The 213,764-nt window shown below is 73.7% G+C and carries 182 protein-coding genes, 3 tRNA genes, 2 pseudogenes and 1 riboswitch (1 of these 188 running past the window's edge); of the genes and pseudogenes, 72 read left to right on the top strand and 115 right to left on the bottom strand.

Annotation, left to right across the window (positions count from 1 at the left end; all coding sequences use genetic code 11):
* Positions 1-357: 357 nt before the first annotated feature.
* The 8 genes from ACFYZY_RS13095 to ACFYZY_RS13060 form a co-directional block, all read right to left on the bottom strand.
* Positions 358-972: a hypothetical protein gene (locus ACFYZY_RS13095; protein WP_388692871.1), complete on the bottom strand. Its 615-nt coding sequence runs from the start codon at positions 970-972 to the stop codon at positions 358-360.
* Positions 973-1,172: 200 nt separating this feature from the next.
* Positions 1,173-2,627, bottom strand: coding sequence for an adenosylhomocysteinase (gene ahcY / locus ACFYZY_RS13090; protein WP_388692869.1), 1,455 nt, complete (start codon positions 2,625-2,627; stop codon positions 1,173-1,175).
* A gap of 309 nt (positions 2,628-2,936) precedes the next feature.
* Positions 2,937-3,902, bottom strand: coding sequence for a cation diffusion facilitator family transporter (locus tag ACFYZY_RS13085; RefSeq protein ID WP_388692867.1), 966 nt, complete (start codon positions 3,900-3,902; stop codon positions 2,937-2,939).
* Between the two features lie 66 nt (positions 3,903-3,968).
* Positions 3,969-5,120 (bottom strand): mannose-6-phosphate isomerase, class I, encoded by a 1,152-nt coding sequence (gene manA / locus ACFYZY_RS13080; RefSeq protein ID WP_388692865.1) that lies wholly within the window; start codon positions 5,118-5,120, stop codon positions 3,969-3,971.
* A 302-nt stretch (positions 5,121-5,422) separates the two neighbouring features.
* Complete coding sequence (locus ACFYZY_RS13075) at positions 5,423-6,571, bottom strand: SIS domain-containing protein (RefSeq protein ID WP_388692863.1); 1,149 nt, start codon at positions 6,569-6,571, stop codon at positions 5,423-5,425.
* Between the two features lie 482 nt (positions 6,572-7,053).
* Positions 7,054-7,236 (bottom strand): Trm112 family protein, encoded by a 183-nt coding sequence (locus tag ACFYZY_RS13070; RefSeq protein ID WP_309050867.1) that lies wholly within the window; start codon positions 7,234-7,236, stop codon positions 7,054-7,056.
* A 104-nt stretch (positions 7,237-7,340) separates the two neighbouring features.
* Positions 7,341-8,708: a phosphomannomutase/phosphoglucomutase gene (locus tag ACFYZY_RS13065; protein ID WP_388692861.1), complete on the bottom strand. Its 1,368-nt coding sequence runs from the start codon at positions 8,706-8,708 to the stop codon at positions 7,341-7,343.
* A 116-nt stretch (positions 8,709-8,824) separates the two neighbouring features.
* Entirely contained in the window at positions 8,825-9,208 is a 384-nt protein-coding gene (locus tag ACFYZY_RS13060) for a DUF3499 domain-containing protein (protein WP_388692859.1), read from the bottom strand.
* A 354-nt stretch (positions 9,209-9,562) separates the two neighbouring features.
* Between ACFYZY_RS13060 and ACFYZY_RS13055 the strand changes: the two genes are divergently transcribed.
* A complete protein-coding gene (locus tag ACFYZY_RS13055; protein WP_388692857.1) occupies positions 9,563-10,018 on the top strand; it encodes a metallopeptidase family protein in 456 nt (151 codons plus the stop codon).
* Positions 10,019-10,182: 164 nt separating this feature from the next.
* Here the strand turns inward: ACFYZY_RS13055 and ACFYZY_RS13050 are convergent, their stop codons facing one another.
* The 3 genes from ACFYZY_RS13050 to ACFYZY_RS13040 all read right to left on the bottom strand — a co-directional run bounded on the left by ACFYZY_RS13050 (position 10,183) and on the right by ACFYZY_RS13040 (position 16,125).
* Positions 10,183-11,691: a DUF5719 family protein gene (locus ACFYZY_RS13050; protein WP_388692855.1), complete on the bottom strand. Its 1,509-nt coding sequence runs from the start codon at positions 11,689-11,691 to the stop codon at positions 10,183-10,185.
* On the bottom strand, positions 11,688-15,410 hold the full coding sequence (locus ACFYZY_RS13045) for a glycosyltransferase family 2 protein (RefSeq protein ID WP_388692853.1): 3,723 nt from the start codon (positions 15,408-15,410) through the stop codon (positions 11,688-11,690). The genes ACFYZY_RS13050 and ACFYZY_RS13045 overlap by 4 nt, the downstream gene beginning before the upstream one ends.
* Positions 15,411-15,858: 448 nt before the next feature.
* A complete protein-coding gene (locus ACFYZY_RS13040) occupies positions 15,859-16,125 on the bottom strand; it encodes a WhiB family transcriptional regulator (protein ID WP_030759721.1) in 267 nt (88 codons plus the stop codon).
* A 714-nt stretch (positions 16,126-16,839) separates the two neighbouring features.
* On the opposite strand from ACFYZY_RS13040, the gene ACFYZY_RS13035 reads away from it, so the two are divergent.
* The 3 genes from ACFYZY_RS13035 to ACFYZY_RS13025 are packed head-to-tail and all read left to right on the top strand — an operon-like array spanning position 16,840 to position 19,716.
* A complete protein-coding gene (locus tag ACFYZY_RS13035; protein ID WP_388692851.1) occupies positions 16,840-17,355 on the top strand; it encodes a cysteine dioxygenase in 516 nt (171 codons plus the stop codon).
* Between the two features lie 13 nt (positions 17,356-17,368).
* Entirely contained in the window at positions 17,369-18,325 is a 957-nt protein-coding gene (gene cofD, locus ACFYZY_RS13030; RefSeq protein ID WP_388692849.1) for a 2-phospho-L-lactate transferase, read from the top strand.
* Positions 18,322-19,716: a coenzyme F420-0:L-glutamate ligase gene (locus ACFYZY_RS13025; RefSeq protein ID WP_388692847.1), complete on the top strand. Its 1,395-nt coding sequence runs from the start codon at positions 18,322-18,324 to the stop codon at positions 19,714-19,716. Before cofD ends, ACFYZY_RS13025 begins: the two co-directional genes overlap by 4 nt.
* Positions 19,717-19,763: 47 nt before the next feature.
* Here the strand turns inward: ACFYZY_RS13025 and ACFYZY_RS13020 are convergent, their stop codons facing one another.
* The 4 genes from ACFYZY_RS13020 to ACFYZY_RS13005 all read right to left on the bottom strand — a co-directional run bounded on the left by ACFYZY_RS13020 (position 19,764) and on the right by ACFYZY_RS13005 (position 24,447).
* On the bottom strand, positions 19,764-20,252 hold the full coding sequence (locus ACFYZY_RS13020) for a DUF1877 family protein (RefSeq protein ID WP_388692846.1): 489 nt from the start codon (positions 20,250-20,252) through the stop codon (positions 19,764-19,766).
* Between the two features lie 72 nt (positions 20,253-20,324).
* Positions 20,325-21,296 carry a DNA-3-methyladenine glycosylase family protein gene (locus ACFYZY_RS13015; protein ID WP_388692844.1) on the bottom strand — a complete coding sequence of 324 codons (972 nt, stop codon included), beginning with the start codon at positions 21,294-21,296 and terminating at the stop codon, positions 20,325-20,327.
* A 206-nt stretch (positions 21,297-21,502) separates the two neighbouring features.
* Positions 21,503-22,585, bottom strand: a complete 1,083-nt coding sequence (locus tag ACFYZY_RS13010) for a sugar phosphate nucleotidyltransferase (protein WP_388692842.1) — start codon at positions 22,583-22,585, stop codon at positions 21,503-21,505.
* Between the two features lie 104 nt (positions 22,586-22,689).
* Positions 22,690-24,447, bottom strand: coding sequence for an N-acetylmuramoyl-L-alanine amidase (locus ACFYZY_RS13005; RefSeq protein WP_388692841.1), 1,758 nt, complete (start codon positions 24,445-24,447; stop codon positions 22,690-22,692).
* 137 nt (positions 24,448-24,584) lie between these two features.
* Between ACFYZY_RS13005 and ACFYZY_RS13000 the strand changes: the two genes are divergently transcribed.
* The 4 genes from ACFYZY_RS13000 to ACFYZY_RS12985 all read left to right on the top strand — a co-directional run bounded on the left by ACFYZY_RS13000 (position 24,585) and on the right by ACFYZY_RS12985 (position 30,762).
* Positions 24,585-25,337, top strand: a complete 753-nt coding sequence (locus ACFYZY_RS13000) for a TIGR03089 family protein (RefSeq protein WP_388692839.1) — start codon at positions 24,585-24,587, stop codon at positions 25,335-25,337.
* Positions 25,338-25,656: 319 nt separating this feature from the next.
* Complete coding sequence (locus tag ACFYZY_RS12995; RefSeq protein ID WP_388692838.1) at positions 25,657-26,940, top strand: LCP family protein; 1,284 nt, start codon at positions 25,657-25,659, stop codon at positions 26,938-26,940.
* A gap of 271 nt (positions 26,941-27,211) precedes the next feature.
* Positions 27,212-28,957, top strand: coding sequence for an LCP family protein (locus ACFYZY_RS12990; protein ID WP_388692836.1), 1,746 nt, complete (start codon positions 27,212-27,214; stop codon positions 28,955-28,957).
* A 50-nt stretch (positions 28,958-29,007) separates the two neighbouring features.
* Complete coding sequence (locus ACFYZY_RS12985; protein ID WP_388692834.1) at positions 29,008-30,762, top strand: LCP family protein; 1,755 nt, start codon at positions 29,008-29,010, stop codon at positions 30,760-30,762.
* Positions 30,763-30,838: 76 nt separating this feature from the next.
* Here ACFYZY_RS12985 and ACFYZY_RS12980 read toward each other — a convergent pair whose 3' ends face one another.
* Positions 30,839-31,858, bottom strand: a complete 1,020-nt coding sequence (locus tag ACFYZY_RS12980; RefSeq protein WP_388692833.1) for a glycosyltransferase family 2 protein — start codon at positions 31,856-31,858, stop codon at positions 30,839-30,841.
* A gap of 172 nt (positions 31,859-32,030) precedes the next feature.
* On the opposite strand from ACFYZY_RS12980, the gene ACFYZY_RS12975 reads away from it, so the two are divergent.
* Positions 32,031-33,488 (top strand): LCP family protein, encoded by a 1,458-nt coding sequence (locus tag ACFYZY_RS12975; RefSeq protein WP_388692831.1) that lies wholly within the window; start codon positions 32,031-32,033, stop codon positions 33,486-33,488.
* Between the two features lie 163 nt (positions 33,489-33,651).
* On the opposite strand, the gene ACFYZY_RS12970 is transcribed toward ACFYZY_RS12975, so the two are convergent.
* Positions 33,652-34,482 (bottom strand): DUF2785 domain-containing protein, encoded by an 831-nt coding sequence (locus tag ACFYZY_RS12970; RefSeq protein WP_388692829.1) that lies wholly within the window; start codon positions 34,480-34,482, stop codon positions 33,652-33,654.
* Between the two features lie 537 nt (positions 34,483-35,019).
* A complete protein-coding gene (locus ACFYZY_RS12965) occupies positions 35,020-35,553 on the bottom strand; it encodes an acyl-CoA thioesterase (RefSeq protein WP_388692828.1) in 534 nt (177 codons plus the stop codon).
* 130 nt (positions 35,554-35,683) lie between these two features.
* Between ACFYZY_RS12965 and ACFYZY_RS12960 the strand changes: the two genes are divergently transcribed.
* The gene (locus ACFYZY_RS12960; RefSeq protein WP_388692826.1) at positions 35,684-36,952 is read left to right on the top strand and encodes an LCP family protein; all 1,269 of its coding nucleotides are present in this window, start codon (positions 35,684-35,686) and stop codon (positions 36,950-36,952) included.
* A 58-nt stretch (positions 36,953-37,010) separates the two neighbouring features.
* Here ACFYZY_RS12960 and ACFYZY_RS12955 read toward each other — a convergent pair.
* Positions 37,011-37,211 (bottom strand): annotated as a pseudogene (locus ACFYZY_RS12955) (acyl-CoA dehydrogenase family protein); the annotation flags it as partial.
* Between the two features lie 226 nt (positions 37,212-37,437).
* Here ACFYZY_RS12955 and ACFYZY_RS12950 point away from each other — a divergent pair.
* Both ACFYZY_RS12950 and ACFYZY_RS12945 read left to right on the top strand, forming a co-directional pair.
* Positions 37,438-38,772, top strand: a complete 1,335-nt coding sequence (locus ACFYZY_RS12950) for a UDP-glucose dehydrogenase family protein (RefSeq protein WP_388692825.1) — start codon at positions 37,438-37,440, stop codon at positions 38,770-38,772.
* A 156-nt stretch (positions 38,773-38,928) separates the two neighbouring features.
* Positions 38,929-39,306, top strand: a complete 378-nt coding sequence (locus ACFYZY_RS12945; protein ID WP_388692823.1) for a VOC family protein — start codon at positions 38,929-38,931, stop codon at positions 39,304-39,306.
* 66 nt (positions 39,307-39,372) lie between these two features.
* On the opposite strand, the gene ACFYZY_RS12940 is transcribed toward ACFYZY_RS12945, so the two are convergent.
* The 3 genes from ACFYZY_RS12940 to ACFYZY_RS12930 are packed head-to-tail and all read right to left on the bottom strand — an operon-like array spanning position 39,373 to position 42,214.
* On the bottom strand, positions 39,373-40,575 hold the full coding sequence (locus ACFYZY_RS12940) for a dipeptidase (RefSeq protein WP_388692821.1): 1,203 nt from the start codon (positions 40,573-40,575) through the stop codon (positions 39,373-39,375).
* Positions 40,572-41,099 (bottom strand): 5-(carboxyamino)imidazole ribonucleotide mutase, encoded by a 528-nt coding sequence (gene purE, locus ACFYZY_RS12935; RefSeq protein WP_388692820.1) that lies wholly within the window; start codon positions 41,097-41,099, stop codon positions 40,572-40,574. The genes ACFYZY_RS12940 and purE overlap by 4 nt, the downstream gene beginning before the upstream one ends.
* Positions 41,096-42,214: a 5-(carboxyamino)imidazole ribonucleotide synthase gene (locus ACFYZY_RS12930; RefSeq protein WP_388692892.1), complete on the bottom strand. Its 1,119-nt coding sequence runs from the start codon at positions 42,212-42,214 to the stop codon at positions 41,096-41,098. Before ACFYZY_RS12930 ends, purE begins: the two co-directional genes overlap by 4 nt.
* Before the next feature lie 267 nt (positions 42,215-42,481).
* Here ACFYZY_RS12930 and ACFYZY_RS12925 point away from each other — a divergent pair, with 267 nt between their 5' ends.
* Positions 42,482-42,997, top strand: a complete 516-nt coding sequence (locus tag ACFYZY_RS12925; RefSeq protein ID WP_388692818.1) for a GtrA family protein — start codon at positions 42,482-42,484, stop codon at positions 42,995-42,997.
* A 44-nt stretch (positions 42,998-43,041) separates the two neighbouring features.
* Here the strand turns inward: ACFYZY_RS12925 and ACFYZY_RS12920 are convergent, their stop codons facing one another.
* Together ACFYZY_RS12920 and ACFYZY_RS12915 are read right to left on the bottom strand one after the other, a co-directional pair.
* Positions 43,042-44,319, bottom strand: coding sequence for an ATP-binding protein (locus tag ACFYZY_RS12920; RefSeq protein ID WP_388692817.1), 1,278 nt, complete (start codon positions 44,317-44,319; stop codon positions 43,042-43,044).
* Between the two features lie 23 nt (positions 44,320-44,342).
* On the bottom strand, positions 44,343-45,020 hold the full coding sequence (locus ACFYZY_RS12915; protein WP_388692815.1) for a response regulator transcription factor: 678 nt from the start codon (positions 45,018-45,020) through the stop codon (positions 44,343-44,345).
* Between the two features lie 424 nt (positions 45,021-45,444).
* On the opposite strand from ACFYZY_RS12915, the gene ACFYZY_RS12910 reads away from it, so the two are divergent.
* Positions 45,445-46,965, top strand: a complete 1,521-nt coding sequence (locus ACFYZY_RS12910) for a peptide MFS transporter (RefSeq protein WP_388692813.1) — start codon at positions 45,445-45,447, stop codon at positions 46,963-46,965.
* Between the two features lie 101 nt (positions 46,966-47,066).
* On the opposite strand, the gene ACFYZY_RS12905 is transcribed toward ACFYZY_RS12910, so the two are convergent.
* Together ACFYZY_RS12905 and ACFYZY_RS12900 are read right to left on the bottom strand one after the other, a co-directional pair.
* Positions 47,067-47,495, bottom strand: coding sequence for an ATP-binding protein (locus tag ACFYZY_RS12905; RefSeq protein WP_388692811.1), 429 nt, complete (start codon positions 47,493-47,495; stop codon positions 47,067-47,069).
* 122 nt (positions 47,496-47,617) lie between these two features.
* Positions 47,618-47,986: an STAS domain-containing protein gene (locus ACFYZY_RS12900; RefSeq protein WP_388692810.1), complete on the bottom strand. Its 369-nt coding sequence runs from the start codon at positions 47,984-47,986 to the stop codon at positions 47,618-47,620.
* A gap of 220 nt (positions 47,987-48,206) precedes the next feature.
* Here ACFYZY_RS12900 and ACFYZY_RS12895 point away from each other — a divergent pair, with 220 nt between their 5' ends.
* From ACFYZY_RS12895 to ACFYZY_RS12885, 3 genes are all read left to right on the top strand, one after another.
* Positions 48,207-49,106: an RNA polymerase sigma factor SigF gene (locus ACFYZY_RS12895; protein ID WP_388692808.1), complete on the top strand. Its 900-nt coding sequence runs from the start codon at positions 48,207-48,209 to the stop codon at positions 49,104-49,106.
* Positions 49,107-49,284: 178 nt separating this feature from the next.
* A complete protein-coding gene (locus ACFYZY_RS12890) occupies positions 49,285-50,475 on the top strand; it encodes a DegT/DnrJ/EryC1/StrS family aminotransferase (RefSeq protein ID WP_388692806.1) in 1,191 nt (396 codons plus the stop codon).
* Positions 50,472-52,640 (top strand): lipopolysaccharide biosynthesis protein, encoded by a 2,169-nt coding sequence (locus ACFYZY_RS12885; RefSeq protein WP_388692805.1) that lies wholly within the window; start codon positions 50,472-50,474, stop codon positions 52,638-52,640. Before ACFYZY_RS12890 ends, ACFYZY_RS12885 begins: the two co-directional genes overlap by 4 nt.
* Positions 52,641-52,673: 33 nt before the next feature.
* Here ACFYZY_RS12885 and ACFYZY_RS12880 read toward each other — a convergent pair whose 3' ends face one another.
* From ACFYZY_RS12880 to ACFYZY_RS12860, 5 genes are all read right to left on the bottom strand, one after another.
* A complete protein-coding gene (locus ACFYZY_RS12880) occupies positions 52,674-53,126 on the bottom strand; it encodes a hypothetical protein (protein WP_388692803.1) in 453 nt (150 codons plus the stop codon).
* Positions 53,127-53,181: 55 nt separating this feature from the next.
* Positions 53,182-55,074: a hypothetical protein gene (locus ACFYZY_RS12875; RefSeq protein WP_388692801.1), complete on the bottom strand. Its 1,893-nt coding sequence runs from the start codon at positions 55,072-55,074 to the stop codon at positions 53,182-53,184.
* 161 nt (positions 55,075-55,235) lie between these two features.
* Positions 55,236-55,991 carry a polysaccharide deacetylase family protein gene (locus ACFYZY_RS12870; protein ID WP_388692890.1) on the bottom strand — a complete coding sequence of 252 codons (756 nt, stop codon included), beginning with the start codon at positions 55,989-55,991 and terminating at the stop codon, positions 55,236-55,238.
* 92 nt (positions 55,992-56,083) lie between these two features.
* Entirely contained in the window at positions 56,084-57,418 is a 1,335-nt protein-coding gene (locus tag ACFYZY_RS12865; RefSeq protein ID WP_388692799.1) for a glycosyltransferase, read from the bottom strand.
* A gap of 166 nt (positions 57,419-57,584) precedes the next feature.
* Complete coding sequence (locus ACFYZY_RS12860; RefSeq protein ID WP_388692797.1) at positions 57,585-58,676, bottom strand: GNAT family N-acetyltransferase; 1,092 nt, start codon at positions 58,674-58,676, stop codon at positions 57,585-57,587.
* A 237-nt stretch (positions 58,677-58,913) separates the two neighbouring features.
* Between ACFYZY_RS12860 and ACFYZY_RS12855 the strand changes: the two genes are divergently transcribed.
* Positions 58,914-59,264, top strand: a complete 351-nt coding sequence (locus ACFYZY_RS12855) for a VOC family protein (RefSeq protein ID WP_388692795.1) — start codon at positions 58,914-58,916, stop codon at positions 59,262-59,264.
* A gap of 33 nt (positions 59,265-59,297) precedes the next feature.
* Here ACFYZY_RS12855 and hutI read toward each other — a convergent pair whose 3' ends face one another.
* From hutI to hutU, 4 genes are read right to left on the bottom strand one after another with little or no spacing between them, the layout of a single operon-like run.
* Positions 59,298-60,581 (bottom strand): imidazolonepropionase, encoded by a 1,284-nt coding sequence (gene hutI, locus ACFYZY_RS12850; RefSeq protein WP_388692793.1) that lies wholly within the window; start codon positions 60,579-60,581, stop codon positions 59,298-59,300.
* A gap of 17 nt (positions 60,582-60,598) precedes the next feature.
* On the bottom strand, positions 60,599-61,939 hold the full coding sequence (locus ACFYZY_RS12845) for a formimidoylglutamate deiminase (RefSeq protein ID WP_388692792.1): 1,341 nt from the start codon (positions 61,937-61,939) through the stop codon (positions 60,599-60,601).
* On the bottom strand, positions 61,930-63,150 hold the full coding sequence (locus ACFYZY_RS12840) for an allantoate amidohydrolase (RefSeq protein WP_388692889.1): 1,221 nt from the start codon (positions 63,148-63,150) through the stop codon (positions 61,930-61,932). Before ACFYZY_RS12840 ends, ACFYZY_RS12845 begins: the two co-directional genes overlap by 10 nt.
* A 17-nt stretch (positions 63,151-63,167) precedes the next feature.
* Positions 63,168-64,844, bottom strand: a complete 1,677-nt coding sequence (hutU, locus tag ACFYZY_RS12835) for a urocanate hydratase (RefSeq protein WP_388692790.1) — start codon at positions 64,842-64,844, stop codon at positions 63,168-63,170.
* Positions 64,845-65,033: 189 nt separating this feature from the next.
* Between hutU and ACFYZY_RS12830 the strand changes: the two genes are divergently transcribed.
* From ACFYZY_RS12830 to ACFYZY_RS12810, 5 genes are all read left to right on the top strand, one after another.
* Positions 65,034-66,362 (top strand): diaminopimelate decarboxylase, encoded by a 1,329-nt coding sequence (locus ACFYZY_RS12830; protein ID WP_388692788.1) that lies wholly within the window; start codon positions 65,034-65,036, stop codon positions 66,360-66,362.
* A 266-nt stretch (positions 66,363-66,628) separates the two neighbouring features.
* Entirely contained in the window at positions 66,629-67,024 is a 396-nt protein-coding gene (locus ACFYZY_RS12825; protein WP_388692786.1) for a hypothetical protein, read from the top strand.
* Entirely contained in the window at positions 67,021-67,803 is a 783-nt protein-coding gene (locus tag ACFYZY_RS12820; RefSeq protein WP_388692784.1) for a transcriptional regulator, read from the top strand. Before ACFYZY_RS12825 ends, ACFYZY_RS12820 begins: the two co-directional genes overlap by 4 nt.
* The gene (locus ACFYZY_RS12815; protein WP_388692782.1) at positions 67,803-68,327 is read left to right on the top strand and encodes a roadblock/LC7 domain-containing protein; all 525 of its coding nucleotides are present in this window, start codon (positions 67,803-67,805) and stop codon (positions 68,325-68,327) included. Before ACFYZY_RS12820 ends, ACFYZY_RS12815 begins: the two co-directional genes overlap by 1 nt.
* Before the next feature lie 127 nt (positions 68,328-68,454).
* On the top strand, positions 68,455-68,826 hold the full coding sequence (locus tag ACFYZY_RS12810; protein ID WP_388692781.1) for a hypothetical protein: 372 nt from the start codon (positions 68,455-68,457) through the stop codon (positions 68,824-68,826).
* A 38-nt stretch (positions 68,827-68,864) separates the two neighbouring features.
* Here the strand turns inward: ACFYZY_RS12810 and ACFYZY_RS12805 are convergent, their stop codons facing one another.
* Entirely contained in the window at positions 68,865-69,704 is an 840-nt protein-coding gene (locus tag ACFYZY_RS12805) for a MurR/RpiR family transcriptional regulator (protein WP_388692780.1), read from the bottom strand.
* Positions 69,705-70,154: 450 nt separating this feature from the next.
* A complete protein-coding gene (locus ACFYZY_RS12800; RefSeq protein ID WP_388692778.1) occupies positions 70,155-71,543 on the bottom strand; it encodes a cystathionine beta-synthase in 1,389 nt (462 codons plus the stop codon).
* 135 nt (positions 71,544-71,678) lie between these two features.
* Here ACFYZY_RS12800 and ACFYZY_RS12795 point away from each other — a divergent pair.
* The 3 genes and pseudogenes from ACFYZY_RS12795 to ACFYZY_RS12785 form a co-directional block, all read left to right on the top strand.
* Positions 71,679-72,662, top strand: a pseudogene (locus ACFYZY_RS12795) (SGNH/GDSL hydrolase family protein); the annotation flags it as partial.
* A gap of 333 nt (positions 72,663-72,995) precedes the next feature.
* Positions 72,996-74,216 (top strand): acetyl-CoA C-acetyltransferase, encoded by a 1,221-nt coding sequence (locus ACFYZY_RS12790; RefSeq protein ID WP_388692776.1) that lies wholly within the window; start codon positions 72,996-72,998, stop codon positions 74,214-74,216.
* Positions 74,217-74,549: 333 nt separating this feature from the next.
* Positions 74,550-75,368 (top strand): hypothetical protein, encoded by an 819-nt coding sequence (locus ACFYZY_RS12785; RefSeq protein ID WP_388692774.1) that lies wholly within the window; start codon positions 74,550-74,552, stop codon positions 75,366-75,368.
* Positions 75,369-75,430: 62 nt separating this feature from the next.
* On the opposite strand, the gene ACFYZY_RS12780 is transcribed toward ACFYZY_RS12785, so the two are convergent.
* The 3 genes from ACFYZY_RS12780 to ACFYZY_RS12770 all read right to left on the bottom strand — a co-directional run bounded on the left by ACFYZY_RS12780 (position 75,431) and on the right by ACFYZY_RS12770 (position 77,172).
* On the bottom strand, positions 75,431-75,760 hold the full coding sequence (locus tag ACFYZY_RS12780) for a hypothetical protein (protein ID WP_388692773.1): 330 nt from the start codon (positions 75,758-75,760) through the stop codon (positions 75,431-75,433).
* Positions 75,761-75,887: 127 nt separating this feature from the next.
* A complete protein-coding gene (locus ACFYZY_RS12775; protein ID WP_388692771.1) occupies positions 75,888-76,790 on the bottom strand; it encodes a Bax inhibitor-1/YccA family protein in 903 nt (300 codons plus the stop codon).
* 297 nt (positions 76,791-77,087) lie between these two features.
* Positions 77,088-77,172, bottom strand: a tRNA-Leu gene (locus ACFYZY_RS12770).
* 378 nt (positions 77,173-77,550) lie between these two features.
* Here ACFYZY_RS12770 and ACFYZY_RS12765 point away from each other — a divergent pair.
* Complete coding sequence (locus ACFYZY_RS12765) at positions 77,551-78,321, top strand: ABC transporter ATP-binding protein (RefSeq protein WP_388692769.1); 771 nt, start codon at positions 77,551-77,553, stop codon at positions 78,319-78,321.
* A gap of 96 nt (positions 78,322-78,417) precedes the next feature.
* The gene (locus ACFYZY_RS12760; protein WP_388692768.1) at positions 78,418-80,949 is read left to right on the top strand and encodes an ABC transporter permease; all 2,532 of its coding nucleotides are present in this window, start codon (positions 78,418-78,420) and stop codon (positions 80,947-80,949) included.
* A 63-nt stretch (positions 80,950-81,012) separates the two neighbouring features.
* Here ACFYZY_RS12760 and ACFYZY_RS12755 read toward each other — a convergent pair whose 3' ends face one another.
* The 13 genes from ACFYZY_RS12755 to ACFYZY_RS12695 form a co-directional block, all read right to left on the bottom strand.
* The gene (locus ACFYZY_RS12755) at positions 81,013-82,323 is read right to left on the bottom strand and encodes a class I SAM-dependent methyltransferase (RefSeq protein ID WP_388692766.1); all 1,311 of its coding nucleotides are present in this window, start codon (positions 82,321-82,323) and stop codon (positions 81,013-81,015) included.
* Between the two features lie 255 nt (positions 82,324-82,578).
* Positions 82,579-83,958, bottom strand: a complete 1,380-nt coding sequence (locus tag ACFYZY_RS12750; protein WP_388692764.1) for an NAD(P)/FAD-dependent oxidoreductase — start codon at positions 83,956-83,958, stop codon at positions 82,579-82,581.
* Positions 83,959-84,327: 369 nt separating this feature from the next.
* The gene (locus ACFYZY_RS12745) at positions 84,328-85,242 is read right to left on the bottom strand and encodes an exopolyphosphatase (RefSeq protein ID WP_388692762.1); all 915 of its coding nucleotides are present in this window, start codon (positions 85,240-85,242) and stop codon (positions 84,328-84,330) included.
* The gene (locus ACFYZY_RS12740; protein WP_388692760.1) at positions 85,239-85,841 is read right to left on the bottom strand and encodes a DUF501 domain-containing protein; all 603 of its coding nucleotides are present in this window, start codon (positions 85,839-85,841) and stop codon (positions 85,239-85,241) included. Before ACFYZY_RS12740 ends, ACFYZY_RS12745 begins: the two co-directional genes overlap by 4 nt.
* A 32-nt stretch (positions 85,842-85,873) precedes the next feature.
* A complete protein-coding gene (locus tag ACFYZY_RS12735) occupies positions 85,874-86,344 on the bottom strand; it encodes a septum formation initiator family protein (RefSeq protein WP_388692758.1) in 471 nt (156 codons plus the stop codon).
* A gap of 130 nt (positions 86,345-86,474) precedes the next feature.
* The gene (gene eno / locus ACFYZY_RS12730) at positions 86,475-87,767 is read right to left on the bottom strand and encodes a phosphopyruvate hydratase (protein WP_388692756.1); all 1,293 of its coding nucleotides are present in this window, start codon (positions 87,765-87,767) and stop codon (positions 86,475-86,477) included.
* A gap of 337 nt (positions 87,768-88,104) precedes the next feature.
* The gene (locus tag ACFYZY_RS12725; protein ID WP_388692754.1) at positions 88,105-88,833 is read right to left on the bottom strand and encodes a transglycosylase family protein; all 729 of its coding nucleotides are present in this window, start codon (positions 88,831-88,833) and stop codon (positions 88,105-88,107) included.
* A 3-nt stretch (positions 88,834-88,836) separates the two neighbouring features.
* Positions 88,837-89,010, bottom strand: a riboswitch (cyclic di-AMP (ydaO/yuaA leader).
* Positions 89,011-89,268: 258 nt separating this feature from the next.
* On the bottom strand, positions 89,269-90,357 hold the full coding sequence (locus ACFYZY_RS12720; protein WP_388692752.1) for a transglycosylase family protein: 1,089 nt from the start codon (positions 90,355-90,357) through the stop codon (positions 89,269-89,271).
* 94 nt (positions 90,358-90,451) lie between these two features.
* Positions 90,452-91,765 (bottom strand): cytochrome P450, encoded by a 1,314-nt coding sequence (locus ACFYZY_RS12715; RefSeq protein ID WP_388692750.1) that lies wholly within the window; start codon positions 91,763-91,765, stop codon positions 90,452-90,454.
* A gap of 84 nt (positions 91,766-91,849) precedes the next feature.
* The gene (locus tag ACFYZY_RS12710) at positions 91,850-92,077 is read right to left on the bottom strand and encodes a hypothetical protein (protein WP_388692749.1); all 228 of its coding nucleotides are present in this window, start codon (positions 92,075-92,077) and stop codon (positions 91,850-91,852) included.
* A complete protein-coding gene (locus ACFYZY_RS12705) occupies positions 92,074-93,045 on the bottom strand; it encodes a nucleoside triphosphate pyrophosphohydrolase (RefSeq protein WP_388692748.1) in 972 nt (323 codons plus the stop codon). Before ACFYZY_RS12705 ends, ACFYZY_RS12710 begins: the two co-directional genes overlap by 4 nt.
* Before the next feature lie 19 nt (positions 93,046-93,064).
* Entirely contained in the window at positions 93,065-93,709 is a 645-nt protein-coding gene (locus ACFYZY_RS12700; RefSeq protein ID WP_388692746.1) for a SurA N-terminal domain-containing protein, read from the bottom strand.
* Between the two features lie 79 nt (positions 93,710-93,788).
* On the bottom strand, positions 93,789-94,799 hold the full coding sequence (locus tag ACFYZY_RS12695) for a glycosyltransferase family 2 protein (protein ID WP_388692744.1): 1,011 nt from the start codon (positions 94,797-94,799) through the stop codon (positions 93,789-93,791).
* Positions 94,800-94,923: 124 nt separating this feature from the next.
* Here ACFYZY_RS12695 and ACFYZY_RS12690 point away from each other — a divergent pair, with 124 nt between their 5' ends.
* The 3 genes from ACFYZY_RS12690 to ACFYZY_RS12680 all read left to right on the top strand — a co-directional run bounded on the left by ACFYZY_RS12690 (position 94,924) and on the right by ACFYZY_RS12680 (position 100,191).
* Positions 94,924-97,419 carry a YfhO family protein gene (locus ACFYZY_RS12690; protein ID WP_388692742.1) on the top strand — a complete coding sequence of 832 codons (2,496 nt, stop codon included), beginning with the start codon at positions 94,924-94,926 and terminating at the stop codon, positions 97,417-97,419.
* A 123-nt stretch (positions 97,420-97,542) separates the two neighbouring features.
* Positions 97,543-98,076 (top strand): hypothetical protein, encoded by a 534-nt coding sequence (locus tag ACFYZY_RS12685; RefSeq protein WP_388692741.1) that lies wholly within the window; start codon positions 97,543-97,545, stop codon positions 98,074-98,076.
* Positions 98,077-98,421: 345 nt separating this feature from the next.
* The gene (locus ACFYZY_RS12680) at positions 98,422-100,191 is read left to right on the top strand and encodes an NlpC/P60 family protein (RefSeq protein WP_388692739.1); all 1,770 of its coding nucleotides are present in this window, start codon (positions 98,422-98,424) and stop codon (positions 100,189-100,191) included.
* A 243-nt stretch (positions 100,192-100,434) separates the two neighbouring features.
* On the opposite strand, the gene ACFYZY_RS12675 is transcribed toward ACFYZY_RS12680, so the two are convergent.
* Positions 100,435-101,010 carry a GNAT family N-acetyltransferase gene (locus ACFYZY_RS12675; RefSeq protein ID WP_388692738.1) on the bottom strand — a complete coding sequence of 192 codons (576 nt, stop codon included), beginning with the start codon at positions 101,008-101,010 and terminating at the stop codon, positions 100,435-100,437.
* A gap of 103 nt (positions 101,011-101,113) precedes the next feature.
* Here ACFYZY_RS12675 and ACFYZY_RS12670 point away from each other — a divergent pair, with 103 nt between their 5' ends.
* Positions 101,114-101,722 (top strand): GNAT family N-acetyltransferase, encoded by a 609-nt coding sequence (locus ACFYZY_RS12670; RefSeq protein WP_388692736.1) that lies wholly within the window; start codon positions 101,114-101,116, stop codon positions 101,720-101,722.
* A gap of 1 nt (position 101,723) precedes the next feature.
* On the opposite strand, the gene ACFYZY_RS12665 is transcribed toward ACFYZY_RS12670, so the two are convergent.
* Positions 101,724-102,116, bottom strand: coding sequence for a hypothetical protein (locus ACFYZY_RS12665; protein ID WP_388692735.1), 393 nt, complete (start codon positions 102,114-102,116; stop codon positions 101,724-101,726).
* A 175-nt stretch (positions 102,117-102,291) separates the two neighbouring features.
* Between ACFYZY_RS12665 and ACFYZY_RS12660 the strand changes: the two genes are divergently transcribed.
* The 5 genes from ACFYZY_RS12660 to ACFYZY_RS12640 all read left to right on the top strand — a co-directional run bounded on the left by ACFYZY_RS12660 (position 102,292) and on the right by ACFYZY_RS12640 (position 105,048).
* Positions 102,292-103,134, top strand: a complete 843-nt coding sequence (locus ACFYZY_RS12660) for a helix-turn-helix domain-containing protein (RefSeq protein WP_388692733.1) — start codon at positions 102,292-102,294, stop codon at positions 103,132-103,134.
* Entirely contained in the window at positions 103,116-103,322 is a 207-nt protein-coding gene (locus ACFYZY_RS12655) for a DUF397 domain-containing protein (RefSeq protein WP_388692731.1), read from the top strand. The genes ACFYZY_RS12660 and ACFYZY_RS12655 overlap by 19 nt, the downstream gene beginning before the upstream one ends.
* A 189-nt stretch (positions 103,323-103,511) precedes the next feature.
* Entirely contained in the window at positions 103,512-103,952 is a 441-nt protein-coding gene (locus ACFYZY_RS12650; protein WP_388692730.1) for a hypothetical protein, read from the top strand.
* A 68-nt stretch (positions 103,953-104,020) separates the two neighbouring features.
* On the top strand, positions 104,021-104,653 hold the full coding sequence (locus ACFYZY_RS12645; protein ID WP_388692728.1) for an RNA polymerase sigma factor: 633 nt from the start codon (positions 104,021-104,023) through the stop codon (positions 104,651-104,653).
* A 71-nt stretch (positions 104,654-104,724) separates the two neighbouring features.
* Entirely contained in the window at positions 104,725-105,048 is a 324-nt protein-coding gene (locus ACFYZY_RS12640; protein WP_388692726.1) for a hypothetical protein, read from the top strand.
* A gap of 60 nt (positions 105,049-105,108) precedes the next feature.
* On the opposite strand, the gene ACFYZY_RS12635 is transcribed toward ACFYZY_RS12640, so the two are convergent.
* From ACFYZY_RS12635 to ACFYZY_RS12620, 4 genes are all read right to left on the bottom strand, one after another.
* Positions 105,109-105,510 (bottom strand): hypothetical protein, encoded by a 402-nt coding sequence (locus tag ACFYZY_RS12635; protein WP_388692724.1) that lies wholly within the window; start codon positions 105,508-105,510, stop codon positions 105,109-105,111.
* Between the two features lie 121 nt (positions 105,511-105,631).
* A complete protein-coding gene (locus ACFYZY_RS12630) occupies positions 105,632-107,227 on the bottom strand; it encodes a protein kinase (protein WP_388692722.1) in 1,596 nt (531 codons plus the stop codon).
* Entirely contained in the window at positions 107,224-107,820 is a 597-nt protein-coding gene (locus tag ACFYZY_RS12625; RefSeq protein WP_388692720.1) for a hypothetical protein, read from the bottom strand. The genes ACFYZY_RS12630 and ACFYZY_RS12625 overlap by 4 nt, the downstream gene beginning before the upstream one ends.
* A gap of 129 nt (positions 107,821-107,949) precedes the next feature.
* Positions 107,950-110,001: an N-6 DNA methylase gene (locus tag ACFYZY_RS12620; protein WP_388692888.1), complete on the bottom strand. Its 2,052-nt coding sequence runs from the start codon at positions 109,999-110,001 to the stop codon at positions 107,950-107,952.
* Between the two features lie 309 nt (positions 110,002-110,310).
* Here ACFYZY_RS12620 and ACFYZY_RS12615 point away from each other — a divergent pair, with 309 nt between their 5' ends.
* Entirely contained in the window at positions 110,311-111,090 is a 780-nt protein-coding gene (locus ACFYZY_RS12615; protein ID WP_388692718.1) for a DUF4190 domain-containing protein, read from the top strand.
* 86 nt (positions 111,091-111,176) lie between these two features.
* A complete protein-coding gene (locus tag ACFYZY_RS12610) occupies positions 111,177-111,947 on the top strand; it encodes a hypothetical protein (protein ID WP_388692717.1) in 771 nt (256 codons plus the stop codon).
* Between the two features lie 111 nt (positions 111,948-112,058).
* Here the strand turns inward: ACFYZY_RS12610 and ACFYZY_RS12605 are convergent, their stop codons facing one another.
* Positions 112,059-112,808: an N-acetyltransferase gene (locus ACFYZY_RS12605; RefSeq protein ID WP_388692716.1), complete on the bottom strand. Its 750-nt coding sequence runs from the start codon at positions 112,806-112,808 to the stop codon at positions 112,059-112,061.
* An 82-nt stretch (positions 112,809-112,890) separates the two neighbouring features.
* Positions 112,891-113,565 (bottom strand): HNH endonuclease family protein, encoded by a 675-nt coding sequence (locus ACFYZY_RS12600; protein WP_388692715.1) that lies wholly within the window; start codon positions 113,563-113,565, stop codon positions 112,891-112,893.
* Positions 113,566-113,861: 296 nt separating this feature from the next.
* Between ACFYZY_RS12600 and ACFYZY_RS12595 the strand changes: the two genes are divergently transcribed.
* Positions 113,862-115,094 (top strand): SGNH/GDSL hydrolase family protein, encoded by a 1,233-nt coding sequence (locus tag ACFYZY_RS12595; RefSeq protein ID WP_388692713.1) that lies wholly within the window; start codon positions 113,862-113,864, stop codon positions 115,092-115,094.
* 52 nt (positions 115,095-115,146) lie between these two features.
* On the opposite strand, the gene mfd is transcribed toward ACFYZY_RS12595, so the two are convergent.
* The gene (gene mfd, locus ACFYZY_RS12590; protein ID WP_388692711.1) at positions 115,147-118,677 is read right to left on the bottom strand and encodes a transcription-repair coupling factor; all 3,531 of its coding nucleotides are present in this window, start codon (positions 118,675-118,677) and stop codon (positions 115,147-115,149) included.
* A gap of 243 nt (positions 118,678-118,920) precedes the next feature.
* Here mfd and ACFYZY_RS12585 point away from each other — a divergent pair, with 243 nt between their 5' ends.
* A complete protein-coding gene (locus ACFYZY_RS12585; protein ID WP_388692709.1) occupies positions 118,921-119,187 on the top strand; it encodes a type II toxin-antitoxin system Phd/YefM family antitoxin in 267 nt (88 codons plus the stop codon).
* The gene (locus tag ACFYZY_RS12580) at positions 119,184-119,558 is read left to right on the top strand and encodes a type II toxin-antitoxin system VapC family toxin (protein ID WP_388692707.1); all 375 of its coding nucleotides are present in this window, start codon (positions 119,184-119,186) and stop codon (positions 119,556-119,558) included. The genes ACFYZY_RS12585 and ACFYZY_RS12580 overlap by 4 nt, the downstream gene beginning before the upstream one ends.
* Before the next feature lie 91 nt (positions 119,559-119,649).
* Here ACFYZY_RS12580 and ACFYZY_RS12575 read toward each other — a convergent pair whose 3' ends face one another.
* Positions 119,650-122,223, bottom strand: a complete 2,574-nt coding sequence (locus ACFYZY_RS12575) for an ABC transporter permease (protein ID WP_388692705.1) — start codon at positions 122,221-122,223, stop codon at positions 119,650-119,652.
* Positions 122,220-123,038: an ABC transporter ATP-binding protein gene (locus tag ACFYZY_RS12570; RefSeq protein WP_388692703.1), complete on the bottom strand. Its 819-nt coding sequence runs from the start codon at positions 123,036-123,038 to the stop codon at positions 122,220-122,222. The genes ACFYZY_RS12575 and ACFYZY_RS12570 overlap by 4 nt, the downstream gene beginning before the upstream one ends.
* A 191-nt stretch (positions 123,039-123,229) precedes the next feature.
* Here ACFYZY_RS12570 and ACFYZY_RS12565 point away from each other — a divergent pair, with 191 nt between their 5' ends.
* A complete protein-coding gene (locus ACFYZY_RS12565; RefSeq protein WP_388692701.1) occupies positions 123,230-124,786 on the top strand; it encodes an MFS transporter in 1,557 nt (518 codons plus the stop codon).
* 32 nt (positions 124,787-124,818) lie between these two features.
* Here ACFYZY_RS12565 and ACFYZY_RS12560 read toward each other — a convergent pair whose 3' ends face one another.
* Together ACFYZY_RS12560 and ACFYZY_RS12555 are read right to left on the bottom strand one after the other, a co-directional pair.
* Positions 124,819-125,007 carry a DUF397 domain-containing protein gene (locus ACFYZY_RS12560; RefSeq protein WP_388692700.1) on the bottom strand — a complete coding sequence of 63 codons (189 nt, stop codon included), beginning with the start codon at positions 125,005-125,007 and terminating at the stop codon, positions 124,819-124,821.
* On the bottom strand, positions 125,004-125,852 hold the full coding sequence (locus ACFYZY_RS12555; protein ID WP_388692698.1) for a helix-turn-helix domain-containing protein: 849 nt from the start codon (positions 125,850-125,852) through the stop codon (positions 125,004-125,006). Before ACFYZY_RS12555 ends, ACFYZY_RS12560 begins: the two co-directional genes overlap by 4 nt.
* A 114-nt stretch (positions 125,853-125,966) precedes the next feature.
* On the opposite strand from ACFYZY_RS12555, the gene ACFYZY_RS12550 reads away from it, so the two are divergent.
* Both ACFYZY_RS12550 and ACFYZY_RS12545 read left to right on the top strand, forming a co-directional pair.
* Positions 125,967-126,455, top strand: coding sequence for an ATP-binding protein (locus ACFYZY_RS12550; RefSeq protein WP_388692696.1), 489 nt, complete (start codon positions 125,967-125,969; stop codon positions 126,453-126,455).
* A 295-nt stretch (positions 126,456-126,750) separates the two neighbouring features.
* Entirely contained in the window at positions 126,751-126,930 is a 180-nt protein-coding gene (locus ACFYZY_RS12545) for a hypothetical protein (protein WP_388692694.1), read from the top strand.
* A 67-nt stretch (positions 126,931-126,997) separates the two neighbouring features.
* Here the strand turns inward: ACFYZY_RS12545 and ACFYZY_RS12540 are convergent, their stop codons facing one another.
* The 4 genes from ACFYZY_RS12540 to ACFYZY_RS12525 form a co-directional block, all read right to left on the bottom strand.
* Positions 126,998-129,286 carry an FG-GAP-like repeat-containing protein gene (locus ACFYZY_RS12540; protein ID WP_388692693.1) on the bottom strand — a complete coding sequence of 763 codons (2,289 nt, stop codon included), beginning with the start codon at positions 129,284-129,286 and terminating at the stop codon, positions 126,998-127,000.
* A 130-nt stretch (positions 129,287-129,416) separates the two neighbouring features.
* Positions 129,417-130,364, bottom strand: a complete 948-nt coding sequence (locus ACFYZY_RS12535) for a cellulose-binding protein (protein ID WP_388692691.1) — start codon at positions 130,362-130,364, stop codon at positions 129,417-129,419.
* Between the two features lie 126 nt (positions 130,365-130,490).
* Complete coding sequence (locus ACFYZY_RS12530) at positions 130,491-133,025, bottom strand: SUKH-4 family immunity protein (RefSeq protein WP_388692689.1); 2,535 nt, start codon at positions 133,023-133,025, stop codon at positions 130,491-130,493.
* 7 nt (positions 133,026-133,032) lie between these two features.
* Complete coding sequence (locus ACFYZY_RS12525) at positions 133,033-134,031, bottom strand: SMI1/KNR4 family protein (RefSeq protein WP_388692687.1); 999 nt, start codon at positions 134,029-134,031, stop codon at positions 133,033-133,035.
* Between the two features lie 271 nt (positions 134,032-134,302).
* Here ACFYZY_RS12525 and ACFYZY_RS12520 point away from each other — a divergent pair, with 271 nt between their 5' ends.
* Positions 134,303-134,815 (top strand): YwqJ-related putative deaminase, encoded by a 513-nt coding sequence (locus ACFYZY_RS12520; protein ID WP_388692685.1) that lies wholly within the window; start codon positions 134,303-134,305, stop codon positions 134,813-134,815.
* 10 nt (positions 134,816-134,825) lie between these two features.
* Entirely contained in the window at positions 134,826-135,317 is a 492-nt protein-coding gene (locus ACFYZY_RS12515) for an SUKH-3 domain-containing protein (protein WP_388692683.1), read from the top strand.
* 171 nt (positions 135,318-135,488) lie between these two features.
* Here the strand turns inward: ACFYZY_RS12515 and ACFYZY_RS12510 are convergent, their stop codons facing one another.
* On the bottom strand, positions 135,489-136,823 hold the full coding sequence (locus tag ACFYZY_RS12510; protein WP_388692681.1) for a sensor histidine kinase: 1,335 nt from the start codon (positions 136,821-136,823) through the stop codon (positions 135,489-135,491).
* Between the two features lie 129 nt (positions 136,824-136,952).
* On the opposite strand from ACFYZY_RS12510, the gene ACFYZY_RS12505 reads away from it, so the two are divergent.
* The 8 genes from ACFYZY_RS12505 to ACFYZY_RS12470 all read left to right on the top strand — a co-directional run bounded on the left by ACFYZY_RS12505 (position 136,953) and on the right by ACFYZY_RS12470 (position 143,669).
* Positions 136,953-137,843: a hypothetical protein gene (locus ACFYZY_RS12505; RefSeq protein WP_388692680.1), complete on the top strand. Its 891-nt coding sequence runs from the start codon at positions 136,953-136,955 to the stop codon at positions 137,841-137,843.
* A tRNA-Gln gene (locus ACFYZY_RS12500) sits at positions 137,829-137,902 on the top strand. The genes ACFYZY_RS12505 and ACFYZY_RS12500 overlap by 15 nt, the downstream gene beginning before the upstream one ends.
* A 122-nt stretch (positions 137,903-138,024) precedes the next feature.
* The gene (glmU, locus tag ACFYZY_RS12495) at positions 138,025-139,470 is read left to right on the top strand and encodes a bifunctional UDP-N-acetylglucosamine diphosphorylase/glucosamine-1-phosphate N-acetyltransferase GlmU (RefSeq protein ID WP_388692678.1); all 1,446 of its coding nucleotides are present in this window, start codon (positions 138,025-138,027) and stop codon (positions 139,468-139,470) included.
* A 121-nt stretch (positions 139,471-139,591) separates the two neighbouring features.
* On the top strand, positions 139,592-140,566 hold the full coding sequence (locus tag ACFYZY_RS12490; RefSeq protein ID WP_388692676.1) for a ribose-phosphate diphosphokinase: 975 nt from the start codon (positions 139,592-139,594) through the stop codon (positions 140,564-140,566).
* 238 nt (positions 140,567-140,804) lie between these two features.
* The gene (locus ACFYZY_RS12485) at positions 140,805-141,392 is read left to right on the top strand and encodes a 50S ribosomal protein L25/general stress protein Ctc (RefSeq protein WP_388692674.1); all 588 of its coding nucleotides are present in this window, start codon (positions 140,805-140,807) and stop codon (positions 141,390-141,392) included.
* A 105-nt stretch (positions 141,393-141,497) separates the two neighbouring features.
* Positions 141,498-142,094: an aminoacyl-tRNA hydrolase gene (gene pth, locus ACFYZY_RS12480; RefSeq protein ID WP_388692672.1), complete on the top strand. Its 597-nt coding sequence runs from the start codon at positions 141,498-141,500 to the stop codon at positions 142,092-142,094.
* Positions 142,095-142,133: 39 nt separating this feature from the next.
* A complete protein-coding gene (locus ACFYZY_RS12475; RefSeq protein WP_388692670.1) occupies positions 142,134-142,577 on the top strand; it encodes a hypothetical protein in 444 nt (147 codons plus the stop codon).
* A 252-nt stretch (positions 142,578-142,829) separates the two neighbouring features.
* Positions 142,830-143,669: an LPXTG cell wall anchor domain-containing protein gene (locus ACFYZY_RS12470; RefSeq protein WP_388692668.1), complete on the top strand. Its 840-nt coding sequence runs from the start codon at positions 142,830-142,832 to the stop codon at positions 143,667-143,669.
* A 67-nt stretch (positions 143,670-143,736) separates the two neighbouring features.
* On the opposite strand, the gene ppc is transcribed toward ACFYZY_RS12470, so the two are convergent.
* Positions 143,737-146,478, bottom strand: a complete 2,742-nt coding sequence (gene ppc, locus ACFYZY_RS12465) for a phosphoenolpyruvate carboxylase (RefSeq protein WP_388692666.1) — start codon at positions 146,476-146,478, stop codon at positions 143,737-143,739.
* A 240-nt stretch (positions 146,479-146,718) separates the two neighbouring features.
* Here ppc and ACFYZY_RS12460 point away from each other — a divergent pair, with 240 nt between their 5' ends.
* From ACFYZY_RS12460 to ACFYZY_RS12445, 4 genes are all read left to right on the top strand, one after another.
* Complete coding sequence (locus tag ACFYZY_RS12460; RefSeq protein ID WP_388692664.1) at positions 146,719-147,702, top strand: acyl-CoA desaturase; 984 nt, start codon at positions 146,719-146,721, stop codon at positions 147,700-147,702.
* A complete protein-coding gene (locus tag ACFYZY_RS12455) occupies positions 147,699-148,388 on the top strand; it encodes a TetR/AcrR family transcriptional regulator (RefSeq protein WP_388692662.1) in 690 nt (229 codons plus the stop codon). The genes ACFYZY_RS12460 and ACFYZY_RS12455 overlap by 4 nt, the downstream gene beginning before the upstream one ends.
* 425 nt (positions 148,389-148,813) lie before the next feature.
* On the top strand, positions 148,814-150,550 hold the full coding sequence (locus tag ACFYZY_RS12450) for an FG-GAP repeat domain-containing protein (protein WP_388692660.1): 1,737 nt from the start codon (positions 148,814-148,816) through the stop codon (positions 150,548-150,550).
* Between the two features lie 337 nt (positions 150,551-150,887).
* Entirely contained in the window at positions 150,888-152,522 is a 1,635-nt protein-coding gene (locus ACFYZY_RS12445) for an FG-GAP repeat domain-containing protein (protein ID WP_388692658.1), read from the top strand.
* Between the two features lie 81 nt (positions 152,523-152,603).
* Here ACFYZY_RS12445 and ACFYZY_RS12440 read toward each other — a convergent pair whose 3' ends face one another.
* Positions 152,604-153,437 (bottom strand): trans-aconitate 2-methyltransferase, encoded by an 834-nt coding sequence (locus ACFYZY_RS12440; RefSeq protein ID WP_388692657.1) that lies wholly within the window; start codon positions 153,435-153,437, stop codon positions 152,604-152,606.
* Between the two features lie 164 nt (positions 153,438-153,601).
* On the opposite strand from ACFYZY_RS12440, the gene ACFYZY_RS12435 reads away from it, so the two are divergent.
* Positions 153,602-154,099, top strand: coding sequence for a MarR family winged helix-turn-helix transcriptional regulator (locus tag ACFYZY_RS12435; protein WP_388692656.1), 498 nt, complete (start codon positions 153,602-153,604; stop codon positions 154,097-154,099).
* Here ACFYZY_RS12435 and ACFYZY_RS12430 read toward each other — a convergent pair.
* From ACFYZY_RS12430 to ACFYZY_RS12395, 8 genes are all read right to left on the bottom strand, one after another.
* A complete protein-coding gene (locus ACFYZY_RS12430) occupies positions 154,058-154,888 on the bottom strand; it encodes a LuxR C-terminal-related transcriptional regulator (RefSeq protein ID WP_388692655.1) in 831 nt (276 codons plus the stop codon). The genes ACFYZY_RS12435 and ACFYZY_RS12430 overlap by 42 nt on opposite strands.
* A 245-nt stretch (positions 154,889-155,133) precedes the next feature.
* Positions 155,134-156,270, bottom strand: coding sequence for a galactokinase (gene galK / locus ACFYZY_RS12425; protein ID WP_388692653.1), 1,137 nt, complete (start codon positions 156,268-156,270; stop codon positions 155,134-155,136).
* Complete coding sequence (gene galE / locus ACFYZY_RS12420; protein WP_388692651.1) at positions 156,267-157,238, bottom strand: UDP-glucose 4-epimerase GalE; 972 nt, start codon at positions 157,236-157,238, stop codon at positions 156,267-156,269. The genes galK and galE overlap by 4 nt, the downstream gene beginning before the upstream one ends.
* Complete coding sequence (galT, locus tag ACFYZY_RS12415) at positions 157,235-158,278, bottom strand: galactose-1-phosphate uridylyltransferase (RefSeq protein WP_388692649.1); 1,044 nt, start codon at positions 158,276-158,278, stop codon at positions 157,235-157,237. The genes galE and galT overlap by 4 nt, the downstream gene beginning before the upstream one ends.
* Positions 158,279-158,403: 125 nt before the next feature.
* Positions 158,404-159,120, bottom strand: coding sequence for a LuxR C-terminal-related transcriptional regulator (locus ACFYZY_RS12410; RefSeq protein ID WP_388692887.1), 717 nt, complete (start codon positions 159,118-159,120; stop codon positions 158,404-158,406).
* Between the two features lie 238 nt (positions 159,121-159,358).
* Complete coding sequence (locus ACFYZY_RS12405; RefSeq protein WP_388692647.1) at positions 159,359-161,230, bottom strand: PQQ-binding-like beta-propeller repeat protein; 1,872 nt, start codon at positions 161,228-161,230, stop codon at positions 159,359-159,361.
* A 13-nt stretch (positions 161,231-161,243) separates the two neighbouring features.
* Positions 161,244-163,100, bottom strand: a complete 1,857-nt coding sequence (locus ACFYZY_RS12400) for a PQQ-binding-like beta-propeller repeat protein (protein WP_388692646.1) — start codon at positions 163,098-163,100, stop codon at positions 161,244-161,246.
* 113 nt (positions 163,101-163,213) lie between these two features.
* Positions 163,214-165,019, bottom strand: a complete 1,806-nt coding sequence (locus ACFYZY_RS12395) for an ABC-F family ATP-binding cassette domain-containing protein (protein WP_388692645.1) — start codon at positions 165,017-165,019, stop codon at positions 163,214-163,216.
* Between the two features lie 229 nt (positions 165,020-165,248).
* Between ACFYZY_RS12395 and ACFYZY_RS12390 the strand changes: the two genes are divergently transcribed.
* Positions 165,249-167,624 carry a PQQ-binding-like beta-propeller repeat protein gene (locus ACFYZY_RS12390; protein WP_388692644.1) on the top strand — a complete coding sequence of 792 codons (2,376 nt, stop codon included), beginning with the start codon at positions 165,249-165,251 and terminating at the stop codon, positions 167,622-167,624.
* A 2-nt stretch (positions 167,625-167,626) separates the two neighbouring features.
* Entirely contained in the window at positions 167,627-169,999 is a 2,373-nt protein-coding gene (locus ACFYZY_RS12385) for a PQQ-binding-like beta-propeller repeat protein (protein ID WP_388692642.1), read from the top strand.
* A gap of 18 nt (positions 170,000-170,017) precedes the next feature.
* Here ACFYZY_RS12385 and ACFYZY_RS12380 read toward each other — a convergent pair whose 3' ends face one another.
* From ACFYZY_RS12380 to rsmI, 5 genes are all read right to left on the bottom strand, one after another.
* Entirely contained in the window at positions 170,018-170,920 is a 903-nt protein-coding gene (locus ACFYZY_RS12380) for a 4-(cytidine 5'-diphospho)-2-C-methyl-D-erythritol kinase (RefSeq protein ID WP_388692886.1), read from the bottom strand.
* 89 nt (positions 170,921-171,009) lie between these two features.
* Entirely contained in the window at positions 171,010-171,882 is an 873-nt protein-coding gene (gene rsmA, locus ACFYZY_RS12375; protein ID WP_388692641.1) for a 16S rRNA (adenine(1518)-N(6)/adenine(1519)-N(6))-dimethyltransferase RsmA, read from the bottom strand.
* A gap of 104 nt (positions 171,883-171,986) precedes the next feature.
* Positions 171,987-172,856: a TatD family hydrolase gene (locus ACFYZY_RS12370; RefSeq protein ID WP_388692639.1), complete on the bottom strand. Its 870-nt coding sequence runs from the start codon at positions 172,854-172,856 to the stop codon at positions 171,987-171,989.
* Between the two features lie 62 nt (positions 172,857-172,918).
* The gene (locus ACFYZY_RS12365) at positions 172,919-173,341 is read right to left on the bottom strand and encodes a hypothetical protein (protein WP_388692637.1); all 423 of its coding nucleotides are present in this window, start codon (positions 173,339-173,341) and stop codon (positions 172,919-172,921) included.
* 375 nt (positions 173,342-173,716) lie between these two features.
* The gene (gene rsmI, locus ACFYZY_RS12360) at positions 173,717-174,592 is read right to left on the bottom strand and encodes a 16S rRNA (cytidine(1402)-2'-O)-methyltransferase (RefSeq protein ID WP_388692636.1); all 876 of its coding nucleotides are present in this window, start codon (positions 174,590-174,592) and stop codon (positions 173,717-173,719) included.
* 61 nt (positions 174,593-174,653) lie between these two features.
* On the opposite strand from rsmI, the gene ACFYZY_RS12355 reads away from it, so the two are divergent.
* A complete protein-coding gene (locus ACFYZY_RS12355; protein ID WP_388692634.1) occupies positions 174,654-176,396 on the top strand; it encodes a dolichyl-phosphate-mannose--protein mannosyltransferase in 1,743 nt (580 codons plus the stop codon).
* Positions 176,397-176,514: 118 nt separating this feature from the next.
* Positions 176,515-178,158: a penicillin-binding transpeptidase domain-containing protein gene (locus ACFYZY_RS12350; RefSeq protein ID WP_388692633.1), complete on the top strand. Its 1,644-nt coding sequence runs from the start codon at positions 176,515-176,517 to the stop codon at positions 178,156-178,158.
* Between the two features lie 6 nt (positions 178,159-178,164).
* Here ACFYZY_RS12350 and ACFYZY_RS12345 read toward each other — a convergent pair whose 3' ends face one another.
* From ACFYZY_RS12345 to ACFYZY_RS12295, 11 genes are all read right to left on the bottom strand, one after another.
* Positions 178,165-178,560 carry a hypothetical protein gene (locus ACFYZY_RS12345; RefSeq protein ID WP_388692632.1) on the bottom strand — a complete coding sequence of 132 codons (396 nt, stop codon included), beginning with the start codon at positions 178,558-178,560 and terminating at the stop codon, positions 178,165-178,167.
* 386 nt (positions 178,561-178,946) lie between these two features.
* Positions 178,947-179,510 carry a DUF3618 domain-containing protein gene (locus ACFYZY_RS12340; RefSeq protein WP_388692630.1) on the bottom strand — a complete coding sequence of 188 codons (564 nt, stop codon included), beginning with the start codon at positions 179,508-179,510 and terminating at the stop codon, positions 178,947-178,949.
* Complete coding sequence (locus ACFYZY_RS12335) at positions 179,507-179,926, bottom strand: phage holin family protein (protein WP_388692628.1); 420 nt, start codon at positions 179,924-179,926, stop codon at positions 179,507-179,509. The genes ACFYZY_RS12340 and ACFYZY_RS12335 overlap by 4 nt, the downstream gene beginning before the upstream one ends.
* 198 nt (positions 179,927-180,124) lie before the next feature.
* Entirely contained in the window at positions 180,125-180,727 is a 603-nt protein-coding gene (locus ACFYZY_RS12330; RefSeq protein WP_388692626.1) for a phosphatase PAP2 family protein, read from the bottom strand.
* Positions 180,728-180,818: 91 nt separating this feature from the next.
* Positions 180,819-181,889: a YihY/virulence factor BrkB family protein gene (locus ACFYZY_RS12325; protein WP_388692625.1), complete on the bottom strand. Its 1,071-nt coding sequence runs from the start codon at positions 181,887-181,889 to the stop codon at positions 180,819-180,821.
* An 86-nt stretch (positions 181,890-181,975) separates the two neighbouring features.
* Complete coding sequence (locus tag ACFYZY_RS12320; protein WP_388692623.1) at positions 181,976-182,755, bottom strand: SDR family NAD(P)-dependent oxidoreductase; 780 nt, start codon at positions 182,753-182,755, stop codon at positions 181,976-181,978.
* A 52-nt stretch (positions 182,756-182,807) separates the two neighbouring features.
* Entirely contained in the window at positions 182,808-183,335 is a 528-nt protein-coding gene (locus ACFYZY_RS12315) for a YbaK/EbsC family protein (RefSeq protein WP_388692621.1), read from the bottom strand.
* Positions 183,336-183,414: 79 nt separating this feature from the next.
* The gene (locus ACFYZY_RS12310) at positions 183,415-184,635 is read right to left on the bottom strand and encodes a serine hydrolase domain-containing protein (RefSeq protein WP_388692619.1); all 1,221 of its coding nucleotides are present in this window, start codon (positions 184,633-184,635) and stop codon (positions 183,415-183,417) included.
* A gap of 76 nt (positions 184,636-184,711) precedes the next feature.
* Complete coding sequence (locus tag ACFYZY_RS12305) at positions 184,712-185,521, bottom strand: energy-coupling factor ABC transporter ATP-binding protein (protein WP_388692617.1); 810 nt, start codon at positions 185,519-185,521, stop codon at positions 184,712-184,714.
* Positions 185,455-186,216, bottom strand: coding sequence for a cobalt ECF transporter T component CbiQ (gene cbiQ / locus ACFYZY_RS12300; RefSeq protein ID WP_388692615.1), 762 nt, complete (start codon positions 186,214-186,216; stop codon positions 185,455-185,457). The genes ACFYZY_RS12305 and cbiQ overlap by 67 nt, the downstream gene beginning before the upstream one ends.
* A 1-nt stretch (position 186,217) precedes the next feature.
* Positions 186,218-187,252, bottom strand: coding sequence for an energy-coupling factor ABC transporter permease (locus ACFYZY_RS12295; RefSeq protein ID WP_388692614.1), 1,035 nt, complete (start codon positions 187,250-187,252; stop codon positions 186,218-186,220).
* Between the two features lie 143 nt (positions 187,253-187,395).
* On the opposite strand from ACFYZY_RS12295, the gene ACFYZY_RS12290 reads away from it, so the two are divergent.
* Positions 187,396-187,773 (top strand): SsgA family sporulation/cell division regulator, encoded by a 378-nt coding sequence (locus ACFYZY_RS12290; RefSeq protein WP_388692612.1) that lies wholly within the window; start codon positions 187,396-187,398, stop codon positions 187,771-187,773.
* Positions 187,774-187,857: 84 nt separating this feature from the next.
* Here ACFYZY_RS12290 and ACFYZY_RS12285 read toward each other — a convergent pair whose 3' ends face one another.
* The gene (locus ACFYZY_RS12285) at positions 187,858-190,092 is read right to left on the bottom strand and encodes an MMPL family transporter (protein WP_388692610.1); all 2,235 of its coding nucleotides are present in this window, start codon (positions 190,090-190,092) and stop codon (positions 187,858-187,860) included.
* Positions 190,093-190,185: 93 nt separating this feature from the next.
* Positions 190,186-190,767 (bottom strand): TetR/AcrR family transcriptional regulator, encoded by a 582-nt coding sequence (locus tag ACFYZY_RS12280; protein ID WP_388692608.1) that lies wholly within the window; start codon positions 190,765-190,767, stop codon positions 190,186-190,188.
* Between the two features lie 197 nt (positions 190,768-190,964).
* On the opposite strand from ACFYZY_RS12280, the gene ACFYZY_RS12275 reads away from it, so the two are divergent.
* Entirely contained in the window at positions 190,965-194,378 is a 3,414-nt protein-coding gene (locus tag ACFYZY_RS12275; RefSeq protein ID WP_388692606.1) for a S41 family peptidase, read from the top strand.
* Between the two features lie 69 nt (positions 194,379-194,447).
* Here ACFYZY_RS12275 and ACFYZY_RS12270 read toward each other — a convergent pair whose 3' ends face one another.
* The 5 genes from ACFYZY_RS12270 to ACFYZY_RS12250 form a co-directional block, all read right to left on the bottom strand.
* The gene (locus ACFYZY_RS12270; protein WP_388692605.1) at positions 194,448-194,951 is read right to left on the bottom strand and encodes a GNAT family N-acetyltransferase; all 504 of its coding nucleotides are present in this window, start codon (positions 194,949-194,951) and stop codon (positions 194,448-194,450) included.
* Positions 194,952-195,069: 118 nt separating this feature from the next.
* A complete protein-coding gene (locus tag ACFYZY_RS12265; RefSeq protein ID WP_388692603.1) occupies positions 195,070-195,255 on the bottom strand; it encodes a hypothetical protein in 186 nt (61 codons plus the stop codon).
* Between the two features lie 171 nt (positions 195,256-195,426).
* A complete protein-coding gene (locus ACFYZY_RS12260; protein ID WP_388692601.1) occupies positions 195,427-196,308 on the bottom strand; it encodes an SDR family oxidoreductase in 882 nt (293 codons plus the stop codon).
* The gene (locus ACFYZY_RS12255) at positions 196,305-197,213 is read right to left on the bottom strand and encodes an alpha/beta fold hydrolase (RefSeq protein WP_388692885.1); all 909 of its coding nucleotides are present in this window, start codon (positions 197,211-197,213) and stop codon (positions 196,305-196,307) included. Before ACFYZY_RS12255 ends, ACFYZY_RS12260 begins: the two co-directional genes overlap by 4 nt.
* An 8-nt stretch (positions 197,214-197,221) precedes the next feature.
* Positions 197,222-198,748: a flavin-containing monooxygenase gene (locus ACFYZY_RS12250; protein ID WP_388692599.1), complete on the bottom strand. Its 1,527-nt coding sequence runs from the start codon at positions 198,746-198,748 to the stop codon at positions 197,222-197,224.
* A gap of 414 nt (positions 198,749-199,162) precedes the next feature.
* Between ACFYZY_RS12250 and ACFYZY_RS12245 the strand changes: the two genes are divergently transcribed.
* A complete protein-coding gene (locus tag ACFYZY_RS12245) occupies positions 199,163-199,783 on the top strand; it encodes a MerR family transcriptional regulator (RefSeq protein ID WP_388692883.1) in 621 nt (206 codons plus the stop codon).
* 12 nt (positions 199,784-199,795) lie between these two features.
* Here ACFYZY_RS12245 and ACFYZY_RS12240 read toward each other — a convergent pair whose 3' ends face one another.
* Entirely contained in the window at positions 199,796-200,599 is an 804-nt protein-coding gene (locus ACFYZY_RS12240; RefSeq protein ID WP_388692597.1) for an exodeoxyribonuclease III, read from the bottom strand.
* A 50-nt stretch (positions 200,600-200,649) separates the two neighbouring features.
* Between ACFYZY_RS12240 and ACFYZY_RS12235 the strand changes: the two genes are divergently transcribed.
* Entirely contained in the window at positions 200,650-201,129 is a 480-nt protein-coding gene (locus ACFYZY_RS12235) for a GNAT family N-acetyltransferase (RefSeq protein ID WP_388692596.1), read from the top strand.
* A gap of 504 nt (positions 201,130-201,633) precedes the next feature.
* Here the strand turns inward: ACFYZY_RS12235 and ACFYZY_RS12230 are convergent.
* Together ACFYZY_RS12230 and ACFYZY_RS12225 are read right to left on the bottom strand one after the other, a co-directional pair.
* Positions 201,634-201,822 carry a hypothetical protein gene (locus ACFYZY_RS12230; RefSeq protein WP_388692594.1) on the bottom strand — a complete coding sequence of 63 codons (189 nt, stop codon included), beginning with the start codon at positions 201,820-201,822 and terminating at the stop codon, positions 201,634-201,636.
* Between the two features lie 37 nt (positions 201,823-201,859).
* Entirely contained in the window at positions 201,860-202,210 is a 351-nt protein-coding gene (locus ACFYZY_RS12225) for a hypothetical protein (RefSeq protein WP_388692593.1), read from the bottom strand.
* Positions 202,211-202,477: 267 nt separating this feature from the next.
* On the opposite strand from ACFYZY_RS12225, the gene ACFYZY_RS12220 reads away from it, so the two are divergent.
* A complete protein-coding gene (locus ACFYZY_RS12220) occupies positions 202,478-202,957 on the top strand; it encodes a hypothetical protein (protein WP_388692591.1) in 480 nt (159 codons plus the stop codon).
* 4 nt (positions 202,958-202,961) lie between these two features.
* The gene (locus tag ACFYZY_RS12215; RefSeq protein WP_388692589.1) at positions 202,962-203,099 is read left to right on the top strand and encodes a hypothetical protein; all 138 of its coding nucleotides are present in this window, start codon (positions 202,962-202,964) and stop codon (positions 203,097-203,099) included.
* 181 nt (positions 203,100-203,280) lie between these two features.
* Here the strand turns inward: ACFYZY_RS12215 and ACFYZY_RS12210 are convergent.
* The 7 genes from ACFYZY_RS12210 to galU form a co-directional block, all read right to left on the bottom strand.
* Positions 203,281-203,354 (bottom strand) — tRNA-Ala (locus ACFYZY_RS12210).
* 266 nt (positions 203,355-203,620) lie between these two features.
* Positions 203,621-204,649, bottom strand: coding sequence for a gephyrin-like molybdotransferase receptor GlpR (glpR, locus tag ACFYZY_RS12205; protein WP_388692587.1), 1,029 nt, complete (start codon positions 204,647-204,649; stop codon positions 203,621-203,623).
* 137 nt (positions 204,650-204,786) lie between these two features.
* Positions 204,787-205,398: a GNAT family N-acetyltransferase gene (locus ACFYZY_RS12200; RefSeq protein ID WP_388692585.1), complete on the bottom strand. Its 612-nt coding sequence runs from the start codon at positions 205,396-205,398 to the stop codon at positions 204,787-204,789.
* Positions 205,395-205,883 (bottom strand): molybdenum cofactor biosynthesis protein B, encoded by a 489-nt coding sequence (locus tag ACFYZY_RS12195; protein ID WP_388692881.1) that lies wholly within the window; start codon positions 205,881-205,883, stop codon positions 205,395-205,397. Before ACFYZY_RS12195 ends, ACFYZY_RS12200 begins: the two co-directional genes overlap by 4 nt.
* Before the next feature lie 74 nt (positions 205,884-205,957).
* Positions 205,958-206,443 (bottom strand): cyclic pyranopterin monophosphate synthase MoaC, encoded by a 486-nt coding sequence (gene moaC / locus ACFYZY_RS12190; RefSeq protein ID WP_388692583.1) that lies wholly within the window; start codon positions 206,441-206,443, stop codon positions 205,958-205,960.
* Positions 206,444-206,500: 57 nt separating this feature from the next.
* Positions 206,501-207,769 carry a gephyrin-like molybdotransferase Glp gene (gene glp, locus ACFYZY_RS12185; RefSeq protein ID WP_388692879.1) on the bottom strand — a complete coding sequence of 423 codons (1,269 nt, stop codon included), beginning with the start codon at positions 207,767-207,769 and terminating at the stop codon, positions 206,501-206,503.
* Positions 207,770-207,941: 172 nt separating this feature from the next.
* Complete coding sequence (galU, locus tag ACFYZY_RS12180; protein ID WP_388692581.1) at positions 207,942-208,853, bottom strand: UTP--glucose-1-phosphate uridylyltransferase GalU; 912 nt, start codon at positions 208,851-208,853, stop codon at positions 207,942-207,944.
* A 104-nt stretch (positions 208,854-208,957) separates the two neighbouring features.
* Here galU and ACFYZY_RS12175 point away from each other — a divergent pair, with 104 nt between their 5' ends.
* Positions 208,958-209,566, top strand: coding sequence for a 5-formyltetrahydrofolate cyclo-ligase (locus ACFYZY_RS12175; RefSeq protein WP_388692579.1), 609 nt, complete (start codon positions 208,958-208,960; stop codon positions 209,564-209,566).
* A 27-nt stretch (positions 209,567-209,593) separates the two neighbouring features.
* Here ACFYZY_RS12175 and ACFYZY_RS12170 read toward each other — a convergent pair whose 3' ends face one another.
* Positions 209,594-212,347: a penicillin acylase family protein gene (locus ACFYZY_RS12170; RefSeq protein WP_388692577.1), complete on the bottom strand. Its 2,754-nt coding sequence runs from the start codon at positions 212,345-212,347 to the stop codon at positions 209,594-209,596.
* 175 nt (positions 212,348-212,522) lie between these two features.
* On the opposite strand from ACFYZY_RS12170, the gene ACFYZY_RS12165 reads away from it, so the two are divergent.
* Positions 212,523-213,764, top strand: the 5' portion of a protein-coding gene (locus ACFYZY_RS12165; protein ID WP_388692575.1) for a potassium/proton antiporter. The gene runs 489 nt beyond the window's last position; only the first 1,242 of its 1,731 coding nucleotides appear in the window; the start codon lies at positions 212,523-212,525; its stop codon lies off the right edge, out of view.

Raw genomic sequence — 213,764 nt, 5'->3', positions numbered from 1 at the left:
ACTCTATCAGATCTTTCCGATCCGATTTCCCCGGTGCTTTCCGGTCCCATTCGCTTTCGCTCCGGGCCCTTCCGGCGGTTCCGACTCTATCAGATTCATTTCGGCCGACCCAATCGGTGGCTTTCGTGATTCGGATAGGAATCGAAGTGACTCCGTGGAATTGATTTCCGTTCGGAGCGATTCAGACTTTACTTGATTGCTGCCGAGCTGTCCAGCTCCAGGCAACCGTTCAAATCTACCTCCCCGCGAACGCCGTGTCAACGGCTTTTGCGGGCACCGGAGGAGACTAGCAGCTCGACGGGGCCGTACGCACATCGGCCGCAGGGGAGGCGTGGCGCTGTGCTCGGGCTCTTCCGGTCAGGGAAAGACCGAGGGCGGGGTGTCCAGGTCTTCGAGTTCGATGCCGGGAGCCGCGAGGACCACGTCGCCGGCGATGTGGACGGTGTGCCGTTCACCCGTGTCCAGGGTGCTGACCTGGTACTCGTCCACGGTCAGGGGGCCGTTGTCAGTGGGGTGCGCTTCACTCCTCAACAGCACCCAGGACTGGTCGACCGTGAGGGGGGCGAGCACCGGGGCCGTGAAGGCGACGAGCCTGACGCGGGTCTCGGGGGAATCGGGGGTGAGACGCAGGAGTCGCGTGAGGGCGACGAGGAACGCCGGGGACGTGCCGGTGAAGGCGTGGGCGCGCACGTTGCCTTCGGTGGCGTGGGTTCCGGTGGGGTCCGTGCGGACCCAGCTGACGCCGTCGAGGGCCGCGCCGCGGACCTGCCAGTCGGTGGCGTGCAGTTCGAGTCGGAGGGGGCGGCCGAGCGCGTCGACGGTCAGGTCGACGGAGCCTCCGTGACCGCCGGAGGGGGTGGTGGTCTGCGAGACGTAGCGCCAGCCGGAGGGGCCGGGCGCGCAGTGGAAGTGTTCTTCGCCGAGGGGGGTGTGATCGTGCGGGTCATGGAGCGAATAACGGCCGCGGGGCATGGGTCGGTCCTCGGGAGGGAGCGCTTCCAGGAGCGTTGACGGGGGCTGAACGGGGCAGGCCCCCCGGCACGGGGGTGCGGGGGGCCTGCCCGAGTACTCGTTCCCCGGGGACGTCCTTCGTGGAGGCGTCCCCGGGCGGGGTCCGGTACCGCTGTCCGGGACGGCGTCGCGTCAGCGCGCGGGCGCCGCCGGCCGGGACATCAGTAGCGGTAGTGGTCGGGCTTGTACGGGCCCTCGACCTCGACGCCGATGTAGGCGGCCTGCTCCGGGCGCAGGGTCGTCAGCTTGACGCCCAGCGCGTCCAGGTGGAGACGGGCGACCTTCTCGTCCAGGTGCTTCGGCAGCACGTAGACGTCGGTCGGGTACTCCTCCGGCTTCGTGAAGAGCTCGATCTGGGCCAGGGTCTGGTCCGCGAAGGAGTTCGACATCACGAAGGAGGGGTGGCCGGTGGCGTTGCCCAGGTTCAGCAGACGGCCCTCGGACAGCACGATGAGGACCTTGCCGTCGGGGAAGGTCCAGGTGTGGACCTGCGGCTTGACCTCGTCCTTGACGATGCCCGGGATCTGCGCGAGACCGGCCATGTCGATCTCGTTGTCGAAGTGGCCGATGTTGCCCACGATGGCCTGGTGCTTCATCCGGGCCATGTCACCGGCCATGATGATGTCCTTGTTGCCGGTGGTGGTGATGAAGATGTCGGCCGTCTCCACCACGTCGTCCAGGGTCGTGACCTGGTAGCCGTCCATCGCCGCCTGGAGCGCGCAGATCGGGTCGATCTCGGTGATGATCACGCGGGCGCCCTGGCCGCGCAGGGACTCGGCGCAGCCCTTGCCGACGTCGCCGTAGCCGCAGACGACGGCCGTCTTGCCGCCGATGAGGACGTCGGTGGCGCGGTTGATGCCGTCGATCAGGGAGTGGCGGCAGCCGTATTTGTTGTCGAACTTCGACTTCGTCACGGCGTCGTTCACGTTGATCGCCGGGAACAGCAGCGTTCCGTCGCGGTGCATCTCGTACAGGCGGTGGACGCCCGTCGTGGTCTCCTCGGTCACGCCGCGGATCTCGGACGCCAGCCGGGTCCACTTCTGCGGGTTCTCGGTGAGGGTGCGGTTGAGGAGACGCAGGATGTGGGCGTACTCCTCGCTGTCCGCGGTGGCCGGGTCCGGAGCGGAGCCCGCCTTCTCGAACTCGACGCCCTTGTGGACGAGGAGGGTGGCGTCACCGCCGTCGTCCAGGATCATGTTCGGGCCGCCGGTGGGCGTGTTCGGCCAGGTCAGGGCCTGCTCGGTGCACCACCAGTACTCCTCGAGGGTCTCACCCTTCCAGGCGAAGACCGGAACGCCCTGGGGGTTCTCCGGGGTGCCGTTCGGGCCGACGGCGATGGCCGCGGCGGCGTGGTCCTGGGTGGAGAAGATGTTGCAGGAGGCCCAGCGGACCTCGGCGCCGAGGGCGACGAGGGTCTCGATGAGCACGGCGGTCTGCACGGTCATGTGCAGGGAGCCGGTGATCCGGGCGCCGGCCAGCGGCTGCTGCTCGGCGTACTCGCGGCGGATCGACATCAGGCCGGGCATCTCGTGCTCGGCGAGGGTGATCTCCTTGCGGCCGAAAACGGCCAGGGAGAGGTCGGCGACCTTGAAGTCCTGGTGGGCGACAGTCGTCATGACGGGGCTGCTCCTCGTGGATCGGGTGCGAGGGTCGGTCGGGGCGCCGGGCACCGCGGCGGGCCCCCGGGCATAGGGATGCCCGGGTCCTTCCATGGTGCCGTCGTCGGAGGCCCTCTCTCCCTCGGCCGGTCCCGGGACCGCCCGACCGCCATCAGCAGCGACGTCTGGCTGGTCACGAATCTACACCGACCGGCGCGGCGGGCCACAGTCCGGATCGAGCCGGGGAGGGGGCGCGGGCTGCCCGCGCGGACATGCCGGGGCCCCCGGAGCCGCGGGGTTCCGGGGGCCTCGGTGGAGCGGGCGGGGTCAGTGGCCGGTGCCCCCCGGGGTCGCGGACGGGTCGGCGCCCGCCGCGGCCTCCTTCTCGCTGTAGATGTCCGGCTCCAGGTAGATGACCCGCGCGATGGGGACGGCGGCGCGGATCCGTTCCTCGGCGGCGTCGATGGCGCGCGCCACCTCGGCGGCGGTCTCGTCGTGCCGGACGGCGATCTTGGCGGCGACGAGGAGTTCCTCGGGGCCGAGGTGGAGCGTGCGCATGTGGATGAGGCGGGTGACGGTGTCGCCGTCCACCACGGCCGCCTCGATCTTCCTGACCTCGTCGATGCCGGCGGCCTCGCCGAGGAGCAGCGACTTGGTCTCGGCGGCGAGCACGATCGCGATCAGGATGAGCAGGACGCCGATGCAGAGGGTGCCGATGCCGTCCCAGACGCCGTTGCCGGTGAGGAGGGCCAGGCCGACGCCGCCGAGGGCGAGGACGAGGCCGACGAGGGCGCCGAAGTCCTCCAGGAGGACGACGGGCAGCTCGGGGGCCTTGGCGCGGCGGATGAACTCCTTCCAGGAGAGGTCGCCGCGGAGCGGGTTCGACTCCTTGATGGCGGTGCGGAAGGAGAACGACTCGGCGACGATCGCGAAGACGAGGACGCCGACCGGCCAGTACCACGCCTCGATCTCGTGCGGGTCCTTGATCTTCTCGTAGCCCTCGTAGACGGCGAACATGCCGCCGACGGAGAAGAGCACGATGGAGACGAGGAAGGCGTAGATGTACCGCTCGCGGCCGTAGCCGAAGGGGTGCTGCGGGGTCGCCTCGCGCTGGGCCTTCTTGCCGCCGACGAGCAGCAGGCCCTGGTTGCCGGAGTCCGCGAGCGAGTGGACGCTCTCCGCGAGCATCGAGGACGAACCGCTGAACAGGAACGCCACGAACTTGGCTGCGGCGATCGCGAGGTTGGCGGCGAGCGCCGCCACGATCGCCTTGGTTCCGCCTGACGCGCTCATGGGTGTACGTGGTCCCTTCGTCGGTTCTCCGGCCCGCTGGCCGCCGTTCGGCCGGTCATTGTCGCATCAGGCGACGACGGTGGCGCGGAAGACCGTACCCGCTCCGGACAGGTGGATGCCCTCTCCCGCCGGTACGAAGACCGACTCGCCCGGGGAGAGGGCCGTTCCGCCCACCTGCGGACGGCCCGCGACGGCGAGCAGGACCTGGGGGGTGGGGACGGTGATGTCGGCCGGGGCGGCCCCCTCGGCCCGTACGAAGCGGGAGAGGCGGAACTCGTCGGTCGGGGTCTCGTAGACCTCCTCGCCCTCCGGGGACGCCTCGGGGCGGAGGACGGCCGGGTCGGCCGGCTCGAAGCGGACGACCCTGAGGAGTTCGGGGACGTCCACGTGCTTGGGGGTGAGGCCGCAGCGCAGCACGTTGTCGGAGTTGGCCATGATCTCGACGCCGAGCCCGTCGAGGTAGGCGTGCGGGACGCCCGCGCCGAGGTAGAGGGCCTCGCCGGGCTGGAGCCGTACGTGGTGGAGGAGCATCGCGGCGACGACGCCGGGGTCGCGCGGGTAGTGGTGGGCGAGCGTCGCGTACGGGGCGTGGGCGCCGCCGAGGCGGTCGGCGGCCTCGGCGGCCTCGGTGACGGTGTGCGCCATCTCCTCCGGGTCGGCGGTGAGCAGGGCCGTCAGGACCTCGCGGAGCGCGGCCTCCTCGGGGTGGGCGAGCAGCAGGTCCGCGTACGGCTTGAGGGAGTCGACGCCGAGTCCGGCGATCAGGTCGGCGGCCCGGGCCGGGGCGCGGAAGCCGCAGAACCCTTCGAAGGGGGTGAGGGCGCAGATCAGCTCGGGCTTGTGGTTGGCGTCCTTGTAGGTGCGGTGCGGGGCGTCGACCGGGATGCCGGCGGCCTCCTCCGCGGCGAAGCCCGCGCGGGCCTGTTCGAGGTCGGGGTGGACCTGCAGGGAGAGCGGGGCGCCGGCGGCGAGGACCTTGAACAGGAAGGGGAGGCGCGGGCCGAACTTCTCGACGGTCCGCTCCCCCAGTTCGCGTACGGGGTCGGCGTCGATGAGCAGGTTCAGCGCGCCGCGCCCGGTGCGGGAGGGGGCGCCGGGGTGGGCGCCCATCCACAGCTCGGCCTGGGGCTCGCCGGTGGGGGTGGTGCCGAGCAGTTCCGGGATGGCCGTCGTGGAACCCCAGGCGTAGGGGCGGACGGTGTTGACGAGGCGGTCCATGGTGCCTGCCGGCTCCTCGGGTGGTGGCGGACGTGTGGTGTGTCGGGAGACAGGTGACAGGGGGTGGGTGACGGGCGGGTGTCGGGGCGGTGGACGTGGGCGCCCGTCGCCCGGGAAAACCCGGGAAAAGCGGACGCGGGCCGGGGCGCGGCGCGGGCCGGGCGGGCGGGCGTCCCTGCCGGTACGGCTCCGCGGTCCGGGCGTACGGGCGGGGGCCGGGGTGCGGGGACCGGGACCTACGGGATCGGGGCGGCGGGCCCGAAAAAGTCCACGCCCCGGTCCGGCGGCTCGGGTCCGGGTGTCTACGGGGTCGCGCGGTCCGGGCTGGCCAGGGCCAGGTAGACGGCCGCGAAGTCGGTCACGGCGAGGAGTTCGGCGAGCGTCTCCAGGGCGTCGCCCTCCTCCGGTTCCAGTTCGCTGACGGCCGTGTCGTGGCCGAGGGCCAGTTCCCGGGCGGCGGGGGCGGCGCTGAGGCCGTCGGCCGACCGGTCGCGGAGCAGGACCACCCGGGCGCGCAGGGCCCCCGGCTCCTCGACCCGGTCGCGGAAGAAGTCGTCGGGGTCGGCGCCCGCCGCGTAGCCGCCGGTGAGCAGGACGCCGTGGGCGGGCAGCGCCTCGGGGAGTTCGGCGGCGAGGGCGGGCAGTCCGGCCAGCTCGGCGAGGACGGCGGCGAAGCGCCGGCCGGCCGGGCCCGCCGCGTCGCCCTCGGTCCAGATCAGCGGGAGCGAGTCCGCCAGTTCGGCGGCGAGCGTCTTCGCCGGGTTGCCGTAGGTGGCGACGGCCGGGCCGCAGCGCTCCGCCGTGCGGTCGAGGCGGTCGGCGACCTTCTCCAGGGCCTCCGGCGGCGCCTCCAGGAGGCCCAGGCGGTCGAGGAGGGCGAGCAGCGGGGTGAACAGGGCCCAGAGGGCGCCGGGGCTGGCCGCGATGTTCTCGGCGTACTCGTCGGGGAGTTCGTTGGGGGCGACGGCCATGGGGACGAACAGGCCGTGCGAGCCGCTGACCGCCTCCGCGAGCGGGGAGCCCTGGGGGGCGACGGCGACGACCGTGACGCCCCGGCGGTACGCCTGCTCGGCGAGGAGCGCGAGGCCCGGTTCGGAACCGTCGGTGGTGGGGAGCAGCAGCAGGTCGACCGAGCCGGTCCAGCCGGGCAGCGTCCAGCGCAGGGCGCCGCCGGCGGGGGCGACGCCGGTGGGGCGGAGGCGTACGACGGGGGCGGTGGCTCCGGCGAGGGCGCCGATCAGGTCGGCGACGCCGGTGGCGGCGGTGCCGGGGCCCGCGACGAGGACCGCGCGGGGGCGGCCCTCGGGGCGGAGGTCCGCGATGCCGGCCTCGGCCGCGTGGCGGGCGGCGGTCCGTACCCGTGCGCCGGCCTCGGCGGCGCCGCGGAGGAGACCGCGGCGGTCGGCCAGGGCGAGGTCGTCCGGGGCGTCGAGGAGGTTCTCGTCGAGCATCTGGTGCCTCCCGGGGTGGGTGGGGTTCCCCTGGCGGGCTGCCTCGGGGTGGGGACGGGGCTTCCCCTACGGGGCGCCGCGGCACGTGGTGCCGTGGCCGGGGTGTCCCGGGTGCGGGGCCCGGCGGGGTCGCGGGGCGTGGTGCCGCTCCGGGGCGGACGCGGCGTGTCGTGGTACGGCTCCCGGGACGCGCCCGGCCCGCGTACGGCTCGTTCCGCTCCGGTTCTCCGCCGTACGGGCCGGTGCCGCCCGGCCGTTGTCACCCGGCCGCCGCCGTACGGGCCGCCGGACGCGCCGGTGCGCGGGAGCGTTCCGCGGGCTGCGCCCGGTCGGGCGGGGCCGGTGCCGTGCCCGGCCCCGGCGGGCGTCACCCGGCGGGGGCGGAGGGCCGGTCCGGTCCCCGTGGGGCCGGCGGCCGGCCGCCCCGGGGGCCGCAGGGGCCACGGGGTGACCGGCCCGGCGCCGTCCCCGGGGCGCGGCGGTCACGCCGGGCGGCGGGCCTCGTCGGTGAGGAGGACCGGGATGCCGTCGCGGACCGGGTAGGCGAGGCCGCAGTCGGCCCCCGTGCAGACCAGCTCCGGGTTCTCGTCCGCCGTGCGGTCGTTCAGCGGGGCGTGGCACGCGGGGCAGGCCAGGATCTCCAGGAGGCCGGCTTCGAGCGGCATGGGGTGGTCCCTTCGGACGAACGGTGGTGGTGCTGCCCTTCGGGCCAGGTCAGCCTACCGCCGGGGAACGGGGACGGACCCGTGCCCCGGCGCCCGGCGGGGGGTCAGTCCGCCGCCCGGACCAGGGCGAGGACCTCGTCGCGGACCCGGGCCATGGTGGCCTCGTCGCGGGCCTCGACGTTGAGGCGGAGCAGCGGTTCGGTGTTGGAGGCCCGGAGGTTGAACCACCAGTCCGCGGCGGTCACGGTGAGGCCGTCGAGCTCGTCGAGGGTGATCCCGTCCGCGCCCTCGTACGCCGCCCTGACCCGGGCCGTGCTGGCGGCCTGGTCGGCGACGGTCGAGTTGATCTCGCCGGAGGCGGCGTAGCGGTCGTAGGCGGCGACCAGCTCCGAGAGGGTGCCCTGCTGGCCGCCGAGGGCCGCGAGGACGTGGAGGGCGGCGAGCATGCCCGTGTCGGCGTTCCAGAAGTCCCGGAAGTAGTAGTGCGCGGAGTGCTCGCCGCCGAAGATCGCCCCGGTCTTCGCCATCTCCTCCTTGATGAAGGAGTGGCCGACGCGGGTGCGGACGGCCTCGCCGCCCTGCTCGCGGACGACCTCGGGCACGGACCAGGAGGTGATCAGGTTGTGGATGATCGTTCCGCCGGGGTGCTTGGCGAGTTCGCGGGCGGCGACGAGGGCCGTGATCGCGGACGGGGAGACCGGCTCGCCGCGCTCGTCCACGACGAAGCAGCGGTCGGCGTCGCCGTCGAAGGCGAGGCCGATGTCGGCGCCCTCGGCGCGGACGCGGGCCTGGAGGTCCACGATGTTCTTCGGGTCGAGCGGGTTGGCCTCGTGGTTCGGGAAGGTGCCGTCCAGCTCGAAGTACATCGGGACGGTGTCGAGCGGGAGGCCCGCGAAGACGGTGGGGACGGTGTGGCCGCCCATGCCGTTGCCGGCGTCCACGACGACCTTCAGCGGGCGGATGCCGGTGAGGTCCACGAGCCCCTTGAGGTGGGCGGCGTAGTCGGCGAGGGTGTCCCGCTCGGTGATCGTGCCGGGGGTGGCGGCGGCCTCCGGGGCGCCCTTCTCCGACCACTCCTCGGCGAGGGCGCGGATGTCGGCGAGGCCGCTGTCCTGGCCGACGGGGGCGGCTCCGGCCCGGCACATCTTGATGCCGTTGTACTGGGCGGGGTTGTGGGAGGCGGTGAACATCGCGCCGGGCAGGCCGAGGCTGCCGGAGGCGAAGTACAGCTGGTCGGTGGAGCAGAGCCCGATGAGGGTGACGTCGGCGCCGAGGCTGGCCGCGCCGCGCGCGAAGGCGCCCGCCAGGCCGGGGGACGAGGGGCGCATGTCGTGGCCGACGACGATCGCGTCCGCGTCCGTCACCCGGACGAAGGCGGCGCCGAAGAGTTCGGCGAGCGGCTCGTCCCACTGGTCGGGCACCACCCCGCGGATGTCGTACGCCTTCACGATCTGCGACAGATCGGCAGTCACGGATCCACCCTCCTGAGTCATGGGCACGCGTGTACGGCGCGTGTTGTACGGAACGCCAAAGCTACCCGGAGTGGGGCGGGTGAACCGGGACGGTGGCCGGTTGCGCTCCGTTGTCGTCAGTTGTCGGGAGAACGGAGCACCCTGAGGTGTCCCCGGCGGCCGACCTCCATGGGGTCGCCGCCCCGGCCTCCGCCGCCCTTGCCGCCGGCCTCGGCCGCGCGCTCGTGGGGACGGGCCGCCTCCCGCACCGCGTTGGCGAGGGCCTCGAGGTCGTCGCCGCTGGGGCGGGCCGGGGCGGAGGTGTCGGAGAGCCGCACCACCTCCCAGCCGCGCGGGGCGGTGAGGCGTTCGCCGTGCTCGGCGCACAGGTCGTAGCAGTGGGGCTCGGCGTAGGTGGCGAGCGGGCCGAGGACCGCAGTCGAGTCGGCATAGACGTACGTCAGTGTCGCGACGGCAGGGCGGCCGCACGCGGTGCGCGAACAGCGACGTACAGGGCTCACGGTGTTGGACGGTACCGCACTCTTGAGCGGGCCGCGACGACCCGCCCTCGGGTCACTCCACCGTGTCGCGGTGTGACCTCCGCCATATCGCCGTGGAGACCGGCCGGTCCGACCTGCGGGGAAGGCGGGAAGGGGGTGGGGGGAAAGAGGGCGATCCGGACACTTTGGGATATGAATCCGGTCAATGAGGGCCAGATGGCCGATCGCGATCGGCTGCCGGACCGGGCACGCGGTTGGCCGGAACGCTCAGGTTCCGACAGGCGGTGCGGGAGGCGCTCGGCGGCACGGGAACGCGGGAGGACCGCGCGGACGCGCCCGGCGCCGGAGGGCGAGGAGGGTTACGCTGCGTCAGTGATGGACAGTCCTGTGCCACCGAGCCCTTCGCACCTTCCCGCGGAGCCCCCGGCGGAGCCGCGGGTCCGCCGCCGCGACCGGCACGGCCGCGGGATGCGGGGGCCGGTCGCCCCGCCGCAGGTGCCGCTCTCCACGACCCGTGCCGACACCTTCCGCGACCTGGTGCTGGACTCGGTGGAGCGCCTCGAACGGCGCTGGCCGCAGCTGGCCGACGTCGAGTTCATGGTCCTGGAGGTGCCGCCGCCCGTACCGGGCGACACGGTGCCGCTGGGCGGCTCGGTCCCGGCGGAGAAGAGCGAGCCCGCCCGGGTGGTCGTCTACCGGCGGCCGGTCGAACTCCGCTCCAAGAGCCGGGACGAACGGGCGCTCCTCGTCCACGAGGTGGTCGTGGAGCAGGTCGCGGAACTCCTCGGGCTCTCCCCCGAATCGGTGGACCCCCGGTACGGGCAGGACTGACGCCCGGTACGGGCGGGAGCGGCCTCCGGCCCGTCCGGTCCCGTACGGGGCCTTCCCGGTCCGTACGGGAGCGTCCCCGGTCCGTACGGGAGCGTCCCCGGTCCGTACGGGAGCGTCCCCGCGCCGGGGCCCGGCGCGGTCGCCGGGCTCCGGCGGGCCGTGGCTCAGTCCAGTACGCCCAGGTCCTGGCGGGCCGACGGGACCTCGACCGTGCCCCGGTCGTCGGCGAGGGTCTGGACGGTGAACATCGGGACGCCGTCCCGGGGCACCGCGAGCATCCGGGCCGCGTGCACCGTGCCGCCGGAGACCGGCTCGACGGTCAGCGCGTAGGAGCCCTTGAGCCCCTGGGGGACGAGGTCGGTGAGGGTCGTCGTCGTGCCCGCCTTGACGGTGACCGTCCTCGACACCGGCGTGCCCGCCTCCGAACCGGCCGAGGCCGTGACCTTGACCTGCGCGGCGGCGCCGGGGGCGGTCAGGAAGAGCGTCGACGACCGGGCCCGGTTGTCGGCGGCCGTCGCGCGGGCGGAGATCGCCGCCGCCGCCGGGACGAAGGCCATCTCGGTGTTCGCGCCCTTGCCCCGGACCACCTGGAGGCCCGCCACGACCGGGGTGGCCTTCTTCGGGTCGCTCGGGGTGAGGAGCAGCGAACCCGCCTCGCCCCGGGTGAGGTCCGGCAGGTCGACCGAGGCCGTCATGCCGGACTTCACGTGCAGGGAGCCGGCGCTCGCCGGGACGATCGAGCCGGTCGCGGTGGCGAGCTGGATCTTCAGGTCGGCGTCGTCCTCGCCGGGGGCGAAGGCCACGAGCCGTACGGAGGTGGCGTCGCCCGGGATGCCGGGCAGGACCACGCTGCTCGCCGGGTCGGCCGAGGCGGCGAGCCAGTCGCTGCCGAGCCTGCCGTCGGCGGCGGCGACGGCCGCGGCGACGCGCCCGCTGCGGGTGGTGACGTGGACGGTGACGTCCCGCTGGGCGGTCGCGCCGGTGAGGGTGGGGAGGAGGACCGGGACCGTGGAGCGGGCGGGGACCGGGACGCCCTCGGTGAACTGGGACTTGAGGACGCCCTCGGGGCCGTACAGCTCGATGTCGGCGACGGCCGCCGTGTCGTCCGGGTTGGTGAGGTGGACGTAGTCCTGGCGCTCCTTGGCGGTGGAGGCCGCCGGGAACCAGAAGTCGGTGTCGGGGGCGCCGCAGGCGAGGCCGAGGAGGCCGCGCGCACCGCCCGCCGGGACGGCGGTGGTCTGCTGGACGGTCCAGCCCGGGGCCAGGGCGCCGGTCGCCGAGCCGGTGAGGGCGGGCACGGCCGCGCCGTCGGCCCCGGCGGTGACGGGCTTGCCGGGGGCGGTGACGGTGGCGGGCGCCTGGGGCTTCTTGGCGGCCCCGCCGGCGGCCGACGCGGCGGGCTTCAGGAGGGCCACGGGCCGTCCGGCCCCGCCGGAGCCCGCGTCCTTGCCCGCGTCCGCGCCCGCCGGGGTGTACGAGGTGTAGACGGTCTCGGCCACCTCGGAGCCGCTGGGCACCGGGCAGGCCAGGCTCGCGCGTTCGACCGGCAGCCGGGTGGTGGTCTTCGACGCGGCGGGGGCGGCGGTGCCGCCGGGGGCGGTGAGGGCGGCGAAGCCGGTGACGGCGGCGAGGGCCGTGGCGCCCGCGATCAGGGAGAGGGTCGTGCGCTTCACTGGTTGCTGCTCCCGTCGGGACGCTGCTCGGTCTCGTGGGCCTGCGGGTGCCCGTAGCCGTACCCGTAGGGGTCGTACTGCTGCGGCTGCTCGTACGGCTGCTGCGGGTCGTACCCCTGCCCGCCGTACTGCGGGCCGCCGTACTGCTGCTGGTCGTAACCCTGCTGGTCGTGGCCCTGCCCCTGCGGGGGGTACGCGTACGGCTGCTGCTGCGGGTCGGCCGCGTACTCCTGGTAGTAGCCCTGGTCCGCGTAGGGCTGGGCCTGGGCGTAGGCGGGGTCGTATCCGCCCTGCCACTCCTGGCCCTGCTGCTCCTGGCCCTGTTCCCGGAACCCCTGGTCGTGGGACTGCGGCTCGTGGGACTGCTGGTCGTGGAGCTGCGGCTCGTGGGACTGCTGTTCCGGGATCGGTACCGGGACCGGGACCGGGGACGCTTCGTCCTCCGGTGCCCCGGCCGCCTCCGCCTCGGCGGCGGCGCGCAGACGGCGGGCCCGGCGGCCGTCGCCCTCGGCCGCCTGTGCCGGGATCGCGGGCTCTTCGTCGGGCAGGTCGTCGTCGATCTCACGGCGTCGGCCGGGCAGCGCGAGGACGAGCAGGACGACGGAGAGGGCGACCTGGGTCCAGACCCACGCGGTGTGGGTGAACGGCTCGTCGTACGTGACGTCGAGACGGCCGCCCCCGGTGGGGAGTTCGAAGCCCTGGGCCCAGCCGTCGACGGTGGTCCTCGTCAGCTCCTTGCCGTCGAGGGTGGCGGTCCAGCCCTCGGCGGCGCGGTCGGCGAGGCGCAGGACGCGGCCCGCGGGGCCCGCCGGGATCTCGGTGTGCGCCTCGACGGGTCCGGCGGCGACGGGAACGGCCTTGGCGGTCTCCCCGCCGGCGGCGGCCCCGTCCCCGGCGGCGGGCGGGACGATCATGATCCGGGCGATCTCGCGGTCCACGCGCCACAGGGCGCTGCCGTCGAGCTGGCTGAGGCGGCTGAGGCCGGGGGTGGAGTCCAGGACGCGGCTCACCTGGCGCGGTGCCCCGTCGCGCACGAGGACGTAGCGGACGGCGTAGCCGCTGAGCTCCCGGGTCTGGTCGGCGCCGGACCCGGCGACGAGGCGGGCGACGACCCGGTCGAGGGAGGAGTCGTCCCCCGCGGCGGCGGCGAGTTCGGCGTCGCCGAGGCGGGCGCCGGAGCCGCGGACCAGCGTGTAGGCGACCTCGCCGGGCGTGGAACCGCCGAGGACGAGGGTGCGGGGCTGGTCGCGGGTGCCGCTCTCCTCCGCGACGAAGGCGGGGACCTGGACCGGGTCGCGGCGGGTCAGCGGGCCGTCGGCGCCGCCGATCATCCAGCTCACGGCGGCGACGGCGGGGCCGACGGCGCAGGCGAGGGCGATGAGCGCGGCGACGGGCTGGCGCCAGCCGAAGCCGTGGGCGGCGACGCGGGTGCGGCCCCCCTCGGCGCCGATCATGCCGGCGGCGATGAGGGCGGCTCCGTAGACGAGGGTGGCGGGTCCGGCCCAGCCGGTGCCGCCCGCGCCGTTGGAGAGGGCGGCGAGGAGGAGTCCGGCGAGGGCGGCGGCCCAGGCGGCGTGGACGGCGAGCCGGCGCTCCTCGCGCAGCAGCCCGGCGAGGCCCGCGAGGACGAGGCCGGCCAGGAGCAGGCCACCGGTGGTGCCGGGGCCGCCGGGGCTGGTGCCGAGCAGGTCGAGGGCGGTGGCGGTGCCCGTGCGCAGATCGACGCCCGCCTCGCGCAGGAACGCGGAGGGGCTGGTCAGGAGGGTGAGCGACCAGGGGGCGAGGACGAGCAGCGGGGTGCCGGTGGCGGCGAGGAACCGGAGTCCGTACGCGGTGATGTCGGAGCGGCGCACGGCGAGGACGCCGAGGCCGAGGAGGACGGCGAGCGGCCAGACGACCGGGGTGAAGGCCGTCGTGAGGGTGAGCAGGAAGGCGTAGGCCCAGGTGGCGCGCCAGCTGCCCCGGTCGGGCCGGTTGAAGCCGTGGGCGGCGACGGCGGCGCGGGCGGCCGGCGGGAGCAGGATCGCGAGGACGGCGGTGCCGAGGCGGCCGGTGGCGAGGGCGCCGGTGACGGCGGGCAGGAAGGCGTACGCGACGGAGCCCCAGGCGCGCAGGAGCCGGGACTCGACGATGCCCCGGGAGGCGAAGTACGCGGTGAGGCCGGCGAGCGGGACCGAGCAGACGAGCAGCAGGGTCAGCGCGGTGGAGGTGGAGCCGAGGAACAGCGCGGAGAGCACGGCCAGGACGGCGAGGTACGGCGGGGCGGCCTGGGTGCCGCCGGTGCCGAGGGCGTGCCAGGCGTCGGCGTACCGGGACCAGAGGCCGGAGACGGTGTCGGGGGCGGGCAGCAGGGCGCCGCCGGCCAGCGAGCCGCCGGCGAAGAGGTCGCGGCAGGCGACGAGGGAGACGGCGAGGAGGAGGGCGAAGAGGACGGGCCCGGGTTTGCGGGCGATCTTCTTGAGCCGGGCGAACTGCTCGATCTCCAGGTAGTCGGCGTCGTCGCCGCCGGGGCCCGACTCGACGACGCCGCGCCGGGAGCCGCCGGATTCGGCCTCGCCGCCGCCGACGTTGGCGGTGAGCTGTTCGAGGGCGGCGCGGACGGTGGCGCCGGGCGGCGGGAAGAGCGGGCGGAGTTCGCTCGCGGCGACGGCGGGGTTCTTGCGCCGTCCGCGGGCGGCGAGGATCTTCTCGGGGCGCAGCAGGACGGCGAAGAGGCCCATGACCTCGTCGACGGCCTGGACGGGGACCTTGCCGACGAGGTAGGCGAGGGTGCGGAGCAGGGTGCCGAGGACGAGCCGTACGAAGACGTAGGGGAGGGCGGCGCCGCGGGTGTTGGCGAGGAGCGTGTAGACGGCTCCGGCCTTGTCGACGCGGTGCGGGTTGGCGGCGGTGCGGCCGGCGCAGTCGACGGTGCGGCGCTCGCGGGCGGCGGCCTCGGCGTGGCGCAGGACGGCGTCGGGGGCGACGAGGACGCGGTGGCCGGCGGCGTGGACGCGCCAGCACAGGTCGACGTCGTCGCGCATGAGGGGCAGCCGGCGGTCGAAGCCGCCCAGCTCCTCGAAGACGTCACGGCGGATCAGCATGCCGGCGGTGGAGACGGAGAGGACGGAGCGGACCTGGTCGTGCTGGCCCTGGTCCTGCTCGCGGCGGTCGAGGCCGGTCCAGCGGCGGCCGCTGCGGGCGATGGAGACGCCGGTCTCCAGGAGCTGCTTCCGGTCGTACCAGCCGCGCAGTTTGGGGCCGACGACGGCGGCGTGCGCGTCGGAGTCGGCGACGCGCAGGAGGGCGGCGAGGGCGCCGGGCTCGGGCGCGCAGTCGTCGTGGAGGAGCCAGAGCCACTGGACCGGTTCGCCGTGCGGGAGTTCGGGGAGGTCGTACGCCTCGTCGTTCCAGGTGTGGCTGACGGGGTCCCAGCCGCTGGGGCGCTTCAGGTAGGGCAGGTCCTCGGGTCCGAGCACGGGCGCGGTGCGGGCGGCCTCTTCGACGGCGGCGCCGAAGCCGGTGCGGCGCGCGAGGTGCAGGACGCGGTCGTCGCCGATCGCCTCGGCGACGAGCCGTGCCGAGTCGTCGGCGCTGCCGGTGTCGGCCGCGATCACGTTCTGCGCGGGGCGTTCCTGGGCGAGCAGACCGGCCAGGGCGTCCGGCAGCCAGCGGGCGCCGTCGTGGGTGACGAGCACGGCGGTGACGACGTGTCGCGGAAACTCAGGAGTTGAGGACATCGAGCTACGGGCCCTCCGGCCGGGGTCGCCCGCGGGGGGCGTGGGGAGCGTCTCGGACGGAGGCCCACACTAACGGCTCACGCGGAGCGGCCGACCGCCCTGTGGACGGACGCCTGTGGACAGAGCGGACGGAACGGTCACGGGGAGGAGCGCGGGGAGGAGGCCGGGACGAGCGTCCGGCGGCGGGACTCCGGTCCGCGCGGCCGGAGCGGTTCCGCCGGGGCGGTTCCGGCGGGACGGGTCCGGGCCGGTCGTGCGGAGCGGGGCGGGGCGGGGCGGGGCGATCGTGCGGAGCGGCGCGGGGCGGGACGACGCGAACGGTCCGCCGCCTGTGGGTGGATCACAGGGGGCGGACCGTTCGCACCGTCCTGGTGCGCGTCCTGGCGCGCGGTCCCGGTGGGCGCGTCCCGGCTCGGGGGTCCGGACGCGGTCGGGGGCCGGCGGCGGTTCAGACGGCGGCCTTCTTCAGGCGGCGTCGCTCGCGCTCGGAGAGACCGCCCCAGATGCCGAAGCGTTCGTCGTTCTGCAGCGCGTATTCGAGGCATTCGGAGCGGACCTCGCACGCGAGGCAGACCTTCTTGGCCTCGCGGGTCGAGCCGCCCTTCTCCGGGAAGAAGGACTCGGGGTCGGTCTGGGCGCACAGCGCGCGCTCCTGCCAGCCGAGTTCCTCGTCCGCGTCCTCGACCAGCAGCAGTTCCTGGAACAACTCGGTCATGTGCGCCCCTCGTCTGTTCTGTGCGTCCCCGTGGTGGTGCCGTGCGAGCACGGCCGAACGACACGAGTGAAATTACAAGTTCGTGCTCTGTGCGAGTCAAGCCGAGATCTGCTATTGGGCCCCGTATTCACTCTGCGGAACCAAGCGTATGCGGTAAGTGTTCAAATCACCAAAAACCATGACACATGCCTCTGGCGTGACCGCGCGCGCCTCCTCCCTGGAGGAAGACGCCCGGGGCCCGGATCCTGTTGCGATCCCCTCGGGGAAGCGACCCTGATCACATTCCGGTCACGGAACGCCCTCCGCGCGCGGGAGCGACACGCGGGCGCCGCCGCGTTCGCGGGCACGGTCGAAGCGCCATCTCTCCTGGTCCGGGCATGAGCAAACCTTTCTCCGGAGAGGACGACCGGATGAGGTGAAACATTACCCACAAATCGGGCATTGGGTTGACAGTCGGGTGCCCGTCCGCCCACCTTTGGTGGCATGCCAGCGACCGCAGCGCCCTCCGTGACCCACGCCCGTGGGTTCCGTCGCGCTGTCGGGGTCCGCTGTCGCTGTTGTCGCCCCGGCTGTTGATGCCGCCCGGCCGTCGATGCCCCCGCGCTCCGGCCCCCTCCCCCCTCGCGTCACCCCCGTGTCACCCCCGCGCAGGCCGCGTCACGGCTCCCGCGCGGCCCCCACCGCTCCCGTTTCTGCCGAGGAACCACCGCACCCATGAACATGGACAGCGACCTTCAGATCGCCGGCGACATCCTGGAGGTCCCCCACCTCCTCCAGCCCGAGCGCGCCCACCCCGTCACCGTGGCCGAGTTCGCCGGCCTCGCCCGCTCCCTCGCGGACGACCGCTCCCTCTGGGCCCCGTACGTCGCGTACGACGCCACCGCCCGCTGGTACCACCGGCTGCGCACCGGTCCCGGCTACGAGGTGTGGCTGCTCTCCTGGCTGCCCGGCCAGGGCAGCGGGCTCCACGACCACGGCCTCTCCTCCGGCGTCCTCACCGTCCTGGAGGGCGGGCTGACGGAGCGTACGGAACGCGGCGCGCGGGCCCTCGCCGCCGGCGCGCAGCGCGTGTTCGCGCCGGGGTACGTCCACGAGGTCGTCAACGACTCCCTCGAACCGGCCGTCAGCCTGCACGTCTACTTCCCGGGCCTGACCGAGATGCCCGTCCACGAGTCGTTCCGGGAGCGGTGCGCCCCGGCTCCCGGCGCCACGGAGATGATCGTCGCCTGAGACACTGCTGTGCATGCGCATTGTGGTTCTGGCAGGCGGTATCGGCGGTGCCCGTTTCCTTCGCGGCCTCAGGCGGGCCGAGCCGGACGCGGAGATCACGGTCGTCGGCAACACCGGTGACGACATCCACCTCTTCGGCCTGAAGGTCTGTCCCGACCTGGACACGGTGATGTACACCCTCGGCGGCGGGATCGACGAGGAGCAGGGCTGGGGCCGCGCGGACGAGTCCTTCACCGTCAAGGAGGAACTCGCGGCGTACGGCGTCGGACCCGAGTGGTTCGGCCTCGGCGACCGGGACTTCGCGACCCACATCGTCCGCACCCAGATGCTCGGCGCGGGCTACCCGCTGAGCGCCGTCACCGAGGCGCTGTGCGCCCGCTGGCGGCCCGGGGTGCGCCTGCTCCCCATGTCGGACGACCGCGTGGAGACGCACGTGGCGATCGAGGTGGACGGCGAGCGGCGGGCGGTGCACTTCCAGGAGTACTGGGTGAAGCTGCGCGCCTCCGTGGACGCGAAGGCCGTCGTGCCGGTCGGCGCGGAGACCGCGAAGCCGGCGCCGGGTGTCCTGGAGGCCGTCGGCGAGGCGGACGTGATCCTCTTCCCGCCGTCCAACCCGGTCGTGTCCGTCGGCACGATCCTGGCCGTGCCCGGCATCCGCGAGGCGGTCGTCGCGGCCGGGGCTCCGGTCGTGGGCCTCTCCCCCATCGTCGGCGACGCGCCCGTGCGCGGCATGGCCGACAAGGTCCTCGCGGCGGTGGGCGTGGAGTCCACGGCGGCGGCGGTGGCCCGGCACTACGGCTCCGAACTGCTCGACGGCTGGCTCGTGGACACCGTGGACGCCGACGCGGTCGCGGACGTCAGGGCGGCGGGCATCGCCTGCCGTGCGGTGCCGCTGATGATGACGGACGTGGACGCGACGGCCGCGATGGCGCGCGAGGCGCTGGCGCTGGCCGAGGAGGTGCGGGGGTGACGGGCGCCGTCTTCCCGGTCGGAACCGGGGCCCCTTCCCCGGGCGGGGCCTCCCCGTACGGGACCGCTCCCGTCCCCCCGGACAGGACCGGCTCCGGTCCCTCGTACCGGGTCTGGGCCCTGTCCGGGCTGCCGGAGGTGACGGCCGGGGACGACCTCGCCGGGATGATCGCCGCCGCCGCGCCGGACCTGGCCGACGGGGACGTGCTGCTCGTCACCTCCAAGATCGTGAGCAAGGCGGAGGGCCGGAGGGTCGCCGCCGCCGACCGCGAGGCGGCCATCGACGCCGAGACGGTGCGGGTGGTGGCACGGCGCGGCACGCTGCGGATCGTGGAGAACCGGCAGGGGCTCGTCATGGCCGCCGCCGGGGTGGACGCCTCCAACACCCCTTCCGGCACCGTGCTGTTGCTGCCCGAGGACCCCGACGCCTCGGCCCGGCGCATCCGGGCGGGACTGCGGGACGCCCTCGGGGTGGACGTGGGGGTCGTGGTCACGGACACCTTCGGGCGGCCCTGGCGCGACGGGCTCACGGACGTGGCGATCGGGGCGGCCGGGGTGCGGGTCCTGGACGACCTGCGCGGCGGGACCGACGCGCACGGCAACCCGCTGGGCGCGACCGTGGTCGCCACCGCCGACGAACTCGCCGCCGCCGGAGACCTGGTGAAGGGCAAGGCGGCCGGACTCCCGGTGGCCGTCCTGCGGGGCCTGCCGCACGTGGTGGGCGGGGACGGGGAGCCGGGCGCACGCGCGCTCGTGCGCGGGGCCGCCGACGACATGTTCCGGCTCGGCACCTCCGAGGCCGTGCGCGAGGCGGTGACGCTGCGGCGGACCGTACGGAAGTTCACCGCCGAGCCGGTCGACCCGGGCGCGGTGCGGCGCGCGGTCGCCGCCGCCGTGACCGCCCCCGCCCCGCACCACACGACGCCGTGGCGGTTCGTCCTCCTGGAGTCGGCGGAGTCGCGGACGCGGCTGCTCGACGCGATGCGGGAGGCGTGGATCGCGGATCTGCGCCGGGACGGGAAGTCCGAGGAGTCGATCGCGAAGCGGGTCCGGCGCGGGGACGTCCTGCGCGACGCGCCCCACCTGGCCGTGCCCTGCCTCGTCATGGACGGCTCCCACCACTACGGCGACCCGCGCCGGGACACCGCCGAGCGCGAGATGTTCCTGGTGGCGGCGGGCGCGGGCGTGCAGAACTTCCTGGTGGCGCTCGCGGGCGAACGGCTCGGCTCGGCGTGGGTCTCCTCGACCATGTTCTGCCGGGACGTCGTACGGGAGGTCCTCGGCCTGCCGGACGACTGGGACCCGCTGGGCGCGGTGGCGATCGGCCACCCGGCGGCGCCGCCGGGGGAACGGCCGGCGCGGGACGCCTCGGACTTCGTCGAGGTGCGGTAGCCGGCGGCGCGCTTCCCGGGGTGCCCCGTCCGCGTGCGCGGGGGTTGTCAGCCCTCGCGCTTCTTCACCACGTACTCCCCCTCCTTCGCCGCCAGCGCGAAGAGTTCCGTGAGGGCCTCGGCCCGTTCCCGCAGGTCCTCCAGGTAGCCGTGGGCGAGGCCGTGCCGGAAACCGAGCACCGAGGCGTCGGTGGACGCGAGCAGGGCCCGGAAGTCGACGGCCGCCAGCGCCTCGGCGGTGGCGGCGACGTCGGCGAGGTCGAGGTACCCGTACGTGGTGCCGTGCCCGTCCTCCCCCAGGTACTGGGCGCCGCTGGTGGCGTTCTCCGCGGCCTCGGCCCCCAGGGCCGGGGTCAGCACGGCCCGCAGCGACCGGTCCTCCTCGTCGAGGGCGCAGTAGGTGCCGGCCGGGGAGCCGCCGGCGTCGTCGCCCGCCGCCCTCAGGAGGGCGCTCTCGATGTCCTCGAAGCGGCGCAGGACGGTGTCGGTTCCCTCGCGTACGGCGTCCTCGGACATCCGCGTCAGCGTCAGGCCCATGGCTGTTTCCCCTCTTCCCCTCGTCCCTCTCCCTGATCTTCCCTGGATTTCCGGGTACCCCGGATTCCGGGTTCAGAGCGCCGCGATGTTCCCCGGGGTCATGCGGGGCGCCCGGCGGGGCGGGACGCGGCCGCCGAGGAGGATCAGGCGGGCCGCGCGGTGGCGCTGGCCGGCGTAGGGGGCCAGGAGGCCGAGCATGGCGGTGTCGTCGGCCGTGCGGTCGCCCGCGAGGGCCCAGCCGATGATGCCGGGCAGGTGGCAGTCGCCGGTGGTGACCTCGTCGGGGGCGCCGTGGGTGCGCTGGACCACCTCGGCGCTCGTCCAGGGGCCGACGCCCGGGACCAGCTCCAGGCGTCCGCGGGCCTCGGCCGGGGCCATGTCCGCGGCCTCCTCCATGCGGCGGGCCACCCGGCACACGCGCAGGATCGTCGAGGCCCGTTTGTCGTCCACGCCCGCGCGGTGCCACTCCCAGGACGGGATCAGGCTCCACGCGCGCGCGTCCGGCATGACGCGCATGCCGTCCGGCGCCGGGCCGGGAGCGGGCTCGCCGTACTTCCGTACGAGCAGCCGCCAGGCCCGGAACGCCTCGTCCGTCGTGACCTTCTGCTCCAGGACCGAGGGGATCAGCGACTCCAGGACCAGGCCGGTGCGGACGAGGCGCAGGCCGGGACGGCGACGGTGGACCGCGGCGAGCAGCTTGTGACGGGGGACGAAGGCGGCCGGGTCGTCCTCGGCGCCGAGGAGGGCCGGGAGGCGGTCCAGGAGCCAGGGGGCGCCCGGTCCCCACGCCTCGGCCTCCGCCACGCCGTTCCGTACGGCGACGCGGAGGGTCCCCGGGCCCTCGGGGGTGCGGGTGGCCCGCCAGTACGAGCCGTCCGGGGTCGCCCGGTAGGTGGGGTCGGCGGGTCCCCGGCGGAGGGGGCCGAGGGTGAGGGCCGGGTCGAGCGGCTCCTCAAGGGGGAGGCAGCGGGCGCGGGACGCGGGGACGCGGCCGACCGCCCGTACGGGGGCGGGGGTGGGTCTCTGGGGGAAGCGGCCGGCCATGGGGACGAGGGTAACGGGGGCCGGTCCGGTGCCGTCCCCGTACGGACTCGGCCGCGTACCGGCTCGACGCCCGCACGGGTTCCGCCTCGGCCCGCGGGGGTTCACTCCACCCGTAGGGGTTCGCTGTACCCGTACGGGTTCGCCTCGGCCCGTAGGAGTCCGCCCGGCCCGTACGGGTCCGCCTCGGCCCCTACGGGCCCCGGTCCCTACTGGTCCGACGAGAAGCGGATCGCGCCCGCCGGGAGGGTCGTGTCGCACCAGACGCGGGCGCCGTCGCGGAGTTCGTTGTCGGCGCCGATCCGGGCGCCGTCGCCGATGACCGCGCCGGTGAGGACCGTGCGCGCGCCGATGCGGGCACCCGCGCCGATCAGGGAGTCGGTGATCACCGCGCCCTGTTCGACGACCGCTCCGGCGAGGAGCGTGGAGCCCGTGACGCGGGCGCCCTCGCCGACCACCGCGTCCGCGCCGACGACCGTGCCGCCGGTCAGCTTGGCGTCCGGGGCGACGCGCGCCGACGGCAGCACCAGGCGGTCGCCGCAGCGGCCCGGGACGGCCGGGGAGGGCGCGCGGCCGAGGACCAGGTCGGCGGAGCCGCGCACGAACGCCTGCGGGGTGCCGAGGTCCAGCCAGTACGTGGAGTCGACCATGCCCTGGAGGTGGGCTCCGGAGGCGAGCAGCTCCGGGAAGGTCTCGCGCTCGACCGAGACGGGCCGGCCGGTGGGGATGGTGTCGATGACCGAGCGGCGGAAGACGTACGCGCCCGCGTTGATCTGGTCGGTGACGATCTCCTCGGGCGTCTGCGGCTTCTCCAGGAAGGCCGTGACGCGGCCGGTGCCGTCCGTGGGGACGAGGCCGAAGGCGCGCGGGTCCTCGACCCGGGTGAGGTGCAGGGAGACGTCCGCGCCGGACGCGGCGTGGGTGGCGACCAGGGCGCGGATGTCGAGGCCGGTGAGGATGTCCCCGTTGAAGATGAGGACGGGCTCGTCGGGCCCCGAACGCAGCCGGGAGGCCACGTTGCGTATCGCGCCGCCGGTGCCCAGCGGCTCCTCCTCGGTGACGTACTCCAGGCTCAGGCCGAGCGAGGAGCCGTCGCCGAAGTGCGGCTCGAAGACCTCGGCCAGGTAGGAGGTGGCGAGCACGATGTGCTCGACCCCGGCGGCGCGGGCGCGGGCCAGCTGGTGCGTCAGGAAGGGGACGCCGGCCGCCGGGACCATGGGCTTGGGGGTGTTGACCGTGAGGGGCCGCAGCCGTGTCCCCTTGCCACCGACCAGGAGGATCGCTTCTGTCACCTTGTCGTCTCTGCTTCCTGTTCGGGGCCCGTCGGCACGCCCGTCTCGGTCGTCCCTGCGATATGACCGGTCAGTTTATGCAGATGGTCGCCCCGGGGACCCCATCAGCTCCTTCCCTGGTACGACGCCGAGCTCGTACGGGCCGTGCCGAGCTTGCCGTACAGCTTCGCCCCGGGGCATTCCGTGGCGAACCCGTCGCGGTGTCCGGCGATGGCGTGGAACCGGACGCTCGTGCCCTTCTTGTACAGGTTCCCGCCCCCCGAGACCAGGGTCACCGTCCCCTTGGGGTTGATCCCGTGGAGTCCCAGCTTCCAGGCCGTCAGACGGGCCACGGCGGTCACGGCGGCGGCCGGCGGGGCCGTCGTGCCGTAGCTGCCGAGGACGGCGATGCCCATGGTGTTGGTGTTGAACCCGAGGGTGTGGGCGCCGAGCACCGGCTTCGCCACGCCGCCCGCCCGGCCCTCGTAGATGTTCCCGCACTTGTCGACGGCGAAGTTGTAGCCGAAGTCCCGCCAGCCGCTGCTCTTGACGTGGTAGCGGTAGATGCCGCGCAGGACGGAGGGGGCCTGGGCGCAGGTGTAGTTGTTGCCGGTGGCGCTGTGGTGCACGAAGGCCGCCTTGATCGTCTTCGTGTAGACGAAGCCCTTCTCGCGGATGCTCTCGTCCGCTCCCCATCCCTTACGGGTGATGATCTTGGGCTGGGGGCCGATGTACGGCTTCGCGGCCTGTGTCTGGGCCTGGACCTGTGCCTCCTGCACGCGGGGCGGGAGCGCGGCGGCGGCGGCCTCGGTCGCCTCCTTCGTCAGCGCCGGAATCCAGTTCGCGCCGTACGCGGCGAGCTTGGCGTTGGCCGCCCCGACGGCCGTCTCCGCCGCGCTCAGCCCGGCCAGGAGGCCCGGGAAGGAGGGGAGGGCGGAGGCCCCGGGGAGGGACGGGAGGGCGGGAGCGGGCAGGAGGGACGGGCGTGCGGGAACGGTCCCGACGGCCGGAGCGGACGGGACGGAGACGGGAGGCGGCGGGGCCTCGGGGACCGTGGAGACCCGGGCCGCCACGGGGCTCCCGGGGCCCTCGGGGGCCAGGGGGGCCGTGGCGTTCCCGGGGGTCTTCCGGGCCGTGCCGTCCGCCGGGACCTCGGCGGTGCGGACCCCGGGCCGGACGGCCCCCGGCTCCACGGACGCCCCACCGGGACGGCTCGCCTCCACGCCCGTACCCGTACCCGGCGTCCCCGGCGTCTCTTCCTCCCCCGGGAAGACGACCGGTTCGGTGTCGGCCTCGGTGGCCAGGGCGGACCGCGTCTCCGGCTCCGGGTCCTCGCCCGGGTCCACCAGTTCGAGGCGCAGGCCGTCCGGGAGCGGGGCCGCGCGGCCCGTGCCGTCCGCCTCCGCCCGTACGCGGAGCTCGACGCCGTCCGAGTCGCCCACCCACAGCGGTGCCGTGGAGCCCCGGAGCCCCCGGGCGGCCCCCTCCCGGGTGCCCGGGTCGGCCCCGTGCTCGTCGTTGTGGGTCTCCACGTCCTGCCACTCCGACCAGGCTCCGCCGCCGGTGGCCCGGGTGCGGACCTGCACGGTGCCGCGCAGCGGGACCGACGGGTCGTCCCAAACCACGCCGACGAGCGAGAAGGGCCGGACGTCGCGCCGGACGACCCCCTGCTCGCCGGAGCCGCCGCCGGCCCGGGAGGAGGGGCCCGGCGGGGACAGCGGCAGGGACTGGGTGGAGCCCGGCATGTCGGGCGAGGGCGGCGGTGCGGAGACCGCCGGTGGCTGCCCGGTCACCCCGGCCGCCGCGGGCGCGGCGGAGGAGACCGGCAGGGCGAGGGCCGCCGCACAGGTGACGGCGAGCGAGGAGGTGAGTGAGGCACGCATAGGCCGATCGTGCGTATCGCCGGACCGTTGCGCGCGCCGGGAAACCGCCCGGAAAGCGGCGGCCGGTCGGTCCGACCGGTGGACCGCGTCACCGGTACGGCGGACCCCGGCGGGCCCTCCCGCGTACGCTGTCCGGCGTGAACGCCAGCGACCGCACCCCCGCCGACCTGCTGCGATCCGCGCTCGCCGCGGATCCCGCCCGTCCCTTGGTCACCTTCTACGACGACGCCACCGGTGAGCGCGTGGAATTGTCCGTCGCCACCTTCGCCAATTGGGTGGCCAAGACGGCGAACCTGCTCCAGGGCGAACTGTCCGCCGCACCCGGCGACCGGCTCGCGCTGCTGCTGCCCGCGCACTGGCAGACCGCCGTCTGGCTCCTCGCGTGTTCCTCCGTCGGCGTGACGGCCGAGGTCGGCGGCGACCCGGCCGGGGCGGACGTCGTGGTCGCGGGGCCGGACGCGCTGGAGGCCGGCCTGGCCTGCCCGGGGGAGCGGATCGCGCTCTCCCTGGCGCCGCTGGGCCGCCGGTTCCCCGCCCCGCCCGCCGGTTACGCGGACTACGCGGTCGAGGTGCCGGGCCAGGGCGACCGGTTCGCCCCGTTCGTACCGGTCGATCCGGAAGCTCCCGCCCTCGTCGTCGACGGTACGGAACGCAGTGGCGCCCAGCTCGTCGAGCAGGCCCGCGTGGACGCGGCGGCGCTCGGCCTGGCCCCCGGCTCCCGGGTGCTGTCCGCGCTCGGTTACGAGGACTGGCGAGGTCTCTCGACCGGCTTGTACGCGCCCCTCGCCGCCGGAGGTTCCGCGGTGCTGTGCCGCCGTCCGGACCTGCTCGCGGCCGGGGCGCTCGACCGGCGGATGGAGAGCGAGCGGGTCACGCACTCGGTGCTCTGAACCGCTCGGGGCTTCGAACGGCTCGGCACCCCGAACCACTCGGTACTCCGAACCGCCCGGCGCCCTGAACCACTCGGCGCTCCGAACCGCCCGGCACCCCGAACCACTCGGCGCTCCGAACCGCCCGGTCCGGGCCCCCCTTCACCCCCATTCGGCCCATCGACGCGCCGAGTCCCCGGGTTCACGCGCCCGCTCCGGTGGATGATCGGCCGGGGGGAGTCGGCTCCTTCCGCACAACCAAGCGTCGGATTCGGCCGTCTTCCTCCGCGACCGGTGGCCGCCCGACGTGCCGCCGATGCCACGAAGGACGGACGCAGACGTGACGGACCGCGCGGGCACGCCCGCCGAACCGGATCCACCGGCGCCCGGGGAGAGCGCGACCGGCGCCCCCGAGGGCGGGACCGCCGGTGCCCCGGAGGACACGGCGGCCGGCACCTCCGGGGACGCGGCGGCCGGACCCCCGGAGAAGCCGCGCCGGCACCGCTGGCTGCGCTGGACCGCGCTCGGCGTCTCGGTGGCCGTGCTGGCCGGGGCCGGGGCCGGCTGGTGGTTCTACCGCAAGCTCGACGGCAACATCACCACGGACACCGGCGCCGCCGACGAACTGCGGAAGTACGAGAAGGAGCGCCCCCCTGCGAGCTCCTCGGCCGCGCGGAACATCCTGCTCATCGGCTCGGACAGCCGGTCCGGCGAGGAGAACGGCAAGTACGGCAGGGACAGGGGGACACAGCGCTCCGACACGGTGATCCTGCTGCACCTGGCGGCGGGGAAGGGGAGCGCCACCGCCGTCTCCCTCCCCCGCGACCTGATGGTCACCGTCCCGAGCTGCCGCGAGGCCGACGGGAACCGCACCCGGGAGCGGTTCGCGCAGTTCAACCAGTCCTTCGAGGCCGGCGGGGCGGCGTGCACGATCCGCACCGTCGAGAGGCTGACCGGCGTCCGGATCGACCACCACATGGTGATCGACTTCCAGGGCTTCAAGAAGATGGTGGACGCCGTGGACGGGGTGGAGGTCTGCCTCAAGGAGCCCGTGGACGACGCCGACGCGCACCTGAAGCTGCCCGCGGGGCGCCGGACGCTCCACGGGGAACAGGCCCTCGGTTTCGTACGGGCCCGGAAGTCGATCGGCAACGGCAGCGACACCGACCGCATGGACCGCCAGCAGCAGTTCCTCGGCGCCCTCGTCAACAAGGTGCAGAGCAACGGGGTCCTGCTGAACCCGGCCAAGCTCTACCCGGTCCTGGACGCGGCCACGAAGTCGATCACCACCGACGAGGGGCTCGACTCGATGCGGGACCTGTACGACCTGGCGCGTTCGATGCGGGCCGTCCCGACGGAGCGGGTGCAGTTCCTCACGGTCCCCCGCCGCCCGTACGCGTACAACGCGAACCGGGACGAACTGGTGCAGCCGGCGGCGAGCCGGCTCTTCGAACAGCTGCGGAAGGACGAGCCCGTGGCGGTGGAGCCCGGCGAGAAGGAGAAGGAGGGGACGGGAACGGAGAGCCCGCCGTCCGCCGGCGCGGGCACGCCGTCCCCCTCCACGAGCCCCTCCGCCACTCCGACCTACACCGGGCGGAACGCGGCGGAGGGGATCTGCTCGTGAACGGGGGTCGCGAGAACCTCGTGAGAAGGATGAGTAAAGGGCGAACCAAGGGGAGGGCGGGGCGAGATGACGTTTGAGTCAATTGCCCGGATATAAGGGGCGTGGAATTTGTCACGGTCGTCGCCCCACGCCGAACGGGGCGGATACTGTGACGCGATCCGGTGCACTCCGACCTCGTGGTCGTCGCACTCACCAAGGATCGAACGACCGAGAGAGCGGCGCCCCCTGGGGAAGGCGCCTCGCGTGGCACCGACGGAGGATTCGAGTAACCGTGGACGCGCACAGCCGTGGACGGGCGGACGAGATCGACCCCGCCGACCAGTGGGTACTCAACCCGCAGACGGGCAACTACGAACTGCGACTGGACCACTCCGCTGAGCACCCGGGGCCTTCCTCCCGGGCCCGCGACACCGCCGCCGTCCCGGCCGCCGCCCCCGAGGGCGGCACCGCCACCGCCACCGAGGCGGCCGTCCCCGGCCAGCGCCGGCGCCGGGTCCCCGAGCAGAGCCGCGGGGGCCCGCAGCCGCCCGCGAGCCGCCGCAGGCCCCGGCAGGCCGCCTCCCGCAAGAAGAAGGTCCTGCTGTGGACCGGCGGCACGATGGCCTTCGTCCTGGTGGGCGGGGCGACCGGGGCGTACCTGGTCTACGAGAAGCTCAACGGCAACATCGGCACGGTGGACGTCGGTGACGCGGCGGTCCGGACGCCCACGATGGACGGGCCGCTCAACATCCTGATCATCGGCAACGACGTCCGGACCGGCGCGGGCAACGAGAGCTACGGCAACAAGAGCAACGTGACCGGCCACGCCGACACCACGTTCCTCATCCACCTCTCCGACGACCGGACCAACGCGACGGCGCTGAGCATCCCCCGGGACCTCAAGACCGAGATCCCGGACTGCCCCACGAAGCAGCCCGACGGCTCGACCAAGGTCATCCCCGGTTCGGTCGGGAAGACCAAGTTCAACGAGTCGTTCGGCGTGAACGGCCGCGACCCGGGCTGCACGATGCGCACCGTCACGCAGATGACCGGGGTGGGGATCAACCACTTCATGATGGTCGACTTCAACGCCGTCAAGACGCTCTCGACGGCGGTCGGCGGCGTGAAGGTCTGCCTGACCAAGCCCCTCCGGGACAAGAAGTACTCCAAACTCGACCTGGCGGCGGGCGACCACCGCATCCAGGGCGAGCAGGCCCTCGCGTTCCTGCGCAACCGCCACGGCCTCGGCAACCAGAGCGACCTGGACCGCATCAAGATGCAGCAGCAGTTCCTCGCGTCGATGCTGCGCCAGCTCAAGGAAGACACCCTGGGCAGCCCGACGCGGCTGCTCTCGGTCGCGAACGCGGCGACCGAGGCGCTGACGGTGGACAAGGGGATAGGCAGCGCGCTGAAGCTGACCACCCTGGCCAAGGAGATCGGGAAGGTCGACCTGAAGAACATCAGCTTCATGACCGTCCCCGTCATCGACAACCCGGACGAGCCGCCCAACAGGAGGGCGACGGTCGTCCTCCACCCCACCAAGGCTTCCCCGGTGTTCGAGATGATCAAGAACGACGTCTCCTTCACCGAGGTGAAGAAGAAGGAACAGGACGCCAAGAACGCCCAGGCGCAGGCGCAGGCCGCGCTCCTCAAGGGCGCGCGGTCCACCGCCGCCCAGGTGCGCGTCGACGTCTACAACGGCAGCGGCATCCGGGGCGCGGCGCAGTCGACCATCAACTGGCTGCAGAACGAGCAGGGCGTGACCCGCTCCGCCAACAGGAGCAACGCTCCCGAGAAGGCGGCGCGGACCACGCTCACCTACGCACCGAACCAGGCCGATCAGGCCCGCAAACTCGCGGACATGATGGGCCTGCCCGCCACGGCGCTCAAGCCGGGCACGCAGAACGCCGGGGAGCGCGAGCCCATGACGCTCGTCCTCGGCGCCGACTTCAAGGGCGCGGGGGTGCCCGTCGGCGGACCGGTGAAGGCGCCGGACGTCGAGAAGGTAGAAGCTGACAAGAAGGTGTGCGCCAAGTGACCCGGGAACACCGGGCGCCGGCGTACTCCTGATCCATGAGGGGACCTGGGGTGGGACAGAGCAGCGTGCGCGGGGAGGGAACGCGGAAAAGCGTTCCGCACGCCCGTGAACTGGGCTGGGACGACGATCTGCACGGCGCGGGCGAGGCGACCGGCGCCGACACCGGCGCCCCCGGCGAGGAGGAGTCCTCCGCCGGGGCCCCGGACGCGTCGACCCGCGCGGAGCGGCGGCGCGGCACGGCGGGGGGTGACGCGCGTAGCGGCCACCGCCGCGCCGGCGCGCGACGGCGTTCCAGGAAGGCGGGCAAACGCAAGGCCCTGCGCTGGGTGGCGGTCACCCTGGCGGTGCTGATACTCGGCACGGCCGGCGCCGGATACCTGTACTACGAGCACCTGAACGGCAACATCCGCAGCGACAGCCGCGCGGGCGGCGAGAGCGGCGTGAAGAAGGCCGCGCCGAACGCGCTCGGCGACACCCCGCTGAACATCCTCCTCATCGGCTCGGACAGCCGGGAGGACGAGAAGAACATCGCCCTGGGCGGCGGCCGCGACGACAAGAACCGCGCACCGCTCGCCGACGTGCAGATGCTGCTGCACGTCTCGGCCGACCGGCAGAACGCCTCGATCGTCTCCATACCGCGCGACACGGTCGTCAAGATCCCCGAGTGCAAGGACAAGGCCGGCAAGACCTACCCGGGCACGAGCAACCGGCCGATCAACGAGAGCCTGCAGCGCGGTGGTCCCGGCTGCACCCTCACCACCTGGGAGAACCTCACCGGGGTCTACATCGACCACTGGATCATGGTCGACTTCGCCGGTGTCGTGGCGATGGCCGACGAGGTCGGCGGCGTCCCGGTCTGCGTGAAGACCGGTGTCTACGACAAGCCGACCAGACTGGTGAAGGGCGGCTCCGGCCTGAAGCTGAAGAGGGGCACCACCGAGATCCAGGGCGAGCAGGCCCTCCAGTGGCTGCGCACCCGGCACGCGTTCGGCAGCGACCCGAACCGCGCCAAGGCCCAGCACATGTACATGAGCGGCATGATGAAGAAGCTCCAGGGCCAGAACGCCTGGAACGACACCGGCCGTCTGATGGGGCTGGCGGACACCGCCACGAAGGCCCTCCACGTCTCCGACGAGATCAGCACCGTCAAGGGCCTCTTCGACCTCTCGATGCAGCTGAAGAACGTCAAGATCGACCGCCTCACGACGGCCACGGTCCCCACCAAGCCGTACCCGCCGAAGCCCGACGAGTGGCTGGAGGTGATCCCGTCCGCCGCCGACAAGATGTGGTCGATGCTGCGTGACGACATCGCCTTCGACAAGAACGGGGCCAAGGCCGGCGCCAAGCCGAAGCCGGGGGCCCCCGCGAAGCCGAAGACGCCCGCCGACGCCCCCGGTTCCTTCGCCGTGACGGTCGTCAACGGCACGGCGGGCGACGGTGAACCGCCGGTCGAGGGCAGGGCCGGCAAGGTGAAGGAGACCCTCCGGGGCAAGGGCTTCACCCAGGCCGACTCCTCCAAGGAGGCCCAGCCGCGCAAGGACACGGTCGTCTGGTACCCGACGGCGGACGGCGAGCGGGGCAAGGCGAACGCCCTGTCCGTGGCGAAGGTCCTCGGCCTGCCCGACGCCAAGGTCCGGGCCGACGCCAAGGCCGGGGGCATCACCGTCGTGGTGGGCTCGGACTGGCGGGAGGGCGCCGTCTACAAGACGCCGACGCACGCCGCGGGCGACCTGCCCGCGGGCGCCGACGACAAGGCGGACTGCATGGACATCTACTCCGTCTACAAGTGGGACGGGAAGAGCTGACCGCGCTCCCCCGCCCACGGCGAAGGCCGGGTCCCCCACCGGGACCCGGCCTTCGCCGTGCGTACGGACGCGGTCGTCAGACCGTCTCGTTCTCGCCCGCCCTCACCGCCGGGCGGCGGCTCGCGACGACCTTCTTCGCGAGGGAGCGGGGGCTGGTGAGGAAGCCGTACCCCCACGACATGTGCATCGTGGCGAGGGCGACGGGGATCCGGAGGCGGGCCTTGAGCGGGAGGCCCCTGCCCGCCGGGACCGAACCGGCGGTGACGGCGGCGAGGTAGCCCGCCGGGACCACGAAGCCGAGCGGGGTGAGGGTGGCGCCCACGACCACGCCGGCGGCGATGGCGCAGACGGCGGCCGGCGGGGCCAGGTAGCGGAGGTTGATGGAACCCCGGTGGTAACGGGCCACCACGTGGCGCCAACGCCCGTAGTCCTTGTACTGCTTGGCGAGGGCCCTCACCGTGGGCCGGGGGCGGTACTGGACGCGCAGCTCCGGCGAGAACCAGATCAGGCCGCCCGCCTCGCGGATGCGGAAGTTCAGCTCCCAGTCCTGGGCGCGGATGAACTCCTCGTTGTAGCCGCCCTGTTGCTCCAGGGCCTCGCGCCGGAAGACGCCCAGGTAGACCGTCTCGGCGGGGCCCGCCGCGCCGCCCGTGTGGAAGGCGGCGTTGCCGACGCCGATCTTCGAGGTCATCGCGGCGGCGACCGCGTCCTCCCAGGCGTTCTCGCCCTCGGCGTGCATGATGCCGCCGACGTTCTGCGCGCCGGTCTCCTCCAGGAGCCGTACGGCGGTGGCGATGTAGTCCGGGGAGAGCATGCCGTGGCCGTCGACGCGCACCACGATCGGGTGGCGGGAGGCGTTGATCGCCGCGTTGAGGGCGGCGGGCGTACGGCCCGTGGGGTTCGGCACGGTGTGGACGCGGGGGTCCTCGCGGACGAGTTCGGCGGCGATCTCGTCGGTGCGGTCCGTGGACGGGCCGAGCGCGATCACCACCTCCATCTCGCCGTCGTACTCCTGCTCCAGGATGTGGCGGACGGAATTGCGCAGGTGCCGTTCCTCGTTGAGGACCGGCATGATCACGGAGACGGGGGGCAGCATGGTTCCTCGGCGGTACGGGGATCGTCCCCGGCGAGACGGCGGTATCGCCCGCCACGTTACCGCGAACGGGGGACACCGGTGCGCGCCGGACGGGTGGTGCGCCTTTGCGCTGATCGTATGGGCCTACGGTGCTCATGGTTCCCTCGTCCCGCGCCCGCGGAGGTGTCCGTCCGTGCCCGCACCGTCCCGCACGCCCCGTCCCCGGCCCGCCGCCCGCCGCGTACCGGCGCGCCGCCGGCGGCCCCGGTGGGGGGTGCGGACGGCGACGGCGCTCTCCGTGGCGGTCCTCGCGGCCGGCGGCGTCGGGCACGCCCTGGTGACCGGGCTCGACACCGGGCTCACCCGCGTCGATCCCTTCAAGGACATGAAGAACCGGCCGCAGGCGGGGCACGGGATGAACGTGCTGGTCGTCGGCACGGACGGCCGGGACCGGATCACCCCGGAGGAGAAGGAGCGGTACCGCCTCGGCGGCGAGCCCTGCCACTGCACCGACACCGTGATGCTGGTGCACCTCTCGCAGGACCGGGAGCGGGCGAGCGTGGTGAGCCTGCCGCGCGACTCGTACGCCGAGATGCCCGAGCACACCGACCTCACCACCGGCGAGAAGCACCACGCGCACCCGGTGAAGCTGAACGCGGCCTACGCGGAGGGCGGTCCCGCGCTGACCGTGCGGACCGTCGAGTCGATGACCGGCGTCAAGATCGACCACTACCTGGAGGTCGACTTCACCAGCTTCATGCGGACCGTGGACGCGGTCGGCGGGGTGGAGATCTGCACGACGAAGCCGCTGAAGGACGCGTACACCGGGCTCGACCTGGCCCCCGGCACCCACGAGCTGGACGGCGGCCGGGCCCTCCAGTACGTGCGCTCCCGGCACGTCGACGGAGCCGCCGACATCGGCCGGATGCAGCGGCAGCAGCGGTTCCTCGCGGCCCTCGTCGAGCGGATGACGAGCGGCGGGGTGCTGCTCAACCCGGTGCGGTTCCGCGCGGTGGCCACGAGCATGCTGGACTCCGTACGGGCCGACGAGGGCTTCGGCACGGACCGGTTGCTGTCCCTGGCCAGGGCGATGCGGGGCCTCACCCCGGCGTCGTCGGAGTTCGTGTCCGTGCCGGTCGGGGACATGAGCTTCCCGGTGAAGGGCATCGGCTCGACGGTGAAGTGGGACGCGGCGAAGGCGATGGACCTCTTCCGGGCGCTGCGCGAGGACCGGCCGCTGGCCCCGCGGAGGACGGCGGCCCCGTCGAAGGCCCCGTCCGGTGCCGTGGTGGACGTGCCGCCGTCCGAGGTCCGGGTCCAGGTCCGGAACGGGACCCGGAAGGACGGGCTCGGCCGGAAGGTGGACACCGCGCTGCGCGGGGCCGGTTTCGCCACCACCGGGTCCCCGAGGACGGCGCCCGGAGCGGTCCGGGAGCGCACGGTCGTGGAGTACGACCCGCGCTGGGACCGTTCGGCGAAGACCCTGGGCGCGGCCCTGCCCGGCGCGGAGCTGCGGGCGGTGGAGGGCAGGGGCGCGACGCTGCGGGTGACGGTGGGGACGGACTACCGGGGCGTGCGGGCGGTGCGGGCCGAGGAGGCGGAGACGCCGTTCGAGGCGGTCACCGGGAACGAGGTGACGTGCCCGTCGTAGCCGGGCCCGGCCCGCGCACGTCCCTCCCCCGCGTACGGCCCCCGTACGTCCTGGGCCGCGTGTGAGGAACCATCGGGCCGGCTGGTCCGGTTGGTGTCGGGTGCCCGTCGACCGGAACGCCTCACCTCTCCGGGAGAGGGGCACCCCTCGGCGGCACCCGCGGTCATGCCCCCTGGAAGACCGGGGCCAGTACCTCCGTCAGGCGCCGCTTCAGTCCTTCCGCGTGCGGGGGGTGCACGGGGGCGGGGGCGCCGTCGATCCGGACGCCGGTGTCGGCGAGGAGGTACAGCATCCTGAGCGTGCGCATGGCGTTGGAGGTGTGCGCGGCCACGGTGGGAACGCCGCGCCGGCCGGCGGCGAAGTCCGTCTCGATCGCGTCCAGCCAGCCGGTGGCCTCGGCCTCGGAGAGTTCCGGGCGGGTCAGCGTGCGGGCGATGCCTTGGGCGAGACGGTCGTCTTCCTGCTGGGCGAAGATCTCGTCGGTCGGGGCCACGAGCCGCTCCGCCGCCAGGTCCAGCATCTCCTTCGGGTCGACCTCCGGGTGGAGCCCGAAGGCGCCCAGCAGGTCGGCGCCGTGTGCGACGGCGTGGAGCCAGCCGAGTTCGCGGTCGTACCCGCGCAGGTCCGTCTCGGCGGGGAACCAACGCCGGAAGGCGGCGAGCCACGTCGGGTCGAAGTCGCCGCGACCGACGATCATGTCGAGCACGAGCGGGGCGAAGGTACGTGCCTGGATGTCGGGGTCGTCGAACCGGCCGGCCATCACAGCGCCCAGCCGGGTGCGCATCGGCTTGTCGATGACGTCCCGCCGGATCCAGGTGCGCAACACCACGTAGGGGGCACCGTCGCGGATGTCCGGGTCCGGGTGGCGGAGGGCCTCGGCCAGTTCCGCGACGAGGGCCGGAAGTTCGGCCGCCGCCGGGGCGGGGCAGTCGTTCTCGTAGAGGTACAGCCAGCGGGCCGCGTCGATGGGAGGCATGTCGTCGGTCTTGGTCACTGCCTCACCTTTGGGGAGCGCCTCCGACAAGGCAACCGATTATCGGACGGATGCGGGGAGACAGGCGGTCCTGGCCCGGGGGCCACCCGCCCGTAGCCGGGCCAGTCGGCGACCGCGGGACCTCCCCTTGGGTCTGCTGCTCGTTCCCGGCGGCCGGGGTGGCACGGCCCGGCGGCCGGGGTTCACACCCACCGGCTGATCGCCGCGACGTGAACGGCCGCCTCGAAACGCACGGCGAGCTTGTCGTATCCGGTCGCAACAGCCCGGTGCCGCCCGAGGCGGCCGATCCCTCGCTCCACCGCGTCACGCGCCTTGCAGTCCTGCCGGTCGAAAGCCGGCGGGCGACCACCGGAGGATCTGCGGCGCGTGCGGGTCCGGTCGGCCGGCTCCGGGAGCGTGCACCGGATCCCCCGTCTGCGCAGGCAGGCGCGGTTGGCACGCGAGGAACACACCTTGCCTCCCCGCACCCGCGGCGGTTCGCGTCCGGAGCGCCCACCGCCGGGCCTGGGCACCCGGACGGCTTCGAGGACCGGCTCGCTAGTCCTCGTACCCCTCCGCCGCCCGGCGCTCGCGCAGTTCCTTGATCGCGCGGCGGCGGGCCAGGCGGTGGGTGCGGCGGATCTGGGCCTCCTGGTTGCGGCGCTTGTCCTGTTCGGTCTCCGGGAGGACCTGCGGGACGGGGCGGGGTTTGCCCTCGGCGTCGACGGCGGCGAAGACCAGGTAGGCGGAGCCGACCTGGGTGGCGGGCGTGGACTCGTTCCAGCGCTCGGCCATGACCCGTACGCCGACCTCCATGGAGGACCGGCCGGTCCAGTTGACCTGGGCCTTCACGTGCACCAGGTCGCCGACCCTGACCGGCTCCAGGAAGACCATCTCGTCCATGGAGGCGGTCACGGCCGGGCCGCCCGAGTGGCGGCCCGCGACGGCGCCCGCCGCGTCGTCCACCAGCTTCATGATCACGCCGCCGTGCACCGTACCGAGCAGGTTGGTGTCGTGGCTGGTCATGATGTGGCTGAGGGTGGTGCGGGAGGCCGAGACGGGCTTGCCCGGAATATCGCCCTGATCTGTCATGCCCTCCACCTTATGCCGGGCCCTTCCGCCGTCCCCGTTCGGCCCGCTTTGCATCAGCTTGGCAACAGCCCCGCCCCGATCCTCCACCCGCCCTGTCGTACGCGGAGGCCCGCCCGGCACACTGGTCCGTATGAATGACTGGCCCGATGAGGGCGGATACGGCCGCGGCCCCGCGAACCCCCGGCCCGAGGGTCCCCGCAGGATGAGCCATGTGCGGCGCCCGCAGGTCCCGCAGCAGCCGCCCCGTCGTGACCAGGAGGGGTACGACCAGGGGTACGACCAGGGCTTCACCCAGGCCCGGGGCACGGGGTACGACTCCGGCTACAACACGGGCCAGGTGTACGGCGGCCCCCAGGGCGGCGGACGCGGCACCGTCCCCCCGCAGCACGACCCGCGGGGCCCCGGCGGCCCCGCCCCGGACTGGCGCAAGCGCCTCAAGGTCGGCTCGATCGTCCTGGTCGTCGCCCTCCTCGCCTGGGGCATCGGCACGTACGCCTGGGCGAGCTCGCGGATGCGCAACGAGGTCGACCTCTCCAAGGTCATCGAGCGGCCGTCCGAGGGCGACTGCACCACGTACCTGATCGTCGGCTCCGACAGCCGCGAGGGCATGTCGGCCGAGGAGAAGAAGAAGCTGCACACCGGCTCCGCCGAGGGCAAGCGGACCGACTCGATGATGATCCTCGCGGCCTGCTCCAGCGGGAACACGATGGTCTCCCTGCCGCGCGACTCCTGGGTGACGATCCCGTCGTTCGTCGGCTCGACGTCGGGCAAGAAGTACGAGGCCCGCCGGGGCGGCTCCAAGCTGAACGCGGCCTACGCGATGGACGGACCGGAACTGCTCGTGCGGACCGTGGAGTTCAACACCGGGCTGCGCATCGACCACTACGCGGAGATCGGCTTCGCCGGCTTCGCGAACATCGTGGACGCCCTCGGCGGCGTCGAGCTGACCATCGACAAGGCGTTCAAGGACAAGAAGTCCGGCGCCGACTTCCAGGCCGGGACGCAGACCCTCGACGGCGAGCAGGCCCTCGCCTTCGTCCGGACCCGGTACGCGTTCGCCGAGTCGGACCTGGCGCGGACGAAGAACCAGCAGAAGTTCCTCTCCGCCCTGGCCAACCAGGCGGCCACGCCGGGCACGATCCTCAACCCGTTCGCGCTGTACCCGACGCTGGGCGCCGGTCTGGACACGCTGATCGTGGACAAGGACATGTCGCTGTACGACCTCGGCAAGATGTTCTTCGCGATGAAGGGCATCAGCGGCGGCGACGGCAAGTCCATGAACATGCCGATCGCGGGCTCCGCGCCGCAGAACTCCCTGCGGTGGGACATGCCGAAGGTGAAGCAGCTGGTCGAGCAGATCAGGAACGACGAGAAGGTCACGGTCGAGTCGAACCACTGACCCCGCCGGACGTACGGAAAGGGCGCCCTCTCCTCGCGAGGGGCGCCCTTCCCCGTGCCTACGGGAGGTCGCGGGCCATGACGGTGCGCCGGACCCGGTGGGCGCCTTCGCAGATCCGGGTGATCCCGGCGTCGCGCATCATGCGCTCGACGGGGTGCTCGCGGGTGCGGCCGTGGCCGTCCAGGAGCTGGACGGCGCCGGTGGCGACCTCCATGGCGACGCCGGGGGCGAAGCACTCGGCGGCGGCGCCGGAGGAGGTCGGGGCCTCCTTCTCGCCTCCGCCGGCGCGCGCACCGGCTCCCGGAGCATCTCGTGCTCCTCCGGAGGCCGGTACAGATCGAAATCGCCGGAACCCGCCGCGTCCACTCGCTCCCGGGCTCTCCCACTGCCGTCGGGCAACCCGAAGGGGAGGCCGTGCCGGAGCCTCCGGCCAGGGCGGGACTATGCTCGGGCAGGCATTCCGCCCGACACCACTGGAGTACCGCATGGCCCTCAGGATCACCGTGATCGGCACCGGCTACCTCGGCGCCACCCATGCCGCGGCCATGGCGGAGCTGGGCTTCGAGGTGCTCGGGCTCGACGTCGTGCCCGAGAAGATCGAGATGCTGTCCTCCGGACGGGTCCCGATGTACGAACCGGGGCTCGAGGACCTGCTGGCCAGGCACGTGGCCGGGGTCGAGGGGTCGAGCGGGCGGCTGCGGTTCACCACCTCCTGGGAGGAGGTCGGCGCCTTCGGCGACGTGCACTTCGTCTGCGTGAACACCCCGCAGAAGCACGGCGAGTACGCCTGCGACATGAGCTACGTGGACGCCGCCTTCGCCTCCCTCGCCGGGGTCGTGCGCGAAGGGGCCCTGGTGGTCGGCAAGTCGACCGTGCCGGTGGGTTCGGCCGAGCGGCTCGCGACCCTGCTCCCGGAGGGCGTGGAGCTGGCCTGGAACCCGGAGTTCCTGCGGGAGGGCTTCGCCGTCGACGACACCCTGCACCCGGACCGGATCGTGATCGGCGTGCGCGGCGGGGAGACCGGCCGGGCCGAGAAGCTGCTGCGCGAGGTGTACGCGGTGCCGGTCGGGGAGGGCTCGCCGTTCGTGGTGACCGACTTCCCGACGGCCGAGCTGGTGAAGACGGCCGCGAACTCCTTCCTCGCGACGAAGATCTCCTTCATCAACGCGATGGCGGAGGTCTGCGAGGCGGCGGGCGGCGACGTCGCCAAGCTGGCGGAGGCGCTGGGCCACGACGACCGGATCGGCGCGAAGTTCCTGCGGGCCGGCATCGGCTTCGGCGGCGGCTGCCTGCCGAAGGACATCCGGGCGTTCATGGCGCGCGCGGGCGAGCTGGGCGCCGACCAGGCGCTGACCTTCCTGCGCGAGATCGACTCGATCAACATGCGGCGGCGCGGCCAGATGGTGGAGATGGCCCGCGAGGCCCTGGGCGGGAACTCCTTCCTGGGCCGCCGGGTGGCCGTCCTCGGCGCCACCTTCAAGCCGGACTCGGACGACGTGCGCGACTCCCCCGCCCTCAACGTCGCCGGGCAGATACACCTCCAGGGCGGCCAGGTCACCGTCTACGACCCGAAGGGCATGGAGAACGCCCGCCGCCTCTTCCCGACCCTGGGGTACGCGGACTCGGCCCTGGAGGCCGTGCGCGGCGCCGACGTGGTGCTGCACCTGACGGAGTGGCGCGAGTTCCGCGACCTCGACCCGGCGGAGCTGGCCGCGGCGGTCTCGACCCCGACCGTCCTGGACGGCCGCAACGCGCTGGACGCGGAGCGCTGGCGGGCGGCCGGGTGGACGTACCGGGCGATGGGGCGGCCGCGGGCGTAGGGCCCCGGAGCGGCACCCGGAAGGCCGGGAGGGTCGGACGGGGCCGCGCGGGCGGCGCCCAGGCACGGAACCGCCTTGCCGCGCCGCGTCGCGGGTAGGAGGGGACGGCGGGGGCGTCCCGTCCCCGCGGAGGAGTCCACGCGAAAGAGGAGTGCCATGCCCGTCGCCACCCTGCGGTCCGTCGTCCTGGACTGTCCCGACCCGATGTCCCTCGCGACCTTCTACGCCGGAATCCTGGGCGGCTCCCCGCGCCTCTCCGAGGACTCGGAGGAGGGCGACTCCTGGGTGGTGCTCTCCGGGCACGACGGCACCCGGCTCGCCTTCCAGGAGGTCGCCGGGTACGTCGCGCCCCGCTGGCCCGAGGAGGAGGGCGGGCAGCAGTTCCACCTCGACCTGACCGTGGACGACCTCGACCGGGGCGAGGAGCGGGTGCTCGCGCTCGGCGCCAAGCTCCTGGACGCGGGCGGGCCCGGCCGCGACTTCCGCGTGTACGCCGACCCGGTCGGCCACCCGTTCTGCCTCTGCGTCGACTGAGGACCCCGCGAGGACGCCCGTGGCCCCCCTTCCCGGCCGGGAAGGGGGGCCACGGGCGTCCTCGCGTCAGGCCGCCGTGCCGTCCAGCGACTCGATCGTCGCGTTCGACGGGGCCGTACGGTTCCTCAGGTCGCGGGAGACGTCCTCCGCGTCGCGCAGGACGCGGACCGCGTTGGACCAGGTCAGCTTCGCCAGGTCCCCGTGCGACCAGCCCCGGTGGAGGAGTTCCGCGATCAGGTTCGGGTAGCCGGCGACGTCGTCCAGGCCGGACGGGGTGAAGGCCGTGCCGTCGTAGTCGCCGCCGATGCCGATGTGGTCGATCCCGGCTGCCTCGCGCATGTGGTCGAGGTGGTCGGCGACCGTGGCGGCGGTGGCGACCGGCCGCGGGTTCGCCTCCTCGAAGGCGCGGTGCAGCCTCATCGCCTCCGTCGTGGTGTCGAGGTGGTGGAGGCCGTGCGCCCGCAGGTTCTCGTCCGCCCGCGCCGTCCACTCGACGGCGGCGGGGAGGATGAACTTGGGCACGAAGGTGGCCATCGCGACGCCGCCGTTGGCGGGCAGCCGCTCCAGGACGTCGTCCGGGACGTTGCGCGGGTGGTCGCAGACCGCGCGGGCCGAGGAGTGCGAGAAGATCACCGGCGCGGCCGTGGCGTCGAGGGCGTCCCGCATGGTCGTCGCGGCCACGTGCGAGAGGTCCACCAGCATGCCGGAACGGTTCATCTCGCGGACGACCTGCCGGCCGAAGGCGGAGAGGCCGCCGACGCCCGGCTCGTCGGTCGCCGAGTCCGCCCAGGCGTTGTTGTCGTTGTGCGTGAGCGTCATGTAGCGCACGCCCAGGGCGTACAGCGCGCGCAGGGTGGCGAGGGAGTCGTTGATCGAGTGGCCGCCCTCGGCGCCCTTGAGGGAGGCGATGCGGCCCTGCTTCCGGGCCGCCTCCATGTCGTCGGCGGTCAGGGCGGGCGCGAGGTCCGCCGCGTACCGCTCCAGCAGCTGGTCGACCACGTCGATCTGCTCCAGGGTGGCGCTGACCGCGTCGTCCCCGGCCAGCTCGCAGGGCACGTACACCGACCAGAACTGGGCGCCGACGCCGCCCGCCCGCAGCCGGGCGAGGTCGGTGTGGAGCGAGGCGCTCTGGTCGGCCGCGATGTCCATGCGGTCCAGGTCGTAGCGCACGTGCTTCCGCAGGGCCCACGGCAGGTCGTTGTGGCCGTCCACGACCGGGTGGGCCGCCAGCAGCTCCCGGGCCTCCGCGAGGCGGTCGGCGGCGGTCACCGGGCGAAGCCGAAGGACTCGGCGCCCTCGACCCTGGCGCGCAGCCGCTTGCCCTTCTCGGTGGCCTGGTCGTTCAGCTCCCGCTGGAAGCCGCGCATCCGGTCGAGCAGGGCCGGGTCGTGGGCGGCGAGGATCCGGGCCGCGAGCAGGCCCGCGTTGCGGGCGCCGCCGACGGAGACCGTGGCGACCGGGACGCCGGCCGGCATCTGCACGATGGAGAGGAGCGAGTCCATGCCGTCGAGGTACTTCAGCGGCACCGGCACGCCGATGACGGGCAGCGGGGTGACGGAGGCGAGCATGCCGGGCAGGTGGGCGGCGCCGCCCGCGCCCGCGACGATCGCCTTGAGCCCGCGCCCGGCGGCCTCCTCGCCGTACGCGATCATCTCGCGCGGCATGCGGTGCGCGGAGACGACGTCGACCTCGTAGGGGATCTCGAACTCGTCCAGGGCCTGGGCGGCGGCCTCCATGACGGGCCAGTCGGAGTCCGAGCCCATGACGATGCCGACGACGGGACTGGTGCTCATTCGGTGATCGTTCCTCGCAGGTAGCCGGCGGCGTGGCGGGCGCGCTCCAGCACGTCCTCCAGGTCGTCGCCGTAGGTGTTGACGTGGCCCACCTTGCGGCCGGGCTTCACGTCCTTGCCGTACATGTGGATCTTGAGCTGCGGGTCCCGGGCCATGCAGTGCAGGTACGCGGAGTACATGTCCGGGTAGTCGCCGCCCAACACGTTGCACATCACGGTCCACCGCGCGCGGGGGCGCGGGTCGCCGAGGGGCAGGTCGAGGACCGCCCGGACGTGGTTGGCGAACTGCGAGGTGATCGCGCCGTCCTGGGTCCAGTGGCCGGAGTTGTGCGGGCGCATCGCCAGCTCGTTGACGAGGATCCGGCCGTCCGTGGTCTCGAACAGCTCCACGGCGAGGTGGCCGACGACCCCCAGCTCCCGGGCGATCCGCAGCGCCAGCTCCTGCGCCTGCCCGGACAGCTCCTCGGACAGGCCGGGGGCGGGCGCGATCACGGTGTCGCAGACGCCGTCGACCTGGCGGGACTCGACCACCGGGTAGGCGACGGCCTGGCCGTGCGGGGAGCGGACGATGTTCGCCGCCAGCTCGCGCGCGAAGTCGACCTTCTCCTCCGCGAGGACCGGGACGCCCGCGAGGAACGGGTCGCGGGCGTCCTCGGGCGAACGCACGAACCAGACGCCCTTGCCGTCGTAGCCGCCGCGCACGGTCTTGAGGATGATCGGGAAGCCCCCGACCTCGGCCGCGAACGCCGCCGCGTCCGCCGCGTCCGCGACGATGCGGTGGCGCGGGCTCGGCACGCCGATCGCGTCGAGCCGGGCGCGCATCACCCCCTTGTCCTGGGCGTGCACCAGCGCGTCGGGCCCCGGCCGAACGGGGATGCCGTCCGCCTCCAGGGCCCGCAGGTGTTCGGTGGGGACGTGTTCGTGATCGAAGGTGATCACGTCGCATCCACGCGCGAAGTCACGCAGCGTGTCCAGGTCGCGGTGGTCGCCGACGACGACCTCGCTCACCACCTGGGCCGCCGAGTCCTGCGGGGTGTCGCTGAGGAGCTTGAACCTGATGCCGAGGGGGATGCCCGCCTCGTGGGTCATACGGGCGAGCTGACCGCCACCGACCATGCCGACTACCGGAAACGTCACCCTCTTAGGGTATCCGCACCACCGCGGAGCACGCGTCCGGCTGTGGTTTGGCACAAGAAGGCCCCTTCCGGACCGTACGGGAGCCCGTACGGAGCGGCCGGAGGGGCCCGGGGGCGGGAGGCCCGGCCGGGTCCGGGTCCGGCCGGGGTTCCCGAGGCGCACCGGCATGTGCCGGGGGCCCTGGTTAGCATGGACTGGTTGACGTCACCCGGACGTCATCCGGACGGACGGGACAGAGCCATCACCATGAGTGAACCCGGCGCGCTGCGCACGCGACTCGACCGGCTCTTCCGCGAGGTCGCCAAGTTCGGGGCCGTGGGGGCGATCGGGGTCCTGGTCGACCTCGGGGTGTTCAACCTCGTGCGCCACTTCTCGGACCTGCAGGTCGTACGGGCGAGCGTCGTCGCCACCGTCGTCGCGATCGCGTTCAACTACGTCGGCTTCCGGTACTTCACCTACAAGGACCGGGACAAGAGCCGCCGCACCAAGGAGATGACGCTCTTCCTCGTCTTCAGCCTGGTCGGCCTGGTGATCCAGAACGGCCTGCTGTACACGGCGACGTACGGCTTCGGCTGGGACTCGCCCCTGCAGAGCAACTTCTTCAAGTTCTTCGGGATCGCGGTCGCGACCCTGTTCCGCTTCTGGTCGTACCGCACGTGGGTCTTCCGCGCCCTGCCCGCGAAGGAGGCGGTCCAGACCGCCGAATCGTTCCTGGAGCAGACTCCGCGCCAGGCGACCCGCCGCCAGCCCGACCGCGTCTGAGCGGCCGGGCCGCCCGGCGGCCGGGTGGGGCGCGCCCCGGCCCTTCACCGTACGGGGCGCTCCGGCGGCTCCTGCGGCTCCGAGACGCCCCTGACCTCCCGGCCCAGGAAGAGCGCGAAGACCGGCGGCTGCTGCTGGAGGAGCTCCAGGCGCCCGCCGTCCGCCTCCGCGAGGTCGCGGGCGACCGCCAGGCCGATGCCGGTGGAGCTGCGGCCGCTGACCGCCCGCTCGAAGATCCGCGCGCCGAGGTCGGCCGGGACGCCCGGTCCCTCGTCGGTGACCTCGATCACCGACTGGTTGCCCGTGACCCGGGTCCGCAGGGCGACCGTGCCGCCGCCGTGCATGAGCGAGTTCTCGATCAGGGCCGCGAGGACCTGGGCGACCGCGCCCGGGGTGCCCACGGCCCGCATCCCCTGCTTGCCGGAGCGCACGATGGCCCGTCCGGCGCTGCGGTAGGCCGGCCGCCACTCCTCGATCTGCTGCTTGACGACCTCGTCCAGGTCGAAGGCGACGGCGGAGCCGGTCCGGGGGTCGCGGGAGTTGGTGAGCAGCCGCTCCACGACGTCGGTGAGCCGCTCGACCTGGGTGAGCGCGATCGTCGCCTCCTCCTTGACCGTGTCGAGGTCGTCGGCGAGGGCGACCTCCTCCAGGCGCATGGAGAGCGCGGTGAGGGGCGTGCGGAGCTGGTGGGAGGCGTCGGCGGCGAGCCGGCGCTCGGCGGTGAGCATCCGGGCGATCCGTTCGGCGGAGGCGTCGAGGACGTCCGCGACCCGGTCCAGTTCGGGCACCCCGTACCGCTTGTGCCGGGGGCGCTGGTCGCCGGAGCCCAGGCGTTCGGCGGTCTCCGCGAGGTCGGTGAGCGGCGAGGCCAGCCGGTTCGCCTGCCGCACGGCGAGGAGGACGGCGGCGACGACGGCGAGCAGGGCCACCGCGCCGATGATCAGGAGGGTGCGGCCGACCTCGGCGGTGACGGCCGAGCGGGACTCCTCGACGGTCACGGTCTCGCCGCGCTCGCCCTCGGCCGTGCCCCGGATGACCTCGCCCCCGGGCCGCTCCCCGATCTCGATCGGGGCACGGCCGGGGATGCCGATCCGGGCGTACCGCTTGGCTCCGCTCTGCTCGGCCAGGATGTCCGGGTTGACCGGCTCGCCCTCGATGAGGCGGCTGTCCACGATGGAGACGATCCGCAGCGCCTCCGAGTCCACGCTCTCCTGGGCGCTGCCGGCGATCGTGCGGGTCTCCACGATGACGAGGGAGACGCCGAAGACGGCGATGACGACGAGCACCACGGCGAGCGTGGAGTTGATCAGGCGGCGGCGCACGGCGGCTTCTCCGGTTCTCTCCCTCAGCTCTTCTCGAAGCGGAAGCCGACGCCGCGCACGGTGGCGATGTAGCGCGGGTTCGCCGCGTCGTCGCCGAGCTTCTTGCGCAGCCACGAGATGTGCATGTCGAGGGTCTTGGTGGAGGACCACCAGGTGGTGTCCCAGACCTCGCGCATGAGCTGGTCGCGGGTGACGACCCGGCCGGCGTCCCGGACCAGGACCCGGAGCAGGTCGAACTCCTTGGCGGTGAGCTGGAGCTCCTCCTCGCCCATCCAGGCCCGGTGGGACTCGACGTCGATCCGCACGCCGTGGGTGGAGGGGACGGGGGCCGGCTCGGTGGCGCCGCGCCGCAGCAGGGCCCGGACCCGGGCCAGGAGCTCGGCGAGCCGGAAGGGCTTGGTGACGTAGTCGTCGGCGCCCGCGTCGAGCCCGACGACGGTGTCCACCTCGTCGGCGCGCGCGGTGAGGACCAGGATGGGGACCGTGTGCCCCTCGGCGCGCAGCCGCCGGGCGACCTCCAGGCCGTCCATGCCCGGCAGCCCGAGGTCGAGCACGACCAGGTCCACACCGCCCTGGAGTCCGGCCCCGAGGGCGGCCGGACCGTCCTCGCGGACCTCGACCTCGTACCCCTCTCTCCGCAGGGCGCGGGCCAGCGGCTCCGAGATGGATGCGTCGTCCTCGGCGAGCAGTACACGGGTCATGGGGTGATGGTAGTCCGCGCCGGGGCCGGGCCGGGGGGCGATCCGTACGGCCCGGAGGGGCCCTGGGGATCTTGTGGGCATCTCGCGCGAGACCTTCGAAAGACCACGTACGGTTGCACTTCTGCCTGTGATCCATCTCTCAAGTCCTTCCATATCCGGCACTGTCGTGTCGTATGGTGGCGAGACGTCTGTAGCGGTATACGGGGACCTTTGGCCGGGTTGGCGGGCCGGGTCCTCTTTCTGCGTGAGGCCGGCCCGCCGGTCTCGACGACGGCGAACGACCTGTGGGCCGGGTCCCGGGGCGCGACGACGCGCCCCCCGGGGCGTGGATCCCGGCGGGGTCCCACGACTCCGCCGGTGCCGGCCTCCCCCACCGGGCGCACCCCGCTCACAAGGCGAGCGTCCCGACAGAGCAAGGATCGACATGGCGTCCAGCCTGACGACGTCTTCCACCGGTGCTCCCGGCTACGAGAAGACGTTCCTCGGCCACCCCCGGGGCCTGGCCACCCTCTTCATGACCGAGATGTGGGAGCGCTTCTCCTACTACGGCATGAGGGCCCTCCTGGTCCTGTACCTGGTCTCCGGCGGCGTGGACGCCGCCACGGGCAGCCAGGGCGGCGGCCTCGCGATGACCGCGGCGACGGCGACGGCCATCTACTCCGTCTACGTCTCGATGGTCTACCTCATGGCCATGCCCGGCGGCTGGTTCGGCGACCGCGTCTGGGGCGCCCGGAAGACGGTCACGATCGCGGCCTCCGTGATCATGCTCGGCCACCTCTCGCTGGCCTTGCCCGGCCAGGCGATGTTCTTCGTCGGCCTCGCGCTCGTCGCGGTCGGCTCCGGCCTGCTGAAGGCCAACATCTCGACGATGGTCGGCCACCTCTACAAGGACGCGGACGACCCGCGTCGCGACGGCGGCTTCACGCTCTTCTACGTCGGCATCAACCTGGGCGCCTTCTTCGCCCCGCTGGTCATCGGCACCGTCGGCGAGAAGGTCAACTGGCACCTGGGCTTCGCCCTCGCCGCCGTCGGCATGGGTCTCGGCCTGGCCGTCTTCCTCTCCTTCGGCAGGACGCTGAACCCGAAGAGCAGCGAGGTCCCGAACCCGCTGTCCGCCGAGGAGCGCAAGGCCGTCCTCACCAAGGCCGCCGCCGTCGTCGCCGTGGCCGCCGTGTTCTACGGCGCCGTGGTCGCCCTCGGCATGTACACCCTGAACTGGGCGATGGTCCCGATCACCCTCGCGGGCCTGATCATCCCGGTCGCCGTCCTGGCGCGCATCAAGCGCGACAAGGACCTGAGCGCCGGCGAGCAGTCCCGGGTGACCGGCTACATCTGGTTCTTCGTCGCCGCGGCCATCTTCTGGATGATCTACGACCAGGGCGGCTCGACGCTGTCGCTGTTCGCCGACGACAAGACCGCCGACACCATCTTCGGCCTCGGCTTCCCCGCCACCTGGTACCAGTCGCTGAACCCGCTGTTCGTCATGGCGCTGGCCCCGGTCTTCGCCTGGCTGTGGCTGTGGCTGGCCCGCAAGAACCAGGAGCCGAACACCATCGTGAAGTTCGCGATGGGCCTCGTCCTGGTCGGCGCGTCCTTCTTCGTCTTCATCGTCCCGATGAACATGGCGGGCGACGGCACCAAGGTCTCCCCGATGTGGCTCGTCTCGATCTACATGATCCAGACCATCGGCGAGCTGTGCCTCTCCCCGGTCGGCCTCTCCGTCACCACGAAGATGGCGCCGCAGAAGTACGCCTCCCAGATGATGGGCGTGTGGTTCCTCGCCGTCACCGCCGGCGACTGCACCACCGGACTGCTGTCGATCGCGGGCGCCGACCTCAACGGCACCGGGATCATCGCGATGGAGGCGGCGATGGCCGTCGTCGCCGGATTCGCGATCTGGATGTACCGCAGGAAGGTCCAGACCCTCATGGGCGACGTCCACTGACGTCACCCGCCGCACACGACGGAGGCCGCCGCACCTGATCGGTGCGGCGGCCTCCGTCGTGTGGTCGTGTCCGGCCGACCGGCCGGGGACCCGGGGGTTCCTCAGGCGTCCTGGGCCGGGGCCGTCAGTTCGGCCCAGACCGTCTTGCCGGGGGTGCCCGGCGTGCGGTCGATGCCCCAGTCCCGGCAGAGCCGCTGCACGATGAACATGCCGTGCCCGCCCGGCCGGCCGGCCCGGTGCGGGGTGCGCGGGGCGGGCTGTCCGGCGCCCAGGTCGGTGACTTCGAGGCGGAGCACCTCGGGCAGGCGCAGGACGCGCAGCTGCTCGGGCCCCTCGGCGTGCAGGCAGGCGTTGGTGACGAGCTCCGAGACGACCAGGAGGACGTCCTCGGCGGCGGCCCTCCGGTCCGCGGTGGCGGCGGGCAGCCAGCCCCACTCCTGGAGCGCCGTGCGCGTGAAGTCACGGGCGAGCGGCACCGTTCCGCTGGTCCCGCCGAGGGCGAGCGTACGGACGTCGGAAGCTGGGTCCATCAGCGCTTCACCTCACCGATCGACGGGGCAGGGGCAGGAAGTACGGGGGGCGCGGGCGGAGCCGGGGGTGGAGGGGCGCGCCGGACCGGGCTCCGCGGGGCGGTACGGCGCACGGCCGGACCTCATTCCGGGAGCGCCGTCTCCAGGGTGTCGTGCACCGTGAAGACGGTGTCCGCGCCCGTGATGTGGAACACCCGGGCCACCGCGGGCCGCATCCCCACCAGGTGGACCTCGCCGCCGACGGCGTCCGCCCGCAGCCGGGCGCCGAGCAGCACGTTGAGTCCGGTGGAGTCGCAGAACTCCAGGCCCGAGCAGTCGACGACGAGCCGTGAGCGGCCCGCGTCCAGCGCCCCGTCCAAGGGGGCGCGCAGGAGTTCGGCGGTGTGGTGGTCGAGTTCGCCCACCGGGGTGAGGAGTTCGCTCTCTCCCACGGCCCGCACTTCGACCCGCAACCGCGCGGGCAGTGCGCCGCCGATGTTTTCGCGGTCCATGGCCGTGCCTCTTCTCGCTCTCGCGGATGCCGACTGACGTCCGTCGAACACTACAAGCGGGGTGGCCTCCGATGCACATGCGGCCCATCTCATAGCGGGGCAAACGGGATTATTGACACTTGCAACGTCCCCCGTCGAGCAGGTAGGTGTGGAGAAGACACCCGACACGGCCGGCTTGGAGGCGCCGCAAACCGCTGCGAGAAGTACCCGAAGGAGACCCATGTCACCCCGCCTCGGCGCACTGCGCACCCCCGGCGCGCCGTCGACCGCACTGTCCCCCGACCACACCGCCCTTCTTCCCGACGGCCTCGCCGAGCACCTGCTCGACCGGCCCCTCGACCGCATCGGGGCGGTCGACGCGCGCGCCCTGTCGAAGCAGCTCTTCGCCCGGCTCGCGGAGCTCGAGGAGGGCACCCACGCGCACGCGTACGTCCGCAACACCCTCGTCGAGCTGAACCTCGCCCTGGTCCGCTTCGCCGCCGCCCGGTTCGGCACCCGCAGCGAGCCGATGGAGGACATCGTCCAGGTCGGCACCATCGGGCTCATCAAGGCGATCGACCGCTTCGAGCTCTCCCGGGGCGTCGAGTTCCCCACCTTCGCGATGCCGACGATCATCGGCGAGATCAAGCGCTTCTTCCGGGACACCTCCTGGTCCGTGCACGTCCCGCGCAGGCTCCAGGAGCTCCGCCTCGACCTGGCGCGGGCCACGGACGCGCTGTCCCAGCGCCTCGACCGCTCCCCCACGGTCGCCGAGCTCGCCGAGGAGCTGGGCATCCCGCCGGAGGAGGTCGTCGAGGGCATGACCGCGAGCAACGCGTACACCGCCAGCTCGCTCGACGCCCAGCCGTCCGAGGAGGACGGCGGCGGTGGCGAGGCCGCGCTCGCGGACCGGCTCGGCTACGAGGACAACGGCCTGGCCGGCATCGAGTACATCGCCTCCCTCAAGCCGATGATCGCCTCGCTGCCCGCCCGCGAGCGGCGCATCCTCTCCCTCCGCTTCGTCTCGGGCATGACCCAGTCGGAGATCGGCGAGGAGCTGGGCATCTCGCAGATGCACGTCTCCCGGCTGCTCACCCGCACCCTCGCCCGGCTGCGCCAGGGCCTCACTCTGGAGGAATGAGCCCCACTCCCCCGCCCGGGGCGCCAAAATGGCTTCCGGAAGGGCCCGTTCACGGTCTGACGACCCTGGGCGGGCCCTTCCGCGTGACCGGGGCGCGCGATCCGGCCCGTGACCGGGGCCTTGTTGACGCGCCGTCCGGGCTGGGCCACATTGAGCCGGGGTCTCAGGGGGGAATCACATGGTTTCTGCGTACGCGGACCTGGAAGAACGCATGCGCGGCAGACTCGGCGGCAGGGAGTGCCTCTACGTGCCGTCGTGCCGCTTCGGTCTCTACCTGGCGCTGCGCCACTGGTGCGAGCCCGGCGGACGGGTGCTGATGTCGCCGGTCAACGACGACGTGATCTTCTTCGTCGTCCTCGCCGCCGGCCTCCGCCCGGTCCAGGCCCCGCTCGACCCGGGGAACGGCTCCCTCGACGTCCCGGCCGTGCCCGAGTCCGTCTGGCGCGGCCTGTCCGCCGTCCTCACGACCAACCTGTACGGGAACCCCGACCCGGCGCCGGAGCTGCGCGAGCGGTGCGACCTGCTCGGCGTCCCGCTGATCGAGGACGCGGCCCACGCGATCGGCTCCACCGTCGGCGGGCGCCCGGTCGGCACGTACGGCGAGGCGTCCGTCTTCAGCCTCTCCAAGCACGCCCGCGCCGGGACGGGCGGCTTCCTGACCCTCGCCGACCCGGACCTGCGCGACGAACTGGCCGCCGCCCGCGACGCGTTGCTGCACCCGACCCGCACCACCGCCGAACTCGCCCACCTGGTGCGGCCGTACGCGGAGGCCGCCGTGCGCGGACTGCGCCTGACCGGGGCCGCGCGCGCGACGCTGCGGGCGTGCGGCCTGGAGGAGCGGGAGGAGATCCGGATGCCGCTCCGCGCCGACGCGCTCGCGCGGGCCCTTCCCGCCGCGCCCGCGCTCGATCCCTTCCACTCCTGGGTCCGCGTCGACCTGCACGACTACCGGCTCCGGCCGGGCCCCGGCAGGCTCCGCCGCACCGCCCGCAGGCTCGCCGGGCTCGACGCCGTCCTCGACGCCCACCGGGCGGGCACCGCCCGCCTCCTGGCCAGCGAGTACGGCCGCGCCGCCGACGCGGAGGCCCAGCCCCTCTTCCGGGTGCCCCTGCTCGTCGAGGACCGGGACGCGGCCGCCGCCGCCCTCGCCCGGCGCCGGATCACCACCGGCTACCTCTACGACCCGCCGCTCGACGCCTACGCGGGCGAACCGTTCACCGACCCCTCCCCCGCGCCCGAACGGGCCGCGTGGTTCGCCCGGCACGCCCTGCCGGTGGACCCGCGCCGCGCCGACGACGCCCTCGCCGCCCTGCGGGCCGCCGGCCTGCGGCCCGTCCACCCGTCGGCCGCCCTCGGCGGCGCCCGGTGACCGGGTCCGTACGGCTGCGCGGGGCGGGACGGGACGCGGACGGCGGGGCCCCGGCGGACGCCCGCGCGGCGAAGGACGACGGGGACCCCGGCTCCGGCGAGAGCTCCCTGTTCCGCAACGCGTACGCCCTGATGCTCTCCACCGGCGTCTCCGCCGCCCTCGGCCTCGGCTTCTGGCTGGTCGCGGCCCGCCACTACTCCGAGGAGGCCGTCGGCCAGGGCTCCGCCGCCATCGCCGCGCAGCGGATGCTCGCCTCGATCGCGGCGACCACCCTGGCCGGCGCGGTCGTCCGGTACGTCCCCCGGGCCGGCCGGGCCACCGGGCCGCTGGTGCTGCGCCTCTACCTGACCAGCACCGTCGTCGTCGGCCTCGCCTGCGCGCTCTTCCTGCTCACCCTGGACTGGTGGGGCCCCTCGTACGCCCCGCTCGGCACCGTCTCCGCCGGGGTCTTCTTCACCGCCTCCTCCATCGGCTGGGCGCTGCTCTCCCTCCAGGACGGCGTGCTCACCGGGCTCAGGCGCGCGATCTGGGTGCCCGTCGGCAACGCGGCCTTCTCGCTCGGCAAGCTGGTCCTGCTCGTCCTCCTGGCCTCCGCCGTGCCGGTGCTCGGCGTCTTCGTCTCCTGGGCGGCGGCGATCGCGCTCTCCGTGGTGCCGCTCGGCTGGCTCATCTTCCGCCGGCTCATCCCCCGGCAGGCCCGCGCCGACCGGGACCGCGAACCGCCGAGCCCGCGCGAGATCGGCCGCTTCGTGGCCGGGGACGCCGTGGGGGCGTTCTTCAGCCTCGTCATGATCAGCCTGCTGCCGATGATGGTCGCCGTCCGCTTCGACGCCGCCCACAACGCCTTCTTCTACACGGCCTACACGGTCGGCGGCACGATGGAGTTCATGGCCATCAACATGGCCTCCTCGCTCACCGCGCACGCCTCGCACAGCCCGGACTCCCTCGCCGAAGGGGTCGGGGGCGCCCTGCGCCGCATGACGCTGCTGCTCGTCCCGGTCGTCCTCGTCCTCGTCCTCCTCGCCCCCCTGATCCTCACCCCCTTCGGCCGGGGCTACGCCGACAACGGCTCCACGGTGCTGCGGCTGCTCGCCGCGGGGGCGCTGCCCCGGGTCGCCGTCGAGCTGTACATCGGCGTGCTGCGCGTCCAGGGACGCACGGGCATGCTCGCCGTGATCCAGGGCTCGATGTGCGTCCTGGTCCTCGGCAGCGCGACCCTCCTCCTCGGCCCGTACGGCATCGACGGCGCCGGATACGCCGTGCTCGGCTCGATGACGCTGATGGCGGCGGTGTGCGTGCCGGGGCTGCGGGCCGTCCTGAAGGACCGCGCGCCGGCCCGGCCGCCCCGGACGGCGGCCCGGACGAAGGCCGGGGACGGGTACGGGGGCGGCCACGGAGACGGGTACGGCACGCGCTGGGCGCGCGAGAGCGCCTATCTGCGCGGGGCGCACGACGCGGTGACGCCCGCGTTCGGCATTCCCGTCCTCGACCCCGGTCCCGGCCCCGGCCCCGTCCCCGGGCCCCCGGACCGTGCGGCGGAGACCCGGACGCCACGGACGCCACGGACGGCCCCGGCCACGGGAACGGGGGCGAGGGCGGGGACGGAGGGCCCGGAGTGGTGGACGGCCTGGCCGTGGCCGCTGCTCGGCCTGGCGGCCGGGCTCTTCTGGTACCCGCTCGCCCGCTCCCGCGAGCTGGAGGTCGAGGAACTCTCCGGCACCGGGCTGCTCGCCGCGCTGCCGCCCGTCACGCTCGCCGCCGGGCTGCTGTTCGTCGTCCTCCAGGGCGTCGCCGTGGGCCTGCGCGCCTTCCGGCCGGCCTTCGCCTCGGCGGTCCTGCTCGCCACCTTCCTCGCCCTGCACACCGCCCCGCCCCTGCTCGGCCTGCGTCCGGCCGACGCGCGGGGTCCCGGCGCCGTGCTCCTGGGCGAGGGAACGGCGCGGGCCGTCGCCCCGGTCGCGCTCCAGGCGCTGTGCCTGCTGCTCGCGGCCGTGCTGCTGCGGGTCTCCGGGGCGGGCGCGCGGGTCACGGCCGGAACGGTGTGGGTGCTGGTCTGGGCGGGCTGGGCGGGACAGCACGCCTTCGCCTCCGTCCCGCTCCCGCTCTTCCTCGGCCTGGCCGGGTGCACGATGGCGGCGTGCGCCTTCCGGGGGGCAGCGGGCTGACGGCGGCGCGGGCCGCCCCGGAAGGACGCCCGTTCACCGTCCCCCGCCGGCCCTTCGGCGACGGGGCCGGGGAAACCCCCGCGCGCCGCCGGCCCCGGCCCCGTCCCGTTCGACGGCGCCGCGCGTGGCGGCCGGCAGCGGAACGCCGGGCAGAGCGGCGGTGACGCTCACGAAGAGGGCGAGGACGACGAGGAAGAGCGTCGGGGAGAAGGACTTCGTCAGGAACAGGGTGGTCGCGGTGAGGGTGGCCACGGAGAGGCTGACGGGCGCGGCGAGGGCCAGTGCCTCCAGACGGGCTCCGGGCCGCAGCCCGAGGGGTTGCGGGAGCATCAGCGCGAGGCCCGGCGCGAGGACGACGAAGGCGAGGACGGGTATCCAGCGCAGCGGGGAGCCGCCGGGGAACGCGGTCGCGGCGAGGGCGATCCAGCCGGAAGCCGCGAGGGCGGCTCTGCGCTGGAGGCCCGGGGTCGGACGTGGGTGGCTCATGGCGTATCCGCTCCTCGTGCGTGTGGTCTGCGACGGGTCGTGCCCGGAGGGGTGTTCAGCCGCCGGTCGTGGGGCGGTAGCGGAGGACGAGCCCGTACCGGCTCTCCTCCACGACCCCGAACAGCGGGGAACTCTTGAGCGCCTTCCGGAGGATGTCGTAACCGCCCTCCGGGAGGTAGCCCTCGCCAAGGACGGCCTTCCCCTGGGTGGGGGTGAGGATCACGTAGGCCGGGCGGCCCCCGGGGATGCCGCCGGCGAGGTAGCCGGCCGGGTCCTTCAGCATGCGGAGGTTCTCGTCGACCTCCTGCTCGGTGAAGAACCAGCGTTCGTAGCGGTCGTACCGGTAGTACGAGTCGGTGAAGGCGCCGGTCGCGGCGAGGATCAGCGCTCCCTCGGGCGCCCGGTCGAAGGCACGGCGGGTGAGCGCGACCTCGCCGGGCGGCGCGTAGTGCATGCCTTCCTTGCCGTAGTACGAGGGAAGGAAGCCGGCGAGCATGGCGACGAGGGTGACGGGCAGCGCGACGGCGGCCGTGCGGCGGGCGAGCACGGCGGCGCGGCTCGCGGCACCGGCGGCGGGGACGAGCGCGGCGGCGGCGAAGAAGGCCGCGCCGGGCAGGCCGAAGAGGTAGACGCGGAAGACCATTTCGCCGCCGTAGTCGTTGACGGCGAACATCGGGAGGGGCGCCGCGGTGGCGAGCAGCAGCGGCAGGGCGCTGCGGACCAGTGCGCGGCGGAGCAGTACGGCCGTGCCGGCGAGCCCGGCGAGGACGAGGACCATCAGGACGTTGGCGCTGCCGACCAGCTCCGAGCCGGGGCCCGTGGGGTCGCCGGCGAACCCGGGGCGGGAGTTGCCGAGGAGGTCGCCGGCCTTCTCCCGCAGGGTGCCGAGGGTGTCGAGGAAGAGTTCCCGGCCCATGGTCAGGTCCCAGACCAGCATGATCAGGCCGGTGGTGGCGAGGAGCCCGAGGTTGCGGTAGCGGCGGGTGAGGCAGAGGGCGAAGAGGCTCGCGCACAGCATCACGGGGGTGAGCTGATGCGAGACGTTGATGGCGGCGACGACCGGGACGAGGAAGAGGACGGCGACCGCCCGCTGCCGGGTGGTCGTGGGCGGCGGCACGGACGCGGCGGCCGGGTCCAGGGCGGAGCGGTCGCGGAGCACGCCGGCGGAACCGGGCAGGACGAAGTGCCGGACGACGACGGCGAGGACGGCGAGGTACAGCAGGTAGGAGAAGCCCTGCGGCGAGAGGTAGTCCTGGCCGACCCAGTTCGCCAACTGGAAGATCCACACGCCGGTCCACACGAGCCGCCAGTCGTCGCTGAAGGTGCGGTAGACGAGGACGAGGACGGGCATGGTGAGCAGACCGAGCACGACCGGGGCCCAGTTGATGAACGAGGCGGCGGCATCGACGCCGAAGGCACGGACGAGGGCCGCGTCGAGGGAGAAGAAGCCGGGCCACTGGTCGTAGGCCGCCATGCCGCCGGAGGGCTCACGCCCGGAAGGGACGGTGCCCTCGGCGAGGAGCCTGCTGATGATCGCGTCGTGCTTGGACGCCCAGGCGTAGCGGACGGTGTCGTAGAGGATCGCGGGCGGCGCCTTGAGGGCGACGAGCATCGCCGCGCCGTAGGTGGCGGGCCACAGGGGCGCGGTGCCGGCACGCCGCAGAGTGATGACGAATCCGCAGGTCAGGACGGCGAGGGCGGCGTAGAAGGCGAGAGGGAAGCGGTCGAGGAGGCCGAACTCCTCGATGTTCCGGAAGTCGATGCGGGGCAGCGCCCACCACCAGAGCGCGGCGGCGAGGACGAGGAGCGCCGGGTTGAGGGCGGCGGGGGAACGGAGCGCGGTGAGGGCGCCGGCCCGGCGGCGGTGGTCCGGGGGGGCTCCGCCGCCCTGTTCCCCGGTTCCGCGCTCCGTGGCCTCCCGGCCCCGCGCGGAAGGCCGCGACGGCATACCGTCGCTCCCGGTCACCGGTGTTGATGGCACATGGTGCTGCACGGCGGCTCTCTCCTCACGGTCCCCTCGGTGAAGCAGAGGAACCCACTTCGGTTACGTACACGCATTCGACACCCTTGATCGGCAAGGGAATCGCTGGTCCCCGCCGGCCCCGTGGCTCAGCCGGCGAACTCGGGTCCCTTCACCAGGGCCCGGCCCCGGCGGTACACGCGCCAGCCGATCGTGGCCGGCGAGTCCGGGTACGGAGCGGTCCTCGCGCCCCGCCCCTCCATCCACCGCTCCACGTCGGCGGTGGTGTGGGTGCGGCGCACGATGAGCCGGGCGACGCGGTAGACCTCGTCGCTCCCGGAGCTCAGCGCGTGCCGCACGGCGACCGCCGAGGCGTACCCGGCCGCCGCGGCGGCCCGCCGGACGGCCGGGCTGTTGTAGCCGTGCGGATAGGCGAGGTGCGCCACCTCGTGCCCGAGGACGTCCTCCAGCTCCGCCTTCGAGTCGCGCAGTTCGCGCCGCAGGGCGCCCGGCGCGAGGGTGTCGAGCTGCGGGTGGGTGACGGTGTGGCCGCCGACCTCCATCCCGTACTCCTCCAGGCGCGGCGCCCGGTCGAGGGTCATCATCGGCGCGGGCGGCAGCAGGCAGGGACGGCCCGGGACGAGGGCGCCCGTGGTCAGGTAGGCGGTGGCGGGCAGGCCGCGCGCGGCGAGCGCCTCGGCCGTGGGCCCGGCGAGGTCGGCGAAGCCGTCGTCGAAGGTGAGGACGACGGGCCGGGGCGGCAGCGGGGCGCCGTGGGCGAGGTGGCGGGCGAGGGCGCCGGCGGTGACGGCGGTACGGCCGCAGGCGACGACCGCGTCGAGATGGGAGGCGAACTCCGCCGGGGAGACGGTGAATTCGGCGATCCAGTCCGGCGGGTCCTCCATGACGGCGTGGTAGAGGAGGACGGGTATCCGGGCGTGGACGGGGACGGGGGGACCGCCGGGCAGGAGGGCGCGGAGGCCGCCGGTGGCGCGCGTCATCGCGGTCCCGCCTTCCGCAGCCGGGCCGTGGCGTATCCGATCGGGCCGTAGAGCATGCCGCGTCGCTCCAGTCGGGAGAGGCTTCGGGGCCAGGGGTGGTGGGTGCCGTGCTCGCCGGGGACGCCGCCCCCGGCCTCTCCCCGCCGGGCGGTCACGGCACGGGCGTGCGCGAGGCCGCGCGGGAGGCGGGCGAGGAGCGCGGGCAGCAGGCGGGGCCGGTGGACCAGGGTCGCGGTGAGGTACGCGGTGAGGCCCGCGCCGTAGCCGTACGCCTGGTTCCGCAGGTCCTGCCAGGTGTCGCGGTGGTGGTGCCAGACGAGGGCCTCGGCGGTGTAGCGGAGGCGGAAGCCGGCGGAGAGGACGGCGACAAAGGCGTACAGGTCGTCGCCGCCCCTCGCGGCGGTCCCGGTGCCGGTGGCGGGGTCGAAGCCCCCGGCGCGGCGCAGGGCCTCGGCGCGGAAGGCCATGTTGGCGCCGGAGCCGAAGCCGCCGGCGGCGAACGGGAACAGCGGCTCGTCGGCGGGCGGCCGGGCCGGGTCGTACAGGCGCGGGGCGAAGCCCTTGGCGAACCCGCCGTGCGATTCGAGGAGGACCTGGGCGGGGGTGGCGAGCCGGGCGGGCAGGATCAGGCCGGTGACGCAGCCGAGGCCGGGGTCGGCGGCGAAGGGGCCGGTGAGCGCGGTCAGCCAGCGCGGGTCGGCGATCACGTCGTCGTCGGTGAAGGCGACGATCCCGCTCCGGGAGGCGGCGAGGCCGGTGTTGTGGGCGGCGGCGAGCCCGGGGACGTCCTCGCGGACGTACCGGACGCGGCCGGCGTACTCCCGGGTCACGAGGTCGTACGTGGCCGCGGTCCGGGGCGCGTTGTCGACGACGACCAGTTCGAAGCCGGGGTGGTCCTGGGCGAGGAGCGAGTCGAGGGCGCGGGCGAGCCGCGCGGGGCGCTCGCGGGTGGCGACGACGACGGAGGCGCGGGGCGGGACGGGCCCTTCGCCCGTACCGGCCCCCGGTCCCGCTCCGGCCTCCGGCCCCGCTCCGGCCCCCGGCCCCCTCCTGGCCTCCGTCCCGGCGAGCCGTTCGGCGTCGGAGAGGGGGACCCGCCGGGCGAGCCGTTCGCGGGCGAGGGCGGCCAGCACGCCGGCGGGGTCCTCGCCGTCCGCGACGGTCCCGACGACGGTGGCGGCGGGCCGCCCCCGGAGCCGTACGAGCGCGTAGACGTCCCCGGGCACGACCGGCGGCCCGCCGGGTGCGGGCCGGAACGACAGGACGGGCCCTTCGGGTGCGGCGAGGTCGATCTCGGCGACGGAGAGGGGACGGGGGACGGAACGGTTCAACGGGGAGGCTCCCGGAGGACGCGCGGGCGAGGGCCGGACGGACGGGGGCGGGGCGGGCCGGAGGCGTACGGGCGGGGGCGCGGCGCCCCGGGGACGCGGGAGCGCGCCGGACCGGGGGCGTGCGGAGCGGGGCCGTCCGGCGGGGAGGCGGGTCCTCCGGGCGCGGTCACCGTCCGCCCCGCAGCCGGGCGGCCCCGTTGAGCGCGGCGCGCGCGCGGGCCGCGAGGGCGGGCCGGCCGCGGACGAAGCCGTGGACGCGCCGGGCGGGTTCGCGCCCCAGCCAGTGCAGGGCGGCCCGCGCGCCGGGGACGAAGACGGCCCCCTCGTACACCGTCAGCTCCCCCGTCTTCAGGGCGTCCTTGTACTCGGCGTCGCCGCGCCCCAGGTCGAGCGTCCCGATCCCGGCCTCCGCCGCCGCCTCGGCCATCCGCAGGTGCAGGACGAGGCCGGGCGAGTACTTCGCGAACTCGGGGTCGTACGACGGGAACCAGCAGGACAGCACGGTCGCGGACCGCAGCCCGAAGTGCGCGGCGACCGGCCGTTCCCCCGCGTACAGGACGGAGAGGACGCCGGAGCAGCCGGGCGTGCGCCGCTCGTGGAGGCGGCGGACGAGGGTGGTGATCCACTCCTGGGCGAAGCGGTCGCGGCGGCCGGTCCTGCGGTACTGGGCGGACTTCCACTCCATGAGGGTGCGCAGGGCCGCCGGGTCGCGTTCGTCGAACACGAACCGCGTCCCGCCGTCGGCCCGGCGGGCGAGCCGCCGCTCCTTGGCGAGGGTGGTCCGGAGGAACGTGGGCGACCGGACGCGCAACAGCGCCTCGTAGGCGGCGTACCCCTCGCGGACGTCGATCACGGGGGAGGCGAAGGAGTCGGCGGCGGCGGGCGCGAAGACCGGCTGGCCGGCCTCCAGGTTGTCGAACTCCCAGGAGGCGAGGCCGCAGTGGCGCAGCAGGGCGCGGGCGTCGGGCCGCAGGCCGGGCCGGAGGACGGCCCCCTGGCTGTCGGAGACGCCGTACCCGAGGGCGCGTCCCCGCCCCAACGGGCCCTTCTCGTAGGGGAAGAAGCCGACCGGTTCGTCCCCCTCCCACCAGACGGCGACGCGGGAACGGGGCCGCACCCGGGCGACGGCGAGGGCGAACTCCGGTTCCATGAAGGGGTTCCCGGGCGCGCCGGACCCGGCCCGTAGCGCCCGCCACGCCTCGATCTCGCGCGCGCCCAGCTCCCCCGGCCGCGCGATCCGCACACGAAAGGCACTCACCCTGCCGACCCCCCGGTCCAACCCCCTGAGTACTGCCAGGACAGGACGGTACCGGTCCGCAACGCCCGGAGACAGGGATACCCGGTCTTTCCGTGACCGGCCCCGGGAGGGACGGGCGGACGATCCCCGAACCGTGGGTCCCGGCCGAGGAGCCGGAGGAGTTCCACGCGCATATCGTGGGGGAGGTCCAGGTGGTCCACGAGTTCCGCCGAACGTTCCCGTGCCGAGGAGCCCCCGATGAGCGTGCGTCGCGTCGTCCCCAACCTGCGGACCGGGTCCCCCGGCGAGAACCGGGAGTTCTACGGACTCCTCGGCTTCGAGCAGGTCATGGACCACGGCTGGATCGCGACCCTCGCCTCGCCGGCCGTCCCCGCCGCCCAGGTCAGCCTGATGGGCACGGACCCGACCGCTCCCGTCTCCCCCGATCTGAGCGTGGAGGTGGAGGACGTGGACGCGGTGTACGCGGCGGTGCGGGCGGCGGGCGCGGAGGTCGTGCACCCGCTGACGGACGAGGAGTGGGGCGTCCGGCGCTTCTTCGTGCGGGACCCCGACGGCCGGGTCGTCAACGTGCTCGGCCACCGCGCCTGAGAGGAGCCCCGCCGACCGGCGGGGCTCCTTCCCTCAGACCACCCGCTCGCCCCTCCGCCACACCCCCGCCACCAGCGGCACCCCCGGCCGGTAGGCCAGGTGGACGTGGGAGGGGGCGTCCAGGAGCGTCAGGTCCGCGCGGGCGCCGGGGACCAGGCGCCCGATGTCCGTGCGGCGGAGGGCCGCCGCGCCGCCCGCCGTGGCCGACCACACCGCCTCGTCGGGGGTCATGCCCATGTCCCGGACCGCCAGGGCGACGCAGAAGGGGACGGAGGAGGTGTAGGAGGAGCCCGGGTTGCAGTCCGTGGAGAGGGCCACCGTGACGCCCGCGTCCAGGAGGCGGCGGGCGTCCGGCCACGCGGCGCGGGTGGAGAACTCCGCCCCCGGGAGGAGGGTGGCGACCGTGTTGCCCGAGGCCAGGGCGTCCACGTCCGCGTCCGTCAGGTGGGTGCAGTGGTCCGCGCTCGCCGCGTCCAGCTCCACCGCCAGCCGCACGCCGGGGCCGTACGTGAGCTGGTTGGCGTGGATGCGGGGGTGGAGGCCCTTCGCCCTTCCGGCGGTGAGGATCGCGCGGGCCTGGTCGCCGTCGAAGGCGCCCTCCTCGCAGAAGACGTCCACCCAGCGGGCGTACGGGGCGCAGGCGTCCAGCATCGGGCCGGTGACCAGCTCCACGTACGCCGCCGGGTCGTCGGCGTGCTCCGGGGGGACGACGTGCGCGCCGAGGTAGGTGACCTCGTCGGTGTGCGCGGCGGCGATGCGCAGCGCCCGGACCTCGTCCTCGACCGTCAGACCGTAGCCGGACTTGGTCTCGAAGGTGGTCGTGCCCTGGCGCAGGGCCTCGTGGAGGTGGCGCGTCAGGTTGCGCTCCAGGTCGGCGTCGGACGCCGCGCGCGTCGCCGCGACCGTCGTGCGGATGCCGCCCGCCCCGTACGGCTGCCCCGACATGCGGGCGTTGAACTCGGCCGTGCGGTCGCCCGCGAAGACGAGGTGCGAGTGGGAGTCGACGAAACCGGGGAGCACGGCCCGGCCGCCGGCGTCGACCCGGTTGTCAGTGGCGGGTGCTTTGCTGGTTTCACCGATCCAGACGACCCGGTCGCCCTCGATGACGACGGCCGCGTCCCGGATCAGGCCCAGAGGACCTCCTCCCCCGCTCTCGGACTTGCTCGAGCGGGGGGACCCCCATCCGAGGGAGGGATCGTTCGTGACCAGGCTGGCGATGTTGACGATGGCGGTGGCGGGCGTCGCCACCGCGCTGTTCGCGCTCGTGGGGGCGGAGGTCGCCGCCGCGCTGTTCCTCGTCTCGGGACCGGTGTTCATGGTGGGGGGTGTCTCCTTCAGCCGCGCAGGGCGGCGATCGAGTCGGCGAGGGCCCGCGGCACGTCCGGCACGGACCGGTGGGCCCCGTCCCGTACGACGTGGCGGCCGCCCACGACCGTGTGGCGCACGTCCGCTGCCGACGCTGCGAATACCGCCGTCTCGGCTGCCAGACGCGGCACCGGTCCCGCTGTCCTGACGGAGTCCAGGGCGATCGTCGTGAAGTCGGCGAGGGCGCCCGCCTCCAGGGCGCCCGCCTCGTCCCAGCCCAGGGCCGCGTGACCGCCGGCGGTGGCGGCGCGCAGGAGCGCGGCGGCGGTCCAGTGGCCCCGGACGTGGGTGCGCAGGCGCTCGTTCAGCTCCATGGCCCGTGCCTCTTCGAGGAGGTCGACGACCGCGTGGCTGTCGCTGCCCAGGGAGAGGGGGGAGCCGGCCTTCTGGAGGGCGGTGGCCGGGCCGATGCCGTCCGCGAGGTCGCGTTCGGTCGTCGGGCACATGCAGGTGCCGGTGGACGAGGAGCCGATGAGGCCGATGTCCCCGTCCGTGAGGTGGGTGTTGTGGACGCCGGTGGTCCGGGGCCCCAGCACGCCGTGTTCGGCCAGGAGTCCGGTGGGGGTGAGGCCGTGGGCCGCGAGGCAGGCGTCGTTCTCGGCGGTCTGCTCCGAGAGGTGGACGTGGAGGGGGGCCTCCCGCCGCCGGGCCCAGTCGGCCACCGTGGCGAGCTGGTCCGCCGGGACGGCCCGGACGGAGTGGATCGCCGCCCCGATCCGGACGCCGTCCCGTTCCCGGAGCGCCGACGCCCGTTCGGCCCAGGCGTGCGCCGTGCCGTCGGTGAAGCGGAGCTGGTGGTGCTCCGGGGCGGCGCCGAAGCCGGAGGAGAGGTACGCGGTGTCGAGGAGGGTGATGCGGACGCCCGCCTCCGCGGCGGCGGCGATCAGGGCCTCGCCCATGGCGTTGGGGTCGGCGTACGGGGTGCCGCCGGGGGCGTGGTGGAGGTAGTGGAACTCGCCGACGGAGGTGATGCCGGCGAGCGCCATCTCCGCGTACACCGCGCGGGCGAGCGCGAAGTAGCTGTCGGGGGTGAGGCGCTGGGCGATCTTGTACATGGTCTCGCGCCAGGTCCAGAAGGTCCCGGAGCCGACCTGGACGGTGCCGCGCAGGGCACGGTGGAAGGCGTGCGAGTGGGCGTTGGCCAGGCCCGGGACCGTCAGGCCGCGCAGGACCTCGGCGCCCGGCGGGGGCGTCGCCGCGCCCGTCCGGACCGCCGTGATCCGGCCGTCCGCCACGTCCAGGGCCACGCCCGGCTCGACGTACGGGTCGAGCCAGGCGTGTTCCAGCCAGTACGTCGTCGTCAGCGGCACGCCAGCTCCTCCAGTACGTCGGCGAGTGCGCGGACCCCGGCCAGGCAGTCGTCCTCGGCCGCGAACTCGGCCGGGGAGTGGGAGACGCCGGTGGGGTTCCGTACGAACAGCATGGCGGTCGGGATCGATTCGGACAAAATACCCGCGTCGTGGCCCGCTCCGGTGCCGAGGACCGGCACCTTGCCCGAGGTGCCCGTGGTGCCGGAGGCCGAGTCGCCCAGGATGCGGGACAGTTCGTCGCGCAGGGCGTGCGAGAAGTCCACGACGGGGGTGAAGGACTCGCGGACGACCGTGAGGTCGATGCCGTGCCGGTCGGCGTGGTCGCGGGCCGCCGTCTCGACGCCCCTGACCACCGCGTCCAGGGAGTCCTGGTCGGCGGCGCGCGCGTCGAGCCAGCCCCGGACCAGGGAGGGGATGGCGTTGACGCCGTTCGGCTCGACCGCGACCTTGCCGAAGGTGGCGACGGCGCCCGCGAGTTCGGCCTCGCGGCGGGCGGCGAGGACGGTCTCGGCGTAGGTGAGCATCGGGTCGCGGCGGTCCACGAGCCGGGTGGTGCCGGCGTGGTTGGCCTCGCCGGCGAAGTCGTACCGCCAGCGGCCGTGCGGCCAGATGGCGGAGGCGATGCCGACGGCGTCGCCGGACAGGTCCAGGGCCCGGCCCTGCTCGACGTGCAGTTCCACGAAGGCGCCCACGCGGGCGAGCCGCTCCGGGTCGGGGCCGATGGCGTCGGGGTCGTACCCGGCGGCCTCCATGGCCCGCGGGAGGCTGATCCCGTCGGCGTCGCGCAGTTCGTACGCCTGCTCCTTCGTCAGCCGTCCTGCGGTGAGGCGGGAGCCGACGCAGGCGAGGCCGAAGCGGGCGCCCTCCTCGTCGCCGAAGTTGACGATGGCGAGGGGACGCCTGAACGAGACGCCGCGGGAGCGCAGTTCGTCGAGGGCGGCGAAGGAGGAGACGACGCCGAGGGGGCCGTCGAAGGCACCGCCGTCGGGGACGGAGTCCAGGTGGGAGCCGGTGACGACGGCGTCGCCGGCCGTCGGGTCGCCGAGCCAGGCCCACTGGTTGCCGTTGCGGTCGGTCTCGACGTCCAGGCGGCGGGCCTCGGCCTGCATCCGGAACCAGAGGCGGCAGTCGGCGTCGGCGTCCGTCCAGGCGTAGCGGCGGTAGCCGCCGGAGGCGGCGCTGCGGCCGAGGGGCCGCAGCGACCGCCACATGGCGTGGAAGCTCTCGCTCACGCGGACGCCTCGTTCTCGGCGCCCTCGCGCATCGGGACCCGGACGCCCTTCTCGTCCGCGACCCGCTCCGCGATGTCGTAGCCCGCGTCGACGTGGCGGATGACGCCCATGCCCGGGTCGTTGGTGAGCACGCGGCGGATCTTCTCGCCCGCCAGCGGGGTGCCGTCGGCGACCGTGACCTGGCCCGCGTGGATCGAACGGCCCATGCCGACGCCGCCGCCGTGGTGGAGGGAGACCCAGGAGGCGCCGGAGGCGACGTTGACCATGGCGTTGAGCAGCGGCCAGTCCGCGATGGCGTCGGAGCCGTCGAGCATGGCCTCGGTCTCGCGGTACGGGGAGGCCACCGAGCCGCAGTCCAGGTGGTCGCGGCCGATCGCGAGGGGCGCGGCGAGGGTGCCGTCGGCGACCATGTCGTTGAACATGTCGCCCGCCTTGTCGCGCTCGCCCTGGCCGAGCCAGCAGATGCGGGCGGGCAGGCCCTGGAAGTGGACCCGCTCGCCGGCCATCCTGATCCAGCGGTGCAGGGACTCGTTCTCGGGGAAGAGGTCGAGGATCGCCTTGTCCGTCTTGTGGATGTCCGACGCCTCGCCGGACAGCGCGGCCCAGCGGAACGGGCCCTTGCCCTCGCAGAACAGCGGGCGGATGTACGCCGGGACGAAGCCCGGGAAGGCGAAGGCGCGGTCGTAGCCGGCCAGCCGGGCCTCGCCCCGGATCGAGTTGCCGTAGTCGAAGACCTCGGCGCCCGCGTCCATGAAGCCGACCATGGCCTCGACGTGCCGGGCCATCGACTCGCGGGCGCGGGTGGTGAACCCGGCCGGGTCCTTCGCCGCCGCGTCGGCCATGTCCTCGAAGGCGATGCCCACGGGCAGGTAGGACAGCGGGTCGTGGGCGGAGGTCTGGTCCGTCACGATGTCGATGGGCGCGCCCTCGGCGAGCAGCTGCGGGAGCAGCTCGGCGGCGTTGCCGAGGAGGCCGATGGACAGCGGGCGGCGGGCGTCGCGGGCCTCGGTGGCGAGCTGGAGGGCGTGGGCCGGGCTGTCGGCCTTGACGTCCAGGTAGCGGTGCTCGATGCGGCGCTCGATGGCGCGCGGGTCGACGTCGACGCAGATCGCGACGCCGTCGTTCATCGTCACGGCGAGCGGCTGGGCGCCGCCCATGCCGCCGAGCCCGGCGGTCAGGGTGATGGTCCCGGCGAGGGTGCCGCCGAACTTCTTGGCGGCGACGGCGGCGAAGGTCTCGTACGTGCCCTGGAGGATGCCCTGGGTGCCGATGTAGATCCAGGAACCGGCGGTCATCTGGCCGTACATGGTGAGGCCGAGCTGCTCCAGGCGCCGGAACTCCTCCCAGTTCGCCCAGTCGCCGACCAGGTTGGAGTTGGCGATGAGGACGCGCGGGGCCCACTCGTGGGTCTGCATGACGCCGACCGGGCGGCCGGACTGGACGAGCATCGTCTCGTCCTGCTTGAGGGTGCGCAGGGTGCGGACCATGGCGTCGAAGGAGCGCCAGTCGCGGGCGGCCTTGCCGGTGCCGCCGTAGACGACGAGCTTGTCGGGGTGCTCGGCGACCTCGGGGTCGAGGTTGTTCTGGAGCATCCGGAGGGCGGCCTCCTGCTGCCATCCCAGGGCGCTCAGTTCCGTACCGCGCGGGGCCCGTACGGGGCGGGGTCCTGACATGGCGGTGCCTCCTCGAATGTCGTTCAGATATTCACATCCTGGCGTCATGAATAGTTGTAGTCAACAGGGTGGGGCGGCGGACGGGGCACGCCACCTCTTCCGCCCCACTCCTTCCACCCCTCCGCACCCTCCTGTCCCCGCCCCTTCCCGCTCCCGCCCCCTTCCCGCCCCCGCGCCGGAAGGGCGACGATGGAACGCATGGCCTCCTCCCGTCGCGATCCCGCCGTCCGCGCCGCCGTCGAACAGGGTCTCCTCTCCCCCGCCGAACCGGTCGTCGCCCTCCTCGACACGGCCGGCATCCGCGCCTCCGCCGCCGCCCTGACCAGCGCTTTCGCCGCCGTCACCGACGCCCCCGTGCTGCACGCCTTCGCCGTGAAGGCCGCCCCGCTCGTCCCCGTCCTGCGCCTGCTGCACGCGGCCGGGATCGGCGCCGAGGCGGCGAGCCCCGGCGAGCTGGCCCTCGCCCGCGCCGCCGGGATCCCGCCCGGCAGGACCGTGCTCGACTCCCCCGCCAAGACGCCGGAGGAGCTGCGCGGGGCCCTCGCGCTCGGGATCGCGGTCAACGCCGACAACTTCCAGGAGCTGGCCCGGCTCGACGCGCTCGCCGCCGCCACCACCGCGCCGCTCCCGCCCCTCGGACTCCGGGTGAACCCGCAGGTCGGCGCCGGTTCCATCGACGCGCTCTCCACCGCGACCGCCACCTCCAAGTTCGGCGTGGCGCTCCGTGACGAGGGCGCCCGCGAGGCCGTCGTGCGGGCCTTCCTCGACCGCCCCTGGCTGACCCGCCTGCACGTCCACACCGGCTCCCAGGGCGTCCCGCTCGCCCTGATGGCGCGGGGCGTCGGGGAGGCGTACGCGCTCGCCGAGGAGATCAACCGGGCGGCGGGCGGGCGGCGGATCGACACCCTCGACATCGGCGGCGGGCTGCCGGTGAACTTCGCCTCCGACGAGGAGACGCCGACGTACGCGGAGTACGCCCGGCTGCTCGCCGCCACCGTCCCCGGCCTCTTCGACGGCCGCTACCGCCTGGTCACCGAGTTCGGCCGTTCGCTGCTCGCCAAGCACGGCACGGTCCTGACCCGGGTGGAGTACACCAAGACCTCCGGGGGCCGCCCGATCGCCGTCACCCACGCGGGCGTGCAGCTCGTCACCCGGACGGTCTACGCCCCCGCCTCCTGGCCGCTGCGCGTCCTCGCGTACGACTCCGGGGGCCGGCCGCGCACCGGGGAGACCACCGTCCAGGACGTGGCGGGCCCCGCCTGCTTCGCCGGGGACCTGATCGCCACCGGCCGCGCGCTGCCGCCGCTCCGCCCCGGGGACGTGGTGGCGGTTCCGGACACCGGCGCGTACTGCTTCGCCCACCACTACGCGTACAACAGCCTGCCCCGGCCCGCGGTCCACGGTTTCACGGTGGCCGGTGACGGGACGGTGGCGTTCGCGACCGTACGGAGGGCCCAGACGACGGACGAGATCGTGGCCGAATCGGGCGGGGACCTGGCGGACGCGCTGGTGGGCTGACCGGGCGGGTACGGGCACGGGCACGCCGCCGGCCGGGCGGCGGACGCGGGACCGGCCCGCCGACGGAACGGGACGGACGGCGGGCGGCGGGCGGCGGGCGGCGGGCGGCGGGCGGCGGGCGGCGGGCGGCGGGCGGCAGACGAATTCTCGCCACTCCATGGCATGTTCCGATGGAAAATGCCAGAACTCCCCCTCCGGACGGGAACGTTCAGTAGCGTCGCCGTCACTGCCGCACGTTCGCACACCGCATCGGGAGGGGAATCCGCGTGCCCGGAATCGACGAGTGCCTGACGGAGGCCATGACCCTGCCGGGCGCCCGGGGTGCCTCCCTGGTCGACTGGACCAGCGGGCTCGCTCTGGGGACGGCGGGGGACTCGCCCGTCGGGGACCACGAGACGACGGCCGCCGAGACCGCCGAACTCGCCCGTTCGGCAGCGGAGTTCGACACGTTCACGACGGCGGACGACGGTCCCGGCGCCGGAGGCCCGCCCGTCGAGGACCTGATCGTCACCACCCGGGCCGGCTACCACGTCCTCCGCTTCGTGGAGACCTCCTTCGACAGCAGCGTCTTCCTCCACCTCTGGCTCGACCGCGACACCGGCAACCTCGCCCTCGCCCGCATGCGGCTCCGCGACATCGCCGAGAGGCTGGTCCTCGGATGAGCGCCGTCGCCACCCCCGTCTCCCCGATGCTGGTCCGGCTCGCCGCCGAGAAGGCCACCGGCGCCCTGCTCCGCGACCACGGCACGCTCTACCTGGTCGACGGCCGGGTGGTGCACGCCGAGAGCCCCGCCGCCCCCGGCGTCGACGTCCTCCTCACCACCGGCGGCCGGCTGCCCCGGGAGAACTGGGACGAGGCCGTCGACCGGGCCGGCGCCCACCGCGCGGTGGGCCGCTTCCTCGTGGACAGCGGCCGGCTCCAGGACGGCGAGCTGGAGATATGCCACCTCGGCGCCGTCTTCGACGCGGCCTTCTTCGCCCTCTCCCCCACCGGCGGGCCGACCCGCTTCCGGTACGGGGTGGGCCACTGGTTCGGGACGGTGCGGCCGGTCTCGGCCGAGGCGGTGGAGCGCGAGACGGTACGCCGCCGCGAACTCCTCGACGCCGTCTGGCCGTACGCCGCCGTGGACACCGCCCCGGTCGTCCCCCGCCCCGCCGCCCCGGGCCAGACCGTGGGAGCGCGCCAGCGCGCGCTGCTCGCGCTGGCCGACGGGGAGCGGACCCCGGCGGAGCTGGCCCGGCTGCTCGGCCGCCCCGCCTTCCACACCCTTCTCGACGTGCGGCGGCTCGCCGCCGCCGGGCTGGTCGAGACCCCGCTCGCCCCCGATCCGGAATCCGTCCCCGCACCGCGGTCGCCGTCCTTCCCGCCGGTCCCGCCGGTGTCCCACCCCGACATCGCCCTGCTGCGCCGGCTCCGTGACGCCCTGGAGGCACACCTGTGATGAGGCGTGCCCTGCGCATGCGCGCCGAGAGGAGACAGCTCATGACGGCAGAAGCCGAGGTCCTGGGCGAGCTGAGACGGCTCCGGGCGCGGCTGCCCCAGCTCACCGGAGCCCTGGCGGCCAGCGCCGACGGCCTCGTCCTGGCCCACGACACCGTGGACGGCGAGGCGGGGAGCGTGGCCGCGCTGACGGCGGCGGCGCTCGGCGTCGGCCGGCGGCTGACCGACGCCACGGGACAGGGCCGCTTCCGCGAACTGCTCGTACGCGGCGAGAACGGCTACGTGGCGACGTACGCGGCGGGCGACTCGGTCGTCCTGACGCTGCTCGCGGGGCCCCGGATCAACGTGGGGCGGCTCCACCTGGAGGCCCGCCGCTCCAGCGTCCGGATAGGGGAGCTGGTCGACGGCGCGCTGGAGCGCAGGGAGCCGCCCCGTCTCGGACAGCTCCCGCCCCCGTACCCGGAGGGGCCCCCGTACTCCGGGGGGCTCCCGACCCGGGACGTCCGCGGCCCCGGGAGCCCGTGAACCCGGAAGCCCCCGCTCCACGGCTCCGGAAGCCCGTCCCCCGGAAGCCGGCGACCCAGAAGTCCGTGACCCGAGAAGGCCCTCACCCGAGAAGGCCGCAACCCGAGTAAGAAAGAAGTACGACACCATGGCGAACACCGAGACCTCCCTCAAGGAAGCGGCCTCCATCGACGGCGCGATCGGCGCGGCCCTCGTCGACTACACCAGCGGCATGGCGCTCGGCACGATCGGCGGCGGCAAGGAGCTCGACCTGAACGTGGCCGCGGCCGGCAACACCGACGTCGTCCGCGCCAAGGTCCGGGCGATGGAGATGCTGGGGCTGAACGACGAGATCGAGGACATCCTGATCACGCTCGGCACCCACTACCACCTGATCCGGCTGCTCAAGGGGCGCAACACCAACGGCCTCTTCCTCTACCTGGCCCTGGACAAGAGCCGGGCCAACCTGGCGATGGCCCGCCACCAGCTGAAGAAGATCGAGGCCGAACTGGAGGTCTGACGGAGCCAGGCCGCGCCGCCCGGCACGCCGGCCCCGGCCTACTCGACGAACAGGCCCCGCGCCGCCGCCTTCGCGTCGAACTCCTCCAGGCGCGCCTGCGCGTCGGGGAGTTCGTCGGCCATGGCCTCCAGGAGGACCCGGCCGAGCATCATGGGCGCGCAGGCGGTGTCGAAGGCGAGCCCGGTGCCCACGGCGGCCGGGATCAGCAGGTCGCTGTGGGCGGCGACGGGCGCGAACGCCGAGTCGGCGACGGTCACGACCGTGAGCCCGGCCGTCCGCGCGTACGCCAGGGCCTCGACGGTCTCGCGGGGGTGCCGGGGCAGGGCGAAGCAGAGCAGGGCCGTGGCCCCGGCCCGTACGGCCGCGTCCACGCGGTCCGTGAGCATCGAGCCGCCCTCGTCGAGGAGCCGTACGTCGGGGTGCACCTTGGCGGCGAAGTAGGCGAAGCCCCGCGCCTGCGAGGAGGCGGCCCGCAGCCCGAGCACGGGCAGCGGGCGGGAGCGGGCGAGGAGCCGGCCGGCCCGCTCGGCCGGCCCGGGGTCCGCGAGCAGCCCGGCGAGGTGCCTGAGGTTCTCGATCTCGGCGAGGACGGCCTGCTGGTACTCGTTGAACACCTCGCCCCCGTCCTCGCCGGCACCGGAGGGCGTCACCTCGCGCAGGTGGCGGCGGAGCGCCGGGTACCCGTCGAAGCCGAGGGCGACGGCGAAGCGGGTGACGGAGGGCTGGCTGACCCCGGCGAGTTCGGCCAGCTCCACGCTGGACAGGAACGCCACGTCACCGGCGCGCCGCACCATGCAGTGCGCGATCCGCCGCTGGGTCGGCGTCAGCCGGTGCCCCTCGAAGAGGGCCTGGAGCCGACCGGCCGGGCTGTCGCTCACGCCGCCCTCCCCTTTCACCTATTCACGCGCACATCACTCTGCATAAGGATATGCACGAACCCGGGAGGACGCCCCCGGCGGCCCCGCGGGTCTCCGTACCCGGACCGCGCGCCCGGGACCGGCCGGCGCCCACCGTACGGCCGCGCCGCCGCACGGGAAAGGGCCCCCGCGAGAGCGGGGGCCCTTCCGAGGAGCCTGACGCGGGGACCGCCGCACCCCCGTGACCGGGGGGCGGGACGACGGCGGTCCCCGCGGGGACACGGGCCCGGGTCGGGCCGGTCTCCGCGTCCGGCGGCGTCTTCGGAGGCCCGGGAGCCGCTCCGGAAGTCCGTGACGCCGACAAGGAACAACGTGCCAGAGGCATGTTAAGCGGGTGCTGCGCGCACGTGTCGTGCTCGTACCGATCGCGCGAACGGCGCCACGACCGGTGGGCCGCGCCCCCGCCGCGGGCTACTTCGCGCCGCCGCCCGCCAGGAAGGCCAGCAGGTCCTGGCGGCTGACGACGCCGGTCGGCTTGCCCTCGACCAGGACGATCGCCGCGTCGGCGGACTCGCCCAGGACGGCCATGAGGTCCGCGACGGGCTCGCCGGAGCCGACCTGCGGCAGCGGCGCGCTCATGTGCCGCTCCAGCGGGTCCTCCAGGGAGGCGCGCTGCGTGAAGAGGGCGTCGAGCAGTTCGCGCTCGACGACCGAGCCGACGACCTCGGCGGCCATGACGTCGGGGTGGCCGGCGCCGGGCTTCACGATCGGCATCTGGGAGACGCCGTACTCGCGCAGCACCTCGATGGCCTGTCCGACGGTCTCGTCCGGGTGCATGTGGACGAGGGAGGGCAGGCCGCCCTCCTTGTGGCGCAGGACGTCGGCGACGTTCGCGGAGGAGGTGTCCTCCAGGAAGCCGTAGTCGGCCATCCACTCGTCGCTGAAGATCTTGGACATGTAGCCGCGCCCGGAGTCCGGGAGGAGGACGACCACGACGTCGTCGGGGCCCAGCTCACGGGCGACCTCCAGGGCCGCGACCACGGCCATGCCGCAGGAGCCGCCGACGAGCAGGCCCTCCTCCTTGGCGAGGCGGCGGGTCATCTGGAACGAGTCCTTGTCGGACACGGCCACGATCCGGTCGGTGACCTTCCGGTCGTACGCGGTGGGCCAGAAGTCCTCGCCGACGCCCTCGACCAGGTACGGGCGGCCCGAGCCGCCCGAGTAGACGGAGCCCTCCGGGTCGGCGCCGACGACCTTGACGGAGCCGCCGCTGACCTCCTTGAGGTAGTTGCCGGTGCCGGAGATGGTGCCGCCGGTGCCGACGCCCGCGACGAAGTGGGTGATCTTCCCCTCCGTCTGCTCCCACAGCTCGGGACCGGTGGTCTCGTAGTGCGAGCGCGGGTTGTTCGGGTTGGAGTACTGGTCGGGCTTCCAGGCGCCCGGCGTCTCCCGGACGAGCCGGTCGGAGACGTTGTAGTACGAGTCCGGGTGCTCCGGGTCGACGGCCGTGGGGCAGACCACGACCTCGGCGCCGTACGCCCGCAGCACGTTGATCTTGTCGAGGGACACCTTGTCGGGGCAGACGAAGACGCACTTGTAGCCCTTCTGCTGGGCCACGATCGCCAGGCCGACGCCGGTGTTGCCCGACGTGGGCTCGACGATGGTGCCGCCGGGCTTCAGCTCGCCGCTGCGCTCGGCCGCCTCGATCATCCGCAGGGCGATCCGGTCCTTGACCGATCCTCCGGGGTTGAAGTACTCGACCTTGGCCAGGACGGTCGCCTGGATGCCCGCTGTGACGTTGTTGAGTTTCACCAGCGGCGTGTTGCCGACGAGGCTGATCATCGAGTCGTGGAATTGCACCGTAATCTCCGGGGTCTCCGTAATGGTGTGGCCAGCGTATGCGTAGTCGGAGCGGGTTACGGGGCAGTTAGACCCTGAACGGTCCGAGGCCCGGCGGGCAGGAGGCCCGAACGGCTCGAAGGAGGTGACGGCCCCATGTCGAGGGCGAGGGTGGCGCGGCGGATCGCGACGGGTGCGGCGTACGGCGGCGGGGGCATCGGGCTCCTCGGGGTCGCGGCGGTGGGGCTCCTCCTCGCCGAGGCGCAGCTCGCGAAGCGGACGGTGGGGGGCGGGGCGGCCCCGCTGCCCCCGGCGGCGGACGGCCTGTACGGCCGGGCCTTCGGCGGGGAGGAACCGTTGCGGCTCGCCCTTCTGGGTGATTCCACGGCGGCGGGTCAGGGGGTGCGCCGCACCGGCCAGACGCCGGGCGCGCTGCTCGCCTCGGGGCTCGCGGCGGTGGCGGAGCGGCCGGTGGTGCTGCGGAACGTGGCCCTGCCGGGAGCGCGCTCGGACGACCTGGAGCGGCAGGTGTCGCTGCTGCTCTCGCAGCCCCTGGGGCCGCCGGACGTGTGCGTGATCATGATCGGGGCGAACGACGTGACGCACCGGATGCCGCCGACCGAGTCGGTGCGGTACCTGGCGGAGGCGGTGCGGAGGCTGCGGACGGCGGGCGCGGAGGTGGTCGTCGGGACCTGCCCGGACCTGGGCACGATCGAGCCGGTCTACCAGCCGCTGCGCTGGCTGGCCCGGCGGGCGTCGCGGCAGCTCGCGGCGGCGCAGACGATCGTGGTGGTGGAGCAGGGCGGGCGGACGGTGTCGCTCGGCGACCTCCTGGGGCCGGAGTTCGAGGCGAACCCGCGCGAGATGTTCGCGGTGGACAGCTTCCACCCCTCGGCCGAGGGGTACGCGACGGCTGCGATGGCCGTCCTGCCCACGGTCTGCGCGGTGCTCGGCATGTGGCCGGAGGCCGACCTGCTGGAGCCCGCGCGGCGGGAGAACGTGCTGCCGGTGGCGAAGGCGGCGGCCGAGGCGGCGAAGGAGGCCGGTACCGAGGTCACGGCCGCGCGGGCGCCCTGGGCCCTGCTCAAGCACCGGCGCAGGCGGCGGCTGCCGCTCGCGACGGGAGAGACGGAAGAAGCGGGAGAAGCGGGAGGGGCCGCGGGGGCCACAGAGGCGGCCGAATCCGTGGAGGCCGCGGGGGCCGCGGAGTCCGCGGAGACGGGAGAGAGGAGGGAAGCCGGAAAGCCGGGGGCGGCCGGAAAACCGGGGAAGGCCGGAAGGCCGGGAGGGGCCGGGAAGGCCACGGGGGACGCGCAGACGTCCGTGGACGCCTCCCCCTCGCCCGACACCCCCACCAACTGAGCGGCCGCTTAGAAAAGAGGCCCGCATCACACGCCCGTGCCGGTGACCCCGTGCGGTACGTACGGGTAACTTCCCTTTGAGTCCGCCCACTCCGCACCCCATGGAGCCGTGATGCCCGAAGCCGTGATCGTCTCGACCGCCCGTTCCCCCATCGGCCGGGCCTTCAAGGGCTCCCTGAAGGACCTGCGGCCGGACGACCTCACCGCGACCATCGTCCGGGCGGCCCTGGCGAAGGTGCCCGAGCTGGACCCGCGCGACATCGACGACCTGATGCTGGGCTGCGGTCTGCCCGGCGGCGAGCAGGGCAACAACCTGGGCCGGATCGTGGCCGTGCAGATGGGCATGGACCACCTGCCGGGCTGCACGATCACCCGGTACTGCTCCTCCTCGCTCCAGACCTCCCGGATGGCGCTGCACGCGATCAAGGCGGGCGAGGGCGACGTCTTCGTCTCGGCCGGCGTCGAGATGGTGTCCCGCTTCGTGAAGGGCAACTCGGACTCCCTGCCCGACACGCACAACCCGTTCTTCGCCGAGGCCGAGGCCCGCACCGCCGAGGTCGCCGCCTCCGAGGGCTCGACCTGGCACGACCCGCGCGAGGACGGCCTGGTCCCGGACGCCTACATCGCGATGGGCCAGACCGCCGAGAACCTGGCCCGCCTCAAGGGCATCGGCCGCCGGGAGATGGACGAGTTCGGCGTACGGTCGCAGAACCTCGCCGAGCAGGCCATCAAGAACGGCTTCTGGGAGCGCGAGATCACTCCGGTGACGCTGCCGGACGGCACGGTCGTCTCGGCGGACGACGGCCCGCGCGCGGGCGTCACCCTGGAGGGCGTGCAGGGCCTCAAGCCGGTCTTCCGCCCCGACGGCCTGGTCACGGCCGGCAACTGCTGCCCGCTCAACGACGGCGCCGCCGCCCTGGTGATCATGTCCGACACCAAGGCCCGCGAGCTGGGTCTGACCCCGCTGGCCCGGATCGTCTCCACCGGCGTCTCCGGCCTCTCCCCCGAGATCATGGGCCTCGGCCCGGTCGAGGCGTCGAAGCAGGCCCTGAGGCGCGCCGGTCTCACCATCGGCGACATCGACCTGGCCGAGATCAACGAGGCGTTCGCCGCCCAGGTGATCCCGTCCTACCAGGAGCTGGGCCTGGACCTGGACAAGGTGAACGTCAACGGCGGCGCGATCGCCGTCGGCCACCCCTTCGGCATGACCGGCGCCCGGATCACCGGCACGCTGATCAACAGCCTCCAGTTCCACGACAAGCAGTTCGGCCTGGAGACCATGTGCGTCGGCGGCGGCCAGGGCATGGCGATGGTGATCGAGCGGCTGAGCTGAGCCGGAGCGGAGGGTGGGGGTCGTCCGAGGAACGAGGACGGCACCCGCCCGCAGCGGTGGCGAAGCTCAGCGCGACCACGGGAACGAGCGGCTGAGCCGAGCCGAGTCCTCCCGCCGGGCCCTCCGCCCGCGTCCCGGTCGTGACCGAATCTCCCCCAGGATGTGACCTACATCCCGGGGGAGTTCGTTTTCCCAGGTCAGGGCGGTTTCGGGACCAAAAGCCAGGCAGAAATACCTGTCCAATTCGTGACGTAATGCACTGACAGCGTGTGCCACCCCGCGACAAGCTGAGGTAGGAAGTCGGGGGATCGACTCGGAAACGGGAGTACGTCAGTGAGCGCCATGCCTCTTGCCCTGCTGCTGACCACGGCCGCCGCCACGGCCGTGGGCGCTGCCGCCCTGCACGCCGTCCACGGTCTCCGCAAGCAGATCACCTCCCTGCGGAGCGAGCTGGCGGCCGGGCGCGGCGCCACGGTGCCCGCGGCACGGGCCACGCCCGCCGCCGAGATACGGGCCGCGGTCACCGAGGCCCTGGCCGAGGAGCGCGAGCGCGAGCTGGCCGAGGCGCGGGCCTTCTGGGCCGCGCAGGAGGCCCGGGACGCGGCCGACGCCCCGTCCCTGCTCGGCGGCCCGGTCGAGGACGGCGCCTTCTACGTGCCGCGCCAGACCGACTTCGTGGGCCTGGAGGCGATGGCCCTGGAGGCCATGGAGGCGGAGGCGGAGGCGCTCGACGGCGTGCCGGACCCGCTGGAGGAGTTCCCGGAGGACTCTCCGGAGCTGGCCGCGGCCCGTCGCCGGCACCCCTCGCACCCGGACTTCGTACCGGTGCAGACCCCGGTCGTCACCGATCACGAGCGGACGGTGTCCCGCCTGGAGGAGCTGGCCGACACCCGCACGGCGCTGACCGACGTCCGTCCGGGCCCCCTCGGCACCCTGGACGTGTACGTCTTCGCGGACGGCACCACGCTCTGCATGACCCCGGGGCACCGGGAGACGGCGGAGCGCCTGGCCGAGGCCCTGCGCGCGGGCCGCACCCCCGTCCTGCTGGGCGGTTCGGGCGTGTCCGGCGCCTTCGCCCTGACCTTCTCGTACGGCGACATGGACGAGGAGAACGTCTACATCCTCGCGGACCGCGTGATCGCCTCGCTGTAGCCACCCGGGCCACCGGAACTCCCCGGTACCCGGGGAGCCGCCGGAGCCGCGGAGCGGGCGGCTCAGAGCCCCGAGCGCCCGGCCGCCTCCCGTACGAGCCCCACGGCCTCGTCCAGTTCCCCCTCGCGGGAGCCGGCCGGGGCCGTTCGCAGTGCTTCGGCCAGGTCGTTGCCGGCCACCACCAGTTGGTCGGCCACCGCGAAGACCCCGGCGTCCGGCATGGTCCTCGGCTCCCGGCCCGGGTCCTCGGCGCGCTGCGCGCGCACCGCGAGCTCCCGGGCGAGGGCCAGTCCCTCGGCCGCCGCGCCCCGCTGGAGGCGGCTGTGCGGGGCGGCCCGCAGCCGGTCGGCGAACCGCGCCACGGCGGTGGTCAGATCACTCGTATCACGCACCCCGCGACCCTACGCGCCGCGCCGGGGCCCCCGCCAACGGACGCCGGGAACGCGGAAGGGCCCGCCCGGCACGAAGCCGGACGGGCCCTCGCCCCGAAGACGCCGGGGACGCCGAAGGCGGGGAGCGTCAGTCGTCACCCTGGAGGATCGACAGCAGACGCAGCATCTCCAGGTAGATCCACACCAGCGTCATGGTGAGGCCGAAGGCGGCCAGCCACGCCTCCTCGCGCGGCGCGCCGTAGGTCACGCCGTCCTCGACCTGCTTGAAGTCGAGGGCGAGGAAGCAGGCGCCCAGGATGATGCCGATGACGCCGAAGAGGATGCCGAGGCCGCCGCTGCGGAAGCCGAGGCCGTCGCCGCCGCCGAAGACGGAGAACAGCAGGTTGACGACCATGAGGAGCATGAAGCCCATCGCGGCGGCCATCACGAAGCCGTAGAAGCGCCGGTTGACGCGGATCCAGCCCATCTTGTAGGCCACGAGCACGCCGGCGAAGACCGCCATGGTGCCCAGGACCGCCTGGGTGACGACGCCGTCGGCGATGTACGTCGAGACGGCGGCCGAGATCACGCCGAGGAAGACGCCCTCGAAGGCGGCGTAGCTCAGGATGAGCGCGGGTGACGGCTTGCGCTTGAAGGACTGCACGAGCGACAGCACGAGGGCGACCAGGGCGGCGCCGATGGCGATGCCGTAGGACTTGGTCAGGTTGGCCGGGTCGACCGGAAGCAGCAGCCAGGACAGGACGGCGGTGACCACGACCGTGCCGAGCGTCATGGCCGTGCGGCTCACGACGTCGTCGATCGTCATCACGTTGCCGCGGGCCTGCTGCGGGGCGCCGAGCTGCGTGTCCTGCGGGGCGTACGGGTTGGTCGCGTACGGGTTCGCCGCGCCCCCGGCGTACGGGTTGCCGGTGGCGTACGGGTCGGTTCCGACGGCGGGGCCCCCGGCCTGCGGCTGCTGCGCGTTGAAGCCCGCGTAGCCGTTGTCGCGGCTGAACCCCCGTCGCGAGAAGACCGGGTTGCTGCTCCTCATCTCACTCCTCCATGGCAGACCGCACGGCGCGGCCATGCGTCAAGGGTAATGCGTAGGCAAAAGAAACTCTCTAGTGCTCGGGGAGGATCTTTTTCCCGCGAGACGGGGGTCCCCTACCCCTGGAACGTCTCGTTCCACCCGGAGCTTCCCACTCCGCGCGGAGGAGTCGGCGGGGAGCGCCCGCCGGGACGGCGCGGCCGGGGCCCGCCCCCCGGCCTCCCGGCTCCCGGGCGGGCCGGAGAGGCCCCGCCGGGCCGGAGGAGCCCCGCCGGGCCGCAGGCGTCCGCCTGGACACGGTGGTGCCCGGAACCGGACTCGAACCGGTACGGCCCGAAGGCCAGCGAGGTTTAAGCTCGCCGTGTCTGCGTTCCACCATCCGGGCGTCGCGAAGCTCCGCGTTGGCACAGGAGCCTATCGGGACACTTCCCTCGTTCAGTGGAAGAGTCAGACCGATGTTGTCTTATTTTATTGACGCCTGAGGGTGCGTCAGTGCAGGTGGGGGCGTTCTTCCCGAACCGTGACGAGCGCCGCGGGCGCAAAGCCGCACCTCACGGAATGACGAAAAGTCGTCGCCTTTCTGTCACCTCCGCGCGGAGGCGGGCCTCAGGGACGCCGGTCATACCTCAGGAGGAGGTTCCCGGCCCCCGGTCCGACTCCAGGCTGCCCCGGGAACGGGCACGTGGGCGGACGTACGGAGGCGGAACGCCCGACACGATGAGGGAGTTCCCGCAGCACCCCCGCGACGACAGGAGTCCTCCTCGTGACCACCACCCCCACCGTGCCCCGCGCCACCGCGGTGGCGGCCCGCGCCACGGACCTCTCGAAGGTCTACGGACAGGGCGAGACCCAGGTGGTCGCGCTGGACCACGTCACCGTGGACTTCCGGCAGGGCGAGTTCACCGCGATCATGGGCCCCTCCGGTTCCGGCAAGTCGACGCTCATGCACTGCGTCGCCGGACTCGACTCCTTCTCCTCCGGCTCGGTGCGGATCGGTGACACGGAGCTGTCCGCCCTGAAGGACAAGCACCTCACCCAGCTGCGCCGGGACAAGATCGGCTTCATCTTCCAGGCGTTCAACCTCCTGCCCACCCTGACGGCCATGGAGAACATCACGCTCCCCATGGACATCGCGGGCCGCAAGGCCGACAAGCAGTGGGTCCAGCAGGTCATCGACATGCTCGGCCTCTCCGGCCGCCTCGGCCACCGCCCGACCGAGCTCTCCGGCGGCCAGCAGCAGCGCGTGGCCGTGGCCCGCGCCCTCGCCTCCCGTCCCGAGATCATCTTCGGGGACGAGCCGACCGGAAACCTCGACTCCCGCTCGGGCGCCGAGGTCCTCGGCTTCCTGCGCAACTCGGTGCGGGAGCTGGGACAGACCGTGGTCATGGTCACCCACGACCCGGTGGCCGCCTCCTACGCGGACCGCGTGATCTTCCTCGCGGACGGCCGGATCGTGGACGAGATGCTCAGCCCCACGGCGGACGGCGTGCTCGACCGCATGAAGGCGTTCGACGCCAAGGGCCGCACGAGCTGACGCGGGGGCGCCGGAACCGGACCCGAACCGGTACGGCCCGCCCCGCCCGCTCCGCCCCGACCCCCGTCCGTCCCACCCTTCGTTCAGGACACACCCATGTTCCGTACCGCCCTGCGCAACGTGCTCGCGCACAAGGCGAGACTGCTGATGACCGTGCTCGCCGTGATGCTCGGCGTGGCCTTCGTCTCCGGCACCCTCGTCTTCACCGACACCCTCTCCCAGGCGTTCCGCAACCAGTCGGCCAAGAGCTACGACGACGTCGCCGTGGCCGTCACGATGTACGGGGACCCCGAAGACCCCCGGAAGACCCCCGGCCTCTCCCAGCGCGACGTCGACGCGGTCGCCGGGCTCGGCGGGGTCGTCTCCGTCGCCGCCCGCGTCGACGGCTTCGCCGGCGTGCCCGACAAGGACGGGAAGCTGATCGGCGTCGGCTGGTCCAACAAGGGCACCAACTTCGCCCCCGGCAAGGACGGCAAGGACCGCGCGTACGACTTCACCACGGGCACCGGGCCGGTCGAGGCGGGTCAGGTCGCGCTCGACAGGGACACCGCCGACAAGGGCGGCTACAAGGTCGGCGACACCGTCCGCGTCGCCACCAACGGCCCCGTGAAGGAGTACGTCCTCTCCGGCGTCTTCACCACCGAGGACGGCGCCGTCAACGCGGGCGGCAGCCTGGTCCTGTTCGACACCGCCGTCGCCCAGAAGCTCTACCTGAAGCCCGGCTTCTACCGCGACATGACCGTCACCGCCGCCCCCGGCACCGACGACGGCAAGCTGCTCGCCGAGGTCCGCGAGGTCCTCCCGAAGACGGCCACCACGCAGACCGGCAAGGCGCTCGCCGACAAGCAGGCCAAGGAGATCGAGGACGGTCTCGGCGCGCTCAACCAGGTCCTCCTGGGCTTCGCGGGCATCGCGCTCTTCGTCGGGGTCTTCCTGATCTCCAACACCTTCACCATGCTGGTCGCCCAGCGCACCAGGGAACTGGCCCTGATGCGGGCGATCGGCGCCTCCCGGAAGCAGATCACCCGCTCCGTCCTCGCCGAGGCCGGCCTGGTCGGCCTGGTCGCCTCGGTCGTCGGCTACGTCCTCGGCATCGGTCTCGCCGTCGGGCTCCGCTCGGCCATGGCCTCCTTCGAGATGAAGGTCCCGGACGGCGAACTGGTCCTCACCGCCACCCCGGCCCTCAGCGCCTTCGGCGTCGGCGTCCTCATCACGATGCTCGCCGCCTGGCTGCCCGGCCGCCGCGCCTCGAAGATCCCGCCGGTCGCGGCCATGAGCAGCGTCCACGCCGCCGCCGGCACCAAGTCGCTCGTCGTGCGGAACTCCCTCGGCGCGGCGATCACCGCCCTCGGCGCGACGCTCATCGTGTTCGGCGCGAACCAGGGCGGCGACGACGGCCGCATGCTCATCGCGGGCGGCGCGTTCCTCACCCTCATCGGCGTCATCGTGCTGATCCCGTTCCTGTCCCGGCCGGTGATCGCCGTGATCCGCCCGGTCTTCGTGAAGCTCTTCGCGGTCTCCGGCAAGCTCGCGGGCCTGAACGCGGTCCGCAACCCGCGCCGCACCGGCGCCACCGCCTCCGCGCTCGCCATCGGCCTGACCCTCGTCACCGGCCTCTCCGTGCTCGGCGCCACCGTCGGCGCGGCCCTCGACAAGATGACCACGGACGACCTCAAGGCCGACTACCTGGTCGTCATGGCCGGCGGCGACCCCCTGAGCGAGGAGGCGCTGACCGCCCTGGAGAAGGCTCCCGGCGCCCTCGCGGTCTCCCCGCAGGAGGCGGGCGCCTTCGAGCTGAAGGGCGAGTACGTCCCGGTCTCCGGCGTCACCCCGGACGCGATCGGGAAGGTCCTCAGGCTGGACGTCGTGAAGGGGTCGCTGTCCTCCCTCGGCGGCGACACGATCGCCGTCGAGGAGGAGACCGCCGCGAAGCGGCACCTGAAGGTCGGCGACACCGTTCCGGTCGACTTCCTCGACAAGCGCAAGGGCCGGCTGACCGTCGGCGCGATCTACGAGGAGAACCAGTTCCTCTCGCCGGTCCTGGCCGACCACGCGCTGCTCGCCGCGCACGACGAGGAGGCGCGGATCCGCGAGATCTTCGTCTCCGCCTCCGGCGGCGCGAGCGCCGCCAACGAGCGGGCCCTGGCGAAGGCCATGGGCGACAACCCGGCGATCACGGTGATGGACCACAAGGACGTCCGCGACGCCTTCGGCGGCCCGATCAACATGATGCTGAACATCATGTACGGCCTGCTCGGCATGGCCCTGGTGATCGCCGTCCTCGGCGTCGTCAACACCCTCGCGATGTCCGTCTTCGAGCGCAGGCAGGAGATCGGCATGCTGCGGGCGATCGGTCTCGACCGGCGCCGGGTGAAGCGGATGGTCCGTCTGGAGGCCGTGGTCATCTCGGTCTTCGGCGCGGTCGTCGGCATCGGGCTCGGCTCGTTCCTCGGCTGGGCCATCGGCGAGACGTTCAGGAACAGCCTGCCGGGCTACGCGCTGGTCCTGCCCTGGGACCGGATCGGGATCTTCCTGGCCCTGGCCGCCCTGGTCGGCGTCCTCGCCTCCCTGTGGCCGGCCCGCAGCGCGGCCCGGCTGAACGTGCTCGCCGCCATCAAGGCCGAGTAGCGGCACCCGTACGGAAAGGAGGGCCGTCCCCCGCGCGGGGGGCGGCCCTCCGCCGTACGCGCGTCAGTCCGCGCCCTCGGTCCAGACCCGCGTCCGCAGGCCCAGTCCGCTCGTCCCCGACTCCGGCGTCCTGACGGCGAGTACCTGGTTCACGCCGATCCGGTTGCGTTCGAAGGAGACGGCGGAGGCCGCCATGTAGAGCCGCCAGATCCGGGCCCGGCCCGGTGAGACGAGCCGGACGGCCCGGTCCCACTCCCGTTCCAGGTTGGCCACCCAGTGGCGCAGGGTCAGCACGTAGTGCTCGCGCAGGGCCTCGACGTCCCGGACCTCGAAACCGGCGTCCTCCAGGGTCGTCAGGGTGCGGCCCACGGGGGCGAGTTCGCCGTCGGGGAAGACGTACGCGTCGATGAAGGGATCGATCTCGTAGGCGTCCTCGTCGGGTTCGGGGCGCCGGGAGATCTGGTGGTTGAGGAGCCGTCCGCCGGGCTTGAGGAGCCCGTACAGGACGTCGGCGTACTCCCGGTACTTCACGGCGCCGACGTGCTCGGCCATCCCGATCGAGGAGATCGCGTCGTACGGGCCGTCGGCGACGTCCCGGTAGTCCTGGACGCGGATCTCGATCCGGTCCGTCAGGCCCTCCTCGGCGATCCGCTTGCGGGCGTGGGCGGCCTGTTCGCGGGAGAGGGTGATGCCGACGACCCGGGCGCCGTACGCGCGGGCGGCGTGCAGGGCCATGGAGCCCCAGCCGCAGCCGACGTCGAGGAGCCGGTCGCCCTCCTTCAGGTTCAGCTTGCGGGCGACGAGGTCGAGCTTGTCGCTCTGGGCCTCCTCCAGGGAGCCGGCGGAACCCCCGGCGGGCCAGTAGGCGCACGAGTAGACCATCGAGGGGCCGAGGACCAGCGCGTAGAAGTCGTTGCCCACGTCGTAGTGGTGGCTGATCGCCCGCCGGTCGCGGCGCCTGGTGTGCCGGCCGCCCCGGCGGCGGCGGATCTCCTCGGCCGGCGGCTTCGGCGGCGGCAGGGGTCCGGCGAGCCGCAGCAGCGAGGCGGCGGCGGCCCGCAGCCGGGCGTCGCGGGCGGCGGCGAGCAGGCCCCCGCCCGTGTCCCCGCGCTCCCAGAGCAGACCGGAGAGGCGGTCCAGGGCCTCGTACAGGTCCCCCTCGATGTCGATCTCCCCGGCCACCCAGGCGCGGACCAGGCCCAGTTCGCCGGGCTTCCAGATCATCCTGCGCAGGGCGCGGCGGTCGCGGACGACCAGGACGGGGGCGTCCGGGGGACCGGCCTCGCTGCCGTCCCAGGTCCGCAACCGGACCGGGAGCGGTCCTCCCAGCAGCTCCTCGGCGAGAGCCGTCAGCCTCGGCGCGGCGTCGGCCATGGTGCGCACCTCCGTGATCTCGTGCCCCGGAAACGTTCGTCAGACGTGTTCGTCACCAAGGGAACACCGTCCGTGCGCGTTCTCACTCCCGCCGCAGCGCAACAAGTCGGCAAAACACGCGAAGGGCCGCCCGCACCACGGATGGCGGACGGCCCTTTCGGGTCACTGCGGTACTGCCCGGCGCTGCCGCCGTACCGCTCTGTGCTGCTTTGTACTGCCCTGTACTGCCGTGTACCGCTCAGCCCTGTCGGAGCGTCAGGACGCCTTGGCCTTCTCCTGCACCGGGGCGGCCGGCGCCGGGGCGGGCTTGGCCGCCTCGTAGAACTCCTCGCGCGGCGACTCGATGGCGCCGAGGGAGACGACCTCGCGCTTGAGGAACATCGCGAGGGTCCAGTCGGCGAAGACGCGGATCTTGCGGTTCCAGGTCGGCATCGCCATGCCGTGGTAGCCGCGGTGCATGTACCAGGCGAGGCGACCCTTGAGCTTGATCTTCATCTTGCCCATGACGATCATGGCGACGCCCTTGTGCAGACCGAGTCCGGCCACGGCGCCCTTGTTGGCGTGGCTGTACTCCTTCTGCGGGAAGCCGCGCATGCCGGCCACCACGTTGTCGCCGAGGACCTTGGCCTGGCGCAGCGCGTGCTGGGCGTTCGGCGGGCACCAGGCGTTCGGGTTGCCCGCGCGGCGGCCCACCATGTCGGGGACCTGGGCGTTGTCGCCCGCGGCCCACGCGTAGTCGAGGCCGTTGATCTGGAGCTTCTCGTTGCAGTCCACGTGGCCGCGGGGGCCGAGCGGCAGACCGAAGCGGGAGAGCGCCGGGTTCGGCTTCACGCCGGCGGTCCACACGATGGTGTTGGAGTCGACCTCCAGACCGTTCTTCAGCACCACGTGGCCGTCGACGCAGGAGTCCATGGAGGTCTCCAGGTAGATCTCGACGCCCCGGCCCTCCAGGTGCTCCTTGCCGTACTGGCCGAGCTTGGGGCCCACCTCGGGGAGGATCTTGTCGGCCGCGTCGACCAGGATGAAGCGCATGTCCTCGCGGGACACGTTCTGGTAGTACTTCGCGGCGTCGCGAGCCAGGTCCTCGACCTCGCCGATGGTCTCCGCGCCGGCGAAGCCGCCGCCCACGAAGACGAAGGTCAGCGCCCGGCGGCGGACCTCCTCGTCGGTGGTCGAGTCGGCCTTGTCGAGCTGCTCGAGGACGTGGTTGCGCAGGCCGATGGCCTCCTCGATGCCCTTCATGCCGATGCCCTGCTCGGCGAGGCCGGGGATCGGGAAGGTGCGGGAGACCGCGCCCATCGCGATGACCAGGTAGTCGAACGGCAGGTCGTACGCCTCGCCGACGAGCGGCGCGATCGTGGCGACCTTGCGGTCCTGGTCGATGGTGGTGACCCGACCGGTGAGCACCTCGGCCTTGGGAAGGACGCGTCGCAGCGGGACGACGACGTGCCTCGGCGAGATGCTGCCGGCGGCGGCTTCGGGCAGGAAGGGCTGGTAGGTCATGTACGACCGCGGGTCGACGACCGTGACGGTCGCCTCCGCGTAGCGCATCTTCTTGAGGATGCGCCGAGCTGCGTACAGGCCTACGTACCCGCCGCCTACTACGAGGATCCTGGGACGCTCCGTGGTGCTCATGAGACCGAGTATCCACCCCGTTCGGGGGGTGATCTCGTGCGCCCCTTCACAAGGTCTGCGGGCACCTCTGCTACACTCCGCCGCCCACGTGATCCACGTCATGGTCCCGCAAAGGAACCGAGGTGCGGTGGCGAACGTTGTTCACCCCTCGTGAACTGGACAGGAGAGCCTCCGTCAACGCTGAACCGGAGGCCCGGTTCACGCGATGGAAACATCGGGCCGATCGGCCTCCGCGCCTGCGAAAGGGCCCTGGGGCGCCCCTCGGAGGGCCCGAAGGCCCTCCTCGGGCACCCTCAGGGCCCTTTTCCTTGTGAAGAACTTCACGAACTTTCCCGGCGGAACGCCGTCAGGAGGCTCGATAGCGCCCCTCTATGCCGCGGATAGCGCGATCCCATCGAGGATGTCGTGCTCGCTGACGACCACTTCGGCGGCTCCGACGCGCTCCACGACCTCCCGCAGGACGAGCGCCCCGGCGATGATCACGTCGATCCGCCCGGGGTGGATCACGGGCAGCGCGGCCCGTTCGGCGTGGGTGGAGGCGAGGAGCCGGTCGGCGACCTCGGCGACCTGCGCGGCGGAGATCCGGGAGTGGTGGACCTGCTCGGAGTCGTACTCCGGGAGTCCGAGGGCGAGGGCGGCGACGGTGGTCACCGAGCCCGCGAGCCCGACGAGGGTGCCGGCGGTGCCGATCGGCACGGTCTCGGCGGCCAGGTCGAGCGCGGCCCGCACGTCGGCGCGGATCGCCTCGGCCTCCTCGGCGGTCGGCGGGTCGTGGCGGACGTGCCGCTCGGTGAGCCGAACGCAGCCGATGTCGACCGAGCGGGCGGCCTCGACCCGGCTGCTGCCGGTGACGAACTCGGTGGAGCCGCCGCCGATGTCCACGACGAGGTACTTCTCCGTGCCGGGCAGGTCGGCGGTGGCGCCGGTGAAGGACAGCCCGGCCTCCTGGTCGCCGGTGACGACCTCGGGCTCGACGCCCAGGATCTCCACGACGCCGTTCACGAAGTCGTCGCGGTTCTCGGCGTCGCGGGAGGCGGAGGTGGCGACGAAGCGGACCTTCTCGGCGCCCAGCTCCCGGATGACCTCCGCGTACTCGCGGCAGGCGGCGAAGGTCCGCTCCAGGGCCTCGGGGGCGAGCCGGCCGGTCCGGTCGACGCCCTGGCCGAGCCGGACGATCCTCATCCGCCGGTCCAGCTCGGTCAGCCCGCCCGTCTCCGGGTCGACGTCGGCGACGAGGAGGCGGATGGAGTTCGTGCCGCAGTCGATTCCGGCGACCCTGGTCACTTCTCCTCCTCGTCGTCGGCCGGCTCGAGGGCGACGTGGCCGTTCCCGTCGCCCCCGACCGTCCGGCCGTCCTCCTCCGGCGCCGCGCACGGGGTGACGCAGGGGCCCTTGGCCCACCACTCCGGCAGCATGGCGATCGCCTCGTCGCCGAACGGGTTCACGCCGGGACCGGCCACCAGCGCGTGGCCGACGAGGACGTGCAGGCACTTGACGCGGTCCGGCATGCCGCCGGCGCTCGGGAAGCCCTCCAGGACCTCGATGGCGTCGCGGCGGGCGAGGTAGTCCTCGTGCGCGGCCCGGTAGGCGGCGGCCAGCTCCGGGTCGGTGGCGAGCCGGGCCTGCATCTCCTTCATGACCCCGTTGGCCTCCAGGGTGCCGATGGCCGAGGCCGCCCGGGGGCAGGTCAGGTAGTACGTGGTGGGGAACGGCGTGCCGTCGGGGAGCCGGGGCGCGGTCTCGACGACGTCCGGCTGCCCGCAGGGGCAGCGGTGCGCGATGGCGCGCAGGCCGCGGGGCGGCCGGCCGAGCTGGAGCTCGAAGGCGGCGATGTCCGCCCCGGTGGGCTCGGTGCGTTCGGTCTGCGGAGGGGGCGTTTCCATGTCTGCCTTGGTCGTCGGGTCGTACGGGTGGGTCAGCGGCGGTCGGCGTCGTCCACGCCGGCCCAGAGGTTGTCGTACCAGGGGCGGTCCGCCGCTCCCCGGTCGGCGCGGGGCCGCTGCTCCGCGCCGGGGTCGTCCACGGTGAAGCCGGTCTCGCCGGGAAGCACGTAGTGGAGGTGTTCGCGGGCGAGGCGGCGGACGTAGGCCGGGTCCTGCAGGCGGGCCTTCTCGTCCCTCAGGTCCTGGACCCGCCGGGCGGCCTCGGCGGCCCGGCGCTCCTGCTCGGCGATCTCGCCCTGCTGGGAGACGTAGCTGCGCATCGGGTAGGCGAGCGCCACGACCAGGGAGCAGACGACGAGGGCGAGGAAGGCCGCGCGGCCGGTGAGCCGGGAGCGGCGGGCCTGACGGCGGGTCTGGGAGCGGTAGACACGGGCGGCGGTCTGCTCGCCGAGCAGTCTGATCCGGGTCGCGGTCGAGAACCGGTCCCGGTCCTTCACGGCCATGTCGTGTCGCCTCCCCTGTTCACGCGGACGTCCCCGCACACGGTACGGGACCGAGTACGGGGACGTACGGAAGCCGCCCTGCGGAAGGGCCCCGGGCCCTCCGCGGGGACGTCAGCCCTTGCTCTGCCGATCAGTTCGCGGTGCGGAACCGCGGGAACGCGCTGCGGCCGGCGTAGACCGCGGCGTCGTCCAGGATCTCCTCGATGCGCAGGAGCTGGTTGTACTTGGCGACGCGCTCGGAGCGGGCCGGGGCGCCGGTCTTGATCTGGCCGCAGTTGGTGGCGACGGCCAGGTCCGCGATGGTGACGTCCTCGGTCTCGCCGGAGCGGTGGGACATCATGCACTTGAAGCCGCTGCGCTGGGCCAGCTCGACGGCGTCCAGGGTCTCGGTCAGCGAACCGATCTGGTTGACCTTGACGAGCAGGGCGTTGGCGCTGCCCTCCTCGATGCCGCGGGCCAGGCGCTCCGGGTTGGTGACGAACAGGTCGTCGCCGACGAGCTGCACCTTGGTGCCGAGCTTGTCGGTGATGGCCTTCCAGCCCTCCCAGTCGTCCTCGAACAGCGGGTCCTCGATGGAGACCAGCGGGTACGCGGAGACCAGCTCCTCGTAGTACTCGGTCATCTCGGCGGCCGAGCGGGACTTGCCCTCGAACTCGTACGCGCCGTCCTTGTAGAACTCGGAGGCGGCGCAGTCGAGGGCGAGCGCGATGTCCTTGCCCGGGGCGTAACCGGCTTCCTTGATCGCCTCGAGGATGAGGTCGAGGGCGGCGCGGTTGGACTCCAGGTTCGGGGCGAAGCCGCCCTCGTCGCCGAGGCCGGTGGAGAGGCCCTTGCGCTTCAGGACGGCCTTGAGGGTGTGGTAGACCTCGGTGCCCCAGCGCAGGGCCTCGGAGAAGGACTCCGCGCCGATCGGGGCGATCATGAACTCCTGGATGTCCACGTTGGAGTCGGCGTGCGACCCGCCGTTCAGGATGTTCATCATCGGAACGGGCAGCAGGTGCGCGTTCGGGCCGCCCAGGTAGCGGAAGAGCGGGAGGTCGCTGGCCTCGGAGGCGGCGTGCGCGACGGCGAGGGAGACGCCGAGGATGGCGTTGGCGCCGAGCGAGGACTTGTCCGGGGTGGCGTCCAGGTCGAACATGGCCTGGTCGATCAGGCGCTGCTCGGTGGCGTCGTAGCCGACCAGCTCAGGGCCGATCTGCTCGATGACGGCGAGGACGGCCTTCTCGACGCCCTTGCCCTGGTAGCGGCCGGGGTCGCCGTCGCGGAGCTCCAGGGCCTCGAACGCACCGGTGGAGGCGCCGGACGGGACGGCAGCACGGCCGGTGCTGCCGTCGTCGAGGCCGACCTCGACCTCGACCGTGGGGTTGCCTCGGGAGTCCAGGATTTCCCGGGCTACGACGACGTCGATGGACGGCACGAGCATCTCCTTCTGGGATGTGACGCTGGATGTGACGCAAGGTCGGTGCGGGGTCGCTCGGCCTTGCGGCAAGAGCCTAACCGTCCCGGGGGCTCCGGTCGGCCGGGCGCCCGCACCCTGGGACGAAAAAGGACCCAAGGGCACGCGCATGGGGGCGAATCACCCCGTATCTACTGGATGGTAACCGTCATGGGGCCCGTACTCCCGTACGAGCGGACCCGGCCCGGGAAAAGGGGGAACCCCGGTCCGGCGCGCACGGGGGAGGGCGCGCCGGACCGGGGTGGTCACCGCGGGAGGGCCGTCGGGGCCGCGTGAGCCGCCGGACTCACGCGACCCGCCGGACTCACTTCAGGTGGAGCTGCTGGCCCGGGTAGATCAGGTCGGCGTTCTCGACGACGTCGTCGTTCAGCTCGAAGAGCCGGGCCCAGCCGCCCTCGACGCCCTGCGCCTCGGCGATCTTGCTGAGGGTGTCGCCGGTGACGACCTTGTACTCGCCGTCGCCCTTCTTGACCGTCTCGCCGGTCGGGGTGGTGACGGTCTTCCGGGCGGACTGCGGAGCGGCGTGGCGCTTCTCGGCCTTCTTCGGGGCCTGGCGCTGCTCGCTGCGGGTGGTCGGCTGCTCGGCCGAGCGCTTCTGCGTCCGCTGCTTCTTCGCGGGCTTCTCCTGCTCCGTCGCGCTCTCGGCGGAGCCGCCGTACGAGGCGCCCGAGAGGCCGACGCCGCAGTGCGGCCAGGCGCCCTTGCCCTGGCCCGCGAGGACCTTCTCGGCGACGGCGATCTGCTGGGACTTCGACGCCTGGTCGGCGCGCGGGGCGTAGGCGGTGCCCCCGTACGCGGCCCAGGTGGAGGACGTGAACTGGAGGCCGCCGTAGAAGCCGTTGCCGGTGTTGATGGACCAGTTGCCACCGGACTCGCACTGGGCGACGCGGTCCCACTCGGAGGCCGTGGCGGCCGAGGCGGCGCCCGCGGTCATCAGCGGGGCGGCGACGGCGACACCGGTGACGCCGACGAGCGCGGCGACCTGGGTGGCCCTGGAGGGACGGCGGTGTTTGCCCTTGGCGGAAAACAGCATGGAGTTTCTCCTCACCGACGCCTGCGAGGTGAGCTGTCGGGTTCGGGCCAATGAGTTGCCCGGCCGCGTGTCCTAGCACGCGGCTTCACCCCAAGCCGATCGTCGGCCGTCTGTCTCAACGGCCGGGGCCGGCGCTTACCTTGGGTCCCCCGCTCCTGCCTTCGGCGCTTGCGCGACGACTGTTCCCCACGACCGACGGCAGGATTCGGCGTTTCGGTCGAAGGGGCCCGCGGTGGCGAGCGATGACGACCGTACGCACAGACCCCCCCGAAGTTCAAAGAGGCTCATATGACTAATTTCGCCTCTCCTTGCACTCCAGTGGGGCCCGTTTGCGCAGGTGGGAGGTGACGGAAGCAGAGCTTCCGGGCACGACACGCCAGTTGGGACAAAGAGACCCATGTCTCACTCGCATGGATCCGGACAGAAGCTCCCGAACTACCCCGCCGCCGGGTTCGGAGCCGGCGTCAGTTCGAGGTTCTGACCAGGCAGGATGAGGTCCGGATCGGTCCCCACGGTCCGCTTGTTGGCGTCGTAGAGGGCCGTCCACCCCCCGGGGAGTTCGTTCGCCCGCGCGATGTCCGACAGGCTGTCACCCGGACGCACGACGTATTCACCCGAAGAGCCCTGACCGTCCGTTACGCCCGAATTCTCCACCCCGTCGGTCACCGGAGTACCCGCAGGGTTTTCGGCGAGCTTGTCCTCGCCCGAGGCATGTCTGCCGGATTCGACGGAAGTGCCCGACTTGATGCTTTCCTGCAGGTCCGCCCCGCCCCGGTGCTTGCCGGTGCCGGGCATGACCGTCACCTCGCCGCCCTCCGGCGTAACGGGCGTAACGGGCGTAACGGATGTGTCGGGCACGGCCGGAGTGACCGGCGCGGTCGGGGCTGTCGTTCCGGTCGGCGCGCCCGGCGTGCTGGGAGGCACCGGAGCGACCGGGGTGGCCGGCGCGGTCGGGGAGGCGGGCGTCACCGGCGTCGCGGGCGTGACGGTGACGGCCGGGGGCGCGGGCCTCTCGGCCGCTTCGGGCGCCACGGTCTCCGGGGTCGCGGTGGGGGCACCCGATCCGCCCGCGTTCCAGCCCGACTCGGGGACGGGCTTCACGGGGGACCCGGGAACGGTGACCGGGCCCGGGTCCACCCCGGTGGCCTTCCCGTCGTTCGCCAGGCCCGCGATCGGCGCGCAGGTGGCCCACTCGACACCGCCCTTGGCGAGGGCCTTCTCGGCCACCGCGATCTGCTGGGCCCGGCTGGCGAGGTCGGGGCTGGGCGCGTACACCAGGCCGCCGTGGCGCTCCCAGCTCTCCTGGGTGAACTGGAGTCCGCCGTACATCCCGTTGCCGGTGTTGGCGCTCCACTGCCCCCCGGACTCGCACTCGGCTACCCGGTCCCAGGTGGCGGCGTCGGCGGCGGAGGCGGAACCGGTGGCGAGCAGCGGCAGCGCCATGGCCGATCCGGTCACCCCGGCGGCGACGACGAGGGCGGGGGCCTGACGGGGGCGACGGTGTCGTCCGTTCCCGGAACGCATAGAAGCGCCTTTCGCGTGACGGCTGAGACTGCCGCGAAACGTAGCCGCATTCGAACGTCCGTCACAAGTCGATGGCTCCCCGATCACGTGAAGATCACATTTCTGACACGCCGTCAGCCGGAAGGACCGGTACGGAGGGGGAGAACTCCACCGGAAGCGTGCGCAAACCACGCATGATGAGCCCCCCGCGCCACCGCAGTCCGGCCGGATCGACGGCGAGCGCCAGGTCCGGCAGACGGGTCAGCAGGGTCGCCAGGGCCGTCTGCCCTTCGAGGCGGGCGAGCGGCGCGCCCAGGCAGTAGTGGATGCCGTGGCCGTACCCGAGGTGCTGGTTGTCGCGCCGGGCGAGGTCGAGCGTGTCGGGCCCGTCGAACCGCTCCGGGTCCCGGTCGGCGGCGGCGAGCACCACGAGCACCGGGTCCCCCGCCGGGATCTCCCGCCCGCCGATGGTCAGCGCCCGCGTCGCGTACCGCCAGGTCGCCATCTCCACGGGCCCGTCGTACCGCAGCAGCTCCTCGATCCCGGTCTCCAGGAGGCCGGTCTCCCCGGCGGCGAGGGACGCCTGCAGCCGTTCCCGCTGCCCGGGGTGGCGCAGCAGCGCGTAGAGCCCGTTCCCGATCAGGTTCACGGTGGTCTCGAAGCCCGCGAAGAGAAGGATGAAGGCCATGGCGGCGACCTCGTTCTCGGTGAGGTGCTCGCCGTGGTCGGAGGCGCGGATGAGCCCCGAGATCAGGTCGTCCCCCTCTTCCCGCCCCAGGCCCTCGCGCTTGCGGTGGATCAGCTCCGCGAGATAGCCGCGCATCTTCTTCACCGACCGGGCGACCCCGCCGCGCGGGCCTCCGCCGTGCCGGATCATCATCCCGGCCCAGTCACGGAAGTCGTCCTGGTCCTCGCGGGGCACGCCGAGCAGGTCGCAGATGGCGTAGATGGGGAGCGGGAAGGCGAACTCGTGGATGAGGTCCGCGCTCCCCTTCTCCACGAAGCCGTCGATGAGCCGGTCGGTCAGCTCCTGGACGCGCGGGGCGAACGCGGCGACCCGGCGCGGGGTGAACGCCTTCGACACCAGCCGCCGCAGCCGGGTGTGGTCCGGCGGGTCGATGTTGAGCAGATGGGTCATCAGCTCGGCCTTGCGCTCGCCCGGGATGCCCGTCTTGCCCCGGGCGTGCGGGGACTCGTCGTGGTGCGCGGGGTTCTTGGAGAGCCGCTGGTCCGCGAGGGCCTGCCGGGCGTCCGCGTACCGCGTCACGAGCCATGCCTCGACCCCGCTCGGCAGCGTCGTCCGGTGCACGGGCGCGTGCTCCCGCAGCCAGGCGTAGGCCGGGTACGGATCGGTGGCGAACTCCCAGGTGAAGAGCTCGGGGGTCTCCCCGGAGCCGGGGGCCGGGGCCGGGGCGGTGCTGTCACTCACCCCCCGACCGTACAGCGCCCCCTCGCGCGCCCCTCCCTCCCCTGCGGGCCCCCAGCGGGAGGCCCCTGCGGGAGGGGCCGTCGCTCACTCCGCGCGCCGCCCCTGCGCCACCCACTGGACGAGCAGGGCCACGCTCAGGACCGCGCCCAGCGCCGCGACCATGAGGGGCCACCCCGGGGAGTCGTCGTTCGTCGCACCCCACGCGAGGAGCAGCAGGAACAGCACGGTCCCGCCCGCCCCCGCCGCCAGGTCCCCCCGGGACGCCTTCCGGGAGACCTCCGGAGAGGTCCTGTTCTCGTCGCCCTCGTTCACGCCTTCTCCTCCAGTCCCTCCGCGGCGCGGATCGCGTCGCGGTACGTGCGGGCGGCGGCCCGCAGCGCCGCCTCCGGGTCCACGCCGGCCGCCTCGGCGCGGGCGGCGAGGGCGAGCAGGTCGTACCCGAAGCCCTCGTCCGCCGGGAGCGGCACGCCGAGTCCGGCCGCCCGCGCCCGGCCCGCCAGCTTCGCGGCGAGCGCGAGGCCGGGCTGTCCGAGGGGCACGCCGTCGGTGACGGACTCCCGCCGCTTCTCGATCGCCTTGGTCCGCTGCCAGTGCGCGTGGACCTCTTCGGGGGTCTCGGCGGTCGCGTCCCCGAAGACGTGCGGATGACGGTGGACCAGCTTCTCGACCAGCGTTCCGGCCACGTCGTCCACGGAGAACGGCTCCTCCGGGTCCTCCTCGGCGATCCGCGCGTGGAAGACGACCTGGAGCAGGACGTCCCCCAGCTCCTCGCGCAGCGCGGTCCGGTCGCCGTCCTCGATCGCCTCCACGAGTTCGTACGCCTCCTCGACGGCGTACGGGACGAGCCCCTCGTGGGTCTGGGCGGAGGTCCAGGGGCAGACCCGCCGGATGCGGTCCATGATCTGCACGAGGTCCAGGAGGCGGGCGCCGGGCAGGTCGTACGAGCCGGGCAGCAGCTCCAGGTCGGGCATGACGGCCCGGCCGGAGCCGGCGAGCCGGGCGAGGCCGTCGGTGAGGTCCCGGTCGCCCTCGCCGGAGGGCAGGACCAGGACCGTACGGCCCCCGGCGCACGCCTCGACCAGCTCCCCGGCGGTGGGGCGGGCGTGCTCGACGGTGATCCCGGCCTCGCGCAGGTACGGCAGCTGGGGGTGGCGCTCGTCGGGGCAGAGCACCCGGTCCGCACCGTGCAGCGCCTGCCAGGCGGGCCAGGACAGCAGTCCGGGCGCGACGCGGTGGCTGGCGGTGAGCAGGACGATGCGGCCGGGGCTCTCGGAAGTCACCCCCCGAACCTACCCGGACTCAGGCACCGGCCTCGACGGCGGCCGGGTCCTCGGTGGTCCGGCGCAGCCAGGGCGCGGTGGTGGAGGTGAGCCGGACCTCGGCGTCGTTCCAGGCGCCGAAGCGCGGGTTCACGTCGATGGCGAGGTCCGCGGAGGCGGCGGAGAAGACCTGCGTGAGCTTCTTCTGGCCCTCGGGGCCGTCGTCCACGCCCAGCTTCTCGGCGATCTTGTTCATGAGGACGTTGCGGCGGACGACGCCGTCGATCTGGCCGGGGGCCACGCCCTGCTCCTGGAGGAGGACGCCGGCGAGCCGGTCCTCGCCGCCGCTCTGGCGGACGAAGGCCGTCCGGGTCCGCTGGAGTTCGGCGCGGGTGGCGGTGACGCCGTTGTCCCGGGCGACCTTCTCGACGATCCGGTCGAAGATCATGACGTTGAGCTTGCGGCGGCCGAGGTCGCCGTCGCTCCCGACCAGCCGGTCGGCCTGCGGGGACGCCTCCTGCGCGGCCCGCACGTCCTTCACCTGTGCCTGGAGGCTGGAGACGTCGATGCGTTCGCCGCCGACGACGGCCGCCGCCCCCGGATGGGCGTCACTTCCGCAGGCGGTGAGCAGCGGGGCCGCGGCGAGGAGCGCGGCGGAGACGGTGAGCGCGGTGCGGCGGTGCAAAGGAGCCTCCCGGGCGGTCGTGCGTCGGTGGAACGACCCTGCGGTGATCGATGGTAGGGAGTCACCCGGGCCGGAGCCACTACTTCGGGGCGACTGCTTCCCACAACGGCTCGTCCGCCGCCCGGGTACCGGCCCGTCCCGCGTTTTCCCCGCCCGCGGTCCGTCCCCGGTCCTCGTGCGTCTCCTTCAGGAGGTAATGGGGCCGCCGCTTCACCTCGTAGTAGATGCGGCCGACGTACTCGCCGATGAGGCCGATCATCATCATCTGGACGCCGGCGAGGGCGGTGATGGCGACGAGGAGGGTGACGTAGCCGGGGGCGTCGACGCCGTTGACCAGGGCGGACCCGACGATCCAGGCCGCGTAGCCGAGGGCGACGAGGAGAAGGAGGAGGCCGAGGTGGACGGCGGCGCGCAGCGGCTTGTTGTTGAAGGAGAGCAGGCCGTCGAGGCCGTAGTTGAGGAGCTGGCCGAAGGACCACTTGGAGCGGCCCTCCTCACGGACGGCGTTCTCGTAGGAGAACGTCGTGGTGGGGAAGCCGACCCAGGAGAAGAGGCCCTTGGAGAAGCGGTTGTACTCGCCGAGGTCGAGGACCGCGTCGACGGCCCGGCGGGACAGGAGACGGAAGTCCCCGACGCCGTCGACCAGTTCGACGTCCACGAGCCGGTTGATCGCCCAGTAGTAGAGGCGGGCGGTGAGGGTGCGGGTGACGCGGTCGCCCTCGCGGGTGCGGCGGGCGACGACCTGGTCGTACCCCTCGGCGTGCAGCGCGACCATGCGGTGCACCAGCTCCGGCGGGTGCTGGAGGTCGGCGTCCATGATCACGACGGCGTCGCCGGACGCGTGCCGGAGCCCGGCGAGCATGCCGGCCTCCTTGCCGAAGTTGCGGCTGAAGGAGAGGTAGCGGACCCGGCCCGGGTCGCGCTCCGCGAGCTCCCGGAGGATCAGCAGGGTCTTGTCCCGGCTCCCGTCGTCCACGTAGACGATCTCGAACTCGCCGTCGAAGCGTTCGAGCTCGGCGGTGACGTGGTCGTGGAAACGGGCGAGAACGTCTTCCTCGTTGAAGCACGGGACGACTATCGAGAGCAGCACGCGGTCATGATAGCGGGGCCCGACCCCCCGATCTGACGCGCGCATGACCCCTCGGCAGCCATCGCGTGAACTGTCCCTCGGGACCGGTTCCCGGCCTGGGAAACGCTGACATATTCGACCCGTCATGCCGAACTCCAAGGGCCCGCGCCCGCTCGCCGCCGCACTCCCCGCGCCGCTCGCCGCCGCGCTTCCCGCGCTGTTCGCCGCCGCGCTCTCCGTCGTCGCCGTCTGCGGCGGGGACGCCGTCGCCCGGGTCTTCCCCTTCGGGCCGGACCGCCGGTCCGTCAACGACCTCGCCAACCAGTTCGTGCCGTTCCACGCGCACCTGTGGGACCTGCTCCGGGGCCGGGCGGACGGCGGTCTCCTCTTCGACTGGCGGGCGGGCTGGGGCACGGCCTTCCTGCCCGACTACGGCACCTACCTGTCGAGCCCCTTCGCCCCGCTGGTGGCGCTCTTCCCGCGCGGGGACATCGAGTACGCGGTGTACGCGATCACCGTCCTGAAGACGGCGGTCGCGGCGGCGGCCATGACGCACCTGCTGCGCCGGCTGGGGCCGGGCGCGTGGTGGTGGGCGGCGGTCCTGGGCGCCTCGTACGCGCTGTGCGGCTGGTCGGTCGTGGAGGCCACCTACAACCCGATGTGGCTGGACGGCCTGATCGCCCTCCCCCTGCTCTGCCTGGTGGGCGAGTGGGTGCGGGAGGGCCGCCGGCCGCTCCTGGGGCCCCTGGTGGTGGCGGTCTGCTGGGTGGCGAACTTCTACACCGCGTACATGGCGACCCTGGGCGCCCTCCTCGTCCTCCTGGTCCGGCTGGCGGTGACGGACTCCTTCCGGGCGCGGACGCTGCTGCGGGCGGCGGTGACGGCGGTGACCGGGGTGGGCCTCGCGGCCCCCGTCCTGGTCCCGGTCCTCCTCGGTTCGCGGCACGCCCACCCGGGCCTGGTCCGGGAGTTCGCCCCGGCGGCCGGCACGGACGTCCTGGCCCGGCTGCTCCCGCTGACCTACAGCTTCTCCACCCCGGCGGCCTACGTCTGCACGGCGGTGACGCTGCTCGCGGGGGCGCTGCTCTTCCGCCGCGACGTGCCGGGCCGGGAGCGGTGGCTGTGGCCGGGGCTGTGCGCGGCGGTGGCGGCGTCGATGCAGTGGGGGCCGACACATCTGCTCTGGCACGCCTTCGCGACGCCGAACGGCAGCCCGTACCGGCAGACGTTCGTCCTCTCCGGCGTGCTGGTCCTGACGGCGTGGACGTGCCTGACCGGAGGCGGGGCGGGGACGGTTCCGGACGGGGAATGGGCCCCGGCGGTCCCGGACGGAGGCCGGCCGGGGGCGGGCTCCGGCGGGGAGCGGCCGGGAGCGGAGAGCGACGGAGGCCGGACGGGGGCGGGACCCCTCCCCGGCGGTCCGGGCCGCCGGGCGGTCGCGGGCGGCGCGGCGGTCGTCCTCGTCCTCGCGCTCGCCGCGCTGCCGAGCCCGCTCCTCACCCCCTGGTCGCTCCCGCTCGCGGGCGCGGGCCTCGCGGCCGTCGCGGGCGCGCTGCTCCTCCCCCGCCGGGGCCGGTACGGACTGCTCGCCGCGCTCCTGGTGACGGGGACGCTGGTCGGCCAGTCGGCGGCGACGACGGCGTACGCGGACCGGGAACGGCTCGGACGGCTCGACGACTACCCGGCGCTGGGCGCGGCGGCGGAGCGGCGGGCGGCGGCCCTGGCGGCGGCGGACGGCTGGCCCGCGTACCGCACGGACTCCGGACTCCCCCGGATCGCGGGCAACGACCCGCTGCTCCTGGGCGGCCAGGGCGCCGCGTACTACAGCAGCCACACCCCGGCGGTCCTCACCTCCACCCTGGACGCGCTGGGCGGCGGCTGGACCTCGCGGGGCCGGAACCTGATGGGCCTGGACAACCCGGTGACGGACGCGCTGTCCGGGGTGGGCGCGCGGTGGCGGAACGGCGCGGTGGTCCGCACGGACGTCCGTCTCCCCCTGGTGACGGTACGGCCGCCGGGGCCGCCCCCGGTCTACGGCCCGTCGCCCTTCCGCAACCAGGAACTCCTGCTCGGCTCCCGGGTCTACGGGACCCCGCGCGCGGGCGCGTGCCCGGTCGGCACGGAGGTCTTCCTCTGGGCTCCGGACGCCACGGGCCGGGCCCGCCTGGGCGACCGCGAGGTCCGGCTCCGGGGCGGCCGGCCGAAGCGGCAGGAGGCGATGGTGTCCCTCGGGTTCCAGCGGGTCCCCGGCCTGCGGCCGTCCCTCCCGGGCCCCGGCGAGCTCGGCTGCCTGGACCACGGCCGCCTGCGCGCGGCGGTGACGGCCCTCCGCGCCCGGGCGGCGACCTCGGTGGAGGTCACCCCGTCGGGGATACGGGCGGTCCTCCCGCCGGGCGGGGGCACGGCGGTCGTGGCGGTCCCCCGCACGGCGGGCTGGCACTGCGAGGGCGCCGGACCGGTCTCGTACGGCGGCTTCCTGGCCGTTCCCCTCGGGGACGGCCGCACGGAGATCTCCTGCGCGTTCCGGCCCCCGGGCCTGCGGGCGGGCCTGGCGGCGGGCGCGGCGGCGGCGCTGCTGCTGGCGGCGACGGCGGTGACCGCGCGGAGGCGGGCCCGGGCCCCGTCGCCGCCCGGCGCCTAGGTGTATTGCCCTGTGAGGCCGGGGACACGGCTGGCGGGTGGTTTGCCTGCGAGTGCGGTGTGTCCGCGCGGAAGGAGCCCGACGGCGCCGACGTTGTCGGTCCCCGGTGCTAGCGTCCCCGCCATGGCAAACCGTTCATATCTCTACTCGGCAGACTCGATGCCGAACGAGGCGGAGATCCCCCAACGGGTCCGATGCATATCCGAGCACAACTGGGACGTCCCCCTCGCGCACAAGCTCATGGTGGGGCGCGGAACGACGATCGTCCCGTCCATGATCTGGAACCCTCCGATCGGCATCGCCGCGGACTACGCCGACGGGGCGGCCCTTCTCCTCGACCTCCTGCGCGCGGTCGGCAAGGGCCTGGAGGACGACGCCGAGTTCGCCGAATGCGTCGCCAGGACCACGGCCCACCTCGAGAAGCAGCAGGCGAAGTACTTCCTCCTCGAGACGGGGGAGATCGTCTCGATGGCGGACGACGATCCGGCAGAGAGCGTGCGGCGTCTGGTGTCCGAGGACATCCCCGACGCCGTCGCCGAGGCCGAGGCGGCGATCGTCGGCCGGAACGACGACTGGCTGGCTTCGGTACGAGCCGACTGGCAGAGGCACTTCGCGTCCTTCTACGGCGAGGCGCTCTACTTCTCCTTCCCCGACTGACGGAGCCCGCGGCGCGGTGCCGGGCGATCCCGGCCTGATCGGCAAGAACCCCGGTGGGGTGGGCAGGGCCACGAAGACGGAAGACGGCTCGGAGCGGTTCGCCGGTTTCGGTGAGGGTGGTTCAGCTCGTCCGGCGTGGCCCCGGCGGGGCGGGAGGCGATGGAGGAGGAGACCTCTCCCGCGGACGGGCGACTCCGCAGCGGGCGAGAACCCCGTGGCGGCGGTCGGGCCGGTGTCAGGGCCGCACTTCGACGCGTGCCCGGTCGCAGATCCGCGGGCCGTGGGCCTCGGCGCCGAAATCGGCCCCGCCCGCACGCGGTTGACGAGCAACCGGATGATGTTGCCATGACCCCTACCTCCCGCCGCAGCCTGCTCACCGCGCTGTCCGCCACCGCCGCCGCGGTTCCCCTCGCGTCCCTGACCGCCGGCCCGGCCCGTGCCGCTCAGACGGCCGCCACGGCTGCGGCTCCCGCCCCGGCCCCGCTCGCCGGCCCCGCGCCCGGCCTGAGCACCCCCCGCTCCGCGGTGACCGTCTCCCCCCTCGGCGCCGACTGGTTCACCCCCGTCGCTCTCGGCGCGCTCAGCACCAGCGTGCTGTCCGGCACTCCCGCCCGTACCGAGGTCACTTCCGGTGGCAAGCGCGTCGCGCTGCTGACGCTCGGAGCCCGTACGGTGCTGCTTCCCGGCCCCGAGCGCACCTTCACCGAGAACAAGCGGCCCTTCGTGGACGACTTCCAGCGGACCCTGCCGGACCTGTCCCTCCCCGAGGCCGACCGCGTGTACTGGGGCACCGCTCCCGGCGGCGGTGGGTGGACCACCCTCGGCGGCGCCGCCTCCGACTACTCGGTGACCCCCGGCGCCGGCGTCATCAACCTGACCACGGACTACGCGAGCCGCCACGCCAGCGTCCGCGACGGGGAGATCACCGACGTCGACGTACGGTCGGTGGCCAACTTCGACAAGGTGCCGACCGGTCAGGCGTGCTCGTACGCTCTGTCCTTCGGCTATCAGGACTCACACAACAGCTACCGGGCCCGGCTGTCCTTCACGACCACGGGTGCCGTCGAGCTCCGTGTCGAGAAGGAGGTCGCCGACGCCGTCACGCAGCTGGTACCGGCGATCTCCCTGGCCACCGGCGTCGCCGCCGGCACCGACTGGACCATACGGGTCCGCCGCGAAGGAACCAAGATCCAGGTCAAGGCCTGGCGCACGAACACGATCGAGCCGGCCGCCTGGACCACAGAGGTCGACGACACCACCTTCGGCAAGGGCCGGGTGGGCCTTCGGGCCCTCGCCAACGACGGCTGCACCAACCTGCCGATCAAGCTCACCGTCAGCCGCTTCGAGGTCACCGCCGCCACGTGGGAGACCCTGCCGACCGTCACCCACACCGACTGGGTGCGCGTTCTGGAGCAGCCGTTCGACGGCACCTGGACTCCGGCGCTGGAGGCGCAGATCCGCTCCTGGGCCGGCTCGACCGCGCCCGACGTCCTCGCCTGCGCGGCGATGTTCCTCCCGGACGCGCCCGCCGTGACCGCGGGGACGGGTGCCGCGGCGGGCAAGCAGGTCCTCGGCCAGGCCGGCTACGGCTACCTCGACCCGCGGGGCAACCGCTACGAGGGCGCCGACTTCCACGAGTACATGAACCTCGGCTGGACCTTCCCGGACGGCACCTACACCGGCCCGTCCAGCAAGCAGGTCGGCAACCTGGACTGTTCCGGCTACACGCGCATGGTGTTCGGCTACCACCACCGGGTCCCGATGGCGGCCGGAGCCGACACCTCCAGGACGCGTCTGCCGCGCAAGTCCCGCGACATGGTGGACTACGCTCCGGGGACCCGCATCGACCGGACGACCGGCGGCACCCCGCCCGCCGCGACCCTGCTGCAGCCGGGTGACCTGGTCCTCTTCAACGCCGACTCCGGCGACGACAGCCCGACCGTCACGGTCGACCACGTCGGCATCTACCTGGGCAGGGACACGAACGGCAAGCGCCGCTTCCTCTCCAGCCGCAAGACCGGAAACGGCCCGACCATGTCCGACCTGGCGGGCTCCTCCACCCTGGACGGCACGGGCACGTACGCCACGAAGCTCCACACCGTGCACCGCATCTGACGCACGGCCCACGGCCCGGCCCACTCCTCAAGTACACCCACGGCCGGACGGCCGGATCAACGTCGGGGCCCTCGGTGATCCGGCGGAGGTCGTCGCCGTGGTCGAGCAGAGGGACAACGGTAAACCGGTCGGCCTCCGCGACCACTGCTCCCTCGACGCACCAGAGGACACGCACCCGGGTCGGGACGTGCCCGGCGCGACTCGATCGTCCGGACGCCCATGTTCAGCACGGTCGGCACCGCGTCAGAGACGACCTGAAGGCCTCGGACCCGTCATCGGACCGGTCGGGCCGGCGGGGGCGTCCGTCCGCCGCTCCCAGCGGACCTCCCCGTCCACGATCCGGCCGGTCGGGGCGAGGCCGGCCGCGCGGGCGACGGCGGCGGAGGCGGTGTGGCCGGGGTGGACGTGGGCGACGACGGTCCGCACGCCCCGGTCCGTGAGCAGCCCGACCAGGGCGCGGGCCGCCTCGCGGGCGATCCCGCGTCCCTGCCAGGCGGTCCCGACGACCCAGGCGACCTCCGCGACCCGTCCGCCCCCGGTGACGGTCGCCTGCACGGTCCCGGCGAGGCGGTCCTCGGCACGGAGCCGCACCACCCAGTTGTGCCAGGTCACGGCCGGGTCCGGCGATCCGGCGGTCAGCCGCTCGTAACGTGCCCGCAGCGCGGCCGGGTCCAGGGGCTCGCCCCCGGTGAAGGCGTACAGGGCGGGGTCGGCCAGGACCTCCGCCATCTCCCCGGCGTGCGCGACGGCGAGCGGTACGAGGTCGAGGCGTTCGGTGCGCGGGGTTCCGGGCGCGGCCCGGCCGTCCGGTTCGGTCACCGGGGGATCGTCGCACGTCTCCCCTCTGGTCCCGGCCCCTCCCCCGGCCGTCCCTCCGGGCGTACGGGACCCCCCGGCCGACCAAGGTCGTCACGGATGCAGAATGACCCGCATGCCCCTGACGAACACACCGAAGCCGGCCGTGATCGACGACGCTCCGGAGATCGGCCGCATCCTGGCCTCCGCCTTCGGCGACGACCCGATGATGCGCTGGTTCTTCCCCGGCGACGCCGGTCGCGAGGCGGGTCTCCGCCGGTACTTCACCACCCTCTTCACCCGGCAGTACGGCCTCCACGGCGTGTGCGAACGCACCGACGCGGCGGCGGCGTTCTGGGTGGCGCCCGAGGGCGCCGAGAAGGCCGTCCCCGACGCGGAGACGATCGGGCTGCTCCAGGAGATCCTGGGCGACCGGGCCGGGGTCTTCCGCGACGCGGTCACGGCCGCCGCCGAGCACGGTCCGGCCGAGCCCCACTGGTACCTCGCCGTCGTCGGCGCCGACCCCGCCGCCCGGGGACGGGGCCACGGCTCCGCCCTGCTGCGCTCGGGCCTGGCCAAGGCGGACGCGGCGGGCCTGCCGGTGTACCTGGAGTCCTCCAAGCCGGACAACCTCCCCGTCTACGAGCACTTCGGCTTCGTCGTGCGCGACGAGTTCCGGCTGCCGGGCGGCGGCCCGGTCCTGTGGGCGATGCGGCGGGAGCCGCAGGCGCCGTGACTCAGGGGTGGTCCCGGGACAGGTGACGACGCAGCAGGACGTTCGCGTCCGTCTCCGCGCTGCGGTCGCACCGTTCCCGGGCCTCGCGCCGCTCCCGCACGAGCAGCGCGCAGGCGGTGCAGTGCGGTACGGGGCGGGGCGGGCGGCTCAGGCCGGGCACCGGGCCGCCCGCGCCGTTGCCCGCCCGCGTCCGGTCGTTGGCCGCCCGCACGCCCGCGCTCAGCCGCTCGGCGGGGGTGGCCGGGCGCAGGTCGGCGGGGTTCGCCTGCCACTCCCGGCCGCCGCCCACGGGCCGCAGCATCGCGTACGGCCCGGCCTTTCCCCGGAACTCCCCCACCACCCGCGCCACTTGGTCGTACACGAGCGCCCCGCGCTCCGGTCCTCGCGACTCCATGCGCCCTGTCTCCTTCTCCTCCACCGTCTGCGCGCAGCGCCACGGGTGGACTACCGTGCGTGTTCCGGGTACAGGGTGAGGATGTCCCGGTTCCAGGGAACGAAGAGCGCGGTCGGGCGGTACTTCTGCAGGTGGCGCGGGTAGTTCCACATCTTCCACAGAGGGAGGGCGCGCCATGCCGGCGAGACGTGCGGTCACGGGCCGGAGTCAGGAGCCGAGGAAGCGGTTCGCGGAAGAGCTGCGGTCGTTGCGGACCGAACGGGAGCTTCCCCTGCGGAAGCTGGGCGAAGTCGTGGGCTGGGACTGGTCCTTGTTCTCCAAAATGGAGAACGGGGAGACGCTGGGCGGCCCTGAGGTCGTACAGGCGCTGGACCAGTACTACGGGACGCCGGGGTTGCTGCTGACGCTGTGGGAACTGGCACTGAACGATCCGAACCAGTTCAAGGAACGGTATCGCCAGTACATGACGCTGGAAGCGGAAGCGACGAGCCTCTGGTATTACGCGGTGGGTGCCGTTCCGGGCCTCCTCCAGACCCCGGCCTGCGCTCAGGCCTTGCTGTCGGCAGGCGGCATGGACGGCGACGAGCTGGTCGCCCAAGTAGAGGCACGTACAGGGCGGCGAGGACTGCTGTCGGACGAGGGGGCTCCCGCCTTCCGCGCGATCCTGTCGGAGACCGTGCTCCGAACACCCTTGCCGGACAGAGACGATTGGCTGGAGCAGCTGGAGTACCTCATGACGATGAGCGAGCAGCGGAACATCACCATTCAGGTCGTACCGCACGCGGTTGGCCCGCACGCTCTGGTGAACACGGACGTGATGTTCCTGCGCTTGTCGGACGGCCGCACAGTGGCCTGGGTCGAGACAGACTTTTCGGGCGATCTCGTGGACGAAGCGTCATCCGTCGAGAGACTCCAGCTCCGCTACGATCGGGTCCGTGATCTGGCCCTTTCCCCCGCTGAATCACGGAAGTTCATCATGCGGACGCTGGAGGAAGCATCATGCGAGCCATCGAACTGAACAACGTCACGTGGCGCAAGAGCTCCTACAGCAACACCGACGGTGGCAACTGCCTGGAAGTCGCCGACAGCCTCCCCCTCGTCCCCGTCCGTGACAGCAAGGTCCCGGCCGGGCCCGTTCTCGTCTTCGGGGCCGGGGCCTGGGCCTCCTTCGTGGGGGACGTCAAGGGCGGTCCGCTCGGGGCGTGAGGCCCGGGCGGTCGCACCGGCGGTGAGGGGCCGGGCCCCGGCGGGGACCGGGGCCCGGCCCCCGCCGAAAAGTTTTCCGCGGAGTCCCGCAACCCCGGGGAGTGCCGCGCGTCTGGTGGGTCGAAGGCGCCCTTCGACAGAACCACCGGGCCGCGCGTCCGGACTTCCTCACTTCCTCGGGAGAACCCCATGTCCAGCCATGCCAAGCGGGACCACCGCCCCCGTCCCCGGGTCCTGGGTGCCGTCCTCACCGGCGCCGCGCTCCTCCTCGGCGGCGGATTCGCCGTCCAGGCCGCCGCCGACGCGGGCCCGGCCCCCGTCCCGGCCCCGGCCCCGCCGAAGGTCGTCACGGCCCCCGACGCCGCCCCGGCCCCGGCCGCCCCGGCGCCGGTCCCGGCCGCCGGGTCCGCCGTTCCGAGGGTCACCGTGCCGGGAACCTCCGTTCCGGGGCCCGCCGCGAAGCCCTCCGTGGCCGCGCCCGCCCCGGCGCCCGCCGTTCCGAAGCCCGTTCCCGCGCCGGAGACCGGCGGGGCGCCGAGGCCCGCCCCCGTCCCGGAGGCCGACCGTGCCGACGGGGCCGTCCCCGCCCCGGTCCCGCCCCGCGTGACCCGGCCGGGCACCGGCAAGTAGCCCCACGGCCGGGCGGGCCGGGGCGTGCGCCCCGGCCCGCCCGGCACCCGCGCAACGGATCGAGGCCCATGCAGTACGTCCTGCCCGCCGCCCCGGCGGCGCCGCCCTGGTGGTCCCGCCTGCTCGCCCGCGCCGCGCACGGCGGGGCCGGGACCGCGCCCGTACGGGGACGGCGCCTCCGGGCGGTCGCGCCGTCCCCGTACGGGGAGGGGCCGACGCCCACGCTCACCGAGCTGTACCACGCCCGGCGGCTCGACATGGTGCGGCTCGCGCTCTTCCTGGTGGACGACCGGCACACCGCCGAGGACGTCGTCCAGGACGCCTTCGCGGCCCTGTGCCGCGCCTACGGCACCTCGCTGGACGGGCTCCGGGACCCCGGCGCGTACCTGCACACCGCCGTGGTCAACGCGGCCCGCTCCGTCCTGCGCAGACGCCGCACCGCCCGCGCCTACGTGCCGCCCCACCCGGGCGCCGGGGCGCCCGTGGACGAGGGGTTGCTGCTCGCCGAGGAGCACCGGCACGTGCTCGACGCGCTCGCGGGGCTGACCCGGCGCCAGCGCGAGGTGCTGGTCCTGCGGTACTGGTCGGAGCTGACCGAGGAACAGATAGCCCAGACCCTCGGACTCTCGCGCGGCACGGTGAAGTCCACCGCGAGCCGCGCGCTCGACGCCCTGGAGAAGAGACTGGAGGCGGTCCGATGACACCGGGCGCCGAAGACCGCGGCCCCGCGACGGGGTCCGGCCGGACCGTGGGGGGCGAGCGGTCGCGGGCCGTGACCGAGGAGCGGCTGCGGGCCGCGTTCGCCGCGCGGGCCGCTCTCGTGACCTACCGCGACCTGCGCCGCGACGCGCCGCCGCAAGGGCGCTCCTGGGGAACGCGCCGCGTCCGCCGGGTGGCCCTCGTCGCGTTCGGCGCGGCCGCCGCCGTGGCCGCCGCGTGCGTCCCGGTCCTGCTGCCCGGCGCCCCGGCGGTCCCGGTCCCGGTGTCCCCCGCCCGTACCGCCACCACCGCGCCCCCGGTTCCGGGTCCGACGCCGACCCCGGCGCCGGCGTCGGACCCGGCGGTCACGACCCCCGAACCGGCCGGCGCCCCGTAGGGAACGCGGAGGGGCCGGAACCCGTGGGTCCCGGCCCCTCCCGCAGGACGGCGCGCGCGGTTACTTCGCGGTGACCTGGTCCAGGCAGAGCACGAACTTGTCCGACTCCAGCTGCTGGGCGAGCGCCGACAGCTGCTCGCCGCACTTGTTCACGTCGAAGCTGTCGTCGATGACCTTGACGACCTTGAAGAGGTCGGCCTTCCCGGAGGAGCAGTCGACGGTGTCGACCTCGGGGTCGTTGTCCGGGCCGGTGACCGTGACGCACTCGCCGGGCTTGGCGTGCACCGGGGCGTCCCCGGTGAGGTGCGGGAGGCCGAGCTTCACGGCGACGGCGAGGACGATCGCCACGACGACACCGCCGACCTTCTTGAGGATCGCGGAACCCTTCTTGGCGGGGGCGGGCTGCTGCTCCGGGGTGGCGGGCTGCTGCTCGGGGCTGAAGGGCGCGGGCGGCGTCGTCATGAAAGGTTCCTCAGGGATGTGAACATGATCAGACGCGAACGCTACATTTATCAAAAACGACAAAAGGGATCACAAGGAATCGTTGACCGATCAGATGCGGAGTCGTGATGCTGTCGCCCCGTCAGGGACGCGGGCCCAGCTGCCGCTGGTGGTCGAGCGCCCTGCGCAGATCCGCCGGCAGCGGGTGGTACGGACCGTAGGCGCGTTCCGCGTCGAAGAGGAGCCGCTGGAGCTGGTCCTGCCCCGACACGTGGTCGCCCGCCGCCAGGAGCAGCAGGCCGATCCGCCGGCGGATGTCGAAGGCGCGGGCGGGTTCCCGCTCGTAGTACGGCAGGACCGCCCGGAACTCCGCGAGCGCGGCGGCCGTCTCCCCCAGCTGTTCCAGGCACAGCGCCGCGTCGTAGCGGAACTGGAGGGCCTGCGGGTCCGCCGGGCCCGCCTCCGCGTCGCGGTCCGCCGCGAGCCGGCGCAGCTCCGGCAGCGCGCGCCGGTACTGCCCGTCGTCCATCAGCGTGGACGCGTACTGCTTGCGCAGGATGCGGACGACCGGCGACCGCGTCCCGTGCTCGGCCTCGGCGGCGGGCAGGATGCCGCCGAGCACGTCCACGGCCCGTGTCAGCGACCCCTCCGCGAGCAGCCGCTTCGCCTCGTCCACGGCGGCGGCCACGTCCGGCCGCGCGGGCGGCGCCGCGGACGAGGCGTACACCCGGGGATCGGCGCGGGGGCCGGATGCCGGGACCGGGGCCGGGGCGTGCGCCGGCGGAGGAGGGGCCGGGGCGGCGGCCACCGGCCCGGACGGGGTCCGTGCCCGGTCCGGCCACGGCGCGTGCGGGCGCAGGAACGGCCGGGTCGGGTCCATCGGCCCCGTCGGCGCCCCGCGTGCGGGCAGCAGCGGCAGCAGGTGCTCGTACACCTCGTGCGCGCCGGACGGGCGGTCTCCGGGGTCCTTGGCGAGCAGCCGCAGCACCAGCGCCTCCAGCTCCACGGGCACCTCGGGGCGCAGCCGCCGGAGCGGGACGGGCGGCTCGTACAGGTGCCGGTGCAGCACGCCGAGCGCGGTCGAACCGGAGAACGGCACGTTCCCGCTGAGGAGTTCGTGGAGCAGGACCCCGAGTGCGTACAGGTCGGTGGAGGGCCCGACGGAGCCCCCCATGGCCTGTTCCGGCGCCATGTACGCCGGGCTGCCGATGGGCGAGCCGGTGTGGGTGAGGCGGGTGGTGTCGGTGTCCAGGACGGAGGCCACCCCGAGGTCGAGGACGGTCACCGTGCCGTCCGGACGGATCATCACGTTCCGCGGCTTGAGGTCGCGGTGCACGATCGGGACCGCGTGCACGGCGGCGAGCACCGGGCACAGCTGCGCGGCGACGCACACCGCCCACTCCCACGGGTACGGGTCGTGCTCGGCGAGGTGGTCGGCGAGGTCCGCGCCCTCCACGTACTGCATGACGAGGTACAGGTCGTCGTCCTCGCTGCCCGCGTCGTGCACGGTCACCAGGCCGGGATGGGCCACGCGCGCGGTGACCCGGCACTCGCGCACGAAGCGGCGGCGCAGTTCGTCGGCGTCGGCGGCGGGGCCGGTCATGGCGGCCGGCCGGAGCAGCTTCACCGCGACCCGGCGGTCGAGGCGCCCGTCGTAGGCCGTCCAGACCTGGCCCATGCCGCCCTGGCCGATGACGGTGGCGAGTTCGTAGCGCCCTCCGACGACCCGCCCGCTCACCGGCCGCCTTCGTCTTCCCGGGGCTCCTTGCGCAGCAGGTCGCTCAGCTCGTCCAGTTCGGCGCGGACCTGCTCGATGCGGGGCGCGGGCCGAGGGGCGGGGGTCACGGGCGCGGGGGTGGCGGAGGCGGGGGTCACGGGAACGGTGTACGGGTTCGGGCCCGCGCCCGGAACGCTCCCGCTCGGAACGGTGACGGCGGTGCCGAACGCGTATCCCCGCGGGTCGTGGCCGAACGCCGTCCCCTCCGCGCGGCGGCGTTCGGCGTGGCGGATCTCCCCGATCAGGTAGTACGTGACCGGGCCCGCCACCAGGACCGTGATGACGCCGAGCGCGACGAAGGACTCCGCGGTGGTGACCTCCTGGTCGCCGGTGGCCGCCGCGTACGCGAACAGGCCCGCTCCCGCGAGGAACGTCAGGGCGCACAGCACCCAGTCCGCCGTCCTGCGGGTGACGACCGCCAGCCGCAGCATCGGCGCCCAGGCCAGGAAACCGCAACTGAGCAGCGCGAGCGCGCAGAAGAGGAAGCGCAGGGCGATCCGGCCGCCGGAGGCGGGGCTCCTCGGCGGCTGCGGGACCTGCGGGGGGCCGTACATCCTGCTGCTCCTGCTCGGACGGTTCGGGTGCGGAGCACGAGCGTATACACCCCCGGGGACAACGGCTCCGGGATACCCGGAACCGTTGTGGAACGGATGAGGAGCGGCGCGCCCGGCCCGCCCGGGACGTCAGGGCGCCACGGAGCCGTTCGCCAGGCCGTCGTACATCCCCTGGACCAGCCGGTCGCCGAGGCGGGAGGTCTCCCGCAGGGCCTCCTCGAACGCGGCGAGGGCGCGGAACCGCTCCCCGAGCACGCGCTGCTCGGCCAGGGGAAGGCGCGGGAGCCGGAGGCGGCGGACGTCGAGCCGGGTCGCGGTGGAGGCGTAGCTGCTGGCCTGCCGGGTGTTTGCGGTGGCACGGAGGAAGCCCGCCACGAACCAGGGGTCGAGGGCCGCCGGGTCGGGGCGCAGCAGGTGGAGGTTGCGGCCGAGTGCGGCGCCCTCGGCGGAGGCGTCCACGACCCGCACGGCCGCGCCGCCGCCCAGGACGGGGACGACGACGTCCCCGGCGGCGAGCAGCACCGGCTCCTCCGGCGGCCCGTCCGGCAGCGTCCCGGAGGGGGGCTGGGCGGCCAGGACGTCGTGGTCGGTCAGGACGGCGACCGGGGCGGAGGCGGGGGCGGTGCCCGTGCCGCCCGCACACAGGGTCAGGGCCCCGGCGCGGGCCAGTTCGCCGACCGTCGTGACGGGCCCGCCGGCCCCGGTGCCGACCGGGCCGGTGACGGGCGGCGGAGTCAGTTCCCGGGTGCGGCGCAGCGTCTCGGTCAGCCGCTCGCGCACCCCGGCCAGCTGCGCCGGTCCCCCGGCCTCGGCCGGGGGCGGGAGGTGGCGGGCGGGGGTGAGGTCCACGTCGTCGTCGAGGAGTTCGACGACGGACACGGAGCGGCTCGCGCCCGGGACCCCGCCCGCCGCGCCGTCCCGGTCGAAGGGCGTCCAGGCGTCCAGTACGGCCGTGTGGACGGCCTGCCAGTCGAGCCGGTCGCGCCCCTCCCTGCCCGGTGCCGCCTGCTCGGACGCGGTGTCCACGAGAAGGACCTCGGAGGCGGGCCGGGCGCCGGGGACGGGCTTGCGCAGCACCCAGAGGTGGAGCGGGATGCCGTACGGGGGCGCGGCCCCGGCCGGGAGGGCGACGACCGCGCGCAGGGCGCCCCGGCGGAGCAGGTCGGCGCGGACGCGGCGGCCCGCGCGGCGGGCGGCGGCGGCGGGCGGCATGAGGAGGACGGCGGTGCCGCCGGGACGGAGACGGGCCAGGGCGTGCTGGACCCAGGCGAGTTCGGACTCCGTGCGGGCCGGGAAGCCGTACTCCCAGCGCGGGTCGTAGGCCAGCTCGTCGTGGCCCCAGTTGCGGTCGTTGAACGGCGGGTGGCAGAGGACGGCGTCCGCGGCGAGCGCGGGGAAGGCGTCGGCGCGCAGGCTGTCGCCGGACCGGACCCGGATGTCGGCGTCGGTGGTGAGCGCCAGGCGCAGGGCGGTGAGCGCGGCGAGGTCGGGGTCGGCGTCCTGGCCGCAGACGGCGCCGGGGCCCTCGACCGCGCCCAGCAGGCCGCCGGTGCCGGCGGCGGGATCGAGGACGATGGGCGGAGCGCCGCCGTCGCGCGCGTGCGCGGGGGCCGCGAGCGCCGCCATGAGGGCGGCGGGGCCGGGTGGGGTGAGCGTGTACTGGCGCGGGTTGGCGTCGAGGTGCCGGCCCAGGAGGAACTCGAAGGCCGGGCGGACGCCGGCCCCGGCCGCCAGTTCGGCGGCCCCGCGCAGCAGGGGGAGGGAGACGGCGAGCGCGCCGGACGTGGGCGTGGGCACGGCCCGCTCGGGCCCCAGCCGCTCGGTCAGCACCTCTTCGAGGGCGACGGGGAGCAGCCGGGCCAGCCGTTCGTCGGGGAGCTCGGCCAGCGAGGGCCAGGCCGCGGACCGGTCCTGCACGAGGAGGAGGACGCAGCCCACGTGGACGAGGGCCGTGACGGCGCCGGCCGGGTGACCGGCGACCTGCTGCCAGACGCGCTCCCCGAGCGGGACCTCGGCCAGCTTGCCCTGCGCGCGGAGCCACCGTTCGACCTCGGCGAGGGCGAAGGACGGGCTGGTCTCCGTGCCGCCCACGGGTTTGGGGAAGTCGGCGTGGCGGCGGCGCCAGTTGCTGACGGCGGCCCGGCCGACCCCGGCCAGCCGGGCGATCCCGGCGGCGGTCACCTCGGCGGCCGTGCCCGTCTCCTCCTCGCCCGCGCTCCTCGCGCCCGTTCCTCCGGTACCCGCCCCGGCCGCGTTCTCCGGCACCTGACCCATCTCCCCTGGCTCGCCTTCCGGCCGGATTCCCGACGGGACCCCTGGCAGGTCCCCGGCCGTCTCCTGTGTGACGCCCATCCTACTGACGAACCCCGCGAAAGACACTTCACAGTGTGATCCGACCCCGCTCGCGTGAACCATGTTGACTCGGTTCACAAGCTCTGCTGTGATTGACCCATCGCTCCAGACATCACCGTCGTCCGGGAGGACACACCCATGTCGTACGACACCCAGGTCCCGCCTGCCGCCCCGCAGCGGATCATGCGCAACGGCCTCGGCACCGCCGCCCTGATCCTCGGCATCATCGGCACGCTCTCCGGACTCGTCCCGCTGCTCTTCTGGCTGGCCGGCATCCTGGGCCTGATCGCCCTGATCCTCGGATTCGTCGGCAAGGGTCGCGTGAAGCGCGGCGAGGCGAACAACAAGGGAGTGGCCCTCACCGGCGCCCTCCTCGGCCTCGCGGCCCTGATCCTCTCGGTCGTCGGCGCGGTGATCACGTTCACGGCCGTCAGCGACGCGGTCGACGAGATCGACAAGGCCGTCAAGGACGCGGCCCCCAAGGACCCGAAGGCCAAGGACCAGGGAGCCAAGGACCAGCCCGCCAAGCCCCTGGCGGACGGCGACACCTCGGTCTACGACGACGACCTCAAGGTCACGGTCTCGGACCCGAAGGCGTACGAGCCCGGCGAGTTCGCGGCGAACCACACCGCGGGCAACAAGGCGTACCAGGTCACCGTCGTCATCGAGAACGGCGGCAAGAAGAAGTTCGACGCCACCCTCGTCACGCTGAACGGCCGCACCGGGGCGAACGGCGCCGCGGCCGAGCAGATCTTCGACGAGAAGGTCGGCGCGGGCTTCCAGGGCACCGTCCTGCCCGGCAAGAAGGCCACCCTCACCGTCGCCTTCGACACCCCCAAGGGCGCCAAGGACCTGACGGTCGAGGTGCACCCCGGCTTCGACTACAACGCCTCGCAGTGGGAGCTGAAGCTCGGCTGACCGGCCGGACCCGCTTCCCCGGGGCCCGGCGCCCCGGGCACCGCCCCACCGGACACCCCGTACGACACGCCTCGGAGACCCACCCCATGCACACCCCCCGCACCCCCGCCCGCCCCCGCCCGCGCGCCCGCCGTGCCGCCGCGGCCGTCCTCCTGTGCGCCGCCGTCGCGACCGGCGCCGCCGCCTGCGGCCCGTCCCCGGACGGCGCGAAGCCGAAGGGGCCCTTCGCGGAGCTGACCGGATCGCAGGTCCTCGACAAGGCGTTCGCGGCGACGAGGGCGGCGAAGTCCCTGACGGTGGCGGTCGACATGACGTCCGAGGGCGAGCGGGTGAAGGCCCACCTCTCCCTCGACGACGCGGGGAGGTGCACCGGCACGCTGTCCACGGGCACGGCCGCCACGACCGAACTGATCAAGGCCGACTCCAAGGAGGTGTACCTGCGCTTCGACGACGCCTCCCTGCGCGAGCAGACCGAGGGGGAGAGCCCCGAGGTGCGGGAGGGCGTGCTCAAGGCGCTCAGGGGCCACTGGGTCAGGACCCCGGTGACCGACCCCGACACGAAGGACGTCCTGGAACTCTGCGACCTCGCGTCGCTCCTCGACGGATTCGAGCAGGGCGCGAGCGGCATCGTGAAGGGCGGAGAGGCCACCGTCGACGGCCGGAAGGCGCTGACGGTGACGGAACCGGACGACGGCGGTGTGACGAGGACCGTGTACGTGGCCGCGGAAGGCACTCCGTACGTCCTGAAGATCGTCACGAAGGGCGGCGACGAGCCGGGGACGATCGCCTTCCCGCAGTACGGGAAGCCGGTCGTGGCGAAGGTCCCGGCGGCCGGGGACATCGCCGACATCGGCTGAGCCGGACGAGGACGCGACACGTGCGAGGGGGCCGCCGCCGGGGAGCGGCCCCCTCGCACGTGTCGCGTGCCCCGGCGCCGGGGCCCGGCGCCGGGAAAGGGCCCGCCGGCCTCAGCCGATCCGGTGCCTGACCCACACGTTGGGCTCGACGTAGACCGCGTAGCCGCGCGACGCCTCGCAGTGGACCGGGACGAGGGCGCCCGGGACCTCGACCGGGCCGTCCGTGTCGAAGGGCAGGCCGGTCCACTTCCGCCACTGCCCGACGGAGCCGGCGACCGTCATCGACGCCGGGGCCACCGCCTCGATCACGCCGCCCGCGCGCACGTGGGCGCGGAGCCACGGGTCGTGCGGCAGGCCGTCGGACGCGCGGGTGCGGAAGGCGTACTCGTGGAGGGAGGACCCGGCCTCCAGGTGCTTGTGGTTGGGGCGGACCGGGGCGACCAGCTCGGAGAAGCCGAGCCGGCCCGCGTTCTCCCGCAGGGCGGCGAGCATCCGGTGCGAGACGCCCCGGCCGAGGAACTCCGTGTCGACCGTGATCTCGATCGCGCTGACCGTGTCGGCCTCGCGGCCGTGCTTCAGGTCGGAGAAGGCCCACAACAGGACCTCGTCCCAGCCCCGGTCGGGCAGTTCGCGGCGGCCGTCCAGGTCGAGCCGGAAGGGGACGGAGAACCCCCGGGCGACGACCTTCCCGCCGGGGTCGGTGGCGACGAGCACGTACTCCGGGAACCGCCGCACGATCTGTCCCATGTTCGCCCAGCCCACCGGGTCGTACATCATGAACTCGGGCCAGAGGTCGCGCATGCCCCACATCGGCCCCTCCAGTGCGGGGCGCTCGGCGAGGGTCGATATGTTCAGGTCCATGGACGCAGCGTAAAGATCGTTCCGGCGGGAACCAACGGGTTTTCCCGCAGGTCGCCGCAGGGGCCCGCGTCCGGGCGCCGTCCTACGGGAGCTTCTGCTCCGGGCAGCCGCCGAGGACCCGCTTCATCGCGTCCCGCTCCCCTTCCGTCACCCACACCGCGTACTTCTTCTTCACCGCGACCTGCCGGGCCACGTACGCGCAGCGGTACGCGCCGTTCGGCGGCAGCCAGGTCGCCGCGTCGCCGTCGGACTTGCCGCGGTTGGTGGCGGCGTCCACGGCGAGCAGGTTGAGCGGGTCGTTGGCGAAGCGGCGCCGGGTCTCCGCGTCCCACTGCCGCGCCCCCTTCTGCCAGGCGTCGGAGAGCGCCACGACGTGATCGATGTCGATCTTGCTGCGGCCCCGGGTGTAGGTGACGGTGGTGCCGGTGTACGGGTCGTTCTTCAGGGTGCCGGAGGCGACCTTGCAGTGGCCGTCCGCGAACCGGACCCCGGTCAGGTCGCGCTTGAGGATGTCGTCCCGGGTGCCGCAGCCGTTCTTGTCGACGTCCACCCAGGCGCGGCCGAACTTCTCCCGGTCGTACCCGGTCTTCGGGGCCCGCCCCTTGACGGTGAGGGCGTCCACGGCGGCGAGGGCGGTGCCGGGCGCGGCCGACCGCCCCGGCGTACCGCCGCCGGAGCCGGCGGAACAGCCCGCGGCGAGGAGGACGGCGGCGGCGAGGGCCGGGAGGGCGAGGTTCCTTCGATACGTCGGCACCATGGAATCCTAGGTCGGACGGTCCGGGACCCTCCGGCCCCGGGGTGTTCTGGTTCCCCCGTTCCGGAACGCCACACCTTCCCGGGGGCCGTCGCGCCCCCGGGGGCCTCCGCCCTTCCAGGAGCCGTCACGCTTCCCCGGACCGCGTCACACCTCCCCGGAGGCCGCCACGCCCCGGAGGCCGTCACATCTCCCCAGAGGCCGTCACATCTCCCCCGCCCCGCTCCACCCTGCTCTTCCCGAAGTGACTTCCGTCCGGAAGCGGTAGGGACCCGCCCCCGCCGGTCATCAACGGAACCATGGGAACCATGCTCGCCCTCTGCCGCGCCGCCGCGGCCCTGCTCACCACGGCCGCCCTCGCCCTGTCCCCGTCCGCCGCCGCCTCCCCCGGCCACCGGGACCCCGGGTGGCGGGGCGCGTGGGCCGCCTCCCCGCAGGCGCCGACCGACCGGTACGCCCCCAACTGGTCGCAGCGGGGCTTCGACGACCACACGCTCCGCCAGGTCGTCCGCGTCACCGCCGGCGGCGACCGGGTCCGGATCGAACTGTCGAACCGTTACGGCACCGCTCCCCTGCGGATCGCCGGCGCGACCCTCGCCCGCGCCGCGCGCGGCGGCGCGGTCGTGCCGGGCTCCTCCCGGCACCTCCGCTTCGGCGGGGAGGAGTCCGTGACGGTCCCGGCCGGCGGCACCCTCCACAGCGACGCCGTCCGCTTCCCCGTCACGCCCTTCGAGTCCCTGACCGTCACCCTCCGCCCGGCGGGCCCCACCGGTCCCGCCACCTTCCACCAGCTCGCCGCCGCCACCACCTACCGCGCCACCGGCGACCACCGCGCCGACGAGTCCGGCGCGGCCTTCGGCGAGACCGGCCGGTCCTGGTACTACCTCTCGGGCGTCGAGGTCTCCGGCGGGCCGGACGCCGGCCGCCGCGACGGGGTCGTCGCCCTCGGCGACTCCCTCACCGACGGCGCGGGCTCCACCCCCGACGCCGACAACCGCTACCCCGACGAACTCGCCGAGCTCCTGGCCGGGGCCGGGCGCCCCCGCGCCGTCCTCAACCACGGCATCGGCGGCAACCAGCTCCTGAGCGACACCTCCTGGGCGGGCGAGAAGGGCCTCACCCGCTTCCGGAAGGACGTCCTCACCGAGCCGGGCGTCCGGACCGTCGTCGTCCTCGAAGGCATCAACGACATCGGCGCCGGTAAGGACGTCTCCGCCGAACGGCTGATCGACGGGTACCGCACCCTGATCGGCGAGGCCCGCGCCCGGGGCCTCCGGGTCGTCGGCGCGACCCTCCTCCCGGTCGGGGGCTCCCGCTACGGCACCCCGGCCAACGAGGCCGTGCGGGACGCCGTCAACCACTGGATCCGCACCTCGGGCGCGTACGACGCCGTCGCGGACTTCGACCGCGCGGTGGCGGACCCGGCCGACCCGGACCGCATCCTCCCGGCCTACGACTCCGGGGACGGGCTCCACCCGAACGACGCGGGCTACCGCGCGATGGCGGCGGCGGTGGACCCGGACCTGCTCTGAGCCGGTCTCGGGTAGTGGTCGGTTCCCCGGAACCGACCACTACCCATCCGCGTCAGGACCCCAGGATCGTCGTCAGGAACTCCCCCGTCCACGCGAGCAGTTCGCGACCCACCACCGGCTTCCCGCCGATCCTGCCCGCCGTCGGGCGCGGGACCAGGACCTGGTGGGCGGCCGGCTTGAGGACCGCGCGCGGGTGCAGGCGCTTGAGCCGCAGCTCCTGGGACTCCCGCAGCTCCACCGGGGCGAAGCGGACGTTCTGGCCCTGGAGGACGATCTCGCCGACCCCGCAGGCGCGGGCCAGCATCCGCAGGCCCGCCACCAGGAGCAGGTTCTCGACCGGCTCGGGCAGCTTGCCGTAGCGGTCGGTCAGCTCCTCCCGCACCGCCCTGATGTCCTCCTCCGAGGTCGCGGAGGCGATCGCCCGGTACGCCTGGAGGCGCAGCCGCTCGCCCGGCGCGTAGTCGTGCGGCACGTGCGCGTCGACCGGCAGCTCGATCTTGACCTCCGGCGGGGCCTCCTCCTCCGCGCCGCCCTCCATCTGCGCCCGGTAGTCCGCGACCGCCTCGCCGACCATCCGCACGTACAGGTCGAAGCCGACGCCCGCGATGTGGCCGGACTGCTCGCCGCCGAGCAGGTTGCCCGCGCCCCGGATCTCCAGGTCCTTCATCGCCACGTACATGCCCGCGCCCATCTCGGTGTGCTGGGCGATCGTCGCGAGCCGCTCGTGCGCGGTCTCCGTCAGCGGCTTCTCCGGCGGGTACAGGAAGTACGCGTAGCCGCGCTCCCGGCCGCGCCCGACCCGGCCGCGCAGCTGGTGGAGCTGCGACAGCCCGAAGTTGTCGCCGCGCTCGACGATGAGGGTGTTGGCGTTGGAGATGTCGATGCCGGACTCCACGATCGTCGTGGAGACGAGCACGTCGAACCTCTTCTCCCAGAAGTCGACCACGACCTGCTCCAGGGCCTGTTCCGACATCTGGCCGTGGGCGGTCGCGATCCGCGCCTCGGGCACGATCTCGCGCAGCCGGGCCGCCGCCCGGTCGATGGAGTCGACCCGGTTGTGGATGTAGAAGACCTGGCCCTCGCGCAGGAGTTCGCGCCGGATCGCGGCGCCGATCTGCTTCTCCTCGTACGGTCCGACGAAGGTGAGGACCGGGTGGCGCTCCTCCGGCGGGGTGGTGATCGTGGACATCTCGCGGATGCCGGTGACCGCCATCTCCAGGGTGCGGGGGATGGGGGTGGCGGACATGGTGAGCACGTCCACGTTGGCCCGGAGCTTCTTCAGCTGCTCCTTGTGCTCGACGCCGAACCGCTGCTCCTCGTCCACGATGACCAGGCCCAGGTCCTTGAACCTCGTCTCCGAGGAGAAGAGGCGGTGGGTGCCGATGACGACGTCCACCGAACCGTCCCGCAGCCCCTCCAGGGTCGCCTTCGACTCGCTCTCCGACTGGAAGCGGGACAGCGCCCGCACCTTCACCGGGAACTGCGCGTACCGCTCGGAGAAGGTCCCGAAGTGCTGCTGCACGAGCAGCGTCGTCGGCACCAGGACCGCGACCTGCTTGCCGTCCTGGACCGCCTTGAAGGCCGCCCGGACCGCGATCTCCGTCTTGCCGTAGCCGACGTCGCCGCAGATCAGGCGGTCCATGGGGACGGTCTTCTCCATGTCCTCCTTCACCTCGGCGATGGTGGAGAGCTGGTCGGGCGTCTCCACGTACGGGAAGGCGTCCTCCAGCTCCCGCTGCCAGGGGGTGTCGGGGCCGAAGGCGTGGCCGGGGGCCGCCATCCGCGCCGAGTACAGCTTGATCAGGTCGGCGGCGATCTCCTTGACGGCCTTCTTGGCGCGCGCCTTCGTCTTCGTCCAGTCCGCGCCGCCGAGCCGGTGCAGGGTCGGCGCCTCGCCCCCCACGTACTTGGTGACCTGCTCCAGCTGGTCGGTCGGGATGTAGAGCCGGTCGCCGGGCTGGCCGCGCTTGGCGGGCGCGTACTCGACGAGCAGGTACTCGCGGGTGGCGCCCTGCACGGTCCGCTGGACCATCTCCAGGTACCGGCCGACGCCGTGCTGCTCGTGCACGATGTAGTCGCCGGCCTCCAGGGTCAGCGGGTCGATCGTCTTGCGCCGCTTGGCGGGCATCCGCTGCCCGTCCTTGCCGGCCGCCTTCTGCCCGGACAGGTCGGTCTCGGTGAGCACGGCCAGCTTCAGCACCGGGTCGACGAAGCCGTGGTCGACGGAGCCGCGGGCCACGTGGACGACCGAGGGCGAGAGGGAGGTGAGGTCGGGGACCAGGCGGGCGGCGATGCCCTCGCCGCCGAGGACCTCGACCGTGCGGGACGCCGTGCCGTGGGCCTCCGTCACGTACACCGCGCGCCAGCCGTCGGCCAGCCAGCCCTTGGTGTCCGCGAGCGCGCGGGCGGTGTCGCCCCGGTACGACTCGGGGGCGCGCATCCCCAGGGTGAGGACGTCGCCGGACAGCTCCTCGTCGGCCGCGAACGGCGACACCGTCCACCAGGGCATGCCCAGCTCGCGCGCCCGGTCCCGGACGTCCGCGATCCCCCACAGGGAGGCCGCGCCGACGTCGATGGGGGCCTCTCCGCCGCCGGCGGTGGCCGCCCAGGACGCCTGCAGGAACTCCTGGCTGGTCGCCACCAGGTCCGCCGCCCGGGTCCGCACCCGCTCGGGGTCGCAGACCACGGTCATGGAGCCCTCCGGCAGGACGTCGAGCAGCAGCTCCATCTCGTCCACGAGGACCGGCGCCAGGGACTCCATGCCCTCGACCGCGATGCCCTGCGCGATCTTGTCGAGGAGTTCGCCCAGCTCCGGGTGCTGTTCGGCGAGGGCCGCCGCCCGCTCCCGCACGGAGTCGGTGAGCAGCAGTTCGCGGCAGGGCGGCGCCCACAGGCCGTGCTCGGCGATCTCCAGGGACCGCTGGTCGGCCACCTTGAAGTAACGGATCTCCTCGACGTCGTCGCCCCAGAACTCGATCCGGAGCGGGTGTTCCTCGGTGGGCGGGAAGACGTCCAGGATGCCGCCGCGCACGGCGAACTCGCCGCGCTTCTCGACCAGTTCCACCCGGGAGTACGCGGCGGCCGCCAGGCCCTCCACGACCTCGTTCAGGTCCGCCGTCTGCCCGGACCTCAGGGCCACGGGCTCCAGGTCGCCCAGCCCCTTGACCTGAGGCTGGAGCACCGAGCGCACGGGGGCGACGACCACGGCGACCGGGCCGGCGGCCGGGTCGTCGTCCCTGGGGTGCGCGAGGCGGCGCAGCACGGCGAGGCGGCGGCCGACGGTGTCGGAGCGGGGCGAGAGGCGCTCGTGCGGCAGGGTCTCCCAGGAGGGGTACTCGGCGACCGTGTCGGGGTCGAGGAGCGAGCGCAGCGCGGCGGCCAGGTCCTCGGCCTCCCGGCCGGTCGCGGTCACCGCGAGCACCGGCCGTCCCGCGTCCCTGGCGAGCGCGGCGACGGCGAAGGGCCGTGCCGCCGCCGGGCCGATCAGGTCCACGTGCGGGCGGTTCCCGTCGGCGGCGGCCTTCACCGCCTCCGCGAGGGCCGCGTCCTTGACGACTACATCGAGCAGGCCGTGCAGGCTCATGAAGCTTTCCATCCGGGGGGGTGACGGGGGCGGGCAACGCGAACGGCCCGGCACGTCGCACGGGCCGGGTGGTCCCGGGCGCGTCCGGCCCGGTCGTCCCCAGCGTACGACGTGCCGCCGTCACTCGCCCGAAGGAACCGTGCCACCCGGGAGGGTGACGCGGCTGGATCGGGGGTGTCCGCACGGATAAGCTTAGTCCACCGCTTAGTCCACCCTTGCTCCTCCTAGCCGTGAGAGGCCGCGATGGAAGCAGCCCGGCAGTACAACGTCCACGAGGCGAAGACCCACTTCTCCAAGATCCTGGAGGCGGTCGCGACCGGCCAGGAGGTGATCATCAGCAAGTCCGGGGAACCGGTCGCGAAGGTGATCCCGCTCCACGGGAAGGTCCGGCGCACGGCCCGGGGCTCCCTCACCGCACCCGTCGTCCTCCACGACGACTTCGACGACGTCTCCGACGACCCCGGCTTCGCCGAGGCGTTCGGGCTCGACCGGGAAGGCGACGCGGAGTGAAGTTGCTGGCCGACACGCACGTCGTCATCTGGTGGCTGCTCGACTCCCCGCAACTCTCCGACGACGTCAAGGACCTGCTCGACACGGAGGAGCACGCCTACGTCAGCGCCGTCACCCCCTGGGAGCTCTCCGTCAAGCAGGCCCTCGGCAAGCTCGACGGACCGGCCGAGCTGCCGGAGCTGGCACGCGGCTGCCAGCTCAAGCCGCTCCCGGTCACCGGGCCGCACGGCATCCGCGCCGGCCGCCTCCCGCCCCACCACCGCGACCCCTTCGACCGGATACTGATCGCCCAGGCCCAGGCCGAGGGGCTCACGCTCGTGACCCGGGACAAGCGCATCCCCCTCTACGACGTGCCCGTCCTCACCGTCTGAGCGGTCCGGGCAGCGGTCCCGGGCGGTGGTCCGGACAGCCGTACGGCCCCGGTGCGCGCGCACCGGGGCCGTACCCGTTCCCCCGGAGGGGTCACTCGCTCGCGATCGCGTTCAGGACGTTCATCCGGCCCGCCCGGAACGCCGGGACCAGGGCCGCGAGGAGGCCCACGAGGGCCGAGCCGGCGAAGACGGCCAGGATGGTCGGCCAGGGGATGTCCAGGACGCCCAGGCCCTCCAGGGCCAGGAGCTTCTGGGCGGCGGTGCCCCAGCCCATGCCCAGGCCGAGACCGAGGAGGGCGCCGAAGAGGGCGATGACCACGGACTCCAGGCGGATCATGCGGCGGAGCTGGCGGCGGGAGAGGCCGACGGCCCGCATGAGGCCGATCTCCCGGGTGCGCTCGACCACCGACAGGGCCAGGGTGTTCACGACGCCGAGGACCGCGACGACGATCGCCAGGGCGAGGAGCCCGTACACGATGTTGAGCAACTGTCCCACCTGGTCCTGGAGTTCCTCCTTGTAGTCGGCCTGGTTGCTGACCTTGTACTGCGGGTACGGCGCGAGGGCGTCCTTGAGGGCCTGGTAGGCCCGTGCCTCCTGGCCGTCCTTCGCGCCGGCGAAGAGGAGCAGGCTCTGCGGCATCCGGTCGGCGGGCAGGTACCGGGCGGCGGTGGTGACGTTGGTGTACATCACCCCCTTGTCGACGTTGCCGGTGTCGGCCGTGATCGCCGCGACCCTGAGCCTCGCGGGCTTCCCGCCCTCGAAGGCGACGGTCAGGACGTCGCCGACCTTCACGCCGTGCTCGGCGGCGTAGTCGCTGCCGACGGACATGGCGTCCGGCCCGTAGGCGTCCGCGAGGCGCCCGGCGGTGGTCTCCCGGCGCAGGTCCCGCGCGTACGTCGGGTCGGCGGCGGCCAGGCCCTGTTCGGCCTTCTTCCCGCGCGGGTCGGTGACGGTGACGTCGAGCCACCTGTACTCGGTGACGTGGTCGATGCCGGGGACCTTCTCCAGCGCGGCCTGCGCCTGCGGCACGATCGGCTGACCGGTGCCCGACCGGACGATGAAGTCGGCGCCGACCGAGCGGTCCAGCTCCTGCGTGGCGGAGGCGACCATGGAGGAGCCGACCACCGACAGGCAGGCGACGAGCGCGAGGCCGATCATCAGGGCGGCGCCGGTGGCGCCGGTGCGGCGCGGGTTGCGCAGGGCGTTGCGCTCGGCCATCCGGCCGACCGGTCCGAAGGCCCGCAGGACGACGACGCCGAGGACGCGGACCACCCCGCCCGCGAGGAGCGGGCCGACGACGACGAAGCCGAGGAGGGAGAGGACGACGCCGAGGCCGAGCCAGGCGGATCCGGGGGCGGCCTCCTCGGCACGGGCGGCGGCCACGAGGGCGGCGGCTCCGGCGGCCGTGAGGACGAGGCCGAGCACGGCCCGCACCCGGCCGGCCCTGCCGTCGGCGGGGGTGCCCGCGTCGCGGAGGGCGGCCATCGGGGAGATCCGGCCCGCGCGGCGGGCCGGGACGTAGGCGGCGAGGACGGTGACGACGGTGCCGAGGGCGAGACCGGCGACCGGGGTCGTCCACTTCACGGTGAGGTCGCCGGTGGACAGCTCCATGCCCACGGCGGACATCAGCTTCATCAGGCCCACGGCGAGGCCGACGCCGGCGGCGACTCCGGCGACCGACCCGACCAGGCCGAGGAGCAGCGCCTCGATCAGGACGGAACGGTTCACCTGGCGGCGGCTCGACCCGATGGCCCGCATGAGGCCGATCTCCCGGGTGCGCTGGGCGACCAGCATGGAGAAGGTGTTGACGATGAGGAAGACGCCGACGAGGAAGGCGATCCCGGCGAAACCGAGCATCGCGTACCGGATGACGTCGAGGAAGCCCGCCATCTCCTCGCGGCCCGCGTCGGCGGTCTCGGCGGCCGTCTGGAGCTTGTAGCCCTTGCCGAGGGCGGCGGCGAGGTCCGCCTTGAGGGCGTCGTCGCTCACCCCGGGCTTCGCGTCGACCATGATCTGGGTGAAGAGCCCTTCGCGGCCGAGCAGTTCGCGCTGGGCGGTGGCGGTGTCGAAGTAGACGACGGTGGCGCCGGGGTTGGTGACCTTGAAGTCGACGATGCCGGAGATCCGGGCGGTGAAGTCACCGGTGACGGAGATGGTCCGCAGCGCGTCGCCGGGCTTCAGGCCGTGCTTCTCGGCGGTGGCGCCGTCCACGACGACGTCGGTGGGGCCGCGCGGCTCGTGGCCGGACGCCATCTCCACCGAACGCAGCTCGTTCGGCGTCCAGTTGACGGCGATCGTCGGAGCGCCGCCGGTCGGGCCGACGTTCTTGTTCCCCGCGTCCACGACGGTGACGCCCAGCGAGGTGACCGCGCCCTGCGCGGCCTGGACGCCCCCGGTCCTCCTGACCCGTTCGAGGAGGGAGGCGGGAAGGGTCTCGGGCCGGCCGGTCTCCGGCATCCCGGTGTCGGGCCCCGCCCCTCCGGGGCTGACGGTGACGTCGGAGGCGGTGGTGGCGAAGAGCTTGTCGAACGTCGTGTTCATCGTGTCCGTGAACACGAGGGTCCCGGCGGCGAAGGCGACGGAGAGGAGGACGGCGACGGCGGAGAGCGCCATGCGGCCCTTGTGGGCGAGGACGTTGCGCAGCGAGGTCTTGAGGACGGTCACGAGGTCCGCCCTCGCGCGTCGGAGTCGGGGGTCCGGGGGTTCCCCCCGGGAAAGAGGCGCATGCGGTCGAGGACGGCCTCGGCGGTGGGCCGCTCCATCTCGTCCACGATCCGCCCGTCCGCGAGGTAGAGGACGCGGTCGGCGTAGGAGGCGGCGACCGGGTCGTGGGTGACCATGACGATCGTCTGCCCCAGCTCGTCCACCGAGGTGCGCAGGAAGCCCAGGACCTCCGCGCCGGCCCGCGAGTCGAGGTTGCCGGTCGGCTCGTCCCCGAAGATGATCTCGGGCCGGGCGGCGAGCGCGCGGGCCACGGCCACGCGCTGCTGCTGCCCGCCGGAGAGCTGGTTCGGCCGGTGCTTCAGCCGGTCGGACAGGCCGACGGTGTCCACGACCCGGCGCAGCCAGTCGGCGTCCGGCCTGCGGCCGGCGATGTCCATCGGGAGCGTGATGTTCTCGATCGCGCTCAGGGTCGGCAGCAGGTTGAACGCCTGGAAGACGAAGCCGATCCGGTCCCGGCGGAGCTGGGTGAGCTTCTTGTCCTTGAGGCCGGTGATCTCGGTCTCGTCCAGGAAGATCTGCCCGCTGGTCACCGTGTCGAGCCCGGCGAGGCAGTGCATCAGGGTGGACTTGCCGGAGCCCGAGGGCCCCATGATCGCGGTGAACCGCCCTCGGGCGATGTCGACGTCGACGGAGTCGAGCGCGACGACCCGGGTCTCCCCCGTGCCGTACGCCTTGACGACCTGACGCGCCCGCGCGGCGACGGCCGTACTCCCTCCCTTGCCCCCGTGCCGGGGGGTGGTCACAGCCGTGGTCACGTTTCTCTCCTCGGGGAGGCGGTGGGTTTGTAAGTTCAACTTAAGGAACGGGGAAGGGACTTCTCCTCCTCCACCGGTACGAACGGCCCCTGGCCCTTATGGGGGAGGAACCCCTAGGGGCTTCTCCACCCGCAGGGCGAGTGGCACGCTGTCCCGCGAGCATTTAGGTGTACGAAGAAAGGAAATCCGCCGTGTCCGAGCCCTCCACGTCACCGGCCGGAACGCCCCCCGCGGCGTCCGCCGGACCGGCCGCGGCGCCCGGCCGCGCGGAACGCCGGGGACCCGTCGTCGCCGCCCTCATGCTCGGGATGGGGCTCGCCGCCGTCGACGGCACGATCGTCTCCACCGCCGTCCCCCAGATCGTCGGGGACCTCGGCGGACTCGCCGTCTTCTCCTGGCTGTTCTCCGGCTACCTGCTCGCCGTCACCGTCACCCTGCCGGTGTACGGGAAGCTCAGCGACACCTTCGGCCGCAAACCGGTCCTCGTCGCCGGCGTCGTCCTCTTCCTGATCGGCTCCCTGCTGTGCGCGACCGCCTGGAGCATGGCGTCCCTCATCGCCTTCCGGGTCGTCCAGGGCCTCGGCGGCGGCGCCCTCCAGGGCACGATCCAGACGATCGCCGCCGACCTGTACCCGCTGGAGGAGCGCCCGAAGATCCAGGCCAGGCTCTCCTCCGTCTGGGCCGCCTCCTCGGTCGCGGGCCCGGCCGCCGGCGGCCTCCTCGCGGGCTACGCCGACTGGCGCTGGATCTTCCTGATCAACCTGCCCGTCGGCCTGGTCGCCCTGTGGCTGATCCACCGGCACCTGGTGGAACCGGCCCGCACCGCGCCCCGCGCGCGCGTACGGATCGACTGGGCCGGCGCCCTCTGCGTCTTCGCGACCGGCGCCCTGCTCCTCACCGCCCTCGTCCAGGGCGGCGTCGCCTGGCCCTGGCTCTCGGCACCGTCCCTCGCCCTCCTCGGCGGCGCGGTCGCCCTCGGCGCCGTGACCGTCCTCGTGGAACGGCGCGCGGCCGAGCCGATCATCCCCGGCTGGGTCTGGCGCCGCCGCACGATCGCCGCCGTCAACCTGGCCCTGGGCGCCCTCGGCCTGCTCATGGTCGCCCCGACCGTCTTCCTGCCCACGTACGCCCAGACCGTCCTGGGCCTGGGACCGATCGCGGCCGGGTTCGTCCTGTCGGTGATGACCCTGAGCTGGCCCGTCAGCGCGGCGCTCTCGAACCGGGTCTACACCCGCATCGGCTTCCGGCTCACCGCGGTCCTCGGCATCTCCGGCGCGCTCCTCGTCCTGCTCGCCTTCCCCCTGCTGCCGTTCCCCGGGGAACCCTGGCAGCCCGCGCTGCTCATGCTGCTCCTCGGCGCCGCCCTCGGCCTCTTCCAGCTGCCGCTGATCGTCGGCGTCCAGTCGACCGTCCCCTACGGGGAACGGGGCACGACCACCGCGTCCGTCCTCTTCTGCCGCCAGGTCGGCCAGAGCGTCGGCGCGGCCGTCTTCGGCGCGGTCGCCAACGGCGTCCTCGCCGCCCGCCTCGGCCGCGACGGCGACCTGGACGCGCTGACCCGCGCCCTGGACTCCCCCGGGTCCCTGCCGGCCGCGACGGCGGACACGATGCGGCGCGCGGTCGACGCGGCGGTGGACTACGTCCACCTGGGCGCGGCGGCCGCGGCCGCCCTCGCCCTCCTGGTCCTGCTCACCCTCGCGCCCCGCCGCTTCCCGGTGCTGAAGGAGGCGGCGGGGCACGAGGAGTGAGCGCGTACGCGCGCGTACAGGCGAGGGCTGTACTACTCCGCCGAGGCAAGCCCGACGAACCCGGCCCACGCGTCGCGCGAGACCCGGAGGGCCGGCCGGGCCACGTCCTTGGAGTCACGGACGTGCACGGCTCCCGCGCCGGCGGCGACCTCGACGCACTGGCCGCCGTCGCCACCGCTGTAGCTGCTCTTGAACCAGGCGAGGGATTCCGTGGTGTTCATAGCTCTCCCAGCAACTTCTCGATGAACTCAAGCGACTCTCGAGGGGCGAGAGCCTGTGAGCGGATGACCCCATAACGCACGGCGGCTACGGTAGCGTTCTCCGGTTCGTTCACCAGCGTCATCTGGTGCGTCGCCTCGAAGTAGAGGAACTGCTTGCCGTCCTTCCGCGTGGCGATCGTGAAAGGACCGCCCATGCCGGCGTTCTCCTCGCATTCGAGCGGCATGACCTGAATGTCGATGTGCGGCTGTTGCCCGATCAGGAGCAGGTGTTCGAGCTGTCCGCGCAGGACCTGTTTGCCGCCGTACCGCTGCCGCAGCACCGTCTCGTCCAGGACGAAGCTGCTGAGCGGTTCGGGACGCCGACCGAAAACGGCGCTCTGGCGAGCCAGCCGGGACGTCACCCGCCGCTCCACGGTCTCCGAATCCAAGAGGGGACGGCGCATCGCGAACAACGCCCGCATGTACTCCTCGGTCTGCAGCAGACCGCTGACCAGGAACTTGTCGTAATGGAGGAGTTCGATCGCCGTCTTCTCCAGCTCTACCAAGCCCTGGAAGCCTGCCGGATACTGGGCTTTCTCCAACTGCCCCTTCCACACCGAGAGCAGTCCGTCGGCACTCAAGGCGTCATCCGTCTGTTCGACCGTGCGCGATGACGGAATCCTCCGACCCTGTTCGAATGAAGCGATGGTCGAGGCCGAATAACCGAGCCGCCTGCCCAGCTCCTCCCGCTCCAGTCCCGCCCTCGTCCGCAGCGTCTTCAGGGTCTTCCCGAATGCCACCGCGATGCCTTGGCCGGCCCCTGGAAGCGGCGCCGCGCCCGCCCGTTCAGACTGTTCCTCCAACATCCCACCCGCCTCTCACCACTGCCTCGTACCAGTGCCGTTACCGCCACGTACAAGCAAGCGGCGTCGGTGCGTCACCACTGGTCACGCTACGCCACCGGGGGGATCTTGGCAGGCATGACGAGCAACAACGGCAACTCCACGGTCACCACTCAACTCATGGCCGCGTCCCCATACTTGAACAACAGGACTTTCGGCCTGCGTTTCACCTCGACCGCCCGGGGCGCCCGGCTCGCCCGTCGGCTGGTCGCCGTCCGGCTGGACGAGTGGGGCGTCCCCTACGGGACCGGGGCGCACGAGACCGTCGTCCTGGTCGCCGCCGAGCTGACGGCGAACGCGGTGCGGCACGGGCACGTGCCGGGGCGGGACTTCCACCTGCTGCTGCGGGTCGCGGAGCGTCCCCGGCCCGTCGCACGGATCGAGGTGAGCGACACCCGCGCCGAGCGCGTGCCGCCCCGGCCCGGACGGCTCCCCGGCCCCGGTCCGGAACTCGCGGACGGGGGCCGGGGGCTGCTGCTCGTCGACGGACTCGCCGACCGCTGGGGCTGGTGCCCACGACTCGGAGCACCGGGGAAGACGGTGTGGGCGGAGTGCGTCCTCGGCTGAGGAGCCCGAGCCGGAAGACGGCGTTGCGGGAACGTGCACGGACGGCCCGTCGCTCGTACGGGTGACCACGGCCGACCAGCACGGTGATTCCCCGGCCGGCGCACCAGGCTGGGTCCGAGCCGAAGGAGACGACCGATGCCCAAGCCTCCGTCATGCCCGCAGTGCCCCGACAGGCCGATGCTCTGGAAAGACACCACCTGCATGCGTCCGGACGTCCCGGACTCCTGGAGCTGGCGCTGCACCGGCTGCCGAACGAACTGGAGACCCACCCAGGCCCAGGTGGAGGAGTACCCCTATGGGACACCAGCAGGATCAGCGCATCTCCTGCGGACGACAGCTCCCTGATCCCCTTCCGGGGAACCCCGGCAACACGAAGACCTGCTCGGGCCAGAAGAGCGTCATCTACGAATACGACGACAACGGCCAGTGCGTCCGGCAGACCGCGTGGCCGTGCAACTCCTGCGGCAACAGCTGACCGGGGGCCGCCGGTCGTACACGTCCCCGCCCGGACGGCCCCCGGTCCGGGCCCTGAGGGGCCCGGGTCAGAAGACGCTGTTGTAGGACACGTCCTGCGTCAGGGACACCGGCACCCCGCTCTTGAAGGGGGCCGACCAGCTGCCAGTGCCCGCGTAGAAGGTCTCGGCGCCGTTCGAGGCGATCAGGTCGGCGTACCCGTCGCCGTTGGCGTCGCCGACGGCGGTGAGTCCGGTGAAGGAGCCCCACCCGCCGCCCACCCTGGTACGGGCGGCGAAGGTGCCGTCGCCCTTGCCGAGGTAGAGCCAGAGCACACCCGCCTTGTCCCGGGCGAGGAGGTCGCCGGCCGGGCCTCCGGCGAGGTTGCCGGTGGCGGCCAGCTCGTTGTAGATCCCCCAGCCGACGCCGATCTTCCTGCGCGCCTCGAAGGGGGCGGTGGACGAGCCCGTGCCCTTGTAGAGGTACAGGTCGCCCGCCTTGTCGGTGGCGACCAGGTCCGGCCGGCCGTCGCCGGTCAGGTCGCTGCCGCCCGCCAGCCGGTCGTACGCCTGCCAGCCGACGCCGACCTTCGTACGGGCCGCGAGCGGATTGTCCCGGTCGCCGGTGCCCTGGTAGAGCCAGAGGACGCCGTCGCGGTCCCGGGCGACGGCATCGGGTGCGGCCGAGCCCGCGATGTTCCCGGTGGCTTCGATCCGGTCGTAGACGCCCCAGCCGACGCCGGCCCGTGTGCCACCGGCCTCCGCGGGGGAACCGCCCGGAGTGGTGGGCCGCGTGCCGAAGCGCCACAGCGCGCCGCCGGTGTCCCGGACGAAGAGGTCGGCCGTGCCGTCGTCGTCGTAGTCGTGCGGGGCGGCGGGGCGGGTCACGGTGAACCGGCCGGTGGCGACCAGGTCGGGGCCGATGCCCTCGTCCGGGCGGGCGGTGAGCTTCCACTCGTACGCGCCGTTGCGGGCGGGACGGTCCCAGCCCGGGCTCTCCAGGTCCTTGCCGTCCCAGTGCCAGGTGATCCGGCGCGGCATGCCGTCGACGCCGTACGGGACGGACCACCCGTCGTACACGGTCGCCCCGCTGCGGACATGGGTCAGTGTCAGCCACACCTTGCTGTCCGCCCGGGACAGGTCCCAGGCGAAGTCGACCCCTCGCGCGACCTGTTCGCCGGTGAGCGTCTTCGGGGTGGCGGAACCGGTGAGGGCCACGATGGTCGACTGCCCGGTGGACGCGACCGGTTCGACGTCCGGGCGTCCGCCGTCGGCCCGGGGCGAGACCCGGTAGAGGCCCTCCCCGTGCTCGGGGGTGCCGCCGCGCACCAGGAGGCTGCCGCCGGGACCGGGGACGGCGGAGGAGAACGCGGTGAGGAGGACGGCCTCCTCACCCGTCGCGACGGACCGGACGGTGAACGGCCGCTTCGTCGGGTTGTTCCCGCCGTCGACGTAGGTGGACGCCTCGATGGGGACCTTCTGCCCGGACGCCACCCAGCCGCCGACCAGGTACACCGGGTCGGTCAGGTCGGCGTCCGCCGGGAACCACCGCTCGCCGGACTCGCCGCGCCGGTGGGCGACGATCCCGTGGACGGACTCGCTCCCCACCATCCGCGCCTCACGCCAGGCCACGTGCGTGGCCGAGACGGCTCCCGGCCGGGCCCACTGGTCCTGGCTCTGCGTGTACGTGGCCGTGGCCCCCGTCGCCGGGTCGACGAGGACCTTGGCGTTCAGCCCCACCTGGTCGAACTGGCACTCGTAGAGCACGGAAACGCCGTCGGTCCAGCCCTCCTCGCCCTCGTAGCACTCGAATCCGGGCGCTCCAGTCAGATGCCTGGGCTTCGGCGCACCGCCGTCGAGCGTGGCGGCGTACTGCTTGATGGTTTTATCCACCTCGTAGCGCCCGAGAAGCAGGGTGTCGCCGGCCAGGACCTCGAAGAAGTAGCCGCCGCCGAGCGCGTCGAGGTTCACCTCCTGCGGGGCCGGCGGGGCCGTGGCGGGCTTCGACAGGTCGTAGACCCGCAGCACCCGGCCCGCGACCGGGGCGGACCGGTCGACGGTGACGACGAGGTCCGAAGTACCGCCGGCGGAGGCATCGGTGGCCCCGGGCAGCACGACCGAAGAACCGTCCGCGTACCACGTCCAGCGGAACTCGGGCGTGCTGCCGCGCTTCTTCGACAGGAAGCCGCCGGGGCCCGCGCCGACGACGTCCGCGCCGCGCGGGAACGGCACGGTGGTGGTCTGCCGCGGGTCCTCCTGCGCGGCGGCCGGCGCGGCGGCCGCGGCCGGGAGCGCGGTGAGCGTGCCGCCGGTGGCGGCGAGGACGACGGCGACGGTCACGGCTGCGAGACGGCGGCCGCTCATGCGTTCGTTGTTCAAGTGGGCGTTCCCTCCCCTGGGAGACGGGAGGCTACCGGAAGCGCGGCGGTGACCGGTGCGCACCGGTCACCGCCGCGCTTCCCGCCCGTCCTGCGCCTCCTGGGAGGGGACGGGGAGCCGGCCCCCGGGGTCAGCCCTTCCCGTCGGCGCGGGAGCCGCCGTCCTGGGCCTGCTCGGCCTGCTTGGTCCCGTCCGGACCGGGCTCCGCCGCCGGCTCCGGGGCCGACGGCTTCCCCGTCAGCGCCGCCAGCGAGTTGCGGATGTGCTCCATGTGGGAGTGGATCTCGTCCCGCGCCTCCTCGTGCTCCCGCAGGACCCGTTCCGTGGCGCGTTCGATCCGCTCGGCCGCCAGACGGGCCTCGGTGAGCAGCTCCGCCGCCTTCGCCTCCGCGTCCTCCTGGCCGTGCCTGGCCTCCTCCTCGGTCTTCGCCAGGAACCTCCGCGCCTCCGCGAGCCCGCCCTCCGCGCGGGCGAACATCGCCTCGTGCCGCGCCTCCTGCGCGGCCGCACGCGCCTGCTCCTCGTGCTCGGTCTGCTCCCGCAGCTTCTTCTGCCCGGCCCGCTGCTCCGCCAGGAGTTCCGCCGCGCGCCGCTCGGTCTCCTCGAACGCCTCCCGCGCCGCCTCCCGCAGCTCCTCGGCCTCCCGGCGCGCCTCCGCCGCCAGCTTCCCCGCCCGCTCGCGGGCCGACTCCAGGACCGCGCGGGCCCGCGTGTCCGCCGCCTCCCGCACGCCCTCCGCGTACGCCCGCGCCGATTCCGTCGTCTCCCGGGCGGCCGTGTCGGCCGCCTCCGCGAGGGCCTGCGCGTCGGCCTCGGCGGCGCGGACGAGCCTCTCGTCCTCCTGCTCCGCGAGCTCCAGGATCTTCCGCGCCGCCTCGCCCAGCGACTCGTACCGCTGCGGCGGCAGCGCCTCGGCGGTCTCGCGGAGCCGGACGAGCTCCGCCTCCCGTTCCTCCACGAGGGCGGCGAGCCGTTCCACCCGCTCCAGGGCGGCGTCGCGTTCCCCGGAGAGCACGGCGAAGAAGCGGTCGACCTGCTCGGGGCGGTACCCCCGCCCTCGTCCGACAGCGAAACTCATCCCTGATGTCCCTTCCCTGTGGCCCGAACGTCCAGGATGCTTCATAAGAACGGACAAAAGGCACCCAACGTGCACGCACGTCGAGCGCCTTTCATCACATCCTGTTCAATTTCCGTCAGGACGGCCCTACAGCAACCCGTCCCACATCTGCTCCAGCAGGACCGACCACCAGTTCTCCGGCGACGCCAGCGCCGCCGGGTCCAGCATCGCCAGCTGCGCCTGGAAGTCGACCGTCCAACGGCCCGCCTGCTCCGGATTGAGCCCGAACCGCAGCCGCCACATCCGCCCGAGCAGCGCCATCGACCGCGTGAACTCCGGAAGCCCCGTGTTCACGAACTGCGGCGGCACCGACTGCCCGCCCGGACCGGCCTCCACCGGCACCGCCACGATGTGCGCGGTCCCGTACTGGACGCACAGCGCCCGCCCGAAGTCCGAACCGAGCACCAGGTACGAACTCGCGTCCGGCGCCGCCGGCACCTGCCGCTGCGCCGCCAGCTCGGCCAGCGTCGGCACCACCGGCACCGCGGGCTGCGCCCAGAAGAACGGACCGAAGTCCGCCGGGAGCCCCGCCCACACCAGCGTGCGCGCCACCAGCTCCGGCACGCCCTGCCGGGACACCGCCCGCTGGTCGAACCGGAGGATGCCCGGACCGAACGCCCCGGCCAGCTCCTGCGCGACCGCCTCCGGCGGCACCGGCGGCAACGGCTGCACCGGCGGCAGCGGCGCCCGCACCGGAGCGGGCCGCGCCGGACCGTCCGCGACCTGGTGCAGCTCGCCCTGATGGGTCAGGAGCTGCCGCATGCCCTGCTGCCGGCCCGCGTGATCACGCCCGTACGGGGCGATGCTCGTGATCCGCGCCTGCGGCCACGTCTCCCGGATCATCCGCGCGCAGTAGCCGCCCGGCAGCTCGCAGGACTCCAGCTCCGTGTGCAGCTCCAGGACCTGCTGCGGCGGCACGTTCATCGCGCGCAGCTCGTGCAGGATCTGCCACTCCGGGTGCGGGGTGCCCGGCGCCGAACGCCGGATGATCTGCGCCTCGGAACCGTCGGGCGCCCGGTAGCGCAGCACCGCCTGGTAGCCGGGGCCGACCGTCGGCTGCCCGGACGGCTGCTGCGGATACCCGTACGCGGGAGGCACCGGCCCCGGCCCCGGTGCGGGCGGGGGCGTGTGCCCGCCCACCGGCGGCGCCGGGGCGGGCGGGGGCGGCGGACCGGCCGGACCGGACGGGCCGGGGTGCGCCAGCATCGTCGCCGCCTGCGCGATGCCGCCCGGAGGCGTACCGGGCACGCCCGGCGGCGGGGGCGGGGGCGGCGGGGCCCCCGGGCCGGACGGGCCCGGGTGCGCCAGCATCGTCGCCGCGTGGTGCACGGGCTGCGGCGGCGTCACGGGACCCGGCGGGGCGGGCGCGGGCGGCGGGCCGGGCGGCTGGGGCGCGTCGGGACCGAGCTGGGGCACCAGCCGCGTCGGGACGTACGCGCCGGCACCCGAAGCCGGACCCGCCGGACCCGGCGTGCCCGGGATGCCCGGCGGGGGCGGCGGGACGCCCGGACCGCGACCGCTCTCCGGAGGCAGCGGGGCCTTGCCCGTCACGGCGTCCGCGATGTCCTCGGCTCCCGGCGACCGGGGCGCGGGCGGAGGCGGAAGCGGCGGGACGCCCGGAACGGGCGGGGACGGCGCGAAGGAGGAGGCGGGCGGGGACGACAGCGAGTGGTCCGGCACCGGCGGCGCGGCCGGGTCGAGCCGGGGCGCGATGGCGGTCGGGGGCAGCGCGCTGCCCCCCTTCATCAGGGCCGTCGGCGCGTCGGCGCCCACCGACGGCGGCGGGGCGTCCTCGTCGTCCGCACCCGACAACGGCGGCGCGAAGACGGTAGCGGGCAGCGGCACCGCCCCGTCCACGCCACCGGAACTCGCGTTCGCGTCGGCCCACGGACTGTCGGCGGACGCGGGCGGGGGCGGCGGGACGGAGAACGCCGGCGGCGGCACGGGCGCCTCCGCCGGAACCCCGTCCATCGCGGTCGGCTCGTACCCGTCCTCATCGGAAGCAGAAGCAGAAGGGGAAGGGGAAGGGGAAGGGGAAGCAGCACCGGACGCGGGAGCGGACACGGCCCCCGGCACGCCCCCGGGCACCCCCGCCCCGTCCGAAGCCCCCGTCGCGTCGGAGGAAGCGAAGGACCCAGAAGAAGCAGAAGACGCCGAGGACGCCACCGGCTCCACCGCGTCCGACACGTCGTCCACCGCCCCCGACGCGCTCGCGCTCTCCTGCGACGCGTGCGACTCCTCCCTCGGCAGCCCGATCTTGTCCGCCGCGTCCTGCAGCCACTCCGGCGGAGTCAGCAGGAACGACGTCTGGTTCAGATCGATCCGGGCCGCGGGCACCGCCGCCTGGGCCGGCACCTCGTCCGCCGACCCGTACTCCTCCTCGTACCGCCGGATCACCTCACCCACCGGCAGCCCCGGCCACAACGTCGCCTCACCGCTGTCCCGCGCGATCACGAGCCGCTGGCGCCCGCCGTCCGACGTCGGACCGCCCTCGCGGTCCTCCGCCCACACCACGAACCCCAGCCCGAACTCCCGCACCCGCACCTCACGGTGCTGATAGCCCGGCAGATCGCCGTTGATCCACTCCTCGGCGCGCTCCTGCGCCTGTGCGAACGTCACCACAGCCAGCTCACTCCCCCACCGGGACCACGGGCACGGCGCGCGCGAAGCCGCCGTCCACCATCAGGTTCGCCACCGTCTCCAGCTCCGGCGGATTGCCCACGAGCCGCTGGAGGAACGCGTCGAAGTCCGCGCCACAGGGCAGCAGCAACCGCGCCACCCGCTCGTTCACCGTCCAGCCGGCCGCCACCTCACCGGCGTCCCGCGCGTCGTCGTACGCGCAGAACCACACCGAACCCACCGCGTCACCCCGCACCTTCAGGGCGATCAGACCGCCCTGCACGAACGCCACGCCCAGGTAGTCCTTCGTCAGGTGGTCACGGAGGCACTTGTTCACGTAGACGAGATCGTTGACCCCGGCCTCCTCCCGCACCGTGAAGAACGGCTGGTCCACCAGGAGCCCCAGCTCCGCGTCGAGCGCCACCCCCACCGGAGCACACCCGCCCGCCGCCTTCAGGAACGAGCGGTACGCCCCCGGAAGCCGGAAGCCCAGGTCCTCCTCGACCCCCTGGAGCTGCTGCTCCGACACCGCCACGTGCCCCTTCGGCAGCCCGAAGTGCGCCGGCCGCGTCTCCTGGAGCGGACGCGTCCCGCGCTTCCCGTGGTCCACGGCCGCCGTCGCGATCCCGCCGTGGTGCCGCAGCAACGCCTTCACCTCGACCGGCACCAGCTCCATCCGCCGGCCGCCCGCCACGTGGTGCCAGGTCCAGCCGTGCGGCGTCGCCACCGGCGGAATCGTGTCCCACAGCTCATGACCGGTCGCCGCCATCGCCGCGTTCGCCGACACGTAGTCCGTCAGACGCAGCTCGTCGACACCGAAACCCTCCGGCGGATCCGCGATCTCCGCCGCCGCGCGCGCGTACGGCGAGAAATCCGGATACCCGCGCGCGTCCACCCGCACCCCCCGGGGATGCCGGGAAGCACGGACCGGGTCCGGGAAGTGCACGACCTGCCCGGCATAGGCCGCGTTCGGTGGCGCGGTGTCCTGCCCGAGCCGACCTGTCGTCATGGCGGTTGCCCCCTGCATGGCGTCGCTGACTGCTGCTATCGACAGCCGGGGCACTGACCACCGCCGACTGATGCCGCACAGCCTATGCGGTGCCACAAGAGCCCGGACCGGCCCGATCCGGCGGTCACCACCCGTCACGGATCCATGACAGGCGCCCCATGATTCCGACACACCGACGACACGTTCGGCCGCCCCAGCTTCCCCATATGGCTCCCTATTTGGCAGGCTGTCCACGCAACTCGGGGGATTGCAGGAGGGGAAGACCAGCACCATGCGCACAGCGACCACGCCCACACAGGGTGACCCACGCCTCAACTGGAGCAGCAGCGCGGAAGCCACCCGCGCGCCCTCGCTGCTCCACCGCCGCGACGGAATCCTCCCCACCGTCGGAGCGGCACTCTCCGTACGCGGGGAGACACTCACCGGCACCGCGAGCCGCGGCGACCGGCCCCCCGTACTGCACCCCCTCGTCCAGGACTTCCTGGACACCCTCACCGCCGGCCAGCGAGAACGGTTCACCGGACGCTGCCCCGAGGCCATCCTGCTCTCCCGGCACCTCACCGCCGTCGACGGCGGACGCTCCAAGCGCGGCCGCCGCAAACCGCTCACCAACGGCGAGGCCCGCCGCTCCCTCCGCCACGCCAAGCTCACCGCCCGGCACATCCGCGAGGACGGCGACCCCCTGCACGGGAGCTACGCCCCGCCCTGCCGCTCCTGCACGGCGATGCTCGCCCACTTCGGCGTCCGCGCCGTCGACCCCACCACGCCTGTCGAGAACGGCTGACCGCACCCCCATGCCCGACCACCTCAGCACCACCCGCTTCCCGGTCAACGTCGACGCCGCACTCCGCGAGGCCGGCTGGCAGCCCGGCCGCTGGGACATCAAACGCGCCGAAGAGTGGGCCGACGCCCTGCGTGCCCACGTCTCCCCCACCGGGCACCGCCACCACGTCTTCCCCGCCGCCGTCGAGGCGTGGGCCGAGTTCGGCGGCCTGCGGATCACCGCCCCCGGCCACGGCCGGCAGATAGCGCCCGCCGCCGTGCGCTTCGACCCGCTCGCCGGCCTCCACCTCTCCCGCACCCTCGCCGACCTCGGCCGCGCCCTGGAGACGGAACTCGCCCCCCTCGGCGAGGAGGGCGACCACCAGGCCGTCCTGGCGATGGACGCGGAGGGCCGCGTCTACAGCCTCGACCACGCGGGCGACTGGTACCTCGGCAAGGACATCGACGCGGCCCTGTCGACGCTGGTCACGGGGGCGCGGCCGACCCGCCTGACGGCGGGCTGACGGGGGCGCGGCCTCGCGGGGCGTGACCTCGCGGAGTACGGAGCCGTACGGCAGACGGGGTCGCGCGGGGAGCGGAGCCGCACAGGGAGCGAAGTCGCACGGGAGCGGAATCGCGCAGGGAGCGCATCCGCACCGGGGCCGCGCCGGAAGGGCGAGCCGCACCGGCAAGGACTACGAGGCGGCCGCGCCGCCGCCGGAAGCGGCCGGCAGGACCGCCGACACCTTGAAGCCCCCCGCGTCCGTCGGCCCCGACACGAACACCCCGCCCAGCCGGGACACCCGCTCCCGCATCCCCACGAGCCCGTTCCCCCCGCTCGGCAGCCGCACGTCGGCGCCCCCCGCGTCCGACGGACACGGACCGTTCTCCACCTGCATCGCGACCTCCGCCTCCCGGTGGGCCAGACGCACCACGACCCCGGCACCCGCCGCGTGCTTGTGGACGTTGGTCAGCGCCTCCTGCACCACCCGGTACGCCGTCCGCTCCACCTCCGGCGGATACCCGCGCACCTCCCCCGTCACCACGAACTCCACGGCCGTCCCCGCGAGCCGCGACTGCTCGCACAGCGCGTCCAGCGCGTCCAGGCGCGGCCCGTCCTCCGCCGCGGCCTCCGCCGCCGCCGCGGCGGCCCGCCCGACCGCCGCCAGCGGCACCGCCGCCGGACCGGCCGGAACGGCCCCCTCCCTCAGCACGCCCAGCATCTCCCGCAGCTCCGTCAGCGCCTGCCGGCCCATGTCACCGACGAGCGCCGCGTTCCTCACCGCCTTCTGCGGGTCCTTCAGCGCCACCGCCTGGAGCGCCGCCGCGTGCACCACCATCAGCGACACCCGGTGCGCCACCACGTCGTGCATCTCGCGGGCGATCCGCGTCCGCTCCTCCTGCCGCGCCCACTGGGCCCGCTCCTCGGCCCGGTCGGCGAGCAGCGACAACTCCTGCTCCAGACTGTCGGCCCGCTCCCGCAGGCTCTCCATGAGCCGGCGCCGCGCCCCTATGTAGAGGCCGAGGAGGAGCGGAGGCGCGTTGAGCCCGAGGGTCACCAGGAGCGCCGTGACCGGCACGTACCAGCCGGCCGGATCGAAGTCCCCCTGCTCGGCGCCGGCCCCGGCGATGTCCTGCCGCAGCCCGGTCACCGTCACGACGAACACGGCCGTCGTGGACATCCCGGCCAGGAGGGCGGTGACCCGGCGCGGCACGTCGGAGGCGGCGAGCGTGTACAGCCCGACGATCCCCATCAGGAAGCCCATCTCGGCGGGCGCGACGGCGACCGAGACGAGGACGACGGCGACGGGCCTGCGCCGGCGCACGACCAGCACGGAGCCGACGAGCAGCCCGAAGACCACCCCGAGGGGCACGGGCGTCCCCGCCTTCTCCGCGAACCCGACCCCCTCGAGCCCGCACTCCAGCGCGGACACCACGGCGAGTCCGACGTCCAGGACGGCGCCGCGCCGTCTCTCCCACCACCTGCTCCCGACGCCCGTGGCGTCCCGTTCTGCCCCCGTTGCGGTCATGCCCACCACCCTACGGGCGGCCTCCGCCCCGACACGCCCCACGTCAACGCCGTGAACACCAGTCCCTCGAACTGTTGAATCGGCAGGGTTTTCGACCTGGACGTCCGCATTCCGGACGACGGTGTTCGCATGACATCCGCCACGAGCAAGTACGCGGACTTCGAGAACCTGCGTGAGCAGGCGACCGCCCTCCGCCGCGAAGGCCTCAGCCGCCGCCAGATCCGGGACCGCCTCCACGTCGACAACAACGACATCCTCAACCGCCTCCTCGAAGGCGAGCCCCCGCCGGAGTGGACCAGGCGCCCGAACGCCAAGGACGACCTCCGCGCCCGCGCCCGGGAGCTGCGCCTGGAGGGCTGGACGTACGACCGGATCCAGGTCGAACCGGGCTGCTCGAAGAGCTCGATCTCGCTGTGGGTCCGGGACCTGCCGAAGCCGGAACGGAAGCGGACCCCGGAGGAGGCGTCCGAGATCGCCCGGCGGGGGTGGGCGGCGACCCTGCGGCGGCGCGAGGAGGAACGGGAGGCCGCCAAGCGCACGGCCGCCGAGGAGATCGGAGCCCTGTCGGAGCGCGAGCTCTTCCTGCTGGGCGTGGGGCTCTACTGGGCGGAAGGCGCGAAGGACAAGCCGTACGCCCGCCGGGAACGCGTGGTGTTCGTGAACAGCGACCCCGGCATGATCCGGGTCTTCATCGCCTGGCTCGACCTCCTCGGGGTCGAACCCGAGCGCCGCAGGCACTACGTGATGATCCACGAGACCGCGGACGCGACCGGGGCCGAGCGGTATTGGGGTGCGCTCATCGGCGTCGACCCGTCGACCTTCAACAAGGCGACCATCAAGCGCCACAATCCCCGGACCAACCGGAAGAACGTAGACATCGGCTATCACGGCTGCCTCGTGGTCCGGATCCTGGACGGTGCGGACTTGTACCGCCGCGTCGAAGGGTGGTGGAAGGGAATCGTGGCCGAAGCAAAGACGCCTCTCCGGTATGGTCTGACGCACCGGTCCCCCGTGGTGTAACCCGGCAGCACACCAAGTTTTGGTCTTGGCAGGTCAAGGTTCGAATCCTTGCGGGGGAGCAGCAGTAGACAAGACCTCTGTTCGGGTCCTGACCTCCACGGTCAGGACCCGCACTCATGTCCGCCCCCCGACCCCCCGGTATCCTTCGTGCGTCCACCACCCAAAGCCGAAGGGCAATCCCTTGAGCGCCAATCGCCCGGCAGCCGTCGTCGTCCTCGCAGCGGGTGAGGGCACCCGCATGAAGTCGAAGACCCCCAAGGTCCTGCACGAGATCGCCGGGCGTTCGCTCGTCGGGCATGTCGTGTCCGCAGCCCGCGAGTTGGAGCCCGAGCACCTCGTCGTGGTCGTCGGGCACGCCCGGGAGCTGGTGCGGGGTCACCTGGAGGAGCACTACGCCGGGACCCGGACCGCCGTCCAGGAGGAGCAGAAGGGCACCGGGCACGCGGTGCGGACGGCCCTGGAGGAGCTGGGCGAGGCGCCCGGGGGAACCGTCGTGGTCGTCTGCGGCGACACCCCCCTGCTGTCCGGGGAGACCCTGCGCGCCCTGGTGGACGCCCACGCGGCCGACGGGAACGCCGTCACCGTGCTGAGCGCCGAGGTGCCGGACTCCACCGGTTACGGGCGGATCGTGCGGGACGCCTCGGGAGCGGTGACCGAGATCGTCGAGCACAAGGACGCCTCCGAGGCGCAGCGCGCGATCAGGGAGATCAACTCGGGCGTCTTCGCGTTCGACGGGAAGCTGCTCGCCGAGGCGCTGGGCCGGGTGCGGACCGACAACAGCCAGGGCGAGGAGTACCTCACCGACGTGCTGTCGATCCTGCGCGAGGCCGGGCACCGGGTCGGCGCCTCGGTGGCCGCCGACCACCGCGAGATCCTGGGCATCAACAACCGGGTGCAGCTCGCGGAGGCCCGTGGCCTGCTGAACCGCCGGCTCCTGGAGCGGGCCATGCTGGCGGGCGTGACGGTGGTGGACCCCGCGTCGGTGTTCGTGGACGTGACGGTGACGTTCGAGCCGGACGCGGTGGTGCTGCCCGGTACGCAGCTGCTGGGCGCCACCCACGTGGGCGAGGACGCGGTGGTGGGTCCGAACACGCGCCTGAAGGACACCCGGGTCGGCCGGGGCGCCCGGGTGGACAACACGGTGGCGGATTCGGCCACGGTCGGGGACGGCGCCTCGGTGGGTCCGTACGCGTACCTGCGTCCGGGCACGAACCTGGGCGCGAAGGCCAAGGCGGGTACGTACGTCGAGATGAAGAACGCGACGATCGGGGAGGGCACGAAGGTCCCCCACCTGTCGTACGTGGGGGACGCGACGATCGGCGAGTACTCGAACATCGGTGCGGCCAGTGTCTTCGTGAACTACGACGGCGAGGCCAAGCACCACACGACGATCGGGTCCCACTGCAAGACCGGATCGGACAACATGTTTGTGGCTCCGGTCACGATCGGGGACGGCGCCTACACCGCCGCCGGGTCCGTGATCACCAAGGACGTGCCGTCCGGCGCCCTGGCCGTGGCCCGCGGCCAGCAGCGGAATATCGAGGGCTGGGTGGCCCGGAAGCGTCCCGGGAGCGCCGCCGCGCAGGCCGCCCAGGCCGCCTCGGAGGGGTCCGCCGGCGAAAGCTGACCGGAAACGAGTGCGTCGAACTCGGCGTACCGTGATACGTGCACACAAATTCGGCTGGTTCGCTCACGCGCCCGGAAGCGCGGGGACCGCGGCCAGAGAACACGTCTGAGGAGACAGTGCTGTGACCGGGATCAAGACGACCGGCGAGAAGAAGCTGATGCTCTTCTCCGGCCGCGCCCACCCCGAACTGGCCGAGGAGGTCGCGCACCAGCTGGGTGTCGGCCTCGTTCCCACCAAGGCGTTCGACTTCGCCAACGGTGAGATCTACGTCCGCTTCCAGGAGTCGGCGCGCGGCGCGGACTGCTTCCTGATCCAGAGCCACACGGCTCCGATCAACAAGTGGATCATGGAGCAGCTGATCATGATCGACGCCCTGAAGCGGGCCTCCGCCCGGAGCATCACCGTGATCATCCCGTCGTACGGGTACGCCCGCCAGGACAAGAAGCACCGGGGTCGCGAGCCGATCTCGGCGCGTCTGGTGGCGGACCTGCTGAAGACGGCGGGGGCGCACCGGATCCTGACGGTGGACCTGCACACGGACCAGATCCAGGGCTTCTTCGACGGCCCGGTGGACCACCTGTCGGCGCTGCCGGTGCTGGCGGACTACGTGGGTGCCAAGGTCGACCGCTCCAAGCTGACGATCGTCTCCCCGGACGCGGGCCGCGTGCGGGTCGCCGACCGCTGGTGCGACCGGCTGGACGCGCCGCTGGCGATCGTGCACAAGCGGCGCGACAAGGACGTCGCGAACCAGGTGACCGTGCACGAGGTCGTCGGTGACGTGAAGGGCCGCGTGTGCGTCCTGGTGGACGACATGGTCGACACGGGCGGCACGATCTGCGCCGCCGCCGACGCGCTCTTCGCGCACGGCGCCGAGGACGTCATCGTGACGGCCACGCACGGCATCCTGTCGGGTCCCGCCGCCGACCGGCTGAAGAACTCGAAGGTGAGCGAGTTCGTGTTCACGGACACGCTGCCGGTGCCGGGCGGTCTGGAGCTGGACAAGATCACGGTGCTCTCGATCGCGCCGACGATCGCGCGCGCGGTGCGCGAGGTCTTCGAGGACGGTTCGGTGACGAGCCTCTTCGAGGAGCACTGAGCCGGAAGCACGTCGCGGAAGGGCCGTCCCCCGGGTGGGGGGCGGCCCTTCCGCACGTCCCGGTCTGATCCATTTGGGCGGTCCGGTGGCGGCGGGTAGACTGCCGGAGTTGCTCGGCGAGGGAGGCCGTACCCGTAGGGGTCATGGCGGTCCGTTATCGACGCGCTCTTCGTAGCAGGCCATCGCCAGTCGTGGCCGGGTGACCTCTTTTCCGTCACCTTCCCACGAGGAGTGCACCATGTCCGAGGTCAAGCTCGCCGCTTCCGTCCGCACCAAGTTCGGCAAGGGCGCGGCCCGCGCGATCCGCCGTGACGGCCAGGTCCCCGCGGTCGTCTACGGCCACGGCTCGGAGTCGGCGCACGTGACCCTTCCGGCCCACGACCTGGCCCTGGCGCTGCGCACGCCGAACGTCCTGCTCTCCCTGGACGTCGAGGGCAAGACCGAGCTGGCGATCCCGAAGGCCGTCCAGCGCGACGCCATCAAGGGCTTCCTGATCCACGTCGACCTGCTGCTCGTGCGCAGCGGCGAGAAGGTCACGGTCGAGATCCCGGTCCAGACCGAGGGTGAGCTCGCCGCCGGCGGCAACCTGCTGGAGCACGTGCTCGGCACCCTGTCCATCGAGGCCGAGGCCACCCACCTCCCCGAGGCCGTCACGGTCTCCGTGGAGGGCCTGGAGGCCGGTGCCTCCATCCTCGCCAAGGACATCGCGCTTCCGAAGGGCTCGACCCTGGTGACCGACGCCGACGCCGTGGTGATCCAGGTCCTGGCCGCGCAGGCCGAGGAGCCGGCCGCCGAGGGCGAGTCCACCGAGGGCGCCGAGGCCTGAGCCACGGGCTCTGCCATGTGACGGGGTGACGGGCCGGACGGTCCGTCACCCCGTTTTCCCTTGCGGGGGTAGGGACCTGTACGGACACGAGGAGACCTGACGCACATGACGGACGACGCCAACGCGCCCTGGCTGATCGCGGGCCTCGGCAACCCGGGGCCGGAGTACGCGGGCAACCGCCACAACATCGGCTTCATGGTCGTGGATCTGCTCGCGGAGCGGATGCGCGGCTCGTTCAAGCGGGCGCAGAAGGCGCAGGCGCAGGTCGTGGAGGGCCGGATGGGTCCGCCCGGTCCTTCGAGCCGCCGGGTGGTGCTGGCGAAGCCGATGTCGTACATGAACCTGTCGGGCGGTCCGGTGACGGCGTTGCGCGACTTCTACAAGGTGCCGGTGGCGCACGTGGTGGCGGTCCACGACGAGCTGGACGTGGACTACGGGGTGCTGCGGCTGAAGCGGGGCGGCGGCGACAACGGGCACAACGGTCTGAAGTCGATGACGAAGGCGATGGGTCCCGAGTACCACCGGGTGCGGTGCGGGATCGGGCGTCCGCCGGGCCGGATGCAGGTGGCGGACTTCGTCCTGAAGGACTTCTCGTCGGCGGAGCGCAAGGATCTGGACTGGTTCGTGGACCGGGCGGCGGACGCGGTGGAGTGTCTGGTGGCGGAGGGTCTGGAGCGGGCGCAGTCGGCGTACAACTCCTAGGGAACACCCGTACGGGGTGCGGCTGTACGATCGCGGGTCATGACGCACGTCCGTAACGCCGCCATGGTCCTGGTCGCCCTGCTCCTCGTCGTCGCGGGCGTGTGGTCCTCGTGGGGCTCCGCCCAGCACGTGCTGTTCGCCAAGGGGCGTGAGCACGGGACGCTGACGGTGGTCTCGTGCGGTGAGGAGAGGTGTGCGGGCCGGTACGTTCCGGGGGACTCCGGTCCGGGGCGCCGGACGCTGACGGTCGGGCGTTCGGTGGCGGCGGAGCCGGGGGAGACGATTCCGGTCGTGGTGAAGCCGGGCACGGACGAGGGCGTGCGGACGGGCTGGGGCGGTGGTCTGCACGCCTGGCTGCCGCTCGGCGGGGCGCTGCTGCTGGCGGCGCCGCTGGTGGGCGGCGGGCTGCGGCTGTCGCGGACGGCGTGGTCGATGGCGGGCCTGGGCGGGGCTCTGCTGGTGGCGGCGTTCTTCGCGCTGTGAGGGGTTCCTCCGGTCGCGGTGGGGGCCTTCCGGCCGCGAGGGGGGTTCCTCCGGTCGCGGTGGGGGCCTTCCGGCCGCGAGGGGGGTTCCTCCGGTCGCGGTGGGGTGTTTCCCGGCCGCTCTGCCCGGATTTCGCCGGTACCTGGCGCAATCGTTATGGGCCTCCGGCTTAAGGCTCACTTAAAGCGACGGATAGGCTGCCCCCGCCACCTCCCACGGCATCATCCTCATCCCACAGATGGACGACCGCACATGCGACGCACCCTCATATCTTCCGGCGCGCTCGTCGCCGCCGTAGCGGGTTCCCTGATCCTCGCGCCGGTGGCTTCGGCGTCGGGCCAGACGTACGACCTCAAGCTGCACCAGAAGACGCCGATCACGGCTGCCTCGTACGAGCAGGGCAAGTGCCCGAGCAGCATCCCGGCCGACAAGGACGGCTGGCACTTCGTCATCCCCGGCAACGGTGTGAACTTCGTCGAGCTGACGGTCCGGTTCGACGACGGCGCCCCGATCACGATCAAGGACTTCGGCCCGCCGAAGGACGACCACGCCTACGTGGCCTCCGAGCGCGGTGCCAAGCTGACCTCCGCGGTCGCCGTGGTCGACGGCAAGGTGAAGCAGGGCTTCTTCAACCTGTCGCACACCTGCGCGGCGAGCGTCGCCCCCACCCCGTCGGACAAGCCGTCCGAGACCACTCCGGGCACCCCGACCGGCACCCCCTCGGTCACCCCGTCGGAGACCACCCCGGGCACCCCCTCCGGCACGCCGTCCGCGACCACCCCGGGCACCCCGACCGAGACCACCCCGGGCACGCCGACCGGCACCCCCTCGGGCACCCCGTCCGCGACCACCCCGGGCACGTCCGCGTCCCCGACCGGGACCCCGGGCGCCTCCGAGACCCCCGGCGGCACCGAGTCGCCCGCCACGACCGCCCCCGCGGGCGGGAACGGCGGCCCGGGCACCCCCGGTGAGGGCGACCTCGCCGAGACCGGCGCCGGCGCCCCGATCGGCATCATCGCCGCCGCGGCCCTGGCCCTCGCGGCCGCCGGCGCGGTCCTGGTGACCCGCCGCCGCAAGGCCCAGCAGCACTGACGCACCCCGTCACGACGGAAGCCCCCGCCGGAGTCCCGGCGGGGGCTTCCCCGTGTGCGGAGGGGGGTCAGCCGGTGTTGCGCAGGCCCGCGGCCACGCCGTTCACCGTGAGGAGCAGGGCCCGCGCGAGCAGCGGGTCCGGGTCCTCGCCGCGCTCGGCGTCCGCGCGCTGGCGGGCGAGGAGGGCGACCTGGAGGTAGGAGATCGGGTCCAGGTAGGCGTCGCGGATGGCGAAGGTCTGCTGGAGGACCGGGTTGGAGTCGAGGAGCTTCTCGCCGCCGGTGATCCTGAGGACCTCGGCGACGGTCAGCTCGTGCTCGGCCCGGATGGTGTCGAAGACGTGCTTGAGGTCGTCCGGGACGAGGGTGTCGACGTAGTGGCGGGCGATCCGCAGGTCCGTCTTCGCGAGCGTCATCTCCACGTTGGAGAGGAAGTTGCGGAAGAAGTGCCAGTGCTCGTACATCTCGGCCAGGACCGAGGCGCCCTCCTGCCCCGTGCCCCCCTCGCGCAGGGCCTTGAGGCCGGAGCCGACGCCGTACCAGCCGGGGACGATCTGGCGGGACTGGGTCCAGCCGAACACCCAGGGGATGGCGCGCAGTCCGTCGAGGCCGGCGCCGGAGTCGGGGCGGCGGGAGGGCCGGGAGCCGAGGTGCAGGTCGGCGAGCTGGTCGACGGGGGTCGCGGCGAAGAAGTACGCGGGCAGGTCGGGGTCCTCGACCAGCCCTCGGTACGCGGTGTGGGCGGCGTCCGAGACGGTGTCCATGGCCGCGTCCCAGCGGGCGAGGGCCTCGTCGGACTGGCGGGGCGCGGTGTGCAGGGCGGACGCCTGGAGGGTGGCGGCGACCGTCAGCTCCAGGTTCTCCCTGGCCAGGGACGGGATCAGGTACTTGTCGGAGATGACCTCGCCCTGCTCGGTCACCTTGATCTCGCCCTCCAGGGTGCCCCAGGGCTGGGCGAGGATCGCGTCGTGCGAGGGGCCGCCGCCGCGGCCGACGGTGCCGCCGCGGCCGTGGAAGAGGCGCAGGCGGACGCCGTAGCGGTGGGCGACGTCGCGCAGGCGGCGCTGGGCGCGGTGGATCTCCCACTGGCTGGTGGTGATGCCGCCGAACTTGGAGGAGTCGGAGTAGCCGAGCATGACCTCCTGGACGTCGCCGCGGAGCGAGACGAGGCGCCGGTAGGAGGGGTCGGCGAGCATCTCGTCGAGGATGACGTCGGCGGCCCTGAGCTCGTCGGTGGTCTCCAGGAGCGGCACGATGCCGATCTTGGCCCAGCCGCCGTGCAGGTCGATCAGTCCGGCCTCGCGGGCGAGGACGGCGGCGGCGAAGACGTCGTCGGCGCCCTGGCACATGGAGATGATGTACGACTCGACGACTTCCGGGCCGAAGCGTTCGAACGCCTCCTTGACCGTGTGGAAGACGCCGAGGGTCTTGGCGCCGGCGGCGTCGAGGGGGGCCGGGGTGGGGGCGAGGGGGCGGCGGGAGCGCAGCTCCTTGGCGAGCAGCTTGCGCCGGTAGTCGCGGGGCATGTCCGCGTACCGCCAGGACTCCTCGCCCAGGCGGTCGAAGAGCTGGCCGAGGGCGTGGTGGTGGGCCTCGGCGTGCTCGCGGACGTCCATGGTGGCGAGCTGGAGGCCGAAGGCGGAGAGGGTGCGGATGACCCGTTCCATGCGGCCGTCGGCGAAGAGGCCGCCGCGGTGCTCGCGCAGCGAGGTCTGGATGAGGGTGAGGTCGTGGAGGAGTTCGGCGGTGCCGAGGTAGTCGCGGCCCTCCTGGTGCGGGGTGCCGTTGGCGAGGCGCTCGCGGGTGTTGACGAGCTTCTGCCGGATGCAGGTGGCCTTGAGCCGGTAGGGCTCCTCGGCGTTGAGGCGCTTGTAGCGGGGGCTGATCTCCGGGAGGAGGTCCAGGTCGCGCCGGAGGGAGTCCAGGAGTTCCTGGGTGGCGCCGGTGTAGCGGATGGAGTGGGAGAGCAGGCCGCGCAGGAAGTCGATCAGTTCGAGGGCGTCGGTGATGCCGTGCTCGTGCTGGAGGATCAGGACGTCCCAGGTGACCTGGGGGGTGACGTTGGGGTTGCCGTCGCGGTCGCCGCCGATCCAGGTGCCGAAGGTCAGCGGGCGGGTGCCGGCGGGCAGCTCGACGCCGACGCGCTCCAGCTCGGCGGCGAGGTCCTCCAGGACGTCGCCGACGGCGTTGGCGTGCAGCTCGTCGAGGTAGTAGATGGCGTTGCGGGCCTCGTCGGCGGGCTCGGGGCGGACCACCCGCAGTTCGTCGGTCTGCCAGATGAGGTCGATGTTCTCGGCGAGGCGCAGGTCGGTGCGGCGCCGGTCGCTCCGGGTGACGGGGGTCTCCAGGAGGACCGCGATCCGGCGGAGCTTGTTGAGGACGGAGCGGCGGGCGGCCTCGGTGGGGTGGGCCGTGAAGACGGGCCGTACGTTGAGGTTCCTGACGGTCTCGCGGACGTGTTCGGGGTCGCCGTCCTTGAGCATGTCGGCGGTGCGGGCGAGGAGGCCGCCCTCGGCGGCGCGCCTCTCGCGGAGTTCGCGGCCGCGGTGGACCTGCTCGGTGACGTTCGCGAGGTGGAAGTAGGTGGAGAAGGCGCGCACCAGCTTGGCGGCCGTCTCGAGTTCGACGCCCCGGAGCAGTTCGGCGGCGGCTTCGCCGTCCTCCCGGGTGAGGCGGCGGACCTTCTCGACGAGGTCGAGGAGTTCCGGTCCTTCCTGGCGGACGAGCGTCTCGCCGAGGAGGTCGCCCAGTCGGCGGATGTCGGCGCGCAGCTCGGTGCTGGCGGTGGGGGTCTGGTCGGCACTGCTCACAGGTGCGGCTCCTTGCAGTGTTTGAGCACGTCTGGAGGTGTTCTGGAGGCTTGCGGACCGCGCTGTCCGACGCACACAGGATAGGTGGCCGTCCCTCCGGTGGCGGCCAGGCCCCTCTCGTGCCCTCTTGCAGCGCGTCACGACGCTGCCATACTTACGACACCGTAGGTTACGGAGGCGTAGCCACAGGTCCGCCTCCGCGCGCGTCGCCCCTTTCCCCTCACCCCCCCAGGGAGACCCATGACCATGAGCCCCGAGATGACCTCGGCCACCGGGACGGCGGACGGTTCCGACGTCCTCCCCTCCGCCACGCTGGGCGGTGACAGCAAGCGTTCGGTCGAACAGGTCACGCTGCTGCTGTTCATCACGGTGCCGTTCCTGGCGCTGCTCGCGGCGGTGCCGCTGGCCTGGGGGTGGGGGGTGAGCTGGCTGGACCTCGGGCTGATGGTGGCGATGTACTACATCGGCTGTCACGGGATCACGATCGGTTTCCACCGGTACTTCACGCACGGCTCGTTCAAGGCGAAGCGGCCGTTGCGGATCGCGCTCGCGGTCATGGGGTCGCTGGCGGTGGAGGGGCCGTTGGTGCGCTGGGTGGCGGACCACCGCAAGCACCACCGGTTCTCGGACGCGGAGGGCGACCCGCACTCGCCGTGGCGGTTCGGCGAGACGGTCCCGGCCCTGATGAAGGGCCTGTGGTGGGCGCACATCGGCTGGATGTTCGACGAGGAGCAGACGCCGCAGCACAAGTACGCCCCCGACCTGATCAAGGACCCGGCGATCCGCGCGGTCTCGCGCCAGTTCGTGCTGTGGACGATCGTGTCGCTGGCGATCCCGCCGCTGGTGGGCGGTCTGGTGACGTGGTCGTGGTGGGGCGCGTTCACGGCGTTCTTCTGGGGTTCGCTGGTGCGGGTGGCGCTGCTGCACCACGTGACGTGGTCGATCAACTCGATCTGTCACGCGGTGGGCAAGCGTCCGTTCAAGTCGCGCGACCGTTCGGGCAACGTGTGGTGGCTGGCGGTGCTGTCCTGCGGCGAGTCCTGGCACAACCTGCACCACGCGGACCCGACGTCGGCCCGGCACGGGGTGCTGCGCGGCCAGGTGGACTCCAGCGCGCGCCTCATCCGCTGGTTCGAGAAGGCGGGCTGGGCCTACGACGTGCGCTGGCCGGCGAAGGCCCGCGTCGACGCCCGCCGCCGGGCCGCGTCCGCAGACGCGGCATGATGGAAGACGTGGCGATCGAGGGCAGGACCGGCGGGGCCGGCAGCGGCGGAGAGCAGAAGCCCCGGCGCGGGCGGCGGGTGCGGATGACGGGTGCGGAGCGCCGGGAGCAGTTGCTCGACATCGGCCGCACGCTGTTCGCCGCGAAGGGGTTCGAGGGCACGTCGGTGGAGGAGATCGCGGCGAAGGCCGGGGTCTCCAAGCCGGTGGTGTACGAGCACTTCGGCGGCAAGGAGGGGCTGTACGCGGTCGTGGTCGACCGGGAGATGCGCCAGCTCCTCGACGGGGTGACGGGCGCGCTGACGGCCGGGCACCCGCGCGAGCTCCTGGAGCAGGCGGCGTTCGCCCTGCTCGACTACATCGAGAACTACACGGACGGTTTCCGGATCCTCGTACGGGATTCGCCGGTGGCGCAGTCGACGGGCACGTTCGCGTCGCTGATCAGTGACATCGCCACGCAGGTGGAGGACATCCTGGGCCTGGAGTTCAAGGCCCGCGGCTTCGACCCGAAGCTGGCGCCGCTGTACGCGCAGGCCCTGGTGGGCAGCGTGGCGCTCACGGGCCAGTGGTGGCTGGACGTGCGCAAACCGAAGAAGGCGGAGGTCGCGGCGCATCTGGTGAACCTGGCGTGGCACGGCCTGGACGGCCTGGAGCAGAAGCCGCGGCTGATAGGGCACCGGAAGAGCTGAGGAGCGGGACCGCGCACCGTGGCCCTCCCGTCGGCGGGGCGGGTCCTCGGGCCGTCCCTTCCCCCTCGGCGGAGCAGGGCACCGCACCACCCCTCTCCCTCGGCGGGACCGATCGCCGGACCGCCTCTCCCCCGTCGGCGGGGCCGGTCGCCGGACCGCCTCTCCCCCGTCGGCGGGACGGGTCGCCGGACCGCCGTTCGTTGATCAACTCCCGTTCCGGACAAAAAAGTTACCGGGCAGTCAGAATGTGGTTCCCACCCTCTGGTCCCCGGCGCGAGCGTGGGTAAACTACGGGTCACATTCGGGGGTGGCCCCATCCTCGCGCGATGCCGTCTCCACGCGCCGACAGGCACGTGGGGGCGTTGTTCGAGTGCGCGCGAGTCCCCCTGCGCGATCCCGTCGAACTTCCGATCCCGGGGGGATTCTTGTTCTTCCTTGACTCCGGACGCGCCCGTCGCGTCGCCGCCTGCACCGCCCTCGCGCTCTCCGCGGGCATGCTCCTCGCGGGTCCCGCGTCCGCCGACCTCCCGGCGCCCCGTCCGGTGCTCCGCAAGCCGGCCGGTCCCGCCCTCCGGGCCCCGGCCCCGGTCCCGCCTCCGGTCCCCGCGGGGACGGGGGGCCGGATCGCCGGTGCCTCGGCGGCCGGCACCCCGCCGCGCTTCGACTTCGACGCCGACGGCCGCAGCGACCTGGTATTCCGCGACTACAACGGACAGCTCCGCATAGTCCAGCTCACGAGCCCCGCGAGCCAGGAACTCCTCCGCTCCGGCGGCGACATGTCGTTCGTCAAGGACGTCATCACGATCGGCGACCAGGACGCGGCCGGTGGCAGTCCCGAACTCCTGACGCTGTCCTCGGACGGCAAGCTGGTCATGTACACGAACATCTACGGATCCCAGATGGGCGAGCCGTCCCCCTGGAACGGCGGCGGCTGGCAGATCTACAACAAGGTCCTCTCCCCCGGCGACCTCAGTGGCGACGGCCGCGCCGACCTGCTGGCCCGCACGCCCGCCGGCGAACTGTGGGTCTACGTCGCCACCGGCGTGCCCACCGCCCCGTTCGAGGCCCGCCGGAAGATCGGCGACGGCTGGCAGGCGTACGACCAGCTGGTCGGCCTCGGCGACAGCGACGGCGACGGCAGGGGCGACCTCGTCGCCCGCACGCCCTCGGGCGACCTCTTCTACTACGGGAGCACCGACAGCCCCTCCTCCCTGAAGCCGCGCGTCAAGACCGGGTACGGCTGGCAGGCGTACACCCAGATCGTCGGGGCCGACGACGCCAACGGCGACGGCATCGGCGACGTGTACGCCCGGGACGCCAACGGCACGCTGTGGGCGTACGCGGGCACGGGCGGCGGCCACTTCGCCCCCCGCACGCAGTCGAGTCCGGTCGGCGCCTGGGGTGCCGGCATCGCCCAGATAGGCAGCGCGGGCAACGTCCCGGCGCAGGGCAAGGAGGGGTTCGCCGCCCGCGACAAGGCCGGCACGCTCTTCTGGTACAAGACGCAGGAGACCGGAATCCCGGCGCCCCGCAAGAGGATCAGCGACACCGGCGAGGTCGGCGGCCTCACCCTCTTCGAGGCCAACTCGCTCGACGGCGACGGCATCTCCGACACCCTGGAGATCTACCAGAACCACCTCTACGGCCCGAACTCCGACTTCGGGAGCGGCTGGAGCGTCTACAACCATCTGGTGGGGCCCGGTGACCTGAACGGCGACGGGCGCGGCGACCTGCTGGCCCGCGACGGCGCCGGCGACCTGTACCTCTACCGTTCCAACGTCTACGGCACCGCGTTCGGCCCGCGCCTGCGGATCGGCGGCGGCTGGGGCGCGTACGACCGGATCGTCGGCTCGGGCGACTACACCGGCGACGGGCTGAACGACCTGGTGGCCCGGGACGGGTCCGGGACGCTGTGGCTGTACCGGGGCACGGGCCGGGCCGACCAGGTGTTCAAGCCCCGCACGCAGGTCGGCACCGGCTGGAACGCGTACACGCGTCTGGTGGCGCCCGGCGACCTCACGGGCGACGGCAAGGGCGACCTGCTCGGGGCCGCGCCCAACGGCGACCTGTTCCTCTACAAAGCCACCGGCGAGGCGGCCCAACCGTTCAAGGCGCGCGTCAGGGTCGGTTACGGCTACCAGATCTACAACGCCCTGTACTGAGGCGCGTGAGGACGCGCGGGCGCCCCGCACCGGACGGTTCCGGTGCGGGGCGCCCGCGCGTCCGGGGTCTTCCGCGTGCGACAAGCGCGTCGGCGGGGCCCGGACCTGACGCATCCGGGAAATTGGTGGTTGCCTCGTCAACGAACAGAGATACACTCCCCGCACATCCGGGGGGGTGTTCGCCCTTCGTACGCGCCTCTTGCCGTACGAAGGCGTCGCGGAGCCCTGCCCCGGGCCCAGGTCCTCATGTTCCCCAGGGGGGAATCCTTTGCGTTCCGCTTTTCTCGGGCGCGCACGTCGTCTCGCGACATGCACCGCTCTCGCCCTGTCCTCCGGCATGCTGCTGGCGTCCCCCGCGGTGGCCGACCCGGCGCCGCGGCCCGTCGTGGAGCAGCCGCAGCGCGACCGTTCGCCGCTGAAGCTGATCCCGGAGGCGCAGTCCGGCCAGGCACGCGCCGCCGGTGCCACCGCCGCCGTCCCGGCGCGGTTCGACGTGGACGGCGACGGCCGTTCGGACATGCTCAACCGCGAGTGGGACGGTCAGCTGTACACCGTCCTGACCACCGACCCCTCGCCGGAGGGCGCGTGGACGGGCATGGGCGGCTCGACCGTCCTCAAGAACGACATCGTGCCGATCGGCGACCAGGACGGCGACGGCGCCCCCGAGGTGCTCACGGTCTCGAAGTACGGTCAGCTCGAACTGTTCTACGGCGCGAACTCGACGTACGCCTACCACGCCTGGACGGGCGGCAGCTGGACGGTCTACAACAAGGTCTTCTCGCCGGGTGACGTGAACGGCGACGGCAGGGCCGACCTCATGGGCCGCCAGCACAACGGCGACCTGTACCTGTACCTGGCCACCGGCAGGCTCGCCTCGCCGTTCGGCCCGCGCACCCGGGTCGGCACGAACTGGGGGGTCTACGACCAGATCGTGGGCCTCGGCGACAACGACGGCGACGGCAAGGGCGACGTGATCGCCCGCAACCCGGCCGGGAAGCTGTTCTTCTACGGCAGCACCGGCAAGCCGGCCGCGCCGTTCAAGCCCGCCAAGCAGGTGGGCACCGGCTGGGACGTCTACAACCAGCTCTTCCCCATGGACGACCAGAACGGCGACGGCCGGGCCGACCTCTACGCCCGGGACCAGAAGGGCGCCCTGTGGAGCTACCACGGGCTGGGTGACGGCCGGCTCGCGACCCGCGTCCAGGTCGGCTACGACCGGGGCGGGCGGTCCGTCGACCAGTTCAGCGGCTCGGGCGCCGTCGCCTCCTCCGGCAAGAACGCGTTCATGGCCCGTGACAACAAGGGCACGGTGTACTGGTACGGCGGCCTGAACGACGGCCGCCTGACCGCGCGCGACCCGCTGGAGGGCGACGCGACCGGGGCGGACCTCCTGTACGCCGCCGACCTCGACGGCGACACCTACGGCGACCTGCTCCAGGTGTACCGGGGCACCCTGTACCACGGCGAGACCGTCCTGGGCAGCAGCTGGCACGTCTACAACACGATCGTCGGCCCCGGCGACCTGAACGGCGACGGGCGGGGCGACCTGCTGGCCCGGGACGGCTCCGGCACCCTGTACCTGCACCGGGGCAACGGCGAGGGCACCGGCTTCTCCTCCCGGATCAGGATCGGCACCGGCTGGAACGCCTACAACCGCATCCTCGGCGCGGGCGACTACTCCGGCGACGGGCGCGTGGACCTGCTGGCCCGCGACAAGGCGGGCGACCTGTACCTGTACCGGGGCACCGGCTCGGCGACGAACCCGTTCGCGGGCCGGGTGCGGATCGGCACCAGCTGGAACGCGTACGGCAAGATCGTCGCGCCGGGCGACCTGAACGGCGACAACAAGGCCGACCTGCTCGGCGTGGCCGCGAACGGCGACCTGTACCGCTACCTCGGCACCGGGACCGGCGCCTTCGGCCCCCGGGCCAGGATCGGCACCGGCTACCAGGTCTACAACACCCTGTACTAGGGACCGCGGACGGGCGCCCCGCACCGGAGTTCCGGTGCGGGGCGCCCGTGCGTCCGGGGCCGTGCGGTGCGGGGCTCCGGATCAGGCCGGCCTGCGGGCGACGGCGAAGATCCGGCGGAACGGGAAGACCGTCCCGTGCGGGCCGGGCGGGTACGCCTCGCGCAGGAGGTCCCGGTACTGGCCGAGGAAGGCGTCGGCCGCCTCGGGGTCGTCGCCCAGGGCGGTGAGGACGGGCCGCAGGGCGGTGCCCTTGACCCAGTCGAGGACGGGGTCCTCGCCCTGGAGGAGCTGGCAGTACGTGGTCTCCCAGACGTCCGTCTCGCAGCCGAGGCCGGTGAGGCGGGTGAGGTAGTCGGCGGTGCCGAGGACGTGGACGAAGCGGCGGCCCCGGTCGCCGAGGCGGTCGCGCCACCGGGGGGTGTCGCAGAGTTCGCCGAGCAGGGCGTGGCTGGGCGAGACGAAGTTGCCGGGGACCTGGAAGGCGAGGGTGCCGCCGGGGCGGAGCCCGTCGATCCAGGCGGCGAAGGACTCGGCGTGGTCGGGGACCCACTGGAGGGCCGCGTTGGAGACGATCAGGTCGTAGGGCTCCTCCGGTGTCCAGTGGGCGGCGTCGGCGGGCCGGAAGTCGATCCAGCCGCCGCCCCGGGTGGTCCCCGACCAGTCCTTGTCGGCCCGCTCCAGCATCTCGGGCGAGAGGTCGAAGCCGGTGATGCGGGCGTCGGGCCAGCGGTCGGCGAGGAGGGCCGTCACGTTGCCGGGGCCGCAGCCGAGGTCGGCGACGCGGGCGGGCCGGCCGGCGGCCGGCAGGTCGGGTATGCGGGCGAGCAGGTCGAGGAAGGGCCGGGTGCGGTGGCCGGAATGGCGGAGGTACTGCTGTGGGTCCCACGTCGGTGCGGCGGATTCCACGAATTGCATGGTCGGAGCCCCCTTGCTGAAACGCATGGCCGAAAGCGGAACGGTGTTCCGGCCGGGTGCCTTCCCCATAGTCCAGAAGAATATATCTTGACCTCAAGAAATATTAGGTCAAGAAAATTGATCTCAAGAGACTTTATGTCAACAGACCCTCTACACTGATCGTCATGGAGGACGAGGTCGACCGACTGGTCGCAGCATGGCGCCGCGAGCGCCCCGACCTCGACGTGGAACCGCTCGAGGTGCTCAGCCGCGTCTCGCGGCTCGCCCGGCACCTCGACCGCGCCCGTCGGCTCGCCTTCTCCGAGCACCAGCTGGAGCCCTGGGAGTTCGACGTCCTCACCTCGCTCCGCCGGGCGGGGGCGCCCTACCAGCTCTCCCCCGGCCAGCTCCTCACCCAGACCCTGGTCACCTCCGGGACCATGACCAACCGCATCGACCGGCTCACCAAGAAGGGCCTCGTCGAGCGGCTCCCCGACCCCAGCGACCGCCGGGGGGTCCTCGTGCGGCTCACCTCCGAGGGCCGCGACCGCGCCGACGAGGCCCTCGCCGGCCTCCTGGCCCAGGAGCGCGCCATCCTGGCCCGGCTCTCCGGCGCCCAGCGCGCCGAACTGGCCGCGCTGCTACGCCGGTTGACCGCCCCGTTCGACAACGTCCCCGGTTAGGGCGGCGGGCGCGGGCACGGCTTCCGCCGCCCGCGCGTCCCCGTCCCCCACGGGCTCCGCCGGTCCCACGCCCGCCCGGCGGGCCAGCGCGACCGCGGCCAGGGTCGAGTGCACGCCCAGCTTCCCCAGGACGTTCTGCGTGTGCGTGCGGACCGTGTGCGGGGAGAGGAAGAGGCGCTCGGCGACCGCCTTGCGGCCCAGGCCCGCGACCATGCAGCGCAGCACCTCCCGCTCGCGCGGGGTCAGCGACTCCACCAGGCGCTCGCTGTCCGTGCGGTGCCTGCGCGCCGCCGTCAGCTCCCGCAGGACGCCCGTGAGCAGGGCCGGCGGCAGGTGCGTCTCGTCCCTCAGCACCCCCCGCACCACCGCGAGCAGCCGCTGGAGCGAGCAGTCCTTCGCGACCCAGCCGGACGCCCCGGCCTGGAGGGCGAGCGCGGCCCGCCGGGGGTCGTCCCGCTCCGCGAGCACGACGGCGCGGACGGCGGGCTGGACCCGGCGCACCCCGGCCACCAGGGAGATCCCGTCCGCCGCGCCCCCGCCGTCGTCGGACGCCGCGCGGGCCGCGGCCGCCCCGGGCGGCCCCGCGCCGAGGTCGGCGTCGACGAGCAGCACGTCGAACCGGCGCCCCTCCGCCGCGCCGCGCTCCAGACAGCGCAGGGCGGCCGGGCCGCTGCCCGCCGCGGTGACGTCCACGTCGGGCTCCGCCGCGAGGGCGGCGGCCAGCGACTCGGCGAAGACGCGGTGGTCGTCCACCACCAGGACCCGGACACGTGCCACGGACACTCCCAAGCGTCGGGGAACGGACCGGCGCGGGAACGGCGCCGGGGCGGGTCCGCCGCGGACACGGCCGCCGCCGCGGGGAGACGGACACCCGCGCCCACGGCGCCGTGTCGGCGGGTCTCGTCCCCCGGACGGCACCGGCCCCCGCCGGCACCGCCCCTCAGAGTAGAGGCGGGGCGGGACGGCGGGGGCCGATTCGCGGAACTGCCCGGCGCCGCGGGGCCGGTGGCGGCGCCCGGTCCGCCGGCGGGGTCTCAGAGGCGGCGGGCGCCCGTCGACGGCACGGCCGGGAAGACGGCCGGAGGGGCGTGGCCCGCCCCGGCGAAGGCCCGCTCGACGGCGGCGGCGACCGCCTCCGCCCGGCCGGCCTCGACCAGGACGAGGGCCGAGCCGCCGAACCCGCCGCCGGTCATCCGGGCGCCGAGCGCGCCGGCCGCGTTCGCCGTCTCCACCACGAGGTCCAGCTCGGGGCAGGAGACCCGCAGGTCGTCCCGGAGGGAGGCGTGGCCCTCGGTGAGGACCGGGCCGACCGCCCGGACGTCCCCGGCGTCCAGGAGCGCGACGGTCCGCTCCACGCGCGCGTTGTCCGAGACGACGTGGCGCACGTACCGGCGCGTCCTGTCGTCCTCCAGGAGCGCGAGCGCCTCCGGCAGGCGCTCGGCGTCCACCTCGCGCAGGGCGCGCACCCCGAGCGCCCGCGCGCCCGCCTCGCACCCGGCGCGCCGCTCGGCGTACGCGCCGTCCCCGAGCGCGTGCTTCACCCGGGTGTCCACGACGAGCAGCGTCAGCCCCTCGGCGGCCGGGTCGAAGGGGACCTGACGGTACGACAGGTCGCGGGTGTCCAGGTGGAGGGCGTGGCCCTCCCGCGCGCAGGCGGAGACCATCTGGTCCATGATCCCGCAGGGCACGCCGACGAAGGCGTTCTCGGCGCGCTGGGCGATCCGGGCCAGCTCCGGCCGGGAGAGCCCGAGCCCGAACAGGTCGTTCAGGGCGAGCGCCACGGCGGTCTCCAGGGCCGCCGACGAGGAGAGCCCGGCGCCGGACGGCACGGTCGAGGCGAGGTGGACGTCCGCGCCCGTCACCGGGTGCCCGGCCTCGCGCAGCGCCCGGACGACCCCGGCGGGGTAGGCCGTCCAGTCGCCGGGGGGCGGCTCCGGGGCGGCGGCGTCCAGCCGGACGGTCCCGCCCCCGGCGTCGGCCGAGTGCAGGCGCAGGACGCCGTCGTCACGGCGGGAGACGGCGGCGACGGTGGCCTGCGGCAGTGCGAACGGCAGCACGAAGCCGTCGTTGAAGTCGGTGTACTCCCCGATGAGGTTGACCCGGCCGGGAGCCGCCCAGATCCCGTCGGGGGCGGCCCCGTAGAGGCTTTCGAATCCGGCCGCGACGTTCACGGGCGCTCCCCCTCCCTCCGCAGGGCGAAGGCCCAGGCGTCGGCGACGACGTCCGCCAGGCCGGGGCGGGAGGGGGTCCAGCCGAGGCGTTCGCGGGCGGTGGCGGCGGAGGCGACGAGGACGGCCGGGTCGCCGGGGCGGCGCGGGGCGGCGGTCGCCGGGACCGGACGGCCGGTGACCTCCCGCACGGTCTCGATCACCTCGCGGACGGAGAAGCCGTTGCCGTTGCCCAGGTTGCAGATCAGGTGCTCGCCCGGCGTCACGGCGTCGAGCGCCAGGAGGTGGGCCTCGGCGAGGTCGGCGACGTGGATGTAGTCACGGACGCAGGTGCCGTCCGGGGTCGGGTAGTCCGCGCCGTACACGGAGACGGCCTCGCGCCGGCCCAGGGCGACCTGGAGGACGAGCGGGATCAGGTGCGACTCGGGATCGTGGCGCTCGCCGTACGCGCCGTACGCCCCGGCCACGTTGAAGTAGCGCAGCGAGGCGGCGGCCAGGCCGTGGGCGGCGCACTCCCCGCCGATCATGTGGTCCACGGCCAGCTTGGTCGCCCCGTAGGGGCTGGTGGGGGCGGTGGGGGCGGTCTCGGGGATCGGGACGGTCTCCGGTTCGCCGTAGGTGGCGGCGGTGGAGGAGAAGACGAGCCGGCGGACCCCGGCCGCGCGCATGGCGGCGAGCAGGGCGACGGTGCCGACGACGTTGTTCTCCCAGTACTTCTCCGGCTTCTCGACGGACTCGCCGACCTGGGAGGAGGCGGCGAAGTGCAGGACGGCGTCGTAGGAGCCGTCGAGCCACTCCGCGGCGGAGTGGACGCGGCCCTCCACGAACTCGGCGCCGTCCGGGACGGCTTCGGCGAAACCGGTGGAGAGGTCGTCGAGGACGGTGACCCGGTGGCCCCGCTCCAGGAGGTGGGCGGCGACGACGCTGCCCACGTACCCCGCCCCGCCCGTCACCAGATACCTGCGCGTCACGCGCCCGCCACCTCTCGCAGTCGCCGGGCCGCGTCCTCCGGCCGTACGTCGTTCATGAACGCGCCCGCGCCGGACTCGGTGCCCGCGAGGAACTTGAGCTTGCCGGGGGCCCGGCGGACGGTGAAGAGCTCCAGGTGGAGCCCGAAGTCCTCGCGCCGCCCGTCCGTGAACGGCGCCTGGTGCCAGGCGGCGATGTAGGGCGTCGGCGGTTCGTCCGGGCCGAAGATCCGGTCGAAGCGCCCGAGGAGTTCCAGGAGGACCCGTGCGCACTCCGCGCGGGCGTCGCCGTCGAGGGCGAGGAGGTCGGGCACCCGCCGCTTCGGGTGGAGGTGCACCTCGTACGGCCAGCGGGCGGCGTACGGCACGAAGGCGATCCAGTGGGCGGTCTCCAGGACCACCCGCTCGCCGTCGGCCCGCTCGCGGGCCACCACGTCGTCGAAGAGGTTCCGCCCGGTCGCGGCCCGGTGCTCGTCGATCCGGCGCCTCGTGGCGGCCGTCCGGGGCGTCACGTAGGGGAAGGCGTAGATCTGGCCGTGGGCGTGGGGGAGGGTGACGCCGATCTCGGCGCCCCGGTTCTCGAAGCAGTAGACCTGCTGGACGCCGGGGAGGGCGGAGAGCGCGGCGGTGCGGTCGGTCCAGGCGTCGAGGACGAGGGCGGCCCGTTCCTCGGTGAGGTCGGCGAAGGAGTCCGCGTGGTCGTCGGTGAAGCAGACGACCTCGCAGCGGCCGGCGCCGCCGGAGAGGGAGGGGAAGCGGTTCTCGAAGACCACCACCTCGTACTCCGCCTCGGGGATCTCGCTCTCGTGTCCGTCCCGGGAGGGGCAGAGCGGGCAGGCGTCGGCCGGCGGGAGGTAGGTGCGGGTCTGGCGGTGGGAGGCGATGACGACCGGGTCGCCGGTGAGTTCGTCGTACCGGATCTCGGAGCGGGAGGCGACGGGGGTGAGGGGGCGCGGGTCGGCGGCGGCGCGGACGGTGCCCTCGCGCGCGTCGTAGTAGATCAACTCGCGCCCGTCGGCGAGCGTGGTGGCGGTCTTCTTCACGGGGTGCCCTCCGGGCAGGACCAAGCACGATCAAACATAACCGCTCACAAAAAACCACACTCGAACATCGCGGTCAAGGGCGGTCCCGCCCCGGCGGTACGGGGCCGGGACCCGGCGCCGCCGGATCAGGAAGGAGCACCGGCCCCCGGAGCCGTCCGGCCCGGAATCCCGGTCCGGCCCGGCGCCGCCTGGTCCAGGAGGCCGGTGCGGGCCGCGAGGGCCGCCGCCTCCAGGCGGGAGCCGACCTCCAGCTTCATCAGGACCCGCTGCACGTGGGTGCGCGCCGTGCTCGGCGCGATCCTCATCCGCTCCGCGATCAGCCGGGTGTCCTCGCCCTCCGCGATCCGCGTCAGGACCTCGACCTCCCGCCGCGTCAGGAGCCGCAGCAGCCGCTGCCCCTCGTCGTCCGGCCGCGCCGAGGGATGGAGCAGTTCCGCGAAGGCGCCCTGGAGGAGCTGCGGCGCCACCGCCGTCTCCCCCGCCCTGGCCTTCACCAGGGCCCGCTCGACGTTCTCCACGCGCTCGTCGTGGCGGACGTACCCGGACGCCCCGGCCGCGAACGCCGCCGCGATCCCGCGCGGCGACGGCACCGGGCCGAGCACCACCACGGCCACCTGCGGCCGCTCCCGCTTGATCCGCGCGACCGGGTCGAAGGTCCCCGGTCCCTCCGGCGCCGCCGTGCCCAGGAGACAGACCTCCGGCGCCCGGCTCACCACCAGCTCCGCCGCCCCCGCCACCGGCGCGGCCGACGCGAGCACCCGGTGCCCGCGCAGCTTCAGCGCCGAGGCGAGCGCCTCCGCGTGCAGCCGGTGGTCGTCGACCACCACGAGGCGTACGCCCATCCCGGTCATCCCCCTCCTCCGGGCCCGCCGGAGTTCCTGGCCGCCGGAGAGCCGGACGGGCCTGAACCCGGCAAGCTACACGCTCCCCCGCCCCGCCCCGCGCCAACCTCGGACACCGGAAACGCCGGACCACGGGGACCACCGAGGACGCCGGGAGCACCGCGCCGCCGGGAGCGCGGGAAACGCGGCGGGCCCCTCCGGTGATCCGGAGGGGCCCGCCGTTCGGTGCGTGCCGCCGTCAGCGCGGGACGGCGTAGGAGACCACGAGGTACTCCTTCGGCCCGCTGTCCGTCGGCCGGGACTTGCTGATCATGTTGTCCGAGAGGAAGAGCCGCCCGTCCTGGTACTGGAGCTCGGAGCCGGTCAGGCCGAAGCTCCTCTCGATGTCCCGGGTCGGCTTGGCCGCCGGGTTCTCCAGGAGCAGCGTCTCCTTCATCGTGCCCCCGTCGACCGAGACGATCCGGCCGCCCTTGTCGTACGGCGGGACCTTGTACGCGATGATGTTGCCGCCGTCCATCCGCAGGGGGACGAGGGTGTACTTGTCGCCCGCGTCGGCCTTCTCCGGGGCGGTGCGCCCGGTGGTCAGGTCGAAGGCGATGATCTCGTTGGTCCGGTCGGCGTACTCGCCGCTGGAGCCCTCGTGCTCCTCGGTCGGCACGTACAGCCGGCCGTTGCCGACGACCGCCTGGGTGCAGGACTCGACCCGGGTCGAGCGGCAGCGGGCCGCGTACTGGTCCGCCGACGCCGCGATCTTCACCTTCAGCTTCCCGGTCTTCTCGTCGATCGAGAAGAAGTCCGAGATGCCGCTGCCGTCGCCGGCGGTGTCGCCGACGTCGGCCGCGACGACCAGCGGCCTGGTGGAGACGATCGACGCGTACTTCACGCCGGACGGCATCTTGTACTGCGAGAGCGGCTTGCCCGTCATCGGGTCGAGGTTCTGGATCTGCACCGTCTCGCTGCCGTACGCCCCGCACTTGCGGACCGCGACGAGGCCCTCGCCGCCGCCGTAGCCCATGTCGTAGCAGTTGTCGGCGTCGGACTGCGGCTTCCAGCGCGCGTTGCCGTTGGCGATGTCGAAGGCCGCGCCCCCGTCGCCGCCGCCGGCCGCGACGGTCGTCCCGGAGAGGGTGACCTCGCTGAACCGCACCTTCTCGTCACCGGCGGAACCGCCGGTGACCGAGGCGGACCAGACCAGCTTGCCGGTGTTCAGGTCGGCCACGCCGACCTCGGTGCACTGCTGGTAGTAGCGCGGCGCGACCCGCTTGGCGGCCTCGAACAGGATCGGCACCTTGTGGTCGGCGGTCATGTGCCGCGAGGCGCCGCACACCTGGCCGGTGAGCGGGAGCGTCCACAGGACGGTGCCCTTGTCCAGGTCGTAGGCGACGAGGGAGTTGATGCCGGACTTCACGAACGCCTTGTCCGTGATCCAGGAGCCGGCGACGTCGGTGACGTCCGGGACCTTCGGCTGCGGGATCTGGAAGCCGATCTTCGCCCGGGTGTCGGCGGACGGCTTCTCCTTGCCTCCGCCGCCGATGCCCTTGCCGCCGGTGTCGCCGCCGCCGGACCCGGAGCCCTGCGAGGAGCCCTGCGAGGTGCCGCCCGTCCCCTTGGCCTCGTCGTCGCCGCCGCGCGACCCGGCGTACCAGATGCCGGCGCCGACGATCAGGACGATCGCGACGGCCGCCGCGATGACGATCTGGAGCTGGGCCGACAGCTTCTTCCCGCCGCCCGGGGCCGGTGCGGGCTGCGGGTGACCGCCGTACTGCGGCTGCTGGGGCTGGGTCGGGTAGCCGTACGGCGGCGGGACCGGCTGCTGGTGGTCCCCGTACGGCTGCGGCCCGCCCGGGTGGCCGTACGGCTGCTGCTGCGGCGGGGCCGGGGGCTGCTGCGGGTAGCCGTAGCCCGGGCCGGCCGGGGGCTGTTGCGGATAGCCGTACCCCGGGCCGGCCGGAGGCTGCTGCGGATAGCCGTACCCCTGGTCGACCGGGGGCTGCTGCGGATGGCCGGGGCCGGGCTCCTGCGGCGGGGGCGTCGGGGCCCCGAAGCCGCCCGGCGGACCCGGGGGCTGGTTCGGGGGCTGGTTCGGCGGGGGCGGAGGAGGCTGCGTCATCGGTCCGTGTACCTCACTTGCTGAAGGCCATCATCGTCTTGACCTGCTTCTCCTCCGCGTCGGAGCTCGCGGACACGCGCCCGCTCGACACCACGAAGACGCCGTTGCCGTAGGCGTAGCCCGGGGAGAAGAAGCTGCTCTCGATCTGGGCCGTGGAGACCGGGTGCTGGAGCAGGACCTTCGGCGCGCCGCCGGTCGGGGCGATGGTGGCGGTGGCGCCGCCCTTGTTGTAGCGGGGCCCCACGTACACCAGGACGTCGGAGCCCTCCATGCGCAGCGGGAGCATGGACTGCTCGGCGGGGGCCGTGGAGCGCCACTTCGGCTTGCCGGTGTTCAGGTCGAAGGCGACGATCTCGTTGGACTTGCCGTACGCGGTGTCGGTCGCCATGTAGAAGGTGTTCGCGTCGGCCGCGACGCCGTTGCAGCCCTGGAGCTTGCGGCCGAAGATGACCAGGCCGCCGCCGCCGCACGAGACGGAGAACTTGTCCGTACCGCCCTGGATCTGCGAGCGGAGCGAGCCGTCGGGCTTGAGGGCCAGGACGGCCCACTTCTTCTGCTCGCGCTGGGTGGCCGAGACGACCAGCGGGTCGACCGAGTAGACCTTGTCGACCTCCCAGTCCGCCTTCAGGGCGTAGGTGAACCGGGGCTTGCCCGTGGCGGGGTCCACCTCGCCGATCGCCTGGGTCTTCTTGGTGGAGCCGTTCGTCGGGCACTCCATGGCGGCGATCAGCTTGCTGCCGCCCGCGTACGCGAAGGGCTTGCAGCCGGTGGTGGCGCCGGTGAAGATCTGCTTGCCGTCGGCGAGGGAGAAGCCGTAGGCGCTGCTGCTGCCGGCGACGGTGACCGTGTCGCCGCTGATGGCGAGGGTGTTGTCGGAGAACGCGAACAGGCCCGTGGGCTTGGGCACGCTCTTCTTCCAGCCCGCCTTGCCGGTCTTGAGGTCGATCTGCTGGAGCTCGGTGCACTTGGCACCGTCCTTGGCGCTCTCCTGGTAGGCGAAGACCATGCGGCCGTCGGCGGAGGGGGCCGCCGGCGCCGCGCACAGCTTGAACGGCACGTCCACCTGCCACTTCACGGCGCCGTCGCCGAGGCCGTAGCCCTCGATGCGCTTGTACATGGCCCTGACGACGGTGTCGCCGACGATCCACGGGCCGTACGCGTCGGAGCCGTTGCGGGGCAGGTCGACGTTGTTCGTGGTGAGCCAGTTCACCTTGGCCTCGCCGGCCTGACGGCCCGCGTTGAGGTCGTCGCCGCCCTCACGCCCGTCGCCGGAGCCGTCGCCCTGGTCCACCGAGGCGGTGGGCTTGGGAGCGGTGGTGGGCGGGGCGGAGCTGGTGGGCCCGGCCACCGGCCCCTTCTCGTCGTCGCCACCGCCGACGACCGCCCAGGTCGTGACGGCGGCGACCAGGACGGCGGCGGCGGCCACACCGGCGACCAGGCCGGTCCTGCCCTTGGAGGGACCGCCGCCACCGGGCGGCGGGGTCGGGGCGCCCGGCTGGCCGGGGTAGCCGCCGTAGGGGCCCGCCTGCTGCCCGTAGGGGCCGGGCTGTCCGGGCTGGCCGGGCTGCCCCGGCTGCTGCGGGTAGCCGTAGGGCGGCGGCACCGGCTGCCCGTAGGGGCCGGCCTGCCCGTACGGGCCGGGCTGACCGGGCTGGCCGGGCTGCTGGCCCGGCTGCTGCGGGTAGCCGTATCCGGGCTGCTGCGGGGCCTGCCCGTACGGGCCGGGCGCGGCGGTGGGCGGCGCCGTCGGCGCGGGCGGGGCCTGCGGCGGGACCGGCGGTACGGGCGGGTGCCCCGGGTCCGGGGACCGGTCCGGGTCCTGAGGGGCTCCGAAGCCCCCCGGCGGCTGGTTGCTGGGCGGCTGGCTCATCAGCGGTTTCCCCCTTGGCGTGAACGGGTTTTCTTTCTACCACCCGCGCCATGGCGCAAAAGCGGCCGGTCCACCCCTTGTGTCCAAGGGCGGACCGGCCTGTGATGCCCTCGTTATGCGTCCTCGGCCAGTTCCAGCCAGCGCATCTCCAGCTCCTCGCGCTCCGCGGCGAGTTCGCGCAGCTCCGCGTCGAGCTTGGCGACCTTCTCGAAGTCGGTGGCGTCGGCCGCGATCCGCGCGTGCAGTTTGGTCTCCTTCTCGGAGACCTTGTCGAGCTGCCGCTCGACCTTCTGCAGCTCCTTCTTGGCGGCGCGCGCGTCGGCCGCCGAGACGCCCGGCTTCTGCTGGGCGGGGGCGGCGGCGGGCGCCGGGACGGACGCCTCGACGGCCTTGCGGCGCCGCTCCAGGTACTCGTCGATGCCGCGCGGCAGCATCCGCAGGGTCCTGTCGCCGAGCAGGGCGAACGTGCGGTCCGTGGTGCGCTCGATGAAGAACCGGTCGTGGGAGATGACGACCATGGAGCCCGGCCAGCCGTCGAGGAGGTCCTCCAGCTGGGTCAGGGTCTCGATGTCGAGGTCGTTGGTGGGCTCGTCGAGGAAGAGGACGTTGGGCTCGTCCATCAGCAGCCGCAGGAGCTGGAGCCTGCGGCGCTCGCCGCCGGAGAGGTCGCCGACCGGCGTCCACTGCTTCTCCTTGGTGAAGCCGAACTGCTCGCAGAGCTGCCCGGCCGTCATCTCGCGGCCCTTTCCGAGATCCACCCGGTCGCGGATCTGCTGCACGGCCTCCAGGACCCGCAGCGAGCCGGGCAGCTCGGTGACGTCCTGGGAGAGGTAGGCGAGCCGGACGGTCTTGCCGACGACGATCCGGCCGACGGCGGGCTGGACCTCGCCGCCGCTGCGGGCGGCGTCCGCGAGCGCCCGCAGGAGGGAGGTCTTGCCCGCGCCGTTGACGCCGACGAGGCCGACGCGGTCGCCGGGGCCGAGCTGCCAGGTGAGGTGCCTGAGCAGCTCCTTAGGACCGGCGGTGACGGTCACGTCCTCCAGGTCGAAGACCGTCTTGCCCAGGCGCGCGTTGGCGAACTTCATCAGCTCGCTGGTGTCGCGCGGCGGCGGCACGTCCGCGATCAGTTCGTTGGCGGCCTCGATGCGGTAGCGGGGCTTGGAGGTGCGGGCGGGGGCGCCGCGCCGCAGCCAGGCCAGCTCCTTGCGCATGAGGTTCTGCCGCTTGGTCTCCTCCGTGGCCGCGATCCGCTCGCGCTCGGCGCGGGCGAAGACGTAGTCGGAGTAGCCGCCCTCGTACTCGTGCACGTCACCGCGCTGCACGTCCCACATGCGGGTGCAGACCTGGTCGAGGAACCAGCGGTCGTGGGTGACGCAGACGAGCGCCGAGCGGCGCTCCCGCAGGTGCTGGGCGAGCCAGGCGATGCCCTCGACGTCGAGGTGGTTGGTGGGCTCGTCGAGGACGATGAGGTCCTGGTCCTCGATGAGGAGCTTGGCGAGCGCGATCCGGCGCCGCTCGCCGCCGGAGAGCGGGCCGATGACGGTGTCGAGGCCCTTCTCGAAGCCGGGCAGGTCGAGCCCGCCGAAGAGCCCGGTGAGCACGTCGCGGATCTTGGCGCTGCCCGCCCACTCGTGGTCGGCCATGACGCCGATGACCTCGTGCCGGACCGTGGCCTCCGGGTCGAGCGAGTCGTGCTGGGTGAGGACGCCGAGGCGCAGCCCGCCGCTGTGGGTGACGCGGCCGGTGTCGGCCTCCTCCAGCCTGGCGAGCATGCGGATCAGGGTGGTCTTGCCGTCGCCGTTGCGGCCCACGACCCCGATCCGGTCCCCTTCGGAGACACCGAGCGAGACCCCGTCGAGCAGGGCACGGGTGCCGTACACCTTGCTGACGTTCTCGACATTGACCAGGTTGACGGCCACGTTGACTCCTGTACCGGGTGATCGATCGACGTCCAGGGTAGACCGTGGGGCGGCTCGTCACTCTCCGTGAGGGACCGGTTCGGTTCCCGCCGTCGCCGGAGCCGTCGCCGGGGCGGGCGGGGAGCCGGCCTGCCGGTGCCACCCGATCCGGTCCGGTCCGCGCGAACGCCCTTCCCCCGGGGGCGGCCGGCACTACCCTGTGGGGCCTCACGGGGGAGGGAGATCACGCGTGGAGCGACTCGCCGGGAGCGACCCGCGGCAGGTCGGCCCGTACACGCTCGTCGGGCGGCTCGGCGCGGGCGGCATGGGCGCGGTGTACCTGGGGCGGTCGTCCGGAGGCCGCACGGTGGCCGTGAAGGTGGTGCGGCCGGAGCTCGCGGGGGACGACGGGTTCCGCGACCGGTTCCGGCGCGAGGTGGCGGCGGCGCGGCTGGTGTCGGGGGCGTTCACCGCTCCCGTCGTGGACGCCGACCCGGACGCCGGGCTGCCGTGGATGGCGACGGCGTTCGTGGCGGGCGTCCCGCTGAGCCGGGCGGTCGCCGCGCACGGGCCGCTGCCGGAGACCGCGCTGCGGATGCTGACGGCGGGCCTCGCGGAGGCCCTGGTGGGGGTGCACGCCGCGGGAGTGGTCCACCGGGACCTGAAACCGGCCAATGTGCTGCTCGCCCTGGACGGGCCGCACGTCATCGACTTCGGCATCGCGCGGGCCACCGACGGCACGGCCCTGACCTCCACCGGCTCGGTGATCGGCTCGGCCCCGTACATGTCCCCCGAGCAGGCCCTCGGCCGGCACCTCACCCCGGCGAGCGACGTGTTCTCGCTGGGGACGACGGTCGCCTTCGCGGCCTGCGGGGAGAGCCCGTTCGGGGACGGCGCGGGGGCCGCGGTGCTGTTCCGGGTGGTGCACACCGAGCCGGACCTGTCGGCCGTCCCGGAGAGCCTGCGCCCGCTGGTCGGGCGCTGCCTGGCCAAGGACCCGGCGGAGCGTCCCTCCCCGCGCGAGGTGATCGCCGCCGTCGAGGGGACGGACCCCGGGGCCGTCCCCCGGCCCGCGTCCGGCCCCGGCGACCGGCCCGACCCCCGGCTGGCCCTGCTCGCCGGGGCCCCGCGCCCCGGTTCCCCGGCGGACGCGCCCCGCCCCTCGGAGGGCTGGCTGCCCGCGCCCGTCGCCGCCGACGTCCTCGCCCTGCGGGCCGCCCTCGCGGCGCCTCCCCCCGCCCCGGAGCCGTCCGCCCCCGGGACCCCCGCGACGGGACCGACGCTGCCCCTCCCCGCCCCGGCCGGGACGGGAGACCGGGACGGGACCGGGCGGGGGCCCGGCCGGCGGAGGCTGCTCCTCGGCCTGGCCGCCGGCGCGCTCACCGCCGGGGCCGGGACCGTCCTGACGCTGAACCGCGGCGGCGGGACGACCGGCGACGCGAAGGGCTCCGCCCGTACGGGAAGCCCCGGCGCCGCGCTCCGCCGGCCGTCCCCCGAGAGCGTGCGCGACGCGCGGTTGGCCTGGCAGGCGCGGCTTCCCGCCTCCGTCGCGCAGGTGGTCCCCGGGAGCGGGACCGTCGCCTGCGTGATGCTGGAGCGGATCGTGGGACTGGACGGGCAGGGCCGTACCAAGTGGACGGTGAAGAGCGCCGATCACCGGCTGATCCCCTCCGTGACGGGCCCCAACGTCCGGGCGGTCGCCGCCGTGGACGGCGACCGGCTGTACGTCGCCGGGTCGAGGTTCGGGACGCCGGCGTCCCCCTCGGGGGACTTCCTGTCCGGTTCCAGGGCCATGGTGCTGGGGGTCCGCATGACCGACGGCAAGGACGCCCGGACGGTCCTCCTCGACGATCCGCCCGCCATCGGCGTGCTCTCCTTCGCCGGCGTCCGCGCGGGCCGCGCCCACCTGTTCCCCCTGCTGCCCGCCGGGGCCGCCACCTCCCCGGCGGCGGTGTGGGCGCTCGACCCGGCCGCGCGCCGGACCGCCTGGGTCCACTCCACGGAGGCGATGCCCGTCTTCTGGGGGCTGCCGCGCCACGGCGACGGCCTGCTGTACGCCGACACCGAACGGCTCGTCGCGCTGGACGGCGGGGGCAGGGTCGCCTGGACGAAGGAGTTCGCCGCCGCCCTGGTCGGGGCGGCCGGGCGGTCCTTCCTCGTCGGCGACGCGGGGGGCACGCTGTCCGCGCTGGAACCGGCGACCGGCCGGCAGGTCTGGCGGGTGCCGGGGATCGTCGTGGCCTCCGTCAGGGGCGGCGGCGTCGCGACCGACGACGAGGGCGCGGTCGTCTTCGCCCTGGGGCGGGACGGGGACGGCGGCCTGTCGCTGGTCGCGCTGGACGCGACGGACGGGAGGACCCGCTGGCGCACGCCCCTCCCCGCCGAGACCGCGAAGCCCACCGCCCGGGGCGCCCGGCTGCTGCACGCCGACGGGAACGTGTACCGGATGGGGGCGGACGGCACGCTCTGGGCGTTCTCCGCCTCGGACGGCGCGCCGCGCTGGAAGTACGGCGGATTCAAGGGGAGCGATCCCCTGAAACTCGCCTGGAGCGCCGGAGACCGGAGGCTGTGCGTCTCCGACGTCGGGGCGACGACCGTCGCCGCGCTGGACGCGAACGGAGCCTGAGAATGACGCCGCTGGAACCCCTGCGCCCCACCGACCCGGCCCGGATCGGCCCGTACGTCCTCCTCGGCCTGCTGGGCGCGGGCGGCATGGGCGCGGTGTACCTGGGGCGCTCGGCGGGCGGCCGGACCGTCGCCGTGAAGCTGATCCGCCCGGAGCTGGCCGACGAGGCGTTCCGGGCCCGGTTCCGGGCCGAGGTCGCCGCGGCGCGGGCCGCGTCCGGCGCGTTCACCGCGCCCCTGGTGGACGCGGACCCCGACGGGCCGGTGCCGTGGATGGCGACCGCGTACGTGCCGGGCGTCTCGCTCGGCCGGGCGGTGGCGGTCGGCGGCCCGCTGCCGGAGGCCGCGCTGCGGGCGCTCGCCGCCGGGATCGCCGAGTCGCTGGAGACGATCCACTCGGCGGGCCTGACCCATCGCGACCTCAAGCCGGGCAACGTGCTGCTCGCCCTGGACGGGCCGCACCTCATCGACTTCGGCATCGCGCGGGCCGCCGACGGCACGGCGCTCACCGCGACCGGCATGATCCTGGGCACGCCCGCGTACATGTCGCCCGAGCAGGCGGTGGCGGCCCCGGTCGGACCCGCGAGCGACGTGTTCTCGCTGGGCTCGACCCTCGCGTTCGCGGCCCGGGGCACGGGGCTGTTCGACGGCGGCACGCCGACGGACGTCCTGCGGCGCGTGGTGCACGAGGAGCCCGACCTGTCGGCGGTTCCCGAGGGGCTGCGGCTGCTCGTCGCCGCGTGTCTGGCGAAACGCCCGGAGGACCGGCCCACCCCGCGGCAGATCGTCGGGATCGCGGAGCGGGGGGCGGCGCCCCGGACCGCGGGCGCCTGGCTGCCGCCCGCCCTGATCGCGGCGATCGAGGAGGCCGCCGCGGTCCTCGCGCCCTCGGTGACGCCGACCCCTCCCCCGCCCGCCCGGGAACCGGACCCGGCTCCGGGGCCGCCGCCGTTCCCGCCGGGGCCGCCGGTCCCGCCGCCGTTCGCCCCGGGCGCCTCCGCGCCGCCGGCACCCGCCGGGCCCGGCCGCCGCCGGCTGCTGCTCGGCCTCGCGGGCGGCGCCGCGGCCCTCGCGGGCGGGGGCACCGGCCTCGGGCTCTGGCTCGGCGGGCGCGAAGAGGACGGCCGCCCGGGGGGCGACGCGAAACCGGCCACCGGCACGACGACGGCGGGGCCCGCCCTCACCGACCCGAAGCGCCCCCTCGACACGGAGACCACGGCCGAGCCGCTGTGGACGGCGCCGGTCTCCGAACCGCTGGTGCAGGTCCTGGGCGACGGCGGCACCGTCGTCGCGCTCAGCGCCAAGAACGTCTGGGCCTTCGACGCCGGGGGCCGCAAGAAGTGGGGCCCGGTCCCCCACCTGCCGGACGCGGCCACCGGCGCCTACGGCGGAGGGCTCGTCGCGACCGTCGGCGGCGGCATGGTGTACGCCGTGATGCGCCGGGGCGCGGGGGAGCTCGACCGGGCCCTGCGCGCCCTCCGCCTGGACACGGGCGCCGAGGCGTGGACCCTCCCGCTCCCGTACCGGCGCCCGAACGGGGCGGCGGTGATCGGGATGCTGGACGGCCGGGTGTACGTCACCGGGACGGCGGCCACGACCGGCACCGACCCGAAGAACGCGTTCACGATCGTCTCGGGCCCGTTCGTCTGGTCCCTGGACCCGGCCACGCGCAAGGGCTGGCAGGCGATCCTCACGGACCCGGAGGTCAAGTACCCCCGGGGCAGCCTGTTCGTGCCGTCCTCCGGCACCCGCCTGTTCTGGGCGAGCTCCCAGACCGACGGCAGCGCGCAGAAGATCGCGGCGCTCGACGTCCGCACCCGGAAGCTCGTCTGGGAACAGCCCTCCCCCGGCGCAGAGAGCGCGTCCGGCGTGCACGAGACCCTGACGCAGGGCCGCTACGGCCCCTGGCAGGACGGGCCGCACGCCTCGGCCGACGGCCTGTTCCTCCACGTGTCCGACCGCCTCCACGCCGTCGACCCCGCGAACGGGCACGTCGTGTGGTCCTCCCCCGAGGTCCCGCTGAAGGCGGTGGTGGCGAGCCCCGACGGGAAGACCGTCTTCGCCGCCGCGCTCGACGGCCTCGTGATCCGGATGTACGCGCTCGTCGCCCGCACCGGCGCCGTGCGCTGGACGGGCACGCTCCTCAACTCGCCGGGAGGCGGCCTGCCCGTGCTGCAGAGCGCGGACGGCACCGTCTACGTCGCCTCCGGGGGGCGGCTGTGGGCCCTGGACGCGCGGGACGGCCGGGCCCGCTGGACGTACCGCCTGTCCACCTCGCTCACCACCGGCGTGCTGCGCGGGTTCTGGGCGGGCGGCGGGAAGGTGTACGCGATGGGGCAGAAGGGACTGGTGGCGCTCGGCGCGGCCGGCCGGTGACCGCCCCCGGGCGGGCGGTCAGGCCGTCAGGACGGTCGCGCCCGCCGCCGGGGACGTCGCCGTGCGGGCCGTGCGGCAGGTGCCCGAGGCGGTCAGGGCGGCGGCGACCGCCGACGCCGACTCCGCGTCCTTCACCAGGAACGCGGTCGTCGGGCCCGAGCCGGAGACCAGGGCCGCGAGCGCGCCCGCCTCCGTGCCGGCGGCCAGGGTCGCGGCGAGGGAGGGCCGCAGGGAGAGCGCGGACGCCTGGAGGTCGTTGACGAGGGCACCCGCGAGGGCGGTGGTGTCGCCGGTGCGCAGGGCCTCCAGGAGGGCGGGCGGGGCCGTCGGCGCGGGGACGTCCGTGCCCTCGGCGAGGCGGTCGAACTCGCGGAAGACGACCGGGGTCGAGAGCCCGCCGTCCGCGACGGCGAAGACCCAGTGGAAGACGCCGCCGACCGGCAGCTCCGTCAGCCGCTCGCCGCGCCCGGTGCCGAGCGCGGCGCCGCCGACCAGGCTGAACGGCACGTCGCTGCCCAGCTCGGCGCAGATCTCCAGGAGTTCGGCGCGGGGCGTGTCCAGGCCCCAGAGCGCGTCGCAGGCGAGCAGGGCGGCCGCGCCGTCCGCGCTGCCGCCGGCCATGCCCCCGGCGACCGGGATGTCCTTGGCGATGTGCAGGCGCACGTCCGGGGAGACGCCGTACCGGGCGGCGAGGAGTTCGGCGGCCCGCGCGGCGAGGTTGGTGCGGTCGAGCGGCACCTTGTCGGCGTCCGGGCCCTCGCAGGTGACCGTGAGCGCCCCGGCGGGGGTGGCGGTCACCTCGTCGTACAGGGAGACGGCGAGGAAGACGCTGGCCAGGTCGTGGAAGCCGTCGGGCCGGGCCGCGCCGACCGCGAGTCCGACGTTGACCTTGGCGGGGACGCGGACGGTGACGGACCGCACCCCGCCGCCGGGCGTGCCGCCGCCGCGCACCGTCTCCGTCGTCGGCCCAGCGGTCACCGGCCCAGCGGTCACCGGCTGCGTACCGCCGCTCACGCCTTCGCCTCCGCGATCCGCGCGAACTCCTCCACCGTCAGGGACTCGCCGCGCGCCTGCGGCGAGATCCCGGCCCTCACCAGGGCCTCCTCCGCCGCCGCCGGGGAGCCGGCCCAGGTCGCGAGGGCCGCGCGGAGGGTCTTGCGGCGCTGGGCGAAGGCCGCGTCGACCACCGCGAAGACCTCCTGCCGGGTGGCGGTGGTCGCCAGGGGCTCGGAGCGGCGGACGAGGGAGACGAGACCGGAGTCGACGTTCGGCGCGGGCCAGAAGACGTTGCGGCCGATGGAACCGGCCCGCTTCACCTCGGCGTACCAGTTGGCCTTCACCGAGGGCACGCCGTACACCTTGTTGCCCGGACCGGCGGCGAGCCGGTCCGCGACCTCGGCCTGGACCATGACGAGGGTCCGCTCGATGCTGGGGAAGCGCTCCAGCATGTGCAGCAGGACCGGCACGGCCACGTTGTACGGGAGGTTGGCGACGAGCGCGGTCGGCGCCGGGCCCGGCAGCTCATCGACGAGCATGGCGTCGGAGTGCACGAGCGAGAAGCGGCCGGCGCGGGCGGGCATCCGGGCCTCGATCGTGGCGGGCAGCGCGGCGGCGAGCACGTCGTCGATCTCGACGGCGGTCACCCGGTCCGCGGCCTCCAGGAGGGCCAGGGTGAGGGAGCCGAGTCCGGGCCCCACCTCCACGACCACGTCGTCGGGGCGCACCCCGGCCGTGCGGACGATCCGCCGGACGGTGTTGGCGTCGATGACGAAGTTCTGGCCCTTCTGCTTCGTGGGGCGCACGCCGAGGACGGCGGCCAGCTCGCGGATGTCGGCGGGGCCGAGGAGGGCGTCGGGGGTTTCGGGACCGGTGGTGGTGCTCACCGGTACAGCCTACGGCTCGGCGGCCCGGCCCACGGCGGCACCGGTGCCGGTACGGCGTACGGGCGGCGGTCCGGGGCGGTCCCGGCCCCGCCGCCGGGCGGGTGTCAGTAGTCGAAGGCGCGGGCCGTGTTGGCGGCGATCGCCCCGGCCAGCTCGTTCTCCCCGATCCCCCGCACCCGCGCCATGGCCCGGACGGTGACCGGGATCAGGTACGGGGCGTTGGGGCGGCCCCGGAAGGGCGCCGGGGTGAGGAAGGGGGCGTCGGTCTCGACCAGGACCAGTTCCAGGGGGGCGACCGCGAGGGCGTCCCGGAGCGGCTGGGCGTTCTTGAAGGTGACGTTGCCGGCGAAGGACATGTAGTAGCCCCTGGCCGCGCAGATCTCCGCCATCTCCGCGTCACCGGAGTAGCAGTGGAAGACGGTCCGCTCGGGGGCGCCCTCCTCCTCCAGGACGCGCAGCACGTCGGCGTGGGCCTCCCGGTCGTGGATGACGAGCGCCTTGCCGTGCCGCTTGGCGATCTCGATGTGGGCCCGGAAGGAACGCTCCTGCGCGGCGACGCCCCCGGGGCCCGTGCGGTAGAAGTCGAGGCCGGTCTCGCCGACCCCGCGCACGTGCGGCAGGGCGGCGAGCCGGTCGATCTCGGTGAGCGCGTCGTCCAGGGCCGCCTCCCCGCCGCCCTCGCGCGCGCCCTGCCGGGACCACCCGTCGGGGTCCCCCAGGACGATCCGGGGGGCCTCGTTGGGGTGCAGGGCGACGGCGGCGTGCACGTTCGCGTGGGCGGCGGCCGTCTCGGCGGCCCAGCGCGAGCCCTTCACGTCGCAGCCGACCTGCACGACCGCGGTGACGCCGACGGCGGCGGCCTTCACCAGCGCCTCCTCGACGGTCCCGGACTGCATGTCCAGGTGGGTGTGCGAGTCCGCGACCTCCACGAGGAGGGGCTCGGGCAGCGGCGGCGGGGCGTCCTTGGCACTCATGGCCCCGATCGTACGAGGGCGGCGGACGGCGTGCGCGGGGGTCCTCGGCGGGGCCGGGGGCCCTACTCGCGCCGGCGGAAGGGGTGCAGGAGGTCCGTCAGGTGCCAGTGGTGCGGTACGGGCGGCGGGGGCTCGGGGGCGTCCTCGGTCAGCTCCTGGCCGATGGGCCCGGACGGCGAGACCGGCTTGGTCGCCCGTGCCCCGCGTCCGTGCTTCTCCGTGGCGGCGATCAGGTCGAGCACCGAGGACACCTGTCCCGCGCGCATGATGCGGACGACGTGGCCTCCGCAGTTCACGCAGGTGGGACTGGACAGCGGGGACGGTACCCGCTCTCCCCCGGCCTTGTAGACGACGAACGGGTGGCCGGCGGCGTCGACGTGGTGCTCGATGTCGTACGCCTGCTCCCAGCCGTATCCACAGCGCATGCAGGCGAAGGCGTACGCCTCATGGGCGACGGATGTGCCGGTGCCGGTGATCTCGCTCATGCCAGCTCCTCTCCACTGATCAGTGGACGCCTTTTCGGGCCGGAGCGCATCAGCGGGGGAGGAACCATGGAAGGCTTTTGGCTCTTCCCTTGCCGAACGCCCGAGGAAATGTCCCGGCCCCGGGTTCGGCTTTACCTTCCAGCGTAAATCGGCGGAGAACTCTCCCGGTCCGCCCCGGGCCGCGGCGGTCCGCGGCGGTTCTCCTCCGGGCCGCGCGCGCCGGTTCCCCTCCGGGCCGCGGCGGCCCTTCCCGGCCCGCTCCGGGGCCTCCCCGATGCCCGCCGCCCCGGTCCGCCGTGGCGCCCGCCGCCCGGTCCGCCCCGGGGTCTCCCGGCCCCACCGTGCTCTGCGCGGCCCAGCCCGCCCTGCCGTGCCCTACGCGGGTCCGGCCGCGCCCTTCTCCGGCCCGGCCGCGTTCTTCGCCGCCACGACGGCGTCGAACACCTCCCGCTTGGGGAGTCCCGCCTCGGCCGCGACGGCGGCGATCGCCTCCTTCCGCCGCTCCCCCGCCTCCTCGCGCACCCGCACCCTGCGCACCAGCTCGTCGGCGCCGAACTCGGCGGGGCCGGTCTCCGGGGCGCCCTCCACGACGACGGTGATCTCGCCCCGTACGCCCTCGGCCGCCCAGGCCGCGAGCTCGGCGAGCGGGCCCCGCTTCACCTCCTCGTACGTCTTGGTCAGCTCGCGGCAGACGGCGGCGCGGCGCTCGGCGCCGAAGACCTCCGCCATCGCGGCGAGCGTGTCGTCCAGGCGGTGCGGCGCCTCGAAGTAGACGAGGGTCCGCCGCTCGTCCGCGACCTCCCGCAGCCGTCCCAGGCGCTCGCCGGCCTTCCTCGGCAGGAAGCCCTCGAAGCAGAAGCGGTCGACGGGGAGGCCGGAGAGGGCGAGGGCGGTGAGCACGGCGGAGGGGCCGGGGACGGCCGTGACCCTGATGTCCCGCTCCACGGCGGCGGCGACCAGCCGGTAGCCGGGGTCCGACACGGACGGCATGCCCGCGTCGGTCACCAGCAGCACCCGCGCCCCGCCCACCAGGGCCTCGACCAGCTCGGGCGTACGGGCGGACTCGTTGCCCTCGAAGTAGGAGACGACCCGCCCGGAGGTGTGGATGCCGAGCGCCCGGGTCAGGCCGCGCAGCCTCCGGGTGTCCTCGGCGGCCACGACGTCCGCGTTCTGCAGCTCGGCGGCGAGCCGGGGCGGGGCGTCCGCGATGTCGCCGATGGGGGTCCCTGCGAGTACCAGCGTTCCAGTCACGGGGGCCATCCTCCCAGCCCGGACGGGCGACGCGCACGGGCGCGTTCCCTACGATGGCGCGGTGACCAGTACCGCACCCGAGATCCTGGAGGGCCCGCACGCCGTGGCAGAGCCCACTTCGTGGCAGCGGCGGCTCCGGCTCTTCGGCTACGAGCCGCCCGCCGGAAGCGCCGCCCCCATCGGGCTGCGGGAGCGGCTCGACCCCCCGTACACCCGTCCCTCGGCACGGATGTGGTCGTGCCTCGGCCTCGGCCCCGGTCCGGCCGAACGGCTGTGGAGGCTGGCGGCCTGGGGCGGTCCGCTCCTGGTCGCGGCGGTCGCGGGGGTGCTCCGCTTCTGGAACCTCGGCAAGCCGCACGCCGTGATATTCGACGAGACCTACTACGCCAAGGACTCCTGGGCCCTGATCAACCAGGGGTACGAGGGGGCCTGGCCGAAGGACATCGACAAGACGATCCTCAAGGACCCCGGGTCGGTCCTCGTGCCGACCGACCCGGGGTACGTCGTCCACCCGCCGATGGGCAAATGGGTGATCGGCGCCGGGGAGAAGCTGTTCGGCTTCGAGCCGTTCGGCTGGCGCTTCGCGGTGGCCCTGCTCGGCACCCTGTCGGTCCTGATGCTGTGCCGGATCGGGCGGCGCCTGTTCCGCTCGACGTTCCTGGGCTGCCTGGCGGGCCTGCTGCTCGCCGTGGACGGCCTGCACTTCGTGATGAGCCGCACCGCGCTCCTCGACCAGGTCCTGATGTTCTTCGTGCTGGCCGCCTTCGGCTGCCTCGTCCTGGACCGCGACCGGACCCGGAAACGGTTCGCGGCGGCGCTCCCCGAGGACGAGGAGGGGGTGCTGCGGCCGGACGCGGAGGTCGCGGAGACGCTGCGCCTCGGCCTCCGGCCGTGGCGGATCGCGGCCGGGGTGACGCTGGGGCTCGCGGCGGCGACCAAGTGGAACGGCCTGTACGTCATGGTGGGCTTCGGCCTGATGACGGTCCTGTGGGACGTGGCCGGGCGGCGCACGGCCGGTGCGGTCCGGCCGTACCTCTCGGTGCTCAGGAGGGACCTGGTCCCGGCCTTCGTGTCGGTGGTGCCGGTGGCGCTCGCGACCTATCTGGCGACCTGGACGGGCTGGCTGGTCACCAAGGGCGGCTACTTCCGCGACTGGGCCGCGCGGCAGGACGCGGTGGACGGCGGCGGGGCCTGGGGCTGGCTGCCGCAGTGGCTGCGCAGCCTCTGGCACTACGAGAGCGAGGTCTACACCTTCCACGTGGGCCTCACCTCGCCCCACACCTACCAGTCGAACCCGTGGTCGTGGATCGTCATGGGCCGCCCGGTCTCGTACTTCTACGAGTCCCCGGCCCCCGGCACCGGCGGCTGCCCGGCCGACGCGAGGGAGAAGTGCGCGCAGGAGATCCTCGCGCTGGGGACCCCGCTCCTGTGGTGGACGGCCTGCTTCGCGCTCCTGTACGTCCTGTGGCGCTGGGCCTTCCGCCGCGACTGGCGGGCGGGCGCGATCGCCTGCGGCGTCGCGGCCGGCTGGCTCCCCTGGTTCCTCTACCAGCAGCGCACCATCTTCGTCTTCTACGCGGTCGTCTTCGTGCCCTTCCTGTGCCTGGCGGTGGCCATGATGCTGGGCGCGCTCGTCGGGCCGCGGGGCTCCTCGGAGAGGCGGCGGATCTTCGGCACGGTGGCGGCGGGATGCCTCGTCCTGCTCATCGTCTGGAACTTCATCTACTTCTGGCCGATCTACACGGGCACGCCGATCCCGCTGGACGACTGGCGGTCCCGGATGTGGCTGGACACGTGGGTGTAGCGGGCCGGGGCCGGTGACCGGTTTCCGGTCGTCGTGACGGAAGTGACCGGTGCGGCTCGACAGTCCTCCGGCCCGGCTGCTTGACTCGTGGGTCCGAACGGGGAGGGGAAGCACGGTCATGCGCAGTGGAGCCAAGGTCGCGGTCGTCGGAGGTGTGTTCGCCGTCGTGGCGGGCGGGATCGGGTACGGGGGCCACAACCTGTGGAACGGGCTCACGGGCGGCGACGCGTCCGTGAACACCGGCGCGGAGGCCGCCCCGAAGACGGGCCCGGTCACCGGCGAGGAGACGACGGCCACCGCCCGGGACTTCCTGGCCGCTTGGGCCGCCGGGGAGTCCGACAAGGCGGCGCAGCTGACGAGCGACCCGGTCACGGCCGGGCCCGCGCTGCTCGCCTACAAGGAGACCGCGAAGGTCTCGAAGGCGGTGATCACGCCGGGGGCGCCGGTGGGCACGAAGGTGCCGTTCACCGTGCGGGCGACGGTCACCCACGAGGGCGTGTCCAAGGACCTGTCGTACGCCTCCGAACTGACCGTGGTCCGGGGGGAGACCACCGGCCGGCCCCTGGTGAAGTGGCGGCCCGCCGTGCTCCACCCGAAGCTGACCGCCGCCGGGACCCTGCGCACGGGCACCGCGAAGGTCGCCTCCGTCAAGGCGGTCGACCGGAACGGGGTCGAGCTGACGGCGGAGAAGTACCCCTCGCTCGGGCCGATCGTGGACGAACTGCGCAAGCGGTACGGGGCGAAGGCGGGCGGCACGGCCGGCGTCGAGACCTGGATCGACTCGGGCGGCGGGACCACCGCCGACCGCACCCTCCTCGTCCTGCGGCAGGGGAAGCCGGGCACGCTGAGGACCACCATCGACGCGAAGGCGCAGGCGGCGGCGGAGAAGGCGGTGAAGGCGTACGGCCAGGCGGCGGTGGCGGCGGTCGAACCGTCCACGGGCGCGATACGGGCCGTCGCCAACAGCCCGGCGGGCGGCTTCAACACCGCGTTCCTCGGCAAGCAGGCCCCCGGCTCCACGATGAAGATCGTGACGGCGGCGATGATGATGCAGCGGGGCGTGGCGAAGCCCGGCAGCAAGGTGGAGTGTCCCGCCGACGTCGTGTCGCGGAGCCGCACCTTCCAGAACCTGGACAAGTTCAGCATCGCCGGCGGCACCCTCACCGAATCCTTCCGCCGCTCCTGCAACACCGCCTTCATCAAGGCGATCAGCCCCCTCAGCGACAAGGGCGTCGCGGACACCGCCCTCGGCGACACCGCCCGCGGATCCTTCGGGATCGGCCTCGACTGGCAGGTGGGCGTCCCGGCGGCGGACGGCAGCGTGCCCGCGTCGTCCGGGAGCGAGACGCCCGCCTCGTACATCGGCCAGGGAAAGATCACGATGAGCGCGCTCAACGTCGCCTCGCTCTCCGCGACCGCGAAGAACGGCGGCTTCCTCCAGCCGTACCTGGTGGCGAAGGACCTCGACGACCGCGCGTTCGCCAAGGCCGACAGGCTCTCCCCCGAGGTGGCCTCGGGGCTGCAGCTGATGATGGAGGCGGCGGCGACGGGGAACGGCACCGGCGCGAAGGCGATGAGGGGGGTCCCCTCCCCGAAGGGCGCGAAGACCGGCTCGGCCGAGGTGGACGGCCAGGGCACGTCCAACAGCTGGTTCACCGGCTACTCCGGCGACCTCGCGGCGGCGGCGGTCGTCCAGTCCGGCGGGCACGGAGGTGACGCGGCGGGCCCGGTGGTGGCGCAGGTGCTGAAGGCGGGGCGCTGAGACCGCTCAGGCCGTGGTGACGGCCGGGACGGGCGGCGGGGCGTCCGCGTGCGGGCAGAGGGCGCCCGGGGCGGTCGTGGGGATGCGCATGCGGCGCAGGAGGTCGCGGGTGGCGCGCACGGTCAGGGTGCTGCGCCAGGCGACCCCCGGGTGGCGGGAGCGCAGGTGCGAGAGGGCCCGGGTGCCCAGACCACTGGTGCGGAAGCGTTCTTCCACGGTGACGGCCGTGATGACGCCCTGGGAGCACTCCGCGCACATCCGGTAGTGGACCCGGCCGACGACCTTGCGGATGTGGACCAGGAGCAGGCACTCCTCGCCGGGACCGGAACCGTCCGGGATGTGCGTGGACAGGAACTCGATCGCCCCGTACGCGAGGAACCGGCGGCGGAGGCGGACCACCATCCCGCCCCGCCGCGAGTGTCTGGGGCGGGCCGAGGGGGCGGTACGGAACGGAGTGCTGCCCGTGGGACGCGCGTGTTGTCCGTGCATGGACCTCGTGTGCCCGGCTCGTGGCGCGATATCCGTCCGGGGACGCGGGCGTTCCGCTTCCCCGGCCCCGGCCCGGCCCCGGCGCGGCCCCGGCGCGCGGCTGACGTCTCCCGGGCTCCGGCCGCCGGCTCCCGGTCTCCGGTCTCCGGTCTCCGGTCTCCGGTCTCCGGTCTCCGGTCTCCGGTCTCCGGACGACTGTCCCCGGACGACGGCGGGGGCCGTTCCTCGCGGGACCCGTGCACGACGGTCCCGCGAGGAACGGCCCCCGCCGTCCCGGGCGGACGCGCCGCCCGGGGGCCTCAGCCGCGCCCGCGTCGCCGGCGCAGGAGGAGGAAGGCGGCCAGCGCGGCGCTCGCCACGAGGAGCGGGACGCGCCGGTCCTTCGCCCCGGCCAGGACCGCTCCGGCCTTCTCGCGCACCGGCTCCGGGGTCTTCTCGGCGGCGAGGTGACCGGCGCGGGCCGCGCCGTCGCGGAGCTGCGCGGCGGCCTGCGCCGTCCGGTCGAGGACCGGGTCGGGGGTCTTCTCCTTCATCAGCCGCGCGGCCTTCACCGTCCCCTCCCGGAGCCGTCCGGTGACGAGCGCGGTCTTCTCGGCGGCCTGTTCCTGGAGTTCGGCCGCCTTCACTTTGGTCTGCTCCTGGAGTTCCGCCGCCTTCACCCTGGTCTGGTCCCTGGCGTCGGCCGCCTTCTCCCTGGCCTGGGCCTTCACCTCGGCCGCCTTCTCCTTGGCCTGGGCCTTGACGTCGGCCTTGGCCGCCAGCGCCTCCACGGTCCGGCCGAGTTCGTCGCGGGTGTGCTCGGCCTGCTCGCGCAGCTCCTCCAGGGTGGGCGCGGACTGGTCCTGCTGGAAACGGTCGGTCATCGGTGGGCCTTCTCCCTGATCTCGGCCACGTCGGCCTTGACGTTGTCGATGGTCTGCCGGGGCGCGGGCGCGCCGGCCTTGTCGATCTGCTTCTTCCCCGCTGCCGCCGCCACGGCGGCGGCCCCCGCGAGCAGGACGGCGACGATCAGGGCCGCCGCCCAGACCGGGAGGACCAGCGCGAGGGCGGCGATCCCGGCCGCGACGAGGGCCTGCGCGGTCAGGACGCCGAGCAGGCCGGCGCCGCCGAACAGGCCGCCGCCCACGCCGTAGCGCCTGCCCTTTCGGGTCATCTCGGCACGGACCAGCCGCATTTCGTCGCGGACCAGCTCCGAGATCTGCTGCGAGGCCCGTGAGACGAGCTCGCCCACCGACGCGTCGGCGGTGCTGCCGTGGTCCGGCCGTCCGGCGGTGCTCATGGAACTCACCACTTCCTCCGTGTGCTCGGCCGGGTCCGTTCCGCGCGAGGGCGGTCGCCGGCCTCTTCGATGCGTTGCCGGGTCCGCCGGCCGGACCGGCGGGGCCGGTGCCGTCCGGGCGGATGCGGCGGGTCCCCGTGGGGCTCGCCGGTCGTCGGAGGCCGTGTACCCCGCGTCCCCCGGATCACTCGACGGCCGTCAGGGCCGGAACCGGTGGCGGACCGGGAGGCCCGGCACCCGCCGGGCGAGGAGGCCGGGCGCGCTCCGGGCCAGGAGGCCGGGCGCCTTCCTGACCAGGGCGGCGGCCATCGCGCCGACCGCGGCGCCGACCGCCACGTCGGAGGGGTAGTGCGCGCCGCTGTGGACCCGTTCGACCGCCACCAGCGCCGCCGGTACGGCGCAGGCGGCCCCCGCCGGGGGCCAGGACGGCGCGACGGCCGCGGTGAACGCGACCGCCGCGGCGGTGTGTCCCGAGGGGAAGGAGGAGCTGTCGGGGCGGTCCTCCACGTCGTCGTGCGGAATCCACTCCTCCGGCGGCCGGCGCCGTTCGACCAGCTGTTTCGCGACCCCGTTGGAGAGCAGTTCGGCCACCGTCATGGCCGTGATCCCGGCGACCGCCGCCCTCCGGCCCCTTCCGCCCCCGCAGGCCGCCATGAGCACGGCCGCCGCCCACCACAGCTTCGTGCGCTGCGCCGCCTCCTCCACCGGGGGCAGGAGCCGGCGGGCCCAGGGGGACTCCCAGGCGGCCATCCGTCTGGTCAGCCGGTGGTCGCGCTCGCGCAGTGTCGCCAGAGTTCTCATGCGCGTCCGTCTCCCCGTGCGCCGCCGTCCCACACGGTGTCCGACCCGTGCTCGGTGCCCGGCCCGCACACAATGCCCGGCCCCACGGTGCTCACTCCTCCGGGCGACGGCGGTCCTCGTCGCTCCACTTCCGCGTGTCCCGGGGCTCGACGTAGGGCTCCTCGTCCTCCGGATGACCGCCGGCGACGGCGCGCTGCCGGGACATCTCGGCGTCGAACTCCAGGCCGAGCAGGATCGCGAGGTTGGTGATCCACAGCCACACCAGGAAGACGACCACGCCGGCCAGGGCCCCGTACGTCTTGTTGTACGAGGCGAAGTTCGCGACGTAGAAGGCGAAGCCCGCCGAGGCGGCCATCCAGATGGCGAGCGCCAGGAAGCTCCCGGGGGTGACCCACCGGAAGCCGCGGCCCTTGGCGTTCGGGGCCGCCCAGTACAGGAGGGCGATCATGAGCGTGACGAGCAGGACCAGGACCGGCCACTTCGCGATCGACCAGACCGTCACCGCGGTGTCGCCCACGCCGAGCGCGGCCCCCGCCTGCCGGGCCAGGCCGCCGGTGAAGACCACGATCAGCGCGCTGACGACGGCGATGACCATCAGGACGACGGTCAGCCCGAGCCGCAGCGGCAGGACCTTCCAGACCGGGCGTCCCTCGGGCATGTCGTAGACGGCGTTGGAGGAGCGGATGAAGGCGGCGACGTACCCCGAGGCGGACCAGACCGCCACGGCCAGGCCGACGACCGCCATGAACGAGCCGACGCCGGCGTTGCCCTGCAGCTGCCGGACCGCGTCGGTGATCACGTCGCGCGCCGGGCCCGGGGCCAGCTTCTGGATGTTGTCCATCACCCGCTGGGTCGTCGAGTCCCCCGCGATCCCCAGGAGCGACACCAGCACGAGCAGGGCCGGGAAGAGCGCCAGCACCCCGTAGTAGGTCAGCGCCGCGGCCCGGTCGGTGAGCTCGTCGTCCTGGAACTCCTTCAGCGTGCCCTTCAGTACGGCCTTCCACGACCGCTTGGGCAGCTCGGACAGCTGGTCCGGCGCCCGCTCCTCGACCTCCGCGTCCGGCCCGGCGGAAACCTCCCGGTTCCCGCCGGGCCCCGTGGCACGGTCGGCGTCGTGGCGTCCCCGGTGGTCGCCCTGTCCCGGCTTCGATGTGGGTGTCATACCTGGCGACTTTCCCGCCGGGCGCCGCCCATGCCCACCGGCGTACCGCCGTCCGTGTCCGCCGGCGGTCGCGCGCCGCCTCCGGTTCAGTCCCCCAGTACCTCCCGGAAGTGCTTGTTCACCGCCAGGAGGCCGCCGTCGACGCGCAGGACCGTGCCGGTGATCCAGGAGGCGTCCGGGGAGGCCAGGAAGGCGACGGCGGCGGCGATGTCGTCGGGGGTGCCGACGCGGCCCAGGGGATAGACCCGCTCGGCGAGCGCGGCGAGCCCGGCCTCCTTGCCCGCCCAGGCCCTGGTCGCGATCGTGCCCGGGTCGATCTGGTTGACGCGGACCCCGCGCGCCGCCGCGTCGCCCGCCAGGGTGCGGGTGAGGGAGGCGAGGCCCGCCTTGGCGGCGCTGTAGGCGTGGTTGCCGAAGTCCGCCTGCCCGTTGACCGAGCCGATGGTGACGACCGCCCCGCGCCCGCCCGCCGCGAGGTGCGGCAGGGCCGCCCGCGCGCAGCGGACGGCGCCCATGAAGGTGACGTCGTGCTGGACGGCCCAGACCTCGTCCGGCTCGTCCTCGAAGCGGTCCCGGTCGGGGGCCACCTGTCCCAGGGCGTTGTTCACGAGGACGTCCAGGCCGCCGAAGACCTCCACCGCGTGCGCGACGGCCGCGTCCACCGACTCCTGGTCGGCCACGTCGCACCGCACGGCGACCGCCCCCGGCAGCTCCTCGGCCGTCGCCCGGGCCGCCTCCTCGTCGACGTCCGCGACGAGGACCCGCGCGCCCTCCGCCGTGAGACGCCGGGCGGTGGCCGCGCCGATGCCGCGCGCCGCGCCCGTGATCAGTACTCCGTACCCGCCGAACCGTTCCCTGAGATCCATGGGGTGATCACAACATCCGGCGCGCCCGTCGCACCAGGCCCCCGGCCGGCCGTCAGACGGTGGACACGCGGGCGACGCGCGGCTCCGCGACGGACCGGTAGTCCTCCACGGACAGGGCGAGCGAGCGGTCGAGCCGTGCCGCGTTGAAGTAGATCTCCTCGTGGACCAGCAGGTCCGGATCGACGACCAGGTCGAGGCGCTCGTCGAAGGAGAACGGCAGGATCGTGCCGCTCGGGGAGCCCGCCAGCTCCTCCGCGATCCCGGGGGAGGCGAAGGAGACGTAGGTGCCGCCGTACAGCGCCTTCACCGCCGCCAGGTCGACCCGCCGGTCGCCCGGTACGACGACGAGCGCGAACCGCTTCTCCTTCTTGCCGATCTTGACCATGGCGACGATGCACTTGGCCGCCTGCGCGAGCGCGTTGCCGCGCAGCGCGCTGACCGCCTCGGTGGCGCCCTCGGGGGCGTGCTCGATCACCCGGTGGACGGCCCCGCGCTCGTCGAGGAGGGCGAGCAGCTTCTCGTACGTGGCGTACGGGGCGTACGGGGCGTGCGTGTCGTGTGCCAGGTCGTTCGCGGTCATGCGTCTCGCTCCCCTTGCGGCAGGTCTGCTCTCCGGCGCGTCGACCCTACTCGTCACGGGGCGGCGGCCGCACCGCCCGTCACGGCGTCACCGAGCGCACCGCCCGTACCAGCGCCTGGGCGCGCGGGTCCGCCGTGACCGTCTTCCGCATGCCGTTGGTGACGTACGCGAAGGCCGTCCCGGACTCGGGGTCCGCGAAGCCGAGGGAGCCGCCCCGGCCGGGGTGGCCGAAGGACGTCGGGCCGAGGAGCGGGGAGGCCGGGCCGTGCAGCATGTGGCCGAGGCCGAAGCGCGTGCCGACGAGCAGCACCCGGTCCTGCCCGGCGGACTCCTCGGTGCGGGCGAGGGTGACCGTCGCCGGGGCGAAGAGGCGCCCGGCGCCCTCCACCGGGCCCAGGGTGGCGGCGTAGAAGCGGGAGAGGGCGCGGGCGGTGGCGACGCCGGCCGAGCCGGGCAGTTCGGCGGCCCGGTAGACGGGGTCGTTCTCGTCGGGCGCCGGGTCGATGACGCCGAAGGCGCGCCGGGTGAGGGAGCCCGGGTCCCGGTACGCCTCGGTGACCGCGCGCTTGGGGCGCAGCCGGAGCGCGCCGCTCCCGGCCGGTTCGGTCTCCTCGACGGGACCGATGCGGCCGGCCCGGTGGGCCTCCGCGTCCGGCAGGCCGATCCACAGGTCCAGGCCGAGGGGCGCGGCGATCTCCTCGGCCACCCAGCGGCCGACGGTGCGGCCGGTGACCCGGTGGACCAGGCCGGAGAGGAGCCAGCTGAAGGTGTGGGCGTGGTAGCCGTGGGCGGTGCCGGGCTCCCAGACGGGGGCCTGGGCGGCGATCGCGGCCGTCGCCGTCGGCAGGTCGGCGGCCTCGGCGAGGGTGAGGGGCCGGTCGAGGACGGGCACGCCGGCCCGGTGCGCGAGGAGGTCCCGCACGGTCACGCGGTCCTTGCCCGCCGCCTTGAACTCGGGCCAGTACGTGCCCACGGGGGCGTCCAGGTCGAGCAGGCCGCGCTGGTGCAGCAGGAGGGGGACGGCGGCGGCGACGCCCTTGGTGGCCGAGCGGACGACCTGGGCGGTGTCCTCGGTCCAGGGGGCCCCACCGGCCCCACCGGCCCCGCCGGTCTCGCCGGCCTCGCCGGCCCCACCGGCCCCGCCATCGACGTCCCGGCTGCCCGCCCAGAGGTCGACGACCTTCACGCCGTCCCGGTGGACGGCGACGGCCGCCCCGCGCTCGCCGCGCTGCTCGAAGTTGCGCAGGAAGGCGTCCCGGACGGGCTCCCAGCCCGCCGCCACCGTGCCCCGGACGTCCACGTTCCCGCTCCTCGTCTCGCCGTGTTCCGACCCTCCATGGTGCAACGCGGCGCGCGGGGGAACGGGCCCGGGGCCCTCAGGCCACCGGCCGGGGCACGAAGCCGAACGGCAGCTCCAGGCGGTGCCGGGCCATCAGCCCCTCGTCCGCGAGGAGTTCGCCGGTCGGCCCGTCGGCGGCGATGACGCCCTCGCTGAGGACCACCGCGCGGGGGCACAGCTCCAGGGCGTACGGCAGGTCGTGGGTGACCATCAGGACGGTGACGTCCAGGGAGCGCAGGACGTCGGCCAGCTCGCGGCGCGAGGCCGGGTCCAGGTTGGAGGACGGCTCGTCGAGGACGAGGATCTCCGGCTCCATGACGAGCACGGTCGCCACCGCGACCCGGCGGCGCTGCCCGAAGGAGAGGTGGTGCGGCGGCCGGTCGGCGTACTCCGCCATCCCGACCCGCTCCAGGGCGCGCCGCACCGCGGCGTCGAGCGCGGCGCCGCGCAGTCCGGCGGCGGCCGGGCCGAAGGCCACGTCCTCGCGGGCGGTCGGCATGAACAGCTGGTCGTCGGGGTCCTGGAAGACGATGCCGACCTTCCGCCGGATCTCGGCCATGTGCGTCGCGCCGACCGGGAGCCCGGCGACGGTGACGGTGCCCGCGCCGCCGGTGAGGATGCCGTTGAGGTGCAGGACGAGGGTGGTCTTCCCGGCGCCGTTGGGGCCGAGGAGGGCGACCCGCTCGCCGCGGCCGACGGTCAGGTTCACCCCGAAGAGGGCCTGGTGGCCGTCGGGGTAGGCGTACGCGAGGCCGCGCACGTCGAGGGAGGGGGGCGTGGTCACAGGGTCCGTCCCAGGAGGCAGATCAGGAGGGCGGTGAGGGGCAGCACGGCGGCGCGCGCCCATTGGGCGCGGGTGGCGGCCGTCTCGTCGAGCACGGGCACGGTACCGGTGTAGCCGCGGCTGACCATGGCCAGGTGGACCCGTTCCCCGCGCTCGTACGAGCGGATGAAGAGCGCCCCGGCGGACTTGGCGAGGACGCCCCAGTGGCGCACGCCCCTCGCCTCGAAGCCGCGCGAGCGGCGGGCCACGGACATGCGGCGCATCTCGTCGGTGACGACGTCGCCGTAGCGGATCATGAAGGAGGCGATCTGGACGAGCAGCGGCGGCAGCCGCAGCCGCTGGAGGCCGAGGAGCAGGGCGCGCAGCTCGGTCGTGGCGGCGAGGAGCACGGAGGCGGCGACGCCGAGGGTGCCCTTGGCGAGGACGTTCCAGGCGCCCCACAGGCCGGGGACGCTCACGGAGATCCCGAGGACCTCGGTCCGTTCGCCGGGCACGACGAAGGGCATGAGCAGCGCGAAGGCGACGAACGGCACCTCGACGAGGAGCCGCCGGAGCAGGAGTCCGGCCGGGACGCGGGCCGTCGCCGCCACGGCCGCGAGGAGCGCGGCGTGGAGGGCGAAGGCCCAGACGGCCTCGCGGGGCGTGGAGACGACGGCCACGACGAAGCCGAGGGCGGCGACGAGCTTGGTGTGCGGGGGCAGGGCGTGGACCGGTGAGTCCCCGTGCCGGTAGAGCCGGTGGACGTGGCCCGCTCCCACGTCAGGCCGCTTCGGCTTCGGCGCGCGCCCGGCGGCGGCGCACGACCCGGAAGGCGGCGGTGCCCACGGCCAGGGTCGCGCCCACGCCGACGACGCCGGCCAGACCGCCGGAGAGGCGGGCGTCGGCGACGTCCCTGACGCCGTAGTCGGCGAGCGGCGAGCCCGCCGCGGCGTGCTCCTCGGTCCTGGCGTCGATGCCCTGGTCGGCGGCGACCTTCTCCAGGCCGTCGGGGCTGGCGGAGGCGTAGAAGGAGACGAAGCCGGCGAGGACGAGGGCGGTGACGACGCCGCCGATCCACAGCTTCCGGGGGGAGCCCTGGGCGGGTGCGGCCGGGGCGGCGGGTGCGGCGTCGACCAGGGCGCCGTCCACCCGGAGCCTGAGCGGGGCGGTCAGGCCGCGCGCGCCGTACACCAGGTCGGGGCGGACGGCGATGACGGCGCCGACGGTCAGCGTGGTGATGACGGCCTCGCCGATCCCGATGAGGACGTGCACGCCCACCATGGCCGTGAGGACCCTGCCGACGGGGACGTCGGTGGTGCCGCCGATCGCGTAGAGGAGGGTGAAGGCGACGGCGGCCGCCGGTACGGAGACGAGCGCGGCGGCGAAGGAGGCGACGGTGACCGAGCGGCGGGTGCGCGGGAGGACCAGGACGAGGCCCCGGAACAGCGCGTAGGCCGTGACGACGGTGACGACGCCCATGACGGTGATGTTCACGCCGAGGGCGGTGAGACCGCCGTCCGCGAAGAGGACGCCCTGCATGAGCAGGACGACGGCGATGCAGAGCACGCCGGTCCAGGGACCGACGAGGATCGCGGCGAGCGCGCCGCCGAGGAGGTGCCCGCTGGTCCCTGCGGCGACCGGGAAGTTCAGCATCTGGACGGCGAAGACGAAGGCGGCGACGAGGCCGGCGAGCGGCGCCGTCCGTTCGTCCAGTTCGCGGCGGGCCCCGCGCAGGGCGGCGGCGACGGCGCCGGCGGCGGCGACACCGGCGGCGGCCGATACGGGGGCGTTGATGAATCCGTCGGGTACGTGCACGTCGGAATGATGGGGGTTCCTGCGAAGAGGTCGCAAGAGCGCATGGGTCACATCACGCCCGCGCCCGTCCGCGCATGACGTGCGGAACGGTGGGCAGAAGCGGACTATCGGTCGATAAAAGGACAAACTTTCAGGAGTTCCCGATGGCCGCCGCACCCGCCCCCGCAGTCGACGATCGCGCCAAGGGCCGGATCATCGGCGACGCGCCGCTCTCCCGGCCCGTCCCCGTCGCCCTCCGGTACGACCCGGACTTCTCCCCGGCGACCGTCCGGTTCGTCTTCCCGGGTGCCGTCGAGTGGTCCTTCCCGCGCGCCCTCCTGGAGAAGGGCCTGCGCACCCCGGTGCGGCGCGGCGACATCGGGGTGTGGCCCTGCGGCCGGGTGCAGACGATCGTCGAGTTCCACACGGAGGACGGGGTGGAGGTGGTCCAGTTCGACACCGCCGCCCTGGTCCGCTTCCTGCGGCACACGTACTCCTCCCCCTCCGCCGCCGGTACGCGCGCGCCGTCCGCGCGTCCCTGAAGGACGCGCGGACGGCGTGCGGGCGGGAAGCGCGGTCCGTCCGGCTCCCGACGCGCTTCTCCGGGAGCCGGGCGGACCGGTCCGTCAGACCTTCACGAGGTCCGGCTTCGAGTCCGTACCGGACCCGCCGGTTCCGTCGGTTCCGTCGGTGTGCGCGGCGAGCCCCTCGCCCTCCACGTCCACGTTCGGCAGGACGCGGTCCAGCCACTTCGGCAGCCACCACGCCCGGTGGCCGAGCAGCGCGAGGACGGCCGGGACGATCGCCATGCGGACCACGAAGGCGTCGAAGAGGACCGCGACGGCCAGGCCGAAGCCGATCATCTTGATCATCTGCTCGGTCATCCCGATGAAGCCGGAGAAGACCGCGATCATGATCACTGCGGCGGCGGTGACCACCCGGGCGCTGTGCCGGAAGCCGGTCACGATCGCCTCGCCGGGCCGCTCGCCGTGCACGTACGCCTCGCGCATCCGGGTGACGAGGAAGACCTCGTAGTCCATCGCGAGGCCGAAGACGACGCCCACCATGAAGATCGGCATCATCGACATGACCGGGCCGGTCTGCTCGACCCCGAAGAGGCTTCCGAGCCAGCCCCACTGGAAGACCGCGACGACCGCGCCGAGGGCCGCGACCACCGAGAGCAGGAAGCCGAGGGCCGCCTTCAGCGGGACGAGCACCGAACGGAAGACCAGGGTCAGGAGCAGGAAGGCGAGGCCGACGACGAGGGCCAGGTAGGGCACCAGGGCGTCGTTCATCTTCTGCGAGAAGTCGATGTTCATCGCGGTGGCGCCGGTGACGAGGACCTCGTCGCCGGTGGCCTCCCGGATGTCGTGCACCAGGTTCTCGGTGGCGACCGAGGACGGGCGGTCCTTCGGGACCACCGTGATCATCGCGGCGTCGCCGGCCTTGTTCGGGGTCGCCGGGGTGACGGCGGCCCAGCCTTCGAGGCCCTTGATCGCCGAGACCGTCTTGTCGGCGGTGGCCCGGTCGCCGTCCACGACGACGAGCAGCGGGCCGTTGAAGCCGGGGCCGAAGCCGTCGGACAGCAGGTCGTACGCCCGGCGCTCGGTGGCGGAGACCGGCTTCACGCCGTCGTCCGGGAGGCCCATCTCCAGGGAGGCGGCGGGGACCGCGATCGCGCCGAGGCCGAGGACGCCGACGAGGAGCACGAGGACGGGACGGCGGAGGACGAACCGGGCCCAGCGGGTGCCGCCGTTCGGCTTCTCCTGCCGGGCGTCCCCGCCGACCTTGGCGTTCTTGCCGTCCTTGCCGTTCTTGCCGTCCTTGGCGCCCGCGCCCTCGCGCCGCTTGCGGCCCACGACCCTGTCCCCGGCGAAGCCGAGCAGGGCCGGTATCAGGGTGAGCGCGACGAGGACGGCGACGACGACCGTGCCGGCGGCGGCGAAGCCCATCTTCGTCAGCATCGGGATGTTGACGACGGCCAGGCCGACGAGGGCGATGACGACGGTGAGTCCGGCGAAGACGACGGCGGAACCCGCCGTGCCGGTCGCGCGGCCCGCGGCCTCCTCCTTCTCCCGGCCCTCGGCCAGCTCCGCGCGGTAGCGGGAGACGATGAAGAGGGCGTAGTCGATGCCGACCGCGAGACCGATCATCATCGCGAGGGTGGAGGTGGTGGAGCCCAGGTCGAGGACGTTCGCGAGCGCCGTGATCGTGGAGACGCCGATGCCGACGCCGACGAGCGCGGTGAGCAGCGGGAGTCCGGCGGCGACGAGCGAGCCGAAGGTGACGACGAGGACGACGCCGGCGATGACCACGCCGACGACCTCGCCCGCCCCGGTCTCGGGCATGGTCTGGAGGGCGTCGCCGCCGATCTCGACGGTCAGGCCCTTGCCCTGCGCGTCGTGCCCGGCCTCCTGGAGCGCCTCGCGCGTCGCGTCGGTCAGCTCCATGGCGTTGACCTCGTACGCGACCGAGACGTAGGCGGTGGAGCCGTCCCGGGAGACGGCGTGCGCGGTGTACGGGTCGGCGACCGAGACGATCTGGTCCGAGCCGGACCTGAGCGCGGCGACGGTCCGCTCGACGACGGCCTTGTGCGCCGGATCGGTCACCTTCCGGCCCTCGGGGGCCTTGAAGACGACGCGGGCGGTGGCTCCGTCGGCCCCGGCGTCCGGGAAGCGCTCCTGGAGGAGGTCGAAGGCGCGCTGGGCCTCGGTGCCGGGTATCGAGAAGGAGCCGGAGGTGGCGGCGGGCGCGGTCGCGGCGCCGACGCCGGCGACCGCGAGCAGCGCCACCCAGAGGAGGGCGACGAGCCGGCGGCGCCGGAAGGCGGAGCGGCCCAGCTTGTGGAGGAAGGTGGCCACGGGTGCGTACTCCCGGTGTGGGGCGGGACAGGACGGGGGGAGCCGCCCCGACGGCGTGAGCGGTACGCGGTCAGGGGGTGGGGTGCGGTGGGGTCAGGGGTGCCGGACGCCGAGTGAGGGGAGCACGACGGCGTCGACGTAGGCGCTGAGGAACGCGTGGTCCACCGGCCGGTCGTCGATCAGCGGGCGGGCGACGAGCGCTCCGACCAGCATGTGCGGGACGAGGTCCAGCGCCGGGTTGCCGGCGTCGACCTCGCCCCTGCGGACCGCCCGGCGCAGCACTTCGCGGAAGGCCGTCATCTCGGGTTCGATGAGGAGTTCGCGCAGCGCCCGGTGCAGGTCGGGGTTGTCGTGGACGGCGTGGGCCAGGCCCCGCATCAGCGCGGAGTCCTTCTCCATCTGGCAGTCGTCGGTCCGTTCGAGCATGGCCCGGAAGTCGCCGCGCAGCGAGCCGGTGTCGATCTCGGAGAGGTCGGCCGGCTTGTTGTGGCGCAGCGCCCGGGCGACCAGCTCGGGCTTGCTCCCCCACTGGCGGTAGAGGGTGGCCTTGCTGGAGCGGGTGCGGGCGGCGACGGCGTCCATGGTGAGGGCGTCGTAGCCGACCTCACGGAGGAGGTCGAGCACGGCCGTGTACAGCTCGGTCTCCCGCTCGGGAGTGAGTCTGCTGCGTGCCATGGCGATGGCCCCCTCCGGTGGTCCGCCACCCCGACGAGTGCGAACGAAACGGTTTCGTACCGTACGAAGATATCCCCGTGCCCAGCGAAACGAAACCGTTTCGTACGTGTTCTGGGCCACACCTCCCCCCGCACCGCGCCCCCGTCCACGGGCCCGTACGAGTTGCCCCGGCCCCCCGGCCCGGGAAGCATGGTGTGGTGAGTGACGACGTCGCGTATCTCCGTTTTCCGCACCTCCACGACGACCTGCTGTGCTTCGTCGCCGAGGACGACCTCTGGATCGCCCCGCTCGCGGCCGAGGGGCAGCCCCCCGGCCGGGCCTGGCGGCTCACCGTCGACCGGACCAGAGTCGGGCACCCGCGCTTCTCGCCGGACGGGCGCCACCTCGCGTACACGAACTGGCGCAGCCTGGACCCCGAGATCCACCTCGTCCCCGTCGACGGCGGGCCCGCCCGGCAGCTCACCCACTGGGGCTCCACCGACACCCGGGTCTGCGGCTGGACGCCCCCCGACCGGGACGGCCGCTCCGGGATCCTCGCCGTCTCCTCGCACGGACAGCCCTTCTCGTACTTCTCCTGGGCCTACACCGTCCCCACCGACGGCTCGCCCGGCCGCCGGCTGCCCTGGGGCCCCGTCTCCGACATCGCCGTCACCGACCACACCCCCGCCCCCGGCCACGACGGCGAGCGGTGCACCCTGCTCCTGACCGGAACGCCGCCGCACGAGCCGGCCGCGTGGAAGCGGTACCGGGGCGGCGCCACCGGCCGCCTCTGGCTGCACGGGAAACGGCTGCTGCCCGACATCGGCGGGCACCTCGACTGCCCCATGGCCGTGGACGGCCGGGTCGCGTTCCTCTCCGACCACGAGGGCATCGGCAACCTGTACTCCTGCCGGCCCGACGGCACGGACCTGCGCCGCCACACCGACCACGCCGACTTCTACGCCCGGCACGCCTCCACCGACGGCCGCCGGGTCGTCTACCAGTGCGCGGGCGAGCTGTGGATCGTGGACGTCCTCACCCCCGACTCCCGCCCCCGCAGGCTGGAGGTGCGGCTCGGCGGCCAGCGCGTCGGCCGCCGCCGCTACCAGGTGCCCGCCGCCCACCACGTGGACGCGCTCTCCGTGGACGAGACCGGCCGGGCCAGCGCCGTCTCCGTCCGGGGCAGCCTGTACTGGCTGACGCACCGCGACGGCCCGGCCCGCACGATCGCCGACACCCCGGGCGTCCGGGTCCGGCTGCCCGAGATGCTGGGCAGCGGCGGCCAGGTCGCGTACGTCACCGACGCCGACGGCGAGGACGCCGTCGAGGTGGCCCGCCTGCCGCGCGTCAGCGGCGACCGGCCGCCGCGCCGGCTCGTCACCGGCGGCCTCGGCCGGGTCGAGGAGCTGGTCGCCGACCCGGACGGCGAACGGATCGCGCTCGCCTCCCACGACGGCCGGCTCCTCCTCCTGACCGTGCCCGAGGAGACGGACGACGCCACGGGCGCCGAGGAGCCCGGCGCCGAGGTCACCGAGCTGATCAGGTCCGTCAACGGGCCCGTCCGCGACCTCGCCTTCTCCCCCGACGGCGACTGGCTGACCTGGTCCCACCCCGGCATCGGCCGCTCCCTGCGCTCCATCAAGCTGGCCCGCGTCGCGGGCCCCGGCGCCCGCACCGTCGTGGACGTCACCAACGGGCGCTTCGAGGACGAGAACCCCGTCTTCACCCGCGACGGCCGCTACCTCGCCTTCCTCTCCTGGCGCGGCTTCGACCCGGTGTACGACGTGCACACCGGCGACCTGTCCTTCCCGCTGGGCTGCCGCCCCTACCTCGTCCCGCTCTCCTCCGCGACCCCGTCCCCCTTCGCGCTGCTCCCGGACGGGCGGCCGGCGGCCGGCGGCCTCGACCCGGCCGACGACGACGCGGAGGCGGCGGCGGACGGCACGGTCACCGTGGAGACCGAGGGCCTCGCCGACCGGGTCACGCCCTTCCCGGTCACCGCCTCCAAGTACTCCGCCCTGCACCCGGTCAGCGGCGGCGGCCTGGTCTGGCTGCGCTGGCCCATCTCCGGCGCGCTGGGCGAGACCTTCGCCAACCCGGCCGACACCTCGGGCCGCCCCACCCTGGAACACTTCTCCATCACCAGGGCCCGCAAGAGCGAACTCGCCTCCGACCTCGACTGGTTCGCGGTCAGCGGCGACGGGACGCGGCTCGTCGTCGCGGACGAGAACGAGCTGCGGGCGGTGCCCGCGACCGAGGCGGCGGACGACGACTCCACCGTCTACCTGGACCTGCGGCGCATCCTGCACGAGGTGGACCCGGGCGCCGAGTGGCGCCAGGCGTTCGACGAGGCCGGGCGGATCGTCCGCGCCTACTTCTGGGAGCCCGGCATGGGCGGCGTGGACTGGACGGCGGTCCTCGACCAGTACCGGCCGCTGGTCGAACGGGTCTCGTCGCCCGACGAGTTCGCCGACCTGCTCCGCGAGGTCCTGGGCGAACTGGGCACCTCGCACGCGTACGTCACCCCCGCCCGCCGCAACGAGGGCCCGCCGCACTACCAGCGGCCCATGGGCCTGCTCGGCGCCGATCTCGTGCCCCGGGAGGCGGGGTGGACGGTCCGGCGCATCCTGCCCGGCGAGTCCTCCGACTCCAAGGCCCGCTCCCCGCTGGCCGGTACCGGCATCCGCGCGGGCGCCGTCCTCACCCACGTCGACGGCCGCCCGGTGGACCCGGTCACCGGGCCGTACCCGCTGCTCTCCGGGACCGGCGGCACCACCGTCGAGCTGACCTTCCGTCCCGCCGGGGGCGAGGGCCCCGCCGGGGGCGAGGGCCCCGCCGGGGGCGAGGGCCCCGCCGGGGGCGAGGGCCCCGCCGGGGGCGAGGGCCCCGCCCGTCGCGTCGCCGTCGTCCCGCTCGTGGACGAACGCCCGCTGCGCTACCAGGACTGGGTGGCCAAGCGCCGGGCCGTGGTGCGCGAACTGAGCGGCGGACGCTGCGGATACCTCCACATCCCCGACATGGGCGGCTCCGGCTGGGCGCAGTTCAACCGGGACCTGCGCATGGAGGTCTCCCGGCCGGCCCTCATCGTGGACGTGCGGGGCAACGCCGGCGGCAACATCAGCGAACTCGTCATCGAGAAGCTGACCCGCAGGATCGTCGGCTGGGACCTCACGCGCGACGCCCAGCCCGTCGGCTACCCCTCCAACTCCCCGCGCGGCCCGGTCGTCGCCCTCGCGGACGAGGCGACCTCCTCCGACGGCGACATGATCACCGCCGCGTTCAAGATCCTCGGCCTCGGCCCCGTCGTCGGCCAGCGCACCTGGGGCGGGGTCGTCGGCATGACCGGCCGCCAGCGCCTGGGGGACGGCACCCACATCACCGTGCCGATGAACGCGGCCTGGTTCCCCGAGTACGGCTGGTCCCTGGAGAACCAGGGCGTGGAACCCGACCTCGCGGTCCTGCGCACCCCCCTGGACTGGGCGGAGGGCCGCTACGCGCAACTGGACGACGCCGTCCACGTCGCCCTGGCCCTCCTGGAGAAGAACCCGGCGGCGAGCCCCCCGGAGTACGTGGACCTGCCGGACCGCTCCCGGCCGAAGCTGCCGCCGAGGCGGGAGGGGGAGGGCGGCTGACGCGGAACCCGGGGGGCGGGGCGCGCGGGGCCCCGCCCCCCGGGGCCCGGGCCGGCCCGGGAAAGCGGCTCAGGCCGCCTCCACCACCCCGTACACCAGGTCCAGTTCGTACGCGGTCCCCGCGCGGCCGCCGAGCGTCACGCTGCCGACCGCGCCGAACCCGATCCGCCCGAGCACGGCCCTCGACCCCGCGTTGTCGAGGGTCGTGACGGCGGTCAGCCGGCTCAGCCCGTACTCCTCGCGGGCCAGCCGGCACACCTCCCGCACCCCGGCCGTGGCCACCCCGCGCCCGGTCGCCCGTTCGGCGACCCGGTAGCCGAGTTCGGCGCTCCCGTCGGCCACGTCGACGAGGTTGAACCGGCCCAGGATCTCGCCGCCCTCCCCCACCAGCACGTGGAACCGGACCGTCCCGGTCTCCTGCTCGGCGAGCAGGGCCCGGTGGTGCTCCGCGAAGCCGGCGAAGTACGCGTCGCCCCGGTCGGGCACGGACGCGGCGAAGTAGTCCCGGTTCTCCCGCTCGAACACGAGCAGGGCGGGGGCGTGGTCGGGGCGCAGACGTTCGAGTACGGCCATGGGCGCCACCGTACGGAGATCCGGCGCGGAGCGCACGGGAGTTGCGGAAAGGTTCCGCGCGCACGCCGGAGGGCGCACCCGGCGTCCCGGGTGCGCCCTCCGCGTGGAACAGCCGTGGTCAGGCGTTGCGGGCCCGGTCGGCGCGGTCCTGGACCTGCTGGCGGGCGTCGCGCGCCTCGTTCCCGGAGCGCTCGCGGCCCTGGGAGGCGCGCTCGGACGCCTCGTCCTTGGCCTTGCCCATGGCCTCCTTGGCCTGGTTCCTGAGCTGCTCCGCCTTGTCCTTGAACTGGTCCTGCATACCCATGGAAGTTCACTCCTAGCGAGGTGGGGGACGGCCTGTCCCCGGCCTCGACCAGCCTCACACGGGCGGACATTCCACGCATGTCGATCAATTACGGACAGTGAAGCCCGGGGGGAGGGCCCTTCTCCGAAGCCCTCCCCCCGGGCCACCGCCCGGCCCTCCCGGGCCGTCCCGTCAGACCTTTCCGGCCCGCGCGTGCTCGTCGGCCGCGCCCCCCGCGCCCACGAGCCCCTTGGGAATCGAGCCGAGACGCGGCTCGAAGCGCTTCACCTCGCGCTGGCCCACCACCCCGATCAGGGAGGGCAGGTAGCCGCGGATCGACTGCATCCCGCGCAGCCACCACTGGGCGTAGACGTGGGGCGAGCGCCGCTCGATGCCCTCGACGATCCGGTCGACGGCCGGACCGAGGGGGTACGTGCGGTTCGACGGCCACGGCAGCCGCTGGCGCAGCTCGCGCATGACGTCGTCCTGGTCGGCGCCCCGCACCATGTCCGTGTCGGTCCAGGAGAGGTAGCCGACGCCGACCTTCACTCCCTTGTACGCGACCTCGGCCCGCAGGCTGTGCGCGAACGCCTCGACGCCCGACTTGGAGGCGCAGTACGCCGTCATCATCGGGGCCGGGGTGATCGCGGCGAGCGAGGCGATCTGGAGGAAGTACCCGCGGGACTCCATGAGGACGGGCAGGAACGCCCGGCCGGTCACGGCGCCGCCGATCAGGTTGACCTCGATGACCCGGCGCCAGGCGACCGGGTCGGAGTCGGCGAACGGACCGCCCGTCGCGACGCCGGCGTTGGCGACGACGACGTCGACCTTCCCGAAGCGCTCCTTCACCTCGGCCGCGACCCGGGCCATCGCCTCGTGGTCGGTGACGTCGGCGTGCCACCAGTCGGCCTCGGTGTGCAGCCGCCCGGCGACCTCCTTGAGGAGTTCGGGCTCCAGGCCGACGAGCGCGATCTTCGCACCGCGCGCGGAGAGCTTGCGGGCGAGGAGTTCGCCGACGCCCCGGGCACCCCCGGTGACGACCACGACCTGTCCTTCGAGACTCACCCTGCTCATGCTTCCTCCTTCACGTTCACGGTGTCCTTCACGCCCAGGTACGTGAGGGTCAGTTCGCGGATCTGCGCGGTGACGGCCTCGGGCGCCTCCATCGGCGTCATGTGGCCCACGCCGGTCAGCCGGACGAAGTCGGTGCAGTGCGGCAGCGCGTCCGCCATGGCGTGGGAGTGGGCGGCCGGGGTGAGCCGGTCGGCGGTGCCGACGAGCACGGCGACCGGCAACCGCAGGGACCGCAGGCCCCGTTCGAGGTCGAGGCCGGCGAGGACCTGCGACCAGCCGTAGCGCGCGTCGCGCGGGCAGGCGTGCACGATCCGGGCGCAGGCGTCGACCCGCTCCGGCGCCGTGCCGGGACCCATGGTCGCGTACTTGAGGATCTTCTTCGAGAGGGCGTTGACCGGACCGAGCGGCGCCTTCGAACCGAGGACGGCCCGGGTGAGCCGGGTGCGCAGCCGGCCGGGCCGCAGCGGTACGACGGTGGCCCCGGCGGTCAGCCGGGAGGGGCCGGTGGAGCAGAGCAGGACGGCGGCGGCGTGGTCCCGCAGACCGGGACGGTCGGCGGCGGCCATGATCGTCATGCCGCCCATGGAGTGGCCGGCCAGGACGGCCCGTTCGCCGGGTCGGAGGGTGGCGGCGAGCACCGCCTCCAGGTCGTCGGCGAGCGCCGTCGTGGAGTAGCCCCCGGACCCGGGCACCGGGGAGCGGCCGTGTCCGCGCTGGTCGTAGGCGATCACCCGGTGGTCGGGGGCGAGCGCCCGTATCTGGTCGGCCCAGAAGGCGATCGAACAGGTCCAGCCGTGGGACAGGACGACGGCGGGGGCGCCCTCGGGGCCGTAGACCCGGACGTGGACGCGGGAGCCGTCGGCGGAGACCGCGGTGAGTTCGCGGGCCTCGGGGAGCGGGGTCAGGTGCCGGCTCACTGCGCGGCCTCCTTCGTGCGGGACGGACGGGACGTCGAGGCCGGGGCGGACCGGGGCGCGCGGAGGACCTCGTACTCGGAGAGGTCGACCCGCCGGGTCTCGCGCCGGAACTCGCCGGTGGTGCCCGGCCAGAGGGTGGTGTTGCGGCCGTTGGCGTCGAGGTACCAGCTCTCGCAGCCGCCGGACTTCCAGACGGTCCGCTCCATCCGGGCCTGCACCTTGCGGTTCCAGGCGTTCACGGCGGAGGGCCGGACGGCGAGGGCGGCGCGCCCGCCGAGGACGTTGAGCTGACGCAGGTAGTCGGCCATGTAGTTGAGCTGGGACTCGATCATCAGGATCATCGAGGAGTTCCCCAGGCCCGTGTTGGGGCCGATGATCGTCATCCAGTTGGGGAAGCCGGCGGCGGTGGCGCCGCGCAGCGACTCCATGCCGTCCTTCCACACCTCGGCGAGCGAGCGCCCGTCGGCGCCGATGACGCGCGGGGCGATCGGCATGTCGGTGACGTGGAAGCCGGTGCCGAAGACGATCGCGTCGGCCTCGGTCTCGGTGCCGTCGGCGCCGACCAGGGTGGAGCCGCGGACCTCGCGGAGCCCGGAGGCGACGACGTCGACGTTGGGCCGCGCGACCGCCGGGTAGTACGTGTTCGACAGCAGGATGCGCTTGCAGCCGATGCGGTACGAGGGGGTCAGCTTGGCCCGCAGCGCCGGGTCCTTGACGGCCCTGGCGATGTTGGCCCTGGCGAGCTTCTCGACGAGGCCCAGCTCACCGGGGTGCTTGGTGAAGGCGCCGACCTGGAGTTCGCGGATGCCCCAGAGCAGGCCGCGGCGCAGGGTCGCGGTGAGGGGCAGGGCGCGGTGCAGCCGGCGCTCGACGCCGGTGATGTTCCGGTCCATGCGGGGCATGACCCACGGGGGCGTGCGCTGGAAGAGCGTCAGCCTCTTCACCCTCGGCTGGATCGCGGGCACGATCTGGATGGCGGAGGCGCCGGTGCCGATCACGGCGACGCGCTTGCCGGTGAGGTCGTAGTCGTGGTCCCAGCGTGCGGAGTGGAAGACCTTGCCGGGGAAGTCGGAGAGCCCCGGGATGTCGGGGACCTTGGGGTCGGAGAGCGGGCCGGTGGCGGAGACGACCACCTCGGCGCTGAAGGCCCCGGAGGAGGTCTCGATCTCCCACCGCAGCGCCTCGGCGTCCCACACCATCCGCAGCACCTCGTGGTTCAGGCGCAGGTGGGGCCGGATCCCGAAGGTGTCCGTCACGTGCTCCAGGTACGCGCGGATGTGCCGCTGCCCGGAGAAGGTGCGCGGCCAGTCCGGGTTGGGCGCGAAGGAGAAGGAGTAGAGGTGGGAGGGGACGTCGCAGGCGCAGCCCGGGTAGCTGTTGTCGCGCCAGGTGCCGCCCACGGAGTCGGCCCGCTCCAGGACCACGAAGTCGGTGATCCCCTCGCGGCGCAGCCGGACGGCGGCCCCCAGGCCGCCGAATCCCGATCCGATCACCGCCACCCGTACGTGCTCGTGCTTCGCCATGCCGCCTCCCGTGCGTCCGGCCCGATCTCGCCAGCAATCACTGGCATGGTGGGGACTGTAGAGCAGCTCCCTACCGAGCGGTAGGGGTACGACGAGGGAAAGTTACCGGCGGTACAACATAGGCTGGCGGGCGTGGCAGAGGGAGCGGGTCCGGGGACGGGCGCACACGGAGGCCGGCGCGGCACGACGGACGACGGCGGCACGGGAAGCGGCACGACCGACGACGGCGGCACGGCGGGCGGCACGGGCACCGGTGCCGCGACGGGCGACGCGGCGGGGGGTACGACGGGGGGCGGCGGCCCCGCGACCGGCGGCGCGGCGAGGGGTACGACGGGGGGCGGCGGCCCCGCGACCGGCGGCGCGGCGAGGGGCACCGCTCCCGCGACCGGTGGCGGCGGCGCGCGCGAGTACCGCGTGGAGGAGCTGGCGGCGGCGGCCGGCATCACGGTGCGCACCCTGCGCTTCTACCGCGAGCGCGGCCTGATCCCGCCGCCCCGCCGCGAGGGCCGGATCGCCTGGTACGACGAACAGCACCTGGCCCGGCTGCGGACCATCGCCGCCCTCCTGGAGCGCGGCCACACCCTCAACGGCATCGCCGACCTCACCAGCGCCTTCGAGAGCGGCCGGAACGTCCGCGAGGTCCTCGCCCTGGACACCCCCAGCGAGGAGGAGCCGGTCCGGCTCACCCCCGAGGAGCTGGCGGACCACTTCGCGGGCGAGGTCACCCCGGAGAACTTCGCCGCCGCCCTGGAGCTCGGCTACCTGGTGCCCGACGGCGAGGAGATCGTCCACGTCAGCCGCCGGCTCCTCGACGTCTCGGCCTCCCTCGTCCGGGAGGGCGTCCCGCTCGCGGAGGTCCTCGGAGCGGGCGCCCGGGTCCGCGAGCACGCCGAGGCGCTCGCGGACCTCTTCACCGGACTCCTGCGCGCCCACGCCGCCGAGGAGGACCTGTGGCGCCTGCGCCCGCTCGCCAAGAGCGTGGTGGAGGCGGAGCTGTCCCTGGCCCTGGACAGACGGCTGCGCGACAAGTCCTGAGCCGCCCCGGGCCTACGCCCCGTAGGCGACGGTGACGGGCGCGTGGTCGCTCCACCGCTCGGCATGGGTGGCCGCCCGCTCGACGTACGCCTTCACGGCCCTGGCGGCGAGTCCGGGGGTGGCGATCTGGTAGTCGATGCGCCAGCCGGCGTCGTTGTCGAAGGCGCGCCCCCGGTAGGACCACCAGGAGTAGGGCCCCTCCCGGTCGGGGTGGAGCGCCCGTACGACGTCCACGTACCCCCCGTCCTCCTCGTCGAGGACGCGGCTCAGCCACTCCCGCTCCTCGGGCAGGAAGCCGGCGTTCTTCTTGTTGGCCTTCCAGTTCTTGAGGTCGGCCTCGCGGTGGGCGATGTTCCAGTCGCCGCAGACGACGACCTCGCGCCCGTCGGCGGCGGCCCGGACCCTCAGCTCCTTCAGGTACGGCAGGAACTCGTCCATGAAGCGGTACTTCTCGTCCTGCCGCTCGGTCCCGGCCTCCCCGGAGGGCAGGTACAGGCTGGCGACGGTCACGCCGGGCAGGTCGGCCTCGACATACCGGCCGGCGCCGTCGAACTCGGCCGACCCGAAGCCGATCCGCACCGCGTCCGGCTCGCGCCGGGTGTAGAGGGAGACTCCGGCGCGCCCCTTGGCGGCGGCGGGCGCGTGCACGGCGAACCAGCCCTCGGGCGCCCGGACCTCCGGGGGCAGCTGGGCCTCCTCGGCGCGCACCTCCTGGAGGCAGAGGACGTCGGCGGAGGTCCCGGCCAGCCACTCGGCGAAGCCCTTCTTGGCGGCGGCGCGGAGGCCGTTGACATTCACGCTGGTGACGGTGAGCATCCCGGGAGAATACCGACAACCACCACTCGCACACACGTACGATGATGCGCATGAACATCCAGCCCACGCCCTATGACCACCCCGACGCCGTGAAGCTCAACGACGCGGTGCAGGCGGAGTACGCCCTCCGCTACGGCGACGAGGGCGACGTCACACCGCTGGACGCCACGATGTTCGTCCCGCCGCACGGCCTCTACCTGCTCGCCTACACCCCGGAGGGCAAGCCCGTCGCCACCGGCGGCTGGCGCACCCAGGACGAGAACGACCACGGCTACTCGGACGGCGACGCCGAGCTGAAGCGCATGTACGTGGTCCCGGAGGCGCGCGGCCTGGGCCTGGCCCGCCGCATCCTCGCGGCCCTCGAAGCCGACGCCCGCGCCGCCGGCCGCGTCCGCATGGTCCTGGAGACCGGCGACGCCCAGCCGGAGGCCGTGGCCCTCTACACCTCCAGCGGCTACGAGCCCTGCGCCAAGTTCGGCCACTACCGCGACTACGAGAACAGCCTCTGCTACGCCAAGCCGCTGGTCTGACGGGCCGTCCGCCCCCACCGGGGCGGGTGGCTTCCCGACGGGCGAGGGCCGGGCGCCCGGCCCTCGCCCGTGGCGGGGACCGCGGGCACCGTTCCCGGACGGTCCCGGAAACGCGGGAGTCCCGTCCGGTCCTGCGACCGGACGGGACTCTCACCCGGTTCGGAGCGCAGGACCGGACGAAGTCCGCCCCACGTCCGGCGAACCCCCGCCCGGGTGATCGGGTTCGGGACGCCGCTCGAAGCCGGAAGACCAAGGACGATCTCAGCCTCGAAGGAACTCGACGAGCTTCGGCGCGAGTTTCCCGGGCACCATGACCACCGCTCCGTGATGGAGGCCCTGGAGCGTGTGGTGGTCGGCGCCGGGCAGCACCTCCGGGACACGACGTTCACCTGCGCCACCGTACGAATCCGCCGACCACCCGCCTCTTTGAACCAGTACGGTCTCGCGCCTGCTGCCCGCCGACGGCGGTTTTGACGCCGGAATTCTCCTGTGGCTCACCGTCGTTTACGCCTCACAACCGTCGTGATTCCGCATGAGCGGCCGGCCGACCACGACGACCGGGCGGAGGCCGGCCCCGATGACGACCTGGTGATGGACGCAGTATCGGTAGCTCTTCACCCACTCGGCCACGATGTGCCACCGGACGAGCACCAGGGCGCCGTCGACGATCAGCACCGTGACCACACCCGTCACACGGTGATCTTCTCGGTGTCGGATCGGGAAGCGAAGCTCACCTCGCCTCTCCGTCTGCCGTGAGACGGTGATGCCACCAGGTGTCGGCACGACACTGCCGACGCTCGGCGAAGGGGTCGGGCAGAGTGCGGTCGAGGTACGCGGCGTCCAAGTGGGCCACCCGGTGTTTCAGCTCGGCGCGGGCCCGGAAGGGCAGCTCTTGCAGAACTTCTTCGAGCACGTCACGGGCATGACGAACGTCGTCGAAGGAGCAGACGCGGCACGAGCAGTGCGCGTCCTGGGGATACAGGGGCCGCCGCCCCGGCGGATACAGGAACGCTTGAAAGCGCCGCAGTGCGCGAGCCGTGGCACCGGGGAAGACGTCGTAGTCGCCCGAGAGGCTCTCCACCCGGTGTATTGCCAGACTGGTACGGGCGGAGAGCCCGTGGATCCGACTCGGCGGCGGATCCTCCCCGGTGCGAGGACCATGGTGCCGGGCGCGCAGGGCGCCAGGCCGCCTACGCGGCATCGGCCCTTCGGTTCGCGGTCATGGCCGACATCCTGCCGGTCCCACGCCAGCGCGACCAGGGATTAACGGGTCAACCCTTGAGCGAAGCCCTCGCCGAGATCCTCGCCCGTCGCTCAACACGTTCCGAGGACGGCCAACGGCCGTGCCGTGGAGCACCCGATCGGGGCCTTCGCCGCCCACTTCGATCACGAGAGCGATGCCACACCATGGCGAGAGTGGCCCCGCGCGCATTGGCCCGGCCTCCTCGACGGCCTGCCCCCGTCGCTCGCGCACTATCCGGCGGCACCGGAGTTCCAGTTCGACGAGTTCTTCGACGCGATGGGCTGCGTGTGGCGCGAGAAGAATGCCGAGGCGTGGCAGTGCGGTCGCGTCACGTTCGACGACGAGTCGGACGGGAGCGACTGGCTGTTCGCCCTTCTCACCGACGGCAGCACGGACGCGTACGCCGGCTTTGCCGAGGACTGCTTCGAGCGGACCATCGACCATGACGCCGTAGCGGCCGTCCTGTCCGGGGCGCCGCTGAGCCACGGGACGGTGGCCTCGTTGTCCTCCACGGCCGACTTCGAAACGGTGGCTGCGCAGGCCCGCGCGCTGGGCTGTGCCGTCCAGGATCGGCCCGCACTCTGATCCCGTGGAGATCACCCCCCACGCCACGGTTGGCGTCCGGCCATTCATCGCTGTTCCGCATGACGGGCATGGAGCCGACGGGCTCGAACCGGATCTGGATCTGCGGGTCGTCGCTGCGGAAGAACTCTTCGACGCGGGTTGAGCGGGCGGGGCGGGAGAAGCGGTCCGTCATGCCCCCGCGCTCGAACCACCCCGCACCCCAGGCCCGGCCCCGCTCGGACATCACCTCGAACACACCGTACAAACGCCGAGATCCCGTCCGGCCTTTCGGCTGAACGGGATCTCGTGACGATTCTCAAGAGCTACTTGAGAACTGTCGTCTGTGGACCTGTGGGGATTTGAACCCCAGACCCCCTCGATGCGAACGAGGTGCGCTACCAGACTGCGCCACAGGCCCTTGCGACGTGTGAAACATTAGCATCCCGGTGGGGGAGAACAAAAATCGCTTCCGCCGCAGGTCAGTCGAGGGCGCCACGGAGGCCGGACCGGTCCCGGCGGGACACCCCGGGACGGGGGCGGGGAGGGCCGGGAAACCGCCCGTCGAGCGGCACCGCCGCCCTGTCGCGCGCGGAACCGGGGGCCGGCGGGACGCGAGCCGGGGGCGGGGCTCGAAGCGGTCCGCTGCGCCGGTGCCCGGTCCCGCCCGTGGGAGGACCCCCGGCGTCACTCGTTGGCGGCCCGGGGGCGGTCGTCGTCGTCCGCGTACTGGTCGAAGAGGGGGGTGCGGCCCTGGTCGCGGCCCCGGCGGGGCGGGGCGGCGCGGCGGCGGGGGGCCGGGGAGGGGGTGGGAGCCGGGTCGGCCGCCGTGGAGGAGCGGGCCGCGCTCCAGGTCTCCGGGTCCGTGATGTCGACGCCGCTCGTGGCGCGCGGGGCGACCGGGGCGGTGACGTACGTGGGGAGCGGGACCGGGACCGGGTCCCAGCTGTCGCCGCGGGCCGGGCCGCGCTCGCGCTGCTGGTCCACCCACTCCGCGTGGTCGGTCTGCTCGACCAGGGCGCGCCGGTCGGCCTCCTGCGGGGAGACCGCCGGGGCCGTCGCGGGCGTCGTCCCGGCCTCCGGCGCGGGCGTCGGGGCGGGGCGGCGGCTCTCGCGCAGCCGGGCGGCCGCCGCTTCGGCGCGGCGCCGGTCCATCACGTACACGAAGCGCCGCCGCTCCTGGGTCCGCAGGTGGACGATGTACGCGCTGAGCAGCAGGGCGGGGACCGCCGGGACCCACAGGAAGGGGACCCCGCCGACCGCCGCGACGACCGCGCCGAGCGTGAAGGCGAGGAAGAGGACGATCGTGGTCCGGCGGCGCCGGGCGAGGACCTTGCCCCGGCGGGCGCGCTCGGCGGCCTCGGGGGTGGGGCGGGCCGGGGCGGGCGCGGGGGCCGGTTCCGGGAGTTCCAGGCGCGCCTCGGTCCTGGTCGCGGGCGCGGAAAAGGCCCGGACGTCGACCGAGCTCAGATGCTCGGTCACCGCGTCCGGGTCCACGTCGGGCGTCGGACCCTCCGCCGTACGGTCCCGCTCCTTCAGCTCCTTGGCGTACCGGCGCTCCATGCCCGCCCGTCCGGAAAGCAGCCGGATGGCGGTGCTGAAGCGTTCCGTCGGACGGGCTTCGTTCAGCTCGTCCTGCCTGCGGAGCCACATCGGCACCAAGTAGGCGGCCCAGGCCCCGACGATGACTGCGTAGATGAGGCCGCTGCTGCTCACGATTCACACGGTAGAGGGGTTCACGCCAAGGCATCGGCCAATTGGCCCGGTGTGTCGCACGATCTGGCTGATATCACTGAAATTTTTTGTGATTGTTCGGGGCGACGGTCCGTCACATGCCGATTTAATTCGAACACTTATTTCATTCTTGTGGAACGCCATCTTCTCAGCAGTCCTTCCGGGACCTCTTCCGCGGTCAGCGCGAACACCAGGTGGTCCCGCCACGCGCCGTCGATGTGGAGATAACGGGGCCGCAGCCCCTCCTCGCGGAAGCCGAGCTTCTCCACGACCCGGCGCGACGGCCCGTTCTCGGGCCGGATGCACACCTCCACGCGGTGCATCCCGACCGTGCGGAAGCAGTGGTCGACGGCGAGCGCGACCGCCGTCGGCATCACCCCGCGCCCGGCCACCGCGCTGTCCACCCAGTACCCCACGTGTCCCGAACACATGGAGCCCCAGGTGATGCCCGCCACCGTCAGCTGGCCGACGAGCTGCCCCCGGTACTCGATCACGAACGGCAGCATCCGGCCCGCGTTCGCCTCCGACCGCAGGTGGCGCACCATCTGACGGTAGGTCGGGCGGCGGGCGGGCGGGCTCCCCGGGGGCGGCGGCGGAACCGTCGCCTCCCACGGCCGCAGCCACTCGCGGTTGCGCCGGTTCACCTCGCGCCAGACCGCGTGGTCCCGCATCCTTATCGGGCGCAGGACGACGTCGCCGTCGGCGAGGACCACGGGCCAGGACGGGGTCACGACGGTCTCGGGTGGTCGCCGCCGCGGATCTGGTCGAGGGCGTGCCGGAGCAGCGGCTCCAGGACGGCCAGACCGTCCCGCACCCCGCCCGTGGACCCGGGGAGGTTGACGATCAGGGTGGCGCCGGCGACTCCGGCGAGGCCCCGGGAGAGCGCCGCCGTCGGCACCTTCTCCCGGCCGTACGCGCGGATCGCCTCCGGAATGCCCGGGATCTCCCGCTCCAGCACCCGGCGGGTCGCCTCCGGGGTCAGGTCGGTCGGGGAGATCCCCGTACCGCCGGTGGTGACGACCAGGTCGTACCCGGCCTCGACGGCCGCCCGGAGCGCCTCCTCGACGGGCTCCCCGTCCGGGACGACCCGCGGCCCCTCGACCGTGAACCGCAGGGCGGCCAGGGCCTCGGCGATCAGCGGACCGCCCCTGTCCTCGTACACCCCGGCCGCCGCCCGGTTGGAGGCGGTGACGACGAGCGCCGAGTAGGCGTCCACCGGGGTCTCCCCCGGCGCCGCGAACCCGGCGGGCTCCGGGTGCTCGCGCGTCCCCGTCACCCGGCCGGCGCGCGTCACGACTCGCCCCGCGTCCAGTGGCCCGACCGGCCGCCCGTCTTCTCCTCCACCCGCACGTCGGAGATGACCGCGCCCTTGTCGACCGCCTTCACCATGTCGACCACGGTCAGGGCCGCCACCGAGACCGCCGTCAGGGCCTCCATCTCGACGCCCGTGCGGTCCGTCGTCCGCACGGTCGCCAGGATCTCGACCGCGTCGTCCGCGACCGACAGGTCGAGCGTCACGCCCGAGAGGGCGAGCGGGTGGCAGAGCGGGACGAGGTCGGGGGTCTTCTTCGCGCCCATGATCCCGGCGATCCGGGCGGTCGCGAGCGCGTCGCCCTTCGGTACGCCCTCGCCGCGCAGCAGCTCGATCACGCGCGGCGAGACGAGGACCCGTCCGCTGGCGCGCGCCGTGCGGGCCGTGACCTCCTTCGCGGAGACGTCGACCATGCGGGCCGCCCCCGCCTCGTCGATGTGGGTGAGACCTTGCTGCGTGCTCATGGCCGTGACACTCCCGGTCGCTGTGTGGGACGACACCGTACCCCCACCCGTACTCCCTCAGCCGAGGAGGACCACCTCCAGCTCGGCGCCCGGTTCCACGCTCTCCGTCTCCTCCGGGACCACGATCAGGCAGTCCGCGTGCGCGAGGGCCGCGACCAGGTGGGAGCCGGCGCCGCCCACGGGGGTGACGGCGCCGGTGTCCCGGTCGTACGCGCCCCGCAGGAACTGGCGGCGGCCCGCCGGGGACCTCAGCGTCCCGTCCGCGTCGAGGACCGCCCGCACCCGGGGCCGGTGGAGGTCCTCGAAGCCCATCAGGGCGCGGATCGCGGGGCGGGCGAACAGCTCGAAGGAGACGTACGAGGAGACCGGGTTCCCCGGCAGGGCGAGCAGCGGGATCCGCTCGGCGCCGATCGCCCCGAACCCCTGCGGCTTGCCGGGCTGCATGGCCAGCCTGCGGAAGTCGACCTCGCCGTCCGCGGCCAGCGCCTCCTTCACCACGTCGTACGCGCCGACGCTCACCCCGCCCGTGGTCACGATCAGGTCCGCCCGGATGAGCTGGTCCTCGAGGGCGGCGCGCAGCGTCTCCGCGTCGTCGGCGACGGCCCCCACCCGGTAGGCGAGGGCGCCGGCGTCCCGCGCGGCGGCGGCGAGCGCGAAGCTGTTGGAGTCGTGGATCTGCCCCGGTCCCAGCGGTTCGCCGGGCTGGACCAGCTCGCTGCCGGTGGAGAGCACGACGACCCGGGCGCGGGGGCGGACCCGGACCGTGCCGCGTCCGATCGCGGCGAGGAGGCCGATCTGCGGCGGCCCGAGGACGGTGCCGGCCGCGAGGGCGAGCTCCCCCTTCCGGACGTCGCCGCCGCGCGCGCGGACGTGGGCGCGAGCCCCGGCCGCGCGGTGCACCCGGACCTCGCCGGACGCGCCGCCGGGGGCGGTGCTCGCGGCGCCCATGCCCGTCGCCGCGCCCCCGCCCGTACCGCCGTCGGTCCATTCGACGGGGACGACGGCCTCGGCGCCGGGCGGCAGCGGGGCGCCGGTCATGATCCGGGCCGCCTGGCCGGGGCCGACCTCGGGCAGGCCGCCCGCGCCGGCCGCGACGTCACCGATCACCGTGAGGACGGCGGGGAACTCCTCGGTGGCCCCGGCGACGTCGGCGACCCGGACCGCGTACCCGTCCATGGAACTGTTGTCGAAGGGCGGCAGCTCGACCGGCACCGTCACGTCCTCGACCAGGACGCAGCCCTGCGCGTCGAGGAGCTGCAGCTCGATGGGTTCGAGCGGGGAGACGGACGCGAGGATGTCGGCCAGGTGCTCGTCCACCGTCCACAGGCCGTCGGCCGGGCCCGCGCAGGGGTCCGCCGCGCCGCCCTTCCCCGGGCCGTCGTGCCCGTCGTGCCCGTCGTGCCCGTCGTGCCCGGTGCGGCCCCCGTGAGAGCCGTGGTCCCCGTGGTCCCCGGGTCCGTCGTGGGACGGCGGCGGTGCCGTGCTGCTGCTCAAGGCGCTACATCTCCTCGTTGACGTATCTCCGGAGCCAGGCCCGGAAGTCCGGTCCCAGATCCTCACGTTCGCACGCGAGTCTGACAATGGCACGCAGGTAGTCGCCCCGGTCGCCGGTGTCATAACGGCGCCCCTTGAACACGACGCCGTGCACCGGCCCGCCGGTCCTCCCGTCCGAGGCGAGTTCCTGGAGGGCGTCGGTCAGCTGGATCTCGCCGCCCCGCCCCGGCGGGGTCTCCCGCAGCACCCCGAAGACGGCCGGGTCGAGCACGTAGCGGCCGATGATCGCGTAGTTGCTGGGCGCCTCGCCCGGACCGGGCTTCTCCACCAGGTCCGTCACCTTCACCACGTCGGAGTCGGCCGTCGGCTCGACCGCCGCGCAGCCGTACTGGTGGATCTGCGAGGGCTCGACCTCCATCAGCGCGATCACGCTGCCGCCCTCCCGCTCCCGGACCTCCACCATCCGCGCGAGCAGCGGGTCGCGCGGGTCGATCAGGTCGTCGCCGAGGAGCACCGCGAAGGGCTGGTCCCCGACGTGCGGGGCGGCGCACAGCACGGCGTGACCGAGGCCCCTCGGGGCGCCCTGGCGCACGTAGTGCACGGTGGCCAGGTCGCTGGACTCCTGGACCTTGGAGAGGCGGTCGTCGTCGCCCTTCCGGCTGAGGGTCTCCTCCAGCTCGTAGTTCCGGTCGAAGTGGTCCTCCAGGGGACGCTTGTTCCGTCCGGTGATCATCAGCACGTCGGAGAGGCCGGCCGCGACGGCCTCCTCGACGACGTACTGGATGGCCGGCTTGTCGACGACCGGCAGCATCTCCTTCGGCGTCGCCTTGGTCGCCGGGAGGAAGCGGGTGCCGAGGCCGGCGGCCGGGATGACAGCCTTGCTGATCCGGCCGGACCCGGGGGGCGTGTGATTCATGCGATGCACACTAACGGCTCGGAATGGGAGAAAGATGTGGCTCCGATTAACTTCCTCCGCATAAAGGCAGTTAAGAGCGCTTCGTGAATTCACAGAGGACCGTCATGACACCGGAGATGTCCGAAAAAGCCGTACTGCGCGCGCGACTTCTGGCGGCCCGCGCCGCGCTGGACGCCGAGACCCTCGCGGAAACGGCCGCCTCCCTCGCCCGGAGCGGGCTGGAACTCGCCGAGCTGGCCGACGCGTCCACCGTCGCCGCCTACGTCTCCGTGGGCCGCGAGCCGGGCACGCGCGCGCTGCTCGACGCGCTCCGCGCGCGGGGGGTGCGGGTCCTGCTCCCGGTCCTGCTCCCCGACAACGACCTGGACTGGGCCGTGTACGAGGGTCCGGACCGGCTGGCGCGGGCGGGCCGGGGGCTCCTCGAACCGGTCGGGCCCCGGCTCGGCCCGGAGGCGGTGTGCGGGGCCGACGCCGTCCTGCTGCCGGGGCTCGCGGTCGACGCGCGCGGGATGCGGCTCGGACGGGGCGGCGGCTCGTACGACCGGGTCCTGGCCCGGCTGGCGCGGGCCGGGAAGGACCCGGCCCTGGTGGTGCTCCTCCACGCGGCGGAGGTGGTCGCCCGGGTCCCGGAGGAACCGCACGACCACCCCGTGCACGTGGTGGTGACCCCGGAAGGGGTCGTCCGCTTCCGTACCGCCGGTCCTACGGCCTGAGGGCCGGCACGTCCCTCACCGCCGGCCCTACGGCTTGAGGACCAGCGTGTCCTTCGTCGCCGCGTCCACGGCCGCCCTGCCGTAGGCCCAGTCGAGGAGTTCGCCCCTCGCCCACGCGTCGGTCTGGTCGGTGTAGTGGGTGTGGAAGGCGTGCCCGGAGGCGCCGGTCAGGTTGATCCACCGGGACTTGTCCCAGTCGCCGACGTTGACGACCATCCGCATCGACGGCACCCAGATGACCTCGTAGCCGCCGGCCGCGTTCCAGCCGGTGGCGTCGACGGCCGCCTCGCCGCCGCCCAGGTTCCACGGGCCGCGGTTGAGGAGCCGCTGCACGACGCCGGGTCCGGCGGTGCCGAGGGTCTGGTTCTTCAGGGTCAGCTGGTGCAGCCGGCCCCAGCTCCAGGTGGAGACGTCCTTGCCGAGCTTGGCGGTCAGCTCCCAGCGGGCGTCCTTCATGGCACGGGCGAGCAGCTGGTCGCGGGTCTCGGTGGCCGGGTCGGTGCGGTTGCCGGGGGTGGTCCACCACTCGCTCTTCTCCTGCTTGAGGAGCGGGCGGACCACCTCGTACCAGCGGTCGCCGCCGTCCGGCTGCGCCGAGTCGGGGTCGCGCTGGCCGCACTCGCGGACGAGCTTGTTCTGCTCGTCGACCGGTCCGGTGGCGTCGGCCGGGCGCACGCTGATGCAGTCGCCCTCGGGGCGCAGCTCCTTGGGCAGCTTGTTGCCGAAGGCGAGCCTGAGGACGTTGCGCCAGACCGCGTTGAAGTAGGCGGCGGCGGCCGAGTCGGGCTCCTGGGTGTAGTCCCAGCCCTCCAGGAGCTTCTGCGCCTCGCGGACGTGCGGGTCGGCGATGTCGATCTTGAGCAGGAGCGGGTTGAGCAGGGTCGCGATCTCGCTGCGGTTGTCCGTCTGCATGGTCCGCATGTCGTCCGGCGAGATCTTGCCGCCGTCCTTGGTCTTCGACTCGATGAGGTCGTTGATCCGCTGGCTGCGCGAGCCGTAGCCCCAGTCCTTGGTGAGCAGGTCGGGGTAGTTCTTCGGGTCGATCACGGCCTGGTTGGCGGTGACGATGTAGCCGCGCTCCGGGTTGTACTCGTAGGGCAGCTTCTCGAAGGGGATGTATCCCTTCCACTTGTACGAGGAGTCCCAGCCGGGCGCCGGGATCGTGCCGTCGCCCTTGGCGCGCCGCGGGATCGTGCCCGGCGACTGGTAGCCGATGTTGCCCTCGGTGTCGGCGTAGATCAGGTTCTGGGACGGGACCTCGAAGTTCCTGGCGGCGGCTCGGAAGGAGGGGAAGTCCTTGGCGCGGTCGATGGCGAAGATCGCGTCCATGGACCTGCCGGGCCGGAGGGCGGTCCACTGGAGGGAGACGCCGTAGCCGGTGCCGCGGTCGGGGGCGGTGTTGCCGACGGGGGCCTTCTGGCCGACCGTCTCCAGCTCGGAGGAGCGGTCGGAGACGAGAGGGCCGTGCCCGGTGGAACGGACGGTGATCTTCCGGTCCTTGCCCCCGGCGACCTTGATGACCTCCTCGCGGACCGTGAAGGGCTTGACCTTGCCGTCCACGAGGTAGCCGTCGGGGCCGATCTTCTCCAGGTAGAGGTCGGTGACGTCGGCGCCGAGGTTGGTGAGGCCCCAGGCGATCCTGTCGTTGTGTCCGATGATCACACCGGGCATGCCGGAGAAGGTGTACCCGGCGACGTCGTAGCGGCAGGTGGCCGAGACCGAGCGGCAGTGCAGGCCCATCTGGTACCAGAGGGACGGCAGCTGGGGCGCGAGGTGCGGGTCGTTGGCCAGCAGCGGCTTGCCGGAGGTCGTGTACTTCCCGGCGACGACCCAGGAGTTCGAGCCGATGCCGTTGCCGTTGGGGCCGAGCAGGGCGGGGATGCCGTCCAGGACCTCGGAGAGCGCGCCGAGCTGGGACGCCGTGCCCCGGGAGGAGTCGGTGGAGGCCGAGGAGGCTCCGGAACGGGAGGACCCGCCGGAACCGCCCGGGGTCTCGCCCGTGCTCACGTCGGCTCCCCCGGGCCCGAACGTCCCGGAGGAGCCGACCCCGCCCCGGTCCACGATCGGCTGGTGGAGCGCGTACGGGTACTCCGGGTAGAGCTGCTTGATCTGCGCCGGGGTCAGCCGGCTGGTGAGCAGCGAGCGGTCGATCTCGTCCTGCATGTTGCCGCGCAGGTCCCAGGCCATCGCCTTCAGCCAGGCCACCGAGTCGACCGGCGTCCACGGCTCGATCGCGTAGTCGTTGGTGAGGGCCAGGGCCGCGTACTCGACGGAGACGTCCTTCGGCGCCCGGTCCTTCAGGTAGGCGTTGACGCCCTCCGCGTACGCCTGGAGGTACTTCTTCGTCTCCGCCGACAGGACCGTGTCGTACTCCTGCTGCGCGACCCGGCGCCAGCCGAGCGTGCGCAGGAAGGAGTCCGTCTCGATCTGGCTCTCGCCGAACATCTCGGAGAGGCGGCCCGCGGTCACGTGCCGGCGGACGTCCATCTCGTAGAACCGGTCCTGCGCCTGGACGTAGCCCTGCGCGCGGAAGAGGTCCGTCTCGTTGTCGGCGTAGATCTGCGGGACCCCCTGCGCGTCCCGCTTCACCTCCACCTGGCCCGAGAGCCGGTCGAGGCGGATCTCGCCGACCGTCTGCGGGAACGAGGCCCGGACGGTGCTGACGCCCCAGTACCCGCCGCCGCAGACGACCGCGACCAGCGCGAGGACCAGGACGAGGAGGAGCAGGCGGGCGCGCCGCCCTTTCTTCTTGGCGGGGGGCGCTGTCGTGTGGGAGGGCATCGCTGTCCTTCGCGGGGCAGGGTGGTCCTGGAGTACGGGAGCCACCTTAGGCGCAGCGTCCGGGCGGTCTGGACGCGGTGCCAGGAAGAGAACCGTACTGGTGAGCGAGGAACGGGGGAGCGGGCGTCAAGAAAACGTTAAAGATTAGGTAAGGTAACGAAGTGTCGCCCGCTGGATGAACGGTCCAGCTGCATGTGAGGGGAAGGAACGGCCACTGACTGTCCACCAGCTCAACGAACTCCTGCTCGTCGGCTCGCTCGTGCTGCTGATCGCCGTCGCGGCCGTGCGGATCTCCTCCCGCAGCGGCCTCCCCAGCCTCCTGCTGTACCTGGGGATCGGCGTCGCCATGGGCCAGGACGGCATCGGCGACGTCGCCTTCGACAACGCCGAACTGACGCAGGTCATCGGCTACGCGGCCCTCGTCGTGATCCTCGCCGAGGGCGGCCTCGGCACGAAGTGGAAGGAGATCAGGCCGGCCCTGCCGGCCGCGGTCGTCCTCTCCACCCTCGGCGTCGCGGTCAGCGTCGGCATCACCGCCGCCGGCGCCCACTACCTCGTCGGCCTGGACTGGCGGCAGGCCCTGATCATCGGCGCCGTCGTCTCCTCCACCGACGCCGCCGCGGTCTTCTCCGTGCTGCGCAAGGTGCCCCTGCCCTCACGGGTCACCGGCGTCCTGGAGGCCGAGTCCGGCTTCAACGACGCCCCCGTCGTCATCCTCGTCGTCGCCTTCTCCACCACCGGACCGGTCGACCACTGGTACGTCCTCCTCGGCGAGATCGCCCTCGAACTCGCCATCGGCGCGGCCGTCGGCCTCGCGGTCGGCTTCGCCGGCGCCTACGGGCTGCGGCACGTCGCCCTGCCCGCCTCCGGCCTCTACCCGATCGCCGTCATGGCCATCGCCGTCGCCGCGTACGCCGCCGGCTCCATGGCGCACGGCTCCGGCTTCCTCGCCGTCTACCTGGCCTCGATGGTCCTCGGCAACGCCAAGCTGCCGCACGCGCCCGCGAACCGGGGCTTCGCCGAGGGGCTCGGCTGGATCGCCCAGATCGGGATGTTCGTCCTGCTCGGCCTGCTCGTCACCCCGCACGAGCTCGTCAACGACTTCTGGCCCGCCGTCGTCATCGGCCTGGTCCTGACGATGGTCGCGCGGCCCATGGAGGTCCTGGTCGGCCTGCTGCCGTTCCGCATCCCCTGGCAGGAGCAGGCCCTCATGTCCTGGGCCGGCCTGCGCGGGGCCGTCCCCATCATCCTCGCCACCATCCCGATGGTGGCGGGCATCGAGGGCAGCGAGCGGATCTTCAACATCGTCTTCGTCCTCGTCGTCGTCTACACCCTCATCCAGGGCCCGACGCTGCCCTGGCTGGCGAAGGCGCTCAGGCTCGGGAGCTCCGCGGAGGCCGCCGACCTCGGCGTCGAG

It is taken from the genome of Streptomyces sp. NPDC001744, assembly GCF_042892575.1.
GTDB lineage: Bacteria > Actinomycetota > Actinomycetes > Streptomycetales > Streptomycetaceae > Streptomyces.
The sequence above is the reverse complement of the archived record's forward strand: the minus strand, read 5'-3'. Positions and strand labels throughout refer to the sequence as shown.

Bases quoted from the DNA above. Each gene is read 5' to 3' on its own strand.
- ACFYZY_RS13095 (WP_388692871.1), bottom strand. From the start codon at position 972: ATGCCCCGCGGCCGTTATTCGCTCCATGACCCGCACGATCACACCCCC.
- ahcY (WP_388692869.1), bottom strand. From the start codon at position 2,627: ATGACGACTGTCGCCCACCAGGACTTCAAGGTCGCCGACCTCTCCCTG.
- ACFYZY_RS13085 (WP_388692867.1), bottom strand. From the start codon at position 3,902: ATGAGCGCGTCAGGCGGAACCAAGGCGATCGTGGCGGCGCTCGCCGCC.
- manA (WP_388692865.1), bottom strand. From the start codon at position 5,120: ATGGACCGCCTCGTCAACACCGTCCGCCCCTACGCCTGGGGTTCCACG.
- ACFYZY_RS13075 (WP_388692863.1), bottom strand. From the start codon at position 6,571: ATGCTCGACGAGAACCTCCTCGACGCCCCGGACGACCTCGCCCTGGCC.
- ACFYZY_RS13070 (WP_309050867.1), bottom strand. From the start codon at position 7,236: ATGCCGCTCGAAGCCGGCCTCCTGGAGATCCTGGCCTGCCCCGCGTGC.
- ACFYZY_RS13055 (WP_388692857.1), top strand. From the start codon at position 9,563: ATGGACAGTCCTGTGCCACCGAGCCCTTCGCACCTTCCCGCGGAGCCC.
- ACFYZY_RS13045 (WP_388692853.1), bottom strand. From the start codon at position 15,410: ATGTCCTCAACTCCTGAGTTTCCGCGACACGTCGTCACCGCCGTGCTC.
- ACFYZY_RS13040 (WP_030759721.1), bottom strand. From the start codon at position 16,125: ATGACCGAGTTGTTCCAGGAACTGCTGCTGGTCGAGGACGCGGACGAG.
- ACFYZY_RS13035 (WP_388692851.1), top strand. From the start codon at position 16,840: ATGAACATGGACAGCGACCTTCAGATCGCCGGCGACATCCTGGAGGTC.
- cofD (WP_388692849.1), top strand. From the start codon at position 17,369: ATGCGCATTGTGGTTCTGGCAGGCGGTATCGGCGGTGCCCGTTTCCTT.
- ACFYZY_RS13020 (WP_388692846.1), bottom strand. From the start codon at position 20,252: ATGGGCCTGACGCTGACGCGGATGTCCGAGGACGCCGTACGCGAGGGA.
- ACFYZY_RS13015 (WP_388692844.1), bottom strand. From the start codon at position 21,296: ATGGCCGGCCGCTTCCCCCAGAGACCCACCCCCGCCCCCGTACGGGCG.
- ACFYZY_RS13005 (WP_388692841.1), bottom strand. From the start codon at position 24,447: ATGCGTGCCTCACTCACCTCCTCGCTCGCCGTCACCTGTGCGGCGGCC.
- ACFYZY_RS12980 (WP_388692833.1), bottom strand. From the start codon at position 31,858: ATGCTGCCCCCCGTCTCCGTGATCATGCCGGTCCTCAACGAGGAACGG.
- ACFYZY_RS12965 (WP_388692828.1), bottom strand. From the start codon at position 35,553: ATGACAGATCAGGGCGATATTCCGGGCAAGCCCGTCTCGGCCTCCCGC.
- ACFYZY_RS12960 (WP_388692826.1), top strand. From the start codon at position 35,684: ATGAATGACTGGCCCGATGAGGGCGGATACGGCCGCGGCCCCGCGAAC.
- ACFYZY_RS12950 (WP_388692825.1), top strand. From the start codon at position 37,438: ATGGCCCTCAGGATCACCGTGATCGGCACCGGCTACCTCGGCGCCACC.
- ACFYZY_RS12945 (WP_388692823.1), top strand. From the start codon at position 38,929: ATGCCCGTCGCCACCCTGCGGTCCGTCGTCCTGGACTGTCCCGACCCG.
- purE (WP_388692820.1), bottom strand. From the start codon at position 41,099: ATGAGCACCAGTCCCGTCGTCGGCATCGTCATGGGCTCGGACTCCGAC.
- ACFYZY_RS12930 (WP_388692892.1), bottom strand. From the start codon at position 42,214: ATGGTCGGTGGCGGTCAGCTCGCCCGTATGACCCACGAGGCGGGCATC.
- ACFYZY_RS12925 (WP_388692818.1), top strand. From the start codon at position 42,482: ATGAGTGAACCCGGCGCGCTGCGCACGCGACTCGACCGGCTCTTCCGC.
- ACFYZY_RS12915 (WP_388692815.1), bottom strand. From the start codon at position 45,020: ATGACCCGTGTACTGCTCGCCGAGGACGACGCATCCATCTCGGAGCCG.
- ACFYZY_RS12910 (WP_388692813.1), top strand. From the start codon at position 45,445: ATGGCGTCCAGCCTGACGACGTCTTCCACCGGTGCTCCCGGCTACGAG.
- ACFYZY_RS12905 (WP_388692811.1), bottom strand. From the start codon at position 47,495: ATGGACCCAGCTTCCGACGTCCGTACGCTCGCCCTCGGCGGGACCAGC.
- ACFYZY_RS12900 (WP_388692810.1), bottom strand. From the start codon at position 47,986: ATGGACCGCGAAAACATCGGCGGCGCACTGCCCGCGCGGTTGCGGGTC.
- ACFYZY_RS12895 (WP_388692808.1), top strand. From the start codon at position 48,207: ATGTCACCCCGCCTCGGCGCACTGCGCACCCCCGGCGCGCCGTCGACC.
- ACFYZY_RS12890 (WP_388692806.1), top strand. From the start codon at position 49,285: ATGGTTTCTGCGTACGCGGACCTGGAAGAACGCATGCGCGGCAGACTC.
- ACFYZY_RS12880 (WP_388692803.1), bottom strand. From the start codon at position 53,126: ATGAGCCACCCACGTCCGACCCCGGGCCTCCAGCGCAGAGCCGCCCTC.
- ACFYZY_RS12875 (WP_388692801.1), bottom strand. From the start codon at position 55,074: ATGCCGTCGCGGCCTTCCGCGCGGGGCCGGGAGGCCACGGAGCGCGGA.
- ACFYZY_RS12870 (WP_388692890.1), bottom strand. From the start codon at position 55,991: ATGGAGGACCCGCCGGACTGGATCGCCGAATTCACCGTCTCCCCGGCG.
- ACFYZY_RS12855 (WP_388692795.1), top strand. From the start codon at position 58,914: ATGAGCGTGCGTCGCGTCGTCCCCAACCTGCGGACCGGGTCCCCCGGC.
- hutI (WP_388692793.1), bottom strand. From the start codon at position 60,581: ATGAACACCGGTCCCGAGACGAGGAACAGCGCGGCGGCGACCTCCGCC.
- ACFYZY_RS12840 (WP_388692889.1), bottom strand. From the start codon at position 63,150: ATGTGGCGGTCGCTGCGGCCCCTCGGCCGCAGCGCCGCCTCCGGCGGC.
- hutU (WP_388692790.1), bottom strand. From the start codon at position 64,844: ATGTCAGGACCCCGCCCCGTACGGGCCCCGCGCGGTACGGAACTGAGC.
- ACFYZY_RS12830 (WP_388692788.1), top strand. From the start codon at position 65,034: ATGGAACGCATGGCCTCCTCCCGTCGCGATCCCGCCGTCCGCGCCGCC.
- ACFYZY_RS12820 (WP_388692784.1), top strand. From the start codon at position 67,021: ATGAGCGCCGTCGCCACCCCCGTCTCCCCGATGCTGGTCCGGCTCGCC.
- ACFYZY_RS12815 (WP_388692782.1), top strand. From the start codon at position 67,803: ATGAGGCGTGCCCTGCGCATGCGCGCCGAGAGGAGACAGCTCATGACG.
- ACFYZY_RS12810 (WP_388692781.1), top strand. From the start codon at position 68,455: ATGGCGAACACCGAGACCTCCCTCAAGGAAGCGGCCTCCATCGACGGC.
- ACFYZY_RS12790 (WP_388692776.1), top strand. From the start codon at position 72,996: ATGCCCGAAGCCGTGATCGTCTCGACCGCCCGTTCCCCCATCGGCCGG.
- ACFYZY_RS12775 (WP_388692771.1), bottom strand. From the start codon at position 76,790: ATGAGGAGCAGCAACCCGGTCTTCTCGCGACGGGGGTTCAGCCGCGAC.
- ACFYZY_RS12760 (WP_388692768.1), top strand. From the start codon at position 78,418: ATGTTCCGTACCGCCCTGCGCAACGTGCTCGCGCACAAGGCGAGACTG.
- ACFYZY_RS12755 (WP_388692766.1), bottom strand. From the start codon at position 82,323: ATGGCCGACGCCGCGCCGAGGCTGACGGCTCTCGCCGAGGAGCTGCTG.
- ACFYZY_RS12750 (WP_388692764.1), bottom strand. From the start codon at position 83,958: ATGAGCACCACGGAGCGTCCCAGGATCCTCGTAGTAGGCGGCGGGTAC.
- ACFYZY_RS12740 (WP_388692760.1), bottom strand. From the start codon at position 85,841: ATGGAAACGCCCCCTCCGCAGACCGAACGCACCGAGCCCACCGGGGCG.
- ACFYZY_RS12735 (WP_388692758.1), bottom strand. From the start codon at position 86,344: ATGGCCGTGAAGGACCGGGACCGGTTCTCGACCGCGACCCGGATCAGA.
- eno (WP_388692756.1), bottom strand. From the start codon at position 87,767: ATGCTCGTGCCGTCCATCGACGTCGTCGTAGCCCGGGAAATCCTGGAC.
- ACFYZY_RS12725 (WP_388692754.1), bottom strand. From the start codon at position 88,833: ATGCTGTTTTCCGCCAAGGGCAAACACCGCCGTCCCTCCAGGGCCACC.
- ACFYZY_RS12720 (WP_388692752.1), bottom strand. From the start codon at position 90,357: ATGCGTTCCGGGAACGGACGACACCGTCGCCCCCGTCAGGCCCCCGCC.
- ACFYZY_RS12690 (WP_388692742.1), top strand. From the start codon at position 94,924: ATGCCGAACTCCAAGGGCCCGCGCCCGCTCGCCGCCGCACTCCCCGCG.
- ACFYZY_RS12685 (WP_388692741.1), top strand. From the start codon at position 97,543: ATGGCAAACCGTTCATATCTCTACTCGGCAGACTCGATGCCGAACGAG.
- ACFYZY_RS12680 (WP_388692739.1), top strand. From the start codon at position 98,422: ATGACCCCTACCTCCCGCCGCAGCCTGCTCACCGCGCTGTCCGCCACC.
- ACFYZY_RS12670 (WP_388692736.1), top strand. From the start codon at position 101,114: ATGACCCGCATGCCCCTGACGAACACACCGAAGCCGGCCGTGATCGAC.
- ACFYZY_RS12665 (WP_388692735.1), bottom strand. From the start codon at position 102,116: ATGGAGTCGCGAGGACCGGAGCGCGGGGCGCTCGTGTACGACCAAGTG.
- ACFYZY_RS12660 (WP_388692733.1), top strand. From the start codon at position 102,292: ATGCCGGCGAGACGTGCGGTCACGGGCCGGAGTCAGGAGCCGAGGAAG.
- ACFYZY_RS12655 (WP_388692731.1), top strand. From the start codon at position 103,116: ATGCGAGCCATCGAACTGAACAACGTCACGTGGCGCAAGAGCTCCTAC.
- ACFYZY_RS12650 (WP_388692730.1), top strand. From the start codon at position 103,512: ATGTCCAGCCATGCCAAGCGGGACCACCGCCCCCGTCCCCGGGTCCTG.
- ACFYZY_RS12645 (WP_388692728.1), top strand. From the start codon at position 104,021: ATGCAGTACGTCCTGCCCGCCGCCCCGGCGGCGCCGCCCTGGTGGTCC.
- ACFYZY_RS12635 (WP_388692724.1), bottom strand. From the start codon at position 105,510: ATGACGACGCCGCCCGCGCCCTTCAGCCCCGAGCAGCAGCCCGCCACC.
- ACFYZY_RS12625 (WP_388692720.1), bottom strand. From the start codon at position 107,820: ATGTACGGCCCCCCGCAGGTCCCGCAGCCGCCGAGGAGCCCCGCCTCC.
- ACFYZY_RS12615 (WP_388692718.1), top strand. From the start codon at position 110,311: ATGTCGTACGACACCCAGGTCCCGCCTGCCGCCCCGCAGCGGATCATG.
- ACFYZY_RS12610 (WP_388692717.1), top strand. From the start codon at position 111,177: ATGCACACCCCCCGCACCCCCGCCCGCCCCCGCCCGCGCGCCCGCCGT.
- ACFYZY_RS12605 (WP_388692716.1), bottom strand. From the start codon at position 112,808: ATGGACCTGAACATATCGACCCTCGCCGAGCGCCCCGCACTGGAGGGG.
- ACFYZY_RS12600 (WP_388692715.1), bottom strand. From the start codon at position 113,565: ATGGTGCCGACGTATCGAAGGAACCTCGCCCTCCCGGCCCTCGCCGCC.
- ACFYZY_RS12595 (WP_388692713.1), top strand. From the start codon at position 113,862: ATGGGAACCATGCTCGCCCTCTGCCGCGCCGCCGCGGCCCTGCTCACC.
- mfd (WP_388692711.1), bottom strand. From the start codon at position 118,677: ATGAGCCTGCACGGCCTGCTCGATGTAGTCGTCAAGGACGCGGCCCTC.
- ACFYZY_RS12585 (WP_388692709.1), top strand. From the start codon at position 118,921: ATGGAAGCAGCCCGGCAGTACAACGTCCACGAGGCGAAGACCCACTTC.
- ACFYZY_RS12560 (WP_388692700.1), bottom strand. From the start codon at position 125,007: ATGAACACCACGGAATCCCTCGCCTGGTTCAAGAGCAGCTACAGCGGT.
- ACFYZY_RS12555 (WP_388692698.1), bottom strand. From the start codon at position 125,852: ATGTTGGAGGAACAGTCTGAACGGGCGGGCGCGGCGCCGCTTCCAGGG.
- ACFYZY_RS12550 (WP_388692696.1), top strand. From the start codon at position 125,967: ATGACGAGCAACAACGGCAACTCCACGGTCACCACTCAACTCATGGCC.
- ACFYZY_RS12545 (WP_388692694.1), top strand. From the start codon at position 126,751: ATGGGACACCAGCAGGATCAGCGCATCTCCTGCGGACGACAGCTCCCT.
- ACFYZY_RS12535 (WP_388692691.1), bottom strand. From the start codon at position 130,364: ATGAGTTTCGCTGTCGGACGAGGGCGGGGGTACCGCCCCGAGCAGGTC.
- ACFYZY_RS12525 (WP_388692687.1), bottom strand. From the start codon at position 134,031: ATGACGACAGGTCGGCTCGGGCAGGACACCGCGCCACCGAACGCGGCC.
- ACFYZY_RS12520 (WP_388692685.1), top strand. From the start codon at position 134,303: ATGCGCACAGCGACCACGCCCACACAGGGTGACCCACGCCTCAACTGG.
- ACFYZY_RS12515 (WP_388692683.1), top strand. From the start codon at position 134,826: ATGCCCGACCACCTCAGCACCACCCGCTTCCCGGTCAACGTCGACGCC.
- ACFYZY_RS12510 (WP_388692681.1), bottom strand. From the start codon at position 136,823: ATGACCGCAACGGGGGCAGAACGGGACGCCACGGGCGTCGGGAGCAGG.
- ACFYZY_RS12505 (WP_388692680.1), top strand. From the start codon at position 136,953: ATGACATCCGCCACGAGCAAGTACGCGGACTTCGAGAACCTGCGTGAG.
- ACFYZY_RS12485 (WP_388692674.1), top strand. From the start codon at position 140,805: ATGTCCGAGGTCAAGCTCGCCGCTTCCGTCCGCACCAAGTTCGGCAAG.
- pth (WP_388692672.1), top strand. From the start codon at position 141,498: ATGACGGACGACGCCAACGCGCCCTGGCTGATCGCGGGCCTCGGCAAC.
- ACFYZY_RS12475 (WP_388692670.1), top strand. From the start codon at position 142,134: ATGACGCACGTCCGTAACGCCGCCATGGTCCTGGTCGCCCTGCTCCTC.
- ACFYZY_RS12470 (WP_388692668.1), top strand. From the start codon at position 142,830: ATGCGACGCACCCTCATATCTTCCGGCGCGCTCGTCGCCGCCGTAGCG.
- ACFYZY_RS12460 (WP_388692664.1), top strand. From the start codon at position 146,719: ATGACCATGAGCCCCGAGATGACCTCGGCCACCGGGACGGCGGACGGT.
- ACFYZY_RS12455 (WP_388692662.1), top strand. From the start codon at position 147,699: ATGATGGAAGACGTGGCGATCGAGGGCAGGACCGGCGGGGCCGGCAGC.
- ACFYZY_RS12445 (WP_388692658.1), top strand. From the start codon at position 150,888: ATGCTGCTGGCGTCCCCCGCGGTGGCCGACCCGGCGCCGCGGCCCGTC.
- ACFYZY_RS12440 (WP_388692657.1), bottom strand. From the start codon at position 153,437: ATGCAATTCGTGGAATCCGCCGCACCGACGTGGGACCCACAGCAGTAC.
- ACFYZY_RS12435 (WP_388692656.1), top strand. From the start codon at position 153,602: ATGGAGGACGAGGTCGACCGACTGGTCGCAGCATGGCGCCGCGAGCGC.
- ACFYZY_RS12410 (WP_388692887.1), bottom strand. From the start codon at position 159,120: ATGGGCGTACGCCTCGTGGTGGTCGACGACCACCGGCTGCACGCGGAG.
- ACFYZY_RS12405 (WP_388692647.1), bottom strand. From the start codon at position 161,230: ATGACGCAGCCTCCTCCGCCCCCGCCGAACCAGCCCCCGAACCAGCCC.
- ACFYZY_RS12400 (WP_388692646.1), bottom strand. From the start codon at position 163,100: ATGAGCCAGCCGCCCAGCAACCAGCCGCCGGGGGGCTTCGGAGCCCCT.
- ACFYZY_RS12385 (WP_388692642.1), top strand. From the start codon at position 167,627: ATGACGCCGCTGGAACCCCTGCGCCCCACCGACCCGGCCCGGATCGGC.
- ACFYZY_RS12370 (WP_388692639.1), bottom strand. From the start codon at position 172,856: ATGAGTGCCAAGGACGCCCCGCCGCCGCTGCCCGAGCCCCTCCTCGTG.
- ACFYZY_RS12365 (WP_388692637.1), bottom strand. From the start codon at position 173,341: ATGAGCGAGATCACCGGCACCGGCACATCCGTCGCCCATGAGGCGTAC.
- ACFYZY_RS12350 (WP_388692633.1), top strand. From the start codon at position 176,515: ATGCGCAGTGGAGCCAAGGTCGCGGTCGTCGGAGGTGTGTTCGCCGTC.
- ACFYZY_RS12345 (WP_388692632.1), bottom strand. From the start codon at position 178,560: ATGGTGGTCCGCCTCCGCCGCCGGTTCCTCGCGTACGGGGCGATCGAG.
- ACFYZY_RS12340 (WP_388692630.1), bottom strand. From the start codon at position 179,510: ATGACCGACCGTTTCCAGCAGGACCAGTCCGCGCCCACCCTGGAGGAG.
- ACFYZY_RS12335 (WP_388692628.1), bottom strand. From the start codon at position 179,926: ATGAGCACCGCCGGACGGCCGGACCACGGCAGCACCGCCGACGCGTCG.
- ACFYZY_RS12330 (WP_388692626.1), bottom strand. From the start codon at position 180,727: ATGAGAACTCTGGCGACACTGCGCGAGCGCGACCACCGGCTGACCAGA.
- ACFYZY_RS12325 (WP_388692625.1), bottom strand. From the start codon at position 181,889: ATGACACCCACATCGAAGCCGGGACAGGGCGACCACCGGGGACGCCAC.
- ACFYZY_RS12320 (WP_388692623.1), bottom strand. From the start codon at position 182,755: ATGGATCTCAGGGAACGGTTCGGCGGGTACGGAGTACTGATCACGGGC.
- ACFYZY_RS12315 (WP_388692621.1), bottom strand. From the start codon at position 183,335: ATGACCGCGAACGACCTGGCACACGACACGCACGCCCCGTACGCCCCG.
- ACFYZY_RS12305 (WP_388692617.1), bottom strand. From the start codon at position 185,521: ATGGGCGCGCGCCGCCGTGCTGCCCCTCACCGCCCTCCTGATCTGCCT.
- ACFYZY_RS12290 (WP_388692612.1), top strand. From the start codon at position 187,396: ATGGCCGCCGCACCCGCCCCCGCAGTCGACGATCGCGCCAAGGGCCGG.
- ACFYZY_RS12280 (WP_388692608.1), bottom strand. From the start codon at position 190,767: ATGGCACGCAGCAGACTCACTCCCGAGCGGGAGACCGAGCTGTACACG.
- ACFYZY_RS12270 (WP_388692605.1), bottom strand. From the start codon at position 194,951: ATGGCCGTACTCGAACGTCTGCGCCCCGACCACGCCCCCGCCCTGCTC.
- ACFYZY_RS12265 (WP_388692603.1), bottom strand. From the start codon at position 195,255: ATGGGTATGCAGGACCAGTTCAAGGACAAGGCGGAGCAGCTCAGGAAC.
- ACFYZY_RS12260 (WP_388692601.1), bottom strand. From the start codon at position 196,308: ATGAGCAGGGTGAGTCTCGAAGGACAGGTCGTGGTCGTCACCGGGGGT.
- ACFYZY_RS12250 (WP_388692599.1), bottom strand. From the start codon at position 198,748: ATGGCGAAGCACGAGCACGTACGGGTGGCGGTGATCGGATCGGGATTC.
- ACFYZY_RS12240 (WP_388692597.1), bottom strand. From the start codon at position 200,599: ATGCTCACCGTCACCAGCGTGAATGTCAACGGCCTCCGCGCCGCCGCC.
- ACFYZY_RS12235 (WP_388692596.1), top strand. From the start codon at position 200,650: ATGAACATCCAGCCCACGCCCTATGACCACCCCGACGCCGTGAAGCTC.
- moaC (WP_388692583.1), bottom strand. From the start codon at position 206,443: ATGAGCACGCAGCAAGGTCTCACCCACATCGACGAGGCGGGGGCGGCC.
- galU (WP_388692581.1), bottom strand. From the start codon at position 208,853: ATGAATCACACGCCCCCCGGGTCCGGCCGGATCAGCAAGGCTGTCATC.
- ACFYZY_RS12175 (WP_388692579.1), top strand. From the start codon at position 208,958: ATGACACCGGAGATGTCCGAAAAAGCCGTACTGCGCGCGCGACTTCTG.
- ACFYZY_RS12170 (WP_388692577.1), bottom strand. From the start codon at position 212,347: ATGCCCTCCCACACGACAGCGCCCCCCGCCAAGAAGAAAGGGCGGCGC.